A 230,686-nucleotide genomic window follows, 5' to 3' on the forward strand; every position below is an offset into this window, starting at 1 on the left:
GTAACGGTTGCCTTATTCATGACCGACAGCTTACCGCCTGACTCCATTTTGCACAACCAGTGACCATTTCATGATACAGTCACCTCAAAATCATCTTCCCAGAAAGTCAGCCATGTTCAAAACCAGCCTTTCCATCAGCCTCATTGCCGGCCTCGCAGCGGGTTGCGCGGTCGGCCCCGATTACGCTCGCCCCGACGCACCCTTGCCCCAACACTATTTCAGCAAGGAGGCCATCGAACAGCGGGGCAGCGCGGCGACAGTGCCATCCAGCGCCTGGTGGGAAGGCTTTGACGACCCAAACCTGAATCGCCTGGTTGCCCTGGCACTGCGCCAGAACCTTGACATCGGCCAGGCCGCGGCCCGTATCACCCAGGCCAAGGCCGGACTGGCATCGGCCAACGCGGCTCTCCTGCCCTCCGCCAGCGTCAGCGCCCAGGGCACGCGCGCCCACCAATCGCTGGAAACACCTTTGGGACAGGTTCTGAGTTCGACGCCAGGCTACGACCGCAATGGCAGCGCCTATGATGTCAGTCTCGGAGCGTCTTGGGAACTGGACTTGTTTGGCGGCGTGCGCCGCGACCGCGAGGCAGCGCTTGCCGAATACCAGGCGTCCCAGGCTGGCGCGGCGGCCGTGCAGTTGGCCGTAGCGGCCCAGACTGCGGACCTTTACATGACTATCCGGGGCCTGCAAATCCGCCTTGACGTCGCGGGCAGGCAAATTCAGACGCAGCAGGAGTTGCTGGCCAAGATAAGGCAGCTTTACGACCAGGGCCTGGCAGCCGAACTGCAGATGCGGCAAACCGAGGGTGCGCTGGCGCAGGTACGGGCTACGGTGCCAGTGCTGCAAGCGGCTTTGGATGCGGCCATGAATGCAATGGACGTCATGCTCGGCAGCGCTCCAGGAACGCACCGGCAGGAACTGGCCGAGGCACGCGGCGTACTTCCGGCCATACCGCAGGTCGCCGCGACCGGGTCGCCGCGCGACCTGCTTCGGCGCCGGCCCGACCTGGTCGTTGCCGAACGTCGACTTGCGGCATCAAATGCCCGCATTGGCGCGGCAACCGCTGAATATTATCCGAAGCTGTCCCTGAGCGGAATGCTTGGCAGCGCCACGGCCATCTCGGCAGGCAAGCTGTTCTCCGGCAGCGCAAACCAGGCTGCCGGGATACTGGGCTTGCGCTGGCGGCTATTCGACTTCGCCCGCATCAATGCCCAAATCGAAGTGGCCAAAGGCCGCGAGGCCGAAGCGCTGGCAGCCTACCGCTTATCAGCACTGCATGCCATGGAGGACGTGGAGAATGCCTTCTCCACCCTGGTCAACCGTGAACAGCAAGCCAGCATCCTGGCCGACGGCGTGAATTCGCTTGGCCGCGCACGCGCGGCCTCGCTTGCCGCCTACCAACAGGGCGTTGCCAGCCTGGTCGAAGTGCTGCAGGCGGACGAAAACCTGCTGCGTGCCACCGACACGCAGGCGCAGGCGCAAACCGAGTCGGCCCGCGCCGCTGTCGCCGCCTTCAAAGCGCTGGGCGGCTGACATCGCGTTGCACTGTGATGCCGGCGCCATGCCGTAATGGTTTTGCAGTCCTGGCGCCCTCATGGCCGAAGAACGACTTTACGGCAGGCGTCGCGCTTCTCATCGAACATCCGGTATCCCTCGCTGGCCTCGAGAAGCGGCAATCTGTGCGAAATGATGACATCCGGGCTGAGCTTTCCCTGTTCAATGAACGTCAACAGCTCGGGCATGTGGCGCTGGACGTGGGTTTGGCCAGTTTTGAATCCAATGCCCTTTTCGAACACGTCTCCAAACAGAAAGCCGTGAATGAATCCGGAGTAGACGCCCGGCACGCTAACGGTTCCGCCTCGCCGCACCGCGGCGATGCACTGGCGCAGGGCTTTTCCGCTACTCCCTTCGAGCTTGAGCGCCGCCAGCGTTGTTTCGAGCGCACTACCTTTCGCCTCGAATCCCACGGCGTCGACCACGGCGTCAACGCCGCGGCGGCTCGTGTGTTCGATGATGTATTCCGCTGCGTCCACCTGATCGAAATTGACGGGAATGATGTTGTAGGTCGTGCGTGCGAACTCCAGCCGGTAAGGATGGTGATCCACCATGAAGATCGTTTCCACGCCCAGCATGCGGGCGCACGCCGCGGCCATCTGTCCGACCGGCCCGGCGCCAAAGATCGCCAGCGATGACCCGGCGCCAACCCCGGCGTTCAACACCGCCTGGTAGCCGGTTGGCAGGATGTCACTCAGGAACAGGACTTTTTCGTCCTCCAGCGTATCCGGAATTCTGATCGGGCCGACATTGGCTTTGGGCACCCGCACATATTCCGCCTGCCCTCCCGGCACACCGCCATACAGGTGACTGAAACCGAACAATGCCGCCCCTGGACGGAGCGACTTCTTGTTCATGATGGCGCCACGGTCCGGATTGGTGGTTTCACACGCCGAATAGAGGTGCATGTCGCAGAAGAAGCAGCTCCCGCAGGCGATCACGAAAGGCACCACCACCCGGTCCCCCTTTTGCAACCGCGTGACATCCGGTCCGGCATCCACCACGGTACCCATGAATTCATGGCCCATGATGTCACCCTCCTTCATTCCCGGTACTTTGCCCCGGTAGAGGTGCAAGTCCGAGCCGCAGATCGCGGTGGCGCTTACTTGAAGGATGACGTCATCAGGCTCCTGGATGACAGGATCCGGGACGGTGTCGACTTTTACATCATGGGCTCCATGATAGACCAGCGCTCGCATATGAACCTCCTTCAATTAGCTGCCAAAGCGCGATTCGGGCAAACCAACGGTATCCGCCACGCGCACCGAGAACACGCCACCGGCATCGCGCTCATGCACCAATAGATCCACGAGCGCAGTGGTGACGTACAACTGGTCCAGCCCTGGGCCGCCAAACGCCGGGCACGTTGGCTGGCTGACCGGCACAGCGATGGCGCGGTCGACAATTCCGTCCGACCGATAGCGCACGATGCGGCCGGCGCCCCACTCCGCATTCCAGACGCAGCCATCGGCGTCCACGGTTGAACCATCGGGCTCACCGCAGCCGGGGGGCAGGCAGGCGAATTCCCGCTCACCTGAAAGCTCATCGCCGTAGTCGCAGCAGCAGATGACCCCGGCCAGCGAGTCGCAGAAATACATAAGCCGGCCGTCCGGGCTAAAGCAGATGCTGTTCGCAATGGCCACCGGTTTCAAGGGAAGGCATTCGAGCCGCAAATCGTGCCCAAGCCGGTAGAAACGGCCGATCGGCGCCCGTCCCAACGCTTCGTTCATGGTGCCGAATACAAACCGGCCCTGCCTGTCGCAGCGGCCGTCATTGAGCCTGACCTCGGGACTGCCGCCATCCACTTCCACGATGGTCAGGATGGCCGCATCAGGCAGGTTGAACCAGGCCAGCCGCCTTTCCAGGCCAAGCAATATACGGTCATCGTTGTGCGTCAGGGCAAACGAGGCAAGGCGTTCAGGCATCACCCATGTCTGGACAGCTCCGCTGGACGGCGTGAAGCAGCATAAGACGCGTCCCAAAATGTCGGTCCACCATAGCCGCTGCGTCCGGTCGCACCAGAGCGCGCACTCACCCAGCGCGTTTTGCGCGTCAACCACCAGTTCCATGATTTCCTCCTGCATCCACGACGTATAGCGTCGACATTGCACAAGGTTCGCCTGGACGGCACACCATGCCTGGAAATGACGGCTGGTTGGGCGCGTCCGGGAACTCCTGCGGCTCCAGGCAAAGACCCGCATGCGGTCCGAATCTCCTGCCTTGGCCACCCGCTGAGGCATCGAGGTACTGTCCGCTATAGAACTGCAAGCCCGGACAATCGGTATAGATCCGCAGCCGGCGCCCCGACGCCGGGTCGCGCAGCCAGGCCTGCGGGCCGGGAATTGCCCCAAGAACGAAATTGTGGTCATAGCCGCGCGCGAGCATCAGTTGGCGGTCGTCGGTGCCAAGGCTGCTTCCGATGCAGCGCGCAAGCCGGAAGTCGAATGGGCCGCCAGTCACAGGCTCCGCACGTCCGACGGGAATCAGGTCGTCACGCACCGGCAAATACAGGTCGGCATCGATCCAGAGCAGGTGCGACAGCACATCGCCCCGGCCGGCAACGTTGAAGTAGCTGTGCTGGCTGATGCTGACCGGCGTCGCCTGGTCCGATGCCGCCTGGTAGGTACAACGCAAGGCACCCGAGGCCAGCAGCTCGTAGGTAACCATCACCAGCAGATTGCCCGGATAGCCCTCTTCCCCGGCAGGACTCAGCCGATACATGATGAGCCGTGCCAGTTCGTTTTCGACATGGAAGCCTGTTTGCCACATCTGCTTGTGAAAGCCGGCAGCACCTCCATGCAGGTGGTGCATGCCCTCATTTCGGCCCAACTGATGCACTTTGCCATCCAGGGCGAAACGTCCGCCAGCGATGCGATTGGCAAATCGTCCGACCAGTGCGCCCATATAGCTTGCGTCGGTTTCATATTCCCGCACTGTGTCAAAGCCCAATACCAGATCGACCGGTTCTTCCGAAGATACGGCCAGTGTCCAGCGCCGGATGATGCAGCCATAGTCGAGCACCCGGAGCAGCATCCCTGTGCCGTTATCCAGGGTGAATTCGGTGACAGGCCGGCCATCGGCCAATTCGCCGAATCGAGACTGGGAGACGGATGGCTTCATCCTTCCCTCCAGGCGGCCAACTGCTCCACCCGCCAGTGCCTTTCTTCGATGTTCATGGTGCGATCGCCTCCGCGAATCGTGCCAGGGCAGCGCAATAGGCCTGGTCTGGATCAATCAGCCGCGTGGAGTAGCCCAGCGCGTGGGCAACCTGGAGATATGGGGCATTCAGCCCGGCCGATGCGATCAGGCGCAGTAGCGGCAATTCATCCCTGTCGCATGCGGCGCGTGCCGCGAACTCGGCCCCGATCAGCAGGCCACTGACGTAGGATGCGGTGCCGGAAGCGTCAGCATCGCCGGACACCACGCGAGCCCGCGCTTCAAACAGCGTGTGCGACAGCGTCTCGCCATCCTGCGCACGGTCGGCCCCTTTGCATAGCGCGGCCTGGTCATCGCTACCGCCCATCAAGGGCGCCAGCGTTCCCCCGCTGCGCATGGCCGCGTACAATTCACCCGTGATGTAAGTCGACAATCGCCTGATGACGCCTTCGCGGAGTTCGACCCATTTGCTATGGGTGCCTGGCAGGACATACCAGCCGTCGCCGTGCTGAAGGGCCAAGGCACCCAGTAGCTGGGTCTCTTCGCCCCGCATCACATCAACGGAACCATCCCCGCGGTGGCAATAACCGGGGACGATGAAGCAGCCCGGCGCTGTGTTTACCGGCACCAGCGTCTCAGGCAGGCGGTTCAGCGCGACGCTACTGTCCAAATAGGCTACCTCCTGCCAGCCCAGGGCGCTGCCCGCCATACCGGACAACACGACCGGAACTTGCGCGTCGATGCCGAGATGATGGCGCAGCGCCTGGAGCGACTCAGGAAAATGCCCCTGCACGGCGAGCGCACCCTGGGCGTCCTCATGCCTATGCAAACAGTGTCCGCCGGCGCCGACGACATAAGCGCGACGGTTGCTGCTACCCCAATCGATACCCAACAGGCAGGCTGGCGCTACCATTCCGCCACGCTGCCATCGGGGTGGCGCCACAGCGGATTGCGCCAATCCCGCGCGCTGCGGCTGGCCTCAATGACCCGCTCTTGGTTGATATCGACGCCCAAACCCGGCAATGGCAGCGGCTTGATGTAGCCGCCATCCATGCGGAAGTCGTCGGCGTTGTGTACATAGTCCAGCAACTCCGCGCCCCGGTTGTAATGGATACCCATGCTCTGCTCCTGCAGTACGGCGTTGTAGGAAACGAAGTCGACCTGCAAACAGGCGGCCAGTGCCACGGGGCCGAGCGGGCAGTGCGGTGCCAGCGCCACGTCGTAGGCCTCGGCCATGGCCGCAATGCGCAGGCACTCGCTGATGCCGCCGGCGTGCGACAGGTCGGGCTGCAGGACAGCGAGCCCGCCCTGCTCCAGTACATGCTTGAACTCGAACCGTGAATACATGCGCTCACCTGCTGCCAGGGGGATGCTGGTCATATCCGACAGCCGGCGGTAATACTCGGCCTGTTCCGCCAGCACGGGCTCTTCGACGAACAAAGGCCGATATGGTTCCAGGGCCCGCAACAGCGGCTTCGCCATTGGCCATGCAACACGGCCGTGGAAGTCGATGCCGAACTCGATGTCGTATCCGAACACCGAGCGGATGCCCGCGATGCGTTCGACGGCGGCGTCTACCGCCTTCGCACTATCGAGCATTGCCAGTTCTTCAGTTCCATTCATTTTGAACGTATTCAGGCCTAGCGCCTGCAGGGTCCGGATCCCGGCGACGACCTCCGCCGGCCGGTCACCGCCGACCCAGCTGTAAATCTTCATCCGCTCACGCACCAGCCCACCCAGCAACTGGTACACCGGAACTCCCAGCGCCTTGCCCTTGATATCCCATAACGCCTGGTCGATGCCGGCAATGGCGCTCATGAATACCGCACCGCCGCGATAGAATCCGCCGCGGTACAGCACCTGCCAGATGTCGTTAATGCGTGCCGGGTCGCGCCCGACCAGCAATTCGCCCAGCTCTTGCACAGCGGTCTCAACGGTGCGAGCACGGCCCTCTATCACCGGCTCGCCCCAGCCGACAATGCCCTCGTCCGTGTCGATCCTGAGGAACATCCAGCGCGGCGGCACCCGGTAAGTGCTCAGTCGTGTGATCTTCATGTCCACCTCGCATCAACGATGAATCCCTGACCGCTACACATGGGGCCGTTCTCCGGCGTCGGCGCTCCTCATGACGCGCGCGGGGCAACCCGGCTATGTTCTCGCGTGACCTGCTCGGCTGCCCGCTTTCCTGCAAGGAACGCATGGTCGGAGTTGTAGTACTCCCATTCACTGTAACGGCCAGCCAGATGAATGTCATGCCCGGCCAGCCAGGTCCGCACCGTCGCTACGTTTTCGGCCCGCTGGTGGTCGTAGACAACATAGGCCACAGGCATGTCAATCTGGTTTGCGACCAGCACCTGGTCGTCAGCGCTGATGAAGCCGACTTTGATGGCGTCGTCAATACAGCGCTGGATCAGTGCTTCGCCGTCCAGTGGAAGCGGCTTGAGCGGTGAGTATGAGATCTCGCAGGTGAAGCCAAAGCCGCCCGGAGCATTGCATTCGGGGCTGGCATTGCCTTGCACGAAGATGCGATGGAATATCGTGTCTTCTGGATAGTAGATCCAATGCTTGTCTGTCACATCACTGCGCGCGATGCCGATATTTACACAACGTATCGAGATGTGACGCAGCCCCCGTGCGGCCTGCCGCACCGCCGGTGGCGCTGCATCGCCAATCAGTTTGACCAGTTCCGGCAATGGCATCGTGCTGACCAGTTTTTCGTACTGGAATCGGCGGCCGTCTGCCAGCGTTACCCGGTGTTCCTCTGGCAGCACCTGCGCCACTTCGGCATTGAGCTCAATTTTTCCGCGAATCAGGGGCAGGAAGCCATTCATCAACGACTGGAAGCCGCCGCGCTTCGGATAGCCAAAACGGGCGTTGGGGCCCATCGGCCTGGGCACCGGCCGCAGCGCGCCTTCAACAATCTCCGCGAGGTTCGGCAATGGCACGCGGCCGCCCAGCCAGGAAGTTTCCATTTCACTGAGCGGCACCGTCCAGAGCTTGCGGTTATACGGGATGGCAAAGTGTTTCGCGATCCCGGCGCCCCACACCTTGTAGATAAAGTCCTCGAAGCTTTGCGTCTTCTCCGTGCGAGCCGTATCACTGGCCCGCGCCGCTTCGCTACCACCATCAGCGCAACAATCTTCCACGTGCTGGCTTGCGCAGGATGGTGCCTCGGCGCCATCCCCGTAGCGGGCCTCGATGGCACCGAGGATACATTCCTTGATGACTTCAGGTGGCAGGCCATTCAGGGAGGCCTGGAACGGATAGCGTGTATACACCTCTTTGCTGTAGACCCACGCTTCGCGCATCTGCCAGTGCTGGTTCTCGCCCAGCAGTTTGTCGTACAGCTCCAGCACGTAAGGGTCATTGGAAAACATGATGTGCCCGGCATGATCAAAGGTGAAACCGCCGTCCTGGATTGAACGGCACCAGCCGCCAACGCTGCCATTTCGCTCCAGGAGCAAATTATCGGTGCCTACGTGATATGCCGCCGACAGTCCAGTCGGCCCGCCCCCAATAACGATGCTGCCGTAGAGCGGTATACCTGGAGATGCACGCAGCGGATTGATCTTTCCGGGCGCATCGGTTTGGCCCGCTTCCCCGTTGTCGCCGGCGCTTTTACGTGTCAGCCGCGCGGCCTTGCCGCCTGGTGGTGTACCGGCAATCAGTTGCTGCATGCGGTCGGCTGTGGCATCCCATGAGGTGCGCGCCACCACCTCCCGCATCGAAGCGCCCATCCTGGAAGTCTGCTCCGGTGTCTGCGCCAGCGCGGCTTCGCAATGGGCGATGAATTGCTTGTGGTCGCGACCAATTGCAACAATCGTCCCGTAAGGGTCCTCCACATCGCGGATCGCCGTGCTGACGATTGGCAGCTCCGCCGCCATGTACTCCAGGACTTTGGTCGGGCTGATGAAACGCGTTGCTTCGTTCAATGCGAACGACAGCAGGCAAACGTCCCATCCGGCCAGGAATTGCGGAAGATCCTGATAGGACTGCTGACCGAAATAGTGCACGTTCTGCCGCTGCGGCAGCGCAGCAGGATCGATCTTGACCACAGGCCCCACCAGCACCACCTGCCATTCCGGGTGCGCATCGGCGATGTCGGCAATCAGGCCGGCATCGAAGCGCTCGTCGATAACACCAAAGAATCCCAGCCGCGGATGCGGGACGCCGCGTTGAAGCGCATGTCCATTGCTGCGGTCAAGCGCCTGCGCAAAATGCGCCGCCTCGACACTGCTCGGGAAGCAATGCGCATTGTCATGGCGCGTTCGCTTTGCTTCATACAAGCTCGGTCCGCCCGTGAACACCAGGTCGGCAATATTGAGCAAGGCACTCTCGCGCTGAAGCAGCTGCTTGGGCGGATTCTTGAATGCGCTCAGCTCATCCATGCAATCGTAGATCACCAGCGAAGGGTGCAGGCCCTGCAGCAATGGCAGCGCCATCGGCGTATAAAACCATACCAGCACCTCTTCGCCAGCCGGTGCCAGCTCCGCCACCAGCGGCTGCAGGAGGGGGAGCTGGTCGTCATGGAAGCCTGGCGCATGGGATGGCGTATGCGGCTGGCAAACTGTCAGGTTAGGCGAAGCTTGCGAAAATACCATGCGCCCCTCGCCTGCCTCGTACACCGGCTCTTCGACGAACATGACCTTGTAATGCTTCGCCAGGCGCGTGAGCAGGTGCTGCGGACGCTGGAAAACAAAGTCCCAGCGCAGGTGGCAGAAGACGATCAGGGTTTGCATGGTGCTCTCCTCGAGGCAAAGGCTGTCAGCCAGCCGGATTGATTGGCGCTACATCAGGTTGCGCGTCGCCGCGCTGATCTGTTCCAGCGGGACCTTCGGCGTGCGGTCCGCGTTCAGCAGGCCATTCGTTTCCTGGAACGTGTCGGCAAATTGCGTGTAGCAAAAACCGCTGAACATGACCGTCTCGTTCACCACCTTCAACAAGGCGCGGTAATGATCGAGGAAGGCTGCGGGAGTGTTCTGCCGCGAATAGCCCCAGGTATGGTGGGGCGGCGCGTTCGGATCGAACGCAATGCCGCCGAACTCAGTCAGCACAATGGGCTGGCCGCGGTGCGGAAAGCCATCCAGGGTGAGGATGCGGCCACCCGGGCGGCGCTGGTCGAATAATGTGCGGACCGGGTCCGTGACTTCGTAGCGCTGGCGCACCTTGTCGGGGTCCGGATCATAGTCGTGGATGCCAAGGATGTCCGTGGCCGAGGCCTCCCAGCCATCGTTGCCGATCACCGGCCTGGTCGGGTCGAGCATGCGTGTCAGGTGGTACAGTGCCTCCACGGCATTGCGATGCGCCTGCACCGCCGTCAGATTCGGCACGCCCCATGATTCGTTGAACGGCACCCAGACAATCAGGCTGGGGTGGCTGTAGTCGCGCTCAATGGCTTCCGTCCATTCACGCACCAGCCGCGTCATGGCCCGCGCCGTGAAGGCGTAAGCGGACGGCATTTCCTCCCATACCAGCAGGCCCAGGCGGTCCGCCCAATACAGGTAGCGCGGATCCTCGATCTTCTGGTGCTTGCGGACGCCGTTAAAGCCCATTGCCTTGGCCAGCTCGACATCGCGCCGCAAATCGTCGTCCGAAGGCGCCGTCATCAGGCTGTCCGTCCAGTAACCCTGATCGAGTACCAGGCGCAACTGATAGGGCCGGCCATTGAGCATGAAACGGTCGCGGTTGATTGATACCGAGCGCATGGCGGCATACGAGCGCACACGATCAAGAATGCGATCGCCGCTGTACAGGGTCAGTTCCGCATCAAGCAAGGTTGGCCGTTCAGGGCTCCACAGGATCTCGTTGCGGGAATCGTCAATACCAGGGTCCGACAGTGCGATCTTGCGGTTGGCCTCCTGCCCAACCAGCATGTAGCGGTCGGCCGCCAGCAGTTTTTCACCTTGCCAGATCTTGACCTCAACCGCCAGTGCGGGGCAGGCGTCACCGGCGGCCAGCACCTCGCAGCCCAGCTCATAGCCGTCGAAAATGGGCGTCCAGCGCAAGCGGCGGATATAGGTCGCCGCGACATTCTCCAGCCAGACGGATTGCCAGATCCCCGTCGTACGCGGATACCAGATCGAATGCGGTTCACGTTGCCAGTCCTGCTTGCCCCGTGGCTTGGCCAGGTCGGCCGGATCGTCTTCGACATACACCACCAGCGTTTGTTCGCCGTCGACCAGTTCATCCGTGATGTCGGCAGTGAATGATGTATGGCCGCCCTCGTGTTCGGCAACCATATGGTTGTTGATCCACACGCGCGCCTGGTAATCCACGGCGCCAAAGTGGAGCAAGGTGCGAGGCCCGCGCTCCTCAACCGTGAAACGGCAGCGGTACCAGCATGCAGAATGGAAGTCCGTATCGCCGATTCCACTTGCAACGGATTCTGGCGCAAACGGCACCGTGATCCGTCGCGACCATGGGATGCGGTCGGACGGCAAGCTGAATTGATGCTCGTCATCAAATTCGAAGTCCCACTCGCCGTTCAAGGACTGCCATTGCTCGCGCACCAGCTGCGGCCTTGGATATTCGAACTGGCCCATTTTCTCCCCTGCCCGATTTGTTTTTTCGTTGGGCCATCGTAACAGCGCATCTACCTCAGTGCGCTCACGATACGAACGGGAAAAATGTTTGAAAAATGGCAGCTAGCCCGATGCCGTATGAGCCAACGCGACGCTGGTGCAATCCCGACCACACCTTCCTGGCGTCGGTCCACCTCGAACTGAGCGCCCAGCCGGCTGCTCAGTGGACCGGATTGGCGCGGGTCGCTTCCGGTCCTGCTGCGGGCAGCATTTCAGCGGCCGCCGGCGCCATCATCAAGCGCATGGGAATGGCCAGCTCGATGCCGTGCTCGGCCAGCGCGCCCACCACCCGCAGGTAGATTGCCTGCTGGGTGTCCATGAAGACGAAGTAGTCGGGCGACTTGATCCAGTAGACGGTTTCGAAGTCGAACGACCACTCGCCAAGGCCCGAAAAATGCGAGCGTTCGAAGGTCGCCGTCTGCTCCTGGGCCAGCACGGCGTCCTTCAGTAGCCGCGGAATCTCGCGCAACTGCTGTTCCGCCGTACCGTGACGCACCCGCAGGATGAATGCGGCACGCCGCGTGTGCATGCGCGTCTGGTTCAGGATGCGGGCCTTCAGGATGTCGCCGTTGGAAAAAATGATCTGGTCGCCGCCCAGGCCGCGCAAGCGCGTGGTCTTCAAGCCGATGTATTCAACCGTGCCCAGCTTGTCGTCCACAATGATGAAGTCGCCGACGACGAAGGGTTTGTCCAGCACGATGGAAAGCGAGGCAAACAGGTCGCCCAGGATGTTCTGCACCGCCAGCGCCACTGCGATGCCGCTGATGCCGAGGCTGGCCACCAGCGTCGTGATATTGAAGCCCAGGTTGTCCAGTACCATGAGGGTAAAGACGACCCAGACCACCAGGCGCAATACGAAGTCGATGATCGCAGCGGAGGTGGCAGAGGCGCCTTTCTCGTCGCGCGCACGGTAATGGCCGCGCCACGAGCGCAGCAGGCTGTCGGCCCAGACTCCGCCCTGCAGCAGCAGGGTGGTGGCCGTGATGCGCCACATCCAGGTCTGCTGCTTCGGCGGCAAGTCGAGCATCTGGCTCCCCAGCCACGCCCCGCCCACCGCTATGGTCAGCAACCAGGTCTTGCGCAGCGCGCGCACCAGCCAATCGTCAATCGCCGTATGGGTATATGCGGCGATCACCGCCAGGCGCCGCACAGCCAGGCATTTCACCAGGTACAGCACGGCCGCCGCCGCTGCCATCACGGCCAGCGCCGTGCCCCATTCTTCGACCGAATTTCCGAGAAAGGTATAACGCATCCGCGCAGTGTAGCGAAGCGGGGCCGGTGACTGCGCACGCATGACTACCGGCAAGGTTGCGCCAGCCAGTGGAAAAGTTCGGGATACTTTCGCCACCTCGACTCGCAAGCCCAGAACAATGTCAACAAACAAGCCAACCACCGTAGAACTGTGGGGCGGACTGGAAGGCACCGTCAACCGCGTAGCCGACCAATACTTCAGCCAGATTGAGCGCAACGGCCACGACCGGCGCGAGGACGACCTGGACCGCTTTGCGGCGCTGGGTATTCGCGCGCTACGCTACCCCGTGCTGTGGGAGCGGGTGGCGCCGAATGGCCTGGCCAGTGCCGACTGGACCCAGCCGGACAAGCGATTGCCGGTCTTGCAGGCGCTGGGTGTCACCCCGATTGTGGGCCTGGTGCATCACGGCAGTGGCCCCTTGCATACCAGCCTGGTGGATCCGGCCTTCGCCGAGCAGCTGGCCGGCTACGCGGGCGCGGTGGCGCAGCGCTATCCCTGGATCCAGTACTACACGCCCGTCAACGAACCCTTGACGACGGCACGCTTTTGCGGCCTCTACGGACTGTGGTATCCGCACGGGCGCGACGACAAGACTTTCCTGCGCGCCCTGCTCCATCAATGCCAAGGCACCGTGCTGGCGATGCGCGCCATCCGTGCCGTCAATCCGCACGCCAAGCTGATCCAGACCGATGACCTCGGTAAGACTTATAGCACGCCAGAGCTGTCCGACTGGGCGGACTTCTATAATGATCGCCGCTGGCTGGCCTGGGACCTGCTGTGCGGGCGCGTCAACCAGGAACATGCCTTGTGGCCCTACCTCACCGAACGCGGCGGACTCAGCGCGCAAGAGCTGCTGTGGTTCAGCGAGAACCCGTGCCCGCCCGACATCATCGGCTTGAACTACTACATCACCAGCGAACGCTGGCTCGATCACCGCGCCGAGCGCTATCCGCAGCGCTACGTAGGCGCAGACGGTTTTGCCGACATCGAAACAGCGCGTGCCCTGGCCGTTCCCACGCCAGGCATTGGACCGCTGCTCGACGAAGTATGGGAACGCTACAAGCTGCCAATGGCCGTGACCGAAGCCCATATCGACGCCAACCGGGAAGACCAGCTGCGCTGGCTGCTCGAAGTGTGGAACGCGGCCGAGGAAGCAAGCCGGCGCGGCGCGGACGTGCGCGCCGTGACGGTATGGTCGCTGCTGGGTTCTTTCGATTGGAATTGCCTGGTAACCGAGTGCAGCGGGTATTACGAAACGGGCGCCTTCGACCTGCGCGCACCGCTTCCGCGCCCTACCGCCTTGGCCACAATGATGCGCGAGCTGGCCACCGGCCGCCCGCTATCGAGCCCGGTCTTGCAAGGCGCCGGCTGGTGGCGCCGCCCCGGCCGTTTTCTCTGCCCGCCGGCGGCCAGCAGCACCAGCCTGGCAGCCCTGCCAGCCGAACGCCAGGTCCCGCAGCGCCCCGCACAGCCGATCCTGATCAGCGGCGCCACCGGCACGCTGGGATCGGCGTTTGCGCGCATCTGCGAGCAACGCAACCTGTCGTACCGCGTCCTGACGCGCCAGGAGATGGACATTGCCGATCCAGCTTCGGTGGAGGCAGCCATCCGGCTCTACCAGCCCTGGGCCATCATCAATGCCGGCGGCTATGTGCGTGTACACCAGGCCGAGCAGGAGCAAGCCCGCTGCCTGCGCGAAAATACACACGGTGCGGCCGTGCTGGCCGTCGCCTGTGCGCGCCACGCCTTGCGCCTGCTTGGATTTTCCAGCGACCTGGTGTTCGACGGCGGCAAGGGCGCGCCCTACGTGGAAAGCGATCGTACAGCGCCGCTGAATGTCTATGGGCGCAGCAAGGCGGAGGCCGAGCAACGCATGCTGTCCATCCACCCCGGCACACTTGTTGTGCGCACCAGCGCCTTCTTCGGACCATGGGACCGCCACAACTTTGTAACAAACGCGCTGCAGGCGCTGGCCGCCGGCGAGCGCTTCGCCGCAGCCGACGACGTGATCGTCTCACCCACGTATGTACCGGACCTGGTCCAGACCTGCCTCGATCTCCTGATCGACCAGGAAAGCGGCATCTGGCATCTGTCCAACGGCGAAGCGCTCAGTTGGCACCAGCTGGCGCAGCGCGTCTGCCTGATGGCCGACGTCGGCACAGACGAACTGGAAGCCTGCGCAGCCGTTACCTTCGACGGCCACGCCGCACAGCCGCGCTTCTCGGCTCTGGGCAGCGAACGCGGCATCCTGATGCCGACGCTGGATGACGCCCTCGCGCGCTACGTACTCGCCGCCAACAGCCTGCGCGAATCGGGCGCTGCGCAGAAGGCTCACTACGGCGGCAGCTGACCTGGCGCCTTGACCGCCCTGGTCAATTTCATTATGCCAGTTGGGAATATTCATAATTGCCAAGACAGGCTGTCGCACCGACAATTGCCGCCAGGCAACATTAATCGTTGGAAGGATGGCATGAAAAATTATAAGATGCGAACGATCGCCCTGTCGATTTTCGCAGCGAGTCTCGCCGCGGGCTGTGGCGGCGGCTTCGAAGAAGCCACCAGTACGACTGCACCAGACAACAGCAGCAACACCCGCAACACACCGGCTGCAAACGGCACTGGCAGCACGCCTGGCACTGGCAGCACGCCTGGCGCTGGCGGCGCGCCTGACACCGGCGGCGCTCCCGGCACTGGCACCACGACCGGGGCTGACACGACGCCCGGCGCTGGCGGCACGCCTGGCGGCGGCACGGCGGCCCGCGTTTTCAACCACCCCGGCGCCCCGCTCACCCGTTCTGACCTCAACACGCTCAAGGCCTACGTCGACCAGGGCCGGCAACCATGGAAGTCCGCCTACGAGCAGCTGGCAAACGAAGGCAGGTCCAAGCTCACCTATGCCATGCAGGGGCCGTACGCGACAGTCGGTCGCGCGCCCGACGTGAATCTATGGGCATGGCGCAGCGACATGATGGCGGTCTGGAATCTCTCGCGCATGTGGCATTTCACCGGCAACGACGAATACGCAAAGAAGGCGCGCCAGATCCTCATGGCCTGGGCGACTACCCAGGTCGAGTTTTCCGGCCGCGAGTCCATGCTCGACCTGGGCGACTACGCCTATATGTTCGTGGGCGGTGCCGACATCCTGCGCGGCACGTGGCCGGGCTGGACGGAAGCCGACACTGCCACAATGAAGAAATACTTCAAGAATGTCCTGATCCCGGCATCGAACCCCTATGGCGAAAACCAGTTTGGCGCCGCCAACAAGGGCGCATTGGCAATGGTTGCCCTCGGTTTGATGTCCATCTTCAACGACGATGCAGCGGCGGTGGACAAGGTTGTGTACCAGGTGCGCACGCTGGCCCACATCGGACTGCGCAATTCCAACGATATCGGCATGCTCGGCGACTCCCTGCGCGACCAGGGCCACTTCCATGGGCAGCTCAAATCGCTGATCATGCTCGCCGAGGCACTCTGGAAGCAAGGCATCGACATCTATTCCGATTTCGACGACCGGCTGCTGGCAGCTGGTGAATATTTCGCGCGGGTCAACGAACTCGTGCCGACCACTGCACTCCCGTTTGGCACCACCGATGCCTATTACATCGCTGACGGAACCAACCGCGGCTGGGACGGCTGGGGTGGCGGTAACGTCCTGCTCAACCAGATCCATGCCGCCTACGCCATCCGCAAGGGCGTGCAGGCACCATTTATCGCACAACGGCGCCTCTGGATGCCGGTGGACGGCAACAGCTTCATGTTCTTGAAGGACGCCGACACCTCCGTCGCGGCGCCGGCGCCACAGCTTGCCATTCCATCGACCGCCTCGCTGACAACGGGTTTGAGCAGCATTGACCTCGGCGGCGCCATCCCAAGCGGGTCCGCCAGCTATGCCGCCGGCAAATGGACTGTGACGGGCGGCGGAGCAGAGATTTGGGGCACTAACGACAGTTGCTACTTCGCCTACAAGGCTCTGGTCGGCGACGGCGCCATCATCGCCAAGGTTGAATCGGTCCAGAACACCGGCCCGTCTGCAAAGGCGGGGGTGATGATCCGCACCAGCCTTGACCAAGGCGCCCCGCGTGCGTGGATGGCCATCGCCAGTCGCGGCGCCGCCGAGCAGAATATGCGGAATCTTACAGCCTATGGCGGCAGCAATTACGCGAACAAAGTCCTTCCTATTGCGAACACTGCGGCCTCCTATTGGGTCAAGCTCGAGCGCATCGGCAACGTCATCACCGGCTACCTGTCTCCGGATGGCACCAACTGGGCCGCCACCGACGTCGGCCGGATTGACGGCCCCCTGCCGAATACCATCTACGCAGGCCTGGTAGTCTCTTCGACGGTCAACGGCACACCTAACAGCTCGATCTTCAGCAACGTGCAGATCACTGGAGGAGACGGCAATGCCCCGAGCGTGATCCCGGCAGCGCCGGCAGCGCTGCTGGCCTCGCCGGGCGATGGCGCTGTTCCCCTGCGCTGGCAGCGCTCATCCGGCGCTACGCGCTACGTGGTCAAGCGCGCCAAGTCCAGCGGCGGCCCCTATACTGCCATCGCAACAGATGTCAAGGGCGGCAGCTACACGGACAAATCGGTGGCCAACGGCACCTCCTACTACTACACCGTCGCAGCGGCAAACTCCGCCGGCGTTGGCGCCGATTCCCCCGAGGACTCGGCCACACCGTTCCACCCGATGGTCAATGTCGCCGCCGGCGGCACTGCCAACGACAGTGCGAACAATGCCGACAACGCCAAGCGCGCCTTCGACCATAACTCGGCGACGCAATGGTTCTACAAAGGTGTGCAGGGTTGGCTGCAATATGACCTCGGGCATACGGAGACAGTCCAGAGCTACACCGTCATCAGTTCCAACGACCAGGTTCCGCGCGATCCGAAGGACTGGGAGCTCCAGGGTTCCAACGACGGCGTGGCCTGGCAAACACTCGACGCGCAAAGCAATCAGGTGTTCGGCCGACGCTTCGCGCCGAAGAACTACCCTGTCTCCCGGCCCGGTGCCTATCGCTACTACCGGCTCAACATCACGGCCAATAACGGCGACGCCACCTTTACCGACCTCGCGGAATTCGGTCTGTTCGCGTCCAAGCCGCAGTGAAAACCGCGTGCGGCCCGGCCTTGTAAGTCGTTAATGAAAGTTAACGATTGCATTGCCGGGCTGCCCCCCCACACTGCCCTGCATGCGGGTCACCACCCAAGGTGAAATCGCGTGCTTTCTTTGGGCGCAGGCAGTGCAAATCACATCCGCGGTTTGATTTCTGGCGAACAGCGTTTGGCGGAACGTTAAACGCTCGAGCAAAATCGTTCTCGCCACCGGCAATTTTCATAATTGCCTTATCGCGCATCGCGTCGCAAAAATAGCCGCACTCGCGCCCTCATCCCCATACAGCACTATCCCGGAGCCTGGCAGAAGAGTAATTCCCACCTTGGCAATCCCATTTCACGAAAGGCGTTCCAATGTCCTTCACCCGGCGATCGATGCTCAAAGCCACGCTCGCGGCGCTGCCGGCGCATTGCGCCGCCCGCGACCTTGGCCAACTTGTACCTTCCGTGCCGGCCCCTGTTCCTGTTGATGCGGCGCACGCCTTCCTCGCGACCCAGGTGCGCTTGCTGCCGGGAAGTCCGTTTTACATACGGCAGGAGCTGCAGCGCAAAGGAGTGCTGGCCTCTTATGATCCCGACAAGTTACTTTATCCCTATCGCGCCCTGGCCAAACTTCCCCAAAAAGAAGGCATCGCAAGCGGCTATGACGGTTGGGATAGTGGTTTTCTGCGCGGGCACATGACGGGGCACTATTTGTCCGCCGCTTCGCGCATGGCGGCGGCTACCGGCAGCACGCTGTTTCGCGACCGGGTGAACTACCTGGTGGGTGAGCTCTCCAAATGCCAGGGCAGCCTGGATCTGGATGGTTACCTGGCGGCTTTTCCCACAGCTGCATTTGACCAGCTTGAAGGTAAGCCTGGGGCCGATGCGGAGGGCATCTTGGTGCCTTATTACACGGTCCAGAAGATTATGTCGGGCCTCCTCGACGCCCATGCCTATGTCGGGAACCAGCAGGCGCTCAAGGTAGCTAGCCGGATGGCAGACTACTTTGGGAAGCGGCTCGCAGCGCTTGATGCCGCACAGATTGACAGGTTGTTCCGCACGGACGGCAGCCGCAATCCGCAAAACGAATTTGGTGCGATGAGTGACGTTCTGGCGGAACTCTTCAAAATCGACAACGATCCCCGGCATCTCGCCGCCGCCCGTAGGTTCAATCGCGCATGGTTTGTCGGCCCGCTTGCCGCGGGCGAAGATCGGCTGGGCGGCGTACACGCCAATACGCACGTCGCGCAAGCAGTGGGCTTGGCAAACTGTGCTAACGCCAATGGCAACCCGCTGGAACTGAAGGCCTCCGAAAATTTCTGGCGGCTGGTTGTGCACAAGCATTCGTTCACCAACGGAGGCAACTCATTTAACGAATGGTTCGACAAACCCGGCGTCGAGGCCGGCCCGTCAATCGATGACCACAAGTCTTGTCCCCGACTACGGCCGAAACCTGCAACACCCACAACATGCTCAAGCTCACCACCAGGCTTTTCGAGCGCAACCGCCGCGCGGAGCTCGCTGACTATTACGAGCGCGCCTTGTATAACCACGTGCTGGCTTCGGTGGCGCCCGATTCGGGCGCCGTGACGTACTTCACGCCGCTCCATGGCGACTTTCGCACCTATCTTAACGGCAGTTTTTGCTGTAACGGCACCGGTATTGAAAACACCGCACGCTACAACGAAGGAATTTACTTTCGCAAGGATGATACGCTCTGGGTGAACCTGTATATCCCATCAGAGCTCAACTGGCCGGAAGCCGGGATGCTTTTGCGGCAGGAAGGGGATATCGCGCGCGGTGACCCGGTGCGCTTGACGGTGCTCAAAACTGGCGCCCATGCCATTACCCTCAATTTGCGAATCCCAGCATGGATCGCCAAACCGGCTGCATTGAGCATCAATGGGAAGCCGCAAGCGGTGGACGCGAAGCCCGCAAGCTATATCTCGTTAAGTCGGCAATGGAAAGCCGGCGACGTCATCGATCTTACGCTCCCGGTGGGGCTGCGGCTGGAGCAAGCCAGGGACGCATCTTCGATGGTCTCCATATTCCATGGTCCCCTATTGCTGGCTGGTGAACTTGGCAAGGACAAAATGCCCGGTAGCGACGTGGGCGACAAGGATGCCTTCCTGAAGATCGCTGCGGCGCCGGTTCCCAATCTCGTCAGCACGTCCGGCAATCCGGCCGATTGGCTCGCTCCGGTTCCCGGCGATCCGTCCGCGTTCAGAATCAAGGACGCTGGTCCGGCAACCGGAATTGTCGTTCGGCCGTTATTTGACCTGCATCACCAACGCTATTCCGTTTATTGGCACCTTCGCAAAGAGACGTTCCGAGACCGTCCATAGCTGGCACACAAAAGAACGGCGGCCGAAGCTGCCGTTTAGCGTTGTTCGACTACTTGAACCGTTCAAAGAAGGCCTTGGACTCCTGCGCCGAGAAATTGGGATACCAGTGGCCGCCTGTCTCGGTACCGCACCAAATCACGGGCTTGCCGCTGTCGCAGCCCTGGTACTCTACGCAGCCGTTACTGCCCACTGGAACCGTGTTGGCACTACAGCTATTACGTTTAAGGAAAAGATCGCGCGCCTCCATCCCCGCTGAATAAGGCACTACGTTATCGTCTTTGGCGTGAATGAACATGGCCGCCACCTTATTGGAAGAACTGGCACAGCCACTCCAGAGCGAACCGGCCATCGGCACGATCGCTCGCACCACGTCGCCCATCTGGCATCCGATGGCGTTGGACATCATGCCACCAAAGCTGAAACCGGTAGCGAAAACACGCTGGGTGTCGGTGCACGCGCCCTGCTGTACCTCGCTGATCATCGCGCGCAGAAAGCGAATGTCACGGTCACCGGTGTTGGCCCAACCCTTATCCAGGCCTTCCGGAGCAACAAAGATGGCATTGTCGCCGTACAGATTCTTCAGACCGAAAAAGCCGCTCCAACCGTAGACATCGGCAGCGCTGCCATCACGCCAGTGCAACCCGATGATCAAAGGATAGGCCTTGTTACGGTCATAGTTGGCCGGCATCTCGATCCAGTAGCTGCGCGAAGTACTGTCGCTGGTGAGCGAATGCATGCCGGTGGCCAGCTTGGAACCACTGCCACAGCCCGCAGGGCTCGCAGGCGGCACGACGACGGGGGGTATGACGGGGGTTGACGGCGCAGCGCCCAACGCCGGTGTGGAACCCAACGCTGGGATTGGTGCGGAAGGGTTGGCGGAGCTTGCCCCCCCGCCGCAGGCAACGAGCGCGGTGGAAAGCAGCGCGGCCCATACATATCTCATATCTTTTCCTTGTTTGATTAAAATTTGCCCCAGCACACACCGTGACAGCCATGGGATGCAGAGGACCGGGATCTGCTGCAGCAGAAAGAAGACGGCACGACGTCGCATCAAAGATCGGATCTGTGACCAGACACGATCAGGGAAGCTCGTCCAGTTCGGTCGTGCTAACGAGGAACAAGGCGATCAGGGCAAAGCTGCGCGGTGCATCAAAACCTTCCATGCGCGGTAAGAAACCGATTATCTGTGCGCGCGTCGGCGCCTCCTCTACTCGTTTTTCGCGCTCGATTCTAACGGCGGCGATCGCGGCAGTCTTTTATGTTTTTCGCCAATAGCCGACATGTTTTTGAGTTGCCGAAATCATCGCTGGCGAACTTCTGGGCTAGCGAGCCCCAGCCGGTCAGCTGCCACGCCATATGGGTCGGCGCGCAAGTGGATGACACGACTGATAGCGGCGTCGAACTGAGGTAGAACCTTCAATTTCAGCAGACTCCGCGGCATCGTTAAATAGTCGCTCCGATTACCGACGAATCCGCGGGCTGAGCGGTATAAAATTGCCATCGTTGCAATTTACATCCATGCTTTGCCGTTCTCTGAGAAAGGATCAACCTTGAAACTGCTGTCCTCCCATCTGGCACGCCGCATCTTCTCCACCGCACTCTGTCTATCCGCCTTCGCATTCACCACTACCGCTTCTGCCGGTCCGAATTGGGCAATCGACGTCGCCGGTGGCCAGGATCATCCCCTGCTCCAGCGCTACAACAATTCCTGGATGATGGCCTACAAGAAGATCAACTTCGACCAGGCGACTTTTCCCGGCAAGCTGGGCCTGAACAGCAACAATGATTTCATCGCGCCGATCACCGTGGAAGGCCAGATCACCCGCATGGTTTATTTCGCCCCGCTCGGCAAGACACCGCTGGAAGTTCATCGAAACTACGAACAGGCATTGAAGGCAGCTGGATTCAAGGCCAGCATCAGCTGCACGCCACGCGATAAAGATTGCGAGTACATGCGCTTCGGTTTAAACGATCGTTACCGAGCCATGAAGGAAGCCGACTTCAATGCGAACCGGGATCGTCAGGCTGACGGCTCCGCGCTCGATCGACAGATGGGCTCGCTGGGCGGTTCGAATATGCTTGGCACCGATGACCTTTATTTCACATACGGCACCCTGGCCAAAAACGGTGCCACCGTCCACGTGATGCTAAATTCGGGCAAAGTCCACAACACTGAATTCACCACGACCTACATCGAGATTGCCGAACCTAAAGCGATGGAGGGCGGCCAGGTTACCGTCAATGCAGATGGCTTGAAGTCTGCCTTGCAGTCGAGCGGCAAGATCGCCCTGTACGGCATCTACTTTGACACCGGCAAGGCGGACATCAAAGCAGTTGAATCCAAAACCCAGCTGGACGAAATGGCGAAACTCCTGAAGACCCAGCCCGCACTCAAGGTGTACATCGTCGGCCATACGGATAACCAGGGCAACCTGGACGCCAACCAGGCGCTGTCACAGCAACGTGCACAGGCGGTGGTCTCAGCGTTAGCCAAGCAATACCAGATTCCTGCAACTCGCCTTGCGAGCAAAGGCGTCGCCAGCCTGGCCCCCGTCGCTTCGAACGCAGACGAAACTGGACGAGCCATGAACCGCCGGGTGGAACTCGTAGTGCAGTAATCACACCATCACTCCGCGTTGCTGATCGTATTCGCCCGTCACCGCAGCTCACGTTCCAGGGTGCACGGGCGCTTCCACTTACGGCCCCACCGGTTCGTCGCGAAAAAGTCCGGTGCAGCTTTCTTATGCGCCAGCAGCGCGCGAGCGTTTAACTACCCAACCCGGGGCCGTTCCCGGACGGTGAAGGCCAGGAGGTTTCGTCCACTTTCACTTAGCCGCCCAAGCGCTCGTACGCTGGCCGCGCCATCGCCTGGTCACATGAGTTCAACAAAAAGCTGTCGCCAATCGAGTTTGAAAAGCGGCATTCTCAGAGGCTTCGGGGCGTCCAGGATAGCGGTGGCGATTCAGTAAAGCTAGCGGCCCGCCGGTCACCGAGAGCCGTTGGGTGGTCCGCACAGAGGCTCGGGTTAGGTAGCTGGCACTTCGCGGGTTTATGGTCTCAGAATTTTTCCGACGAGCCGAGGATGACTTGGCGAAATTTTTCGAGCATTTCGGCGCGACTCTCAGTGGCCTGCTCAATGCTGTGGCGGAGGAGGAAGATGCCGCTGTAATAGCAAGAACCGATGCTGAAAAATCCACATGGGTTCCCGCGAATTCCTGCCTAAGATAGCGCTTATTACTGCTGGCGCATCTTCTCCGCCTTTTTGATTTTTTTGTCCGCTTTCTTTTCCTTCGGAGTTTTTACTGGTTCCTTTTTCGGGGATTTCTTCGCGTCTTGGCTTTTACTCATCATTTTCTCCAGTTAAAGTTTGCCTCGCCTGCCATTTGCTATCGTAGAATTAATGGATAGAGCATCCGCGCAGCGTTGGCAGCGGCTGAAGGGCAACTGCAACTTCGCCTTCGGGCTCTTCTTCAGTCTTCCATTGGATCCATCCGAGTACTTCGGCGATGCTCACTAAGCCGCTATGCAAAGCCGCTCGCGCCGCATGGTATTCGGACATCTCGGACTCAGCCTGAGTTGGCGCTGCAGGCATGGTAAGGCCTACTGCGCGAATCTTTGCTTCTAGAACTTCCAGATCGTCTGTCAACGCGGAGTGAAGCACATGCAGAGCTGTCTCTACATCCTCGACGTCGTAGGCTTCTCGATCGTATATTTCCATGTCGTTTCCAGGCTCCTGATTTATGTACTTGGCTGGAAATTGGTATGAGCAGAGGCGTAACTCCTCTAGTCTCGCCAGCAAGATACAGCAATTTTGGAAAAGCTGCCTACGGAGTTCGGATGTGATTGCGATAAGTAGCATCTGAAGTCGCAGCCGCGAAAAATAATCCGAAAAACAAAGGTGACAGTGCGAAAACCGTGTATATTGAATCCCGCACTACATCAAGTCGCCGTTATTGTTGGTCTTTCTCTCCCGTCTCGCCTATTGGCGGTCCTGTTTGATTTCCTCTCATTGCCCTCTTGGTCGAACGTGCGATTCGGGCGCTTGCCCATCATCTAAAAGGAACGAAAATGACTACTCAAACTGGCACCGTAAAATGGTTTAATGACTCCAAAGGCTTCGGCTTCATCACACCTGACGCAGGCGGCGGCGATCTCTTTGCCCATTTCCAGGACATTCAATCGCAAGGATTCAAAAGCCTGGCCGAAAACCAGCGCGTTTCCTTCGTGCGCTCGACCGGTCCCAAAGGTGACAAAGCCGGAGAGATCCGCGCAATTTAAGCCGTTGATCTGGCGGAAGCATGCGCCGTGCAGATAGCCCGGGTGTGTCGCCGCTACGTGCTACCGACTAGAAAAAAACGGATTTACGTTCAACGTAAATCCGTTTTTTTCTGGGCCGTCCGAAATCTGCGTGCCAAGGCCCTGCCGCCAAGGAGTGTCTGCGCAAGCGCCTGCTGTCGCTGTCCGCAGATAGCTTTGCTGATACCGCAGACTTTGCGCCCGCGGACAGGTCCCTTCTCACGGCTCCCTCCTGGGTGAGGACCGCTGGTCAGTCTTGCATTAGCATGAATATTGGAGCGGCTGTCTACAAAATACTATGTGCCGGAAAACGCTCACTTCGCACCCAAAAAGAACTTAGACCTTGGCCGCAAGGGGTATAGTCTAAGTTATGTTTACGAGCGCCATCGCGTGTTCCCTGTATTTATCGAGAGCCAGCGGCGTACGATTCCCCAGTGAATAGGAACCCAGATGGACAGCGCGCAATTCAACGGAGCGCCGCCGCTTGCCAACGCGGCCCTGGGCATTTGGTTCGAAGGCCGCAGCTTCCACTACCAACAGTATCGCTCCGGACACATTGAGAGATGCTATTGCTTACGCCAAGGTAGACCAGCGCCGGCCCGACTACCAGTCGATGCCATTGCCCTGTGCCGGGAGCAACAGACGGGCCCCGCCAGCGAAGAGTTCGAGATCAATGAAACTTATCATCGTCTACGCGCATGGAACCTCTCGGTACAAAGAGTTCCACTACGATTTCCTCGAGCAGGCACTCGCTTGCGCGCAACGTCTGTCAACGCCCCCCTCAATCGCACAGGCAGCCCGGCTGGCGTCCCATGATTGAACGGCAACGACGCACTGATGAGGTGACCGCAAACGCCGTCGCCCGTGGACTCAATATCTTGGCCGTGCGCAATGCCAGTCTGGCTCGACGCTACATGGAATTTAAACATGTGCCCGCTCGGGTGATCGCGCGCGTTCTTACGCAACCCGCGTTACGCAGGCGAGAAAGTGCAGAGCAATCCCTTTCGGAAGCAATCACACCGAACAAGCATCCGGCAAGCTGACGTGCCATCCACGAGCGCAGGCGCCGCGGCCTGCATTAGCCGCGGTCCATAGCGACATGAGCTTCAGTGGGTGCGCCGAATTGTCCCGCGCATTCCGGCCCTTTAGGAGCGTCGAGATGGCGGAAGGTAATTCGACCCTTGTCCATAGTTCGTAAGCGGACAGCTTCAAGGACACATCACCGGCTAGAATGCCGATAAGGTTTTTCATGCGGCCTCAGAATAGGCAATCAGCCGAACGCCGCTCTCCAGTTCAACGCGGTGACGCCGTCCGCCGAGACTTCCTGGATCATGCCCTGCATATCGATGAGGCTTTCTTTAGCCAAGTTCAGAGCCGTTGCACCATGTGAATCCGCGTAGCGCGCCCGCCAACAACCGACTCATCCAATTGATAAGCAACAAGCTTATGCTCGAGGGATCCTGCTGGCTGCACCTCAACGAAGTCCCCGATATCTGCCAAGAGATCGTGGCCACCCGCATCCGGCCTGATTTGACCAATGCCTTTCAATCTGCTGAACCAATGAATTGTTCCCGTATGTGTGATCATGCTGCTCCTTGCTATAGACGAACGGAGCCACTTCTCAAGTAGAGCCAGTGGTCGAGAATCAGACAGGAGTGGCGAAGCGGCCTCAACAGGAAGGAGACAGGACGGTGACAAAGTACCGAAATGGATGCGCTACTGTACAGCAGTTCACAGCGATCACCTAAGGAAAATGACATGTCACTGATGAAGCAGTCAAAATTACCTGGGATTCGGCTAACGATGGCGCATGACTACCAAGTTCAGATACCGAAAGCGTGAGGTGTCCATCCAGCCTCCATCAAATGTTTTCTGAACTAACTCATCATATAATAGAGGCAATATATCAGTAGCCGCCGGCTTCATGGCTTGGTGTCTCGCCTTGAACACTCTAATAGAATTTAAATGTTGTTGAAATACGGGAAAATAGCGACGCGTCTGATTGCGCTCCTCACAATCCCGGCCATCTCATTACCGCACTGGCTCACGCTGATAGCGCTGGCAGTTGTAATGCAGTCCCAACCCGCAAGTGCAATCACTCCGGCTATGGGAAGTTACGCCCACACTGCGTGGAATGGGCAGCGCGGTGCGCCTGCAGACGTCCTGCAATTCACTCAAACCCAGGACGGCTGGCTATGGATCAGTTCGCCGAACGGCCTGTTCCGGTTCGACGGAGTCGATTTTGAACGCATGGATAGCGTGCATGGTCATCGCCTGCACACGACTAACACGGTTGGATTACTGACCACGCGCGACGGCCGGCTATGGGTTGGCGGACGCTTTGGTGGCATCAGCATGATTGCCGCAGACCATTTCCGAGTGTTTAACGAGGACAGTGGCTTGCCGCGCGGGATGGTACTAACGATGTCCGAAGGTCCCGATGGCAGCGTATGGGCTGCCACCAGCACCGGGCTGGGCGTGCTGCAGCCCGGTGCCACGCATTTCCGCCGCGTTGGCAAGCAGGAAGGCTTGCCAGAGACCTTGACACAGAAGGTCTTGTTCGGTCGGGATGGCCGCCAATGGGTTTCGCTAAGCGGGGGAATTTATTTCCGTGATCCCGGCCGCGCACGTTTCCAAAGGGCGTGGCCGTATATCGACTTGATGGCGATAGCCGAGGCGCCGGACGGCACGCTATGGGCCTCAGATGGGATAGACAAGCATTACCGCGTGTTGACCAGCGCGCCGCCCGGCAATCCTGCGCCACACGCCGAACTGGGCGGCAACGGTGCGATGTTCGACCGTGACGGCAATATGTGGATCCTGAAAGTAAACGCGGTAGAACGCCGCCGCGCGCCGTATGTCGGAAAGGCGGCCGACGCGCGCGAGCTCACCAGGGAAAACGGCATGAGCGGCGCACTGGTGCAAAGCGCGTTCGAGGACCGGGAAGGAAATATTTGGCTCGGTACCTCGGGTGGCTTAGACCGCCTGCGGCGCATCCGGCTAAGCGGCGTCAAGGTTGAAACTGCGTTCGACCACCCTGGCGTGGTCGCCGACGAGGGTGGCGGCGTTCTTATCGGTGATTGGCGGCGGCCTTTGCGCCGCTACGATGCATCCGGCCGCCAGGAGGCGCTGCAGCCATTGCGCTTTACCTGCGCCTACCGCGCCGCCGACGGTACGCTGTGGCTTGCCAATGCCAGCGAGCGCTGGCGACGCGATGCGTCGGGCGCCTACGAGCGGATACCTCATCCAAAACACCTGGTTGGCTATGCCGCGCAAGCCATGACCATCGATGGCCGTGGCCGGATGTGGGTGTCGGTCTCGCGGCAGGGGCTGTTCGTGATTGAGGACGGCGTTTGGCGCAAGCATGGAAGCTTGACCGGCATACCGGACAGGCTCGCACTGTCGCTCGCCACCGACCGCGCGGGCCGGGTCTGGGCTGGATTCGCGGAGAATCAGATCGCATTGATCGACGGCCAGCGCTTGCAGTTGTTCGGCGCCGCCGAGGGACTCCGACTGGGCAATGTGCTATCGCTGCTGGCGGACGGCAACCAGCTCTGGGCGGGCGGGGTAGACAGCTTGGCCCGTTACGACGGGCGGCGCTGGCACGGTGTCACACTGGCTGGCGGCCAGTCGCTACGCGGCGTCTCGGGAATGGTGCGCCCCCGAAATGGCGACCTGTGGCTGAACGGCTCGGATGGCATCACCCGCATCGCAAATGACGATGTTGATCGACTGACGCATGCCCCTGGAGGGGCCGTGTCGTACGAGAGGTTCGACGCGCTCGACGGACTGGTTGGCACCGCCGAGCAATTGCGCCCACTGCCCTCCATCACACAGGGCACCGATGGCCGCCTGTGGTTCGCAACTGCCAGCGACGTGGCCAACATAGACCCGGCGACCATCGCACGCAATCCACTAGCACCACCTGTACAGATCCTGTCGGTGCGCGCGGGAGACGTCAGGTACGCGCCGCGCCATGGCTTGCGCCTGCCCGTGGGCCGACGCGACTTGCGCATCGCCTATACGGCGCTTGGCTTGGCGATCCCTGAGCGGCTACGTTTCCGCTACAAACTTGAAGGGTTTGACCAGTATTGGCAAGACGCGGGCATCGGGCGTGACGCGGTCTACACCAACCTGCCGCCCGGTGATTATCGGTTCCGCGTTATCGCCGCCAACGAGGACGGGGTATGGAACGAAACCGGCGCCACACTGGAGCTGAGTCTGCCCCCGAGGTTTATCGAAACTCGCTGGTTTATCTTGCTGATAGCACTGGCGGCGCTGGTGCTGATCCGGGCGTTGTATCTGCTGCGGGTACGCCGGCTTACCGCGCGCGTGCAGGAACGCATGCAAGAGCGGCTGGCCGAACGCGAGCGCATTGCGCGCGGCCTGCACGACACTGTGCTGCAAAGCGTGCAGGGGCTGATCATGCTGTTCGAGCGGCAAGTGCGTAACTTGCCGATCAGCGCTGCGCAGCGGAGCGAGATCGAGCAAACGCTTGACTTCGCCGACGAATTACTGGCTGAAGGCCGCGACTGCGTGTCGGACCTCCGCCATAACGGCGACTCCGGGGACCTCGATCATGCGTTGTGCCAGTATGCCAGCCTGCTGCTGCAGCAAAAGTTCACCTCCCGCGTGTCGGGTGCGTCACGCCCGCTGTGTCCACGGGTGCGCCAAGAGGTCAAGGCGATCGCGCGCGAAGCGCTGTTCAATGCCGCGCGTCACGCCGATGCGAAACAAGTTGAACTCACCATCGAGTATCGTCCCGATGGCTTCATGCTGCAGGTCCGGGACGATGGCTGCGGCATGCCGGCTGCGTTGTTGGATAGCGGAAAACCGCGACACTATGGCATTGTCGGCATGTGTGAACGCGCCAAGGCGGCCGGGGCTAGCTATATGCTTGATTCCACCCCTGGGCGGGGCACAGTGATGCGGTTGGATATCCCTGCCGAGTATGCCTATCCCGGCCGTAGTTCAGCGGCCTTGTTCGCCCGCCTGCGCGAGCTGCGCCGTGCGGCAGTGGACGCCGCTTAAGCCCGATAGCCCGAAAGAGCTATCGACGCGGCACTCTTCGTGACGATGGCGGGCCCTCCTCTCCCCAGTACGCTATGGGTGGCATGTCAGACATGCCGAACATTTCAACTGACAAAGAGGAAAAGCATGAGCAACGTTACCAATCCGGATCAGCTCCGACGCAATGTGTTGAAGAGCGCGGCTACGGCGGCTGCCGGCGCGGCGGCGGCGGGCGTATCACTGAGCGCCGGTGCAGCCGCCTCGGACAAACAGACCCGCCAGGTCGCCAGCGTTACCACGCGCGACGGGGTGGAACTGTACTACAAGGACTGGGGGCCGAAGAATGGTCAGCCGGTCGTATTCAGCCATGGTTGGCCATTGAACTCGGATAGCTGGGAATCGCAAATGATCTTCTTGGCCGACCAAGGCTATCGCTGCATCGCGCACGACCGCCGTGGCCATGGTCGCTCCTCCCAGCCATGGGATGGCAACGATATGGACCATTACGCCGATGACTTGGCGCACGTGATCGAAGTGCTCGATCTGAAGAACGCTGTACTGGTCGGCTTTTCCACCGGTGGCGGCGAAGTCGCGCGCTACGTCGGCCGCCACGGCACCAAGCGCGTCGCCGGCCTGGCCCTGGTGTCAGCCGTGCCGCCGCTGATGCTTAAGACTCCCGACTATCCGGGCGGTTTGCCGCGCGAGGTATTCGATGGCATCCGCGCAGGGTCGCTATCCAACCGCTCGCAGCTGTACAAAGACATCGCCGCCGGCCCATTTTTCGGTTTCAACCGTCCGGGCGCCAAGACCTCGCAAGGACTGATTGACGCTTGGTGGATGCAAGGCATGATGGCTGGCCACAAAAACACCTTCGACTCGATCAAGGCGTTTTCCGAAACCGACTTCCGTGCCGACTTGCGGAAGTTCGACAAGCCGACCCTGATCATTCACGGCGACGACGACCAGATCGTGCCGATCGATGCCTCGGGCCGCGCTGCCGCCGCGATCGTCAAGCACGCCAAACTGTTGGTCTATCCGGGCGCACCACACGGCCTGACCGACACCCACAAGGATCGCGTCAACAACGATCTGCTGGCCTTTATCAAGGGCTGATGGCGCTTGCACTAGAGCGAAATGATACCCCGCTTGACCGCCAAAGCGACCGCATGCGTGCGGTCACGCGCGTCCAGCTTGGCAAGGATGGTACGTACGTGGGCCTTTACCGTGTCTTCCGCGATGCCCAGGTGCACGCCGATCCGCTTGTTGGAGTTGCCGGCGGCGGCGCTGCGCAGCACTTCTATTTCGCGCTCGCTCAAAGAAGACTGTCCATAGTGATCAGCCAGGGTGCGCGCGACGTCGGCGGGAATCCAGCGGTTACCGGCGTGCACCGCCCGAATCGCATCAAGCAGATCCCTGCGCAGGCTATGTTTCATCAAGAAACCGGCGGCGCCCAGCTCGATTGCGCGGCGCACGTAATGCTCGCCGGGCAAAGTGGTGAGCATGATAACGCGGGCATGGCCGTAAGCCCGGCGTAGCGCTTCCAGTGCTTGCAGGCCGCTCGTTCGCGGCATGGAAATGTCCATGATCGTGATGTCTGGCCGCAGCGCTTCGAACGCTGCCACGATGCCCTCACCGTCTTCAAGTTCGCCGACCAGACGCAGATCTGGCTGGCTTGCAATTGTGTCGGCTAGTCCGGCCAGGATTAAGGGGTGATCGTCAACGTTAAGAATACGTACTGGCGTGGATCTGCTGGATGTTGCGATGCTGCTTGACACTGGTGCTCCGGGGTTGGCGGTGAGACATTCATCAGTTTAAACCAAACTCATCCAAGGTGACAATTTGGTCCCTGACACCTTTCGACTTTAACCAGAAATCATGCGGCCTAAGCCGCGTATTGGAGAAACATGAATTCAATTATGAGCAACATCGCTATGGCCGCCGTATCGCTGATGATTTTCGGCGGCACCGCCGCGGCGCAGTCCGCGGCAGACCCGCACATGCACGCGGCCGCCGCCCTGCCAACGCCAAAGTTTGACGCTAAAGGTATCGCCCGTACGGAAACCGTGCGCAGTGACTTCGATCACAGGCGAGTGGCGATCCAGGTCCGCGTCGATTTTGCCCAAGGCGCATCCTTCCCCAAGCATTCTCACCCCGGCGTCGAAATCGCCTACGTGCTGAGCGGCGTCATCGAATATGAGATGAACGGCAAGACGTTCCGCCTCCAGGCTGGCGAGTCACTGTATATCCCCGCCGGCGCGGTGCATTCGGCCAAAAACGTCTCATCCGGAACAACCTCGGAGCTGGCGACCTACCTGGTGGAGAAGAACCAGCCGATCGTCATTCTCGACAAGTAACTACTTGGACATCGTCCCAGGCCGCAGCAGTTTGCCGAAAGTGGTAGCCCCGCAGGCTAAGCGGCTCGCTGTGGCGCATTTAATGGCCATGCATGCGTTGGCCGTGACGCGGGCTTGTTACCTACCGCGTGTACCACGCGGCAGGCCTGATGGTTCGGCGCAGGAAGCGCAAGCGCATCGCCGGGGTCGAACGTACGATCCGCGTGCTGGCCACGGGCGCGAATCAAAGCTGGTCGATGGACTTTGTGTCGGATGGCTTTGTCGATGGCAGGCGGTTGCGCTGCCTGAACATCGTGGATGATTTTACGAAGGAGTGTTTGGCCATCGAAGTCGATACCTCGCTACCTGGGTACACGATGCGGGCATTGTGAGTACAGGGCTGAATGCGGTAGATTTGAGTGAACGGATTGAACCTTTAGGGCCGTGGCTCAAACTATATCTTGCACTGACTTTCATATGGACTGAAGATCGGTCTGATCGTAAGCGTAACGCCAGCACTGTTGTCGGTAGAAGCTTCAAAAGGTGTAAGCCGGAAGCTGACGCGGCGCTAAATTGACAATCGCTTCGCTGCAATCTGGCAAAATGAAATGAACCAGTCTTGCAAGCACAAATAAGCCCGCGCGAGGCGGGCTTATCTATTCAGTAAGACGCATTATTCACCGATCACCCCGGCTATCTGCCGGGTATCATCAGCCATCCGCAACCCGCGCTATCTGCTCGGTGTTGCCAGTTAATGCATGCTATTGTCCCGCTAAACCATTTTCTCCAGACCCAGGCTATCTGCCAGGTGTCCGTAGCCGGTTGGAGGGGGACGGCGCATTAGGGCGCAGGGCAATGCGACCTTCATATGCGTGTAACTTGTCTTCGACGGCAAAGACCTTTCGCGCACGGCTTTGCCGGGCACTGGCACATCAGCGATCAGGACAAAACCTGAATGTTGCCAGCCTTTTCGCCTTTAGGGCCAACGCTGCGCACAAACGAGACGCGCTGGTTTTCGGACAGACTCTTGAAACCGTTCGATTGGATGTCCCCGAAATGGGCGAACAGATCGGCGCCGCCTGCGTCCGGAGTGATAAAGCCGAAGCCTTTAGCGTCGTTGAACCATTTAACGATACCAGTTTGTTGAATGCTCATGATTAATTCCTTAATTAAAATTATAGGCAACATTGCCATAAGGGCACTTGAAACCAAGAATTAAAACCGAAGGAAAAAAACTGAACGACCAGAAAAGACAGCCATGCGGAATTGGGACCAACAAGATTACGACTTGATGCAAGTACGAGATGCAATATACGCGTCTTTCCAGACATCACCTAGCTTTATTTTAGTTTTCCGCTATGCCGCCAAGTTTCTACTCATACTGAACCTGTAGATAGGCCGGCATCACAGGCACATTCCGCCGCCCCACGGACATGTTCGATCCACTTTTTTCGGTGTTTCCCTAGAAAATGGACTAATTGACTTGCCGGTTTGTGGAGCCACTTACAAGCTCAAGTTCAGCAAACGACGTGGCCTGCGCAAGGCAGGCCATTTTTTTTGCGATTCGCTTATGAAGGCTATGCCGCCCGGAATCGGCGTCGGCATAGCGAAATCAGCGCGCAGCGTTCATATCTTGACGAGTTCCACGCGACGATTTTTGGCGCGTCCTTCTTCGCTCGAATTATCAGCCAGCGGACGACCGGAGCCCATGCCCTCCGGCTTCAGCCGGTCTTTGGAAATCTGCAAGGTGCTAATCGCCTTCACAACCGACTCCGCGCGCGCACGCGACAATGCTGTATTGCGGGCGGCAGTACCGGTATTGTCGGTATGGCCTTCCACGCGCACCTTGAGACTTCCATCAGCGGCCAGCATCTTGACGATTTCGTCAATGGCCGGCTTGCTGTCGGCGCGCAGGATGTCACTGTCGTTGTCAAAGTTCAGGTAAAGCGCGATATGACCATCCTTGGCCAGCGCCGCGGCCATGTCGTCAGCCTTCACCAGGGCGACCGTTTGCTCCATTGCCTTTTCCTGCACCACTTCGATTGACATGTTCAAATCGTCGTCAAAGAAGAACAACGCGATCCAGATGTTCCCTTTTGGAGTGCGCACCAGGTACTGCGAGAACGAAGGCGTTTCGTCGGGCGCCGTAACGTGACTATTGGGGATCGCCAGCTTCTTAAGCAGCGCTTCCTTATCTCCACCATTACGCGCGATGAACGCGGGGTCAAGTGGATGCACCTTATCGACCCGGACGCCGCCCATCGATTTAATGGCAGCCTCATAGTTGCGGAACGCTGCCAGCATTGACATGTTCGCAGCGCTCGGCGGGAACCAACGCTCCGAGGTGCGGCCCTCAACGGCGCGCAGTTCTTCACCTGCGACGACCCACGCGCGATCGAAATCCTTCGCATCTGTATGGTAGCCATCGGTCCCTGCCGGCATTTCAACGAAGGGGAAGGGAGGAATGACAGCTGTCGACATCGGCACGGATGTGACATCGAAAGCCTTGACCTGGCCAGGTACGACAACTGGCGTCGACACCGCGCTTGCAGCGGCATCGCTCACCTCGGTTACCATCGTCCGTGGTTCAACAGACGCTTTTTCTTTGGATTTGCAACCTGACAGAGCAAATGCACCCAAAGTTCCCACTACGACCCAAGGCAAAACGACACGTAACCTCATTCGACTATCCTAATTGAGTGAATTGATAAAAATATCATTATCGCAATAATATCAGTTTCAGAATTTTGAGCGTGAGTTTGTTCCCGTAACGAAAAGCCGGGTCGACAGGGACACCCTGCGCATGGAACGCCTGCACCACGGTAACGTGGAAGTCTCCGCGATCGACGCATACTTCACGGTGCTGGCGCCCGGCAACCGCGCCAACTGCCACAGCGCACCACCAGAAGGGCCGCTTGACGCTGCCAATTCTTGTGAGATTTCGCCTTCGGAAAAGAAAAAGCCCCTGAAAAATCAGGGGCCTGGTTCAGGTTTTTAAGCGGTTGCAGCCATTAGCAGCCAAACGGGAAATTATTCCCACTCGATTATCAACGAGAATGCAATGTCCTTGTGTAGCCAGCGCGCTTCGACAACACGCTCATCCTGGTGCCGACCAAAAAACCCAAGTCGGCACCGATGAACGACATCAAATCTCTACCTGCGTACCCAGCTCGATGACGCGATTCGTAGGGATGTGGTAATAATCGGCCGCATCGCGCGCATTCCTCGACATAGCGACGAACAAATGCTCCCGCCACGGCGCCATCCCTTCACCTGGCGCAGAAATCACGGTCTGGCGAGCAATAAAGAACGAGGTTTCAAGCATATGGAACACTAAACCGTGATCTTCGCATCGTGCCAGTACTGCGGGGATGTCTGTCTCGTCCTTAAAACCAAAGCGCACATTGAGCTGGTAGCATTCGTGGCCGAGCGCCACAACGTCAATCTGTTCACGTGCTGGAATCCAAGGCTGGTCGCAAATGTGGACCGTCAAGAAGATCACCCTTTCATGGATCACCTTGTTGTGCGACAGGTTGTGCAGCATTGCGTGTGGAACGCCATCGCTTTCCGCACGGAGGAAGATAGCCGTACCGGGAACGCGTTCGGGCGGCGAAACAAACAGTGATTCCAGGAACGCTTCGAGAGGAATGGCATGCTTCTGCAGGTTTGCGAAGACCAGCGCGCGGCCGTGCTTCCACGTCAGCATCACCAGAAGCAACGCCCCGCCCATGGCCAGCGGGAACCAGCCGCCATGCATCAGCTTCAACACGTTGGCCGAGAAGAATGCCGCGTCGACCGCAAAGAAGAAACCTGTCGCCAGCACGCACACCACAATGTTGAGCTTCCAACGATGGCGTACAACAAAGTACGTTAATACCGTTGTCGCCAACATCGTGGCCGTCACTGCAATCCCGTATGCCGCTGCCAGATTTTCGGACGAGCCGAAGCCGATCACTGCCAATAGCACTGCCGCCAGCTGCAGCCAGTTAATTGCCGGCATGTATACCTGGCCCATTTCCGTGGCTGAAGTGTGAAGGATGCGCATGCGGGGCAAGAAGCCAAGCGCGATCGCTTCCTTGGTCATGGAAAAGGTACCGGAAATAGTGGCCTGCGATGCGATAACGGTGGCGCAGGTCGACAACACCACCAGGGGATAGATGCTCCACGCGCCCAGTTGCTGATAAAACGGGTTCGAGATCGCTTCCGGATGGGCAAGCAGCAAAGCACCCTGCCCCATGTAATTCAATGCGAGCGCAGGAAAAGCGACAGTAAACCATGCCACGCGAATCGGCAGCTTGCCAAAGTGCCCCATATCCGCGTACAGCGCTTCGGCACCGGTGAAGGCCAGCACGATGGCGCCCAGGGCAATGAACGCTACCAGCTTGTTATGCATCACAAACTGGACAGCATGCCAGGGGTTGAGCGCTCCCAGGATTTCGGGCCTTTGCACAATGTTGACCACGCCCATCGCTGCAAGCGCGAGGAACCACAACAGCATGACCGGGCCAAACCAGCGGCCAATACCCGCCGTGCCGTGACTCTGCGCAGCATACAGCAGCACCAGCACGATAATGGTCAGCGGCACCACGTAGGGTTTGAGCGCTGGAGTTGCCACTTCCAGGCCCTCGACGGCAGAAAGCACCGAAATCGCTGGCGTAATCACACTGTCGCCGTAAAACAAGGCTGCCCCAAAAACACCAATCAGCAGTAGGCCGGTGTAGCTACGCGAGGGCTTGGGCAAGGAGGACAGCGCCAGCGCCATCAGCGCCATGATGCCGCCCTCCCCTTTGTTGTCGGCCCGCAGCACTAACGTTACATATTTCAAGGAAACGATAATCGTCAGGCCCCAGACAACAAGCGAGATCACACCGAGCAGATTATCCTGACTCAGCGCCAGACCGTGCTCCGCGTCAAAAATGGTTTTCAGCGTATACAAAGGACTGGTACCGATGTCCCCGTAGACGATACCGATTGCAGCCAGCGTCAACGCAGCCAGTGAACTGCGTTTAGATTCAGTGCTCAAATTTGCTCCATGCAAGAATGCCAACGGGGGCAGCTTACACTTCGCCGCTGTAAAAAAGGTGTAAAAATTGCGTATTTTGGCGATGCGTGCGGCCATCGGCGCCCGCGCCGTATACAAGCTCTTTATCCCATAGCACCGTCTTTTTAGACCATTTTTACGCATCGATCTCTAGAGTGGCAACATCCCGCAACTGCGGTTCACTGTTTGCCAAAGGAGTACCACCTCATGAAAGAGATCATGTTCGCCACCGCAATGCTCGCACTTTGCGCCGCCTCCGCCCACGCGCAAGACGCCAAGCCCGACAACGAAATGAGCTTCAATGCCGCCGTCAGCTCCGACTACCGCTACCGCGGCATTTCCCAGACCCGCCTGAAGCCTGCGCTGCAAGGCGGCACCGACTACGTGAACAATCCAAGCGGCCTGTATGTTGGCGCCTGGGCCTCCACCATCAAGTGGACCAAGGATGCCGGTGGCGACGGCAACGTCGAACTGGACATCTACGGCGGCAAGCGCGGCCAGGTCACTGCCGATGTCAGCTACGACGTGGGCGTGCTGACCTATGTTTACGCGAACAACGGCCTGAAACATGTGCCCGGCTTCGCCAATGCCGACACGACGGAAGTTTACGGCCAACTCGGTTACGGCCCAGCGACAGTGAAGTATTCACACTCTGTCACCAACCTGTTTGGGTACGTTGACAGCAAGAACTCCGGCTACCTGGACTTCAGCGCCAACTTCCCCGCATGCCAAGGCTACACCGTCAACCTGCACGCAGGTCATCAGAAGGTGAGCCACAACAGGATCGCCAACTACACCGATTGGAAAGTCGGCATTACCAAGGATCTAGGGTTCGCCAGCCTGCAGCTGGCCGCGGTGGGCACCAACGGCAGCAAGATCGCCTACGCTTCGCCGGCCAACGGCAAGTTCCTCGGCAAGAATGCCTTGCAACTGACCCTCAGCAAAACCTTCTAAGGCAAAGTCCGCATCTATGGCGCCCGATGGCGCCGTTTTTTACACCTTTTTTACATGCGCTTGGCAAGTGTTTACACCGATTTTAGGCGGTGATCACTAAGCTAGTCAGTATCCAAACAAGACCTTCGGGGAAAGCAATGGACTTCGTATTTATCGGCGCGATCGTCGCCTTTTTCGCACTGGTGGTCGCCATGGCCAACGGCTGCGACAAGCTGGGAGGCCAGCAATGACTATCTTCTATCTCATCGGCTCGGTCGCCACGGCGGGCCTTCTGGTCTACCTGCTGGTAGCCCTTTTGAAAGCGGAGGACCTGTAACATGACCACCCAATCCTTCCTGTTATTGGCGGTTTTCATGGTGGTGCTGATCGCCGCCGCCTGGCCACTGGGCGGCTGGCTGGCGCGCGTGGCCGACGGCCGCAAGGTGCCGGGCCTGGGCTTACTGGGCGCTGTGGAAAGGCTGCTCTACCGCGCGGCCGGCGTTCCACTGGAGTCCGAGAAGCAAGGCATGGGTTGGAAAGCCTATGCGATTTCGCTGCTGGCATTTAACACTCTAGGAACACTCTTTGCCTACACGGTACAGCGCCTTCAGCAATGGCTGCCACTCAACCCGCAAGGGCTGGGCAACGTTAGCCCGGACTCCTCGTTCAATACCGCGGTGAGCTTCGTCGCCAACACCAATTGGCAGGGCTATGTGGGTGAACAAACCATGAGCTACCTGAGCCAGATGCTCGCGCTCGCGCCGCAGAACTTCCTGTCGGCCGCCACCGGTATTGCCGTCGCATTTGCCCTGATTCGCGGATTCGCCGCGCGCTCCGCCAAGTCGATCGGCAATTTCTGGGTCGACCTGACCCGCATCACGTTGTACGTCCTGCTGCCGCTCTCTTTCGTCTACGCCGTGTTCTTGGTCGGCCAAGGCGCGATCCAAAACTTCTCCACGTACCAGGAAGTAAACTTGGTCGAGAGCGTTGCCTATTCCGCACCGAAGACCGATGCTGAGGGCCAGCCATTGAAGGATGCAGCCGGCCAGCCTGTGATGGAAGATAAATCTGCCAGCACCCAGTTGATCGCCATGGGCCCGGTCGCTTCCCAGGAAGCGATCAAAATGCTCGGCACCAACGGTGGCGGTTTCTTCAACGCCAACTCGGCGCACCCCTACGAAAATCCAACCCCATTGTCGAACTTCAGCCAGATGCTGGCGATCTTCCTGATTCCCGCCGGATTGTGCTTTGCGTTTGGCCACCTGGTGGGCGATCGCCGCCAGGGCTGGGCAGTACTTGGCGCCATGAGCATCATGTTCGTGGTGGCGGCGGGGGGCATTATGGCTGCTGAACAGACCAGCCACCCGGCCCTGCAAGCGATGGGGATCGACCAGTCGGCAGGCCCACTGCAGCCGGGCGGCAATATGGAAGGCAAGGAAGCGCGCTTCGGCATCTCGGCCTCCGGCCTGTTCGCGGCCGTCACCACCGCCGCTTCCTGCGGCGCGGTGAACAGTTTCCACGATTCCTACACCCCCCTGGGCGGCATGGGCCCGACCCTGCTGATGCAGCTGGGCGAAGTAGTATTCGGCGGCGTTGGCTCGGGCCTGTATGGCATGCTGATCTTCGCCATCATGGCAGTGTTCATCGCCGGCCTGATGATTGGACGCACCCCAGAATACCTCGGCAAGAAGATTCAGTCCTATGAAATGAAGATGACCTCAATCGCCATCCTGGTCACGCCGACCCTGGTGCTCGTGGGTACCGCGATTGCCGTTATGACAGAACCGGGCAAGGTAGCGGTGGCCAATCCTGGCGCGCATGGCTTCACCGAAATCCTGTACGCCTTCAGTTCCGCCGCCAACAACAACGGCAGCGCGTTTGCCGGCATCTCAGCCAATACACCGTTTTATAACACCATGTTGGCGATCGCCATGTGGTTCGGCCGCTTCGCCATGATTGTGCCAGTGCTGGCCATCGCCGGTTCGCTGGCTGGCAAGCAACGCCTGCAAGTCACTTCCGGCACCATGCCGACCCACGGCCTGATGTTCGTATTCCTGCTGGTGGCCGTGGTGCTGCTGGTCGGCGTCCTGAACTACGTTCCTGCCCTGGCCCTCGGCCCGGTCATCGAACACCTGCAACTGTATAAATAAGGAGCGCCTTTATGTCGCAAGCTCAAACCCAACAAGAAATGGCGATGCATACCCTGCAGCCGAGCAAACGCCTGAAGCTGCTTGACTCGCAACTGGTGGTGCCTGCCATTGTTGACTCTTTCAAGAAGCTCAGTCCAGCGGTGCAGCTCCGCAGCCCGGTGATGTTCGTGGTCTACGTCGGCAGCATCATCACCACGCTGCTCTACATCCAGTCTCTGACTGGCCAAGGAGAAGCCAGTTCGGGCTTTATCCTGGCCACCAGCATCTGGCTGTGGTTCACCGTCCTTTTCGCCAACTTCGCCGAAGCGCTGGCTGAAGGCCGTAGCAAGGCACAAGCCGCTTCGCTGCGCAGCCTGAAGCAGAGCGTCACCTCGAAGAAGCTGTCGATGCCCAAGCATGGCACCACGTGGTTGCCATGCCCTGCCACCGATCTGCGCAAGGGCAACTACGTGCTGGTGGAAGCCGGCGACGTGGTCCCCATCGACGGCACCGTCATCGAAGGCGTGGCCTCGGTGGACGAAAGCGCCATTACGGGAGAATCAGCGCCCGTGATCCGAGAATCGGGCGGCGACTTTTCCTCCGTTACGGGCGGCACTCGCGTGTTGTCCGACTGGCTGGTAGTGCAGGTCACCGCCAATCCGGGTGAGACTTTCCTCGACCGCATGATCGCCATGGTGGAAGGCGCCAAGCGCAAGAAGACCCCGAACGAGATCGCCCTGACCATCCTGCTGGTGGCACTGACGATCGTGTTCTTGATGGTGACCGCAACCCTACTGCCGATGTCCATGTTCTCGGTGGAAGTGGCGCAATCCGGCACCCCCATCACCATCACAGTACTAATCGCGCTGCTGGTTTGCCTGATTCCGACCACCATCGGCGGTCTGCTATCGGCCATTGGTGTGGCCGGGATGAGCCGCATGATGCAGGCGAACGTGATCGCTACCTCGGGCCGGGCGGTGGAAGCCGCTGGTGACGTCGACGTCCTTCTGCTGGACAAAACTGGCACCATTACCCTCGGCAACCGCCAGGCTTCGGCCTTCTTTGCGGCGCCAGGCGTCACCGAGCGTGAGCTGGCAGATGTGGCGCAACTTGCCTCGCTGGCCGATGAAACGCCGGAAGGCCGCAGCATCGTCGTGCTGGCCAAGCAGAAGTTCAACATCCGCGAACGCGAGCTGTCGCCGGTTCACGCCACCTTCCTGCCGTTCTCCGCCAATACCCGCATGAGCGGCGTTGATATGGATGGCCGTGAAGTGCGCAAGGGCGCCGCCGAAGCCGTGCGCAAGCACGTGGAAGCAATGGGCAAGGAATTTCCCGCTGAAGTCCTGCGTAGCGTCGACGACGTGTCGCGCCGCGGCAGCACGCCACTGGTGGTGGCCGATTCCGGCCACGTCATGGGCGTGGTGGAACTGAAGGACATCGTCAAGGGCGGCATCAAGGAACGTTTTGCCGAGCTGCGCCGCATGGGCATCAAGACTGTGATGATCACGGGCGATAACAAGGTGACCGCTGCCGCGATCGCCGCCGAAGCGGGTGTGGATGACTTCCTGGCCGAAGCAACCCCGGAAGACAAGCTCAAGCTGATCCGCAATTACCAGTCCGACGGCCGGCTAGTGGCCATGACCGGTGACGGCACCAACGACGCCCCGGCGCTGGCTCAGGCCGATGTGGCGGTCGCCATGAGCTCCGGCACCCAGGCCGCGAAAGAGGCCGGCAACATGGTTGACCTGGATTCCAACCCGACCAAGCTGCTGGAGATCGTGGAGATCGGAAAACAGATGCTGATGACGCGCGGCTCGCTGACCACCTTCTCGATTGCCAACGATGTGGCGAAGTACTTCGCCATCATCCCGGCGGCCTTCGTGGGTACCTACCCGCAGTTGAAGGCATTGGACATCATGCACCTGTCGAGCCCAAACTCAGCCATCATGTCGGCGGTGATCTTCAATGCACTGATCATCGTCTTCCTGATCCCGCTGGCCCTGAAAGGTGTGCGCTACCGCGCCATCGGCGCCACCGTGCTGCTGCGCCGCAACCTGCTGATCTACGGCATCGGCGGCCTGATCCTGCCGTTCATCGGCATCAAGCTAATCGACCTGCTGCTGGCAGCACTCAACCTCGTATAAGCTGGAGAACCCTATGATTTCGACTTTCCGCCCCGCCCTCGTGCTGTTCGGGGCACTGACCCTGGCCACTGGCGTAATCTACCCGCTGGCCGTGACCAGCGCTGGCCATGCCCTGTTCCCCCACCAGGCGTCTGGCTCCATCATTGAAGTGGACGGCAAGGCAATTGGCTCGACGCTGATTGGCCAGCAGTTCACCTCGCCCAAATACTTCTGGGGACGGCCGTCTGCCACTGGCCCGATGCCATATAACGCCAACGGTTCTTCCGCTTCCAACCAGGGGCCGCAGAACCCGGCCTTCACGGACGCCGTCAAGGGCCGTGTGGATGCGCTGAAGGCAGCCGATCCAGATAACAAGGCGCCGATCCCGGTCGACCTGGTGACTGCTTCGGGCAGCGGGCTGGACCCCGAAATCAGCTTGGCAGCCGCGCAGTACCAGCTCCATCGAGTTGCGGACCAGCGCCGTATGACGCCGGAGCTGCTACAAAAGCTGGTTGAACAGCATTCGAACAAGCAGTACTTCGGCGTCTTCGGCGAACCGCGCGTAAACGTCCTGGCCCTGAACCTGGCGCTGGACGGTAAAACACCGCATACTCGCTGATATGATTCCACTCGACGACGACCGCCCAGACCCCGATGCACTCCTGGCGCAAGTACAGGCACAGGAGCGCAAGGCAGCGCGGGGCAAACTGCGTATCTATTTCGGGGCGTCGGCTGGGGTGGGCAAAACCTACGCCATGCTGTCAGCCGCCCGCCAGCTGCAGGCCGCTGGGCAACCGGTCCTGGTCGGCATCGTCGAGACCCACAGCCGCAGCGAGACTGCTGCACTGCTCGATGGCCTGGACATCCTGCCCCTCAAGCAGATTGCCTACCGGGGCAAGTCTCTCGGCGAATTCGACATCGACACCGCACTCGAGCGCCAGCCACCGCTGGTCTTGATCGACGAGCTGGCCCATTCCAACGCGCCTGGTTCGCGCCATCCGAAACGCTGGCAAGACGTCGAGGAATTATTGGAAGCCGGCATCAATGTCTTCAGCACAGTCAACGTGCAGCACCTGGAGAGCCTCAATGACGTGGTCGGTGGCATTACTGGCATACAGGTTAACGAGACGGTGCCGGACACCGTATTCGATGCCGCCGATGAAGTGGTGCTGGTGGATATCCCCGCCGACGAATTGCTGGCTCGCCTGAAGGGCGGCAAGGTGTACCACACGCAGCAAGCGGAACGCGCCGCCAACAACTTCTTCCGCAAAGGGAACCTGATTGCCCTGCGTGAGCTGGCCCTGCGTCGCACTGCCGACCGCATCGAGGACGATGTACGCGCCTACCGTGTCGAAAAGTCCATCGACAATATCTGGAAGACCGGAGCATCGGTCCTGGCGCTGGTGGGCCCACGCCCTGGCTGCGAACAGGTGGTGCGCAGCGCCGCACGCCTGGCCGGACAGCTTGGCACGGAGTGGCATGCCATCTACGTCGAAACGCCCAGCCTGCAACGACTCCCGACGACCGAGCGGGAACGCATCCTGCAAACGCTCAAGCTGGCGCAGGACCTTGGCGCTGATACTGCAGTGCTTTCCGGCAGCGACATCGCGGCCACTGCGGTCGACTATGCACGCAGCCACAACCTGTCCAAGATCACGATGGGGCGCGGCCATACGACGTGGCCATGGCGCCGCTCCCATATCCGTTCACTTGCATCGTATGCACCCGACGTCGACTTGATCGAGGTCGCGGTCGATAGGCGAGACGAAGCGCCGCGCCCCGCCCCCACCACCGATGCTGACGAACAGGCGGAGATCATCAAGCGCAATGTGACCGGCTACGCGATCGCGGCCGGTGCCAGCGTCGGAATGGCTCTTCTCGCGACCCCCCTGATCGGGTGGCTGGACCTCGCCAACATCGCCATGCTGTTCCTGCTGGTGGTGTTCATCGTTGCGGTCCGCTTTGGCCGCGGTCCGTCGGTACTGGCGACCTGCGTCAGCGTCGCCTGTTTCGACTTCTTTTTTGTACCACCGCGTTTCAGCTTTGCCATTTCGGACCTGCAGTACACGATCACCTTCATCGTCATGCTTGCAGTCGGGTTGATTACCGGGCATCTGACTGCGGGCCTGCGATTCCAGGCGCGGGTTGCGTCCTACCGTGAGTCGCGAGCGCGCGCGTTGTATGAGTTCGCGCGCGAACTATCGGGCGCGCTGCAGACGGAACAGATCTTCGACACCACCGCGCAATTCACTCGAAGCACGTTCGGCGCCAAAGCCACGCTGCTCGTGCCGGACGATAATGGTCGCCTGCACCTTCCAAGCGGCGTAGCATCCAACGCCGCATTCGACCTGGGCGTGGCGCAGTGGGCCTTTGACCATGCCGAAAGTGCGGGCATCGGGACCGACACACTCCCCGCCAGTCCGCTGTTTTACATGCCGCTGGTTGCGCCTATGCGCACACGTGGCATCCTGGCCATCGAGCCTCCGCAACGACGCTGGATCATGATTCCCGAACAACGGCAGCATCTTGAGACGTTTGCTGCTCTGGCGGCGATTGCACTGGAGCGTGTCCACTATATCGAAGTGGCACAAAATGCCCTGATCAGCATGGAATCGGAGCGACTGCGCAACTCGCTCCTTGCCGCTTTGTCGCATGACCTGCGCACACCGCTCACTTCGCTGGTAGGCTTCTCCGAATCACTGGCCAGCTCGCGTCCACCGTTGTCGCCCCAACAGCTCGATCTCGCGCAATGCCTGCACACGGAATCGCTTCGCATGAGTGCACTGGTCGCCAACCTGCTTGATATGGCGCGCATCGAAAGCGGTGAACTGAAGTTCAACTTACAGTGGCAACCCCTCGAGGAAGTCGTGGGCAGTGCCTTGCGCGCCAGCCGACTGCAGTTGCAAGAGCATAAGGTTAGCACGCAACTGGCGCTCGACTTGCCGCTGCTGCGCTTCGATGCGGTCCTTATCGAACGCGTGCTCTGCAACCTAATTGAAAACGCGGCCAAGTACACGCCGCCAGCTTCCTCCATCGTGATCTACGCCGTACAGCGCGGCGATCTGGTGCGTGTGATGGTGTACGATAACGGCCCGGGCCTGCCGCGCGGACGCGAGGAAGCGATCTTTGAAAAATTCACCCGCGGCGAAAAAGAGTCTGCCAAGCCTGGTGTCGGCCTGGGCCTAGCGATTTGCCGCGCCATCGTCGAAGCCCACGGCGGCACGATCCGCGCCGACAAGTCGCCGCTGGGCGGTGCCGCGGTGGTGTTTACGCTGCCTGTCGGAACCCCGCCCCAGGCCCCTGAAATTGAGGAAGTATGAACAAGCAACAAGCCGAGATCATTCCCACCGCCTTGCTGGTCGAAGATGAACCCCAGATCCGCCGCTTCGTACGCAGCGCATTGGAAGAAGAAGGTTGGCACGTGCACGAATCGGCCAACCTGGCACGCGGCCTGATCGATGCCGGCACCCGTCGCCCGGACCTGATCATCCTCGACCTGGGGCTGCCGGATGGCGATGGCATTGACCTGATCGCCGACCTGCGCAAGTGGTCCAATGTGCCCGTCATCGTGCTTTCGGCGCGGGTCGATGAAGCCGACAAGATCAAGGCCCTTGATGCCGGCGCCGATGACTTCCTCGGTAAACCGTTCGGCGTTGGCGAATTGCTGGCGCGCGTGCGCGCCGCGCAACGGCGCCTGCGCCAGCCGCAATCGACCTTGTCCGGCAGCGTCAGGTTCGGGGAAGTTGAAGTGGACCTGCCGGTTCGCCGGGTCACCAAGCGCGGCGAGCATGTGCACCTGACGCCGACCGAATACCGCCTGCTGTCGGTGCTGGTGGCCAATGCCAACCGGGTACTGACCGCCCCGCAATTGCTGCGCGCGGTATGGGGGCCGGCCCAAGCAGACAACGGCCATTATCTGCGTATCTACATGGGACATCTGCGCCACAAATTGGAAGACGATCCGGCGCAGCCCCAGTACCTGATCACCGAGACGGCAGTCGGGTACCGGCTGCAATTGTCGGCCTCGGGCGACTGATTCACCCGCATGGCGCGGCCGGCAGCAGGCGCTTTTCCAAACGGTAGGCTGCCATACCCTCGTGGCAATAATCCTGCTACACACTCAACACGCGGTAGCCGCGTGTGGCGAAGAGCTTGAGCAATGCGGACAATAATGGCCCCAACAGAGCCACTATTGAGTTACCAATGGAAACGACAGTTAATATTCTGTCACTTCCATTCGGTTATCAACGAGATTAGTTCAAAACGCCACTATTGCTCACGATCCGCGTCGATGTTCTTACACGTCGAAGATGATGCGATCAAAGGCCATGCCAGGTAAGCTCAGATCTGCTCACCAGACTACATTGCATCCTCGCATGGAAAGTCGATTAACGCTCACCCCTGAGGAAATAGACTGGCTGCTCGGCTTCCCCCTTCTCCACCATGGCCAGCAGGCGTTGCAGCTCGGTGCGTCCTTTGTCTTCCTTTGCGGAAGCGACCAGGTTGCGCAGGATGGTGGCGTGTGCCATTTGCAGCGCTTGCGCCGCAGTCGCCGCGATGTCGGGTTTCACACCGACATGCTCCCAGTTGGTTTTGGTGACAACATTGGTCGTGCGCGAGGTCGGGATCGCAACAGCAATGTCATGGCCCAAGCTGAACCACCCCACAGGATTGGAGCCGCCGCCGGTGACCTCCCCGACCACCGTCCCGCGCTTGTGCGCCTGGATGCCGTAAGCGAAATCCTCCCCGCCGGAAAAGGTGCGAGCCGAGGTCAACACGTACACCGGCTTGTCGTAACGCTGTCCGACCGTCGGTACAGTCCAATACTGCTGCGTTGTATTCTCCGGTCGGTTGTACATGTCGATCAGGTGCCGGTGATCGCCGACCGGGAAAAAGTGGCTCATCAGGTACGCCACACTCGTCGGGCTGCCGCCACCGTTGCGGCGCAGGTCGAGGATCAGCGCATCCGTTCCGACCATGAGCGACATCGCCGCAGTGTATGCCGGGGCGACGAATTCCGGGCTGCCGAAATTGCGTAGCTCGATATAGCCAACGTTTCCGGGAAGGCGCTCGATCTTTTGGATGCCATAACCGCGCCGCTCGATCTGCTCGCGCCAGTCGTCGATCTGGGCACGGCTGAGCGGCTCGGCAGCACCGTTAGAGTCATTGAATCCTTCAAACACCCTGGCGCCGAAGTGCTTGTCACCACTGATTTCGCGCAAATCCTTGGCCAATGCCTCGCTGAATGATTTCGCGCCGGCGGCGGACGCATATCCCCCCTTGGCATTCTTGTTTGCAATCGCACGGCCAACGCGTTCGGCCACGGCGGGCTCAATGTAATTTGCGTTCATTTTCGCGACCAGCGTCTGCACGATCGCAGCGCGCTCGGATGCGTTCAACGGAGCGTCATCCGCTGCCAGTGCGGACGAAGACAACAGCATGCTCAATACAGCGCCTGCGACAAGCTTCTTACTAACTAACATACATTCTCCAGGTTGGACTGCGAATCGGGCCTCGTTTTGCGCTGCTGCAGCGCAGCCGCCAAGGCGGGCATATAAGTGCGGCTGGCGCGCAGGACACTACCGTCACGCATGCGCAGCAAGGCATCGCGGTTGGTGAGCGAGCGCAGCTCGGCGATCATGTCCAGCCGCACGATAGTTGATCGATGTACCCGGTGGAATTGGCGCGGATCGAGCTGCCGGGCCAGGCTGTGCAGGCGTTCGCGCACCAGCCAGGTCGTCCCATTTGAATGCAGGGACGCATAGTCGCCGTCGGCCTCGATGCGCTCAACCTCCGCCACCGGCACCAGCACCGTGCGCGTTCCGACGCGCACACTGAAACTTTGCAGCGCCGGTTCAGCGGCCGATGCAACGGCTCGGCCCTGGCTGCGGTAAGGAAAAGCCTGCTGTGCGCGGTCAAGCGCTTCGTCGAAACGTTCGTCATCGACCGGCTTAAGCAGGTAATCGAGGGCGGCCAGTTCGAAGGCTTGCAGGGCAAAGCTGTCGTAGGCAGTGAGCAGGATCGCCATCGGCCGCTGCGCCGGCGGCAGCGCGGCCAGCACCTCGATGCCGGACTTGCCTGGCATTTCGACGTCGACGAACACCAAGTCGGGCCGCAGCGCCACAATACCTTCGAGAGCGCTGGTGCCGTCCCCGAATTCACCCACCAGCTCGAAGCCGTCGCGACGCGCCAGCCTGACTTTGACTGCCAGCCTGGCCAGCGGCTCGTCGTCGATGATCACGACGCGGATGTTCATGCTGCCACCTCCATAGCGCGCAGTGGCATGGCGATTCGAACCTGGAAGCGGTCGTCCATACTCCAGCCGGCATCCACCTGATGCTCCGCGCCATACAGGTGGCGCAAGCGTTCTCTGACGTTCGCCAGGCCGATGCCGCTGGCCGAGTGCGGCCGCTTCTGGCCATCGTTCTTTACGTCGATCAGCAGGCGCTTGCCCTCACGCTCGACCAGAATGTCGAGCCCCCCGGGCGTCGGCAGCGGAGCAATGCCGTGACGGATCGCGTTCTCCACCAGCGGTTGCAGGATCAGGTAAGGCACGACGCTGTCCAGCAGGTCGGGGCCGACCTTCATCGTCAGGCGCAGGCGTTCGCCAAGCCGCGCCTTTTCGATGGCGAGGTAGGCATCGAGCAGGGCCAGTTCATCGGCCAGCGCATGCTCGTGGCGACCGTCATGCGCCAGGGTGGCGCGCAGAAAGTCGGACAGTGACGCCAGCATGCGATTGGCCTCCCGGTTGGACTGGGCCGACACCAGCGCGGATACCGCGTTCAGGGAATTGAACAGGAAGTGTGGATTGACCTGCAGTCGCAGTGCGCGCAGCTCGGCATCGCGCGCGGCGCCTTGCGCCTGGGCCAGATGCAAACGCACCTGTTGCAGGGACAGATAGTAGGCACCCATCGCGTGGACCGCACAAAAGGCGATCAGCGCCAGCCAGCAGCTATCCAGTCCGCGTGCCAGCCGGCCCCATTGATAGCCGGTTTCCATTCCGAGCGCGATCCCGAAAGACTGCCCCAGCAGGGCGTTCGTAATGGCCATGGCATAGGTAATCACCAGCAGTATCAATCCCATGCGCAGCCAGGACCAATCGCGACGCCACATGGCCCGCTGCAGCAGCGTCAGCGGAATAAGCCATAGCATGCAGGCGACCAGGAACAGCGTACGAAAGGCAACGATATAGTGATCACTGACGGCGGGTAGGCCCAAAATGACCATGCAGGCTGACACCGGCAGTGCGGCCAGCACAGGAACAAGTAAAGGGGTTTCGACTTTCACGCGGGGTTTCCAACAATGCAATTCCGCAATTCTAGCGTTTCGATCACCCGACGAATAGAAAGCAATACACGCATAGAACGCCCAAAGATACCAAAGGCTTCACCTTAGACGATGGCCTGGCGGCGGTCGATTCATTTGCGGCGTCCCGTGCATATCTTGCAGCCCAGGCGGTCGGAGATCGAGGTAAGGATGTTCGTGTGCCCGCTACACCTCGACGATGATGCAATCAGCCCTGTTCATTTGGAACAAGCTCGTCCGCGCTGCCGAACGCTAGCGAATATAGTCCACCGGGGCGGCCCAGATTCATTCTCGGTCAGCTAGCGAGGATGGTTGCGGCAACTGCAATCACTTTCTGGACTCCGCAACCATAAGGCGCCCAATCGGACGAGCAAAGTCGAGTACAACTTGCACGTGGCGTTCCCACTGCTATAATCGCCCTCACCTATGCGCCAACTTCTCTGTATCCTATTAATGTTTTGCCTACCATTGCAAGGCTTTGCCAGGCATTGGAGCGAGGATATTCAAACTGGGGATCGCTCGTTTGCGCACGGGGTACTGCATGACGAGCACGTGAGCCATCACCACGAGGCCGACGGGTCAATTCACTTCGACGCGTCCGACGAATCGGTCCAGCATGTGCAGGATCATTCCTGTTCACCACAGCCTACTGGTTTGCTGCTCCCGGCAGTCGCCGCAGCGCCTGACCAGCTGGTAGAGATCGTTTCTGCCCGTGTTATCGCCTATATTCCTGATCCAATGCTGGAGCTACCGCACCGGCCTCCCGCACTCGCCCTCGGCTAAACTGCCGAGGGTGCCCAGCACATCCCTTTGATTGCGGCAAAGCCGCATCGTGCCCGCATTCCTCGCTGATTCCTAATCATCCGATGGAGTAGTACCCATGCACGTCTTTAGACTGCCCCGCGCTTTCGCCGGGCTGGCCCTGTTGGGGCCAGCCTTGGCGTTCGCGCAGCCTGCGCAGCCCTCTGCGCCGCAGGCTACCCTTCATATCCTTGTCGAAAACGCCTGGCAGCGCTCGCCCCAAGTCCGCACCTTGGAAGCGCGACAGGATGAAGCGGCCGCTGGCCTGGCACTTGCGGATTCATGGCTCGCCAGCGCGCCGACGCTGGGCATTTTACAGCGTACTGACCAATGGACAGACCGGCACGAGCGACGAGAATCCGAGATATCGTTATCGGCCCCAATCTGGACTCCTGGTCAAAAGGCACGCCGCACGGATCTCGCCAATGCCAGTGCCAACGAACTTGCCTCACAACTGGCGCAGGCCAAGCTTGAAATTTCCGGCCAGGTGCGAACACGGCTATGGCAGGCTCGCGCCGCCAAGGAAATTGAGATCGAGCGCGCCGACCACTGGTCCCACCTGCAAGAACTGGCTAATGACGTCGAACGGCGCGTCAAGGCTGGCGATCTGGCGCGCAGTGATGTACTGCTTGCGAGCCAAGAAGTATCACTGGCACACAGCAATTTCATCGCAGCCCGAACCGACGCGAAAGCTGCACTGGCACGGTTTTCCGTCCTGACCGGGATGACCACCTTGCCCGACGTTGAAATCGAGCCTGTGGCGCCATCTGGCGAACCGATTCCCCTGCGCCTCCAAGCGGCACGGGCCGCCGAGCTACGCGCCCGCGCGGCCATTGCGGCAGTGCGGGCCCAGCCGGCGTCAGCACCGACGGTGGCGGTATCAATGCGGCGTGAGCGCGATGGCGTCGGTATGCCAAACGATCGCAGCATCGGCATAGCCTTGCAAATCCCGCTGATCGGTCAGCAGCGCAACCGTCCCGCGGAAGCCGCCGCGACCACGCAGCTGGCTTCGGCCAGCGCCGACCTGGCCCAGCTAGAGGCCCAGGCACAGGCAGACATTGCACTCGCGCGCGACCGCTTAGCCGATGCCGAAGAAGCGCTTCGCCTGGCCGAGCAGCGTGCTGGCGCCATGCAGGAGCACACCCGACTCTTCGACAAAGCTTTTGCCGCAGGCGAGCGCGCGCTGCCGGAACTGCTGCGCTCCAGGATTCTGAGCCATGAGGCCCAGATCGCGCTTCGCCAGCAGCGCGTAGCCTTGGGTATGGCGCGGGCTGAACTTAACCAAGCATTAGGAATCATTCCATGAAACGACTGACCACATTGTTGTTTTTGCTGGCGCTAGTCGCGCCAGTTTTCGCTTCGCCAGGCGCACACGGCCCCAACGGCGAACACCTGGACGGCCCGGCATCGGTTACCAGTACCGGCAGCGTCCCACGCATTGAAACCTTTACCGAGTTGTTTGAACTCGTCGGTCACCTGTCAGGCGGCGAATTGTCGGTCATGATCGACCGTTATGACACCAACGAGCCTGTACTGAACGGCAAGCTGGAAGTCCAATACCAAGGGATAAAGGCGCAGGCCAAGTTCCATTCGGACCTCGGCGATTACGCGATTGACGATCCAAAGTTTCTGCAGGCGATATCTACCCCCGGAAAGCACCAGTTGATGTTCACCTTCGTCGCAGGCAATGAAAGCGACCTGCTGGAAGGGGCATTGGACGTGCCGCGCGCAGCGCAGCACGCGCAAGCGGGCCTGCCGCTTTGGACTTACTGGGCTGGCGGCGCTGCATTGTTCCTGCTGGCGGGCGGCTTGATCCTGCGCCGCCGCCTGACTGCCAAGAAGTGAATAGAACACCATGAACACGAAACTGAAACTAATAGCGCTGGCTTCATTGCTTGCTTCCAGCGTTGCTGCACAAGCGTCCCCTGGGGCGCACGGCCCGAACGGCGAACACCTCGACGGCGCTAACGCCACGAGCGCCAGCGGATTGGCGCGGCTGCCCGATGGCAGCGTCAATGTGCCGAAGTTGGCGCAGCGCCGCATGGCGATTCGCACCGTCAGAGCGGAGGCCGGAGAACATCCTGTCACGGTCGAACTGAATGGACGCACCGCGATTGATCCCAACGCCGGAGGTCGCGTCCAGGCGCCGTTTGCCGGTCGCATCGAAGCCGGTCCGAAGGGATTGCCGGTGCCCGGCCAGGCGGTACGCAAAGGAGAAGTCCTGGCACTGCTGCGCCCTGTCGCCAGTGCGGCGGAACGAGGCGCCCAGCAGGCGGCGCTAGCAGACCTCCGCGCCAACCGCAACCTGCTTGAGCAGCGCGTAAAGCGCCTCGAATCACTGGAAGGCACGGTTCCACAAAAGGATATCGACGCCGCGCGCGCCGAACTGGCAAGCTTGCAAGGGCGCGATAAAGCGATCAGTGCGGCAGTCGGCGGTGCTGAACCGATTGTTGCCCCCACCGATGGAGTCCTGGCCAGCGCGCTCGTGATGACTGGACAGATCGTCGAGTCGCGCGACGTGCTGTTCGAAGTGGTCCACCCGGAACGCATGCTGGTCGAGGCCACCACTCCAGATGTCAGCCTTGCCAATCGCATTGCGACGGCGAGCCTGGTGCAGGCACCGGAGGCGCAACTGCGCCTGCTAGGCGGCGCGCGCAGCCTGCGTGACGGTGCATTGCCGGTGCACTTCCAGGCCAAGGGAGCCGGCTTACAGCTCGCCGTGGGCCAGCCGGTCACCGTGCTGGCGCGCTTGAAAACGACAGAGAAAGGCATCGCCTTGCCCGCTGCGGCCTTGGTTCGCAATCCAGCCAATGAGACGGTGGTGTGGATCAAGTCCGGCGCCATGCGCTTCATCGCCCAGCCTGTCGAGGCCAAGTCACTGGATGCGCACACGGTCGTCGTCACTAAGGGCCTGAGCCCGGAACACCGTGTGGTGGTGTCTGGTGCCGCGCTGATCAACCAGATCCGCTAGGAGCGCCATGTTTAGTTACTTAGTTCGTTTCAGCCTGGGCAACCGACTGTTCGTGCTGGCCGCTGCCGCGCTCCTGATGGTATATGGCGCGCTGACGGCAGGGCGCACTCCAGTCGACGTGTTCCCTGACCTGAACAAGCCGGTGGTCACGGTACTGTCGGAGGCTGGCGGCATGGCGCCCGAGGAAGTGGAGCAGCTGGTATCGTTCCCGATTGAAACAGCACTCAACGGCATGCCCGGCGTGAGCCGAGTGCGCTCCGTGTCCGGCGTTGGCCTCTCCATCGTATACGCTGAGTTCGATTGGGGCACCGATCCCTATCGCAATCGCCAACTGGTTTCAGAGCGAATCGCACTGGTCAAAGAACAATTGCCGGGACAGGTTACCCCGCTCATGGGTCCGGTATCGTCCATCATGGGCGAGATCATGCTGATCGCGCTGCCGATCGACCAGGCGAAGACCGATCCGATGCGCGCACGGGAATATGCGGACTTCGTGCTACGTCCACGCTTGCTGTCGATTCCCGGCGTTTCGCAGGTGATCCCCATCGGGGGCGAGGTGCGGCAATTGCGGGTTGCGCCGGACACGGCGCGCATGGCGCAATTCAACGTGACGCTGGAGCAAGTCACCAGTGCCTTGCGCGGTTACGCAGCCAACACCAGCGGCGGCTTCATTGACCTGAACAGCCGCGAATACCTGATCCGCAATCTTGGACGCACCAGCAAGCTGGAGGACGCGAAAGGTTTGGCCGTTGCCTGGCGCAACGGCACACCTGTATTGCTGGAGCAAGTGGCCAGCGTACGCTATGCGCCAGCCTTCAAGCGCGGCGACGCCGGTATGAACGGCAAGCCAGCGGTCATCGTCAGCGTGCAAAAGCAGCCAGCCGGCGACACCGTGCGCCTGACACGCGATATCGAAAGCGCACTAGCCGAGCTCAAACAAGGCCTGCCGGCAGGCATCGCTGCGCCGCAGGTGCTGTTCAGGCAGGCGAACTTTATTGATGCTTCGATAGGTAACGTACAGGACGCCCTGCGCGACGGCGCGATCCTGGTCGCGGTGGTACTGTTTGCATTCCTGCTCAGCGCACGCGCCACGGCCATTTCGCTGGTTGCAATCCCCCTGTCACTGGCATTGACCGCCCTCGCCTTCCACCTGCTCGGACAATCGATCAACGTCATGACCCTCGGCGGCCTGGCCATTGCGATTGGAGAACTGGTCGACGATGCGGTGGTGGACGTGGAGAACATCCAGCGCCGCCTACGCCAGCGCCGCGAAGAGGGCGTGTCGGTCTTGGAGGTGATCTGGCAAGCCTCGGTGGAGGTGCGCTCGGCCATCGTCTACGCTACCGCAACCGTGGTACTGGTATTCGTACCGCTCTTCGCGCTGCCCGGTATTGAAGGCCGTTTATTTGCACCGCTCGGCATCGCCTACATCGCTTCGATTTTGGCCTCGCTGCTGGTATCGATGACGGTGACACCGGTCCTGGCCTACTACCTGCTGCCAGCGTCGCTGCTCAAAGTGCACCGCGACAGTCCGCTGGTCACGCGCTTGAAGGCGTTCGATGAAAGACTGCTGGCGTGGTGCTTCCCCCGCATGAAGGTCATTCTGTCGAGCGCAGCGGTGCTCGTGGTACTTGCCGCCGCCTCGGTGCCCTTCTTCCCGCGCGCCTTCCTGCCGGCATTCAACGAAGGCTCGCTGGTGATGGGCATGATGTTCACGCCGGGCACCTCGCTGGCCGAGGCCAACCGGCTGGGTTCCCTGGCCGAAACGTTAATCGGCCAGGTGCCTGAGGTCACCAAGGTGGGGCGCCGCACCGGGCGCGCGGAACTCGACGAACACGCCGAAGGCGTCCATTCCTCCGAGATCGACGTCGATCTCAAGCCGTCCAAGCGCAGCCGCGAGGAGGTCATGGCCGCAATCCGCGCCCAGCTGTCGGCGATCCCCGCATCGGTCGCCATCGGCCAGCCGATTTCGCACCGACTTGACCACCTGCTGTCCGGCGTGCGCGCGCAGATCGCATTGAAGATCTACGGCGACGACATCGATACGCTGCGTGGACTGGCTGATACGCTGCGCGGCAAATTGCAATCGGTACCGGGCCTGGTTGACCTGTCGGTTGAGCGACAGGTCCTGATCCCGCAAGTGAAGGTACACATCGACTACCGTAAGGCCGCCCAGCATGGCTTGGCGCCAGGACAAGTGCTGACGGCCATTGAAGCGCTGGCTGAAGGCACACGGGTCACCCAGGTAATCGACGGTGCGCGCCGGTATGATCTGGTGGTGCGCCTGGCGGATGCGCAACGTACGCCGCAAGACCTGGAGCGCCTGATGCTGGACAGCCCGGCGGGCCGCATTCCGCTCTCCAGTGTGGCCACCGTTGAGGAGAGCGATGGCCCCAACCAGATCGGACGCGAGAATGGCCGCCGCCGCATCGTGGTATATGCCAACACCGACGGCTCCAGCATGTCGCGCATTATCGGCGACGTTCGTAAATCGGTCGACGCTACTACTCTGCCTGGCGGCTACTTTATCAGCATTGAGGGACAGTTCCAGGCGCAGGAGCAGGCGCAACGCCTGATCCTCGGCCTTTCGCTCGGCTCCCTGCTGATGATCTTCCTGGTCCTGTATTCCCGCTATCGTTCTGGCACGCTGGCACTCGTCATCATGGGCAATATCCCGTTCGCGCTTGTCGGTAGCGTCATCGCCATGTGGATCGCCGGCGTAGCGCTGTCGGTGGCGTCGATGGTCGGCTTCATTACGCTGGCAGGCATCGCCACGCGCAACGGGATTCTCAAAGTGAGCCACTACGTCAACCTGTGCAAGTTCGAGGGGGAAACGTTTGGCTGGCCGATGATCGTCCGCGGCTCGCTGGAACGCCTGACACCGGTACTGATGACCGCACTGGTGGCAGCCTTCGCCTTGACGCCGCTGCTGCTCTCGGCGGAAGCACCCGGCAAGGAGATCCTGCACCCTGTTGCCGTGGTGATCTTTGGCGGTTTGGTGAGTTCCACATTACTCGACTCGCTCCTGACCCCACTGATCTTTTGGAAGGTGGGCCGCAAGCCGCTGGAGCAACTTGTGGCGGGTAGCGCCAACGAAACATATTGACGCAAAATGGGCATGCGGCAGCGCCCAAGCAAGCTGCCGCAATTCTCTAAGGAGTCTGCAATGAAAAAACTAATGGCACTCATGGCCTTCACGCTCGCCATGGCAGGTGGCCAGGCAATGGCTCACGAAAGCCCGGCAAAACATGGCGGCATTGTCAAATCCGCCGGCGACATGTCATTTGAGCTGGTCAACAAGGATGGCCAGACCACGATCTACGTCGACGATCACGGCAAAGAAGTCGCAATGGCTGGCGGCTCCGGCACCTTGACCGTCCTGAAAGGCACCGAGAAATCGGAAGCGCCGCTCACCGCAGGCAGCGGCAACACCCTGGTTGCCAAGACTGGCGACAAAGTCACCGCCGGCACCAAAGTGGTGGCCGCCATCGTGTTCCCCGACAAGAGCACCATGAGCGTGCGCTTCTCGATCAAGTAACAATCCCCACCGGCGGCGGCCCACACCGGCTCCGCCGGCATCTTAGGGTATTGCTGCCCCGATGGCAGCTTTCACCTTCCCACTGGAACATGCAGCCCTGGCAGCGGGCCAGGCTGCATCACTTGCAGCTGCTGGACTCCTGATCGGTGCCATCATGCTGGCGTCGCGGCGCGTTGCCCACCACGCCGAAGTCCTTGCCGAAAAGGTTGGCGAACCCTATGGCAGCATGACTCTCACGCTCGCGGCAGTATTGGTGGAAGTCGTTATCCTTGGCATAGCCGCTGTATTGGGCGGCTTGCGCCATGGCGAGCAGCCCTACAACGTCGACTCAGGCAACACATACGTCGTGATGATCCTGACGGCTATCGGCATTTCGATGATCGTCCCAGCCTTCTTGCCCCCAGCAGCCGGTATCTCCTACGCGATCTTCACAATCGCGATTATGGCGGTGCTGTACCAATGTTGCTTCGTTCGCAAACAACAAGTCATAGCTATTTCTTCAGTTACAGCTACGCCGAAACCGGTGTGGCCGGGCACGGCCATCCGGGAAGCGCACACGCTTCGATCGTGCTTCTGGTCGTTGCTGTCATCATCATCGGCCTATTGGCCGAAGTCATGGCCAAGACACTGGATGCGGGCTTAGCCGAAAGCGGCGTCCCGCCGAACATCGCCGCTGTCGTGGTGGCATTCATATCGGCAAGCCCTGAAATCCTCACCGCCGTGCGCGCGGCGATTGCCAATCGCATGCAACCAGTGGTGAATATCGCACTGGGTGCTTCGCTGTCGACCGTGATTCTGACCGTGCCAATCATGCGTGGTCTCGCCCTTTTTGAGGGAAAGAACATCATCATGGCGTTATCCTGGCTAACGGACTCGGGCCCCGCCATATCCTAAGAACATCGGCTTTGCCATCACTCGCGCCGGCCGTCGATAAGGGCGTATTTAGGGCTGGATTGGCCGATTTCATGTTCTAAGTTGGTGATTTTCTCAATTGCTGCGATCTATTCCGGCCCGCACAATGGGTTCGAATCGCAGCACGGTGCGCGAAAAATGAAACCACCCGAGGCAAATCATGATGATCCAATCTGGTCGCTCGCTATCGGCCTTGGGCCATGCCGCAGGCTCGTTCGCCTAAATCGCCTATCCGCTTTTCGCCCCCCGATTTTCCGACCTTCATGAAAAAAACAAGCTGCTCCGCTGTAGTTCTCTTGTCCGTGTTGGCTTCGCTGCCCCCGGCCTCATTGGCGGTCAACCCGGTTATTCAAACGATGTATACCGCGGATCCGGCGCCCATGGTCCACGAGGGCACGCTCTACCTGTTTTCCAGCCACGACGAAGACGTCGGGGAAAAAAACAGCTTCAACCTGAAGAATTGGGTGCTCGCTACGACGACGGACATGGTGAACTGGACGCAGCATGGCGTGGTCGCCTCACTTCACGACTTCCCCTGGGCCGCCAAAGAGATCTCCGGCTGGGACGGTTTTGATAATGGCGCCTGGGCGCCCCAGGTGATTGAGCGGGATGGAAAATGGTATCTGTATGCTCCGGTGCAAGGCCGGGGCATCGGGGTGCTGGTGGCCGATAGTCCATTGGGGCCCTACACCGATCCCATCAAAAAGCCGCTGATCGCCGGCCACGCTGGTGGCCTGTACGACAGCATCGATCCGACCGTCTACATTGACGACAAGGGCCAGGCCTTTCTGGCCTGGGGCAATCCCAATCTCTGGTCGGTAAAGCTGAACAAGGACATGATTTCCTACGACACCAGCGTCGGGGAGAATGGCATCATGCGCCATCCGATGACCGTCGCGGCCTTGGGCAAGCGCACCCCGCCGGACACGGTAGGTTTTACGCTACCAAAGCCTGCTCTGCGCGGGACATCCTACGAAGAGGGACCCTGGCTCTACAAGCGCAAGAATCTGTACTACCTGTTTTTTGCCGGTGGCCCCCTCCCTGAACATCTCGCTTACTCCACCGGTCCCACAGCCGAAGGCCCGTGGACCTACGGCGGCGTCGTCATGCCCCCGCAAAGTGCCTTCACCAACCACGTCGGCGTAGTCGATTTCAAGGGCAAGACCTACCTCTTCTACCACAACGCCGCGCTGAAGGGAGGCGACGGCTTCAAACGTTCCGTGTCGGTCGAAGAGTTGAAGTTCAACCCGGATGGTTCGGTCCCGACGGTGCAGCCGACCAAGGAAGGACCAGCACCGGTCGCAACCCTCGATCCCTACAAGCGCGTAGAAGCCGAGACCATCGCCTGGTCTTCCGGTGTCAAAATTGAGCCTAACAGCGCCGGCGGACAGAATGTGAAAGACATCCACGACGGGGACAGCATCCGGGTGCGCAATGTCGATTTCGGCGCAGCCGGCGCGCGCGCGTTCATGGCCAGCATCTCAAGCACTGCCAAGGCGATGGCGCCCACTGGGGCGAAGGTCGAGATTCGTTTGGACAAGCTCGGCGGCCAGTTGATCGGCACGCTGCCAGTCTCCGGAACGGCCGGACAATGGAAGCCGCAGTCCGTGCTGGTCTCCGGTGCCTCCGGCATCCATGATCTCGTCTTCGTGTTCCGCGGTGCGGCCGGCAAAGAGCTGTTCAAGTTCGATTACTGGCAATTTGCCGAACTCGCCTCCGCCACATCCCAGCCCCTCGCGGCGGCACCGGCGCATCCTGCCCATAATCCCCTGATCTGGGCCGATGTCCCGGACATCGCAGTCATCCGTGTCGGAAAAACCTACTACATGAGCAGCACGACGATGCACATGAGCCCGGGCCTGCCGATCATGAAGTCGACGGACTTGGTCAACTGGAGCATGGCCTCCTACGCCTATGACACCCTTGCTGACAATGAAGCCTTGCGTCTCGAAAACGGCAAAAACGCGTACGGCGCAGGCTCCTGGGCCAGTAGCCTGCGATTCCACGACGGCGTGTTCTATGCCACGACTTTCTCCGCCAACACGGAACGCACCCACATCTACAGCACGCGCGATCCGCACCACGGGCCGTGGAAAGAGACGAGTTTCGCGCCTTCGCTGGGTGACCACAGCCTGTTTTTCGACGACGACGGTCGCGTCTACATGGTTTGCGGAAGCGGTCGGATTTCGCTCGTCGAACTGAAACCCGATCTCTCCGGAATCAAGCCCGGTGGCGTAGACAAGGTCATTATCGAAAACGTCAATGAACTCTTCGGCACCGACCAGGGCGGGCTCAGAGGCGAGGGCTCGCAGCTTTTCAAGATCAACGGCCGCTACTATCTGTTCAACATCGCCTCGCCCAAGACCCGCTGGGCGCGTACTGTCACCATCCACCGCGCCGACAGCATCGACGGTCCCTACGAGGGTCGCATTGCGCTTGATGACCGCGGTATCGCCCAGGGCGGTCTCGTCGACACCCCGGAAGGCAAATGGTATGCCTACCTGTTCAAGGACAACAGCGCCGTCGGCCGCATCCCCTACCTCGTGCCTGTGACATGGAAGGAAGGCTGGCCCGTGCTCGGCAAGGATGGCGAGGTGCCCATGACGCTCGACATCCCAGCCGGCGGACAGGGCGCCTCCGGCGCCTCCGGCATTGTTGCCAACGACGAATTCGACCGCCTGCCCGATGCTCCTCCCCTACCCCTGGCCTGGCAATGGAATCACAATCCCGAGCCGCGCAACTGGTCGCTCACCAAGCGCCCGGGCTACATGAGCTTTGTCACCAGCCGGATCGACTCCGGCCTGTCCGAGGCCAGGAATACCCTCACGCAACGCACCTTTGGCCCTAACAGTTTCGCCATCACCAGCATCGACGTGAGCGGCATGAAAGACGGCGACTGGGCCGGACTGTCCGCTTTTCAGAAACAGTACGGTTTTGTTGGCGTCAAAATGAGCGGCGGAGCCAAATCTCTCGTCATGGTAAGCGCCGACGCCGGCCCGCCCGAGGAATTCGCCCCCGTTCCCCTCTCCGACAATACCGTTCACCTCAGGGTCGAATGCGAATTTGAATCTGCGCCCGATGACGCCCGCTTCGGCATCGACGGGCATAGCGTCAAGATCTACGGCAAACCAGGGAAGCCTGAAGTCGCCCGCTTCTCCTACAGCCTTGACGGCAAATCCTGGACCGCCATCGGCCGGCCCTCGCGCCTTACCTACACCTTCCCGCACTTCATGGGTTACCGCTACGCCCTCTTCTACTATTCGACGAAAAGCGCCGGCGGCCGTGTGGACTTTGATTACTACCGGACCGGGCAATCACGATGAAACCGTGCCGGTCCGCAAAGGCGTCAGATTTAGTTCAATTGAAATGTTATTGGGAATCGTATGAGTACATCACCGGAATCCAGTTCGACCCCGCCGGAAGCTGAAGGGCAGCCTACCTTTCGGCGCGGGAACCGGCGCCTTGCGATGGTTGTCGTGTTGCTCATCCACCTTGCCTTGCTGGCTGCCGTGATGCTGTCGCGCGCGCACAAACCTGAGCCACCACAGCGCGCCGTTGACGTAGTCATGCTCCAGGAAAAAATTCCGGAAGAAAAGATTGCCGAAACTCCGCCGGATATTGCCCCTCCCACCGTCGCGCCGCCTCCACTCGTGATGCCCACGCTGCCAGTGCTCGACATCGTACCCGACGCTATCCGGTCCCCGGCGCCGGCGCCAGTCCCTGCCCTGGCCGTGGCTCCGCCTCCGCCGGCTCCTGCGCCGGCGAAGGAAGTCGCGACCAGCGCGCCACCCAAGATATTTGAAGAATGCGCAGAAGGGTCAGATCGGCGCATGATTGCCGACGTCTATCGCCTTAGTGTCGGCAACCAATCGGTCTCCGAAATACGCCGGCGCAAGCCGATCAAGCGGGTTTGCATGGCCCAGCTCGACATCACCCCGCGCTCTTTCAAGGAAGGCTTTCCCGGCCTGGGCTCGACGAACGAATGGTTCGGCCTGGATATTCGCTTTACCGTCACTATTCAGGAAACCGCCACATATCAACTGATGCTGTTGGCCGACGATGGCGCCGTGCTCAGTGTTGACGATGAAAACGTGATCGACAACGATGGCATCCACGCGCCAACACCGGTGGCGACGACGTTGAAGTTGGAACAGGGCTTGCACAACTTCCGCGTGCGCTACTTCCAGGGGCCTGGGCCGGACCTCGCATTGATGCTGGCTTGGAAAAAGCCGGGCGCGACCGATTTCGGCTACATCCCGCGCAGCCTGATAGGTCGGCCGCCGGACGGCTCCCTGTCGCCGATCCTGGCGAAGGAATGATGAAAAATGATTCTGCGCATTGATGATTTTGAGAATTGCGACGCACATGAGGAGTGCGCAGAATCGTGGACAAACGGTTGGAGACCATTCGATAGGGCCAGGCGCAATCTTGTCGCGCGCCAGGCCTTCTGTTTTTTCACCGCCTTCGCGGTATAAATGTTGCGAACATCACATAAGGCCCTACCCACCAATGAACCCGAACATCTTATCGCGCAGTGCCGCTATGCCGGTCGCGCGACGCCGCTTCCGCGCCCCTCGCCTGCTGTCGCTGGCGGCACTGATCGCGCCGCTGGCGATGGCGCAGACCGCCATCAAGATCGACCTCGCCAAACCTGGCATTCCCCTCAGTCCGACCTTGTACGGCCTGATGACGGAAGAAATCAATTACTCCTACGATGGCGGCTTGTACGCTGAACTGGTGCGCAACCGCGTCTTCAAGGACGACGACAAGGCGCCGGTGCACTGGTCGGTGGTGCAAGACGCCGGCGGCAGCGCCGCGATCGCGCTCGACCAGCGCTTTCCCGTCGCCGACACAGCTTTGACCACCAGCCTGCGGCTGGACGCCATGCATGCCGCGCAGGGCCACCGGGTCGGCATCGCCAACGCTGGCTACTGGGGCATTCCCGTCAAGCCAAACACCCGTTACCGCGCCAGCTTCTACGCCAGAACCACCAACGCCGGCGGCGTGCCGCTGACGGTCAGCATTGAAGGCGCAGACGGCAAGACCGTATACGCGCAGGCCGAGGGTGGCCGCATCAACAGTGAATGGAAGCGCTATAGCGTCAACCTGAACACCGGCGCCAAGGTCAAGCCGACCGCCAACGCGCGCCTGGTGATTGCCACCGAAAGTCCGGGCACCGTCTGGTTCAACCAGGTGTCGCTTTTCCCGCCGACCTATCGGGACCGGCCGAACGGCAACCGGGTCGACCTGATGCAAAAGCTGGTCGACATGAAACCGGCCTTCCTACGTTTCCCGGGCGGGAACTTTCTCGAAGGCGAGACCGTAGCGACCCGCTTCAAGTGGAAGGAAACGCTCGGCCCGATCGAGCAGCGTCCCGGCCATCGCGGCACTTGGGGCTACCGCTCGTCCGACGGCATGGGCCTGCTCGAATTTCTCGAGTGGTGCGAGGACATGGGGGCAGAGCCGGTGCTGGCGGTATTCGCCGGCTATGCGCTCCACGGCGAAACCATTCCGGGCGGCCCGGACTTACAGCCCTTCGTCCAGGAAGCGCTCGACGAGATCGAATATGTGACCGGCGACCTGAGCACGAAATGGGGCGCGCAACGCGCCAGGGATGGCCATCCGGCGCCGTTCAAGCTGCGCTACGTCGAGATCGGCAACGAGGACGGCTTCGACAAGCAGAAGACCTACGACGGCCGCTACACCCAGTTCCACGACGCCATCAGGGCGAAGTACCCGCAGCTCAAGCTGATCTCCACCGTCAACGGCAAGGATTGGCTGAGCCAGCAACAGAAGCTGACCAGCCGGGTGCCCGACCTGGTCGATGAGCACTACTACTACAGCCCGATGGAGATGATGAACGACGCCGCGCGCTACGACAGCTACGAGCGCAAAGGGCCGAAAGTCTTCATTGGCGAGTGGGCCGCGCGCGAAGGTGAACCGACCACCAACCTGCACTCCGCGCTGGCCGACGCCGCTTTCATGGCCGGCATGGAACGCAATGCCGACGTGGTCGAGATGTCCTGCTACGCGCCGCTGCTGGTGAATGTGAACCCGGGTGGCATGCAGTGGACGAGCAACTTGATCGGCTACGATGTGCAGTCCAGCTACGGCTCGCCGTCGTACCACATGCAGAAGATGTTCAGCAACTACCTGGGCAATGTTTCGCTGCCACTGCATGCCGAGAAAGTGAGCACGCAAAGCTGGCAGCGGCCGCCCAACAAGGAAACGCCGCTGGAGCTGCCGCCTGTCATGCAGGTGCCGACGATGTTCTTCTCGGCGACCAAGTCCGATCAGCGCCGCGAGATTTACCTGAAGGTGGTCAACGCGATCGGCAGTGCGCAAACCGTGCAGGTCGACCTGGCCGGCGCCGGCAAGGTGGCTGCGCAAGGTAAGGCGATCGTGCTCGCCTCAGCGAAAAAGGAAGATACCAACACCATCGCCGAGCCGACCAAGGTGGTGCCGGTGACCAGCGAAGTGAAGGGGCTTGGTAAGCAGTTCAGCTACAACTTCGCACCTTATTCGGTGACCGTGCTGGTCCTGTCGACCAACTAGCCCGCTTCTTCTGCAACTCTGCCATGACCCTCATTGTAGGGCATGGCTGAGCACGCTGTTCCAGTACATGGCCGGTGCACAACCCATTTCGCGCTTGAATACGTGCTACAAACGGAGCCCCTTTCCTCAGCGCGTTCTGATGCCATCAATCCGACTTTTTCGCGATGATGGTATTTCTGCGCCTGTTGAGACCCCTGTTGGCGGATACCATCGGAAGCACCAACATTAGGAGCCGCTTGACGCTGCCAATCCTTGCCAGATTTCGCCACCAGAAAACAAAAAAGCCCCTGAAAAATCAGGGGCTTGGCTCAGGTTTTTAACCGGTTGCTGCCAGTGGCAGCCAGACGGGAAATTATTCCCATTCGATTATCAACGAAAGATCCAACCCCTTGATTTAACGTCGCTTTCCCGATCGGCTTTCGGACGATACCAGCAGTAACACCATCGCCTATTGTTCGTTTAGGACGCCACTATCACTCACGATCCGCTTCAATCATCTTACACCTCGAAGGCATGCGATTAAGGTAGTGGGCCAGCCAGCGCCCAAGTCTACGTAAGCGTCAGTTCTCTCTCGGCCAACGCGATGGCCTCGACGATGTCGGCCGATTTGAAGCCGAGCCTTTCGGCCATCTTGCGGAACAAGCCAGGTGCCTTTGCAATTAAGGTGTTCTGCGCCGGCAATACCACCATATCGCTGCGCCGTTCGATGCCGCGGATCACCCCATCGACGACCTCGTCGCGCGAAATCATCCGCCACAAACCGCCCTTGTTGCCGCCCCAGAGCTTGACGCCGGCGGCATCGGCATGGATCTGCTCCATCAAAGGCGTGCGAAAGAACGTCGGGTGCACGCTGCCGACGCCCACGCCCAAGTGCTTCACTTCCAAGCGGACGCTGTCACACATGGCCCAGACGCCGGCCTTGCTAGCCGTGTAGTGGGCCTGAAGCGGCGAATGCACGAACGCCGCCATCGACGAAATGGCCATCAGGTAGCCGCGCTGCCTGGCGACATGGGGCAGCCCGGCTTTCAGGGTGCGCCATACCCCGCTCAGGTTGATGTCGATGACGCGTTCGAAGGCATCGGGGTTCATTGTGGCCATGGGCGAGACCTCATCGATGCCGGCATTGGCGATCACTACGTCGATGCGCCCGAAGTGCGCTGCGGCGGCGCCCATCGCCGCCTGCAGGTGCTCGTAGGAGCGAACGTCAACACGCCAACCCTTGGCCTGCTGCTCGCCGCCGAAACCTTGCGCCAGCCGGCTGATGGCAGCTTCGTCCAAGTCGAGTAGCGCCAGCCGCGCGCCCCTGGCCGATAGCTCACGCGCAAGGGCGCTACCCAGCCCTCCAGTAGCACCGGTGATGGCCACGACGCGGCCGGTTAAGTCATAGTGAAGCATCTCAATCTCCTTGGTATGGCCGGCGGTCTTCGATATGGCCGCCCGTGTTTTCTCAACGCTGTGATTCAGTCTCGAGTTGCTGGAGCAACGCATGCATTACTTTGTGTCGACTCAGAATGGCATCGGTGAGTACACCGAAGACACCGCGGAAGAGTGAGAACGGAACCCACCGCCAAGGCGCGTAGATGCGGGTCCTGCGATACTGCACACCTTTCGCGATCGCACGTGCTACCTGCTCGGGAGGAATGGCCCGACGCAGCCACCCTGGAAGCCCAACCTCATTCATTTTGGTCACGGTTGCGTTTCCGCCGAAGGCAACCTTCGCAATGGCTGTGGCCGTCCAACCGGGGTAGACGACGCTGGCCGTTGCGCCGCTATATGCGAACTCTGCCCTCAAACAGCGTGTGAGCATTTCCACCCCTGCTTTAGATGCGGCATAAGGTGCATTCGCCATTCCGTTGAGAAAAGCGTATGCGGAAGATGTCACAAGGACTTGCCCCTTGTTGCGAATAATCTCCGGCAGCGCCGCACGAATCGTACGCCAGACGCCAAGCAAGTCCACCTCTACGATTTTCTCGAACTCGGCCTCATCGCAACTGGCAATAGTTGAGGCACCACTACGCCATGAAATGCCGGCGTTGGCAAAAACCACGTCCAGGCGTCCGAAGCGTTGGATCGTTTTCTGGATGACTGCCTTCGTTGCTGCGGCGTCAGTGACGTCGAGCGCCACAGGTAGCACCCGAGATTGGGAGAACTCTTTCGCAAGTTCATCCAAAGCGGTTTGCTGCATATCGGTCAGCACCAAGCTCGCACCGAGAGCATAGAGTTCGCGAGCAGTCGCGGCACCGATGCCGCCCGCCGCGCCGGTGATCAGCACCACTTTGTCATTCAAGTCGTAAGTCATCATGTACTTTCTTGGATAGCGATAGGAACATGGCGGTGCAGAAATTCGATCTGGTCGGCCACCACCTTCTCGAAGCCTTTCCCGACATAGACGCCGAAGTGGCCTTCCCCGTATACCTTGACCTCGCCCCGCGGCGCCTTGCGGACATGGCGGAGCGTGGACCGCGTCGGTGCGACGGTGTCGTGCTCACAGACACAGAACAGGGCGGGACAGGGCAACTGGCTGGCCAGCTTGCCGGGACGGTAGGCCATGATCTGCAGCGCGGCGCGTGCAGCAACACGGTTCTGAAACGGTAAACCGCGCGGTACCAGCTTGAGGTAGCCATCCAGGCAATCATGCGCTGTCATCAGCGCGGCCGAGCACGGCGCGCCGCTGGTATCGACCATGATCGGCTTGGCGCCGGCCCAGGCCAGCAGTTGGTCGGCAATGGCGAGCGGCAGGACTCGAAGGGAGGTGATCGGATTCATTGCCAGCCCCGACGCAAGGCCATCGGTGAACAAGCATTGCGCGATGACTGCGCTGACTCCTTCAACGGTAGCGCCGGCATGGACAGCGTGCCCACCGCCGAAAGAAGTGCCCCAGACCACCACACGACGGCCGTCGACCTGCGCCAGCCCGCGCGCGAACTCGACGGCAGCACGCCAGTCAGCCTGCTGCTTCCCGACATCCAATAATTGGCGCGGCGTTCCGTCGCTGCCGCCGAAATGCCGATAGTCGAAAACCAGGCAGGCATATCCCGCGGCTTGGAAACGTTCGGCAAAGGAGTCCAGCCGCATCTGCCGGACTCCGCCCAGACCGTGGGCCATCACGATGATGGGTGCCGGCCGCGCGCCTTGCGGCAGGTACAACCACGCGGCACACCGCTCGCCCTGCGATGGGAAGTGAATTTCTAAACGAGTTGTCATTTTTAGCTAACCCCAGTATTAGAGCTGTCTCCATTGATTGGAGTTAACTCTATACTTGGAGTATGCTATAGTCAAGCTATGAATGAAGCCAAACCCACTCGCACTCAGCGGCGCACCGAGGAAATGCGTCGCACGATCATCGAAATCGCCTCGCAAATCCTCGCCGAAAGCGGCACCGCAGCGCTCAGCGCAGAGGAAGTCGCGCGCCGTGCCGACATAGCACCGCAGACGGTTTACAACCGGGTTGGTGGCAAAGGCGCCCTACTGGCTGCCGCGGCCGAATCAGCCATGCTCGAAAACCGCCGGCACATGGATGCGGCGTATGCAATGCCGGGGTCGCCGTTGGAACGCATCCGGCTGGTTGGCGCGGCCTATCGTCAGTTTGCGCTAGAACAACCGATCCAGTTCCTGCTCTTGGCCTCGCCACCCGACGACTTCGAAACTGCCAAGCCTCTGATAGCACTAGTCGCCGAACAGAACACAAAGTTGGAACAGTTGTTGCGGGAAGGGATTACCTGCGGTGAGGTGCGGGCCGACATCGACCCTCCCGCAATGGCGACTGCGCTTTGGGGAATGTTCAACGGTGTGCTGACGCTGGGCGTGCGCAACGATGGTTTCAAGCTCAAGGACGCCGCCTGGGAAAAGGTCCTAGCGTCGGCGACCTTCGTAATACTGGACGGCTTGGCCGACAAGCAAGCACAGCACTAGCATGTCATCGGATCCGCTCCATATCTCTCTGGCCGTCGCGGTCCCGCATTTGCTCTTTGCGAAACAGCGCAAGGAAATCACCGGCAGTTCAATGAGGAACCAAAAGATAATGGCTCCAAAAAGGAGCCATTATTTGCTTACCTGAGGCAATGACAGTTAATATTCTGTCACTCCCATTCAATGGTCGCTGGTGGTTTGCCGCTGATGTCGTACACCACGCGGTTCAGGCCACGCACTTCATTGATGATGCGGTTGGAGACCTTGCCCAGCAGCGTGTGCGGCAGGTGCGCCCAGTGTGCGGTCATGAAGTCCTGGGTCTGCACGGCGCGCAGGGCTACGACGTAATCGTAGGTGCGGCCATCGCCCATCACGCCCACCGATTTCACCGGCAGGAACACAGCGAATGCCTGCGAGGTCGCGTCGTACCAGTTCTGCGGTGCGTCCTCGCCTGCCATCACGGCGCCTTCGTACGGGGTGTTGCGCAGTTCTTCGATGAAGATGGCGTCGGCGCGGCGCAGCAGGTCGGCGTATTCCTTCTTCACTTCGCCCAGGATGCGCACGCCCAGGCCTGGGCCTGGGAATGGATGGCGGTACACCATCTCGTGCGGCAGGCCCAGGGCCACGCCCAGCTTGCGCACTTCGTCCTTGAACAGTTCGCGCAGCGGCTCGAGCAGCTGCAGCTTCATGGTCTCCGGCAGGCCGCCCACGTTGTGGTGCGACTTGATGGTCTGGCCTTTCTTGCCCTTGCCCGCCGATTCGATCACGTCAGGGTAAATGGTGCCTTGTGCCAGCCACTTGGCGTTGACCAGCTTGGCCGATTCAACCTGGAACACTTCGACGAATTCGCGGCCGATGATCTTGCGCTTCTGCTCAGGATCGGTGACGCCGGCCAGGTGGCCCATGAACTGATCGGTCGCATCGACCTGGATCACTTTCACACCCAGGTTCTTGGCGAACATGTCCATCACCATCTTGCCTTCGTTCAGGCGCAGCAGGCCGTGGTCGACGAAGACGCAGGTCAGTTGGTCGCCGATGGCGCGGTGGATCAGGGCCGCTGCCACGGAGGAATCGACGCCACCGGACAAGCCGAGGATCACTTCATCGGTGCCGACCTGGGCGCGGATCTTCTCCACTGCTTCGGAGATGTAGTCCGGCATATTCCAGTCTGCCTTGCAGCCGCAGATCTCGTGCACGAAGCGGCCCAGCATGGCCTTGCCCTGCACGGTGTGGGTCACTTCCGGGTGCCATTGCACGGCATAGAACTTGCGGTCTTCGTCGGCCATGCCGGCGATCGGGCAGGAGTCGGTGGATGCCATCAGCTTGAAGCCAGGAGGCATGTCCAGCACCTTGTCGCCGTGGCTCATCCAGACCTTCAGCATGCCGTGGCCTTCGTCGGTAACGAAGTCGTTGATGCCGTTCAGCAGTGCGGTGTGGTTGCGGGCGCGCACTTCAGCGTAGCCGAACTCGCGCACCAGGCCGTTTTCCACTTTGCCGCCCAGTTGCGCAGCCATGGTCTGCATGCCGTAGCAGATGCCCAGAACCGGCACGCCGATTTCAAACACGGCTTGCGGTGCGCGCGGGGAATCGCCTTCCAGCGTGGAATTGTGGGAGCCGGACAGGATGACGCCCGATGCGCCGTAGCTGCGAATGAACTCTTCGCTAACGTCGTATGGGTACACCTCGGAGAACACACCCGCGTCGCGCACGCGGCGTGCGATCAGCTGGGTAACCTGGGAACCGAAATCAAGGATGAGGATTTTTGAGTGCATAGCGGGGGCAAAAAAAAATTGCGGCGACCAGTGGTCGCCGCTTTGCGGAGGTACTTATTCGGAGCGGTAGTTCGGCGCTTCTTTGGTGATCTGGACGTCGTGCACGTGCGATTCACGCATGCCGGCAGACGTGATCTCGACGAATTCTGCTTTCTCTTTCAGTTCGTCGATAGTGGCGCAGCCGCAATAGCCCATGGATTGGCGCACGCCGCCCACCAGCTGGAACAGGATCGCCAGAACGGAGCCCTTGTAGGCCACGCGGCCTTCAATGCCTTCCGGGACGAACTTGTCCTGCTTGGCGCTGGCGTCCTGGAAGTAGCGGTCAGCCGAACCATCGGCCATCGCGCCCAGCGAGCCCATGCCGCGATAAGACTTGTACGAACGGCCCTGGTACAGGATCACTTCGCCCGGTGCTTCTTCAGTACCTGCGAACATGGAGCCCATCATCACGGTGGATGCGCCGGCTGCCAGTGCTTTCGAAATGTCGCCCGAGAAGCGAATGCCGCCGTCGGCGATACATGGAACGCCGGTGCCCGCCAGCGCTTCAGCCACATTGGAGATCGCAGTGATCTGCGGTACACCTACGCCGGCAACGATACGGGTGGTGCAGATGGAGCCTGGGCCGATGCCGACCTTGACTGCGTCCGCGCCGTATTCAACCAGCGCTTTCGCAGCGGCCGCGGTGGCGATATTGCCGCCGATGACGTCAACGTGCGGGTACTTGGTCTTGATGTACTTTACGCGGTCCAGGATGCCCTGGGAGTGGCCGTGGGCGGTATCGACCACCAGCACGTCCACGCCTGCCGCTACCAGCAGGTCGATACGCTCTTCGTCTTTTGCGCCAACGCCGACTGCCGCGCCAACCAGCAGCTTGCCGTGCTGGTCTTTCGATGCGTTCGGGTGCTCGGTGGATTTCTGAATGTCCTTGACGGTGATCAGGCCGCGCAGTTCAAACGCTTCGTTCACCACCAGCACGCGCTCCAGGCGGTGCTTGTTCATCAGGCGCTTGGCTTCTTCGGTGTTGGCGTCTTCGTTGACGGTGACCAGCTTTTCGCGCGGGGTCATCTTGGCGCGCACTTCCGCATCCAGTTCTTTTTCAAAGCGCAGGTCGCGGTTGGTGATGATGCCGACCACTTCCTTGCCCTGCACAACCGGGAAGCCGGAAATACCATATTGCTCGGTCAGCTTGATCACGTCGCGGATCTTCATGTCCGGCGGAATGGTGATAGGATCGCGCAGCACGCCGGCCTCGAAACGCTTTACCTTCGACACTTCACGCGCCTGGTCTTTCGGCGTCAGGTTCTTGTGAATGATGCCGATGCCGCCTTCCTGTGCCATTGCGATTGCCAAACGGCTTTCGGTAACGGTATCCATTGCTGCGGACAGCAGGGGAATATTGAGGGAGATGTTACGGGTCAGGCGAGTCTTGAGGGACGTATCCGCAGGCAGAATGTTGGAATACGCGGGGACGAGGAGCACGTCATCGAAAGTGAGTGCTTTTTGGAGCAGACGCATAGTATTTCCTATAGGCGCAAAAGCAGATTATACAGGAAACATCCGCTTTCGTCTCGGCAATCCTCAAATACCGCCCCAGTCGCCGCGCCGTGAGCGCGATGCTAGCGCTATCATTGATGCGACACTTGCTGCGCCGCACAATCCAAACTTCTTTACAAATTCTTGCGCTAGTCTAAACTTGTCATCGCTGTTAGCGCTATCAGTCATTAGGAGAAATATGGAAAACAATACGAATTTGCGCTGGGTCGTCATGGGCGTCAGCGGGGCCGGCAAGAGCGAGATTGGCGCCCGGCTGGCCACCGCGCTTGGCGTCCCTTTCCTCGAAGGCGACAGCTTTCACCCACCGGAGAACGTAGCCAAGATGTCGGCCGGCATCCCGCTGGATGACGATGACCGCGCCGGATGGCTGGAGAAGCTGCGCAGCAAAATCAGCGCTGCGCGCGAACGCGACGAAGGCTTGGTGCTGTCCTGCTCTTCGCTCAAGCGCCGCTACCGCGACCTGCTGCGCGATGGCGATCCGGACCTGCGCTTCGCCCACCTGCACGGCAAGCGCGAGATCCTGGAACAGCGCATGCGCACCCGCCCTGGCCATTACATGCCGGCCTCGCTCCTGGATAGCCAATTGCGCGACCTGGAGCCACTGCAAGCCGATGAAAACGGCGTGCGCCTTGACCTGACCCAGTCGCCGCAGCAACTGGTCAACATGATCCTGCAAACCCTGCAATAGCAAGCCTAAAATCAAGATTGGAGACCGCATGAAATCAGCCATCACCACCAAGGTCGCTAAACGCCGCTGGGGCATCGGCGCCCTGCTCGGCATCGGCGTCCTGATCAACTACATCGACCGCATCGGCCTCTCGGTCGCCGCGCCCCAGATCCAGGAAGCCTTCAACCTGACTCCGGTCGACATGGGCCTTTTGTTCAGCGCCTTTGCCTGGTCTTACTCGCTGCTGCAAATCCCGGTCGGCATGGTGCTGGACCGCTTCGGCCCGACCCGCGTCGGCCGCTGGGGCGCCTTCCTGTGGGGGCTGGCTTCGGTCATTACAGCATTCTCCAGCGGCTTCGCTGGCATCTTTGCGGCCCGCGTCCTGCTCGGCATCGCCGAAGCGCCGGCCTTCCCGGTCAGCTCCAAAGCCACCGGCTACTGGTTCCCGCGCAATGAACGCGGCACCGCCACCGCCATCTTCGATGCTGCCGCCAAATTCTCCAATGTGATCGGCGTGCCGCTGGTCGCTGTCACCGTGGTGGCCTTTGGCTGGCGTTGGGGCTTTGGCCTGACTGCGGTGCTGAGCTTCAGCTACTTCTTCGCCTTCCTGCTGTGCTATCGCGATCCAAGCGCCGACACTAAATTGAGCAAGGCCGAACTCGAATACATTCAACGCGGCGGTGCCGCACCGGAAGGCCCGGCTGAAGGCGGTGCAGTCAATATGCTGGGCTACCTGCTCACCAGGCGCAAGGTGTGGGGCCTGACCATCGGCTTCGCTGCCTATGGCTATACCTTCTACCTGTTCCTGACCTGGCTGCCGGGTTACCTGGTACAGACCATGCACATGAGTATCATCAAGTCCGCCGGCTTGGCCGCCATTCCATGGGCCGTGGCCACCGTGACCGACCTCTTCGTCGGCGGCTGGCTGATCGACCATCTGATCGCCAAAGGCAAGAACGAATCGACGGTGCGCAAGAGCGTACTGGTGATCGGCATGCTGTTCGGCCTTGCCGTCTTCGGTGCAACGCAAACCACCGATCCCGCATGGGCTATCTTCTGGATCTCGATTGCGCTGGGAGGCCTGGCCTCCGCTGCACCAGTAGGCTGGTCGCTGCCATCGCTGATCGCACCGAAAGGCGGCGCAGGCACGGTCGGCGGCATCATGAACTTCGCCAATAACCTGATGGGTGCTGCAGCACCTATCGTTACCGGCATGATCGTCGGCGCCACCAACTCCTTCGCCAATGCCTTCATGGTCGCGGGAGTGATCCTGCTGGTTGGCATTGTGTCCTTTGTCTTCGTGCTTGGAAAAATCGAACCGCTGCCGGATCCTTCCCCGCGCGGCAGCACCGTCCCTGCCTGAGCGCGCACCGCCCTATTTAACTCCGGAGACAAAATGAACAAACGCATTCATGCGGTGGCGGCGCTCGCCCTAACCGCCTGCAGCAGCGCCGCGCTGGCGCAAAGCACTGTCGCCTTTTACGGCGTGATGGACCTGGGCATTTCGCAGGATCGTGGCGGCGTGGCCGGCACGTCGACCCGTGTGACCAGCGGCATGGCAACCCAAAGCCGCTGGGGCTTCAAAGGCAGCGAGGACCTGGGTGGCGGCACGTCGGCCTTCTTCGTGATCGAAGGCGGTATCCACGGCGACGCGGGCAATTCAACCCAGAACAACACCCTGTTTGGGCGCACCAGCATTGTCGGACTGCGCAGCGCCCGGCTTGGCTCGGTGTCCGCCGGCCTGCAGGATACGCCGCTGTTCACCACCCTGAATACCGTGGTCGACCCGCTGCGCAACGGCATCGCGCGCTCCAATAACCTGATGCCTTCGACCGGCTTCCGCGCCAGCAACTCGGTGCTCTTCCGCACGGTCGACGTGAATGGCTTCAGCGCCGACTTCATGGCGGCAGCGGGAGAAGTAGCGGGCGACAGCAGCGCCAACCGCTCGCTGGGCGGCTCGGTGGGATATGCCAAAGGGCCGTTGAACGTCAGGCTCGCCTACCATCACCGCGACAACGACACTTCTGCACTGAAGAACACTGGCGGCGGGCGCAACATCCTGCTGGGCGCAAACTACGACTTCGACGTCGCCAGGCTGTGGTTCGGACTTGGCGTCGACAAGGGCTTGAACAGTGCGCCGTTGAACAGTTCCGGGACGCCTTTCGGCGGCACGGCACCGGCGCCATCGACTGACAGCCGCGACCTGCTGCTCGGAGTCTCAGTCCCGTTCGGACCGCACACCGTGGTGGCAGACGCTATCCGCAAGGACGATCGCGGCGTGCCGAACCAGGATGCGCAGCAGTACGCATTGGCCTATATGTATGCCTTCTCCAAGCGCACCGATGTCTACACTTCGTACGCCCGCATCCGCAACCACAATGGCGCGGGATATGTCGAGGGCAATAGTGAAGAACCGGGCCTGGGCGACCGCCAGCTCACAGTCGGCCTGCGCCATCGTTTTTAATTCGCATTCAAGCGAACGATTCTTTTGGGAAATAAATTTGACAACAAGGGGATTTCGGGGTGAAATGAGCACTCTCACCAAGGAAATCCCCCTATGAATCAACGTATTATCCGCCTGGCGCTGGCAACGGCGCTGATAGCCTTCACTTCCCTCGCCCAAGCGCAGTGGATGTGGGTGAACGATAAAGGCGTGAAACAGTTCTCCGACCAGCCGCCACCACCCGGCACGCCAGCCAACCGCATCCTGAAAGGCCCACGCGGCGCAGCGGTTGCCGAACTGCGCAAGGATACGGCCGAAGCGCCAGCCAATGGCGAAGAGGCTGCCGAGGGCAACGAGAAGGCCACGCCCGCCAAACCGACGTTGGCAGAACGCAACGCGGATTTCAAGAAGCGCCAGCAGGAAACCGCTGAGAAAACTGCCAAAGCGAACGAAGACGCCAAGCGCGAAGCCGAGAAGAAGAAGTACTGTGCAGAAGCCAAGAGCAACATCGGCACCCTGGAAAGCGGAGCGCGTATTGCCGAAACAGGCCCGAACGGCGAACGCAACTTCATGTCCGACGAAGCCCGCGCGCAAAAGATCAAGGAACAGCGAGAATCCGTCAACAGCATCTGCAAGTAATCGGGAACTCACCTTGCCGGGCGCAGGCCTTTAAGCCTTCTTCGCCCGGCGCCGCCGGGCGTCTTTCGGATCGGCGATCAACGGCCGGTAGATTTCGATCCGGTCACGCGCCCGCACCACGGTATCCAGCGTTTTCTTCTTGCCGTAAATCCCAACCGGCATGGTCACCAGGTTGATCTCAGGCGCTTCCTGCAGGATGCCGCTGATTTCGATGGCCTGGCCGATGGTGGTACCCAGATCGACTTCCAGCGCATACAGCAGCGGCTGCGAAGCCGGCGCATAGCACACTGTAATCTTGATACGTTCAGCCATAGACGGTCTCGGCGCGTTTGCAGAAGGAATCGACCATGCTGTTGGCAATCATGCTGAACACGGAGCCAATCACCTGTTCCAGCAGCTTGCTGGAAAATTCGTAGTGCAGATCGAGTTCGACCTTGCAGGCATCTTCGCGCAAAGCCTTGAAAGTCCAGGTGCCGTCGAGGGTTTTGAACGGGCCATCAACCAGCTTCATGCGGATTTCACTGAACGGAGTATTCGTGTTGGACGTGGTGAAATGCTGCTTAACGCCGTGGAAATTGATCCCAACGCTGGCCACAACATGATTCTCCCCCCGTTCGCGGACATCAACGCCGCCACACCAGGGCAAAAATTTGGGATAATCCTCGACCTTTGCCACTAAATCAAACATTTGCTCGGCGCTGTATCCCAGGAATACCGACTTGTGCACTACTGCCATTGAGTAACCGTTTGCTATGATGTTGTCCAAAGAACCCGTAGTTTAACCGACCCACGCATTTTTACCCATGTCCATTGCCGATAATCGCAAAGCCTTCCACGACTACTTCATTGAAGACAAATATGAAGCCGGCATCGCCCTCGAAGGCTGGGAAGTCAAGGCGATCCGCGATGGGCGCGTTCAGATCAAGGAAGCTTACGTTACCATCCGCGATAACGAACTGTACCTGTTTGGCGCGCACATCAGCGCCCTGCCTACCGCCTCCACCCATATTCACCCGCAAGCCGTGCGTACCCGCAAGCTGCTGCTGCACCGCGCCGAGATCGATAAACTGGTCGGCAAGGTCGAGCGCTCCGGCTACACCCTGGTGCCGTTGAACCTGCATTTCAAGGGCGGCCGCATCAAGTGCGAAATCGGCTTGGCCAAGGGCAAGAAGCAACACGACAAGCGTGCTTCCGAAAAAGACCGCGACGCCAGCCGGGAAGTGGCGCAAGCTATGAAGCAACACAAACGATAATCGGCAAGCCACGAATATTTCCAAGCGGCAATGCGAGTGCTACACTCAGGTATAAGGAGATCGTCAATGCGAGCTGTTGCTGCCCTACTTCTTCCACTCACGCTGGCAGGTTGCGCCTGGTTCTCTGAAAAGCCCCAGGAAAACAACTATGCCGCAACGTCGCAGAACCAGTTTGTCGGCGCCAATTACAACGCCGCCGACGCGCTGCTCGCGCAACTGAACGGCCGCCTGGCGGCAGACAAGCCGCTGATCATGGCGACTGTCGTCAACATCGATGCGTTGGATCAAAGCTCCACGCTGGGCCGGCTGGTTTCCGAGCAGCTGTCGACGCGCCTTGCCCAGGGCGGCCTGCGCATGCTTGAAATGAAGCTGCGCACTTCGCTCTACATGAAACGCCAGCAAGGCGAAATGATGCTGACGCGCGAAGTCGGCGAGATGGCGCACAACCACAACGCCCAGGCCGTAGTGGTCGGCTCGTACGGCGAGACCAGCGACGCAGTCTTCGTCAACATCAAAGTGGTGCAGCCGCAAACCAACCAGGTGATGGCGGCAACCGACTACGTACTGGCCAAGGACACGGTGGTGCGCTCTATGCTGTCGGGACGCTGAGCAAATCCACCAGCCGTGGCAGGACTTCCTGCGCCGGCAATTCCAGTTTCAGGGAAAGCAGGTCGTCGGCGCGGGTTTTACCCGCGTTGACGGCTGCAATCGGTTTGCCCGAAGCCGCCGCCATGCGGCAAAAGCGGTAGCCCGAAAACACCATCAGGGAAGAACCGACCACCAGCAGCGCGTCGGCGGCCTCCATTTCAGCCAGCGCCTGCATGGTGCGCGCGGGCGGCACGTTATCTCCAAAGAAAACCACGTCAGGCATCAGCACGCCCCCGCAGGCCGCACATGCCGGCGCATTGAATCCATCTAGCGCATCCGGCTCGATCGCCGCATCGCCATCCGGCAGCGGCTGGGCCAGCAAGTTCGCCAATTCCGGATTGTCGCGCTCAAGTTGCGGCTGCAGGCTCGCGCGCGAGTAGCGCGCCTGGCATTCAAGGCAGATCACGTGGTGCAGGTTACCGTGCAATTCAATCAGGCGCTTGCTGCCGGCGCGCTGGTGCAGGCCATCCACGTTCTGCGTAATCACGCTGTGTACGTGGCCGCAAGCTTCCAGCTCGGAGATGGCGCGGTGACCGGCATTCGGCTCGGCGTGCGATACCGTGGGCCAGCCCACCATGCTGCGCGCCCAGTAGCGGCGCCTGACCGCCTCGTTCCGGCGGAATTCCGGGCCCTGGATCGGCGTACGGCCGCGCCGAACGCCATCCTTGTCCCGGTAGCCGGGAATGCCCGAAGCAGTACTCAGTCCCGCACCGGTGAGGACCAGCACGCGGCTGTGGCGCGCCAGGAAGCGCGCCAGCTCAACTTCATCCGGCTGCGACGCATCCATTTGGCTTGAAGATACGTTCGGTCGATGCCGGGTATTTCTCCAGCTTCGCAGCAGCACGGGTTGGCCGCGCAGCGAAGTCGCCGCCGCAGTTCGGGCATTTGCCATGCAGCTTATCATTCGCGCAATCGGCGCAGAAGGTGCATTCGAATGAGCAGATCAAGGCGTCTTGCGCACCAGGCGGCAAGTCCTTGTTACAGCATTCGCAGTTGGGGCGCATTTGCAGCATGTCGAGGTTCCTTTATTGATTTCGGTAGCTGATTGCGTTCAGCAAAGCGCTGGTGGTGTCGATATCGGCCAGCGCTTCATTCGTCGCGCGGGCAAAGCTGCGCTCGCGGATGCGGGCCAGGCGCTCGAGCAATTCCTGCTTCGGCAGGCGCGATTGTGCGATCGCGGAAGGGTCGACGCCCGCATAGTGGCCGCCGTTTGCTTCCAGCACCTCCAGCTGGCGACGTACTTCAGCGTCCGGCAAAATACCCTTGCCTGCCTGGGGCGCCGGCGGCTGCGCCAGTTGCAGGCGCATGGGGGTAAAGAACTGCACAGCCTCTTTCGACAGCCCCTGCGGTTTAAGCGCCAGCAGCGCCTCGCGGCCCTGCGGGCCGCCGGCCCGCACCAGGAAGTTCACGGCACGCGTGAAGATCTCCATGTCGGCGCTTTGCAGCAGCAGTTCAACGGCCGGCACGCTCGCCGGCGAGCCGACAAGCTGCAGCACGTCCAGTACCGGCTTCGCGACTGCCGGATCGCGCAGCTGCGCGGCAAGATGGCGTTCGCCCGCCGCGCCGAAGCGGCCATACAGCAAGGCGCGCACACCCGTTTCGTCGATGGTGCTGCCTTGCTGCGGCAGCGGAATGCTCACATCCTTGCGCAGGAAAGCGCGGTCGACCTGGGGCAGCAGCCGCGTATCACGGCTTGCCGCGGCAGCGTGCATCAGGCGGAACAGCTGCGGGCCGTCGAGGGCTGCATCAGGATTGATGGCCAATGCGGCCTGCACGGCAAACGGCTTGTCGGATTCGGTACCGTAGGCGGCCAGGAAACAGGCGGCGTCCAGCAGCAGTTGCTGGCTCGGACGCGGCGAGCGCAGTTCGGCAGCAAGCTCGCGGCGCAGCAGCGGGACGGCGTCCTCGCGAAAATCGCCAAAGAAGCGCCAGGCGGCATCCAACTCGCGGCGCTGGGCGCCGGCAGCGGAAGCGTTGGCGGCAACAGGCATGGCGCGGATCTGGGCGATGCGGGCGGTAATGGCGGCATCGGTCGCCGCATCGCCCGCCTGTGCGGACAGTGCTGTCGACGCCAGTAAAGCCGCGAGAAGCCGCCTCATGCCGACAACCTGCGCTGCAGGTCGGTCACTGTGGTGCGCCAGTCCTCGAAGTGCTCGCTGTCTTCCCACAGTTCACGCAGCTCGGAAGCTTCGGACAGCACCAGTGCCAGCACGCGCTGCGCCTTGTCGGCGATATCGGCGCGCGGCTTGCTCAGTTTCGCCTGCACCTCGGTGACCCATTCATCGACGCGCGCGGAGTCTTCGTCCCTGGTTCCGCCCTTGCCCTGCAGGCGCGACCAGGTTTCCACCGCAGCCAGCGCCTCGGCGCCGAACGGAGCCTCCAGGTACTCGGTGGTCTCCGCCTGCAACACGTTGTTCAACGTGTCCTCGATAAAATAGAGGTCCCTTGATTCCTGCAGATCCTCCACCCAATCCTGCGCGAAATCATTGCCAAACGGTCCAACAGCCCAGGTTCCCAATTGCGCCTCCTGATCGATATAAGGCCGCATTGTACGCAATTACTGCCCAGCTCGTGTCCCACCATGGGGTCACACCCGTTTCGGGACACGGCCTCAGGCGCATTGTGCATGAGCTCGTGTCCCATTTCGGGTGTGACCCCAGGGTGTGACACGGACTCAGGCGTAGTTATTTCTGGGTCTTGACGACCTGCAGGGCGGTGGCGATCAGGCTGCTCATGTCGCCGACGTTGGCGGGGACGATCAGGCTGTTGTTGGTCTTGGCCAGCTGGCCGAAGGCGTCCACGTATTGCTCGGCCACTTTCAGGTTCATTGCCGCTTCGCCGCCCGGCTGCCCGATCGCTTGGCCGACTTGCTTCAGCGCGCCAGATGTCGCTTCCGCAATCGCGAGGATGGCGGCGGCTTCGCCCTGGGCGCGGTTGATGGCGGCTTGCTTGTCGCCTTCGGAGCGGGCAATCGCTGCTTCGCGTTCGCCGGTGGCGATGTTGATCTGCTCTTGCTTGCGCCCTTCGGAGGCGGCAATCAGCGCGCGCTTGCCGCGTTCCGCGGTGATCTGGGCCTGCATGGCGTGCAGAATTTCCTGCGGCGGCGTCAGGTCCTTGATCTCGTAGCGCAGCACCTTCACGCCCCAATTGGCGGCCGATTCGTCGATCGCGTTCACCACCGTGGTGTTGATGTGGTCGCGCTCTTCGAAGGTCTTGTCCAGCTCCATGCGGCCGATCACCGAACGCAGCGTGGTCTGCGCCAATTGCGTGATCGCGGCGACGTAGTTCGTCGAGCCGTATGAGGCGCGCATCGCATCGGTCACCTGGAAGTACAGGATGCCGTCCACCTGCAGCTGCGTATTGTCCTTGGTGATGCAGACCTGCGATGGCACGTCCAGCGGGATCTCTTTCAGCACGTGCTTATAGGCGATGCGGTCGATGAACGGCACCACGATATTCAGGCCGGGACCCAGCGTCGCGTGGTATTTGCCAAGCCTTTCCACCACCCAGGCGTGCTGCTGCGGCACCACGTTGATGGTCTTGAAGACAAACACCAGCGCGACCATGAAGATGACCAGCGTGACCGTACCAAAACTTATTTCCATTACTTCTCCTTGTTATGCGCCGACGATCAGCCGGCTGCCGCGAATCTCGCGAATCCGAAATACACCTGGCGCAGCGGGTTCGCCCGGCGCCAGTTCGACGTCCCACAGGGCGCCGCGATACATGACGCGCGCGACACCGTCCTGCCAGGCCGGCACGTTGACGCTCTGGCCGATATCCAGGTTGACGTCCGGGTTGGCCGAAGCCGGCGGCTGCGTGGCCCTGCCAAAACGGCTGCGGCGCAGCAGAACCGTCGCGATGGCGGCCACGATGGCTGCCACCAGCATCTGGCCCGGCATGTCGACACGCGCCAGCGAAGTCAATGCGCCCGCCCCCATGCCAATGGCGATCATCAGCAAATAAAACGTGCCGCTAAACAGTTCGAGGGTGACCAGCACGCCTGCGCCAATCGCCCACAACATCCAGTCAGCCATCACAACCTCCAAAAGTAAAAAACCCCCGCCGCCGATAAGGCCACGGGGGTTCAAGCCGCTTATCGGCGGTTTATTGTTGCATTTCTGCCAGCTTCTGCCAAGTGTCGATGACCGAGTCGGGATTCAGGGACATGGTCTCGATACCCTGCTGCATCAGCCATACGGCCAGTTCCGGATGGTCGGAGGGACCCTGGCCGCAGATACCGATGTACTTGTTCAGCTTGATGCAGGCCGAAATGGCCATGCTCAGCAGCGCGCGCACCGCAGGATCGCGTTCGTCGAAGTCGGCTGCCAGCAGCTCCATGCCGGAGTCGCGGTCCAGGCCCAGAGTCAGCTGGGTCAGGTCGTTGGAACCGATCGAGAAGCCGTCGAAGTGCTCCAGGAACTGCTCTGCCAGCACGGCATTGGAAGGCACTTCGCACATCATGATGACGCGCAGGCCGTTTTCGCCGCGTTTCAGGCCGTTCTTGGCCAGCAGGCCGACCACTTTTTCCGCCTGGCCCAGGGTGCGCACGAATGGCACCATGATTTCGACGTTGGTCAGGCCCATCTCTTCACGCACGCGCTTCATGGCGACGCATTCCATTTCGAATGCAGCAGCGAAGTCCGCCGACAGGTAGCGCGCTGCGCCGCGGAAGCCCAGCATCGGGTTTTCTTCGTCCGGCTCGTAGCGCGAACCGCCGATCAGCTTCTTGTACTCGTTCGACTTGAAGTCGGACATGCGCACGATGACTTTCTTCGGCCAGAACGCGGCGGCGATGGTGGCGATGCCTTCCGCCAGCTTGTCGATGTAGAACTGCTTCGGCGAAGCGTGGCCGCGTGCGACCGATTCCACCGCCTTCTTCAGGTCGGCGTCGATGTTCGGGTATTCCAGGATCGCTTTCGGGTGCACACCAATATTGTTATTGATGATGAACTCGAGGCGGGCCAGGCCTACGCCGTTGTTCGGCACGGACTGAAAGTCGAAGGCCAGCTGCGGGTTGCCCACGTTCAGCATGATCTTGGTCTTCAGCGGCGGCAGTTCGCCGCGCTGGACTTCGGAAATCTCGGTTTCCAGCAGGCCGTCGTAGATCTTGCCTTCGTCGCCTTCGGCGCAGGATACGGTCACGAAGTTGCCGTCTTTCAGCACGTCGGTCGCGTCGCCGCAGCCCACGACAGCTGGCACGCCCAGTTCACGCGCGATGATCGCCGCGTGGCAGGTGCGGCCGCCGCGGTTGGTGACGATGGCGGAAGCGCGCTTCATCACCGGTTCCCAGTTAGGGTCGGTCATGTCGGCCACCAGCACGTCGCCTGGCTGCACGCGTTCCATTTCGCTCGGGTCGCTGATCACGCGCACAGGGCCGGCGCCGATCTTCTGGCCGATGGCGCGGCCGGAGGTCAGTACGGTGCCGCTCGACTTCAGTTTGAAGCGCTGCTGCGAGTCGGTGGCTTTCTGCTGCGACTTCACGGTTTCAGGACGTGCCTGCAGGATGTACAGCTTGCCGTCGCGGCCATCCTTGCCCCACTCGATGTCCATCGGACGGCCGTAGTGCTTCTCGATGATCATGGCGTACTTGGCCAGTTCGACGATTTCGGCGTCGACCAGCGAGTAGCGGTTGCGCATCTCGATCGGTACATCGACGGTCTTCACGGAGCGGCCGGCTTTGGCTTCGTTGGTGAATTCCATCTTGATCAGCTTGGAGCCGATATTGCGGCGGATCACGGCGGACTTGCCCTGCTCCAGCATCGGCTTGTGGACGTAGAATTCGTCCGGGTTCACGGCGCCCTGCACCACGGTTTCGCCCAGGCCATAGGAGGAAGTGATGAAGACCACGTCCTTGAAGCCCGATTCGGTGTCGATGGTGAACATCACGCCCGATGCGCCCGTGTCGGAACGCACCATGCGCTGCACGCCGGCCGACAGCGCCACTTCGGCGTGGGTGAAGCCTTTGTGCACGCGGTAGGAAATCGCGCGGTCGTTGTACAGGGATGCGAACACGTGCTTCATCGCTTCCAGCACGTTGTCGATGCCGACCACGTTCAGGAAGGATTCCTGCTGGCCCGCGAAGGATGCGTCAGGCAGGTCTTCCGCGGTGGCGGAGGAGCGCACGGCGAACGACACTTCAGTGCTGGAGTCCGCGACCAGCTTGTCGTAGAAGGCGCGGATATCGGCTTCCAGGCGTGGCTGGAACGGGGTGTCGATGATCCATTGGCGGATTTCCGCACCCGATGCGGCCAGGGCGCGCACGTCGTCGACGTTCAGGTGTTCAAGGCGGTCAGCGATGCGCTGGGCCAGCGATGGGCCACCGTCAACGCTGTGCGACAGGAAGTCGCGGAAGGCTTGGGCGGTGGTGGCGAAGCCGCCAGGCACCCGCACACCTGCACCGGCCAGCTGGGAGATCATCTCGCCCAGCGACGCGTTCTTGCCGCCGACGGATTCGACATCCGTCATGCGCAAAGTCTCGAACGAGGCAACGTACACCCCGTCGGATTGCTCCTTCAATGCTGCGTTAGTCATAAAGACACCTTTTTTTGATGATAAAAATCTTTACGCAGGCATGCTTGGCTTCGTTCTTGTCATTCTTGGCGCCGTGCAGCACAATCTTACCGTTGGCAAGCATTTTACAGCCTGCGCAGCAAATTGACGATTCATCCACTGGAAAAGCTCTTTTGATGCCACAAGATCAACGTTTATTGCCGGCCTCTAGCCGCACCGTCTTTTTTGTCTCTGACGGCACGGGCATCACTGCCGAAACTTTCGGCCATTCGGTGCTGACGCAGTTCGACCTGCGCTTCCGCCAGATCCGCCTGCCCTTCATCGATACCTGCGACAAGGCTTATGATGCAGTGCGCAAAATTAATGAGGTTGCGGCTGAAGACGGCACCAAGCCTATCGTCTTTTCGACCCTGGTGAAGGCCGAGCTGTCGGACGTGATCCAGCGCGCCAATGCCATGCATATGGACCTGATCCAGACCTTCGTGGCGCCGCTGGAGCAGGAGCTGGGCGTGAAATCGACCCACACCATCGGCCGCTCGCACAATGTGGTGGATAGCGAGGAGTACAAAAATCGTATCGAGGCGATCAACTTCTCGCTGGCGCACGACGATGGCCAATCGAACAAGAACCTGTCGTCGGCCGATGTGATCCTGGTCGGGGTCTCGCGCTCGGGCAAAACCCCTACGTCGCTGTACCTGGCCATGCAATACGGCGTAAAGGCGGCGAATTACCCCCTGATTCCAGACGATTTCGAGCGCGGCAAGCTGCCGTCGGCGCTGTATGCCTTCAAATCGAAGATTTTCGGCCTGAGCATCGAGCCGCAGCGCCTGTCGGAGATCCGCAACGAGCGCCGCGCCGGCTCCAAATACGCTTCGCTGGAAAACTGCCGCTATGAGGTCAACGAGGCGGAAGCCATGATGCGCCGTGAAGGCATCCGCTGGCTGTCCTCCACCACCAAGTCGATCGAAGAGATCTCGACCACCATCCTGCAGGAAATCAAGCCGAACCGCTCGGTTTATTAAGGATTTCCGCCCGCATCGCCTGCTGGAATTCGCCCCATAAGGTTTCCAGCGGGCGTCCGTAGGCTCCGCTCACCGCCCCCGCAAACGCCTCGCCGCGGCCGACCGCCGCCAGCAGGCGTTTGAACGCTGCCGGGTCTTTGTCGTCCATCCAGCCCACCAGCATGGAAGCCTGCCGGTAGTACATGGCGTGCGACAGGCCGTAGCTTGTTGCCTGCTTCGGCGCAAGCAGCGACCCGTCATCCTCCGGCACCATGTGGCGGCCATGGACGAAGGCATGGACCGCGTCCTCGCGCGTCACCGCGCCTGTGCCGCCGCCGGCCGAAATATAGGTCGGCAAGCCTTCCCAGAACCAGTTGGGCAGCTTGCCGATGCCGGCCGTTCCGATGCGTTGCACCAGGTGCAGGTGCGCCAGTTCGTGCGTCACAATGGCGGCCATGCGCCCGGCTGGCCAGGACAGCATCTTCGGCGCGAGGTGCACATCGCCCAGCACCACCACGCCCGCCGCGCGCGGGGCCACCGCGCCGTAGCGTGAAAAGCTGTCGTCGCTGGCATATACATTGACACGCACCGGGGCCGCGTAGGCCATGCCGAACGCCTGCTCGTCATACGCGATGGCGGCCGGCAGCAGCGGCGCGACGGCAGCGCCGAAGGCCTCGGCGCCCGGTTCGCACCAGATATGTGGATCAGGGGTGCATTGCGTGAAGTGCGCTTTGCTGGCGAGCCAGGCTCGCGCACCATAGAAGCTCATCTGGCCAACTGGCGTAAAGAAGCCGGCTGCCGGCAAGGCGACTGCAATAAGCAGTCCTGCAATCCATCGTTTTTTCATCAGAAGAAGCTTTTCCAGTCGTGGAGCCAGTCCGGAATATCGGCTACCGGCATTGGGTTGGCGATATAAAAGCCCTGGGCATAGCTGCAGCCCAGGCTTTGCAGGAAGTCCCAATCCGCCCTCGTTTCGACACCGACGGCGCAAGCGTGCCGGGACAGGCTGCGCGCCAGCCCGAGGAAGGACTTCAGCACGGTGCCGATGGGCCGCTTGCGCGAGGCGCCGTCGACGAAACTGGGATCGATTTTCAGTTCCGAGAACGGAATCGCGGCCAGCAGTTGCAGGTTGGAGCGCCCGGTCCCGTAATCGTCGATCGCCAGGCCGAATCCCATCATGCGCAGGCGCAGCAAGCGCTCCAGGAAGTGCGGATTGGTGGTCAGTACCGAAGCTTCCGTGATTTCGAAGGTAACGTAATCGGACAGGATGCGATGGCGCTCGAGGCAAGCGGTGATCTGGGCGATGAATTGCGGATGCGCCAGCGTACCCGGATCCACATTGACCGAGAACGAAATCGGGATGCCCTTGTCGTGCAGGCTGCGGCAGGCCGCAACCGACTTCTCGATCATGCACCAGTCGAGGAAATCGATGCGCCGCACGCTTTCCAGCACCGGCACGAATGCCGAAGGGCCCAGCACGCCATATTCGGGGTGGCGCCAGCGGGCGAACATTTCCAGCCCTATTACAGCACCGGTTTCCAGCTCGATCTCGGGCTGGGCGAAGGGATCGAACTGCCGTTCCCGCAGCCCGTGCTCCACTTCGGCAAAGGTGAATTCAGGGTGCTGCGGGCCGGGCTCCGGCTCGCCGCAAGGTTCCCGGTAGTTGGCAATCAGTTCCTGCAGCCTGGCCGAGGCGATGGCCTTGATCGAACTGCCAAGGATGTCAAGCCCGTAAGCCTCGGCCATGGTTTCGACCGAGAACAGCACATCGGCGCTTTCCGAAGCCAGGATGATGATGCCTGCGCGGCAGTCGATTTCCGCCAGCCGCCGGATCACTTCCAGCCCGTCCATGCCAGGCAGCGTCAGGTCCATCAGGGCGATGTTGACGGGAGGGTTCAGGCCTATTTCAAGCAAGCGCAGCGCGCCCAGGCCATCGGATGCCGGCGTGACGTGCTGGGCGCCCAGGTGGCGCAGCATGCCGACCAATAGCTCACGCTGGACGGGTTCGCCTTCGGCGACCAGGAAGTGCAAGCTTGCAATTTCCATAACGCCCAATCCAGCTTGGTTAGTTTTATTAAGTCAGATTTTGCCTTACTTGCTCGAAAAAGCATACTGCGGCGCACGCGGCGACGTTCAGCGATTCGACTTGCCCCAGATGCGGCACGATGACGCGGTGGCTGGCGTTGCTTAAAAGTGTGTCGGAAACGCCCTGCCCTTCATGCCCGAAGATCCAGGCCACCGGCCGTTTCAGGTCGAGCTGGTAGAGCTGCTCGGCTGCGTAGCCGCTGGTGGCCAGGGTGGCAATCCCGGCGCCCTGCACCAGTTGCGCCAGGTCGACGTTTTCGTAGATGTCCAGCACGAAGTGTGCGCCCATGGCTGCACGCAGCACTTTGGGCGACCAGCAGAAGGCGGTGCCGGGGGCGCAATAGACTTCCTTCACGCCCGCGGCGGCGGCGCTGCGCAGGATGGAGCCGACGTTGCCGGGATCCTGCACGTTATCCAGCAGGACTGCGTTGACGCTGAGCGCCTGCGGCAGGTCTTTCTGCGGGGTGCCGATCAGGAACATCAGGCCGACGCCGTGCTCCACCTGGCTGACGGCATGGTAAAGCTGGTCGGTCAGGCACAGGACGTGGGCGTGTTCCGACTCGAGGCGGGCGATGATGCCGGCCACCTCAGGATTCTGCAGCGCGCCTTCGGCCACGATGGCTTGCTCGGGATGGCCGCGCAGCTCGAGCCACGTCTCGCACAGGTGCACGCCATCCAGCAGGCTGCGGCCGGCCTTGCGGCGGGCCTGCGAATTGGTGGCCAGCTTGGCCAGGTCTTTGTATTGCGCGTTGTCGCGCGAGGTGATGTGTTTCATAAGTCGCGTTCCAGGACTTCCCGCACCGGCGAGAAGCTGCGGCGATGCACCGGCGAAGCGCCGTGCTCGCGCAGGCGTTCCAGGTGCAGCGCGGTGCCATAGCCCTTGTGCTGGTCGAAGCCGTACTGCGGGTATTTCTTGTGCAGCTTGACCAGCGCGGCGTCGCGCGCTGTCTTGGCCAGGATCGAGGCGGCCGAGATGGACTCGATCTTGTCGTCGCCTTCCACAATGGCGATGCTCTGGATTCGCATCACCGGGCATTTATTGCCGTCGATGAGGGCCAGCGTCGGCACGGTTTGCAATGCATAGACGGCGCGCTTCATCGCCAGCAGGCTGGCCTGCAGGATGTTCAGGCGGTCGATTTCTTCTTCCGAGGCCTTGGCCACGGCCCAGGCGATTGCGTGTTCGCGGATCAGCGGCGCCAGTTCGTCGCGGCGCGCTTCGTTGAGCTTCTTGGAGTCGCGCAGGCCGGCAATCGGGCGGTTGCGGTCCAGGATCACGGCGGCGGCAAACACCGGGCCGGCCAAAGGGCCGCGCCCAGCCTCATCGACGCCGCAGATGATCTCGTCAAGCGAGTAAGGAAGGTCATCGAAAAGACCGGATTGTTGCACCATTGCTCAATTCTCTCTACTGCTCAGTTCGTGTCACACCATGGGGTCACACCCCAGGTGTGACACGGCCACAGCAGTGCCTGCGGACCAGCTCGTGTCACACTTGGGGTGTGACCCCAAGGTGTGACACGGGCTTATCTGTTGATCACCTTAAGGACTGCTGCGGCGCCTTCTTCGGCGCTGTTGCGCAGCAGGCTGTAATGCATGTCGGTGAAGCGCTGCACCAGTCGCAGGCGATGCGGCACGTCACTCAGTTGTTGCCACATGGCGTCGGCCAGCGTCTCGGCAGTGGCTGAGTTCTGCAGCATTTCCGGTACCAGGAATTCGCGCGCCAGGATGTTCGGCAAGCCGATCCAGGGCTGGTAGCCCATATGCTTCATGATATGCCACGATGCAGCCATCATCTTGTAGGCGATCACCATCGGCTTTTTGTACAGTGCCACTTCCAGCGATGCGGTGCCGGAAGCCACCAGCACGGCGTCGGCGGCGCAGATGGCGGTGTGCGACTGGCCATCGAGCAGCATCAGTTCCACGTCCTGCAGTCCGGCTTCTGCGATCAGCTCGAGGAAGTACTTGCGCTGCTTTTCGCCGGCCGTCGGCACCACGAATTTCAGCGTGTGGTCGCGCTGCAGCAGCAGCTTGCAGGCGCCGATGAAGGCGGCCGTATTGTATTTCAGTTCCGCCATGCGGCTGCCCGGCATGACGCAGACCACGTTGGCGTCTTCCGCCAGGCCGAGCCGGCGGCGTGCGGCCGCTTCGTCGGGCTGCAGCGGGATCACCTCGGCCAGCGGGTGGCCGACGTAGGTCACGGGCACGCCGGCTTTCTTGTAGATCTCTTCCTCGAACGGGAAGATCACCAGCATATGCGAGACCGATTTGACGATTTTCTTGATGCGCCCGCCGCGCCAGGCCCAGATCTGCGGGCCGATGTAATGCACGGTCGGGATGCCGGCATCGCGCAGCTGCGCTTCCAGCCCCAGGTTGAAGCCCGGGTAGTCGGCGCCGATGAAGCAGGCCGGCCGCTCGGCCAGCAACTGGTCGCGCAGCGTGTTCTGGATGCCCTTCAGCTCGCGGTAGCGGGGAATGATCTCGAACAGCCCGCGCACGGTCATCTTTTCGATCGGCCATTGCGACGCGAAACCATGTTCCATCATGGCCGGGCCGCCAATGCCGTGGAAGCGCGCGTCGGGCAGGTGCGGGCGCAGGCCGCCTAGCAAGCGGCCTGCCAGCAGGTCGCCGGACGGTTCACCGGCAACGACTGCGATCGATACGTCAGCGGACGATGCCACGGGTGGTCGTATCGAGGAAATCGCGCATCGAGCGCGCGGCGGCTGCACAATCTTCCGGCAGCTCGGCTTCGGCGGCAAGCATGGCTGCCTTGGCTTCGTCCAGCGTCAGGCCGGAACGGTACAGCAGCTTGTAGGCGTTGCGGATGGCGTTGATCTGCTCGCGCGTGAAGCCGCGGCGTTTCAGGCCTTCGATGTTGACGCCGTGGGCTGCTGCCGGATTGCCGTTCAACAGCACGTAAGGCGGCACGTCCTGGGTCAGGCTGGTGCTCATGCCGACGAAGGCGTGGGCGCCGATCTTGCAGAACTGGTGCACGTTGGCGAAGCCGGACATGATCACCCAGTCGCCGATCTCCACGTGGCCCGCCATCTGGGCGTTGTTGGAGAAGATGGTGTTGTTGCCGACCACGCAGTCGTGCGCCAGGTGGACGTAGGCCGAGATCCAGTTGTTGTTGCCAAGCCTGGTCACGCCCTTGTCCTGCACCGTACCGACGTTGAAGGTGCAGAACTCGCGGATGGTGTTGTCGTCGCCGATTTCCAGGCGGGTCGGTTCGCCATTCCATTTCTTGTCCTGCGGCGCGGCGCCGATGGACGAAAACTGGAAGAACTTGTTGTTCCTGCCGATCGTGGTATGGCCCTCGATCACGACGTGCGGGCCCACCACGGTGTTCTCGCCAATCACCACGTTCGGGCCAATGATCGTGTATGGGCCGATCTCGACGCCGGCAGCCAGTTCGGCTTTCGGGTCGACGATCGCGCTTGGGTGGATGGTCGCCATGCTCTTTACTCCACGGAGCGGATGGTGCACATCAGCTCAGCTTCCAGCGCCACCTGGCCGTCGACCGAGCCGACCGCCTTGTATTTCCAGATGCCGCGCGCGTTGCGCAGGATTTCCACGTCCATTTTCAGCTGGTCGCCGGGACCTACCGGGCGCTTGAAGCGCGCGTTGTCGATGCCGACGAAGTACACCACCGAATTCTCGTCCGGCTTGATGCCCATGGACTTGAACGACAGCAGGGCTGCGGTCTGCGCCATCGCTTCGATCATCAGCACGCCGGGCATGACCGGCTTGTGCGGGAAGTGGCCGTTGAAGAACTCTTCGTTCACGGTCACGTTCTTGATGGCGGTGATGGACTTATTCTCTTCATAAGAGATCACGCGGTCAACCAGCAGCAGCGGGTAGCGGTGCGGCAGGTAGGCCTTGATCTCGCAGATGTCCATCGTTTTGTTTTCGGTAGTCGTCATGATTCTTCGTCTTCGGTTTTAGTTTTAATGGTTTTTTCCAGCGCGCGCATTTTATCGCGCATCGTAGGCAGGTTCCGTACGATCGCAGCCGACTTCTCCCAGTCGCTGTTCTTGGCCAACGGGTAGAAGCCCGTGTACTGGCCCGGTTCGGTGATCGAGCGCGATACCAGGCTGCCCGACGAGATATGGACCTGGTCCGCAATCGTCAAATGGCCCAGGATCATCGCTGCCCCGCCGAAGGTGCAGTGCTTGCCGATTTTTGCGCTGCCTGCCACGCCGACGCAGCCGGCCATGGCCGTGTGCGCGCCGATATGGCAGTTGTGGCCGATCTGGATCTGGTTGTCCAGCTTCACGCCGTCTTCAATAATAGTATCCGCCAGCGCACCGCGGTCGATCGTCGTGTTGGCGCCGATATCGACATCGTCGCCGATCACCACGCGGCCCACCTGCGGAATGCGTACGTAGACGCCGGCGTCGTTGGCAAAGCCAAAGCCGTCAGTACCGATCACGGCGCCGGAGTGGATGATGCCGCGCTTGCCGATCACGCACTTCGCGTGGAAGGTGACGTTGGCAAAGAAATGCGTCCCCTCGCCTACCTGGGCGTCGCGCCCGACGTAGCAGCCGGCATCGAGCACCACGCCGGAGCCGATCGCGGCACCCGCCTCGACCACTACTTTCGGGCCGATATGGGCAGTCGCGTCGACGCTGGCAGCGGGATCGACATATGCCGTCGGGTGCACGCCGGCCGGGCGCACGTACGCCGTCTGCGCTTCAAACACCTGCGCGGCACGGGCAAAGTACACATAGGGATTCTTGACGACGATGCGGGCACCCTTGTAGGTTTCGGCCACGGTGGCATCGTCATTGGCGCTGACAATCAGGGCTGCCGCCTGGCTTTGCCCCGCCTGCGAGCGGAATTTGCTGTTACTGAGGAAGCTGATATGCGAAGCGCCTGCATCGGTCAACGGCGCGATCCCGGCAACGTAAAGTTCCGGGTCCCCCACCAGTTGGCCGCCCAGGCGCTCGACCAGTTCTCCTAGTCGAAGGCCCATCTGAAATCCAATCTATCGGTTATTTATCCAGCGCTTCCAGCACCTTGTTGGTGATGTCGATACGCGGACTGGCCCACACTGCGTCCTGCAGGACGATGTCATAGCCTTCGGTGTTTGCAAGCTGCTTGATGATCTTCGTCGCCTTCTCGGCGATCGCAGCACGCTCCTCGTTGGTGCGCTGGTTCAGGTCTTCGCGGAATTCGCGCTGGCGGCGCTGGAAATTCAGGTCCGCCTCGTACGCCTCGCGCTGCAGCTTGCTGCGCTCAGGTTCGGGCTTGGCGACACCTTCCTTTTCCCATTTTTCGGCTGCCGCCTTGGAGCGCATGGCCAGTTCCTGCAGCGCTTTTTCGCGGCTGGCGAATTCATCGCGCAGCTTGCTGTCGGCCAGCTTGGCCAGCTTCGATTCGTTGTAGATGCGCTCGGCGCTCAGCCAGGCAATCCGGGAGGACTGCGCCAGCGCCGGTGCCGTGGCCATCATGCCCAGCGCCAGTACGGCAGCGATCTTGCCCAGGGTAGCGGTTGCAGTCTTCAACTCGATTCTCCGTCCAAATAAGTTACTTTGGTGCATTAAACGCATCAGAAACCAGTACCCATCTGGAACTGGAAGCGTTCCAGGCGGTCACCCAGTTTGTCGTTCAGAGGCAAAGCATAACTCAACTTCAGCGGGCCTACCGGGGAAATCCAGCTCAAGCCCAGGCCGGCCGAGAAGCGCAGTTCGGACAGGCGCATCTTCTGGTGTTCCTGGTATACCTGGCCGCCGTCGAGGAAGCCGAACCAGCGCAGCGAGCGGTCCTGGCCCTGGCCCGGGAACGGCATCTGCAGTTCGGCATTGCCGATCAGGCGCGAGGCGCCGCCCAGCGAGTCGCCGTAGCGTGGGTCGACCGCGCCCAGCGAGGAGCTCTGGTAGCCGCGCACCGAGCCGATGCCGCCGGCGTAGAAGTTCTTGAACACCGGGTAGTTCTTGCCGCCGAAGCCGCGGCCATAATCAACCTCGCCCTTCAGCGCCAGCGTGATCTTGTTGGTGACCGGTTTGTACCACTGGGTTTCATACACCGCGCGCCAGTATTTCGACTCGCCGATCGCATCCAGTTCCAGGTTGATGCGCTGCATATAACCCAGGGTCGGGGTCATGGCGGAGTCGCGGCTGTCGCGCGCCCACGCCGCGGTCAGCGGCACCGAATAGGCATTGACCGAGCCGACACCGTTGGCCGGGCCGCCCAGGTCGCGCACGTACTGCTTGAAGTAGGTTGGCGAGGAATCGTCGGTTTGCACGTTCGATTTTTCTAGGCCGATACCGAAGAAGACAGTGTCCTGCTCGGAGAACGGCACGCCGAAGCTTACCCGGCCGCCGGTCTGCTTGATGGTGTACAAGCCGGTGTTCACTGCAGGCGGACGGAAGGTACGCAGGTAAAGCTCGTAGCTGCGCGACACGCCGTCGGCGGTGAAGTACGGGTTGGTATGCGAGAACGCGATGGTGCGGCTGTACTTCGAGGTATTCAGTTCCAGGCCCACGGTATTGCCGGAGCCGGCGAAGTTGGCCTGCTGGATCGCGGCATTGAAGGTGAACTTCTCGGCCTGCGAGAATGCGCCGCCGATCTGGAAGTTACCGGTCGGGCGCTCGACCACGGACAGGTTGATGTCCACCTGGTCGGAAGTTCCCTGCGCTTCCGGCGTATCGACCGTCACGTCCTTGAAGTAGCCGGTACGGTCGACGCGGTCGCGCGATTGCTTGATCTTGGAGGCGTCGTACCAGCTCGATTCGAACTGGCGGAATTCGCGGCGGATCACTTCGTCGCGGGTGCTGGTATTGCCCGAGATATTAATGTGGCGCACATAGGCGCGCTTGCCCGGATCGATGAAGAAGGTGAACGCGACTTCGCGCTTGGCCTGGTCGATCTCCGGGTTGGCGTTGACGTTGGCGAAGGCGAAGCCGAAGGTGCCCAGGCGGTCGGTGATCAGCTTGTTGGTCGAGGTCAGCAGCTTGCCGGAGTACAGCTTGCCTTTTTGCAGCAGCACCAGCTGGCGCAGTTCGTCTTCGCGGCCGAACATTTCGCCTTCGAACTTGATGTCGGAGACGGTGTACTTTTCACCTTCGGTGATATTGATGGTGAGGTAAATGTCTTTCTTGTCCGGGGTAATCGAGACCTGCGTGGAATCCACATTCATCTCGATATAGCCGTGGTCAAGGTACCAGGACTTCAGGGTCTCGATATCGCCATTCAGCTTGGTCTTGGAATACTGGTCGGACTTGGTGTACCAGCTGAACCAGCCGCCGGTATTCAGGGCGATCTGCTCTTTCAGCTCCTTGTCGCTGAAAGCCTTGTTGCCGACGATATTGATCTGCTTGATGCGCGCCACATCGCCTTCATCGACGTCGAAGTCGATGCTGACGCGGTTACGCTCCATCGGGGTGACGGTGGTGGTGATCTTCACGCCGTACAGGCCGCGCGACAGGTACTGACGCTTCAATTCCTGTTCGGCGCGGTCGACCGATGCCTTGTCGAAGGTCTTCGCTTCGCCGACGCCGATATCCTTCAGCGCCTTGACCAGCATGTCCTTCTCGAACTCGTGGGTGCCCTTGAAGTCCACCTTGGCGATGGCCGGGCGCTCTTCCACGATCACCACCAGCACATTGCCGTCGCGCTCCAGCTTCACATCCTTGAAGATGCCGGTCGCGTACAGGGCCTTGATGGTGGCTACGGATTTGTCGTCACTGAAGGTTTCGCCCACGCGCACTGGCAGGTAGCTGAACACGGTACCGGCTTCGGTACGCTGGATGCCTTCGACGCGGATGTCCTTGACGACAAACGACTCGGCGGCGATTGCGCTGCCGGAGCAGAAGGCCAGGACGGCTGCGCCGACCAGAGTGCGGCGGAATTGGGGAGCGATACGATCAGTGTGTAATTTCATCGGCAAATCGAAAAAAATTAAAGCAGCCGGGCCAGGTCATTGAATATCGCCAGCGCCATTAAAGACACCAGCAATCCCAGTCCAATACGCTGCGCCATTTCGCCAAAGCGTTCGGAAACGGGACGCCCGGTCAAAACTTCCAGCGAATAATACAGCAAATGCCCCCCATCCAGAACAGGAATTGGCAGCAAATTCATAAGTCCAAGGCTCACGCTAATAAAGGCGACGAAAGCAATAAATGGCTCGGCGCCCATTTTCGCAGTTTCCCCGGCATATTCGGCAATGGTCAAAGGGCCGGTAATATTCTTTAAAGAGACTTCACCCACAATCATGCGGCCCAGGATCTTGAAGGTCATGGTGCAGATTTCCTTTACCTGGCGCACTGCCTTGGCAGTCGCTTCCAGCGGGCCGTAATGCACCACCATCGTATCAACAGCGCCCACCAGTTCGGCCTTGATCTTACCGACTGTTACAAGACCTTTGCTGTTTGCCTGCTTGTCCTCCACCGCGTCCGGGGTCAGTTCCAGCTGCTGCTGGCGGCCTTCGCGCAGCACGGTGACTACCAGCTTGCGGCCCGGCGAACGCAGGACTTCCGCGACGAAGCTGCGCGCATCATCGATCGGCTGGCCGTCCACGGCCAGGATCGTGTCGCCCTTCAGCATGCCGGCGCGGCGGGCGGCGCCGCCCTCCTCCATGCGGCCGATCACCGGCGGCGGGCGCATCAGGTCGAGGCCGATCAGCGCCGGCACGTCGTCTTCCAGGTTCACATGGGCTGCCGCCTCGGCCGGCAACGCAAGCCGCAGCTCGCCGTAGCCGGGGCGCTCGACCACCAGCTGCAAGCCTTCCTTATGGATAGCCGACTGGATGATGGCCCAGCGCAGCTCGGACCAGCCCTGCACGGCGTCGCCGTTGACGGACTTCACCAGGTCGCCGCGGTGCAGGCCGGCGGTTGCGGCGGCCGTCGCCGCCGCCGGTTCGGCAATGCGCGCAGTCGGCTCGCGCACGCCGCCCATATACAGGCCGGCGTACAGGGCGATAGCAAGCAGGAAGTTGGCCAGCGGGCCGGCGGCCACGATGGCGATGCGTTTCCAGACGCTCTGGCGGGTGAATTCGCGGGCCAGGTCGCCGGCCGGCAGGCCGCTGACATCGGCTTCACGCGCGTCCAGCATCTTGACGTAGCCGCCCAGCGGGATGGCGGAGATGGCCCATTCGGTCTGGTCTTTGCCAAACTTGCGCATCCAGACGATGCGGCCCATGCCGACCGAGAAGCGCAGCACCTTGACCCCGCACCAGCGTGCCACCAGGTAGTGTCCCAGCTCGTGGATGATGATCAGGGAGCCGAGGCAGACGATCGTGGCGAGGATGGTGCGGAAGGTGTCCATTGGCGTGTGTGCTGCTTATCCGGCGATAATCCGTTCTGCCGCGGCCCGTGCCAGCGCGTCCTGCGCCATCACCGCCTCGATGCTGCTGGCCGCGCCATGCGGCAATTCTTCCATGACCCGGGCGATGACCCGGTCGATGCGGCGGAAGCCGATGCGTTCGTCGAGGAAGGCTTGCACCGCCACTTCGTTGGCCGCGTTCAGCAGGGCCGGCGCGGTACCGCCGGCGCGCAAAGCCTCGAAGGCCAGCGCCAGGCAGGGGAAGCGGTTGAAATCGGGCTTTTCGAATTGCAGGGTGCCGACCTGGGTCAGGTCCAGCTGCGCCACGCCGGAGGCGATACGCTCCGGATAAGCCAGGGCATGGGCGATCGGGGTGCGCATGTCCGGATTGCCCAGCTCCGCCAGCACCGAGCCGTCGCTATAGGACACCATCGAATGGATCACCGATTGCGGGTGGATCACCACTTCGATCTGCCCGGCCGGGGCGCCGAACAGCCAATGGGCCTCGATCACTTCCAGGCCCTTGTTCATCATGGTCGCGGAATCGACCGAAATCTTGCGGCCCATGACCCATTTCGGGTGCTTGCAAGCCTCGTCCGGGGTGACGTTTTCCAGCGTCGCGACTTCGCGCTTCAGGAAAGGACCGCCGGAAGCGGTCAGCAGGATCTTGGTGACGCCGGCAGCGGCCGGCACGCGGCCATAGCCTTGCGGCAGGCACTGGAAGATCGCATTGTGCTCGGAATCGATCGGCAGCAGCACGGCACCGCTCTCGGCCACGGCGTCCATGAACAGCTGGCCGGACATGACCAGCGCCTCCTTATTGGCCAGCATGACTTTCTTGCCGGCGCGGGCCGCCGCCAGGGTTGGCGCCAGGCCGGCGGCGCCGACGATAGCCGCCATCACGGCATCGGTTTCAGCGGCGCTGGAAACGGCGCACAGCGCAGCCTCGCCCCACTCCACCTCGGTGCGGCAGCCGGCCGCGCGCAGCAAGGCAGCCAGCCGGTCCGCGGCGGCGGCGCTGCCCACCACGGCGCGCGACGGGCGGAACTGGATGCACTGGGCTGCCAGTTCTTCGACGCGGCTATGGGCGCTCAGCGCGTAGACGGAATAACGGTCCGGGTGGCGCGCGATGACGTCCAGCGTGGAGACGCCGATCGAACCGGTGGCGCCGAGGATGGTAATGCGTTGCATGGAATTCCTTAGAACAGCCTTGGGGTGATCAACGCGGCGATAGGCAGCACAGGCACCAGCGCGTCGATACGGTCAAGCACGCCGCCGTGGCCAGGCAGCAGGTTGCTGCTGTCCTTCATGCCGGAGCGGCGCTTGAGCATGGATTCAAACAGGTCGCCCACGATGGAAGCTGCGACGACCAGCGCCAGCACCGCCAGCATGATGCCCCAGCCCATGCGGCCGGCCAGGCGCACCGCAAAGGTGTCCTGCAGCAGCGGCACCGATGGCGCCAGCAGCACGGTAGCGGCGGCCAGCAGCAGCACGGCAACCAGGCCGCCCACCGCGCCTTCCCACGACTTGCCCGGGGAGATGCTTGGCGCCAGCTTGTGCTTGCCGAAAGCCTTGCCCGAGAAATAGGCGAAGATGTCGGCCGCCCATACGATGGCCATGACCGACAGCAGGTATACCGGGCCGCGCGCGAACAGCAGCAGGATGGCGACGAAGCAGGCCACCAGGGTTACCGCGTACACCATGCTCAGCATGGTATTGCCCATGCCTTCGGCCGGAGGCAAGCCCAGTTTCAGGGCCGGTGCAAAGCGGATCAGCCAGATGGCGGCGCCGATCGCCAGCCAGAACCTGGCCTGCTCGAGTCCAGCGCTGAAGAAGAAGGTGTAAATGAAGGCTGCCGTCCACGCCGCCGCCACGACAATCGCGGCGCGGTTCTTGAACAGGCGGAAGGCTTCCCACACGGCGGCGGCAAAGAACACGGCCACCACCGCGTTCACCGCTGGCTGGTAGCCGGAGAACAGGACAGGCAACAATACCGCCAGCAGCAGGACGGCGGTAATCACGCGGGTTTTCAGCATTGTTATCAGCTCTTATTAGCTTTTCTGTGCCAGCTGGTCGCCAGTGCGGCCAAAGCGGCGTTCACGGCCCTGGTAGGAGGCAATCGCCTCATCCAGGCGTTCGGCATTGAAGTCGGGCCAGTAGATGTCGGTGAAGTGCAATTCCGTATAGGCCAGTTGCCACAGCAGGAAATTGGAAATGCGCTCTTCACCGCCGGTGCGGATGAACAGGTCCGGCTCGGGGGCATAAGCCATCGACAGGTACGGCGCCAGCTGCTCTTCCGAGAAGTCGGTCGTGCCCGGATGCTCGGCCACCATCTTGCCGATTGCCTGCATGATATCCCAGCGCCCGCCATAGTTGGCGCACACGGTGACCGTCAGGCGGGTGTTGTTGGCAGTCTTGCGTTCGGCATTGGCGATCATGTCCTGCAGCTTCTGGTCGAAGCGCGCCAGGTCGCCCACCACCTTCAGGCGGATATTGTTCGCATGCATCTTCGACACTTCACGCTCCAGCGCGGTGACGAAGAGCTTCATCAGCAGCGAAACTTCCTCTTCCGGCCGGCGCCAGTTCTCGGAACTGAACGCAAAGACGGTCAGGTACTCGATGCCACGCGCAGCGCAGGCTTCCACCACGGTGCGCACCGCTTCCACGCCTTTGACGTGGCCCGCCACGCGCGGCAGGAAGCGCTTGGTTGCCCAGCGCCCGTTGCCGTCCATGATGATCGCCAGGTGGCGCGGCACCTTCGGCGCATCAGGAACTGTGGTTGTCGAACTCGAATATTTCATAGGTGCGTAAACTAAAAATCCGGGGAGGCAGGGGCAATACCCCTATCCTCCCCGGTTTCGGGACCTTAGACGGTCAGGACTTCTTTCTCTTTTTCGGCGACGGTCTTGTCGATGTCGGCGATGAACTTGTCGGTCAGCTTCTGGATTTCATCCACTGCACGACGTTCTTCGTCTTCCGAAATAGCCTTGTCTTTCACCAGCTTCTTCAAGCCTTCGTTGGCATCGCGGCGGATATTGCGCACGGCGACCTTGGCATCTTCGCCTTCGCCCTTGCACAGCTTGACCATCTCCTTGCGGCGCTCTTCGTTCAGCGGCGGGGTCGGCACGCGAATCATGTCGCCCTGCGACGCCGGGTTCAGGCCCAGGTCGGAATCGCGAATCGCCTTTTCAATGGCGGCGCCCATTTTCTTTTCGAACGGGGCTACGCCGATGGTGCGCGCGTCGACCAGGGTCAGGTTGGCGACCTGGTTCAGCGGGGTCGGGTTGCCGTAGTAATCCACCATGACGTGGTCCAGAATGCCAACGTGGGCACGGCCGGTACGCACCTTGGCCAGGTCGGCCTTCAGGGTTTCCAGCGATTTGCCCATTTTGTCCTGGGCGTTCTTTTTAATGTCAGCAGTAGACATTCCTACTCTCCTGTTGCTTTAACTTGAAATATTTTAAACGTGGACCAGTGTACCCTCTTCCTCGCCCATGATCACGTTCATCAACGCCCCAGGTTTGGTGATAGAGAATACTTTGATCGGCAGTTTCTGGTCACGGCACAGCGCGAAGGCGGTGGCATCCATGACTTGCAGGTGCTTGGCGATCGCTTCGTCGAAGCTGATCTTGTGATACATGGTGGCGTTCGGGTCCTTCTTCGGATCGGCGGTGTAGATACCATCGACCTTGGTGGCCTTCAGCACGATTTCCGCGCTCACTTCCGAACCACGCAGCGCCGCTGCGGTGTCGGTGGTGAAGAACGGGTTGCCGGTGCCGGCGGCGAAGATGACGACCTTGCCTTCTTCCAGGTACTGCAGCGCTTTCGGGCGCACATAAGGCTCGACCACCTGTTCGATGCCGATGGCCGACATGACGCGCGCAACCACGCCCACGTGCTTCATCGCATCAGCCAGGGCCAGCGCGTTCATCACGGTGGCCAGCATGCCCATGTAGTCGGCGGTGGCTCGGTCCATGCCCTGGGCGCCAGGCGCCACGCCACGGAAGATGTTGCCGCCGCCAATGACGACCGCCAGTTCAACGCCCAGCTTTGCTACTTCGGCGACGTCCGCCACCATGCGTTCGATAGTGCCGCGGTTGATGCCGTACGGATCATCACCCATCAGGGCTTCGCCGGACAATTTCAGGAGGACGCGCTTGAATGCTGGTTTTGACATGAGCTGGGGCTCCTTTTAAATGTTTTGTTCGGTGTGGCTTCGGCGGCAATGATAACGGAAATGCCATTGTCCACCGTTTAAATCGCAGCCTGCAAGTCTTAAAAAACACTTAACAGGCCGGGTACAGCTAAAAAAACGGGCCTTGCGGCCCGTTCTCTTGATTATGCGCCTTTGGAGGCAGCCATCTGGGCTGCGACTTCCGCCGCGAAATCGTCAACTTTCTTCTCAATGCCTTCGCCAACCACGTACATGGTGAAGCCCTTGACGGTGGTGTTAGCGGCTTTCAGCATCTGCTCGATGGACTGCTTGTCGTTCTTCACGAAAGCCTGGTTCATCAGCGACACTTCTTTGAGGTACTTGGCAACGGCGCCATCGATGCGCTTGGCAACGATGTCTGCTGCCTGGGTTGGCTTGCCAGCGGCTTGCGCAGCAGCTGCGTCTTCGTCGGACTTGGCCTGGGCAACCGAACGCTCTTTGGCGATCAGTTCGGCAGGAACCTGCTCGGACGACAGGGCAACCGGCTTCATTGCAGCGATGTGCATGGCCACGTCTTTACCCACTTGCTCGTCGGCGCCGTCGAACTCGACGATCACGCCGATCTTGGTGCCGTGCAGGTAGGAAGCCAGCTTGCCGGTGGTTTCGAAACGCTGGAAGCGACGGATCGACATGTTTTCGCCGATTTTACCAACCAGGGCAGCACGCACTTCGTCCAGGGTCTGGCCGTTGCCAGCTGGCAGGGCCAGCAGGGCAGCTACGTCAGCCGGGTTCTGTTCAGCGGCCAGCTTGGCAGCCAGGGCAGCCAGGGCCAGGAAATCGTCGTTCTTGGCAACGAAGTCGGTCTCGGAGTTCACTTCCACCAGCGCGCCGATGTTGCCAGCGATGTAGGAAGCAACCACGCCTTCAGCGGTGATACGTGCGGAAGCTTTGGCAGCCTTGCCGCCCAGCTTAACGCGCAGCAGCTCTTCTGCTTTGTCCATGTCGCCGCCGGCTTCGGTCAGCGCTTTTTTGCATTCCATCATTGGCGCGTCGGTCTTAGCGCGCAGTTCACCTACCATTGCTGCAGTAATTGCTGCCATGTGATTCTCCTGTATTCGGTTTGGGATTCAGTCCGGGGCGGCGCCAAGGGCAGCCTGCTCATCCGGGGGATTCTGTTTAAAAAAAAGGGGGAGCTGGTGGGCCACCCCTTTCTCAAGCTGAAGCCGTCTTGCGACGGCCAGGCAATTAAGCCTGCTCGTTAACTTCTACGAACTCGTCGCCAGCTGCAGTCTTGATGGATTCCAGGACTTCAGTGGTAGCGTTGGCACGGCCTTCCAGGATCGCGTCTGCTACGCCGCGAGCGTACAGGGTGATCGCTTTGGAGGAGTCATCGTTACCAGGAATGACGTGGGTCACGCCTTCTGGGGAGTGGTTGGTATCGACCACGCCGATCACTGGGATGCCCAGCTTGGCGGCTTCGGTGATCGCGCCTTTGTGGTAACCAACGTCAACCACGAAGATTGCGTCAGGAACACCGCCCATATCCTTGATGCCGCCGATGGATTTCTGCAGCTTTTCCAGTTCGCGACGGAACAGCAGTGCTTCTTTCTTCGACAGCTTCTCGACGGAACCGTCTTCGATCGAAGCTTCCATGTCTTTCAGGCGCTTGATCGAGGTCTTGATGGTCTTGAAGTTGGTCAGCATGCCGCCCAGCCAACGCTGGTCAACAAACGGAACACCGGCGCGCTGAGCTTCAGCAGCGATGATGTCGCGAGCCTGGCGCTTGGTGCCAACCATCATGATGGTGCCACGGGAAGCGGAGATTTGACGGATGGTTTTCATCGCGTCCTGGTACATGGCCAGGGTCTTTTCCAGGTTGATGATGTGAATCTTGTTGCGGTGGCCGAAGATGAACGGAGCCATCTTTGGGTTCCAGAAACGGGTTTGGTGACCGAAATGGACGCCGGCTTCCAGCATTTCACGCATCGTTACAGACATTGTTTACTCCAGGGTTTGGTCTGGAATCCACCCAGTGACCCTTGCGGGCACCCTTGTAGGGGGGATTCGGGTTTATAAAATAAGAAAATTTGCTGCTATTGCAAGACGCTAGGTCAGGCAACCATAAATTTTAGCGTATCGGAGGGGGCTCATGCAAGCGTGTTGCAGTCATCCGCACGGTGCACCGGGCCGCATTTTAGTGCAAACTTGATAAGAAATACAAAGAATCTCGAAATATTTTGTATTTTTTGTCACGCCCGTGTCGAATTTGGCCGAGCTGGCGCGTCGTGCCTATACCAACCCACCCAAACATGGAGACTACTGAAATGGCAACCAATACCATCAAACTGCACCGTGTACTGCGCGCTTCCCCGGACCGCATCTACAAGGCCTGGACCACCGCCTCGGCCTTCAACAAATGGCTGCCGCCGAACGGCTACCTGGGCGAGGTGCATGAAATGGATGCCCGCGTGGGCGGCAAGTACCGCATGTCCTTTGTCGACCTGGGCACCGGCTTCACCCATTCCTTCGGTGGCGAATACCTCGAACTGCATCCAGGCGAGAAGATCCGCTACAGCGCGGTGTTCGACGACCCGAACCTGCCGGGGCAGATGCAGACCACCATCAACCTGCGTGCGGTTTCCTGCGGCACCGAAGTCGAGATCACGCAGGAAGGCGTGCCGGCCGTGATTCCTGCCGAGCAGTGCTACCTGGGCTGGCAGCAGTCGCTAGCCCTGCTGGCTTTGCTGGTCGAGCAATAAGGAGACGGCCATGGGAAGCCCCTCCTCCTATTTCCCTTCGATTGAAGCGAAGTATGGCCAGCCGGTCGAGCATTGGCTCAAGCTGCTCAAAAGCATGAAGGGCATGAAGCATATGGATATGGTGGCGGCGCTGAAAACCGACCACGGCATGGGTCATGGCCATGCCAATGCCCTCGTTGCACACTTCAAGGCGGAAGGCAGCAAAGCTTGATCCGTATCTAAGCGGTGGGCAGGGAGCGTCACCACAATGAGGTAACACGTCGAGGTGCCCTCATGAGCCTGGTTGACATTCCCCACCTGCCCACCGAAGATAAAATTATGGATCCCGCTATCAAAGACTACTTCGACTCCAAGCTTAAGTCATCAGAGGCTCGCAGCGCTGCATCTGTGGCGGAATTCAGAACTTTTGTTTCGGCCACCCTCGCCCGAATGGAAGAACGGGACGCCGCCCGTCAACGCGCCGACGACATTCAGCACAAGGAAGTTCAGAGGCAGCTTGATGAGTTCCGCAAGGAGTCGCGGGGCACTCGGAAAGTCATCATCGCTACCGGCGTTACGGCCACGCTCACCATCCTTTTCGGCACAGCCGGCCTCAACGCCGCAATCATCCAGAACTTCCATAACGCGTTTGAAATTGGCCAGCGCCACGCCACCCTGCAACACGAAATGGCGGTCCAAAATCAGAAGTCCAGCGCGGTTCTTGTGCAGATGGATGCGCGCCTTGCCGCGATCGAGAAATCGCTCGTCGACAAGAAACGCCGAACGCCATAGCTGCCCGACTGGCCGCCATGCCGAAAGCCGGCGGCCAGCAGGCACCATCGCCTTAGGCGGCTTACTTCGTAACGCTCAGCGTGTAGTTGCCGGAGCCGCTATACGAGTACACGGTGATCCGGTAATAAGCCAAAGCGGCGCTGTAGCTGATCGCTTCAGTCGACGTCGGGCTGGTCGATGAAGCCACCTGCACCCACGTGCTGCCATCCCACTTCTCCAGCTTCAGCTCAAAGTCGGCATTCGATGGGCCGGCCAGGTTGGCCTTGATCGTGCCGCCGTTGTACAAGAAGTATGGCGATGGGTGGATGGCGGAGGCATTGGTGCCGGACAGGTAGCCGGTATAGGTCTCGCCGCCCGCCGTGCCGTCGCCCTTCACCACGTCGAAGGATATCGTCTTCGCAGCGGCGCTGATGTTGGCCAGGCCGAAGTTGGAGCCGGTCCCGCTCCACCAGCGCGAATTGGTACCGCGGCTGACGTAGTTGTTCGGCACCGTGTCGTAGAAGGCCTTGTAGATCGCGCCGTCGTACAGGTCGGTGCCGTCGCCACGGTTCGCGTTGTACTCAGGGTCGCGGCGGCCGTCGGCGTGCTCCATCTGCACGTATGGGTGCCACTCGTCGGAGTTGTTGCCTGCCGGGTCGATGTGCCATACCGCCAGGCCGGAACCGAGCTGGTACAGGTTCTGGTCCGCTTTGTAGATCGCTTCCACGTAGAACGCTTCGTCGGTCTTGGCCGGGTTGGTCCAACGGTACAGGTTATGCGAGCCGGAAGTATGGCTCAGGCGCCCTTTCGGAGCACTGGCATTCAACGCCGGATTCAGCTCGGTCACGGTATCCCAGCCAACCTGGTAGCGGAAGAAGCCATTCGGCGGCACCGGGCGATACTGGCTTTGCGCGCCGATACTGCCGAAGCCCATGATGCAGTAGCTGGCAGCCGAACCTTCGGAGCTGCCGTCATAGTCGTACAGGTCCGGCCAGCCCATCACCAGGTGGCCCGTCTCGTGCGAGAAGGTGCCGATGGCCAGGCTGTTGCCCATGTTCGTGATCTGGTAGTAGCCGGTGCAAACGCCGTCCGCGCAGAACTGCTTGCCCAGCCAGCCCATGTGTGGCCACAAGCCTTTCGACCAGGCGCTGTCCGAACCGCCGGAGTAGAAGAAATTCAGGCCGCGAATACGCTTGTTGGCGTCCACGCTTAATGAAGCGAAATTGAAGCCCTGGGTGTACTCCAGCCAGTTCAATGCTTCCGAGATCAGCTCTTGCGAGCGCACGCCGGAATCCAGGCTGCTGTCAGCGTAATACGCCTTGTTCTTCTTGGCGCGGTAATAGACCGTGGTGGCATTGGTGTAATCGAGCTTGCCGCCAGAGACGGACTGCCAGTAGCCGCGCACCGACTGCGCATTGCCAAAGCCGGTGTACGGCATGTCATTCAGGAAGGAATTGACCTGCGCCTGGGTGATCGTGCCCGGCACGTCTGGGAAGTCGATAATCACGGTCAGGCCCTTCACCTGCCCGGTCACCGGCGCCGCCAGTGCCTGCGGCGCGCTCGCCGCGATGCTCGCGGACTTGCGGGCACTTTCCAGCGAGCGGTTATTCATCTTCTCGAACTTCTCCTTGGCCTTGCGGGCGCGGGCATCCTGGCTCAGGCCTTCCTGTTTTTTGGCGGTGCCGCCGCCCAGGCTGCGCACCTTGGCATTGGTCGCCAGTACGCCGGTCGATACCAGTTCGTCGCCGGCGGCGCTCACCGTGGCGTAGCAGAAGCCTTTCTTGGCATTGTCATAGACGATCAGCGAGCCGTCATCGGTGCGCTGTTCGGCATAGTAATCGTTACCGTCCAGGTGTACGCGCAGCTTTTCACCGCCCGGCTGTTTGAACTCATAAATGCTGCCTTTATAGGGAAGACCAGCCTGTGCGAACAGGCTGGTTACTAACATTACCGCTGCAGTTGCAACTTTCAATCGCATTTGGATCTCTCCGTTTCTTGTTGTAAAGAAACGAAAGTAAATCACGCACGATTGTGCAAGTCTTGATGAATTTATATGTGTGCGGTGCGGAAATCGGCACAATCGCACACTTTTTATCACGTCACCGAGAACACCACGGAGCTGGTCAAAGCCACGTAGCCATCGTTGTACAGCAGCCATGCCGCATAGGTGCCGGCAGCCAGTCCGGAAGTGGCAAAGCTCGCGCTTCCGCTGCCGGTGGTGACGTATTGCCAGGACAGCGAAGCGGTAGAGCCGGGCATTACGCCACTACGGTAAATACCGATCCAATTCTTGCTGTTCACCTGGGCCGCAGGCACCGTGTAAGTGAAACTGATCGGCGTTCCGCGTACAACCGAAGCCGCGCTGGCTGACATACTTGCTTGCGGGCCGGCCGGGGTGCGCCCCAGCACAGGGTCGGTACGGCTTGCCTGGCCATTTTCGACGCGGCCTGCCATGCGGCGCAGGTATTGAGCGTCAAAGTCGCAGGTAACGCTCAGGTCATACCAACCGTAGCTCGCGCTCACCGGCACGCTCACGGTCGCCTGCTGGCCGGCTGCCACTGTGTGGGTCGTCGCCGCGCGTCCATACGCGTTATCGGCAACACGGAAAGTAGCAGCGCGGCCGCCGTCAATGTTGGAGAGCACGACATTAACCGACATTGCGACGGGATTTGCAGCCAGCCATGCTTCCGGCCGGGCGCCGCCTGCCGCCGTGGCCAGCGCCAGCACGCCGCCGAATTCGCGCTGGAAGCCGTTCGGGCCGAGCAGGTTCAGGTGATAGTCAGGCGTATTCCAGTTCCACACCTCGCGCTCGATCTTCTTGCCTGCTTCCACCGTGTAATACCACGGGCCGTCATTGCGGGCCTTGGAATAGACGATGAACGCGCCGCCTGCCGCGCCCTGGTTGAAGAATGACAGCTCGACCTGCTTCGACGACGCGACGCGCGCAGTTGCTGCGAAAGCGTAAGGCAAGGCGCAGGAGTAGCGCGGACTGCTGCCTTCCTGTGCCGGCAAGGCCTGCACTGCCGGCGGCTGCGGATAAGGCTTCCCTGACACCAGCTGGTAGGTGGTCGACTTCGGCACTGTGGACGGCCAACTCGCATTCGGCGCCTTGAAGTCGAAGGCGGAAGTCAGGTCGCCGCAGACGGCACGACGCCACGGAGAAATGTTTTCGCAGGCGATGCTGCCGCGCTGTTTGCCAAGGCTGGCCACCAGCCACTCCTCCAGGAAGCGCAGTTTCGAGGTGTGGTCGAACAGTTGCGAGCAGACCCGCCCGCCCTTGCTCCATGGCGAGATCACCAGCATCGGCACGCGCGGGCCAAGGCCGACCGGCACGCCGTTGTAGTTCTCGTACTGGCCGTTGTCGGCCAGCGTGCTGCGCCCCATGCCGGTATTCAGCGGCGCCATATGCGAAGGGATATGGTCGAAGAAGCCGTCGTTTTCGTCGTAGGTAAGCAGGAAAACGGTCTTCGACCAGACATCCGGATTGGCGACCAAAGCGGCAAGCAGGCGCGCAGTCAGGTTTTCACCGGCATTCGGCGAGTTCGGCGAGTGCTCGGTATAGTCGTTCGGTGCAACGATCCAGGACACGCGCGGCAAGCGGTTATTGCGCACGTCGTCGGCAAAGGAGTTCACCAGCCAGTCGCCCTTGGTGCCGCGCGTGTTCGATTCAGTGGAGCCGGGCGCAATGACACGGCCCTTCTGGTACAGCGGACTGCTTTCCGACAGCCGCGTGCCGTCGGCATTGACGCGGAAGTTGCGGAAATAGGCCAGGTAGTTGTCGCCGTAGTTATCCCATTCCTGGTAGACCTTCCAGCTCACGCTGTTCGCTTCCAGGATTTCGGCATAGGTGCGCCAGTTCGGTGCGCTCGCCGTGAGGCTCGCGGTGACGTTGTCGTACTTCGGGTCGTTGTTGTAATAGCCTGCGGAGTCGATGTTGTACAGGCTGCCCATTGCACCCAGCCAGTTCTGGTTGGTGCCGGTCAGCGAATACATGCGATTCGGGTCGGTGGCGCCGAAGATCGAACAATGGTAGTCGTCGCAGATGGTGAAGGCGTCGGCCAGCGCATAGTAGAACGGCAGGTCGCCGCGGTCGAAATAGCCCATGCTCTGTGCCGTTTTCTGCTTGACCCAGGCGTCCCAGCCCTGCCAGGTGGTTTGCGAGCCTTTCCAGCTATGGTTGGTGCCCAGCGACAGCGCACTGGTGTTCTTGGCGTCGAAGTGGAACGGCAGCACATGGCCGCCGCTGCCATTGGGCTGGTACCAGACCGCTTTCCCGCCCGGTAGCGTGATGGCGCGCGGGTCGTTGAATCCGCGCACGCCGGCGAGGGTGCCGAAATAGTGGTCGAAGGAGCGGTTCTCCTGCATGAAGATGACAACATGCTGCACGTCGGCCAGCGTGCCGGTCGGGCTATACGCCGGGACGGCAAGCGCTTGCCGGATCAGGTCGGGGAAAAAGGTGCTGGCGGCGCCTGCGGAGGCGAAGCCGAGGAACTTGCGGCGGCTGGTGGACATCGGGGTTCCTTATGGTCAGGTTGGGTGTATTGATTATGGCAAGAAATCATGCGCCGGCATGCCAGCAAGTTACGTTTTGCACGATTAAACGAAAGCCAACAACAGTTCCGCACATATTTCGAAAGATATGCATGCCATCAGATTACGAATACGCCGGAATTCGGCGGCAATGAGCTTTCGGCTGAAAACAAATGCGGAAAGCAGGATCCTAAGTCGCATTTATGACAGCTTGATGGCATGGAAGGCGTACCAGGCCCCAGCGCCAGGAAGGCATAGCGTTGTCGTTTATAATCACGGGGACAACGCACTCATAGCAGAATCCATGACTATCAATATCAAAACCCCCGAGGACATCGCCGGCATGCGCGAGGCCGGCCGTCTCGGCTCCGAAGTACTCGACTACATCACCCCCTTCGTCAAGGCCGGCGTCACCACCGGTGAACTGGACCGCCTGTGCCACGAGTACATGACCAATGTGCAGGGCACCGTTCCCGCGCCATTGAATTACTGCCCGCCGGGCTACACGCCCTACCCTAAAGCCATCTGCACCTCCGTCAACGATGTGATCTGCCACGGCATCCCGGGCGACAAAGTGCTGAAGGATGGCGATGTGGTCAACCTCGACATCACCGTGATCACCAAGGACGGCTATCACGGCGACAACAGCCGCATGTTCTTCATCGGCAAACCGTCGATCCTGGCCAAGCGCCTGTCGGACGTGACGTTCGAGTGCATGTGGCTGGGCATCGAGCAAGTGAAGCCGGGCGCGACGCTGGGCGACATCGGCCACGCCATCCAGGTGCATGCCGAGAAAAACGGCTACAGCGTGGTGCGCGAATTCTGCGGCCACGGCATCGGCAAGGTGTTCCACGAAGAGCCGCAGATCCTCCATTACGGCAAGCCGGGCACCGGCCCAGTGCTGGAAGCAGGCATGGTCTTCACCATCGAACCGATGATCAACGCCGGCCGCCGCGAAATCAAGGAAATGCCTGACGGCTGGACCATCAAGACCAAGGACCGCAGCCTGTCGGCGCAATGGGAGCACACCCTGGTCGTGACCGAGACCGGCTACGAAGTGTTCACCTTGTCCGCCGGCAGCCCGCCGCCGCCAGCGTTCATCACCGAAAAAGCCGCAGCCTAATCCAGCCGACACACGCATGCCCCACGCCGCGATGAAGAAGGACCTCCGGGAACAGCTCAAGGCCCGGCTCAAATCGGACCGCCAGCTCATCATTGCCAACTTCCATGAAGACGGCATGCCGGAGAAGCTGCTGCGCAACCTGCGCAGCAGTGTCGACGACGTCCTGACGCAAGCCTGGGCCGGCAACCGCCTGCCGCCGCAAGCGGCGCTGGTGGCGGTGGGCGGCTACGGCCGCGGCGAGCTTTTCCCGTATTCCGACGTCGACGTCCTGATCCTGCTGCACCAGGCGCCGGACGATGCCACGCGCGGCAAGCTGGAAGAATTCGTCCAGTTGCTGTGGGACCTGGGGCTGGACGTCGGCCACAGCATCCGCACCATCGACGAATGCCTGGCCGAATCGAAGGCCGACATCACCGTGCAAACCAGCCTGCTGGAAGCGCGCATCGTCACCGGCAATATGGTGCTGTTCGCGCAACTGCAGGACGCCTACAACAAGGCCATGGACCCGCGCGCCTTCTTCGAGGCCAAGACCATCGAGATGCGCCAGCGCCACGCCAAGTACGAGGACACGCCTTTCAGCCTGGAACCGAACGTGAAGGAAAGCCCGGGCGGCCTGCGCGACCTGCACGTGATCCTGTGGATGGCCAAGGCTGCCGGCCTGGCCAACTCCTGGCGCACCCTGGCCGTGCGCGGCCTGATCACCCAGACCGAAGCGCGCCAGCTGATGGAAAAGGAGCGCGCCTTCAAGGACATCCGCGTGCGCCTGCACCTGGTGGCCGGCCGCCGCGAAGACCGCCTGGTGTTCGACGTGCAGACCGCCGTCGCCGAAACCCTGGGCCTGAAAGCCACCGGCAGCGGCGTCCACATGCGCCGTGCCAGCGAATACCTGATGCAGCGCTACTACTGGGCTGCCAAGACCGTGGTGCAGCTCAACACCATCCTGCTGCAGAACATCGAGTCCTACCTGTTCCCGCACGACGAAGAGCCGGTGCGCATCAACGAGCGCTTCAGCGAAGTGAACGGCATGATCGACATGAACGACGACGATACGTTTGAAAAAACGCCGTCGGCCATCATGGAAATCTTCGTGCTGCTGTGCGAGCGCCCTGCCCTGAAAGGCATGACCGCACGCACCATGCGCGCGCTGTGGCACGAACGCTTCAAGATCGACGCCGCCTTCCGCGCCGATCCGGTCAACAAAGCCTATTTCCTGCGCATCCTGCAGGCGCCCCAGGGCATCATCCACAATATGCGCCGGATGAACGAGCTGTCCATCCTGGGCCGCTACCTGCCCAGCTTCCGCAAGATCACGGGCCAGATGCAGCACGACCTGTTCCATGTCTACACCGTGGACCAGCACATCATGATGGTGCTGCGCAATATGCGCCGCTTCACCATGACCGAGCATGCACACGAATACCCGTTCTGCTCGCAGCTGATGGCGAACTTCCCGCAGCCATGGCTGCTGTACGTGGCGGCGCTGTTCCACGACATCGCCAAAGGCCGCGGCGGCGACCACTCGAAGCTGGGCGTGGCCGACGTGCAGCAGTTCTGCCAGGAGCACGGCATGAACCAGGAAGACACCGAGCTTGTGTCCTTCCTGGTCGAGCAGCACCTGACCATGTCGCACGTGGCGCAGAAGCAGGACATGTCCGACCCGGACGTGATCCAGGCGTTTGCAAAAACAGTGGGCGATGAACGCCACCTGACCGCACTCTACCTGTTGACGGTGGCCGACATCCGCGGCACCAGCCCGAAAGTCTGGAACGCCTGGAAAGGCAAGCTGCTGGAAGACCTGTACAAGATGACGCTGCGCGTGCTGGGCGGCGAACCGCATTCGGCCGACCGCGAACTGAAGAACCGCCAGCAGGAAGCGCTGGCGACCCTGCGCCTGTATGGCCTGCCGCCCGATGCCCACGAAGCGCTGTGGAAGCAGCTCGACCTGGCCTACTTCCTGCGCCACGACGCCAGCGATATCGCCTGGCAAACGCGCGCGCTGTGGGACCGCCTGGACAGCGAGCAGCCGGTGGTGAAAGCGCGCCTGGCGCCGATCGGCGAAGGCCTCCAGGTGGCGGTCTACATCAAGGACCAGCCGGACCTGTTCGCGCGCATCTGCTCCTACTTCGACCGCAAGAACTTCAGCATCCTCGATGCCAAGATCCATACGACGAAGCACGGCTATGCGCTCGACACCTTCCTCGTCACCGAACAGAATTTCGCCAAGAGCTACCGCGATATCATCAACCTGATCGAACATGAGCTGTGCGAGCTGCTGGTGACGCAAGGCCCGCTGACATCGCCAAGCAAGGGGCGCCTGTCGCGCCTGTCGCGCACCTTCCCGATCCAGCCGACGGTGGACCTGCGCTCCGACGAACGCGGGCAGTACTACTTGCTGTCGGTGGCGGCCAACGACCGTACCGGCCTGCTGTACTCGATCGCCAAGGTACTGACCACCTACAAGATCAACCTGCATACGGCCAAGATCATGACCCTCGGCGAACGCGTGGAAGACGTGTTCATTGTCGACGGCCCTGCCCTGGCCAATGCCCGTACCCAGCTGCAGCTGGAAACCGACTTACTCGAAGTATTGAAAATCTGATGTCCGAAGAATTGTTACGCCTGTCCAAGCGCATGTCCGAACTGGGCCTGTGCTCCCGCCGTGAAGCCGATGAATGGATCGCCAAGGGCTGGGTGCGCGTGGATGGCCAGGTGGTGTCCGAGCTGGGCACCAAAGTCTACCCAAGCCAGAAAGTCACCGTGGAGCGCCAGGCTGCGGCCGAACAGGCGCGCCGTGTCACGATCCTGATCAACAAGCCGGTCGGCTATGTATCCGGCCAGGCCGAAGACGGCTACCAGCCGGCCGTGGTCCTGATCAAGCCGGAAAACCGCTGGGCCGAAGACGGTTCGCCGGAGCGCTTCGACCGCAACCAGCTGCGCAGCCTGGTGCCTGCCGGGCGCCTCGACATCGACTCGGTCGGCCTGCTGGTATTGACCCAGGATGGCCGCGTGGCCAAGCAGCTGATTGGCGAGAACACCAACGTTGACAAGGAATACCTGGTCCGCGTTGAGTACACCAAGGGTGGCCGCCTGCCGGACAGCGAATTACAGAAGCTGAACCACGGCATGTGGATGGACGGCAAACCACTGCTGCCGGCGAAAGTGCGCTGGCAAAACGACGACCAGCTCAGCTTTACCCTGCGCGAAGGCAAGAAGCGACAGATCCGCCGCATGTGCGAAATGGTCGGCCTGCGCGTGTTAGGCTTGAAGCGCGTACGGATCGGTCGTGTCAAACTTGGAAACTTGCCGGAAGGGCAATGGCGCTACCTGAGCCCGGACGAGCGCTTCTGAGTCGGCATCGCGCAACACAAAAGCAGCATTCATTGCCGTTTAGCAAGCGCTCGGCGGCGGAACGCGGTAAAGTACTGGCGTCCTCTCCTAAAAAACGAGAACCTGAGCTGTGAACGATCCAATGCCAAACGACTTCCGCAAGGGGCCGCCCCGTCCACAAGACGCGGTGGAACCGATCGCTGCGGGGACGCATCCACACGATATCGTCGACCCCGATGAAATCGGCGACGCGCTGACGGCGCTGGCCGATGCGGGCGATGCGGTTTCCATCTACCACCGGGACAATGCCGAAGCGGTCATGGCCCGCCTGCTGTCGGTTGATCCCGAACTGCCGCACTTTGTCATCCAGCTCAATGAAGGGTCCACCCTGCCGCCTGGCGAATGCACCTTTGTGGCATGGCTGCGCGGCGCCAAGTTCCAGTTCAAGCTGAACGATCCGCACTGGAATGCCCTGCCCGAGCAGCCGACGCTGGTCCCGGCCCAATTCCCGGAGCGTTGCCAGGTGCTCAACCGGCGTGCCGCGCCGCGCCTGGAGACCCCGCTTGGCACCTACCACACCGCATCGTTTGTCCTGAACGGCAAACCATATGAAATGCAGCTGTACGACTTCGCTGTCGGCGGCGTCGGCATGCGCTGCTCGCCGCGCGATGCGGTCGGGCTGCACGTCGGGCGCAAGCTGCAGCGCGTGCGCCTCGACATGGGGCCAGGCTCGGTGCTGATCTGCGACCTGGAGATCCGCCTGTCGCGCCATTTCCGCTCCTTCCTGCTCGGCGAGCAGGTGCAGATCGGCTGCCAGTTCCAGAACCTGTCGCCAATGATGCAGGACGAGCTGCACCGCATCCTGGAACGCCTCGGCACCAGCCGCGGCGAACGCTAGGCCTTAAGCGGCAGCCGCACCGTCACGCACAGGCCCATGCTGCCGGCAGCATCCAGTGCGATGCTGCCGCCGTGCTGGCGTGCCACCGCCAGCGCGATCGCCAATCCAAGGCCGCTGCCTGAATGCGACTGCGCCTGGCGCGGATCACGGAAGAAGCGGTCGAACACGCGTTCGCGCAACTCGGGCGCGATGCCCGGGCCCTGGTCGGAAATGCGCAGCACGGCGCAGCCATCGGAGCGCCGCACATCAGCCAGCACCTTGCCCTGCTCCGGGCTGTACTTGATGGCGTTATCCAGCAGGTTATCCACCAGCGACACCAGACCTTCCTTGCGGCCGGACAGGTAGAGCCCATCATCGCCGCTCAATTCCAGCTCCACGCCCTTGGTGTCGGCAATGCCGGCCAGCGCAGCCATCCTTTCCTGCACCAGCGCGTCGAAACAGATGTTCTCATCCTGCTCGCCGCTGGTTGCATCGCTGCGCATCAGCCTTAGCAGCTGGCTCACCAGCCGCGTCGCGCGCACATTGCCGCTGACGATGCCATCCAACAGCTGCTGCTGGCGCGGGTCGCTGGCCTGGCGCTGCAACGCTTCCACGTTCACTCGCATGGCCGCCAGCGGCGTGCGCAGTTCATGGGCGGCATCGGCGATGAAGGCCCGCTCGCGCTGCGCACTGTCGCTGACCCGGGCCAGCAAGGCATTGATCCGGCTGAACATGGCGACCAGCTCGCGCGGACGCCCCTCGACCGGCAACGGGCGCAAGTCCTGCGGGCCGCGCGTCGCCAGGTCGGCCATGGCCCTGGTCCAGGGGCCCTGCGCCAGACGGATCGACAGCCAGGCCGGCAAGACCAGGAAAGGGAAACTGATCAACAAGGGCAGCAGCAGCGTGCCGCGCGACGCCAGCCGCAAGAAAATGTTGACGCCGTCGGCCGGCATGATGCTGGTGACACGCACGTCCGAGCGCGGCGATTGCACCGTGCGCGTGCGCCACGATGTGCCGCCACTTTCAAACACGGGCAGTTCGCCGAGCGGACCAGCTCTTGCCCCCTCAGGTACTTCAACGGAGCGGTACAGGATGCCTTCGCCGTTTTCAACGATGAAGCTCGGGCCGGGAAAAGCGTTTATGTCGACGCCAGCCATTTCGCGCAGCGCAACTTCCACTTTGCGTATCGACTCCTGCATCTTTGCCGGTTGCGCCAGTTCGTTTTCGGCGACCACAATGATCGCGTCGGAGATCGATTCCAGCTCCAGCGTGACCTTGTCCCGGGTTGCGTCATGCACCACATACACCAGTGCAAGTAGCCACAGCAGGCACAGGACGAACATCTGCGCCACCAGCAGGCGCGCCACCATGCTGTGCGAGACAAGCCGCCGCCAGAGCCTGCGCATCACCGGCCCGCCTCGCACTGGTCGATCACATACCCTACGCCGCGCACGGTGCGGATCAAGCCTTCCCCGACCTTGCGGCGCAGGTTGGCCATATGGACGTCCAGTGAATTGCTGGCATTCGCTTGTGCACCCGGCAAAGCCTGCTCCTCCAGGCTGCGCCTTGTCACCACGCGGTCGGCACGCATCATCAGGATGCGCAGCAGTTCGTATTCGCTGCCTGTGAGGTCGGCGAAGCGTCCGCTGACCGTGACACGCCGCGTCGGCACATGCAGCACGATGCCGCGCAGCTCCAGTGTTTCGCCGTCAAAGCCATAGCTGCGGCGGGCCAGGGCCCGCACCCGCGACAGCAGCTCGGCCAGCTCGAACGGTTTTACCAGGTAGTCGTCCGCCCCCGTGTCCAGGCCGAGCAGGCGCTCCGACAGCGCGTCCCTTGCACTCAGGATCAGTATCGGCACGCCCTCCCGCCCGCGCCGCAGGCCGGCCACCAGGTCGATGCCGTCGCCATCCGGCAGTCCCAGGTCCAGCAACAGCAGGTCGAAGCCGCGCTGCGCCAGCTGGTTCCTGGCATCGGCGAGCTGGCGCACCCAGGTTACCTCCATGCCCTGGTCGGCCAGCGCAATGCGGATGCCGTTGCCAAGGTCCATATCGTCTTCAATCAGAAGTATCTTCATGCCCGCCATTCTAATCACAGCTACCTGAAGGAAGCATGAAGATGCGCTTTATCCAATCTTCATGCTGCGCTGGGAAACTGCCGGCTCCATCACTTTTTCAGAACAAGTCATGAAACTTCCAGTCTCATTCCTGATCCTCGCCTGCTGCACCAGCATACAAGCGCAGGAAAATACCTTCACCTTGGGCGGCGGCCTGGCCGCCACGTCGCGCTACGCCGGCTCCAGGGAAATGCAACTCGTGCCGGTCGTCGTTCTCGACTACCAGATGGCCAATGGATTTTATGCCAGCAGCATGCGCGGACTGGGCTACGGTACCGCGCTGGGAGATTTTTCCCTGGATGCGGCACTGGGCGTGCGCGGTGAGCGCCTGGAGAAGAACGAGTCCAGCGTTATCGGCAGCCGCGGCAGCACCGAGCTGCGCGGCATGGGCGACGTCAAGGCCAGTGCCACCGCCAACCTGCGCGCCGGCTTCAGCATCGTGCCCGGCCTGGTAATCGGCGCCAGCGCTTCGCTGCCGTTGTCGCATAAGGAGAACGGCAAGACGGCTGGACTCGAAATCAGTGGCGTGCTGCACGAGGACAAGAGCGACAAAGTGGCGCTGTCATTGGGCGCGAATTTCGCGGACAGCAAATACATGCAGACGTACCACGGCGTGACGGCCGCGCAAGCCGCGCGCACAGCGTACAAAAAATACACGCCGAAGGCGGGCATGTACCAAGCCGTCCTGAACTTTGCCTGGGCACACCGGGTCGACCAGAACTGGACGCTCACCGGCATGCTGGGATCAAGTACGCTGGTGCGCGAAGCAGCACGCAGCCCGCTCACGCGGCGCAATACGGCGCCGACGGCAGCCTTCTACGCAAGCTACCGCTACTAGGCCGCGCTCAGAGCATGTCCAGCGGGGTTGCGCGCCTTGGCGCTGCAAAGGCCTTGTCCAGCTGGGCCAGGTCTTCCTGGTCCAGCCGCAAGGTCATGGCAGCCGCATTGGCGCGTACGTGCGCTTCGCTGGTTGCTTTGGGAATCGGCATGACGCCATCCTGCCGCAGCAGCCATGCCAGCGCAATTTGCGCAGGGGTAGACTGGTGGCGTGCAGCGACAGCCTGCAAGGCCGGTTCAGCCAGCAGGCGTTCCTGCTCCTTGCGATTGGACTCCAGGGGTGAGTAAGCCATCAGCAGGATGCCGTGCTCCTGGCACCAGGGCAGCAGGTCCCATTCGATGCCGCGCCGGCGCAGGTTGTACAGTACCTGGTTGGCTTCGATGGACTCGCCGCCAGCCAGCGCGGTCGCGGCCTTCATTTGCGCGAGGTCGAAGTTGCTGACGCCGAATTCATGGATCTTGCCGGACTGCTTCAAGGCGATCAGCCCTTCCAGGGTCTCGGCAAACGGCACGCTGCCCTGCCAATGCAGCAGGTACAGGTCGATGTGGTCGACCTTCATGCGTTTCAGGCTTTTTTCGCAGGCCGCCACCACACCTTTGCGCGAAGCATTCTGCGGCAGGACCTTGCTGACCAGGTAGGCCTCGCCGCGGCGGCCGGCCAGCGCTTCGCCCACCACCTTTTCGGCACCGCCGTCGGCATACATTTCCGCTGTATCGATCACCGTCATGCCAAGATCCAGGCCCAATTGCAGGGCGCGTATCTCGGCTGCCTTGTCGGCAGCGCGCTCGCCCATATTCCAGGTGCCCTGGCCGATTCTCGATAGCGTCATGTCACACTCCGGAAATGTCCCTTCAAGCCTCGATGGCGCTGGCAGATTTTGCGGACCAGCGGTAAAGTCCTACGACTACGGCAGCAGCTACGGCCAGTGCGATCAGCATGGTGGTCGCTTCGCTCATGCTGTTGGCGATTGCCAGCGGTTCGCCCTTGTTGGTCAACACGATCAGGCCGGCCAGGGCAACGTTGAACAGGCTTTCGCCGACGATGAAGCCGGACATCACCAGCACGCCAAGGCGCGAAGCGGCTTCGCCATGCTTCTTGCCGCGCATTGCCCGCTCGAAGAAGTAGCCGCCGATCGCGCCCACCACTACCGGCGAGGTTACCGCCGACGGTAGGTAGATCGCCAGGCCAACGCCCAGCGGCGCGCAGCTGTATTTGCGGTGGCTGGATTTCTTCAGGATGAAGTCGAGTGCCACCAGCGCCAGGCCGATCAGGGCGCCGTAGCCGATCAAGTCCCATTTCAGGTCGCCGCCGATCACGCCTTTGGCCAGCGTCGAGATCAGGGTCGCCTGCGGGGCGGCCAGCGGCTGGTCGGAAATTGCATTCGCATTCGGCGCCCCGGCAAAGCCGTTCGCATGGTTCAGCAGCTCCAGCACGGGCGGCACGACGCAGGAACCGGCGAACACGCCGATGATCAGGCCGACCTGCTGCTTCCACGGGGTGGCGCCGACCAGCTGGCCGGTCTTCAGGTCCTGCAGGTTGTCGTTGCCGATCACCGCAACAGCCAGCACCACGGTAGTCACGAACAGCGCGAAAGCGATCAGCGCCTGGGCGGTGTCCGGCCCCATGATTTCGCGGCCGACCCAGCCCACCGAAGTCGCGGCGCCGAGGATGGACAGGATGGCCAGGCCGGAAACCGGCGAATTGGAAGAGCCGATCAGGCCGGCCATGTAGCCGCAGACCGCCGCTGCCAGCATGCCGGCAATCAGGATGTAGCCGACGCCGACCACCATCAGCGGAGTAGCGATCGAGGACAGCGGGCCGCCCGACAGGAAGGACGACAGCAGCCAGCCGGCCGGCACCATCGACAGCAGTGTTACCAGGCCGACGATGAAGAGCGGCAGGTCCTTGTCTTCGCGCGGCACGTCGGCGCCGCCGGCCTTGGCGCGGCGGGCAGACTCCATCGCCGACTTCAGGCCACCCATCACCGGCTTGGCCAGGGTCGCCAGGGTCACGATTGCAGCAGCACCAATGGTGCCGGCGCCCATCATGCGCACCTGGGTACTCCAGATGCCCAGCGCGTGGTCGGCCAGCGAAACGCCGGGAGCGGCCGGGTTGGCCATGGTCAGCAGCGGCACCAGGATGCCCCAGGCAATCACCAGGCCGACCAGCATGGCCATGCCGACCGCGATACCCATCAGGTGGCCGGCGCCGACCAGGGCCAGCGAGCTCGATGCCCCGAGGCCGGTGGCGCCATTGCCGAATTTGACGAAATGCGCCACTTCAGCGGCGACCAGCTTGGCCGCGCCGAGGAAGGCGAAGATGGCGGAAGCCACGGAACCCCAGATCACAGCCCGCAAGCCGGCCTTGCCCTCTTGCGCCCCGGCGCGCGACTGGGTGCCCACTTTCAGCACTTCGGCAGCGGCCACGCCTTCCGGATATGGCAGGTCGGATTGCGACACCAGTGCGCGGCGCAGCGGCATGGTATACATCACGCCCAGCACGCCGCCAATGGCGCAGGCGCCGAAGGTCGGCCAGAATGGAATCTTGGACCACCAGCCGATCATCAGCAAACCAGGCAGCACGAAAATCACCGATGCCAGCGTGCCCGCCGCCGAGGCGATGGTCTGCACGATATTGTTTTCCTGGATCGTGGCATCCTTGAATGCGCTGAGCAGGGCCATGGAAATCACAGCGGCAGGAATCGAGGTGGCGAAGGTCAGGCCGACTTTCAGGCCCAGGTAGACCTGCGCTGCGGTGAAGATCAGCGTGATGAAGATGCCGAGGACGATGCCGCGGACACTGAATTCGAGCGGGTTATTCTGCGACTGGTTGCTCATCTGGGTAATCCGTTGTGTTGATAAGGATGCAAAGTGGCCGGGATATTACGCCAGATTCACGGCGCCGCCAAACAAATCAGTCGTCCTCGCCGGGATCGAGGTCCGGGAACAACACCGAGGTAAAGCCGAACTTGGAGAAGTCGCGGATCCGTGCTGGATACAGGATCCCCAGCAAATGGTCGACCTCATGCTGCACCACCCGGGCATGGAAACCGTCCGCATCGCGCACGATGCGCTCGCCGAACTGGTCATAGCCCTCGTAATGCAGGCGGGTATGACGCGGCACGCTGCCGCGCAGGCCCGGCACCGAGAGGCAACCCTCGAAGCCCTCTTCCATCGCGTCGCCGATGGGAGTCAGGAGCGGGTTGATCAGCACCGTTTCCGGCACTTGCGGCGCGTCGGGATAACGCGCATTGGATTTGAAGCCGTAGATCACCAGCTGCAGGTTGACGCCGATCTGCGGCGCAGCCAGGCCGGCGCCGTTCGCCGCATGCATGGTGTCGAACATATCGACGATCAGGGCATGCAGCTCCTGGGTATTGAACTCGCGCACCGGCTCGGCCACGCGCAGCAGGCGCGGGTCGCCCATCTTCAGGATTTCACGCACGGCCATCTTCAGCCTCCCAGCAATGCGAGCAAGCCCGCTTCATCAAGAATGGCGACGCCCAGCTCTTCGGCCTTGGCCAGCTTGCTGCCCGCCTCCGCGCCGGCGACGACATAGGAAGTTTTCTTCGATACCGAACCGGAAACCTTGCCGCCGGCGGCTTCGATCATGGCCTGCGCCTGGTCGCGGCTCATGGTCGGCAGCGTACCGGTCAGGACGAAGGTCTTGCCGGTCATGGCGCCTTCCGCTTCGGCCACTTCCGGCAGTTGCGCCAGCAGTTCTTCGCGCAATTCATGCAGGGCTACCAGCGAATCGCGGTTGGCCGGTTCGCGCATCCACTCATCCAGTGCTTCGGCCACATTGGCCGGCAGGCCGAAGACGTTGAACACCGGCAGGTGGGCCAGTGCCAGCAGGGTGGCGCCCGGTTTGACCTGCTCGACCTGCTCCGCCAACTGGCGCGCGCGCGGTTCGGTCAGTTTCGGGATGCCGATGGCAGCCAGCAGTGCGACTGTTTCGAGCTTTTCACGCAGGGCTGCTTTCGGTGCGCGCTCGCCTTTCGGCGCCACGCCTGCAGCCAGCAAGGCGTCCAGCGCTTGCTGGTTGCGCTCTTCGGCGAAGAAGTCGGCAATCGATTCAGCCACGGTGCCGCCGATATCGGGCAGCACGCGCAACACGGCTACCGGCGCCTTGCGGATCAGGTCCAGCTTGCCCAGCCAGTCGGCCAGCGTCTTGGCGGTCGACTCGCCGACGTGGCGAATGCCCAGCGCGAACAGCAGGCGCTCCAGCGGCGGGTTCTTGGCGGCCGCGATGGCGTCCAGCAGGTTTTCGGCCCACTTGGTCGGCACCTTGCCCTGCGCCGCCGTTTCCGGCGTCGTGCCCTCACGCTCGTCGGCCAGGCGCTTCATTTTCAGCAGGTCGTCCAAGGTCAGGCGGTACAGGTCCGCCACGCCGGCAACCAGCTTGCATTCCACCAGGTTGTCGATGTAGCGGTCGCCCAGTCCTTCAATATCCATCATGCGGCGGCCGCAGAAGTGGCGGATCGCTTCCTTGCGCTGGGCGGAACAGAACAGGCCACCGGAGCAGCGCGCCACGGCTTCATCCGCTTCCCGCACCACGTGCGAACCGCACACCGGGCATTCGCTTGGCAGCGCCCACATCAGCGGTTCCGGCGCCGGGCGCTTTTCCAGCACCACGGACAGCACTTCCGGGATCACGTCGCCGGCGCGGCGCACGATGACGGTATCGCCCACGCGCACATCCTTGCGGCGCACTTCGTCTTCGTTATGCAGCGTAGCATTGGTGACCGTCACACCGCCGACGAACACCGGCGCCAGGCGCGCCACCGGCGTAATCGCGCCGGTACGGCCAACCTGCACCTCAATTGCCTGCACCGTGGTCAGCGCTTCTTCAGCCGGGAATTTATGCGCCAGCGCGAAACGCGGCGCGCGCGAGACGAAGCCCAGCGCACGCTGGTCTTCGAAGCGGTTGGTCTTGTACACCACGCCGTCGATCTCGTATGGCAGCGCCGGGCGGGCCTTGCCGATACGCTCGTAGTAGCCCAGCAAGCCATCCTTGCCGCGCACCACCTCGCGCTCGGCGCACACCGGCAGGCCAAGTTCGGCATACCAGTCCAGCAGCGCGCTGTGCGTGGCGGGCAGCTCGGCGCCGGACAGCTCGCCAATACCGTAGGCATAGAAACTCAGCTTGCGCTGCGCGGTGATGCGCGAATCGAGCTGGCGCAATGCGCCGGCGGCGGCATTGCGCGGGTTGACGAACTCCTTCTGGCCCAGTTCTCGCTGGCGCGCGTTCAGGGCGGCGAAATCGGCCTTGAACATCAGCACTTCACCCCGCACTTCGAGCACAGGCGGCGCGTCGCCAATCAGGCGCAGCGGGATCCCTTTGATGGTGCGGATATTGGCGGTGACATCCTCGCCGGTGTAGCCATCGCCGCGCGTAGCCGCTTGCACGAACACTCCGTCTTCATAGCGCAGGTTGATGGCCAGGCCGTCGAACTTGGCTTCGGTGGCGTATTCGACCAATTGGACCGCATCGAGGCCTTCGCGCACGCGGCGGTCGAAGTTCTCGATATCTTCGTCGTTGAAACCGTTATTCAGCGACAGCATCGGCACGGCGTGCGTGACGGAGGCAAAGTCGTCCAGCGGCGGCGCGCCAACGCGCAGGGTCGGCGAATCGGGCGCCTGCAGTTCCGGGTGCGCCGCTTCGATCGATTGCAGCTCGCCGAACAGCTTGTCGTATTCGGCATCCGGAATGGTAGGCGCGTCCAGCACGTGGTAGGCGTGCAGGTGGCGGTTCAGCTCCGCGGCCAGCCAGGCTGCGCGTTCGGCGGGTGTTGCGTGTTGGGTGTTGCTCATGTTTCTGCTTAACTGAACAGGCGCAGCGCGCGGGTGGAGCCGGCCGGAATATCCGATGCCGCCATATCGTCGTAGAACTCGCGCACCTGGCCGGCGATGCTGGCCAGTGTTTCGTCGGCCAGCGGCTGGTTGGCATCGTCGACGATGGTCGCATCCAGGCGCACCATCAGGTTCTTGGCGCAGCCGATCATCGAACCGAAGCCGTCGCGTGCCGGAGCGACGCAAGGTACGTCCAGCAACAGCGTCAGGCGCGACGTGGTTTCCTCGGCCAGCGTGACGTTGGTCGAGAGCGAGAACAGGTAGCCGCCCTCGCCGTCCGGCATTGCATAGCGGCCGTCAGGACGCACGTCGAAGCCCAGTTTTTCCAGCGCGCCCAGCAGGGTCGCGATATTCCACGGGGCGCCGTTGGAAGCCAGGTTGACGCCCAGCTGCGCGTCGTGGTTGGCCACGAAGCGGTGCAGGTTCTTGGCATCCTGCATGACTTCGATCATGTCGGGGATCTGCGGTTCGGCGCCGATCTCGTCGGAAACGCTGCGCAGGCGGGTCACCAGCTCCGAGTATTCCAGTTCGTTCAGTGCGGTGCTGCGGCTGGCCAGCTGCACGCCGCCTTGCAGCTTGGTGTAGACCACGCCATGGCGCACCGGCTCCCAGTCGCCGCTCACGGCCAGGCCGATGAAATGAATCGGCTTGTTGCCGACAAAGCGCAGCTTCTGCAGGGCCGGCAGCAGTTTCTCGCCGCGCGCAGGCGCTTCCAGTTCCAGCGGCAGCAGGCAATCGATCAGCGGGTCGACCAGGCAAGTGGCCAGTTCTTCGGCCGGCACACCGGCATCGGCGGTGCGGATCGGCAGCCCCGGTTCGTCGCTATCCGGCGCAATGTTCGGCGCAGCGACGTTGCCTACGTGGCCACCGACATGTTCCGGCACGCCGTACGCGCCAGAGCCGGCATCCGGCATCGGTACATCGTCGAGGTGGAAGCGCGGTTCGGCGCGCACGCCGTCATCGGTGCGCATCAGGACATCATCGTGCTGGCCGTCGAAGGCGCGTTCGACGCGTTTTTTCAGCTTGTACTCCTGCCATTTGTTGTAGCTGATGACGCCAACGACGAACACGCCGCCGGCGGCAATCAAACTCATTTGGAAATCTGTAATCATGCGGCTTGAGCCTCTGTAGCAAATGACGCGGCGGATTCCATGTCCACCGCCACGATGCGCGACACACCTTGTTCCTGCATCGTCACACCGATCAGTTGATTGGCCATCTCCATCGCAATCTTATTGTGCGAAATGAAGAGGAATTGGGTCTGGTCGGACATGCGCTTGACCATGCGGCAGAAGCGCTCGGTATTGGCATCGTCCAACGGCGCATCCACCTCGTCGAGCAGGCAGAATGGCGCGGGATTCAAACGGAACATCGAGAACACCAGGGCCGTTGCGGTCAGCGCTTTTTCGCCGCCGGACAGCAGGTGGATGGTGGCGTTCTTCTTGCCTGGCGGTTGCGCCATGACCTGCACGCCGGAGTCGAGGATTTCCTCGCCGGTCATGGTCAGTTTCGCCTGGCCGCCGCCGAACAGGATCGGGAACAGCTCGGAGAAACTCTGGTTGACGCGATCGAAAGTATCCTGCAGCAGCTCGCGCGTCTCCTTGTCGATCCTGGTGATCGCATCTTCCAGGGTCGCAATCGCTTCGTTCAGGTCGCGGTTCTGCGCATCCAGGAAGTTCTTGCGTTCCGATGCGGTGGCCAGTTCGTCCAGCGCGGCCAGGTTGACGGCGCCCAAGCCGGCAATGGCGTTGGTCAGGCGCGTCACTTCGCCCTGCAGGTAGGATGCCTTCATGTCCGGGTGCAGTTTTTCGGCCAATGCGGCTTCGTCGGCCTGCACCTCAGCCAGCTGCTGCGCGAACTGTTCCTGGTTCAGGCGCGCAGCCTGCTCCTTCAACTGCATCTCGGTGATCTTGTCGCGCTGCGGTTGCAGGCTGCGCTCACCCTGCATGCGCGCGTCTTCGAACTGGCGCAGCTGCTGCGTGATCTGGTCGAGTTCATGGCGGGCGTCGGCCAGCGCGCGTTCCTGCTGCGTGCGGCGGTCCAGCAAGTCCTGCAAGCCTTCGTTGGCGGTGCCCGCTTCCAGGCCTTCCAGCTCCAGTTTGCCGGCTTGCAGGCTTTCCGTCACTTGCGCCACCTGCGCGGTGGCGGTGGCAATGCTGCGGCGCAATTCGTCGATGCGGTTGCGGCCCGACTTCTCGGCGAATTCGGTTTCCTGCGCCTTGCGTTCCAGTTCGCGCAAGGCTTCGCGGGCGTCGGCCAGGCGCTGCTCTTTCGCCATGAAGGCGGTCTGGCCGTCTTCGTGTTCGCCTTGCAGGTTGCCCAGTTCCATGTCGAGCTGTTCGAACTTTTCTTCCGACTCCAGCTTGACCTGCATCTGTTCTTCTTCCTGCGCCGAGATTTCGGCCAGGTCGCTCTCGATCTGGTTGCTGCGCTGGTTGAAGCGCGCTTCGATTTCGGACAGTTTGACCACTTCGAGCTGCAGCGTGTGCACGCTGGCGGTCAGGCTTTGCACCTTCGCACGCAGTTCGGTCAACAGGCGGCTGTGGTTGCCCAGCGCGGCGTCGGCGCGCACGGCGCGGCTGCGGGCCTCCTCCGCCAGCATCGATTGCGCGCGCAATTGCTTGGTGATGTTGTCGATCTCGTGCTGGCGGCCCAGCATGCCGGCCTGCTCGTCGTCGGCGGCGTAGAAGCGCACCGACGACTGGGTGATGAGGTGGCCCTGCCTGGTGACGAAACAGCCGCCTGCCGGCAGCGTCGCGCGCGCCGCGAAGGCGCCGGCATTGTCGTCGGCCAGGAACACGTTGTGCAGCCAGTCCTGCAGCACGGCGCGCAAGCCCGGGTCGTTCAGCTTCAGCAAGTCGATGAACGGGCGCAGGGCCGCGTCGCCGGCAGGCGCAGGCGCGGCGCCCGCAGCGGCAGGCGCGAACAAGGCCAGTTTGGCGGGCGGGGCATCGTTGAAGAAGTGCTTGGCCCACTCGATGTTCGATACCTGCAGTGCCGAAGTGCGTTCGCGCAGCACGGCTTCGAGCGCGGTTTCCCAGCCCTCCTCGATATCCAGCTTCTGCCACAGGCGCGGCAGCTCGTTCAGCTCATGCTTTTGCAGCCAGGGCGTGATCTTGCCCTCGGTCTGCACCCGCTCCTGCAGCTGGCGCAGCGCATTCAGGCGCGCTTCCAGCTGGTGCGTCGCGGCAGACTCGGATTGCACGCCAGCTTGCGCCGCCTGGCGTTCTTCTTCCAGCTTTGGCTGCTGCTCCAGCGCTTCCTCGAGCATCATGTTCTGCTCTTCCAGCGACTGCTGCTTTTCTTCCAGCTGCATCTTCAGGTTGGACAGGTGCGAGGAATCGGGCATCGCCAGCCCGCCCTTCTCCTGCTGCAGGCGCTCCTTGCGCGTTGCCAGGCCAGCCAGGATGTTGGATGCATTGCGCTGGTGCGCTGATTCCAGCTCCAGCTGCTGCTGCGCCTGCATGATGCGCGCACGCGACTCGGTGCTCCGGGTCTGCGCCTCGCGCCACTCCTGCTCCAGCACCGGCAGCAATTCGCCCTTCTGCTCCGCCAGCATGCGCGCCTCTTCCACGCGCGCCGACAGCTCTTCCAGGTTGATTTCCGCTTCAGCGACCTGGCCGCCATATTCCTCCGCCTGCTGCGCCCACTGGTCGCGCTGCGCGGTCAGGGTGGCAAGCTGCTGCTGCAGGCGGCTGCGCGACTCGATGACGAACTTGATCTGCGCTTCCAGGCTGCCGATTTCGGCATTGGTCTGGTACAGGTGGCCCTGCGCCTGGTGCAGGCGGTCGCCGACGGCGAAGTGCGCCTGGCGCATCTGCTCCAGGGTCAGTTCCACATTGCGCAGCTTCGCGGTCTGCTCTTCCAGGTCGTTCTGCGCCTGTTCCATGTCGCGGAAGTACTTCGCCTGCTCGGCCTGCGCCTCGTTCTTGCGCAGCAGCCAGAGCAGCTTCTGTTTCTCTTCCTGGTCGGATTGCAGCTGGTGGAACCTGGTTGCCACCGCCGCCTGGCCTTCCAGCTTTTCCAGGTTGCTATTCAGCTCGCGCAGGATATCGTCCACCCGCAGCAGGTTTTCACGCGTATCGTGCAGGCGGTTTTCCGTTTCGCGGCGGCGTTCCTTGTACTTCGATACGCCTGCCGCCTCCTCCAGGAAGACGCGCAGTTCTTCCGGACGCGACTCGATGATGCGCGAGATCATGCCCTGGCCGATAATCGCGTAAGCGCGCGGGCCGAGGCCGGTGCCGAGGAAGATGTCCTGGATATCGCGCCGGCGCACCGGCTGGCCGTTGATGTAGTAGGTGGAGGTACCGTCGCGCGTCAGCGTGCGCTTGACCGCAATCTCGGCGTACTGGCCCCATTGGCCGGACGCCTTGCCCTCGTTGTTGTCGAACACCAGTTCCACGGAAGCGCGGCCGGCTGGCTTGCGATGGGTGGAACCGTTGAAAATCACGTCCTGCATCGACTCGCCGCGCAGCTCGGAGGCCTTCGATTCGCCCAGCACCCAGCGCACCGCGTCGATAATATTGGACTTGCCGCAACCGTTTGGACCAACCACGCCGACCAGCTGTCCGGGTACCTGGAAATTGGTGGGATCGACGAACGACTTAAATCCCGACAATTTAATGGAAGATAGACGCACGTTTTATCTGTACTTCGCCCGCTGGGACGTGTTAAAAAAGTGGCTAATCATACCATTTTCCCTGTATAGCAAGAACAAAATGAAGACCAGAACCGCCATCCTGTTTGTATGCATGGGTAACATTTGTCGCTCCCCGACCGCGGAGGGTGTATTCCGCGCCCGCGCCCAGGCCGCCGGACTCGATCTGCACATCGATTCCGCAGGCACCCATGCATACCATATTGGCAACCCGCCTGACCCGCGCTCAACCCGGCATGCGGCAGCCCGCGGCTACGACCTGAGCCCCCAGCGCGCCCGCGAAGTCGCGGCCGAAGACTTCGAGCGCTTTGATTACGTGCTGGCGATGGATCACGACAACCTGGAGGCGCTGCTGCGCGCCTGCCCTGCGCAACATCGCCATAAGGTCAGGCTTTTCATGGAGTTTGCCTCGCACTCCGGATCGGACGTGGTGCCCGATCCGTATTACGAAGGCGCGAACGGCTTCGATTTGGTGCTGGACTACATCGAGGACGCATCGGACGGCCTGCTGGCCGCCCTGCGCAAGACTTAAGACGAAGTGCCGTTGGCCGGCAGGTCGTGGTGGTCGTCGTTGACAGCTGCGACCCCGCCCATGGCCATCGACAGGGCGGCCGCCACCACACCCTCGGTGCGGATCAGGCGCACGGTACCCTTGCGGAATTGCTCCGCCATGGCTTCGCCGGTGATCGAGAAGGCCTCCTGGCGGCCCGTGGTGGAGAAGATATAAAGCGTCTTCAGTGGGCTGATCCAGGCCAGCTTGACTTTTCGCTGGCTGCCGTCCTGCTGGTCGAATTCGAGCCACATGCCGCGCGCCAGGCTATCCACCTCGATCGCCGCATCGTCATCCGGCGGCGGCGCCTCTTCCGACTTCACTTCGGCGACAACCTGCAGCTGCATGCGCCGCTCGGCATCCTTTTTCGCCACTTCCATCGCGAGTTCGACCTGGCGCTCAGGCGACATTTCGATCGGAGCGCGCACGATGGAGGCATGGCATTCCGCCAGTTCGGCGAAGAATTGCAAGCGGTCGGCGTCCTGCCACTTGACCACATCCAGCCACTTGTTCAGCATGGACAGCAAGGTAGGCAGCTTGGAAATGAGCTTCTTGCGCTCGTCCTGGGTAATCTTCGGACGCACGCTCCAGATCAGGTCATCCATGGTCTGGGTGGCGTTGTTGACGGCGCCCGGCTTTTCACCCTCGACACTATAGGCGATGGTCAGCACCGACACCCACTTGTTCTCGAGGAAGGCTTCGACAATCGCCACCACTTCGCCGGTACCGATGCGCAGCGCCACGGCATCCTTGGCCGACTTCGCGGCCACCGACATTTTTTCCTGCTTGAGCGCCTGTGCAATCGGCTCCGCCATGGCGGCGGCCGCTGCGGCCTCCTCCGCCTTGATGGACGCTTCCAGCTCGTTCACCGCCTCGGTGAACACCGTCATCTCTTCTTCGTGGTCCTGGCTGACCATTTCCACGCTGCGCTGCATGGCTTTATACAGCGGATCGTCAGGATCCTTGTGCTGCTCCCAGCCCATGCGCGACAGCAGGTCGATCATGCGGCGCGCAGGGTGGGCTTCCTGGAAGAAGAAATTCTTGTCGACCAGCGCAGCCTTCAGCACAGGAATCTGCAGGAAGCGGATCAGGTTGCGGATTTCCGGCGAAATGCTGGTATCGCGGAAGACGGTATCGAACACCGCCGACAACAGGTCGATGGTGCCTTCGTCGGCGCGCGTCAGGCTCCCCGCAGGCGCCTGCTCCTTGATCTGCGGCAGCAGGAATACATTACCCATCGAGCCGCCGGCCGCTGCCAGGCCTGGAGCCGGCATCGCACCGCCGCCAGCCTGCATGGGGCCAGCCGCGAAACCGGATGCCAGGCCCATGCCCGGCGCCGGCATCGCGCCGCTATCGGCACTGGTGAACACGGCGCCCGACGGCACACCGCGCTGCAACTGCGCCAGGAAATTCATCAGCGGCTCTTTGGCGTTGATCAACGATGCGCGCTGGGCTGCTTCGTTATTGGCGCCGCCATGGAAACCCTGTGCCGGTCCTTGCACCCAGCCACCCGCAGGCACGGCCACGCCGCCCGGCACGCCCGGCACCGCAACGCCGCCCATCATCCCGCCCGGGACGCCCGCAGCCACTACCCCACCCTGCATTCCCATGTCCGCAACACCGGCACCGGGGGCTGAGATGATCGGCAGGCCACCGCCGGGTACAACGCCGCCGGCAGGAATCATCATGCCGCCCGTCAGCGCAGCGCCAGGAACACCTGGCATCATGCCGGCGCCTGCAGGCATCATGCCAACGCCAGCAGGCATTGCCATGCCGGGCATCGCGCCCGGAACAAATCCCGGAGCCTGCATTGCCTGGCCAGGAGCAGCCATCGGCGCCGCCCCCATGGCCGGTGCTGCGGCCGCGGCGGAATCCGCGGTGTGCGCCGGCGCGCCATACAGGCCCGGCGCAACGCTCAAGGTCGGCAGCGACAGGTCAAGGTCGCCCAATTGTTCAAATCCACTCGGTCCGGCCGCGGCGCCGCCTGGCGCCTCGCCCGTGCCCGAAAAGAACTGGCGCAATTGTTCCGCCAGTGCAGCCTGCTGGTTCTTCTTGCGCGAAGGAGCTTGCGATGCATCGTGCGAATCGGCACGGCGCGACTTGTGTTTTTCGACCGAGCCGGGACCGACGCCTTTGCGCTCGAGCGCGCTGCTCAGCTCTTCGAGCATGCTGCCGAAATCAAAGAATTGTTCCGGGCGCAGGAATGGCTTGATCAGCTCATTCGCTTCCTCATCCTTGATGAAATCGATCCACGCCTGCTGGAAGGCGCCGAGGAAGACTTCGGGACGGAAAGGATTCTGGTTGATGCGCAGGATGTCGCGGTCCAGCAGGAAGGCAAGGCGCACATTGAGCGTAGCCAGGCCGTCCGAGTACTTCACCTCGAACGCCTTGCTGAAACTGTTCAGGGTGACCTTGGTATCCATCTCTTCCATGGATACCAGCGACAGCGCGTCTGTCAACTTGCGGGCCGGCGCCTTCTGGCCAGGCGCCAGCTGGGCGATTTCCAGCCGCAGGTCATTTTCGAGCTGCTTGGCGAAAATGCCGAGGAAGGCGTAATGGTCGGTGCGCAGGCGATTGCCGGCGCGCAGGCGCGCCTGCAGGGTCTTGACGTCGACAGCATGGTCGGCATCGACCAGCTCGCCGGCCCAGGTCGTCGACAAGGCGACGAACTGCTCGCTGATGTGTTTATTCACCAGGCCAATCAGGTTTTCCAGCAAGGCATGCCGCGGCGTGACCGCTTTTTTAGGCGCCGAAGATGTTGGGTTTTCTGGAAGCATGGTCTGGCCTGGCTTTGGTGGTTATTCACATTGTCGCAGATTATTGCCAAGTGGCAATAGGTAAACGAAGAGAATTTCGAAATATTTAGGGTGCTGTGGAGAAATTGTTGAGTTTGCACCACGATGGTGCAGGATAAATCCTACAAACCTGGCCGCTGCATTCCGATTCACCTTTACTATTACACAAAGCAAGATGAAGTTCCGATCCTTCAGAAAGGAACTGTCATGAAATCCAGGAAAAAAACCAGCAAACAGAGTTCGAGCCCAGGCACCCGCCAAAGTGTCGACCAGGGTTCGCGTTCGGGCGCGCAATCGGGCAGCCAGCAGTCCGATACCGGCCGCCAAAGCAAGACGGACAAGAAAACACCGGCCAGCCGCAGCGGCAATCGCTAGATGAGCCGCGGCGCACGAGGGGCCTGGAAGCATGCTTCCAGGCCCTTGTCGTTTCAGATATTCGTCACGCGCTTGCCTTTGGGCGGCTTGAAGTCGGCGACCGCGTTTACCAGGCCCACTTTGGCAGCCTCCGGGGCGGTCAGGTGCAGGTCGGAATAGGCGTGGATATTCCAATGTTCGTCGGTCAGCTGCACGTGCTTGCGCAGGATCGCCTCGGTGCGCGCATCATCAGCCTGCAAGCCCTCGACAATGATGCGCAGCGCATCCGGCCGGGCGCCATGCGGCGCGCTGGCGTGGGACTTATGCACCATGAAACGCGCTGTTTCGCTGGCATAGCGCTCCTCGCCGGACAGGAATAGGATCACGGCAATTGAAGCTACCGCGCCGCCGTTATAAGTGATGATCTTGATGGGCAAGTTGCGCAGGTAATTGTGCAGGCACAGGCCGTCGCTGACGTAGCCGCCGTTGGACTGGATCAGGATGTGCGCGATTTCAATGCCGTCCTCCGTCATGTCCGCCACCGCGTCGAACATGCGGTGCACCATATCGCTGTTCACGTCGCCGGACAGGGTGAACCAGGCCTCCGTATCGCGCTTTTGCTTTTCTTCGCTCATGGTCGCTCCACTCTGTAAATGGATGTCCGGCCATTCTAGCGCAGGCGGTTCCAAAGGGGCGTCAAGATTGACTTTATTGTCCTCCTGTCATATAGTCGCAAGTCTTGATCGGGAGAGACCAGCGTACGCTGGCGCCGAAGGGGCATTACCCAGAAACTCTCAGGCAAAAGGACCGGTCAGGGGGCCAACCCCGCCAGCAAGCTGGCGGGTGGGGCTAAAACTCTGGAGAGCGGCCCGCCATGGCGCGGGGCCCACCGAAGGGGCGTGCGGGAATACCTTCCCGTTATCTCTCAGGTACCAAGGACAGAGGGGTAGGCGTATTCATGTTTACGTTTATTAACCCCTATTCTCTGCCCTGAGGTATCAATGACGCTCAAAGCAACCCCACTCAACAACGCTCATCGTGCCCTTGGCGCCCGCATGGTCGACTTCGGCGGCTGGGACATGCCGGTCAACTACGGCTCCCAGATCGAAGAGCACCACGCCGTGCGCAGCGACGTCGGCATGTTCGACGTGGCCCACATGTGCGTGGTTGACATCAAGGGTGCCAACGTACGTTCCTTCCTGCGCGGCCTGGTCGCCAACAACGTCGACAAGCTGCAGGTATCGGGCAAAGCCCTCTACTCCTGCATGCTGACCCCGGAAGGCACCGTCATCGACGACCTGATCATCTACTTCATCAACGAAGAATGGTTCCGCCTGGTGGTCAACGCCGGCACCGCGGAAAAAGACATCGCCTGGATGGAGAAGCAGAACGCAGCCACCGGCGCCGGCCTGGCCATCACCCAACGCCGCGACGGCGCCAACGCCATGGCCCTGATCGCCGTGCAGGGCCCGAACGCCCGCGCCAAGGTATGGGAAGTTATTCCGCAAGCCAAAGCGGCTACCGCAGAAATGAAGCCGTTCAACGTGGCCCTGGTGCCAGGCACCGCCTTCGGCGAAGCCATGGTGGCCCGCACCGGCTACACCGGTGAAGACGGTTTTGAAATCGGCGTGGCGGCAGAACAGGCTGAAAACCTGTGGCACGCCCTGAATGCCGCCGGCGTCAAGCCGGCAGGCCTGGGCGCGCGCGACACCCTGCGCCTGGAAGCCGGCATGAACCTGTACGGCCAGGACATGGACGAAACCGTGAACCCGCTGGACGCCGGCCTGGCATGGACCATCGACCTGGTCTCCGAGCGCGACTTCATCGGCAAGGCAGCCCTGCAAGCCAAGGGCCAGAACGCCCAGTTCGTCGGCCTGATCCTGCGCGAAAAAGGCGGCGTGCTGCGCGCCCACCAGAAAGTCATCGCCGCCAACGGCGAAGCTGGCGAAATCACTTCCGGCACCTTCTCCCCGACCATGCAGCAGGCAATCGCGCTGGCGCGCGTGCCGATGGGCGTGACCGTGGGCGACACCGTGCACGTGGAAATCCGCGACAAGAAGCTGGCCGCCACCGTCGTGAAGCTGCCTTTCGTCCGTAACGGTAAAATCCTGGTTGCTTGAGCCAGAATTCAGCAGAACCAAACAATAACCTTAGCCTTGGAGCCAATATGAGCAACATTCCAGCAGACCTGAAGTACACCGAGTCCCACGAGTGGGTACGCGCTGAAGCAGACGGCACCGTGACCGTCGGCATCACCGAATTCGCGCAAGATGCCCTGGGCGACATCGTGTTCGTCGAGCTGCCAAAAGTAGGCGCATCCTTCACCGCCGGCGACGACGCTGCCGTGGTGGAATCGGTGAAAGCCGCTTCCGACATCTACGCCCCGGTTTCGGGCGAAGTGGTTGCCGTAAACGACGCCGTGGTCGGCGCACCTGAATCGATCAACGCCGACGCTTACGCGAACTGGCTGTTCAAGATCAAGCCTAGCGATGCCGGCGCCATCAACGGCCTGCTGGACGCAACTGCTTACGGCAACGTAGCGCACTAATTACTGCATTATCGGGCCCGCTGTGTGCGGGCCCTTTTCACATTCTGGCCAAGAGATTTCCCACCATGACCCGCACCAGCCTGACCCAACTTGAAGCCCGCGATGCTTTCATCGCCCGCCACATCGGCCCGGAAGCCGCAGAACAGCAGCAGATGCTGGACGTGCTCGGCTACGCAAGCCGCGCCGCCCTGATCGACGCCATCGTCCCGCCAGGCATCCGCAACAAGAGCGCCCTGCCCCTTGGCCAATTCATCCAGCCGCTGCCGGAAAACGAAGCGCTGGCCAAGCTGAGAGGCATCGCCTCCAAGAACAAGGTGCTGAAATCCCTGATCGGCCAGGGCTACTACAACGCCCACACCCCGGGCGTGGTATTGCGTAACATCTTCGAAAATCCGGCCTGGTACACCGCCTACACCCCGTACCAGCCAGAGATCTCCCAGGGCCGCCTGGAAGCGATCCTGAACTTCCAGCAGGTGCTGATCGACCTGACCGGCATGGCCATCGCCAACTCGTCCATGCTGGACGAAGGCACCGCCGCTGCCGAAGCCATGACCCTGATCCAGCGCGTCGGCAAGTCCAAGTCGAACACCTTCTACGTCGCCAACGACGTGCTGCCGCAGACCCTGGAAGTGGTGCAGACCCGCGCCGAGCCGCTGGGCATCACCGTCAAGACCTTCGACCCGTCCGAACTGGCCGGCGTCACCGACGCCTTCGGCGTGCTGCTGCAGTACCCGGGCGTGAACGGCGTTGTGCGCGACTACCGCGCCGCCGTTGAAACCGTTAAAGCTTCCGGCGCCATGGTGATCGTTGCCGCCGACCTGCTGGCCCTGACCATGCTGACCCCTCCGGGCGAATGGGGCGCCGACGTGGTAGTCGGCAACTCGCAGCGCTTCGGCGTACCGCTGGGCTTTGGCGGCCCGCACGCCGGCTACATGGCGACCCGCGACGAGTACAAGCGCTCCATGCCGGGCCGCCTGGTGGGCGTGACCGTGGACCAGAACGGCAATAAGGCTTACCGCCTGGCCCTGCAGACCCGCGAACAGCACATCCGCCGCGAAAAAGCGACCTCCAACATCTGTACCGCACAGGTGCTGCTGGCCGTGATGGCTTCCATGTACGCCGTCTACCACGGCCCTAAAGGCCTGAAGCAGATCGCCGAACGCACCCACCGCTACGCCGGCATCCTGGCTGCCAACCTGAAGTCCCTGGGCTACTCGGTCAACGAATCCTTCTTCGACACCCTGACCGTCGCCACCGACAAGGCCGACGCGCTGCACGCCGCCGCTGTTGCCGCCGGCATCAACCTGCGCAAGATCGACGCCAAGCACGTCGGCGTATCGCTCGACGAAACCTGCGACCGCGACACCCTGGCCGCACTGTGGAACGTGTTCAGCGGCGGCAAGGCTGCCCCTGACTTCGACGCAGTGGAGGCAGCGGTCGGCACCAGCTTCCCTGAAGCGCTGGTGCGTACCTCCGCGTACCTGGAGCACCCGACCTTCAACCGCTACCACAGCGAAACCGAAATGCTGCGCTACCTGCGCTCCCTGGCCGACAAGGACCTGGCGCTGGACCGCACTATGATCCCGCTGGGTTCCTGCACCATGAAGCTGAACGCCACCAGCGAAATGATCCCGGTGACCTGGCCGGAGTTCTCGACCATCCACCCATTCGCGCCAAACGACCAGACCGTCGGCTACCGAGAAATGATCGCCCAGCTGGAAGAAATGCTGTGCGCCGTGACCGGCTACGCCGCTGTCTCGCTGCAGCCTAACGCCGGCTCGCAAGGCGAATACGCCGGCCTGCTGGTGATCAAGAAGTACCACGAGTCCCGTGGCGAAGGCCACCGCAACATCTGCCTGATCCCATCCTCGGCACACGGCACCAACCCTGCATCGGCCGCCATGGTGGGCATGCAGGTTGTCGTTACTGCCTGCGACGACAAGGGCAACGTCGACCTGGCCGACCTGAAAGCCAAGGCGGAACAGCATTCCAAGAACCTGGCATGCGTGATGGTGACCTATCCTTCCACCCACGGCGTGTTCGAAGACGGCATCACCGAACTGTGCGAAATCATCCACTCGCACGGCGGCCAGGTGTATGTTGACGGCGCCAACATGAACGCACTGGTTGGCGTAGCCGGCCCAGGCGCGTTCGGCGGCGACGTATCGCACCTGAACCTGCACAAGACCTTCTGCATCCCGCACGGCGGTGGCGGCCCAGGCGTCGGCCCGATCGGCGTTGGCGCACACCTGGCCAAGTTCCTGCCTAACCAGCGCTCCAACGGCTACGTGCGCAGCGAAGACGGCATCGGCTCGATTTCGGCCGCACCGTTCGGCTCCGCATCGATCCTGCCTATCTCCTGGATGTACATCGCCATGATGGGCGGTGAAGGCCTGACCGCCGCAACAGAAACCGCGATCCTGAACGCCAACTACGTTGCACGCCGCCTGGCGCCGCACTTCCCGGTCCTGTACTCGGGCCACGACGGCCTGGTAGCGCACGAGTGCATCCTGGACCTGCGTCCGCTGACTGACGCCACCGGCATCAGCAACGAAGACGTGGCCAAGCGCCTGATGGACTTCGGCTTCCACGCGCCGACCATGAGCTTCCCTGTTCCAGGCACGCTGATGATCGAGCCGACCGAATCCGAGTCCAAGGTTGAACTGGACCGCTTCATCGACGCCATGGTCGCCATCCGCGCCGAAATCGCCAAAGTGGAATCGGGCGAGTTCGACAAGCTGGACAACCCGCTGAAGTTTGCCCCGCACACGGCGGAAGTGCTGCTGTCCGACAAGTGGGACCGCAAGTACAGCCGCGAAGTGGCAGCCTACCCGGTACCATCGCTGCGCAAGCAGAAGTACTGGCCGCCAGTCGGCCGCGCCGACAACGTGTACGGCGACCGTAACCTGTTCTGCGCCTGCATCCCGGTCAGCGACTACGCATAAGCGAACGCTTGCCTGAAACGCCAAACGCCGGTACCGTGAGGTGCCGGCGTTTTTTTAATGGAATCTGAATGAAGCAATCTAATAAAGCAGCCCTGTTTTCAGGACTTGGCTTCCCCGGCCTTGGCCAACTGCTCGTGCAGAAACGCACTGTCCGCGGCCTGGTCTTCATGCTGCCGGCGCTGGCGGCGTTCTCCTGGCTGATGTACGGCCTGTGGAAAGCCACCTCGGTGCTGATGGATGAAGCCCTGAGCGGCGTCCTGGCGCCCGACCCCATCGCCATTACCCAGCGCCTGACCAAAGCCAGCATCGTACCCGGCGCCTCCATTGCAGGCTGGATCCTGCTCGCTTGCTGGATCGCCAGCATCGCCGACGCACTCCTGGTGCGCGACAAGCCTTAAGCTACGCTGCGCGCCACCCGCGCAGCGCGCTGCACATCCTGCGCTTCGTCATCCCAGACTGCGGCCTGGGTAATTTCTTCCGCTCCAACCTGGGCGCCATCGGAATTAAACCGCAGCCAGGCCAGAGCGCCACCGGGCGTGATGCCGATTGCATGCACCCCGCCGTGGTTCGGCGCCGCTATCAGGGCTGCCATCACCAGCGTGGTGGCAATCGGTACCGGCATGCCCCAGTGGCCGCCCTGCTTCCGGCACACGAGCCACAGCCCGCCAGCACCGTCGCCGTAAGCCAGGTGCTCGCCAATCGGGCTCGCTTCGCTCCACACCACGCAAGCACCGCCGATATTGGCAACCGGTTGCGGGACCGACTGCCCGCCGCGATAGACCACGATGCTCTCGCCTGCCACAAACACATCCGGCACGTTCGGAACGTTGGACGGTGCCAGGTGCAGGTTGGTCGCACGGCGCGGCAAGCCCTGGTAGTCGATCGCAATACCCCACGACGCGGCGCGCGCAAAGCTATTGAAGCGCAGCGTGCGGCCGCAAGGCGTATCGTTCAAGCGCCAGGCGCCCGGAACGCGATAGCTGCCGATTGCCGTCGCCAGCGAATCCGCGCCATCCTGCTCCTCCCATGCTGTCAGCGGACCTTCGACCGCAGCGTTGAAATACCAGGTGTTCGCTGCCGTCACCAGCACCATCGGGACCGCACCCGATTGCAGCAAGCCAAACGAAATGCGCGTTACATCGTGCTCCACTTCCGGCACATGGCGCGGCGCCATGCCGCGCATCGTCTCCACCCAGGCAGCTTCGTCGAGGTGGTTAGGGATGCCGACCGCCACATGCAAAGTCGGCCCGCCGCCGCTGGCCCAGGGCGCGACCGCCAGCGCCAGTGCGATCGTGCCATCGGGCGACTGCTGCACGTCCAGCGCCTGCACCTTGCCCGGTTTGTTCAAGGGCAACATGCCGCTCAGGTCCGTCTGCGACCAGCGCCCGAATGGCGTGCGACGGAACATATACAGCGAACGATTGGCTCCGACCGTGAACACCAGCGGCAAGCCGGAGGCGTCGCGCACCACGAACAGCGGTGAACGCGCCATGGCGGGCGCTGCGCAAGGGCTGGAACGATAGCCCGATTCGTATAGCGGCACCAGCTCCTGCCGCACCAGTGCCGGCAGGTCGCGGCCGGACGTCACCTGGCTGCGCCAGTACGCCATGTCAGCCGGCTGCGACGCATCGTAGCGGTCGAACACCGCGTTATAGGCCCGCAGCAGGCGTTCCTTCACATCCAGCTCCGCCAGTTCCGGGCGCGCCAGCAATTGCAGCGCCAACTCGGCGCGGCCGCGCACGGCCTCGCCCTGGCAACTATACAAAGTAGTCCACGACAGCGCTTCGCTCGCCATCGGCTCCCGTTGCAGCACAATGCGCGCCACGCGCGCGGCAGCAAAACTCAGGGCGCCCGATGCATTGGCGCCACCCCATTTCCGGACCTGCGCCACAGGCGCAGATGTCATCAGCACAGACATGCTTCATTCCCCCAGTTCGATTTCTATGTCACCAGACTCGTTGATGCGCAAGTCACGGCAACCCAGCTTGCGCCCTGGGGCCAGTCCCTCGGCAACGGCGGCAAACATGTCGCCGGTAGCCGTTGCCAGGAAACCGGCAATATCCTGTTGAACCGCGGCCAGGCTGGCGGCATTGCCTTCCCACCACAGGTTCATGCGCTGCACATTCAGCAAGTGCGGCAGCGGGTCCGACACCACGTAAATGCCCGTGGTCCCGGCATCGGTGGCCGGCACACCCTTGCGCGCCAGCGCGGCAACGCCTACCCGGCCGTTCTCCACCAGCCACTGCAAGCGCAGCGACCATTGCAGGGTGGCACGCGCCCAGGCCTTGCCCATATAGCTGCGCTGGCGCGACAGCGGCAATTCCTGCTTCACGCTGTCCCATTCATAGCGGCCCAGCACGCTGCTGATATCGATGGTCGGGCGCGGCACGCCGTCCGGGCCGGCTTGGCGGCCCATGGTCACCATGCATTGCAAGTCCTGCTCCGACTCGCGGTCATGCAAGGTACGGTTGGCCTCCTGCCAGTTCAGCAGCACGTGGTCGCGATAGATCCAGCCATTGCTATTACGGATGAAGCGGGCGCGCAAGCCATTCCTGAGTGACGCCTCGACGCCGGATTTCTCGTTCTGGCAGTCCTGCGAATTGACCTGAGCCACTCCCTCGCGCGAGGCGACATAGTCTGGCAAGGAGTCCAGGCGACGCTGCAGCTTCTCCACCACCATTGGGTAAATGTATTGGCGCAGGAAGCTGTCGCGTTCGATCACCGCGCGGCGCATTGCCGTTTTGTTGAGCACGGCCGGCGCCAGGGTGCGCAACCAGTTGCCAACTGCAGTGATAAAGAATTCCTTCAGCGGGCCGTTGTCGCACGGCATGTGAGATTTATCTACATCACACAGGGCCGCTTGCAGCACCAGGCCGCCATATTCATTGACCGCAGCAGTGAACTCCAGGCGCCAGCCAGCGACCGACTGACGCAGGATCTCGCGCCGGCCATAGGCGTTGTAAAAGCGCAAATTCCCGGACGAAAGGGTCAGTGTCAGATGGGCAGTGTTTGGTGCCGAGGAGTCATAACGGATCTCGACCGGACGCAGCTCAACCTTATCCTCGCCTTCCCCGCCAAGCGCCAGGCTGCCCACTTCCATGCTGCCGTAACGTATCTCATTAGGAAACTCCCCGGCGGCGCGCATGGCGTCAATCGTGCTTTCCAGCAACTTTCCAGAGGTGAACCAGCTGGCGGAGAGCTGTTGCACTGAAGTCGTGGTGTCAGCCCCGATTTCAAAAAATACCGCTTTAGTTGTGACCATTTTTGCTTTTAAGAATGTTAAGATTTGGCCGTTTGGCAATGACTGCAATGTAAGAAAAAAAGCCTTCCCTCGCCTTCCGGAAATCTTCCGAAGGCCGGAAGGAAACCTTCCGGACCGGAAGAATTGCTCCGGAAGGTTTCTAAGTCATTGATTTATAAGAGACAGATAAGAAGAAGGTTGAACAGGCCATGGAGTTTCAATTCGGCGACTGGTTAGTCAGTCCAGAAGCCAATCTCGTCAGCAATGGGGATGCCAAGACGCAACTCGAACCGCGCGTGATGGCGGTGTTGCGCTATCTTTGCCGCCATCCGGGGGCGGTAATTCCGGCGGAAGAGATCCTGCAGGCTTGCTGGGGAAGCAATGAACTGGGCGATAATCCGGTCCACAAGGCCATCACCCAATTGCGCCGCGCCTTTGGCGATTCGAGCACCGAACCGCGCTATATTGAAACGATCCGCAAGCGCGGCTATCGCGCCATCGCGCCCGTCATCACCTTCGCCGCCCCGCCCTCTACAACCTGGGAAGGCGGTTCACCATTCCGTGGCCTTGAGTCATTTCAGGAAAACCACGCAGCCATTTTCTTCGGCCGCGTGCAAGCGACTGCCCAGCTGCGTGAGCTGGTTCTGACCCAAGCCGCCCATGGTTGCCCCATGGCACTGGTACTCGGACCTTCCGGCTCCGGAAAGACTTCGCTGGTCCGCGCTGGGCTGCTGCCACAGTTAATGGCCGGCGCCATCCGCTCCGACGAACCGGTCGGGCTATCCAGCACTGTCTACCTCGACTGCGCCGACCTTGGCAGCGGTACCCTGTTCCAGGCGCTGGCTGGCGCCTTGATCGACGCCGACATTAACGGCGAGCCGCTTTTCCCCGGGGCCAGCGCCGACAGCCTGGGCCAGCGCTTGGTTTCCGATCCTGACGCCGTGGCCGCCGAGTTACAAGCACGCGCATGTCCCCGCGCTTCGGTCGGGGTATTCATCGACCGGCTCGAAGCAGTCTTCCGTGCGCAACCCGGTGAAGCCGACCGCTTCATGGAAGTTATCGAATGCCTCGCGAAATCGAATTGCCTGCTGATGCTGATGGCCTGCCGAAACGACTTCTATCCCGAGGTGATGGCGCAGCCAATTTTGCTTGCGCTGAAATCACGCGGCGGCCATTTCGACGTACTGGCACCGGACGGCGCGGATTTTGCTCAGATCGTTCGTCAACCAGCGTTGGCGGCCAGCCTGACTTTCGAAAAAGACGAAGCGACCGGAGCCAGCCTTGACGATGTACTTTGTGATGCTGCCCGTGGGAACCCTGACACTTTACCGCTACTTCAATACTGTTTAAACGAGCTGTATCGGCAACGAAATGAGAATGGGCAACTACAGTTTTCCGTGTATCAAGAACTCGGTGGGATCGACGGCGCAGTCGGAGTCCGGGCCGAACAAGTGGTTAGTGGCCTAACCGAAGTACAGCTGGGCGCGCTGCCTCGCGTTCTCTCGTTGTTGGTAAATATTGGCGAGGATCAGGCCTCGGTCACCTCTCGTCGCAGCCCGCTTTCTATGCTACGCACCGAAGATGAGCGTGAACTGGTGCGAGTGATGGTTGAGGCACGCCTCTTCGTAAGTGAATTGGCTGGCGAAGTTCCAAGCTTTGGCGTAGCCCATGAAGCCTTACTGCGTCGCTGGCCGCGAGTATCTGCGTGGATCGATGGTCACCGTCAAGCACTGCAACTACGAACTCGATTACATGGGCAGGCCGAGCGATGGCAACATGCAGAGCGCCGTTCAGACCTTCTCATACCCCAAGGTATGCAAACGCACCAAGCTGCAGAACTTTTGCACTTACAAGATTTTGCGCTTGCACCACTTGAGCTCGATTTCATTCGGCAATCCATTGCGCGCGCAAAGATCCGTGAACGCATCAATATCACAGTGATTTCAATTATTGTCCTGCTGGCCATCCTCTCCGCAGTTCTTGGAATTAGCGCGCGAAATTCACAACGTGAGTCTGAAGAGCACCGAATTGAAGCAGAAGGATTAATGGGGTATATGCTTGGCGACTTCGTCGAGAAAGTAAGGCCGCTAGGAAGACTGGAGCTGTTGGATGACGTTAGTTCAAGGGCGCTTCAGTACCTTACAACTACCAAACATTCTGCAACGACTCCAGAATCCGTGGCACAACGCGCAAAAGCGTTACAAGTCATCGCGGAGGTAAACCTCTCACGGGCGACGCCTGCGAAAGCTAAAGAGGCATTGTTAACTGCACGCGAGCTCTTGCAATCACAGGGTTTGTCGGACCGAAATCAGGAAGCACATCTCAAAAGCTTAGGCACGAATGCTTATTGGCTCGGGTTGGTTCACCTGAAGCAAAGAGATTTCGGAAACGCCGAACGCTATTTCAACGAATACAGAACGGTAAGCGAACGGTGGCTTGCGATCGCGCCTGAAAACGTCGATGCAATAATCGAGCTAGCTTACAGCCACAGCAATCTTGGAACCCTTGCGCTACGTCAAGGCAACTTGGAAAGCGCTGCGTCGTATTTTTCCACTTCTGTGCAACTCAAAGAAAAGGCACTGAAAAGGCGAAAAAACGCCGAGCTTTCGGGTGGTTTAGCCAACAGCATTGTCGGACTCGCGGCGGTGGAGGTTAGGCTCGGACACCTCACCAAGGCATACGAGCTGTATGCTCAGTCTGTGCAATTGCTTCAGGAATTGCTTGCACAGTCTCCGAACGATGCAACTTGGCGGTTAAGGCTTAGTAACACGTTACGCTTTCAAGGTGAACTTAGCGTGGCGATGGGCCATTCAGTCCAGGGAATCAAGAAGTATCAGGAAGCAAATGTGCTTCTCACCCATCTGGTTCAACAAGATCCAAGCAACCAAGACTGGTTTTACACTTTGGCGGAAAACCAGTTGCGAATCATTCGCGAAGGGCTAATTGCGGGCGAACTCAACCCTACAATGTCTAGCCTGGATACGCTACTCAAGAGCATTTCAAGCATCCATAGCAATGAACCGCAAATGGCCCGAGCAGGAGCACTCAAAGGAAGAATCAACGCGCTCAAGGGCGAGGTGTTGCTTGCGGCCAAGCAAGCTCCCGATGCAACGAACCGTTTCAGCGCAGCAATAACCGAACTTGAGGGCCTGCTTGGAAAAAACAAATCTGATGCGCTGCTACTTGAAAACTACGTTCTTGCGCTGCTTGGGCAAGCACACGCTCGTGGCTGGAAAACATCGGAGTCTCAAGACGACTGCCGTAAGGCGCTGAGCACTTTGAAATCTTCGAATGGCGATCTTCGCGATTTTCATTTCATCGTTCCATCGGCGATCGCCAACCAATGCTTGGGAAACCGCGAAGAGCTTGCCGAAGACAGGGAGAAATTAAATCAAATAGCGTACCGTGACGAGCGCTATCTTCGAATCATATCGTCGCAATAAACAAAGAAAAGGGACTCCCATGACAAAAATCCAAAACTCACCGGCTACGGCACCGGTTATTCAGGTCCAAGTTGTTGCGACTCCTGAGATCGACCCAACGTCGAAAAAAGTAAAATACATTACAACCTTTACCCCGGAAAAGATCAAAGCGACCCAACCCGATACTATTTTGAGCTATGAACTCGTGACGCCAACCCCGTCAGGCGTGAAGTTCAAATCGGTTAAAGTTACTGGCAAGAAGCCCGAGCAAATCAGTCCACCCACCATTAGCCAAAGCGGAAAAGTAATGGTGTTGACAGATGCCAATACTTTTAGAGAAGTCTTAAGTCTGACAATCCGCTTCAAGGATTCCGATGCGGTAGAGTTCGATGTGGACCCTGAAGTAGAGAACGATCCAGGCGAGTTTGAATCTCACGATTCGCCCGCGCCAACGGTAATGCGCGAGCCAGAAGTCGGTAACGACCCTGGCGAATAACTTTATGACGAAGATATTCTGACAGTCGCCGGCAGCGGTCATATTGACCCGTCGGCGTCTACATTAATGTTCGAAAAGACGATTCCCCGACTATTGAAAGTAGTTCGGTTTAAGTCAAAGTTCATCAGCGCATATTGTCCAAGGCGCCGCGGGCGCCGCTAATGCGGCGTACCGCCGCGTTTCCATTTGTGGCAGTACAGCGGAGGATTACGGCCCAATACGATGTGGCGAGGCACGAGGTGCCTTCGAAGTAACCACGTTCACGTAGCACCTTATGCAGCGCTGGCAGTTTGTAGCCAGGTACGGTTGCGGCCATGTGATGTTCGACGTGGTAGTTGACGAAATTGGGCGCGACCAGCAAGCGCGCAAGCGGGCCAGCTAAAGTGGTGGCTGTATTCCGGCGCGGGTCGCGGTCCATGTGGTCGGGGACGCCGCCATGCTCCCCCATCACGCGCAGGCGGACCAGTAGCGGGAAGACGAACAACTGCCCCAGCCACCAGCAACCATAGACTTGGGGCACTCCCAGCGCCCACAGTACGGTGAAAATCATCCCGTGCATCACGAACACCGGATACAGCGCGCCACGATCGGTTGGCCGGAACTGGTAGGCGATCCCTTTCACACCATTGACTCCGGAGATGTCGCGCAGCAGTTTGCGCAGAAGGCTGGCCCGCGTCGCGGGATAGCTGGTGACGAAGGCCAGGTCCGGGTCATCACCGGTGCCTGCCCTGCGGTGGTGATCAAGGTGACCGCGCCGGTAAGCGGCGTAAGGCACATTCGGTAAAGCGCCGAAAATCCATTTCCCCATCCACTGGTTCACGCCGCGCGAGGTGAAGAAGTTTTCGTGTGCGGCATCGTGCGTCAGGATCGCGAAGCCAAGCGCGCGGCCTGTGAGCAGCACACTGGCAAGGATCCATGCAACCGGGTGATGCCACAGCGCAGGGAGCGCGAAGCCTGCGGCGACCAGCGCCACGTTGACGATCACGACGCCGGTGGCGCGCCAGTTGTCGGCCGTGGTGAAGGCACGGAGCTCTTGCTTGTCAATGTAGGAGAGGATGTTCATGCAGCCATCCTAGCCCCGGCATGTCGGACGCATGGTACATTATTCGCCATGTCACATACTTTTTCAGCCATCACGACAAGCATTTACATTGACCACAATTGCTGGGCGGGCGGCGTCATGCTGATTCGCGAGTTGTTGGCGGTTGCTGGCACTTTGAATGCTCGTGAGCCTGATTTGCGAGCGGCAGCAATGTTCGAGGTATCGCTGGTTGGACCGACCATGCAACCGGTGCGTTCCTTTACTGGGCCGGCTCTGCTACCCGAACGCAGCCTGCGCAACGCCCTCCCGGCCGGCATACTGGTGCTGCCCTCCTTCTACGGGGACGTGCCCGCAAGCCCTGCCCTGCTGCGTTGGATCACCAGGCATTACGATGCCGGCGGCTGCATCCTGGCGTCTGCAAGCGGCGTGCGGATACTGGCGGAGACCGGCCTTCTCGATCGACGCGACGCCACCTGCAACCTGGCCGACCGGCGCGCGATCGCAGCAACGCGGCCGGCAGTGCGCCTGTCACCGCAGGCAGCGCTCGTTATCGATGGCAGGCTGATTACAGCAGCCAGCATTACGCCCACCATCGATGCATGCGCGCATCTGGTAAGCCGCTTCCATGGCGAGACGGCGGCTTTGAAATTCGCTCGCTATGCGAACTCGGCGCGCCAGTTGGCGGGCATCGGCGTCGCCGGCGGCCAGCAGGAACATGGCGATGCACGCATGCTGGTGGCGCAAAGGTATATCGAACAACATAGCTGCGCCGGCATCACGCCCGATGACGTGGCGCGCCACATCGCCATGAGCCAGCGCAACCTGGCGCGGCGTTTCAGCGCGGCGCTCGGGGTCACCCCGGTGCAGTACATTCTTCAGTGCCGCATCGCGCAGGCCAAGCGCATGTTGGCAAAACCTAACGTGAGTTTGCGGCGTGTCGCGATTGAAACCGGTTTCAGCGATGAAGTGGTTTTCCGGCGCGCTTTCAAGCAGGTCGCAGGCCAGGCGCCAAGTACGTGGCGGGCGTTGATCGACAGCTAACGGTTGTTGTTTAAAGGTGCCGGCCAGGCCTGCTGGGCTGTACATTCCCGCAGGGCAATGCCACCATGTGAACACACGATAAAAACAAACCATCGGGATGAGAATCACAGCACTGCAAGGCCTCCTCTACAGGCCGCTGGCAGTCTTGCTGCTCGCGGCGGCGAACGCTTGCGCGCAAGATGCCGACTTGACTACTTTGCCGCTTGAGCAATTGATGTCGATGGAGGTGTATAGCGCCTCGCGCTTTAACCAGAAAGCGACACAAGCGCCTTCGAATGTAACCATCCTTACTTCGGCCGATATTCGCGCCTACGGATGGCGCACGCTCGCAGACGCCTTGCGCAGCATTCGCGGCCTGTACACCAGCAACGATCGCAGCTACAGCTACCTGGGCGCGCGCGGCTTCCTGCGTTCGGGCGACCTGAACACGCGCTTCCTGCTACAGATTGACGGCACACGCATCAACGATCCGGTATTCGACCAGGCCCAGCTTGGCGGCGAATTTCCGCTCGACCTGGAGCTGGTGGACCGCATCGAATTCGTTCCAGGCCCGGGATCATCGATTTACGGCGCCAACGCATTTTTCGGCGTGATCAACGTCATTACGCGCCGCGCTGCGGACCTGGAAGGACCGCGCGCCATGCTGGAGGCGGGCCAGGCCGGCACGCGCTCCGGCAGCGCAACTTATGGCTGGCGCGATGGCGATGCAGAATTGCTGTTGTCGGCCAGCCGGGGCCTGAGCGATGGCCGCGATTTGTACTTCCCAGAATTCCAGGGCACGGCGCAAGGGCTTGACTGGGAACGCATTACCCACCTCTTCGCACGCGCACAGTTTGGCGAATGGTCGATGACGCTGCTGGACGGCGCCCGCACCAAGGGCATGGCCACGGCCTCCTACGGGCAACCGTTCAACGTCCCCGGCGGCCAGACGCTGGATCGCCTGCGCCTGGCGGAAGTTGGCTATCGCAGCCAGGTGCTGCCGATGCACGGCGAATTGACAGGCCGCATCTTCCACGGCGATTATCATTACGAAGGACTCTTCGTCAACAACGAACCATTCGGCTCGATCAACCTTGACCAGACTCGCGCCCGCTGGTGGGGCGCGGAAGCCAGCCTGTTCCTGCAATTGACGGCCACGCAGAAACTGGTCGTCGGCGCCGAATACCAGTACAACAGCAAACTGACGCTGCAGAACTACGATATCGAACCGCGCATCGTCTACCTCGACGACGTGGCATACGGCAAACGCCTGGGCATCTATGCGCAAGACGAAATCACGCTGGCAGAAGGCCTGCTGCTGAACGCCGGAGTGCGTTATGACAGGGAATCCAGCACCGGCGGCGTGTTCAGCCCGCGCCTGGCGCTGATTGCCGAAGTGGCGCGCGAGACAACGCTCAAGGCCATCTACGGCAGCGCCTTCCGCGCCCCGAACAGCTATGAGCTGTTCTACGGCATCGACGGGCAAGGCGGCCAACTGGCAAATCCAAACCTCGGCCGCGAGAGAATTCGCAGCCACGAGCTGTCTCTGGTGCGCCAGCTTGGCCCGAACGCGCGCTTTACGCTGACCGTCTATGCGAATCAGGCGTCTGGCTTGATCACCGAAGTCGATGACGAGGAGCTGGGCTTGCCGATCTTCCGCAATGTCGGCCGCAACCGCGCCCGCGGACTGGAGATGGAATATGAACGCTCCTGGAACAACGGGGCCAGGATGCGCGCCAGCCTGGCGCGGCAGCAGGTGAGCAACGCCGCCGGCGAAGTCAATTCACCGCGCTGGCTGGCAAAGCTGAATACCACTGGGCACCTATCCGGCGCCTGGCACGCAGGCGTGGAAGGCCAGTATGTCAGCGCGCGCGGCCTGATTGGCGGCGGCGAGGCAGGCGGCTTTGTGCTGGCCAACCTGAACCTCTTTTCCGTCGGTCTTACGCGCCACCTCGACGCTTCGTTCGGCGTGCAAAACCTGTTCGACCGCCACTACGCCGATCCTGTTTCGCTGGGCTACCGGCAACGCTCCATGGAACAGGATGGACGCCGCGTCTACTTCAAGCTGAAGGCGGCCTACTGATGATGCGCCACCTTTTCGCCCTCCTGCTCCTGCTGGTGATAGGAGGCGAGCAGGCGCGCGCCCAGCTTCCTGCTGGCGCGGACGAGGCGGAACTGAAAGCAGCCATACTGTTCAACTTTGCGCTGTTCACCGAATGGCCTGCGGACACCCTGCCCGCCAATGCACCGCTGCGCCTGTGCGTCTTCCAGGGCAACGCCTTGCTGACGGCACTGAGCGGCTTGCAGGAGAAACAGGTCAACGGGCATCGCGTTTTGGTGCGCACGCTGCCGGCCACGCCTGGCGGAGCGCAACTGGCGACCTGCCATTTATTGGTGCTGGACGCGCAGGACCGCGAACGGTGGGCGCTGCTGAAGCATGACCTGGCAACCAGCAGCGTGCTGACCATCGCCGATGACCGGATCATTGGCGCCAACGGCGCCATGATTTCCTTTGGTATCGATAATCGCCGCGTGGGCTTCGACGTGGACATGGTGCCCGTACGCCAGGCGCGGCTGACCCTCAGTTCCAAGCTATTGCGGCTGGCAAGGAGTGTGCAATGAAGTCGCGCGCCAAAACCGCGCTGTTGCCAATCGGCAGCAAGGTAGTCCGTTCCACCATGCTGGCGGCGGGCGCCGCACTATGCCTGGCCGGCATGCTGATGGTGGTGTTCCAGTTTATGGCCCTGCGCAGCACCTTGCTGCGCGACCTGCAGGTGCAAGCCCGCATTGTTGGCAACAACAGCACGGCCGCCCTGCTTTTCAGCGACGCCCGCGCAGCGGAGGAAATTCTCAACGGCCTGTCCGCCTCGCCCAGCGTGCAAAGCGCGAACATCATTGTCGGCAGCACGCCGCTGGCGCAGTTCCGCCGCAATGCCGCGCCAGTGCCGGAGCTGCCGATCAGCGAGGCCGGCGAATCCCTGCACGAATACGGCATGGACTACATCGAAGTGCAGGAGCCAATCACAGTCGACCACAAGCTTATCGGCAGCGTTTCGATCCGAGCCACCCTGCTGCCGTTATACCGGCGTTCGCTGGCCTTCGCCACTTTCACTGCATTTGCCACCCTGGGTTCGTTTGCACTGGCATGGCTGCTGGTGCGGCGCATGCGGGTCGCGGTAGCGCAGGCGGAGCAGAACCTGCACGTGCTGGCGCATATCGATCCCGTCACCTGCCTGCCAAACCGCAATGCGTTCAACGACCGGCTGGCCCATGCCCTGAAGCGCGCGGACCGCCAGGAGACCAGCGTCAGCCTGCTGCTGCTGGACCTCGACAACTTCAAGGTCGTCAACGACACCCTGGGCCATGATATTGGCGACATGCTGTTGCGCCAGGTTGCCGAGCGACTTGGGCAGATGCTACGCAGCACCGACATCATCTGCCGCATCGGCGGCGACGAATTCGTGGTGATCGTTGAACCGGCCGACGATGAATTGGAACCGGACCAGGTGGCCCGCAAGATCCTGCGCGCGCTGGCGGAGCCTTTCATGGTCGAGACCCATCAACTGTTTGTCAGCGCCAGCATCGGCGTCAGCGTGTATCCGAAGGATGCCCCGAATGCGGCGGCGGTGGTGCGCTGCGCCGACATCGCGATGTACCACGCCAAGAACAAGGGCAAGAATGCCTACGAAGTCTTCCACGAGGAGATGGCGCATAGAGCCAGCAAGCGCCTGGCGCTGGAGGCCAACCTGCGCAAGGCCTTGCAGAACAACGAGCTGTCCTTGCATTACCAGCCGCAGATCGACGTGCGCACTGGCCGCATGTGCGGCATGGAGGTGCTGGTGCGCTGGCATTGCGCGGCTTTGGGCGGCATGGTGAGCCCGGCGGAGTTCATTCCGGTGGCGGAAGAAAGCGGCGTGATCGTGCCCTTGGGCCGCTGGGTGCTGCAAATGGCGATCCGGCAGGCCGCCGCTTGGCGCAAAGCAGGCTTGATGGAGGACATCGAGCACGTCGCGGTCAATGTGTCTGCTTGCCAGACCAAGGATGCACAGCTGATGTACGAGGTGCAGGCCTTGTTGATGGAGACCGGCCTGCCGCCTCGCTTGCTGGAGCTGGAGATCACCGAAGGCGTGTTGATGGAGAACGTGAACGCCAATATCGCCTTGCTGCACAAGATACAGGCGGCCGGCATCCATCTCTCGATCGACGATTTCGGGACCGGGTATTCGTCAATGGCTTACCTGAAACGCTTCCCGATCGACCAGCTCAAGATCGACCGCAGCTTTGTCAATGCAGTGCCGGGCGATGGCGCGGCGATTGCGAAGGCGATCATTGCGATGGCGCATTCGCTGAATATGACGGTGGTGGCGGAGGGTGTGGAGACCGAGGAACAGGTGGCCTTCCTGTCGGATGCGGGGTGTGATGTGATGCAGGGGTATTACTTTGCGCGGCCGATGCCGGCGGAGCAACTGGAGGCGTTGCTGCGCGAACGCCGCCTGTGGGCGGCTTAGGAAACCGGTAAACCAGGGTCTGACCCGCAGGGTCAGCCCTGTCAACTCAACCGCTAGGGGTTGGTTTTAGGCCGTTGATTTTCGTCGAGAGTCAAAGGCCTCAAACCCAACAAACGGCTGCGGGTCAGACCCCGCCTTACCGGTTTTAGTCCAGCTTGGTCGCGTGTTCGCGCGTTGCGTGGAAGGTCAGCTTCGGCCAACGCTCCTGGGTCAGGCGCAGGTTGACGCCGGAAGTCGCCAGGTAAGCCATATTGCCCGCAGCGTCATAAGCCACGTTATGGCCCAGTGCCGCCTCGAAGTCGGCCAGCATCTTCTTGTCGTCGCAGGAAACCCAGCGCGCAGTCGAAATCGAAGTGCCTTCGAACACCGCATCCACGCCGTATTCGTTCAACAGGCGGGAAGCCACCACTTCGAACTGCAGCACGCCGACCGCGCCCAGCACCACTTCACCGCCCAGCACTGGCTTGAACACCTGCACCGCGCCCTCTTCGCCCAACTGCTGCAAACCCTTCTGCAGTTGCTTGATCTTCAGCGGGTTACGGATACGCACCTGGCGGAAGAAGTCCGGCGCGAAGTAAGGGATGCCGGTGAACTGCAGCATCTCGCCTTCCGAGAAGGAGTCGCCGATCTGCATATTGCCGTGGTTCGGCAGGCCGATGATATCGCCCGCGTAAGCCTCTTCCACCTGTTCGCGCGAAGACGCCATGAACGTCACCACGGACGACACTTTCACCTCGCGGTTCAGGCGCAGGTGCTTGACCTTCATGCCGCGCTCGAATTTGCCCGAGCAAACGCGCAGGAAAGCAATACGGTCGCGGTGCGCCGGGTCCATATTGGCCTGGATCTTGAACACGAAGCCGGAGAACTTCTCTTCGGTCGGCTGCACGGTGCGCACCGAAGCGTCGCGCGATTCCGGCGCAGGCGCCCAGTCGACCAGCGCGGACAGGATCTCGCGCACGCCGAAGTTGTTGATCGCGGAACCGAAGAAGACCGGGGTCTGCTTGCCAGCCAGGAAGTCTTCCAGGCTGAATGGATGGGAGGCGCCGTGCACCAGTTCCACCTCCATGCGCAGCTGGTCCATCTCCATCGGGAACATCTCCTGCAGGCGCGGATTGTCGATGCCCTTGATGACCTCGAAACCCTGCAAGCTCTCTTCGCCAGCGCGGAACAGCAGGATCTCGTCGTTGATCAGGTGGTACACGCCGCGGAAGTTCTTGCCCATGCCGATCGGCCAGGTCACCGGCGCGCACTGGATCTTCAGCACAGACTCAACTTCATCCAGCAGCTCCAGCGGATCGCGGCATTCGCGGTCCAGCTTGTTCATGAAGGTGACGATCGGCGTATGACGCATGCGGCAGACGTCCAGCAGCTTGATGGTCTGCGCTTCCACACCCTTGGCGGCGTCGATCACCATCAGGCCCGAGTCGACCGCGGTCAGCACGCGATAGGTGTCCTCCGAGAAGTCCTGGTGCCCGGGGGTGTCGAGCAGGTTGATAATGTGGTCGCGGAATTCAAACTGCATCACCGAGGAAGCCACGGAAATGCCGCGCTGCTTCTCGATTTCCATCCAGTCGGAGGTGGCGTGGCGGCCGCTCTTGCGCGCCTTGACGGTACCGGCCATCTGGATCGCGCCCGAGAACAGCAGCAGCTTCTCGGTCAGCGTGGTTTTACCCGCATCCGGGTGGGAAATAATGCCGAAAGTACGGCGGCGAGCGACTTCGCGCGCAATCAGCGCGGGGGTCTTGCTCGAAGATTGAATTTGGATATCGTCAGACATGATGGCAGCCAGCGGTTGGCGCAGACGGAAAACCCGCTATTTTACCACCACTCCCCTCACATCCGGAGGGCGTAATCGAGCATCACTTGCAGCGCCACGTGGCCGCGCACGGCAATACGCCCGATACGGCCGGGTTGGAAGCGAACGCTGGCGAAAGCCGCCAGCAGCATCTGCTTTTCTTTCTCGGACATTGGCGAATCCAGGGCGACGCGTTCGACGGCGCCTTCATCGCTGATCCAGACTTGCAGGTCTACCGCTTGCGGGGTAATGCCCGGCACTACCAGCAGTTTGCCGCCAACCAGGCCTTCCGCTACTTCCGGCTGCTGCGTCATGGCGCTGGCGCCGAAGTAATGCCTCTCTTGCACTTCGACGCCGTCGTTCCCGCCCGCTTCCGCCTGAGGCCGCAGCTCGGCAGCTGGTGCCGGCCTGCTGGCCGGCACCGCCGCCGTCAGATCCGCCGCGGCCAGCGTCACCCTGTCTTGCGCTGCCGGCCGCACGGCACCGACCAGGCGCACCATCATGGCCGGACCTGGCTGCGCCGCGTTGCCGCCTTCCCTGGCGACGCGGCTTGCATGGCCCACCAGGAACAGCGCCAGGCCGACGTGCACCAGCGCCGATACGGCCAGCGCCAGCCAGGGGCGGAGACGGCTCACCATCACAGGCCGGTCAGTCCGAGATCTCGCGCCACAGGACGCGGACCTTGGCGTCATTGTCACCAGGCGGCCCGAGGCGCATGACAGCCGGCACCCCGATGCCTTTCGACGCACCCACCGGATAAATCAGCGGCGTGCCGGATGGCAGCTTGACCACACTGGTGCCAACGATCGGCGTTGCGTACTTCAGGCCGGCCGGGATGTTGGTCTGGACGTTGCCGCCAGTCCTGTAGTCGATCTGGTACAGCCAGCCATAACCGCCTGGCTGGCAGGCCGACACCGACGGCACCGTGGAGGAAAACACCAGCGTGCCCAGGAACAGCTGCGGCGCAATCGTGACGCGCTCGCCGGTGTCCGGCAAGTCGACACGCCAGCCCATCTTGGTGTTCCACTCAACTGCGGCGTTGGTGATGCTGCGGGTGGTGCCCGACGTCGTCACCGTCTGCGAAACCAGTGGGCTGCTGGCAGTGACCGTGGTGCTGCCATCGTCCTTGATGCCGAAGATGGTCTGGGTGCCAGTGTCGTCCAGGTCGCCCTGGCCCAGGTAGCGGCCAGTACCGTAGAACACGGCAAACTTGTCCTGGATTTCACCCATTGCCGGCGCAACCATGATTGGCTTGTCCGCAAATTCCGCCAGCTTCGTCGCCGTGCCGGCTTCCAGGTTGAAGCGCCACATGACGCCGGTCAGGTCGCCCCCATAAGCACCGATGGCGGTGTTATTCGTGGTGAAGTCAGGCGAGCGCACATTGATACGCGCCAGGCCGCTCGGGTTGGCAGTGCTGCCGACGCCGGTCGAAATGGTTTTCAGCAGCGTGCCGCTGGCCAGGTCGAGGATGAAGATATAACCGCGGCCATCGGCGCCGGCATATTTCGTCCCTTCCGGCACGTTGTTGTAGCCCGAAGCCAGCACGGCGACCCAGGTGCCGTTGGCCATCTTGGTAATGAAGGCCGTGCCGAAGCTGTAGCCCATGCGCGGATTGTCGTTGGCGGTATAGTTCCACAGCGGACGCGGGTCCGCCGGGTCGGTTACATCGACCGCATAGTAGCCGCGGCCGCCCTTGCCCATGGCGCCGATCAGGATGGTTTTCCAGCTGCCGTTGATCTTGGCATCGCTCATGGTCAACGGACCGTCCAGGTAGTAGCGGTGCTGGCTGCCGTAGTTGGCATCGGCCAGGCGCCACATGTCCGGCAGTACCGCCGGCGGCACATAGGCCCAGCGTTCCTCGCCGGTTTCGCCATCGAACGCATGCAGCATGCCGTCGTTGGAGGCCGCATACAGGGTCGGCTGGCGATCCACATTGGCAGCCTTGTATTCCAGGTAGCCGTCATCGCTGAAATTGTACGGCGGCGCCTTCACATAGATCGGCTGCGAGTGCACGATGTCGCCCAGGGCTTTTTCGCGGTCGCGGTACAGGCGCTCATAGGCGCCGTACGCGACGGTGCGATCCTGGTCTTCATTGCGGTCCTGGCCGCGCAGGTAATTCACCAGAGAAGCCGGGGTGGCAGCCGTGCGCTGCGTAGCCGACCATTCGCTCGCCTGGCTCAGCCGGCTGGTGTCGAACAGCGCAAGCTGCGCGGCAGTCAGGCCGCCGGTGCCGCTGGCGAACAGGGTGCGGGTGGTGCCGTTGGCAGTGTAAATAACGCGGCTGTCGGAATTGCCCGCCGCAGCGATCTTGTTGCGCAGCAGCGGTTCCGCCTGCCACAGCGGCGTGGTCGATACTGCGCCAGTGGACAGGTTGATGGAATAGCCGCTGACGTCGCCGTCCCATTTCACGGTGCGGTAAGTTGCCACGTAAATGAAGTTGTCGCCTGCGGTAGGCTGCAGGGCGCTGGTTGCCGCCGCCGCGCCGTTGCCGGTCACGCTGTCGATGCTGCGCAGCGCGCGGCGCAGGCCGCCTTCCAGCGCTTCCGGGTCACGCGTGCTGAAGTAGGTGCCGCGGCCGTTGACTGCGCTGTGCCACAAGTCGTCAATAGTCTCGGGCGAGTTGCTGCTTGGCGCCGGCCACCTGGTGACGCCCTGCTTGATGTTGAAGTAGTCGCCCGAGCTATTGGTCTTGTAGTTCGGATCGTATGTCAGCGTACCATCTACCCCGAGGCCGATGGTGAACGTGGTCATGTGCTGATGCTGCGCCACGTCGTCCACGTCCGCATTCGCGCCCGATGGCGCAACGTTGTCGGTACACACATCTTTCGTCGTGCATGATGAACGCAGGTCGGTGTGGTAGTAGTAATACGCCACGTCCGCCAGCGTGTTGCCGGTCTTCAGGGCATCGCGCGATGGCAGTGACACGCCCGCGGCGCCATCGGTGTCGCCTACTCCGCTATAGCCGTCGTTCCAATAGCCATCCGTTGCCAGGATGGTGAAGTTCTTCTGGCAGGAATACTGCACCGGATCCCTGTAGGTGGTGCTCGTGCCCATGTACATCTTGCCCAGCGAATCGAGCGAATTGCGCAGTGGGGTACCGCCCAGCGGATCGAAGCTGTACAGGTTGGTGTAGAACGATTCCTTCTGGGTTGTGTCGAAGTTCTCGATATTCAGTGCGATCGGGTTGTTAATCGTGGTCAAGCCAATACGGGCGTGCAGATAGGCAGAGTCATCAGGATCGGTGGACACCGGGGTGCCGCGCACGTCCTTGAATGCCTGTCCAATCGCGCTCTTGGTCATCTGGGTACGGGTGCGGTACCACGCAAACCAGTTGGCGAAATTCGACATTTCCTCGGCATACGTGCAGGTGGCGCCGGCGCAATCGCTGCGACCGGAAGCCTTGGTCGGAAACACCGTGCCCGGCTTGATGTCGACGCGCGACCAGTTGAAGTAGCGCACGTACTTGTAGGTGGCGGTCTTCTTGGCCTGGCAGGTGCCGGCCTTGCCGAAATTCTGGTTCGGCGTGCTATCCGCTGTGTTGCACCACTCAACGCTCACATTGTAGTAGTAAGGTGCGCCATCCACCGAAACCAGGTTCCTGTATGTGCCGTCCGGATAGGAATAGTTGCCACCCACCACCTCCGATCTGCAATTGGTGCTCGGCGGCACGTCATTGGAGCTCTTGCACCACATGCGCTCCGGATACCCTGTCACCAGATTTACCGTGGCGGTTCTCGACAGGCGCGGGCAGTTGCCGCCCGAGACCACCCCTTTGCAGGGGTTGGCGCTTGGCTGTTCGGCACTGGTCTCGTCGATCGCCTGCACGCCGTAACCATCGCTGGCCACGGTACTCCAGGGCGAGCCATAGGCGGTCTTGCCGTTATGGTCGGGCAATAAGCTGCCGTCGGCCTTGGTCGGCCACGAATACCGGATCGCCGGGTTGTAGTACAGGCCGTTGAAGGCGCTGGCAAAGAATGGCGCGTCACCGGGTTCGCACACGACCAGCGTATTGCTGCTGTTCGGCCCGCGGCACATGGTGCCGAAGTTGCCAAGCGAGGTGTAGCGCACGTAATCGGGCATATAGCTCCACGCCATACTGCCCGAATTGTCGAGGTCCAACATAATGTTGGGCAAAATAGGCGCGGTGGTGGCGTTGGCCAGCGGAATATCCGCCAGTTCGGTGGGGGCGGCAGCGGCCGGCTGCATGGCCAGCATCAGGCCCAGCCCGAGCGCGGCAAGCGAGGCACGCAGGCCTGGCTGTGGGACATTGGTCCAGTCCATTTGATATCTCCTGCGTTAGATTGAGACCACAGCCTGAACGTAGCTGGTGGTATTCCTCGGCCCGGTTACCCGTGCCGTAATGCGGTAGAAAGCGCGGATCGACGAATTGTCGATTTCGCCTTCGTGATAGCCGCCCATCTGGGCTTCCGCGCCGTCGTTCTTGCCCTTCATGAACACCTGCTGCGTGGAGCAGGTCCGGGCATCGAGCGCACCGGCGGCATCGCACATGCGGTGGATGACATAGGCCACGTCGTTGCCGGCCGCGTCCTTCTGCAGCTTGGTGACAGCGCCGCCGTCATCCCAGTCCAGGTCGTCGGCCGCAGTGGGTTCCGGATCGCGTTTGTTGCCGGTCAGGTCCAGGGCGTCCTGGCGCGTTGCATAGTAGCCGCTCGCTGGCAAATCCTGGTCCAGCAAGCCGGTTGGCGCATTCTGGGTCAACCAGGTAATTGCCGCTTCCACACCGGCGTCGCCGCTGGCGGTGGCGCTTTGCTTGAAGGCCAGGTTGCCGGCGATCACGGCCGTGGTATCGACCGAGCGCAGCAATGCAATGCCGGCCAGCGTCATGGCCACCAGCACAATCAGGGTGACAGGCAGGATCACGCCCTGCTGCCATGCTTGCCGGACTGCGCCGGCTTGTTTGTTGTGGTTCATGGTCTTATCCCCAAATGACATTGCGCAACGGCACAATCGTCTCGAACACTTTGTAGCGGTAGCACTTCCAGTCGGCCGGATAGCTGGTGGTCTTGAAGGTTGCCCAGCTTGACCAGTTAGCGACCATGGTATCGGTCGTAGTGGTGCATTGCGCACCGGCAGCCGGCTTCTCGTACTGCACACTGCGCGCCACCAGGGCGACGCGCACCGCTTTGACGAGCAGGAATTGCGCCGGCGTTGGATGGGCCCAGGTACCGGTGGCCGAGACCCAGGAATCGACCTTTTTCGGGTCGGCAAGCGCGATCCCGTACTGAAGCTGCATGTCGACGATTTCCGGCGCCACCACATCGTTCACGATTGCCGGGTTGGCCGAATTATCGGAACGCAGCAACTGGTGCAGGTTATTCACGCTATAGGAGCGCTGGTACAAGGCGCCGCCCGGCGGCGCGCCGAAACAGGACAGTTTTGCCGTCTTCGTGTAGGCAGGCCAGTTGTTGGCAGTCTGGTAGGCGGCCGGTGGATTGTAATGTCCGCTGGCGCCGGGATTGTGCTGGATTTTCAGGGCCTCGTCCTGGATCTGGGTCGCCTGCATCAGCGTGCACTTACCGTTCTGCTGCACCAGGATCATGTCGCCCTCACGGCAGCCTGCCGTGTTGCCGACATTGAGTTCGGCCGATGGCTGCGGCATATTGCTGCGCAGTTCCGTGCTGGACGGGTAGCGGAACGAACCTTCCTTTGGGTTGGCGAAGTACTGCACCAGGAAGCTGTCGGGGTTGTCGCCGCCATCGGTGATCACGGCTGGCGCCATCGATAAGCCAGTGAGCGGGCCGGCCGTACCGCCGCAGCTGATGTCGCCGTCGCAGTAGCTGTAGGTCGTATTGCAGCCGGAGAACATCGAATTGGCCATGCCCCAGCCTGCCATCTTGCCATCGCGTTCGATCATGGACAGGGCAATCGCGCCGTTGCTCTGCGCATCGGCGCCGCCGGTGGCGGTGCGCTTTTGCCCTTCCGCCTGGCTGAACACCTGCATTACGACCACCATGGCCAGCATGCCGACGCCCAGGCCCACCATGATCTCGACCAGGCCGAAACCGTTTTGCTTGTCGTGCATTGGATTATTCCTTTTTTAACCGGCGATAAACTGCACGCTGGTCTGTGTGTGAGCCTGGCTTTCGCCCGGCGCTTTCCAACTGACGGACACCGTGACCGTAACGCCTGCCGCAGCGTTCCATGGCCCCGACACCGCGATGGTCAGTTTCCCGTTCGGCAAAGTGCTGACTGCCTGGTCCCTGACGACATACGCCTGGACGTTCTCGCGATCCACCCAAATCGCGCCCAGCGACTGGCTGACGAGATTGGCCGCGTCGATGCGGTACTTGGCGTCGCTTACCTGGCGCACGGAAGCCGACTGCAAGCCGACAATGGCCAGCACGCCGAATGCAAAGATGACGATGGCAACCAGGGCCTCTACCAGCGCTATGCCGCTTTGCTTGCGCAATGTGCGTTGAGATTTCATGAATTTCTCCTTAGCTGCAGCCGCGAGGGTCGGTGGCAAACGCGATTTTCGGGTCGCACATGCGAATCTGGCCGCCGCTTGACACCACCACCACATAGCGGCGCGCGCTGGCGTTGGCCGTGCTGGTCACGTCGGCGCGGTTGAACAGGGATCCCGCCGGCGGCGTCAACACACGGCCCAGTCCATCGAAATTGACTTCGGCCGGCAGTGCGCCCGCGTCCGTGATCAGGGCCGTGAAATAGCCGGCGGGCGCCGGCACCGGAATCGGGTCGGCGCTGACGGTCACTTTGGCCATCGCGCCGCTTTCAGCAGCCGGACGGCTCTGGATGTCAGCAGGGCAATTGGCAGTCACGGTCGGGCAGCCGACAGTCCAGCTTACCTTGCCGTCCACGTCGGTCAGGCTGAAGCGCACCACCGTATTGCGCCGCACCGCTTCGGCGCGCGCAGTCTGCAAGCCGTTCAGGATCGATTCGGCGGCAGTGCGGTTATGCGTGTCCTGGATCCAGCTGGAGAACGCCGGAATGCCCATCGCCAGCAGGCCTGCGAGGATGGCAACGCTGACCATCACCTCGATCAGCGTCATGCCCTGTTGGCGACGGCTTAACATGCGCCACCCTTTTTGCGCACCCAGCAGGTAATCGGCGCCGAGTCGGAGGCCGTGCCCCAGCCAGTTGGCAAGGCAACGGTCTTCTTGTTGTTCGACTCGTCGATCGTGTAGGCGAAACCGGCGACCGCGCCGCTGCCCACGGCCTTCACGACATAGGTGGTGGCGGTCAGGGTTGGACAGGTATAGGTGAAGTCATCCGCAGCTGGCAGCGCGGCAATGGTGCCGGCGGCGCAGGCGCCAATATAAGTGCGGTTGTCCTGGAAGTATTGCTCCAGCTTGGCGCGCATGGCGGAAAGGTTATTGGTCGCCTGCGGCAGGCGGCCGGTCTTGATGTAATCCGAATAGGCGGGGATTGCCACCGCGGCAAGGATGGCAATGATTGCCACTGTCACCATCAGTTCAATCAGCGTGAAGCCCATCTGGCGGGATGCGCTGGCCTGGTGCTGGTCCATGTATTTGCTCCAAAACTGGTATTTGATAATGCAAGTCTAGACAAGCAAGCTTGCATTACCCTGAGGAAAACCTGACAAATACCTGACAGGAGCAGTTTTATGAGGGGAAATACACGGAAAACAGTGCGCCCCGCCCACTGGCAGGGGTGTCGATGGCCACGCTGGCGCCATGGGCAGTGGCAATATCGCGCACAATGGCCAGGCCGATGCCACTGCCATTGGTCTTTTCATCGAGCCGCTGGAAGCGCTGGAAGACGGCGGTGCGCTTGGCCGGCGGGATGCCGGGGCCGGAGTCTTCCACCGTCAGCATGCCGCCGCCCAGGTGCGGGAAGCAGCTGACCGTCACCGTACCTTGGGGCGGCGTGTAGCGGATGGCATTGTCGACCAGGTTATCGACCAGGTCGCGCAGCAGGAAACGGTCGCCGGTGACTTTGGTGTGCTGCAAGTCGAAGCCAAGGTCGATATCCTTGCGCAGCGCCTGCTCCACGAAATGCTGGATCGACTCTTCCAGCAACTGGTCGAGCGACATGCGCTCCATGCGCGTCTTGCGCAAGGGGCCGGGCTCGGCACGCGCCAGCGCCAGCAACTGGTTGACCTGGCGGATCATTCGCTCGATCGAGGCCTGCATCATCGCCAGCGACGAGGCCACGGCAGGCGTGCATTGCTGCGCCGCCAGCAGTTCGATCTGGGTCCGCATGCCGGCCAGCGGCGTGCGCAACTGGTGCGCCACGTTGGCCAGGAAGTCCTGCTGCGCCTGCGCGCCTTCACGCACGCGTTCCAGCAGGCCATTGAAAGAGCGCACCATCGGCATTACTTCCAGCGGCACGTCGGCCGGCGGGATCGGCGACACGTCTTCGGCGCTGCGCGCCTGGATTCCGGCCCTTACCTTATGCAGCGGCGCCAGGCCGCTGGTCACCGACAACCACACCAGCCCAACCGAGGCCAGCGTGAACACGGCCGCCAGCGGCAGCATGGCGCGCACGATGGCGGTACGGGCCTGGCCGCGCTTGCGCAGTGTCTTGGCCACCACCACGATGCCCTGCTGCTGGCCGGTCAGCACCGGCAGCGCCACCATGCGCACCGGGTTCATTTCCACCACGCTGTCGACTGCGGGCGCACCGGCACGCGCCGGCAGTCGCGGCAACATGCGGTCGCCCGCCACCAGGCGGCCCTGGCTGTCGCGCACGGAAAAATACACTTTGTCGAATTCGTCTTCCCGCAGCACGCGTTCGGCGGCCGGCAGCAAGTCCAGCACCAGCCGCCCTTCACGTTCGCTGACATGGGCGCCCAGCATGGCGGCGGCGTCGCTCAGCGACTGGTCAAAGGCAATCTGGGCCGGGATCCAGGCCAGCGCATAGCTCAGCGTCACGCCGGCCAGGTTCAGCAAAAGAACCGGGCCGATCAGCCACTTGAGCAGGCGCAGGCGGATGCTATCCAAGGATCTTACCCATTGGCCGGTTCCAGCATATAGCCAAAGCCGCGGATGGTGCGGATGCTGATGCCGGCATCGGCGGTCTTCTGGCGGATGCGCGAAATGTAGACCTCGACCGCGTTGGGCGTCACATCCTCGCCCCACGGCAAGATGGCATCGATAATCTGCTGTTTGCTGACCACGCGCGCACTATGCTGCAGCAGGTATTCCAGCACTGCCCATTCGCGCACCGACAGGTCGATCACCGCATCGCGCACGCGGGCGCGCTTGGCCCCGAGGTCCAGCACCAGCGAACCCATTTGCAGCACGCTGGGTTTGGGTGCGTGGCGCCGCGCCAGCGCCCGCAGGCGCGCCACCAGTTCCGGCGTGGCAAACGGCTTGACCAGGTAATCGTCGGCGCCCAGTTCCAGGCCGCGCACGCGGTCTTCCACCGCATCGCGCGCCGTCAGCAACAGGACGGGCAACTGGCTGCCGCGGGCGCGCAGGCGGCGCACTACTTCAAAGCCGTCCAGCCCCGGCAGGCCGATATCGAGCACCAGCACGTCGACCGGGCCCGGGCGCTGCAGCACGGCATCGGCTTCGCTGCCGTTTTGCAGCAGCTCCACCTTCATGCCATGGCCGGACAACACCCGGAGCACGCCATCGGCCAATACTGCGTCGTCTTCTACCAGGATTACGTGCATGAGGCTTGGAATAAGTTGAATACCGCGCATTATGCCCCGATTCATCACGAGGTAACAATTGGCAACTGATGGGCAACACGGTCCGATGCGGCCCTGCCGGTACCCATTTTCAACAGTGCGCCAGCTAAAATTACAATGTTGTAGGACTAGCCTGACAAACTGCCATGTTGCCAGCCTACATGAAGGAGGTAACAGGTCTTATGTTCATCTCTCACATAGAAAATTAAAGTATTACCAACGCGATCGGCAAGCAGCACGTCTAGGAATGCCGACTGCAATACCGTGTACTTTAGTTCTGTGAGGATAAAATGAACAACACTCAACTTAGCATCTCTGCCAGGAACTCGCTGTCGCAAGCAATGCCTATTGGTTCGACCGAGTTCAAAGTTGCGTCCCGGCCTGTTGTCAGCTACAGCGGCGCCCAGCAAAACGAACTGCTGGCAGCCCTCCCTCGTGAAGCACTGGAAGCCCTGTTTGAGCACCTTGAGCTGGTGCAGTTGCCTTTCGGCAAGGAATTGTTTGAATTCGGCAGCAAGCTCGAATATGTGTATTTCCCGACCACCGCCATCCTGTCCCTGTTGTACGTGATGGAAGACGGGGCCACCACCGAGATCGCCGTCGTCGGCCACGAAGGCGTGGTAGGCGTGTCGATGTTTGCCGGTGAACGCGCCATGAGCACCGCCGTGGTGCAAAGCGCCGGCTACGGCTACCGCCTGAAAGCGCAAGCCCTGCGCGACGCTTTCAACCAGGGCGGCGCCCTGCCCCAGCTGCTGATGCGCTATAACGCGGCATTGTTTGCGCAGATGGCGCAAAACGCCGTCGGCGGCCGCCACAGCTCGATCGAGCAGAAACTCTGCCGCTGGCTGCTCGATCGCCTGGACCGTTCCGCCAGCAACGAACTGAAGGTGACCCAGGAAATGATTTCGATCATGCTGGGCGTACGCCGCGAATCCATCACCGCCGCCGCCGGCAAGCTGCAGGAAGACGGCATGATCACCTACCGCCGCGGCAACATCACGGTCATTGATCGTGAAGGTCTGGAACGATATGCGGGCGAATGCTATAAGGTGGCGAAGGTTGAGTATGATCGTCTGCTCGCTGATGTAGCGTGCTGCTAGGATGCAGCATTGCCGGGGGCACGGCGCCGACTGTGCGCTTGCCCCGGCCTTTCAGGGGAATATAAACCTCGATACAGGTTCCCCGGTCTCCCCGCCCCCGGCGGATGTTCAGAATCCCGCCCAGCAACAAAGCCCGCTCCCGCATCCCCAGCAAGCCATGCGACATCGGCTTGGCCAGCGTAGGAGCGGCAATCCCGATACCATCGTCGATAATGCGCAGCACCAGCATGTCGTCGCGCTGCAGCTTGAGCGAGACGCTGACATGGCCGGCCTTGGCATATTTGCGGATATTGGTCAGCGATTCCTGCACGATACGGAACAAGGCAATCGACAGGCTGCTGTCGCCCGCCTTGGCCACTGCATCGATGTCGGGGCCAATCTCGGTCTCGCACGGGATATTGGCCATGCGCGTGAAGTCTTCGCAGTAGCTGTCGATCGCCGCGCACAGCCCCAGGTTGTCCAGCAGGCTTGGGCGCAAATCTTCGATGATGCGGCGCTTCAGCTCCACCGTATCGACCAGCGTACCGCGCGCCCGGCGCAATTGCGCGGCCAGTTCCGGATTGGTCTTTTGCAGCTGGTGCGCGACAGCGGCGATATCCATGCTGATCGAAGTCAGGTTGGCACCCATCTCGTCGTGCAGCTCGCGCGACAGGCGCATCTTTTCTTCTTCGCTGATTGAAATCAGGTGGCGCGACAGCACCGATAGTTGTTCGGTACGCTGCTGCACCATCGATTCCAGGCTTTCATTGGACAGCTGCAGCGCATGCTCCACCGCTGCCCGGTGCACGAAGCTGCGCCTTACCAGCTGGTAGAACATCACCAGCACCACGATCGCGATGGCGTTGATGCCGGCCCCCATCACCACAGCCTTCTGGTATTCCTGGTAGAAGCTGGCGGCGCGCGCCGACATCGCCTCGCCCTGCTCGCGCACCATGATCACCACTTGCAGGCGGATTTCATCCATGCCGCTGCGCTCGTCGCTGACCCTGGCGATATTGACGATGTCGTCCAGCCCGCCGTGCCTGTAGACTTCGATCGCCTGGGTCAGGATGGCCACGCGCTTGCGCACCAGCACCTGCAATTGCTGCAGGTTTTTCAACTGGATAGGGTTATTGGCGAGCAGCTTTTCCAGCTCGCGGAATTGATGCTCGGATTCCGTCACCACCGAGCGCGTCGGCCCGAGGTAGGTCTCCTTGCCGGAAATGAAGTAGCCGCGCGCACTGCTGTCGGCATCCAGGACCAGCACATTCAGATACTGCAAGCGCTCGGCCACGCGCGAGCTCAGGGCCAACTGTTCATTGGCACCTTTCAGCGATTGCAGGTTATGGAACAGGCTGAAACCGTTGACAATCAGGATCAGCGCGCAGGTAACGCACAAGAGCGTTTTATAAAGCGGCAGCCGGTGCCGCGGCGCTGGTTCGATGGTGAAGTACATTTTCCCCATTATAGACCCGCAGCAAGATGCTGCCGCACGGAAAGCTAATTGTGCAGCACCGCAAAAATGTAACCAGACGTATCAGTCCAGCAGGTTGTTTTTCATTGCGTAGTACGTCAAGTCACTATTCGACTGCAAGCCCATCTTCTCCATAATGCGCGTGCGGTAGGTACTGACGGTCTTGATGCTCAGCGAAAGCGCCGTGCCGATGTCGGACACGGTGGCGCCGCGTGCCAGGCGCAGGAACACCTGGAATTCGCGGTCCGACAGCTCCGTATGCAGGGCCGTATTCGGATCGCGGTCGAAGCTTTGCGCCAGCAGTTCGCCCACTTGCGAACTGACATAGCGCCGCCCCTGGTGCACCGTGCGCACGGCATTGATCAGCTCTTCCGGGTCGCATTCCTTGTTCAGGTACCCGTTGGCGCCCATCTTGAACAGGTTGAGCGCATATTGCTGGGCTGGATAGCCGGACAGGATCAGCACCGGCAAGTCCGGCTGGCCCTGGCGGATGGTACGCAGAGTATCGATACCGCTCTGGTCCGGCATGGCGATGTCAAGCAAAAGCACATCGCACACTTCCTTGCGTGCGATGTCGAGCGCCTCGCGCCCGGTACTCCCTTCGGCGACTACGCTGAATTCGTCCGACGACGAAAAGATTTGCTTGAAACCTGCCCGTACAATCTGGTGGTCATCACAGATGGCTACGCGAATCATTGTCTTCCCTCTTGAATTCCTAGCTTGGGAACGGAGCCAGCGTCTGCAGTATCACTAGCAAAATCATAACGTTAATATTGTAGCACCAATGGTTTAACAGTTTAGCCGAGTCTAACCGAAAAAAAGGACGCCTAAGCGCCCTTGCTACAGCTGCTTACAACTTTAGTAGCTTGAGGATGCTGTGCAGCTCGCTGCGCAGCATTTCCCGGTCCAGCGGCGGCGCTTCGTGTGCCATGCCAGGAGCTTCATCATACTCGCCTTGCGCCGAATCGGCAGCGCGGCTATCAAGCTTGTTGCGGGCACCGCTGATCGTAAAGCCCTGCTCGTACAGCAACTCGCGGATGCGGCGGATCAGCAGCACTTCATGATGCTGGTAATAGCGGCGGTTGCCGCGCCGTTTGACCGGTTTCAGCTGGGTGAATTCCTGCTCCCAATAGCGCAGCACATGCGGCTTGACGCCGCACAGTTCGCTGACCTCGCCAATGGTGAAATAGCGCTTCGCCGGAATCGGCGGCAACACTACCAGGTCTGCCTTGCCAGGTCGGTCGGTCATTCACGCACCTATGCAGTTCAGGATGCGCGCGCCGTGCCGGCGCTGTCTTCGACCATGCCTTTCAGCTTTTGGCTGGCGTGGAACGTCACCACACGGCGTGCCGTGATCGGGATTTCCTCGCCGGTTTTCGGATTGCGGCCCGGACGCTGCGGCTTGTCGCGCAGCTGGAAGTTGCCGAAACCGGACAGCTTCACCGCCTCGCCACGTTCGAGCGCATTGCGGATTTCGTCAAAGAAGGTCTCGACCATGTCCTTGGCCTCGCGCTTGTTCAGGCCCACCTGTTCGAACAAAAGTTCGGCCAGTTCCGCCTTGGTCAGCGTAGGCAAATCTTTTTCAGCTTCCTGGCGTACCTTGGCATTCTGCATGGCGCTGTGCAGTTCGGCGTCCAATGCGGATTCAAGTACGGCGGAATCGACGTCGTTGTTATTAATTTTGCTGCCCTGCCTTTTAAAGTACATGAGTCCGGCAGTGCCGGACTCGCTGGTGATACTGGATTGTTAAATCAAGCCCGCAGTTTCGCACCGTGTGCCAGGACAACGTGAGCGGTCAGCGTCTTCATCAACTCGTCCACGACATCGTCCTGCAGGGTGTTTTGAGTATCTTGCAAGCTAAAGCGGAAAGCAAGCGATTTTTCGTCGCTTTCCAGGCCTTGGCCGCGATATTCATCAAACAAAACAATGGCTTGCACAATGCGCCCTTGAGCATGGGCCGTTACGGCGCCATGGAAGGCGTCGAGCAGGTCCTGCACTGGAACGGCTTGCTTCACCACCAAGGCCACGTCGCGCGCGGTGCCGGGGAACTTGGAAATCTCTTCATATTCTGGCACGTCGCGTTGCTGTAGCGCAACGGCATCGACTTCAAACAGGACCGGTGCCTTCGGCAGGTCGTACTTTTGCAGCCAGCGCGGATGCAATTCGCCGATGAAGCCGATGACTTTGCCGTCCAGCTCCACCGAAGCAGCGCGGCCCGGGTGGAGGGCTGGGTGCGCCAGCTTGGCAAAGCGCAGCTGGCGCGGCGCGAACAGGGCTTCCAGGTCGGCCTTGACGTCGAAGAAGTCGACGTCGCGGGCTTTCTGGCCCCACTGCTCGTCGGCGACCGGGCCGTAGGCCATGGCCGCAACGCGCTGCGGCTGGTCGTAGCCGGCCACGGTCAGCGGACCGTCCTGCACCGAGGCGTCGCGCTTGAAGATGGCGCCGACTTCGAACAGGCGCACGCGCGGCTGTTTGCGGTTCAGGTTGTAGCGCACATTAGCCACCAGGCTGCCGATCAGCGACGAGCGCATGACGGACATCTGGGAAGCGATCGGGTTCTGCAGCTTGATCGGGCTGTCGTTGCCGTTGAAATCGAGCTCCCACTGCGCTTCCACAAAGCTCATGTTGACCACTTCCTGGAAGCCCAGGTCGGCCAGCTGGTGGCGCACGGCGAAGATCGAGCGGGTATTTTCGGGGGCGATCAGCATCTCGGCCGCGGCCACCGGCGGCAGGGTCGGGATGTTCTCGAATCCGTACACACGGGCCACTTCTTCGATCAGGTCTTCCTCGATTTCGATGTCGAAGCGGTAGGACGGCGCGGTGACGCTGAATACCCCGTCGGCCAGCTTGAACTCGAGGCCCAGGCGCTTGAAGATGTCGGCGATCATGTCGTCGTTGAGCGCAACGCCGATCACCTTCGCCGCACGTGCAGTGCGCATTTGCACTGGCGCGCGCTGCGGCAGGTTGACGACCTGGTCGTCGATGGCGCCGACCATGGTGTCAGGCGTACCGCAGACTTCCAGCAGCAGCGCAGTGATGCGCTCCAGGTGCTCAGGGATCGAGGCGAAGTCCACGCCGCGCTCGAAGCGGTGCGCCGCGTCGGTCGAGAAGTTGTACTTGCGGGCACGGCCCTGGATGGCGTTCGGCCACCAGAATGCTGCTTCCAGGTAGATGTTGGCAGTGTCGTCCGACACGGCGGTGGCGTCGCCGCCCATGATGCCGGCCAGCGATTCCAGTTCCTTGTCGTCGGCGATTACGCCAACCCACTCATCGACTTCAATCGTGTTGCCGTTCAGGAGCTTGATCTGCTCGCCCTTCCTGCCCCAGCGGACGTCCAGCGAACCGTGGATCTTGTCGAGATCGAACACGTGCGAAGGACGGCCCATTTCCAGCATCACGTAGTTGGAAATGTCCACCAGTGCCGACACAGGGCGCTGGCCGCTGCGCTCCAGGCGCTGCTTCATCCAGGCCGGGGTTTCGGCTTTGGCGTTCAGGCCGCGGATTACGCGGCCGGCGAACCGGCCGCACAGGTCGGGTGCACTCACCTTCACTGCCAGCTTCTCGTCCAGCGTGACCGGCACGATGCGGTTCTGCGGCAGGCTCAGTTGCGAGCCGGTCAATGCCGCCACTTCGCGCGCCACGCCCAGCACCGACAGGCAGTCCGCCTTGTTCGGGGTCAGCTTGATGGTGAATTTCAGGTCGTTCAGCGCGAAGTAGTCGCGGATGTTCTGGCCGATCGGCGCGTCGTCCGGCAGCTCGATCAGGCCGCCGTGGTCTTCCGACAGCTTCAGTTCGCGCGCGGAGCACAGCATGCCCTGCGACTCGACGCCGCGCAGCTCGCCAACCTTGATTTCGAACGGCTTGCCGTCGGCGCCCGGCGGCAGTACGGCGCCGGCCATGGCGCATGCCACTTTCAGGCCCGGACGCACGTTCGGCGCGCCGCAGACGATGTTCAGCAGCGTGCCGGTGCCCACATCCACCTGGCAGACATTCAGGCGGTCGGCATTCGGGTGCTTGGCGGTTTCGCGCACATGGCCCACCACCACGTTGGTGAATGGCGGCGCGACAGGATCGATGTCTTCCACTTCGAGGCCGGACATGGTCAGCATGTGTGCCAGTTCATCCGAAGTCATCTTCGGATCGACCATTGTGCGCAGCCAGTTTTCAGAGAATTGCATGTTTGGGTGCCTTCGTATTCTTTTAGTTGAACTGTTTCAGGAAGCGCAAATCGCCTTCGTAGAACAGGCGCAGGTCATTCACGCCATAGCGCAGCATGGTCAGGCGCTCAAGGCCGGAGCCGAATGCGAAGCCGATGTACTTCTCTGGATCGAGGCCGAAGTTGCGCACCACGTTCGGATGCACCTGGCCCGAGCCGGACACTTCCAGCCAGCGCCCTTTCAGGGGGCCGCTGCCGAAGGCGATGTCGATCTCCGCCGACGGTTCGGTGAACGGGAAATACGAAGGACGGAAACGCACTTGCAGGTCGTCCGTCTCAAAGAAAGCTTTGACGAAATTCAGGTACACGCCCTTCAGGTCGGCGAAGGAAATGTCTTCCGCGATCCACAGGCCTTCGACCTGGTGGAACATCGGCGAATGGGTCGCATCGGAGTCGACGCGGTAGGTGCGGCCAGGTGCAATCACCTTGATCGGCGGCTTGTTGTTGCGCGCATAGCGCACCTGCATCGGCGAGGTGTGGGTACGCAGCAGCAGCGGCTTGCCGGTGCTGTCGTTGCCTTCAACGTAGAAGGTGTCCTGCATCGAGCGCGCCGGATGGTTCTCAGGCGAATTCAGTGCGGTGAAGTTGGTCCAGTCGGTTTCAATCTCAGGTCCGGCAGCGACGTCGAAGCCGATCGAGCGGAAGATCTCTTCCACACGCTCCCAGGTGCGCATCACGGGATGGATGCCGCCTTGGGAACGGCCGCGGCCCGGCAGCGATACGTCGATCGCTTCAGCATTCAGGCGCAGCTGCAGTTGGGCTTCGGCCAGCGCATCACGGCGCGCTGTCAGCGCGGCCTCGATCTGCACTTTGGCGGCATTGATCAGGGCGCCCTGCGCCTTCTTCTCTTCAGGGTCCAGTTTGCCCAGGCCCTTCATCATTTCGGTGATCTGGCCAGTCTTGCCAAGGTATTTGGCTTTGGCGTTTTCAAGTGCGGCAGCGTCTGCGGCGGCGAGGAAGTCAGCCTGCGCGGAGACGACGAGTTGTTCGAGCGAGTTCATCCGACTTTTTCCTGTTTTGGAAATTAAAAACGGGACATAGCTAAGCCATGTCCCGCTTCTTATGAGCACCGCCCGAAGGCGGCACACATCACTGGCAATTAAGCAGCGATCTTGGCTTTGACGACGTTGACAATCGCTGCAAATGCAGGCTTGTCCATCACAGCCATATCAGCCAGGACCTTACGGTCCAGTTCAATAGCGGCCTTCTTCAGACCGTTCATGAACACGCTGTAGGTCACGCCGTGTTCGCGGGCAGCCGCGTTGATACGGGTGATCCACAGGGCGCGGAAGACGCGCTTCTTGTTACGACGGTCGCGGTATGCGTACTGGCCAGCGCGCATCACTGCTTGCTTGGCAATACGGAATACTTTACTGCGACGACCGCGGTAACCCTTGGCCAGGTTCAGTACTTTTTTATGACGGGCACGCGCGGTAACCCCACGTTTTACTCGAGGCATAGTAGCTCCTTAAATAATGTGAGATTAAGCGGTTGGCATCATACGCAGAACGCTAGTCACGTCCGACGCATTGATGTTACGGGTACCACGCAGCTGACGCTTGTTTTTGGTGGTCTTCTTGGTCAGGATGTGGCGTTTGAAGGCCATGCCCGACTTAACGGTGCCACCTGGGCGCACGCGAAAACGCTTTTTCGCGGAGCTCTTAGTTTTCATTTTTGGCATGTGAATGCTCCAATAATGACCGGATTGTAGGTGGCAACAACTCTGCTGCACTTTTAGTGCCTACTCTCACGGGAACCCAGGAGTATAACATAACTCCTGGAAAAACAAAGGGCAGACCGCAGTCTGCCCTTCTTAGCCTCGGAGGCCGATTACTTCTTTTTCTTCGGCGCCAGGATCATGATCATCTGGCGGCCTTCCATTTTCGGGAACTGCTCAACCTGGCCTACCGCCTCCAGGTCAGCCTTCAGACGCTCCAGCATACGCATGCCGATGTCCTGGTGGGCCATTTCACGGCCGCGGAAACGCAGGGTGATCTTGGTCTTGTCGCCCTCTTCCAGGAACTTGGTCAGGTTACGCAGCTTGATGTTGTAGTCGCCATCATCGGTGCCCGGACGGAATTTGACTTCCTTCACCGAGATCACCTTCTGCTTCAACTTGGCTTCGTGCGCCTTTTTCTGTTCCGAATACTTGAACTTACCGTAATCCATCAGCCGGCAGACTGGGGGACTCGCGTTCGGCGCGATCTCGACCAGGTCGACATCGGCCTCTTCCGCCAGGCGGAAGGCTTCGGCCAGGCTTACGATGCCCAGCGGTTCATTTTCCACACCCGACAGACGCATTTCAGGGTGGGTGATCTCGCCATTGATGCGATGGGAAGACTTGTCAGTAGCTATGGTGTTTCCTTCAATTTTGGTTAGTCGGCCGGTTGCGGTGTTTCACGCATCAGGCTTTGGTAGCGACGTCTTGCTGCAGTCGCTCCACCAGGGCTTCGATCGACATGACGCCCAGATCGATATTGCCCCGGGCACGCACGGCCACGGTGTTGGCATCCCGTTCTTTGTCGCCCACCACGAGGATGAAAGGCACTTTTTGGACGGAATGTTCGCGGATTTTATACGTAATCTTCTCGTTGCGCAAATCAGCAGCAACGCGGAAGCCCAGCTTGCGCAGCCTGGTTTCAAGCGCTTTGCAGTAATCCGCCTGGGCATCGCTGATGTTCAGAATCGATACTTGCTGGGGGGCAAGCCACATCGGCAGCGCACCGGCATAGTTCTCAATCAGGATGCCGATGAAGCGCTCGAGCGAACCCACGATGGCACGGTGCAGCATGACCGGGGTCTTGCGGGTGTTGTCATCCGCAACATATTCCGCACCGAGGCGGCCCGGCATGAAGAAGTCGACCTGCATGGTGCCAACCTGCCATGGACGGCCCAGCGAATCCTTCAGGTGGTACTCGATCTTCGGCCCGTAGAAAGCACCCTCGCCTGGCAGCTCGGTCCAGGTCACGCCGCAGGCGCGCAGGCCGGAGCGCAGCGCCTCTTCAGCCTTATCCCATACCTCGTCGTCGCCGATGCGGTTGTCCGGACGCAGCGCCAGCTTGACGTCAATGTTCTCGAAATGGAAATCTTTATAAACCTCCATCGCCTGCTGGTGGAAGGACACCACTTCCGGCTCGATCTGCTCGTTGGTGCAGAAGATGTGTCCATCATCCTGGGTGAAACCGCGCACGCGCATGATGCCGTGCAGGGCGCCGGAAGGCTCGTTGCGGTGGCACTGGCCGAATTCACCGTAACGCAGCGGCAGGTCGCGATAAGAACGCAGGTCGCTGTTGAAGATCTGCACGTGGCCCGGGCAATTCATCGGCTTCAGCGCGTAGGAACGGTTTTCGGACTCGGTCACGAACATGTTCTCGCGGTAGTTTTCCCAGTGTCCGGTCTTGCCCCACAGCGAAGCGTCCAGGATCTGCGGCGCCTTCACTTCCTGGTAGCCGTTTTCCTGGTACTTGCGGCGCATGTATTGCTCCACTTGCTGCCAGATGGTCCAGCCTTTGGGATGCCAGAACACCAGGCCTGGAGCCTCGTCCTGGAAGTGGAAGAAGTCGAGCTGCTTACCCAGCTTGCGGTGGTCGCGCTTCTCCGCCTCTTCCAGCTGGAACAGATACTGCTCCTGGTCTTCCTTCTTGGTCCAGGCGGTGCCGTACACGCGCTGCAGCATTTCGTTCTTGCTGTCGCCGCGCCAGTAGGCGCCGGCCAGCTTCATCAGCTTGAAGACCTTCAGCTTGCCGGTCGACGGCACGTGCGGACCACGGCACAAGTCGGTGAAGCTCCCCTCGGTGTACAGCGACACGTCTTCATTGGACGGGATCGAAGCAATGATCTCGGCCTTGTAATGTTCGTTGATGGACTTGAAGTAAGCCACGGCCTCGTCGCGCGGCAGGACCTTGCGGGTCACCTGCTCGTCTTTCTTCGCCAGCTCGGCCATCTTCTTCTCGATCGCCACCAGGTCGTCCGGGGTGAACGGACGCTTGTAGGAGAAGTCGTAGTAGAAGCCATTCTCGATGACCGGGCCGATGGTCACTTGCGCATCAGGGAACAGCTCCTTGACGGCGTAGGCCAGCAAGTGGGCGGTCGAGTGGCGAATCACGTCCAGGCCTTCCGCATCCTTTTCGGTCACGATGGCGACGTCGGAGTCCTTCTCGATCAGGAAGGAAGTATCGACGACCTTGCCATCAACCTTGCCGGCCAGGGCCGCCTTGCCCAGGCTGGTGCTGATGTTGGACGCAACTTGTGCCACGGTCAGCGGGGCATCGAATTGACGGACGGAACCGTCGGGCAGTCGGACTGAAACCATTATGGATCTCCGGAAGAAAAAGGTAATGCTGGAAAAAATGGACGAAAAAAAACGCGGGCTAGCCGCGTTTTTCTTCAATTGAACAAGCAAAAGAAAGCCGATCGACTAGCGTCACTCACCAACCTTGATGGTAGTTCGCGGTGTCATAACCGGTGTGCCTTTCTCGCTCTTACAAAATGTCTGGTGGGCGGTGAGGAATTCGAATCCCCGACCCCTTGGATGTCGACCAAGTATTCTAACCAGCTGAACTAACCGCCCGTGTCTTTTGCAATGGTACTACATAAAAATATTCTGGTGGGCGGTGAGGAATTCGAATCCCCGACCCCTTGGATGTCGACCAAGTATTCTAACCAGCTGAACTAACCGCCCGAGAGCCAGCATTATAGAGAGCACTTCCCTCTGTGACAAGTGTTTTCCGAAGAAAACATTGCTGCTATATTCAGAGCCTATGCAAAACCACGATTCCACCCACCTGCACGCCCATTTGGATGGCGACGCGCAGCACGCCCACTTCAACGAACATCGCAGCCAGGCAGCGCTGGCAGCCGCATTGGCACTGACTTTGGGCTTTGCCGTGGTCGAAGTGGTGGCTGGCTTCATGGCCAATTCATTGGCCCTGATTTCCGATGCCGGCCATATGGTGACCGATGCCGCAGCGCTCGGCCTGGCCCTGCTGGCGCAACTGATTGCCAAGCGCCGCCCTTCCGCGCGCTACTCTTTCGGTTTCGGCCGCGCCGAAGCGCTAGCCGCTTTCGTCAATGGGCTGGCAATGCTGGTTGTCGTCGGATGGATTGTGTTTGAAGCAGTCCAACGCTTCGCTTCACCAGTGCCGGTGCAAGGCGGCACGGTGCTGGTCGTCGCCGCCATCGGCCTTGCGGTCAACGTGCTCGTCGCGTGGAGCCTGTCGCGCGACAAGGAAAGCATGAATACCCGCGCCGCACTGGTCCACGTGCTGGGCGACCTGCTTGGCTCCGTCGCCGCTCTGATCGCCGGCGGCGTGATCATGGCAACCGGCTGGATGCAGATTGACCCGATTCTCTCTCTGCTGGTGTCGCTGCTGATTCTCAAATCGACCATCGGCGTGCTGCGCGAATCCTTCCACCATTTGATGGAAGGCGTGCCCGATAGCGCCGACTACGCCCAGATCGGCGCCGACCTGGCCGAAGTCCCGGGCGTCCTTTCCGTGCACGATCTGCACGTATGGGAAATGTCGCCCGGCCAGCCGGCCTTGATCGGCCACCTTGAAATCGACGACTTGCAGGAATGGCCGCAAATCCTGCACAACGTCAAAGCCATGCTACTGGCAAAGCATGGAATCGATCACATCACGCTTCAAGCCGAACCGCAGCTCTAATGAAAACGTCGGCGCAATTGACGCACGCGCCGACGTAACAGGCGGGACACTCCGGGCACAAATGATGCTCATCAGGATATTAGCCGAACGGCTAATTCCTCATCATTCCCGGAGGTCACAATGCATAATCTTCCAAAACTTGGGGCAGCCATGACCCTGGCACTGGCGCTCGCCAACGCCAATGCCTCACCTGCCTTTCTGATCAATCCGAATTCGAATGGCGGCGCCCTGACCAACGGTGGCCAGACGTTCCGCGCCACGGCAATCAACGGCATTTCATCACACCGCATCAGCTATTCCGGCAATCCCTTGCTCGCTGCCGGCGCAGGCGCCACTTACGTCTCGAAAGGCTATGTGACCTTTGACAGCTTTTCCGACAACGGCATGCCAGTCTCTGCAGGAAGAAGCCGAGCCAATCTTGACTATGGACTGTATGGCACATTCCAGACTACATTCCATTGCAATTCCCTGCTTGGCCATGGCGTCGGCTGCCAGATCACCAATTTCGATTTCGATATGTATGCCGATCCGGGCGCCGACAACATCTATCACGCCGCCACCCTGGCAGCGGATGGTTGGGTCGATACGTTCGGCCAGCAATACAAACTGGCGCACTCCAGCCATGCGGTACGGCACGGCCTTGGCGGCCTGAACGAGTTAGGTGGCGCCTTCGTCAACCTGAATTTCGGCTGGACACTCACCGACGAGGGCAAGGCATACTTTATCGACCCGGTTCCGTTCTACTCTGCCGCCTTCAGTGCATCCAATAACACCAGCCTTGGCATCTTGTGCGATACCGCCAACTGTGCCGACGCACGCATTGTCGCTATTTCGTCCATCAGCGGAATCCAGGATTTCAATGGAATTCCCGAACCTGGCGCCTTATGTTTGTTCGGGCTCGGGCTGATGGCCTTGCGGGTGTCGCCGCGCCTTACATTGCGCAAAGGCTTGTCACGGCAAGCGTCGCCAAACTGAGATCGGCACATCGCCATCAGGTCGCGGCGGCACCCGCCATTCGAGGACGTCACCCCGCAACTGGTATCCGCGCCGCTGCACCGATCCATCCCATTGTGGATTCGAGGCAGCGGTGATGCGGAACACCAGCTTGTCCTGCTCCACGGAGATGCTGCCGAAATGGGCGCTCATGGCGAGCAATAGCCGCTTGTACTCTTGCGCCCCGGCCGCGCGAAAGTCGCCTTCGAAAGGCGGCCTTTCGGCATGGTAGATCTGCAGCGCATATCGCCCGTCGCTTGCCACATTCAGCATGCCGCGCGGTTTCGCACCGTAATCGTTACTTCGACTGCCGTCGCGATGCTCCCGATAGGCACCGATCAGCTCCCACGAGCCGGCCAGGCCCGCCGTGGCAGCGGGCATATCGGTGGCCGCCGCCGCGCCACAAAGCACCAACGTAGCCAAAACAAATTTCCTCATTGCAAACCTCCATTCTGTTGGACACTCGATAAAGGATAGCTGGCTTGATCGCGCAGTAATATTGCAAAAACCTCGCGCCACCCGTGCATAATTGCACCGATGGATACCCCTGACTGGAACGATCTTCGCTACTTCCTTGCCGTCATCGAGTCTGGCTCGCTGTCTGCAGCCGCGCGCTCGCTTGGTGTTGAGCACACAACCGTCTCGCGCCGCATCGAGGCGCTCGAAAAAGTACTGGGCGTGCGGCTATTTGACCGCTTCGCACGCGGGTGGTCATTAACCACTGCTGGCGCAGAGCTACTACCCCAGGCGCGCCGCGTGGAGGAGGAAATCCAGGGATTGCTGCGGCTGGCGACTGGCGCTGCCGACGGATTTGGCACGGTGCGCATTTCCGCACCACCAGCCATTGCAGCCCATTGGATCGCGCCGCGCTTGGCAGGGTTGCATGCGCAACTGTCGGGAATTCAAATCGAGTTGGGTGCCGAACCGGCCCACGTGGATTTATCGCGGCGCGAGGCAGATATCGCGATCCGTTTTCGTCGGCCATTAGCGCCCGATCTGGCGGTACGGGTCGTCGCAACCGTCAAATATTATCTGTGCGCCACGCCTGAATATCTCGCCTCGCATAACCCGGACCAATGGGAATTTATCGGCTACGACGAAAGCCTCGCAGAAACACCGCAGCAGGAGTGGCTGGAAGCATTTGCGGCGGGCCGGCCCTATGTTTTTTACAGCAACGACCTTAATTCAATTGCGGCGGCAGTGCGTTTTGCGGCTGGCATTGCAATCCTGCCTGATTACCTCGCCGCGGGCTTGATAATCCCCGACATTATCTGCCCGGTGCAGCGCGAACTATGGATGGTGATTCACGATGATGTGCGCAAATCGCCTCGCGTGCGGCGCACTGCCGACCTGATCGCACAACTGTTCAGCAGCCCAGCGAACTAGCTTCTGGCTGCAACGCGCCAAGCCTTGGCACGTTGCAGGCAAGCCCGCAGAGGGAGGCAAGTCGCCTCGACTCAAGCACGGCGGGCTTCGAGGATGCCGCTGACTTCGCAGATCGCAGCGAGGGCTTTTTGCAATTGGCTGGTAGCTCCGATCTCGACCGTAAATGTCATGCGGGCCTGGCCTTTGGCAGACTGGGTATTTACACCGGTAACGTTGATTTTCTCGCGCGAGAAAATCTCGGAGATATCTCGCAGTAATCCCTGGCGGTCGGCAGCCAATACAAACAGATCGACCGGGAATACCGTATCGGAGCGGGCTGCGCCCCATGCCGTCACGATTACCCGTTCGGGCGCCTTGGAACGCATTTCGGCAAAGTTTTTGCACGAGGCGCGGTGAATCGACACACCTTTGCCGCGCGTGACAAAACCGACAATTGGATCGGGTGGCGCCGGTTTGCAGCATTTGGCCAGTTGCGTCATCAAGCCATCGGTGCCAACCACCAAGACGCCCGATTTGGCGCCCGATTCCACGCTCGAAATGCGGCTCTTATTCACCGCCACCTGGTCGGTGGAATCCTCTTCCGATTCAGCCGGGTCGCGCAAGGCGGCTTCGACGTGGCGCAGCGAGAACTCATCCTTGCCAACAGCCAGGAACAGGTCATCCACTTTGCCAAAGCCCAGCTTTTGCGCCAGGGTTTCCAGGTTGACGGCAGTCTTGCCTTCACGCTGCAGCGATTTCTCGACCAGGGAACGGCCGTTGGCGACAGTTTCCTGCACGTCGATGGCGTGGAACCACGCACGTACCTTGGTACGCGTCCGGTTCGAAACCGTGTAGCCAGGGCTCAGCCAGTCGCGCGACGGGCCAGCCGTGCCGGGCGCGCCCTTGGCGGTAATAACTTCGCAAGTTTGCCCGCTTTTCAAGGCGGTATTCAGCGGCACCATCTGGCCGTCGACGCGCGCACCGCGGCAGCGGTGGCCCACGTCGCTGTGCAGGTGGTAGGCGAAATCGATCGGCGTAGCGCCGACCGGCAGTTCGATCACGCGCGCCTGCGGCGTCAGCACGAAAATGCGGTCGTCCAGCGTGGCGGACTTGAGTTTCTCGACCCATTCGCGCTGCTGGTCCTCGTTATTGACTACAGCATCGGCAACTTCGGTTTTCCAGGCCAGCAGCTGGCGCAGCCAGGCGATCTTCTCGTCATATTGCTGGCCTTTGAAGTTGGAACCGCCCTCCTCCTTGTAGCGCCAGTGCGCAGCCACGCCGTATTCCGCGAAGCCGTGCATCTCCTGCGTGCGGATCTGCACTTCGAGCGGTCGGCCATCGTCCGCCGTCACCACGGTGTGCAGCGACTGGTAGCCGTTTGCCTTGGGACGGGAAATGTAATCGTCGAATTCTTTGGGGATCGGGGTCCAGATATTGTGGACCACGCCGAGCACCGTATAGCAGGTCTTCACGTCGTCGACGATCACGCGGAAGGCGCGCACATCGTACAGTTCCGAGAAGTCCAGGTCCTTGCCCTTCATCTTGTTCCAGATGGAATAGATGTGCTTGGGCCGGCCGAAGACTTCGGCCTTGATGCCCGCTGCAGCCAATTCGGACTGCAGGCGCGCAATGGAAGACGTGACGAAGCTCTCGCGCGCCATGCGCTTCTCTTCCAGCATCTTCGCAATGCGCTTGTAGGTATCCGGCTCGATGAAGCGGAACGACAGGTCTTCCAGCTCCCACTTGATCTGCCAAATGCCGAGGCGGTTGGCCAGCGGAGCGTAAAGGTCCAGGGTTTCGCGGCCGTAAGCCCGTGTCACTTCATCAAAGCGCTTGATATCGGAGAAGTAACGCAAGGTGGTGCAGCAGGATGCAAGGCGCACCAGCACCACGCGCATGTCGGTGGCCATTGCCAGCAGCATCTTGCGCAGCGACTCGACCTGGGCCATAGCCTGCTGCGCCGCATTCTTGGTGCGCGCAGCGCTGCCGGAAGACGCCAGCGTCAGTTCGCGCAGCCGGATCAATTGGCGCACGCCAGCCACCAAGTCGTTGACTTCCTGGCCGTAGCGCGGCTCGATGAAAGGGGCGGTATCGGCGTCGAGCAGGGTCAGCTCGAACATCAGTGCCGCGATGCGGGTTTCCGCATCGGTGCGCAGGATGGCCAGTGTGCTGGCCACCCCGACGGCAAACTCCAGGGCATCCTGCCCGTGGCCGGTGATACGTCCGCTGTACGCCTGGCTGGCGTGGTCGAGCGCAGCCAGCACGCGCGCCCCATCGTCGGCGGACAAGCCTTGTACCAGCGCGTCCGTCGTTGCGCTATTGAGAGCCGCGATTGAAACCATTGCTGAAACCTTTACGTACTTCTAACTTACTTCTGGGCGGCAGTCACCACGATTTCGATGAGCCATTCAGGATTCGCCAGTTGCGCCTGGACAGTCGCGCGCGGCGGGGTATTGCCTTCCACAACCCAGGCTTCCCACACTTCATTCATGGCGGCGAAATTGGCCAGGTCGGTGATGTAGATCTGGGCGCGCAGGATGTGCGCCTTGTCGCTGCCGGCTTCGGCCAGCAGGCGGTCGATGTGGCCCAGCACTTCCGCAGTCTGCGCCTTGATGTCGCCAGCCTTTTCGGCGATCTGGCCGGCCAGGTACACGGTGCCGTTATGGACGGCGATTTCCGACATGCGCTTACCTACGTGAAAACGTTTGATTTCCATGCTTCTCTCTTAGTGGTTCAACAAAAAATCTTTCGCAATCGCGATCTGGTCGTCGTGCAGGAAGGTCGGCGCGTGACCGACGTCCGGGATTTCCACCAGCCTGGCTTTCGGACCGCGCTGCGTCATGGCTTCCGCAGTTTCGCGCGACAGCAGGTCGGAATTGGCGCCGCGCACCAGCAAGGTCGGGCAGCGGATCGCATCGTAGGCCGCCCACAGCATGGCTTCGTCGGCCTTGGCCGATTCCGGCGTCACAGACTGGAACGGCAAGGCCAGGCCCATGTCGTAGTGGCGCACCCACGAGCCGTCCCTGTCCTGGCGCAGCACGTCGGCGGCCAGCTTATGCCATTCCGCATCCGTGTGTTCGCCGAACGTAGTCGAAACCATCTTCACGAATTCGGCGCCAGCCTTGAAGGTCGGGAAGCGCACTTCCTGCGCGATGTAATCGCCGATGCGCTGGATCGCCAGCGAATCCAATGTGGGGCCGATATCGTTCAATACCAGCTTGCTGACCGGATTATCCGGCAGCGAGGCCAGGCCCATGCCGATCAAGCCGCCCATGGATGTGCCGAACCAGTCGACCGTCTGGCGCTCGCCATTGGCCAGCACGCGCGCCAGCAGCGTCACCATATCGCTGACATATTGCGGCAATCGGTAGAGCTGGGGATTGACCAGGCTGCCGGAACGGCCGCGGCCCACCACATCGGGACAGACCACCCGGTAATCCTTGCACAGCGACTGTGCAAGATTGTCAAAATCATCCGAAACACGGGTAACGCCGTGCACGCAGACCAGTACGTCCGGGTTGTCTTCTTCGCCCCATTCCTTGTATGCCATCTGGTGCAAACCAGACATGGAGAAACACTGAACGGACTTGATTTTAGCTTCTGGCATTCGGTTCCTCGCTCCCCGTACTATTGGTTTTTGCGCTACATTCTACATTGGCTAACTAATTATAGGGGACCAAATGGTCAGCACGGCTCTGCGCGGCAAAACTGCGCTCGTAACCGGCTCTACTTCCGGCATCGGCCTGGGCATCGCGCGCAGCCTGGCAGCGGAAGGCGCCAACATCGTATTGAACGGCTTTGGCGACGCGGGCGAAATCGCCCGTCTGCAGGAATCGCTGGCCGCCGAATTCGGCGTGCAGGCAGGCTACCACGGCGCCGACATGAGCAAGCCGGCCGACATCGAGGCCATGATGGCCTATGCTGCCGGCAAATTCGGCGGCGTCGACGTGCTGGTAAATAACGCCGGCATCCAGCACGTGGCCAACATCGAAGACTTCCCGGCCGAACGCTGGGATGCCATCATCGCCATCAACCTGACTTCGGCCTTCCACACCACCCGCCTGGCACTGCCGCACATGAAGGCGCGCAACTGGGGCCGCATCATCAACCTCGCTTCCGTACACGGGCTGGTGGCATCGGCCGGCAAGTCCGCCTACGTCGCTGCCAAGCACGGCCTGGTTGGCTTTACCAAGGCCACGGCGCTGGAAACCGCCAAGACCGGCATCACCTGCAACGCCATCTGCCCTGGCTGGGTCTTGACGCCGCTGGTGCAGAAACAGGTCGATGCCCGCGCCGAAAAGGACGGCCTGTCCAACGAAGCGGCCAAAGCTGCCCTGCTGGCGGAAAAACAGCCGTCTGGCGAATTCGTCACGCCGGAGGAGCTGGGTGCCATGGCGGTCTTCCTGTGCTCCGATGCCGCCCGGCAGATGCGCGGCGTGGCCTGGAATATGGATGGCGGCTGGGTCGCTCAGTAATCAGTCCTGCTGCGCCAGGTAGTTATTCTTCAGGCGCATATAGTGCTCGGCCGAGTACTTGAAATGCGCAATCTCCTGTTCGGTCAGCTCGCGGATGCGCATCGCGGGCCGGCCGACATACAGTCCACCACTCTTCAGCACCTTGCCGGGAGCCACCAGGCTGCCCGCCCCGACCATCACGTGCTTTTCGATGACCACGTCATCCATGATGATCGAACCCATGCCGACCAGGCATTCGTCGCCGATGGTGCAGCCATGCAGCAGCACCGAATGCGCAATCGTGACGTGCTTGCCGATCGTCAGGGCCGCCCCTTCCGGTTTGGCTGCAGAACGGTGCGATACGTGGCACATGGCAAAGTCCTGTACGTTGCTGCCTTCGCCGATCGTGATGCGATTGACGTCGCCGCGCACCACCGCATTGCACCAGATCGAAGCATCGCGGCCGATGCTGACGTCGCCGACGATTTGCGCGGACTGGTGGACGAACACGCCGTCTGCCAGCTGGGGGAAGGTATCGAGGTAGGGTTGCAGGGTCATGCCAGGATTATATGGCGTGCGGCGCTGCAGCACCCACCCCATTGTGGTTTTCCACAATGGGGATAGACACAATAGCGGCAAGACAAGCCGTTTGCCATGATGAGGATATTCGGAGACAAACGAGGCCCCCTCATCATGGAAAAGAAACCCTTCTATAAAGTACTGTACGTCCAGGTACTGTTCGCCATCTTCTGCGGCGTCATGCTCGGCATCTACCTGCCGGCCGACGCTGTAGCCATGAAACCGCTTGGCGACGGCTTCATCAAACTGATCAAAATGATCATTGCCCCGGTCATCTTCTGTACCGTGGTGAGCGGCATCGCCGGCATGCAGGACGTGAAGAAGATTGGCCGCGTCGGCGGCAAAGCCCTGCTCTACTTCGAAATCGTTTCCACCTTCGCACTGGTCATCGGCCTGGCCGTTGCCAACTTCATGCAGCCTGGCGCCGGCTTCAATGCCGACCCGCACACGCTGGACACCAAGTCGATCGCCCAGTACACGGAAAAGACCAAGGCGCTGACCACCACCGACTTCCTGCTGAATATCATCCCTAACACCGTGTTCGATGCCTTCGCCAAGGGCGACATCCTGCAGGTGCTGCTGGTTGCCGTGCTGTTCGGCTTCGCCCTGTCCCTGCTCGGCGAGCGCGGCCGCCCGGTACACAAGCTGATCGACGAGGTATCGCACGCCTTCTTCGGCATGGTCAACATCATCATGAAGGCCGCCCCGATCGGCGCCTTCGGCGCCATGGCCTTCACCATCGGCAAATACGGCATCGCTTCCCTGCTGCCGCTGGCCAAGCTGATGGGTTCGTTCTACCTGACCTGCCTGCTGTTCGTGTTCATCGTGCTGGGCCTGATCGCCAAGTACACCGGCTTCTCGATCGCGCGCTTCATCTCCTACATCAAGGAAGAACTGCTGATCGTGCTGGGTACCTCCTCCTCGGAAAGCGCCCTGCCTTCGCTGATGCGCAAGCTGGAAAAACTGGGCGCCTCCAAGCCAGTGGTTGGCCTGGTGGTACCGACCGGCTACTCCTTCAACCTGGACGGCACCAATATCTACATGACCATGGCCGCCCTGTTCGTCGCCCAGGCCACCAATACCGACCTGACGCTGTGGCAGCAACTGACCATCCTCGGCGTTGCCATGCTGACCTCGAAAGGCGCCTCCGGCATCACCGGCGCCGGCTTCATCACCCTGGCTGCCACCCTGGCCGTGGTGCCTAGCATCCCGGTGGCAGGCATGGCGCTGATCCTCGGCATCGACCGCTTCATGAGCGAATGCCGCGCCCTGACCAACTTCGTCGGCAACGGCGTGGCAACCCTGGTGGTCGCCAAATGGGAAGGCGAGCTGGACATGGACACCCTGAAGCGCGAACTGGCCAATCCAACCCCGCTGAATGCGCCAGCCCAGCCGGTTACCGCGGAAGCCCTGGCCGCCACTGCCGAATAAGCCCGCAACTCCCGTATCATCAAAACAGGCCCCATGCAATACTGCATGGGGCCTGTCTTTCTTTGTGGCGAGAATGTAACGAATAGTCACGGCGTGAATGTTGACATACGGAAACACGAGCCCTAGAATAAACTCACTAATAATGCATATAACGGAAGCCAGGATGAGACTCCCCAGCCACCGTGGATTTACCTTGATTGAAGTGATGGTCACCGTTGTAATCGTCGGTATCCTCGCTGCAATCGCGATCCCCAACTACACCCGCTACGTCATTCGCGGCAATCGCGCCGCTGCGCAGCAGCACCTGATCGACCTGGCGCAGCGCGAACAGCAATTCCTGGCCGATGCGCGCGTCTACAAAGATTCGGTCGCCGGCCTGAACATGCAGACGCCGCCAGCCGTGTCCAAGTGGTACACCATCACCATCCAGACCGACAGTGGTCCGCCGCCAAAGTTCACCATCACCGCCACGCCTGTCGCCGGCAGCGGCCAGGCCAGCGACGGCAACCTGAGCATCGACCAGGCTGGCGCCAAGCTGCCAGCCGATAAGTGGTGATGCCATGAAGCGCCAATCCGGCTTCGGCCTGACAGAGATGATGCTGGTGGTTGTCATTATCGGCATCTTGGCGTCCGTCGGCATGCCGGCGATGCAGGACTTTATCTCCAACCAGCGTTTAAAGAGTACCTCGAGCGACTTGTTCACCAGCATCCTGCGCGCGCGCAGCGAAGCCATCAAGCGCAACAAGGACGTGACGATCTCCCCTGCCGCCAACTGGAACACGGGCTGGACCATCCCAAGCCCGAATGCCGGCGAGCCGGTACTGGCCAGTTTTGCCACGCGCCAGGCGATCACCGTCACCGGTCCCGCAAGCGGCGTGACCTTCACCGCCGCCGGCCGCGTCAAGGGCACCAGCAGTCCGCAATTTTCGATTACTTCTTCCACGGGCAAGGCCAGCTGCATCAACATTGACCTCGGCGGCCGCCCGAACGTGAAACCCACATCATGCTAAGACCCCGCCAACACGGCATCTCATTGATTGAAGTGCTGGTCACGATCGTGATCCTGGCATTCGGCCTGCTGGGCATTGCCGTCTTCCAGGCCAAAGCCAGCGTCGGCTCGATCGAGTCTTACCAGCGGGCGCAGGCCGTCATCCTGCTGGACGACATGACCGCCCGCGTGCAAGGCAACCCGGTGAATGTCGCATCTTACGAATCCAGCAACATCGGCACCGGCGACACGCAGCCGGCCGACTGCAGCGCCCTCGGCGCCGGCGCACTGCGCGATGTTTGCGAGTGGAGCAATCTGCTGAAAGGTGCTGCGGAAATTGATAGCAGCACCAAGGTCGGCGCCATGATTGGCGCCCGCGGCTGCATCACCGTGCTGCAGGTCGCCGACCCCAGCGCCGGCGTTTGCCGGCCCGCCATTGTCCAGGTAGCCGTTACCTGGCAAGGCTTGCACGCCACCCAGGCTCCATCGCTGGGCTGCGGGCTCAATCAGTTCGGCGACGAGAGCTATCGCCGCCTGATTGCCGCCCAGGTCCTGATTCCTCAACTGAACTGCAAATGAGGAGCCCATCCATGCAGAATTATCGCCGTCGCGAGCAAGGCTTTACCATAGTCGAGCTGATGGTGGCCGTCGCCGTCGGTCTCCTGCTGCTCGCCGGCTTGTCGACCCTGTTCACGAGCAACAGTGCCGCGCAAATGGAAATCGAACGCGCCAACCGCCAGGTGGAGAATGGCCGCTATGCCATGCAGCTGATGACTGGCGACTTGCGCAACGCCGGCTATTACTCTGAATACGACCCGATCGAACTGACGGCGCCGGCCGCCCTTCCCGACCCGTGCGATCTCGACCTGACCAGTATGCGCGGCGCGATCGCCTACGCGGTACAAGGCTATGACAACAGCAATTCACTCGGCTGCCTGTCTGACGTCAAGGCCAATACCGATGCAGTGGTGGTGCGCCACACCCACACCTGTGTGGTCGGCGCTGCCGATTGCGAAGACGACACTGCCGGCGGCCCCTTCTTCCAGGCCTCGCAATGCGCCAACGACTATGAACTTGGCTCCAACGACAAGACCAAGCACTACCAGATCTCGGCGACAAACAGCGGCTTCAGCCTGCACAAGTTCAACTGCACCACAGCCTATAACAGCGGCAGCGTGGCCGAGGTACGCCGCCTGCTGACCCATATCTACTTTGTTGCCAACAACAGTGTCGCGGGCGATGGCATCCCGACCCTCAAGCGTGCCGAAGTGGTCAGCAAGAGCGGTGTCATGTCGGTCCAGATCGTGCCGCTGGCCGAAGGCATCGAAAATATGCAGCTGGAATACGGTCTTGACAGTAACGACGATGGCGTGGCCGACAGTTTCACCACCAAAGTCAACGATGCGCAGTGGGGCAACGTGGTGTCGGTCAAACTGCACCTGCTAGCACGCACCTTGAGCCCTTCCGTGGGACACACTGACAGCAAATCCTATGTACTCGGCTCGGACGAGAACGGCCAGCAGAATGTCGTCGGTGCCAGCAACGACAAGTACAAGCGCCACGTCTTCACCTCACTGATCGGCCTGCCTAACGTGGCCGGAAGGAAATCCTGATGAAACACCCTGCAATCCGTCAGCAAAGCGGCATGACCATGGTCGTAGCATTGGTCATGCTCGTGCTGATCACCTTGCTGGCCATGACGACTTTCAACCTGAGCAAGTCCAGCATCCAGGTGGTCAACAATATGCAAAACCGCGATGAAGGCATTGCCGCCAGCCGCAGCGTGCTCGACGAGGCGATGTCCAGCACCCGCTTCTTTGACACGCCAAACGATGCATTGAACCAGCCTTGCCTGAACAGTAACCATCGCTGCTTCGACCTCAATGGCGACGGCGTGGTCGATATTGTCACTGCCTTGAGCGCAGCGAAATGCGTCAAGGTGCGCACCATCAAGACCAACGAACTCGATTTCGGCGTCGAAGAAGACCGCGGCTGCAGCGTCGGTTCCAGCGCCGACAGCGGAATCGTCGGCGCCAACAAAGGTGATTCGATGTGCGCCGACTCGACCTGGGAGATGACGGCCACCAGCCAGGACCAGCAGGTTCAATCGGAAGTGCAGATGGTGCAGGGCGTCGCCATGCGCGTCTCCACCGACAACGTCGAAACCTCCTGCAAATAGTAGCCCGCTTATTTTTGAGAGCCAGCCATGCCAAAAAAGCTTATGATCGCCGCGGCCGCCAGCCTCGGCGCATGCGCCACCCTCCTGTCGTTCCCAGCTGGCGCTGACGACATCGATATTTTCACCGGTGCCTCCGCCGGTACCTCGATCAATCCACGCATCCTGATTGTGCTGGACAATACGTCCAACTGGTCGCGCCAGGCGCAGCAATGGCCGGGCGGACTGACCCAGGGCCAATCCGAGGTGCGCGCCATCAAGAACGCAATCGCCACCCTGGACTCCAAAGTCAATGTCGGCCTGTTCGAGTTCGTCACCGACGGCAACGCCAACGACAATGGCGGCTTCGTGCGTTTCCAGGTGCAGCCGATGAGTCCTTCGGCCAAGAACGCTTTCAACAACCGGCTCGACGCCATCGACAACGGCATCACCAGCCCGATCGAGAAGCGCAACTCGGGCACGATGTACGGCAACCTGCTGTATGACGTCTACAATTACCTCGGCGGCCGCCCCGGCTATTCCGCCGCGCAAGGCGTCACGCCAGGCTCGATTGCCGACCCGGACGGCTATGTCAGCCGCTGGGTGCCGTTCAAGTCTCCCCTGAGTGACGACGCCAGCTGCGCCAAGACCATCGTCATCTTCGTCACCAATCCGGACCAGAGCGGTCCGACCAAGGACGATTCCGCCAACACCACCCAGCTGCAGAGCCTGGGCGGCAATACCAGGCAACTCGGCCTGCCGAACTTCTCGACCGAGACCGTCCAGAGCGTTACCAATATCGGCCAGACCTCGGTCTGCTATTCGAGCCAGAGCGCTGCCGGTAACGAACTGAACATGGCGCCTTGGCCAACCACCTGCGGCAACTACACCGACGGCTGCAAGATCGGCTCGCCCCTGAACGACGGCAGCAAGATCTGCCCGGTCGGCACCGCATCATATGCAATCAATGGCGTCAACAGCAGCGTGACCAACGTGCCAACCGGCGGCGAAACCACCGATGCCAATCCGTGGAATGCCGACGAATGGGCGCGCTTCATGCACGACAAGGGCGTGCCGATCCCGGCCAGCACCTTGAAGTCCAAAGTAACGTTCTACACCATCGACGTGTACAACGCGCAGCAGAACATCGAGCACACCAAGCTGATGCTGAGCATGGCCCGGGCCGGCGGCGGCAAGTATTTTGCCGCCAAGAGCCAACAGGCCATCCTTGACGCACTGAACCAGATTATTGGCGAGGTCCTGGCCGTGAACTCGACCTTTGCGTCGACTTCGCTGCCGGTGAACGCCACCAACCGTTCGCAGAACCAGAACCAGGTCTTCATCGGCATGTTCCGTCCCGACCCGGACGCCAAGCCGCGCTGGTTCGGCAACCTGAAGCGCTACCAGTTGGTGCTGGACGGTTCCGAGGTCAAGCTGGGCGACGTCAACGGCAACCTGGCAGTGAATGACAACACCGGCTTCATCACCGACTGCGCGCAAAGCTACTGGACGGTCGAAAAGGGTGCGTACTGGGAAAAGCTCGGGCTCAACCCTGACCCTTCCAGCGGCTGCAAGGCCTTGCCGAGCGGTGTTTCGCCCTACTCCGATGCGCCGGACGGACCATCGGTTGAGAAAGGCGCAATGGCGCAGATGCTGCGCAATGGTAATGACCCTGGCACCACCGGCACCCCGAGCTACGCGGTCAACCGCACCCTGTACACCCGCACAGCCGGCGGCACTTCGCTGGTAGCCTTCAACACCACCAATAGCGGCCTGTCGGCCGACTTGGTCAACTTCATCAAAGGCGCGGACGTCACGTTAGAGCGCGGCGCGGATATGCCGACCACCACCACCCGCCCTTCGATCCACGGCGACGTGATCCACTCGCGCCCGCTGCCGCTGGCCTATGACGATAACAATGTCTTCGTGTTCTACGGCTCCAACGACGGTTTCTTCCGCGCCGTGGACGCCAGCAATGGCAAGGAACGCTGGGCCTTCGTCGCCCCTGAATTCTTCAGCCGCCTGTCGCGCCTGAAGGACCAGACGCCGCTGGTGAACTACCCGAACGTGGCCGGCCCCGGCGACGTGGCTGCAGTCGGCACCCCGAAGGACTACTTCTTCGACGGTTCCACCGGCGTGTACCAGAACCAGCCGATCGATGCCAGCGAAGCCAAGAAGATCTGGATCTACCCAACCATGCGCCGGGGCGGCCGCATGGTATACGGCCTGGACGTCAGCAGCATCGACAGTCCACGCCTGATGTGGTCGGTTGGTTGCCCTAACCTGGCCAACGACAGCAACTGCACCCCTGGCTTCGACGGCATCGGCCAGACCTGGTCGATGCCATCGGTGGCCTTCGTCAAGGGCTATTCCGCGACCCGCCCGCTCATCGTGATGGGCGGCGGCTACGACAACTGCGAAGATGCCAACACCGGCGCGCCAACCTGTGTTTCCGGCAAAGGCGGCTTCGTCTACATCATGGACGCGGAAACCGGCTCGCTGCTGGCCAGCTTCAAGACCAAGCGCAGCATCGTCGGCGACGTTTCGATGATCGATATCGACAACGATGGAACGGTCGACTATGCCTATGCGGCCGACCTGGGCGGCAACGTCTACCGCATTGACTTCATCGATACGCCGACCAATAAGGCGGCCCTGAACGCCAGCAGCTGGCGCATGTACCGCGTGGCCTACACCAACCAGGCCACCAGCCCGCGCAAATTCATGTTCGGCCCGGCACTGCTGTACAACAAGGGATTCGTCTACGTGACGCTGGGCAGCGGCGACCGCGAACACCCATTGTCCTGGCAATACCCGTACGAGTCGACATCCAACCGCTTCTACGTGGCGCTGGACGACTTGAGCAGCCGTCCAACGACTGACGAGGCCGGCCTGAACATGGACGCCAGCCTGACCAACAGCACTTCGCCAACCGACTGTAATTCGCCGAACGTGCTGCCGAACGGCAGCAGCCGTGGCTGGTTCATGGAATTGCAAAAGGGCGAGCAGGTCGTGACCTCCTCCCTGATCGCCGGCGGCACCGTGATGTTCAGCACCAACCGCCCGATCGTCGGCAACGCTTCCAGCTGCTCCACCGCTTTAGGTGAAGCGCGCGGCTACGTGGTCAACCTGTTCAATGCTTCAGGCACCATCGGCGCCGACGGCCTCTGCGGCGGCAGCCGCTCCTCGGTGTTTGCCGGCGGCGGCCTGCCGCCTTCGCCGGTGCTGGCGCGCGGCGTGCTGGTGCGCCCACCATCTGACCCAAGGAACCCGAACGCCCCCGATCGCCGTGTATCGGTGGTGATCGGCTCCGGCGGCCCGCCATCGGCGATCCAGTCGAAACGGATCAACCCGAACATCAGCTCGATCCGCAAACGTAAATACACCTACGTCAAAGGCCAATAAGTAAATGAAAGTCGGGGTCACTTCCATCACGCCGAGGTCGGTGATGATCATGTCCACCACGCCGACGCCAGTCAGCGGCAGGTCGCATTTCTTCAGCAGCTTGTGCGAGGTCGAGCCATCCTTGGCGGTGGCGACGTGCTCCATCAGCACCACCACTTTCTTGACGCCGGCCACCAGGTCCATCGCGCCGCCCATGCCCTTCACCATTTTGCCCGGGATCATCCAGTTGGCCAGGTCGCCCTTCTCCGACACCTGCATCGCGCCCAGGATCGCCAGGTTGATCTTGCCGCCGCGGATCATGGCGAACGAATCGGCCGAGCTGAAGTAAGCTGCGCCTGGCAGTGCGGTCACAGTCTGCTTGCCGGCGTTGATCAGGTCGGCATCCACCTCCGCTTCGGTCGGGAACGGGCCGATGCCCAGCAGGCCGTTTTCCGACTGCAGGGATACTTCGACATCTTGCGGTACATAGTTGGCCACCAGGGTCGGCAGGCCGATGCCCAGGTTGACATAAAAGCCGTCCTGCAGCTCTTTCGCCGCACGCGCGGCCATTTCATCACGAGTCCATGCCATGTTGTCTTCTCCTTAGTTGGCACGCACGGTGCGCTGTTCGATGCGTTTTTCCGGTGAGGCGTTGAGCACGATGCGGTGCACGTAGATGCCCGGCAGGTGCACGGCGTCCGGATCGATGGCGCCGACTTCCACGATCTCTTCGACTTCCACCACGCAGACCTTGCCGGCGGCAGCCACGTTCGGGTTGAAGTTGCGCGAGGTTTTGCGGAATACCAGGTTGCCCGACTTGTCGGCCTTCCAGGCCTTGACCAGGGACACGTCGGCCACCAGCGAGCGCTCCATCACGTACTGTTCGCCGTCGAATTCGCGAATCTCCTTGCCATCGGCGACGATGGTGCCGACGCCGGTCTTGGTGAAGAAGGCTGGAATGCCGGCGCCGCCGGCGCGCAGCTTTTCAGCCAGGGTGCCTTGCGGGGTGAATTCCAGTTCCAGTTCGCCGGCCAGGAACTGGCGCGCGAATTCCTTGTTCTCGCCCACGTAGGAGGAGATCATCTTCTTGATCTGGCGGGTTTCCAGCAACTGGCCCAGGCCAAAGCCGTCCACGCCGGCGTTGTTGGAGATCGCGGTCAGGCCGGTGGCGCCGCTATCGCGCAGGGCGGCGATCAGCGCTTCCGGGATGCCGCACAGGCCGAAACCGCCGACCGCAATGGTTTGGCCGTCGGCCACGATGCCGGCCAGGGCGGCCTTGGCATCCGGGTAAATCTTGTTCATTATGTCTCCTTGTTCAAATGGCCAGAAGGCGATTGAGGATAGAATACGCGCGCCGAAACTTCAATACCGTAGAAATACCGCAATGCCGATCAATTACGAATCCATCTTCAAATTCGCCCCGGTAGGCATGTGCGTATCGGACAACCGCGTGATCAGAACCAGCAACGATGCGCTGGCCGCCATGTTCGGCTACGGCGCCGGCGCACTGGATGGGCAATCGTTCCAGGTCTTGTACCCCACCCAGGATGAATACCTGCGCACCGGCGACCGCATCATCCCTATCATGAATGCCAAGGGGCGTTATTCGGATGAGCGCATTATGCGCCGCGCCAATGGGGAATTGTTCTGGTGCCACGTGACCGGGCGCGCGCTGGATGCGGCCCAGCCGCTGGGCGCGGGCATTTGGACGTTTGAAGATGTGTCGGAACAAAGGCCGGTGTCGGCGGCACTCACGCCGCGCGAGCGGGAAATTGCGGCGCTGCTGGTGGAAGGCAAGACCAGCAAGATGATCGCGCGGGATACGGGATTGTCGCCGCGAACTGTAGAGATGCACAGGGCCAGTTTGATGCGGAAGTTTGGGGCTGCCACAGCGACCGAGCTGGTGCACAAGCTGGCTGGGGCGCGCTGAAAACCGCTTAACCAGCCATCATCCCGTCATCGGCGGAGATGATGGCGCCGTTGATGAAGTGCGCTTCATCCCCCGCCAGCAGCAGCAGCAAGCCATCCAGGTCTTCCGGCTTGCCGGCCCGCTTGCGCGGCAGCATATCGATCAGGCGCTTGCCCTGGTCGCTGGCAAAATAGTCCTCATTGATCTCGGTCTCGATATAACCCGGGCAAATGGCGTTGGTGTTGATGCCATATTTGCCCCACTCCACCGCCATGGCCTTGGTCATCTGCACCACGCCTGCCTTGCTCATGCAGTAGACGCCGATCTGCGGCAGCACCCGCAGGCCAGCCACTGAAGCGATATTGATAATGCGGTGCTGCTTGCGCGGATCGCCCTTGGCGCGCGCAATCATGCGTTTGGCGGTTTCCTGCGCCACGAAGAAGGCGCCGCGCAGGTTGCAGTCCATGACAAAGTCATAATCTTCCGGCGAGACGTCAAGCAGACGTTGCGTCATAGACACACCGGAATTATTGACCAGGATGTCGATCGGCCCGGCCTCGGTTTCGGCGTGGGCGATGGCCGATTTGATGCTCGCATAGTCGGTCACGTCGAGCGTGACCACATGGGCGGCGCCACCGTCGGCTTCGATTTCTGCACGCAGTTCTTTCAGCCGTTCGCTGCGGCGCGAGGCCAGCACCACCTGGCATCCGGCCTTGGCCAGCACCTTGGCGAACCGGGCGCCAAGCCCGCTGGAGGCACCCGTGATCAGGGCGATTTTGCCCTCAAAATTTACTTCGATCCCCACCGGCTACTCCTTTTGATTCCGTTCCGCCATGATGACACAAAAAACCTCCTTATTAGATTGCCACGTCTAATATTAGCCCTCACAATGGCGCCACCGTTGCAATACCCGGGAAAAAAGAGCACACTCGTTCTATTTCCAGCATCGAATTTCCCTTCATTCTTACAAAAACACTATGAGCAACCTTGTAGAACAGTACGGCCCGCGCGAGGCAATGGAGTACGACGTTGTGATCGTTGGCGGCGGCCCTGCTGGCCTGGCGGCAGCGATCAAGATCAAACAGATGAACGCGGATACCTCCGTGGTCGTGCTGGAAAAAGGCGGCGAGCTCGGCGCCCATATCCTGTCCGGCGCCGTGATGGACCCGAAAGCCCTGACCGAACTGATCCCTGACTGGAAAGAGCTGGGCGCTCCGCTGAACACCGAAGTCACCGAAGACCGCGTGCTGTTCCTGACTGAAAGCAAGGCGTTCAAGACCCCGAACTTCATGCTGCCGAAGTGTTTCGAGAACCACGGCAATTACGTCATTTCGCTGGGCAACGTGGTGCGCTGGCTGGGCCAGCAGGCCGAAGCCCTTGGCGTGGAAATCTTCCCTGGCTTCACCGGCGCCGAAGTACTGTATAACGACGATGGTTCGGTTAAAGGCGTGGCGACCGGCAATATGGGCGTGAAGCGCGATGGCGAACCAGGCCCTGACTTCCAGCTGGGCATGGAATTGCACGGCAAGTACACCCTGTTCGCGGAAGGCGCGCGCGGCCACCTGGGCAAGCAGCTGATGGCCAAGTTCGACCTGAACAAGGGCAAGGATCCCCAGTCCTACGGCATCGGCATCAAGGAGCTGTGGGAAATCGATCCGTCCAGGCACAAGCCTGGCCTGGTGATCCACACCACTGGCTGGCCGCTGGACAGCAAGACTTACGGTGGCTCCTTCCTGTACCACCTGGAAAACAACCAGGTGATGGTCGGCTATGTGGTCGGCCTTGATTACGAGAACCCGTACCTGTCGCCATACGAAGAATTCCAGCGCTACAAGACCCACCCGGAAATCCGTACCTTCTTCGAAGGCGCCAAGCGTATTTCCTACGGCGCACGTGCAATCACCGCCGGCGGCCTGCAATCGCTGCCGAAGCTGGTATTCCCGGGCGGCGCCCTGATCGGCTGCGACGCCGGCTTCCTCAACATGAGCCGCATCAAGGGTTCTCATGCTGCGATCAAGTCCGGCATGCTGGCCGCTGAAGCGGTAGTGGCCGCGCTGGGCGCCGGCCGCTCGGCCGACGAGCTGGCCGCTTACCCGACCGCTTTCGAGCAATCCTGGCTGCATGAGGAACTGCACGTGGCGCGCAACGTCAAGCCATGGCTGAAGAAGGGCCTGTACCTGGGCTCGCTGATGACCGGCATCGACCAGATCGTATTCCGCGGCAAAGCGCCTTGGACCCTGCACCACTCGACCCCGGACCACGCCTGCCTGCGCCCGGCTTCGGAATTCGCCCCGATCACCTATCCCAAGCCGGATGGCAAGCTGACTTTCGACCGCCTGTCGTCGGTATTCATCTCGAATACCAACCACGCGGAAGACCAGCCTGTCCACCTGACGCTGAAAGACGATTCGGTGCCGGTGAATGTCAACCTTGCTAAATTTGCAGGTCCGGAATCGCGCTACTGCCCAGCCGGCGTATATGAATTCATCAAAACCGATGAAGGCCAGGACCGCCTGCAGATCAACGCGCAGAATTGCGTGCATTGCAAGACTTGCGATATCAAGGACCCGACCCAGAACATCGTCTGGGTCACACCAGAGGGCGGCGGCGGCCCGAACTATCCAAATATGTAAGGCATGACCACGGGAGCTTCGGCTCCCTTTTTTATTGCTAGTCTCGCACGAGCAAAATAAATCAAAAGAATTTCCACTCGGCATTTAATGCTCCCGGTCCCACGGTCGTCTTGTACTTCTGAGAGCGCAGAAAAAGATCCGCTGCTCGATTTGAACCAACCACCCAGGAGTTATCATGCTGAGCCTTCACACCAACGCAGCGGCCCTGTCCGCCCAAAACTCGATCACCCGCACTCAGAACACCCTGTCGACCTCGATGACCCGCCTGAGCACCGGCTTCCGCATCAACTCGGCAATGGACGACGCTGCCGGCCTGCAGATTGCAACCCGCCTGAAAGTGCAAACCAGCGGCATGAACGTCGCAATGCGCAACACCCAGAACTCGATCTCCCTGCTGCAAACCGCTGAAGGCGCGCTGGACGAAGTGACCTCGATCCTGAGCCGCATGAAAGACCTGGCAACCCAGGCAGCTGACGGTTCCTCGACCGCCAACGACAAGACCGCAATGCAGAGCGAGTTCAACTCCCTGACCAGCGAACTGTCGAACATCATGACCAACACCAAGTTCGGCGGCACCTCCCTGCTGACCAAGACCACCGGTAAGCTGGCCGTGGCTGCAGGTGTTGACTTCCAGATCGGTGCTGACTCCGCTGAGAAGCTGAACGCCAAGTTCGACACCAGCCTGACCGCCATCGACACCGCCCTGGAAGCCGTATCGGCCGACTACGACGGCGCAACCGGTGCCGCAGCCGGCGGTGCTACCACCGAACTGACCGCAGCCGCCAACGCAACCATCAACATCGTTGCTACCGCGATCGACAAAGTGTCGGCCCTGCGTTCCGACCTGGGTGCCGTGTCGAACCGCCTGGACCACGTCTACAACAACTTGGCCAACATCTCGACCAACACCAAGAACGCAACCGGCCGCATCATGGACGTCGACTTCGCTTCCGAATCGGCGAAGATGACCTCCTCGCAGATGCTGCTGCAAGCTGGCACCGCCATGCTGAAACAGTCGAACAGCCAGTCCTCCCTGGTCCTGTCCCTGCTGCAGTAATTTCGCGGGTGGCCTGAGAAAGCCAACCGTGCGCGGTTGGCTTTTTTTATATCGCCGTATTACTATCAGTTTGTATGGCAATCGATCGCGTCACTTCTTCCAATGCGAGCCTGAGCATCCATGACCGCCAGGTCCGGGAAAATCCCGGCCAGGTCAATGCCCAGCCGGTTCCGCCGGTGGCCCAGCCGCCGGGCGATGCGCCCGAGTTCGCGCTGCAAAGCGGCCTGCCCGCCTCCGTCGGCGCGCTGATCGAGGCGATGGAAGGTGCACAGCAAAACCAGCTGGTGCGCAGCAGTGCTGCCACTGCCGCCACCATCGGCGCGCTGCTGTCGCAGGAAGCGCTGTCGATGCAGCCCAACCAGTTATTCCCCCTGCGCCAGATGGTCTGGCACACCCCCGATAGCAATCTGCTGGCCGCGTCCTGGCAAGTCATGGTGCGCACCTATGGCGAGCAGCGCGCCGCGCTGCAGCAGCAGAACGAGGGCCGCCATGTCCCCTCCAGCCTGTTCATGGCCGACCCGCCACCGCCGGTGCTGCGCGATGGGCGCCCTTATCCGGGCCTGGTGTCGGAGCTGGATGCCTGGCGTTTCGCAGTCTACGCCTGGGGCGCGGAAAAGCTCACGCTGCGCGTCGTGGCGCGCGACCCCGGCCAGGACGAAGGGCCGCCGGAGCAGCGCCGCCGCAAGCCGCGCGTGGCCCTGCGCCTGGAAATGAACTTGCCCGACATCGGCAAAATAGTGGTGCAGATGGAGCCCAGTGAACTTGGGGTGGTGCTGGAAATCGGCGCCGCCAGCAATGAAGCCATGCAGCAGATGCGCGAGCTGTTGCCGCGCATCGCCACCATCATCGGTCATTGCGGCCTGCAGATCGTGCGTGCGCGCCTGATGCGCGAGCTGACGCCGGTCAACCATCTTGAGAACGATCCGTCGCGCACCCAAGTTGCGCTGCTGACTTCCGCCCTGTTCAAGGCGATGGCGGAAGTTGCCGTGTTCCTTTCGCAGCCGCGTTTGCCCGATCAAGCGCTGTCGGCCTAGTCCAATATCCCGGCTGCGCATACACCTCCTTCAGTTCGTCGATGAAGAAGCGTATCTTCGCCGGCAAATGCCTTTGCTGCAGGTAGACGGCCATGATGTCGTAATCGGGCAGCGCAAAATCATCGAGCACCGTAATCAGGCTGCCCTCCGCCAGTTGCGCCTGGATCTCCCAGGTTGAACGCCACGCCAGGCCCAGGCTCTCGCACGCCCAGCGGTGCAGCAACTCGCCGTCATTGCAATCCAGGTTCCCCTGCACCCTTACCGTGACAGGCTTGCCGCCCTGCTGGAAATACCAGCCGCGCTGCTGCCCGCCCTGCAGGTTGAAGGCCAGGCAGTTGTGCTGCGCCAGGTCGTCCAGCGTACGCGGGATGCCGTGGCGCTCGAAGTATTCCGGTGTGCCGCAGACAACACGGCGGTTCTTCGCCAGCCGCACTGCCACGAAACTCGGGTCGATAACGCCGCCAATGCGAATGCCCAGGTCATAACCTTCGCGCACCAGGTCGATCACCTGGTCGGTCAGGTTGAAGGACAGCTGCACGTCCGGATTGGCGGCCAAGAAGGCCGGCGCGTGCGGCGCAACATGCTGGCGCCCGAATGAGGCCGGCGCGGACACGATCAGGTGGCCCGTCGCCTTGTGCCGGCCTTCCGAAATATTGCGCTCGGCGATATCCATGTCAGAGAGCAGTTTGCGGCAATCCTCCAGGAACACATTGCCCTGCTCCGTGAGCGTCTGGTGGCGCGTGGTGCGGTGCATCAGTTTCACACCCAAACGTTTCTCCAACGCATCAATTCGCCGCCCAAGCATCACCGGCGTGATGTTCTGTTCCAGCGCGGCGCGCGCCAGGCTGCCCTTCTCGACCACGGCCACGAAGGCCTCGATTTGCTTGAGTTTGTCCATGGATCTGATTATTCCATACCTCGAGTATCGAATGAAACGATTTTTTGTCGTCTTATCAGGGGAACGGTTCGCCGATAGCATACAAAACATCAACAACACGCTTCATGCATATCAGGAGATCACCATGGCAAAAATGACGGCAGCTGAAGCAGCTGTCCATGTACTGCAGAAAGAAGGCATTTCGGTCGCGTTCGGCGTACCGGGCGCCGCCATCAATCCGCTGTACGCAGCACTGAAAAAAAACGGCAAGATCAAGCACATCCTGGGCCGCCACGTCGAGGGCGCCTCCCACATGGCTGAAGGCTACACCCGCGCCGCGCCGGGCAATATCGGCGTCTGCATCGGCACCTCCGGCCCCGCCGGCACCGACATGATCACCGGCCTGTATTCGGCGCAAGCGGACTCGATTCCTATCCTGTGCATTACCGGCCAGGCGCCGCGCGCCCGACTGCACAAGGAAGATTTCCAGGCCGTGGACATCGCCTCCATCGCCAAAACGGTCACCAAGATGGCGACCACCGTGCTGGAACCGGCCCAGGTGCCGCGCGTGTTCCAGCAAGCTTTCCACCTGATGCGCTCCGGCCGTCCGGGCCCGGTGCTGATCGACCTGCCGTTCGATGTGATGATGGCGCAGATCGAATTCGATCCCGAGACCTACACCCCGCTGGACGCCTTCAAACCGCGCGCCTCGCGCGCCCAGGTCGAGAAGGCGCTGGAGATGATGAACGACGCGGAGCACCCGCTGATCACCGCCGGCGGCGGCATCATCAACGCCAACGCTTCCGCGCTGCTGCAGGAGTTCGCCGAAATCGTCAACGTGCCGGTGATCCCGACCCTGATGGGCTGGGGTACCATCCCCGACGACCACCCGCTGATGGCGGGCATGGCCGGCCTGCAGACCAGCCACCGCTACGGCAACGCCACCGTGCTGGCCTCCGACTTCATCATCGGCATCGGCAATCGCTGGGCCAACCGCCACACCGGCTCCGTCGACGTGTTCACCGAAGGCCGTACCTTCGTGCACGTGGACATCGAGCCGACCCAGATCGGCCGCGTCTTCGGCCCCGACCTGGGCATCGTGTCCGACGCCGGCTATGCATTGGAACTGTTCGTCGAAGTGGCCAAGGAGTGGAAAGCCGCCGGCAGGCTGCGCGACCGCACCGGCTGGGTGGCCCAGTGCCAGCACCGCAAGCGCACCATGCTGCGCCGCACCGACTACGACAATGTACCGGTCAAGCCGCTGCGCGTGTACCAGGAAATGAACAAATACTTCGGCCGCAATACGCGCTACGTGTCGGCCATCGGCCTGTCGCAGATCGCCGCCGCGCAATTCCTGCATGTCTACCAGCCGCGCAACTGGATCAACTGCGGCCAGGCGGGCCCGCTGGGCTGGACCATCCCTGCTGCGCTGGGCGTGCGAGCCTCAGACCCGACCACCGATATCGTGGCCATTTCGGGCGACTACGACTTCCAGTTCCTGATCGAAGAACTGGCGGTGGGCGCGCAATTCAAGCTGCCTTACATCCACGTGCTGGTGAATAACTCCTACCTTGGCCTGATCCGCCAGTCGCAGCGCGGTTTCGACATGGACTTCTGCGTGCAGCTGTCCTTCGAGAACGTGAATGCGCCGGAACTGAACGGCTACGGCGTCGACCACGTCGCCGTAGTTGAGGGCCTGGGCTGCAAGGCGATCCGCGTGCACAAGCCGGACGACATTATCCCGGCCTTCGAGCAAGCCCGCGAGCTGATGGCCAAGTTCAGCGTCCCGGTGGTGGTGGAAGTGATCCTGGAGCGTGTGACCAATATCGCGATGGGGACCGAGATCAACGCCATCAACGAATTCAACGACATCATCGACGCCGCATAAGAGGAACTGCAATGCCAAAATTCGCCGCCAACCTGACCATGCTGTTCAACGAGCAGCCTTTCCTGGATCGCTTCGGCGCCGCCGCGCGCAACGGCTTCAAGGGCGTGGAGTTCCTGTTCCCTTATGAATTCGAACCGCAGCAAGTGCACGAGCAGCTGGAAAAGCACAAGCTGGACATGGTGCTGCACAACCTCCCTGCCGGTAATTGGGCCGGTGGCGAGCGCGGCATCGCCTGCCACCCGAACCGCATTCCCGAATTCGAGCAGGGTGTGGAAACTGCCCTCGCCTATGCCAGCGTGCTGGGCACCCAGCGCATCAATTGCCTGGCCGGCATCAAGCCGCAAGGCGTGGCCGATTCCGACGCCCGCGCCACCCTGGTCAGCAACCTGAAATTCGCAGCGACCGCGTTGAAAAAGGCCGGCATTCCGCTGCTGATCGAGCCAATCAACACTTTCGACATCCCTGGCTTCTTCCTGTCGGGTACCCGCCAGGGCCTGGAGCTGATCGAGTCGGTGGGTTCTGACAACCTGTTCCTGCAGTATGACATCTACCACATGCAGCGCATGGAGGGCGAACTGGCCAACACGATCAAGAACCACCTGTCCGTCATCAAGCACGTGCAGCTGGCCGACAACCCGGGCCGTTTCGAGCCCGGCAGCGGCGAGATCAATTACCGCTTCCTGCTCAACTTCCTCGACGAAGCCGGCTACGAAGGCTGGGTGGGCTGCGAATACAAGCCAAAGTCCGGCACCGAAGCAGGCCTTGGCTGGCGCGAAGAATTGACTGCTTAAACTAAAGGAGACACATTATGCAAAAACTCGGATTCATTGGCCTCGGCATCATGGGCGGCCCTATGGCAGGACACCTGCAGGCAGCCGGCCACAAACTGTACCTGCACGACGTGAAGAACCCGCCTGCCAACCTGGTTGAAGCTGGCGCCACCGTCTGCACCTCGGCGATGGAAGCGGCAAAGCGTGCCGACATCATCTTCCTGATGGTGCCCGATACGCCGCAGGTGGAAGAGGTACTGTTCTCTGAAGACGGCATTGCCGCGGGACTGAGCGCCGGCAAGATCGTGGTCGACATGAGCTCCATCTCGCCGATCGCCACCAAGGAATTCGCCAGGAAGATCAACAAGAAGAGCTGCGCTTACCTGGACGCTCCGGTGTCCGGCGGTGAAGTGGGCGCCAAAGCGGCCTCGCTGACCATCATGGTCGGCGGCCCGCAGGAAGCCTTCGACACCGTCAAGCCGCTGTTCGACCTGATGGGCAAGAACATCACCCTGGTTGGCGGCAACGGCGATGGCCAGACCACCAAGGTCGCCAACCAGATCATCGTGGCGCTGAACATCCAGGCCGTGGCCGAAGCGCTGCTGTTTGCCTCCAAAGCCGGCGCCGATCCTGCGAAGGTGCGTGAAGCCCTGATGGGCGGTTTCGCTTCCTCGCGCATCCTCGAAGTGCACGGAGAGCGCATGGTCAAGCGCACCTTCAATCCGGGCTTCCGCATCTCACTGCACCAGAAGGATTTGAACCTGGCCCTGCAAGGCGCCAAGGCGCTGGGCGTATCGCTGCCAAACACCTCGGCCACGCAGGAACTGATGAACGCCTGCGCCGCCAACGGTTTGTCCGGTCTCGATCACTCCGCGCTGTGCCAGGCCATCGAACTGATGTCCAACCACCGCATTTCGCAGGCCTGATATGACGTCCGCACCAGCCCCACGCGAGCTCCTGCTCGACCTGTATCACGCAGCAATTGCTGCGGTCCACCCGCGCAACCTGGTGCAGGACTACCTGCCGCCGCCGCCCGCCAATGGCAGGACCCTGGTGGTCGGCGCCGGCAAGGGTGCGGCAGCCATGGCGCAAGCGGTGGAACGTAGCTGGCAAGGCCCGTTGTCCGGGCTGGTGGTCACCCGCTATGGCCATGGTGCGGACACGCAGCATATCGAAGTGGTGGAAGCATCCCATCCCGTGCCGGATGACGCGGGCCAGAAAGCCGCTGCCCGCATGTTGGAAATGGTGCAGGGCCTGAGCGAGAATGACCTGGTCCTGTGCCTGATTTCCGGCGGCGGCTCGGCCTTGCTGGCGCTGCCGGCAGAAGGCATCTCGCTGGCCGAGAAGCAGGCCCTGAACAAGGCGCTTTTGAAAAGCGGCGCCACCATCGGCGAAATGAACTGTGTGCGCAAGCATCTTTCCGCCATCAAAGGCGGCCGCCTGGCACTGGCTTGCGGCAAGGCACGCGTCGTCACGCTGCTGGTCTCCGACGTGCCGGGCGACGATCCGCGCGTGATTGCCAGCGGCCCTACCCTGCCCGACGCCAGCACCAGCCAGGAAGCGTTGTCAATCCTGTGCAAGTACCGGATCGAGATTCCGAAAAGCGTGCTGGCGCACCTTCAATCGGATGCCAGCGAAACGCCGAAGCCAGGCGATACACGTTTCGACGGCCATAGCCACCACATCATCGCCACTGCGCAGCACGCGCTGGAGGCGGCGGCCGAGAAGGCCCGCGAAGCAGGCCTGGCACCATACATACTGTCCGACGGCATCGAGGGCGAAGCGCGCGACATAGGTTTGATGCACGCTGCCCTGGCGCGCCAGGTGCTGACGCGCGGCCAGCCCTTCCAGCGGCCATGCGTGATCCTGTCCGGCGGTGAAACCACGGTGACCGTGCACGGCAGCGGGCGCGGCGGCCGCAACGTGGAATTCCTGCTCAGCTTCGCGCTGGCCATGGAAAGCGCCTCCGGAGTGCATGCAATCGCCTGCGATACCGACGGCATCGACGGTTCCGAAGACAACGCAGGGGCCGTCTATGCGCCGGACTCGCTGGTACGCGCCGAAGCAAAGGGGGTCAGCGGCAAACACCTGCTGGCCAACAATGACGCCTACAGCTTCTTCAGCGCCCTGGACGACCTGGTGGTCAGCGGACCGACACGCACCAACGTGAACGACTTCCGCGCCATCCTGATTCTTTGAATTTTTGAGAATAGAGAGAGACACCGATATGCGTCGTGAACGCAAAGCAAAAATCGTAGCAACCCTCGGCCCTGCAAGCAGCGAATACGGCACCATCAAGGCGCTGTTCGAGGCAGGGGCCGACGTTTTCCGCTTCAACTTCAGCCACGGCAGCCATGCCGACCACCAGGCCCGCCACGCTATCGTGCGCGCCATCGAAAAGGAACTGGGCCGCCCGATCGCCATCCTGGCCGACCTGCAAGGCCCCAAACTGCGCATCGGCCAGTTCGACGGCGGCAAGGTGACGCTGGAAGCCGGTGCGGAGTTCCAGCTGGACCAGGCGCCGGCGCTGGGCAGCAACTCGCGCGTGCGCTTGCCGCACCCTGAGCTGTTCGCAGCCGTCAATGCCGGCCAATCGCTGCTGCTGGACGATGGCCGCATCCGGCTGGAAGTGCTGGCCAGCGATGCGGAGGTCATTCGCACCCGCGTGGTGAACGGCGGCGTGCTGTCCGACCGCAAGGGCGTCAACGTGCCCGATGCCGTGCTGCCCATCCCTGCACTGACTGCCAAGGACAAGGCTGACCTGGAGTTCGCGCTTGGCCTGGGCGTCGATTGGATCGCTCTGTCCTTCGTGCAGCTGCCGGAAGACGTGGTGCAGGCCAAGGAACTGGTGCAAGGCCGTGCCGGCGTGCTGTCCAAGCTGGAAAAGCCGGCAGCCCTGGACCGGCTGGAAGAGATTGTCAGCGTGTCCGATGCGATCATGGTGGCGCGCGGCGACCTCGGCGTCGAGCTGCCGCCGGAGCGCGTGCCCGGCGTACAGAAGCGCATCGTGCGCCTGTGCCGCAAACACGGCAAGCCGGTTGTCGTCGCCACCCAGATGCTGGAATCGATGGTCAGCGCACCGGTGCCGACCCGCGCCGAGGCTTCCGACGTCGCCAATGCCGTGTACGAAGGCGCCGACGCGGTCATGCTGTCGGCCGAATCTGCCAGCGGGGCCTATCCGGTGCAGGCGGTATCGATCATGGACCGCATCATCTCCGAAGTTGAGCGCGATCCGCTGTACCCGGCCATGATTGAGGCCCAGCACCAGGCGCCCCTGCCAAACAAGGGCGACGCCATCAGCGCCGCCATGCGCGACGCGGCGCGCATCATGGGTGCAAAAGCCATGGTGGCCTACACCACCTCCGGTCATAGCAGCCTGCGCACGGCACGCGAGCGTCCGATGGCGCCGATCGTCAGCATTACGCCCAAGCTGGAGACGGCGCGCCGCCTGGCATTGGCATGGGGCGTGCACAGCACCGTGAGCCAGGACGTGAACAGCGTGGATGAAATGGTGGCGGCGGCATGCCGGACCGCGCTGCGTGAAGGATTTGTGAAGGCTGGCGACCAGATCGCCATCGCAGCAGGAACGCCGTTTGGCCAGCCTGGCAGCACCAACCTGCTGCGCCTGGCCGAAATCTGGCCCCAATAAGCTTCAAAGTACAGACTTTCTCTTTTAACGCCGGTCCTCCAACCGGCGTCTTTTTTCGCTTTTGGGTCTGACCCTTGGGTCTGACCCAGGTTTACCGGGTTCCGATGTGCATACCCCCGGCAATGCAGGGTGACCCAAGGGTCCGACCCGATTCACTCACGTCAAGGGCTTCGTTCTGTCACTCACCGCGCTGATGTACTTGCACGCCGGCCGCATAGGTCGCCGCGATAGCGCGGTCATCGCCCAGCAAGGCCAGGGCAAACATCAGCTCATCGAGGCTGTCGCAGCGCGTGGTGCGGCGCTCCAGTAATGGCGTCGCCTTCGGATCGAGCACGATGAAATCCGCTTCGGCACCGGCCGTGAAATTGCCCACCTTGCCGTCCAGCTGCATGCTGCGCGCGCCGCCCAGCGTCGCCATGTAGAACATGCGCAGCGCCGGCAGATAGGTGCCGCCCATACGCGCGACTTTATAGGTCTCATTCATGGTCTGCAGCATGGAGAACGACGTGCCGCCGCCGACGTCGGTCGCCAGGGACAGTGCAACCTTATGCAGGTCCGCCGCCGCGAAATCGAACAGCCCGCTACCCAGGAACAGGTTGGAAGTGGCGCACATCGACACGGCAGCGCCGGTGGCAGCCATGCGTGCACGGTCTTCGTTGTCCAGCCAGATGCAGTGCGCGTACATGGAGCGCGGGCGCAGCAGGCCGTATTTATCGTACACGTCCAGGTAGCTGCGCGCTTCCGGGAACAAGGACTTCACCCACGCCACCTCGTCCGTATTTTCCGCCACGTGCGTCTGTACATAGGTGTCGGGATAGGCGCGCGCCAATTCACCGCACATATACATCTGCTCTTCGGTGGAAGTCGGTGCGAAGCGCGGCGTGAGGGCGTACATATTGCGGCCCTTGTTATGCCAGCGGTGAATCAGTTCCTCACTCTCACGCGCACCGGTTTCCGCCGTATCCTGCAGGAAGCCGGGACAATGGCGATCCATCATCACCTTACCCGCCGCCATGCGCAGGTTGCGCGCCTCTGCTGCATCGAAGAAGGCATCCACCGATTCCGGGTGCACGGTGCAGTACACCATTGCCGTGGTAGTACCGCAGCGCAGTAGTTCCCTGACGAAGAAGTCGGCTACTTCACCCGCATGCGCCTGATCATTGAACTGGCGCTCGGTGGGGAAAGTATAGGTATCGAGCCAAGGCAGCAGGCCAGGCGCCGGCGAGGCAATCATGTCCGTCTGAGGGTAGTGGATATGGGTGTCGATAAAGCCCGGCATGATGATCTTGCCGCGGTAATCGCGCACCTGCGTATCCGGCGGCAGCGTATCCTTCAGCAGCGCGTAATCGCCGGCCGCAAGCACGTGGCCGTCGTTAATCACCAGCAGGCCATCCTCATGCCACGCATGTGCGCCGGTGTGGAATGCCGGATCAGCCGTGAAATGAAGGATGCTGGCGCGAAAAGCTTTCAAAGTAGTCATGACGCCTTCCTAGCTGCCGCGGTATGTCGAATATGCCCAGGGCGACACCACGATTGGCACGTGGTAGTTCGCATCAGCGTCGGCAATGCCGAAAGCGATGACCACTTCATCGACAAAGCGCGGCTCCGGCAGCGCCACGCCTTGCGCAGCAAAGTAGTCGCCGGCAGCAAAAACCAGCTCGTATTTTCCCGCCACGACCTCGCCCCCAGTCAGCAAAGGCGCTTCACAGCGCCCGTCCTGGTTGGTGGTGTCGGTCTTCAACAACACTTTTGTGTTGCCCTCAACACGGAAAAGTTCAACTTTTACGCCCGCGCCAGGTTTGCCCTGCGTGATATCCAGGACGTGTGTACTCAGTTTGCCCATATGGTCTCCTCTTGTGAATGAAGAAAATCATATACGGCAGGCCATTGCGATATATACACGGTGGTGAATATCAACCATGACGTGCACGGACATAATCGGGACTCCATATCAAAAAATACAGGAGACACCATGCAGCAAGCATTACGCGTAGCGGCAGCCGGCACCATCGCTGTCCTGGCCCTCACAATGGGCACACAGCAAGCCAACGCCGCCGACTGGAGCGACACCTCCGTCGGCTATCGCTACGGCAGCAAGTTCGCAGAGCCGTACAACCCGAACGACATCAACAAGCAGATCCTGAACTGGACCTACGTCGACGGCTACAAATTCGGCGGCAACTACATGAATCTTGACTTCCTGCGTTCCGACGGCAAAGACAACAACGCGCACGAAGCCTACCTGTTGTACCGTCACACCCTGGACCTGGGCAAAGTAAGCGGCAGGGATTTCAAATTCGGCCCGGTACGCAGCATGGGCATCACGGCGGGCTTCGACTGGAATACCAAGAACGACGACAGCTACAACTCACGCAAGCGCATGATCGTGGCCGGCCCTACCCTGATGCTGGACGTGCCGGGTTTCCTGAATGTGAGCCTGCTCGGCATGTGGGAAAGCAACCAGCCGCTAGGCATCGCCAAGCGCTACAAATACGACACGCACGCCATGCTGAATGCCGCCTGGGGCATCCCGCTCGGTTCCGGTTTCAGCTTCGAGGGCTATGCCAACTGGATCGGCAGCAAAGGCGAGGATGAATTCGGCGGCCAGACTTCGCCGGAGGTGAACATCGACGCGCAGGTGATGTATGACCTGAGCGGCCACCTGGGCGCCAAGCCGAACACCTTCAAAGTCGGCCTGGAATACCAATACTGGCGCAACAAATTCGGTAATCCGCATAATATCCCCGGCAGCACGGCAAAAACGCCGATGATCCGCGCGGAATACCATTTTTAAATTCATGCAGGGGCGCGGCCGATAAGCCGCCCCTGACCTGACCCGCCGCGGCATGCCGGATAGCACCGGAAAAAGTAGTTCAGACAAAATCCTGTAACGGAGACACCATGAACAACCTGCTATACCAGGTGGACGACCGTCCACCACCAATTACTACCGCCCTGCTGGCAGCCCAGCACATGCTGGCGGCCCTGGGCGGCATCATCGCCGTTCCCCTGGTAGTCGGCGCAGTCCTGAAACTGCCCGCCGACCAGGTAGTAGCACTGGTTAACGCCGCCCTGCTGGGTTCAGGCATCGTCACCACCATCCAATGTATCGGCGTGGGCCGCGTCGGCATCCGCCTGCCCTGCGTAATGGGCACCAGTTTCGCCTTCGTCGGCGCCGCCATCAGCGTCGGCCTGGAACATGGCGTACCCGGCATCCTTGGTTCATCGCTGGCCGGCTCCGCAATCATGATCCTTGGCAGCTTCTTCATGCCCCAGATCCGCAAGCTGTTCCCGCACCAGGTGACGGCGGTGGTCGTGACCATGATCGGCCTTTCGCTGGTCCCCGTTGCAGTCGACTGGTCAGCCGGCGGCAAGAACGCAGGTGCGAACTATGGTGACCCGATGAATCTTGGCATCGCACTGTTCGTACTGGCCACCGTGATCGCACTGGTCCAATTCGGCAAAGGCATCATCTCCGCCTCCGCCGTGGTGATTGGCATTGCGATCGGTTATTGCGTTTGCCTGGGAATGGGCCTGGTGAATTTCGTGGCCGTGCAGAAGGCCTCGGTGTTCGCCCTTCCGCAGCCGCTGTACTTCGGCATGACTTTCCCACCCAGCGGCATCCTGGCCATGGCACTGGCGTACGTGGTGACCATCGTGGAAACCACCGGCACCTTCATGGCGCTGGGCTCCGCCACCAACACCAAGATGAAAGGCAAGTTGCTGTGCCGGGGCGTGCTGTGCGACGGCCTGGGTTCGGCCTTCGTATCGGTACTGGGCGCGCCGCCGGTTTCGACCTTTGCGCAAAACGTTGGCGTTATTTCGCTGACTGGCGTGGCAAGCCGCTACGTGGTGGCGCTGACCGGAGTGTTCCTGGCGGCTGCCGGCCTGTTCCCGGTACTTGGCGCGATTGTCGTAACGATTCCGCAACCAGTGCTGGGCGGTGCGGGCCTGATGATGTTCGCGATGATCATTGCGGCCGGGGTACAGATGCTGTCCGTCGAACACGATAAGCGTACCGGCCTGCTGATCGCGGTATCCGTGGGCTGCGGCCTGGCCGTATCGGTCCGTCCGGAACTGCTAGCCAAACTGCCGGCCTTCGTGCACGAAATCTTCGGCTCGGGCATCTCCACCGCTGCCATTGTCGCCGTGGTGCTGAACCTGGTGCTGCCGGATCGCCCGGTCGCCGAACACGACGAGGATGAGGAAGACGATGTGCCGCAGCCTATGCTGATTCCAAAAGTCGGCTAAACTTCCCCGGTCCTGCACTTGCAGGTAACAGGACCGATCCTTTCCCTGACATTGTTTCCGCATTGCCGCGCGCATTGTTTCCGCAGTGTTTAATCATTTCGAGAAGAACTGAATGAGCAAAACTCTCCTGATCAAAAATGCGCGCGTGGTTGTCACGATGGACGAACAGCGCCGCGAGATTGACAACGGCGCCATCTTCGTGCGCGACAACGTCATTGAACAAGTCGGGCCGACGGCCGAGCTGCCCCAATCGGCCGACGAAGTCATTGACGCTGCCGGCCACGTGGTGATGCCAGGTTTGGTCAACACCCACCATCACATGTACCAAAGCCTGACGCGCGTCATCCCCACCGCGCAGAACGGCGAATTATTCAACTGGCTGACCAACCTGTACCCGATCTGGGCCAACCTGGATGCAGAGATGGTGCACGTGTCGACGCTGACAGCCATGTCTGAACTGATCCTCTCCGGCTGCACCACCAGCAGCGACCACCTGTACATCTACCCGAACGATTGCAGGCTCGACGACAGCATCGAAGCCGCAAGCAAGATCGGCATGCGCTTCCACGCTGCCCGGGGCTCCATGAGTGTTGGCCAGTCGAAAGGCGGCCTGCCGCCGGACTGCGTGGTTGAAGATGAAAAAGCGATCCTGCGCGACACCCAGCGCCTGATCGAGACATATCACGACGCAGAACGCCACGCCATGCAGCGCATCGTCGTCGCGCCCTGCTCTCCATTCTCCGTCTCGCGCGACCTGATGAAAGAAGCTGCCGCACTCGCACGCAGCCATGGCGTATCGTTGCACACCCACCTGGCGGAGAACGTCAACGACATCGCCTACAGCCGCGAGAAGTTCAATATGACGCCAGCTGAATACGCAGAGGACTGCGACTGGGTGGGCCACGACGTGTGGCACGCCCACTGCGTGCAGCTCGATGAGGACGGCGTCTACATGTTCGCGCGTACCGGCACAGGTGTCGCACACTGCCCTTGCTCGAACATGCGACTGGCATCTGGCATTGCGCCAGTCCGCAAGATGGTCGACGCAGGCGTTCCGGTCGGCCTGGGCGTTGACGGCTCCGCGTCCAATGATGGTGCCCACATGCTGGGCGAAGTGCGGCAGGCCATGCTGCTGCAGCGTGTCGGCTTTGGTCCAGACGCGATGACAGCACGCCAGGCGCTGGAGCTGGCAACGCTAGGCGGCGCAAAAGTACTGAACCGCGACGACATCGGTGCACTCAAGCCCGGCATGTCCGCCGACATCGTCACGTTCAAGCTGGACCAGATCGGCTTTGCCGGCGCCTTGCATGATCCAGTCGCGGCGCTGGTTTTCTGCACGCCGGCAAACGTCAGCTACAGCATCATCAACGGCAAAGTCGTGGTGAAGGACAGCATCCTGCAAACCATTGACTTGCCATTGACGATCGAACGCCATAATCGACTGGCCGCCGACCTGGCGCTGGCGACGAACTCGCGCAAAGTCGCGCGCTAATTCGCAGCCAATCGCCGGAACTCAGACCTGGTTACTTGATGCGGGTAACGCTGTGCCCCGTCCCAGTAACGGATTGCGCAATCTTGCCTTCCGATTTCCAGCGCACCGTATGGTCTGTTCCGGTGATTTCCAGGCGGCCTTTGGGCTTTACTTCGACAGTCACGGTATTGCCAACTCCCAGAATCTCGACCGCTCCGCAAACCCCGGTAGTCGTCACAATGTGGCCAGAGCCGACGACTTCCAGCTTGCGGCCGTCGCATGGGAATGTGCGCTGATGCCCGCTACCACTGACGCTGATCAGTTTATCGGTCACTTCTACCTCGCCAACAGCGTCTTCCTGCGCGTAGGCGCCGGCCATCACCATCATTACGACGCTCGCAGCCACTGCTTTTTGCATTCCAAGTTTCATACCAACTCTCACAAAGTTATAAAAGCGATAATTCTAGTGGGGCGATAAAATCAGGCGCGTACGATTGCGCGAAAGGCAGCTCGCCCGGTACAAAATAAGCGCGGCCCGCACGCTACCAGGTAAAGCTCTCGGACGTTTTCAACTCCCCTGGAAGCTCCGCCATCTTGCCGCTGCTCGCTTCATATACGAGGTGTTGATCGAAGCGATGCCTGATGACGAGATGGTCTTCATCCAGCCACCCGGATATGAGCATGTGTCCGCAATAGGCGACGCCTATGCCGGCAACCGTCTTGGTCATGCCATTTCGGTTTCGAATCTTGAGCACATACTGTTCTGAACCAGCCTTGTTTTCGACAAACGCGTGCCACGTTCCTCCCGGGGAGTCTTCCGACTTTGGCGCGCGCGCAGAGCGAGGAAGCAAATCTTCGAAAAGGGGAATCTCCTTACCGTTTCGCAAGAACGCACGGCGCGCGCTTTGCGATTCGAACCTGCCTGCGACCTTTTCCAATGATTTCGACGCAGGCCGATAAGAGAGGTACTCGATAGGGACTTCATATCCGTTATGAAGCATGCTGCGCACCAGGATCAACAACTCAGAACCGTCTTCCGACCACATGGTCGAAGTCCCTATCTCCTTTTCCGGAATCGAAACCGGCAGTTTTAACTTTGTCCGCCGCAATGTCGCAGCATCGAAAAGGAAGAGTCCACCTTCAGCGTCTGGCCGGCGCGGATCTGTCGATACACCGATGACGAGGTATTTGCTGTCAGGTGAGAACGAAGGGGCACGTGCTCCAAAAGTGGGATGCTCGTAGACCAGGCGAATGGAATCGGTCTGCCGGTCAAACAGCCAATACTGCATTCTAGTGCCGCCAGCACGCACTCCCAAATAGCTTATCCAACGGCCATTCGCAGACTGCGTCATGCTCACGCCATTCCCGAATCCATGTTCAGCCAGGTGCTTGCTGCTCTGATTGGTCAAGTCTGCCTTGAGAAACTGCCCTTCGCGGCGCATGAAATAGACCGGGGTCTTGATCCGCATTGACGCCAGTGCTACATGCTTCCCTTCAGGCTCAATACTTCCGCACACGGGAAGCGCAGCAGTGCAATGGGACGGCGCGAACGAGCACAGGATCACGGCCGAAAGTGCGACTACCAAGTGGAATGGTCTGTTCATATCGCGATTATTTCGAGGCAGGCGTCAAGACGGACTTTGGCCGCGCCACCGCGTACATCTCCCAGCTGATCTGATCCAGCAACGCCATCTTGTTCCCGCCCTGCTGGTAGAGGTCAAAATGAGTTTTGTTCAGGATGAACCGGAAATCTGTTTTAGCGTTCAGCCCCTCCATTACTGCCTGGAGCTTTTGCGCGGAGCCATCCAGGTAGAAGGTATCTGCGGTGCCTACGAACAGGTGGATTTTTCCATCCAGGTCGGATTTCAGCGCAGGCCAGTCGCGCTTCATGCGGTGGGCAATGTCGAAATTCTCGCGCCAATAGGCGACGACAGCCGGGTCAACACTCCCCGTATCGCGGTCAAACATCTGCTGCGGGCCGCCGGCCTGGCTACGCGGAGAGAAGACCCACTCCATCGAGGCGAGTTGGCCCCCATAGGCGCCCAGCACGCGCTCCAGCTTCGCGAACTCCTCGAAAGTTCCCAGCACCTTGTCGTGGTCGCGCACCAATGGATAAGCACTGCCATCAGCCTTGCGGAAGACATTGGCCTGCGGCGCATAAAGATCGACGCCGGTGAAATCGCGGAAGTCAGACGGGTCCGGCGACGTCGACCAGGTGCCGCCAAACAGTTGGGGATAGCGCGTCTGCAGCCAGAGCGTTGCCCAACCGCCCGATGAATGGCCGTTCAGGAAACGGCCACTGGCCTTGGCATCCATGCGGAAGTTCTTCTCCAGGTGGGGAATCAGTTCGGCGGTCAAGGCCTGGCCCCACGGGCCGTTGTTGACCGAGTCGGCGAATTCGTGGGTCCCGGTTGGGCTGGATTCATCCAGCAGCACCCAGATCATGGGTGCCATTTTGCCACTGGCCATAGCCGCGTAAAGTTCCGCCAGCAATGGCACCAGGCGCGGCGCGTTGCCGCCAAAGCCATGCGTGAAATAGACCGTTGGATAGCTCGCTTTTCCCTTGGCGTCGTAGCCTGGCGGCGTCAACACCCACCCATCCATCTTTATTGGGCGGCCCCAGAATGCACTCAGGCCCGGACTTGTGAAATCAATCGACTGAGCATTCGGACGCACCGCTTCCAATGCAGCGCGTTCGCTATCCGACGCAGATTCGCGCTTCCACGGATCGTTCGCAGGCAAGGTCTTGATCAAGCGGAGCGTTGGCGCAACTGCAGCTGGCAGGTGCAATTTGACGACATCGCTGACCCAGTCACCCGTGCCGCGGCCGGTGTAGTTGTAGCTGTGATCCACGTCCAACACGGCCTGGACGTAATAATCGCCGGGGGGAAGCTGCGAGTATGGCGTGGGGAATGCAAGGTCGTCTCCATCGATATCCACGCTTTGGCCGGGCTGGATGCGGCTGATCTCACGTGCCGTCACCGCGGTTGCAGTCGCGGCGAAAGGATCCGCGTCCACCATGGTCACTTCACTGGATTTTTGCTTGGATTTCTCAAACGCTTCCGATTCGGCGGACTTGGCGTCCCTGGCAAATACCAGCAGGCGGCCATTGCTGGCCTGGCTGGCGCTTGCGTCCAGCTGGACCTTGATGAACTGCTTGCCTGGGGCAGTGGCCGCCTGTGCACTTGCTACGCTGGCCAGCGCCAGGATAAGCGGCAATGCCGCCGTCTTTAAGCGCATATTCATGCGTGCCTCCTCGGTTTTCGGTTCTGGGGATTGTATAGACCTTCTGGAGGTGTAATCTATCGAATTGTCGCGGCCCACAGCAGACATTAACTTATCCTTGAAAGGAAAAGTCATGCCAAACCTGTACTGCATTGCGATTGGCGCCATCACTGGCGCAGTACTTTCCGCAAGCGCCCTGGCACAGGTGGATCAACCGCCGCCAGTCATTCCCGTCGCCTCCGAGGCAGCAGCCAGGCTGGTTGTTTACCCACCGCAGCCAGAGGCGCTTGCAAGGGGCGTTGTGATCCTCCAGTTCCGCACCGAGAACCTGCGCATCATGCCGGTTTTCGGCCCAAAGGCCGTTGATGTGTCTCCGCACCTGGGCCACATGCACGTCACGGTCGACGATTGGCACGGCACGTGGGCGCACACCAGCGGCGATCCGGTCATCCTGGTCGGGCTGACTCCCGGGACGCACAAGATCCTGCTCGAATTGGCCGACCCCAATCATAAAATCCTGACAAGCCAGACTGTCAACGTCACCATGCCAGACACTAAAACGGACAAGTCTCACCAGCACTGAAGGAAGGGCCCGCATCGGATATCATGTCAGGACAACTCACCGTCGAGAAAATATAGATTATTTTAAATTGCTCACACCAATCTTAATAAGCCTGATTCGGCATCGCGATGGCATTCGTGCCTCGGTGAGTGGCACGCCCAGCGATGGGGAAATTCCCACCGTTGTCGATCACCGCTTGGACGAAGTAAGCAGTGCTGTACTGCACGGCAAAGACCTGCTACTGGAAGACTGGCGGGCGCTTGGCAATGCCCGCGATATTGGACCTGTGTGGCCCGCGTTTTGGCGAGTTTTCTGGGCGACTCTTTCAGAGGTCCAGGAATCTGCGCCCGCCGCAATGCCGCAACAGGTCATGCCGCGCGCGAAGCCGATCGCCACAGCGGCCCATCCGCGGGCATTCCGCGGCACAAAATTCCAACCACCGAAGCCGGCGCAGATCGACCTGGACTTGCATGTCTGGATGTCGGATGACCGCCTGCTGGATGGATTCTTTTCGCGACACGACTTCGTCAGACGGCCAGCATTAGGACAAGATGGCCAAGCCTTGCCATCCAGCCTGTTCGAAAATGGCCAACCGACAGTTTCCCAACTAACAGGCCTGCAGGGATGGAGCGGAAGTACGCCCGTCGTTTTCAGACGCCATTTTCTATGGGTATTGCGCAAGGAGTCCGCTGAGAAGAGCCTCGCCTGGTTGAGGTTATGGCGTGCACTAGGCGCGCCGTCGCATGGAGAACTCCTGTCCATTCTGGCGCGCCTGTGCGCTTTGGATAGTGCGGCCCATGGCTGGGCTGAATTGTCACTGAACTTGCCAAAGCCAAGACAGGCCGCTTTCCTCCAGTCTCTTCTCCAGCATAAGGCCTATCGCTTGCCAGCCTCCCAATTGAGTGCCGAGCAGCTCAGCGCCGTGAATGCACTCAGTAAAGATGATGCGCATTTCCGGATCTACCTCGATACCATGCTCGACAACCTCTCGCGTGGAGTGAGCGCGGCTTACACCCTGATTGGTTGCCAACTGCCTGCCCGGGACAGAAACCCCGATTCCATATACCTTCGCGTCGCGGTTCATGCAGATGAAGTTCCGGTCGCAGACATTGAGCGCATGTTGGCCACTCTTGGCGAGGATGGCATGCATTGGGCACGGAGCGCGTGGAAAAGCTGCGCAACGCAGCCCGGCTTTGCCCGCGTGCTTACGGAAACCCATTGGGAAGTTTTGAGCAGCCAGGAGGCCAATCGCTGGCTGTCGCTATTCAGGGTTACGGAGTGGGACTTCGACAACCCGGAGCTGTTCGCAGCTCAATGGCGGGTTCGCCTTGCCATGTTTCCAGCACTCCATCAGCAAATGCTCGCTTTACCTCCGGACCGGCGCGACCGCTTCGCCGCAATGCAAGTTGACTATGTCTGCGGCTGGGACGATCCGGCCACCTTGGAAAGCAGTTGGCCAATTGTCTTGCCACTGCAAGTTCGGCTCTGCGGCCCCCGGTTCCCGGCCAAGGCCACAGGCAACGGCGCTTTGTCGTCAATGGCCGTTCACCTGCGCGGCGCCAGGTTGCACCAGTTTGCCGAAACAGGCGACGATATCTGGCTTACGATCGAGCGCGCCTGCCGCCGCGACAATGTCGCAACGCTGATTCGGCATGGGCTCTATGGATTGACGGAGGCGATGCCGGATTTTGCCCTGCACGCTTTGAGGTTTGCGCCGAAGCCCTTGATGCGCTCCGTCGCCTTGATTGGCTGTCTTGAATACCACTCACGCCGGCGTTTTTTTGCCCAGGCGGCGCGCACGCCGTGGTTTGCCACCGAGTGGGCGGCAATGCCCGCCCTCGCCACTTGCAAAAGCATCCTTGCGCTTTGTGCTGAGTATGGGTTGGACAGCCCGTTGCCACGCCGCCTGCGCGCGCACCTCATGGGAACGGCTCATCTCAATGAGGCGCAACTTGCCCGCCATTGCCGCGTCACCATTGCTCGCTTGCCGTCCGTTCAACTCGCGGCGCTGGAGGCCATGGCCTGGCGGCAGATCGACGGCCCGTTCAACCTGCGTGATCATTCGACAGCCGCGAGTCATGCGGTTCGGCTGCACGCCAGCATTGATGGGGGCAACAAGAAGGCCCTGCGGCGCTTTCTTCAGGGCTACGCCGATGGCGGCATCCATGCTTACCTGGATCATCCGCTGAATCGGGAATGGTACGTTCGCCATCAGCGCGTTGACGCTGCGATATGGAGTACCAATAAACTCCATGAATCCACGGAGAATGGTGCTATCAAGCTCGCAATAGAAACGGACCCACTGGAAATCCTGATGCTGGGCAGCTATGTGGGCAGCTGCCTGGGACTCGGCGGAGTTTGCCAGTATTCTTCGGTGGCTTGCCTGGTCGACGCAAACAAGCAGGTGGTTTACGCTCGAGACGCCTCTGGCCGCGTCGTTGCCCGGCAATTGATTGCCATCGACGAGCGTGAGCGCCTGGTTTGTTTCGAGGTCTATCCCCAATCAGTAAGCGCACAAGTACTGCAGGCATTCCGACGTTTTGACACCGCGCTCGCGCGCTCCCTCGGACTTGATATTTATCGCGACGATGATGAAGCTTATGAGGTAAAGACCATCCTGGCCGTCGAATGGTGGGATGACGGCCAGTGGCATGCAGTCAATTAAGCATCTTCGATAGGCGAGTTTCAAATCAGGCTTCCCCGACAGCGTCCGGCGAAACACGTAGCTGCGTTCTTTTGAATTCCAGGAGAATGCGCTGCCATCGTAAGGATCACGCAGGCCAGCCCTGCCCAACTTGCCTGTGATCTCTTCAAGGTCCACATTTTGTCCTCGCATTTGGGGGGCTAATAGCGCCAGCCTGCGCCCGCCCTCCAAGTCCGCTATCCTGAAGCCATAAGGCACGAAGGTCTTCACATCCATCAGGTCGACGAGAATACTTCCAACCGGATTATAGATAGCTGCAAGACGCAGCAGATGTCAGTGGAGACGGATGCCTTGGCGGGTCGGATTGCGGGAAATCTTTATGGCAGCAGCATATCACCTTAATAGAGGATCTTGAAATCCGGCTTTCCCTCGAGCGTTCGACTGAACAAGAGGGAACTGTGTTCCGGATCCCAGGCGAATTCCTCGCCATCGTAAGGGTCGCGCAGTTCGCTTGTTCGCACTCCTTCAGCCACCTTATTGCCGTTGGCGCCGCTGCTTCGGAGTTGAGCAGCCAGCAGCGCTACCCTGCGCATTCCTTCCAGATTGACGACCCGGAATCCATACGTGGTGTACGCATCCATACCTTGCATATTGAGCAGGATCCTGCCAACAGGGTTGTAGACGCCAATGTCGGCTGCGGCCTTCTTCTCATTCCCATAGGACGCCAGGAAAGTGGCAGCCGCCTGCGGAATCGCCGCGTAGTCGCGGTCATACAGTTCGACCACACGAAGCATACGATCGGCGTTGGCATTGCTTGTCGCTTGCGGCTGGTATAGGAAACTTCCGAACAGCATTGCCAACACGTTCCCGGAGCGTTCGTCGTCGGGCCGCAAGTCGGAAGATGTCCACTCGTGGGCCATGATCTTCGCCAGTGACCGTTCGCGGTTGGAGAAGGGTTCTCGCCAGCCCTCAGGAATCGCCGTCATCGTCAGCGTCGCCGGGAAACGGCGGACGACAAGATTGCCCATTTCGAAATGCAGTTCAATGCTGCGCGCTGCAAGCATTTTGACGTTAGCGCTGATACTTTCGGCCAGGACCATCCGCCAGAACCGATAGTCCTCTTCCAACATGCGTTTGCAATCGCCTGCATCCGCTTTGACCTCCTGCGACAAGGCCCTGAGATACATCAGGCGCTGAGCCTCAAGGACCTGATTGAATGCGGCACCCTGCAAGCGCGCGTCACCCGGCAAGACTTCGCGCCACTGTTTGAATTCCAGCAGGTGTTCGTAGCGTTCAATCAACTGGGCAGGCTCGCGTCGACCCTGTTTCTCGCCAGGCATTTCGCGGAAGCCGGTCGCCACAGACGTTCCCATTGACTTGCGCATCTGCTCGACGCGGTCGACGCCTTCCGACATCACGTCTGAATTGTCCGGTGCGGAGAAGCCCATTACATACACGTAGGCATTGTCACGATCACCGACGGGCGTAGTGGCAGTTTCAATGCCTTGCAATTTAATGACGGACTCGGACGGGGGTTTGTCTTCGCGATTTATAAAGAACACGAATGCGATCAGCAGGAGGAGCAACGCAAGAAAGCTTGCCACCATCTTTAACAACAACTTCAGCTTTGTCATTCAGATCTACTCCATTGTTTTCGAAGCGCGGCACAAAAAACGGCCCATGCGGGCCGTTTTCCGGGGAACTGCGAAACGTCAGACGAATGCGCCGACCTTCGCGGCCACTGCTTGCTGCACCGAGCGGCTGGTGACAAAGCTGTGTGCGACCTGGATGTCGTTATGGAACCAGCGGTCGCCGTCCAGGCAGGCCGGGATCTGCTTGCGGATTTCGTCGTAGGCAGCCTGCGTGCCCTCGCCCAGCCTGAAGCCTGGCAGCAAATGCTCGGTCATGCTCAGCGCCTGTGCCGCCAGCAGCAACTCCACGCCCACAATGTACTGCGTGTTCTGCACCACGGTGTGTGCCTTGCGCGCGCACCAGGTGGAGTTGGAGATGTGGTCTTCACTGTTGGCTTTCGAGGGAATCGAGTCCACGCTGCCCGGCATCGACAGCGTGCGATTCTCCATTACGAGGGAGCTGAGGGAACATTGCACCACCGGGTAGCCAGTGTTCACGCCACGCAAACCGGACATCAGGTTGCGTGGCAGGCCCCATGACAGCGTCGGGTCGATTAGCCGTGCCACGCGGCGCTCGCAGATGCTGCCAAGATCCGTGATCGCCATGGCCAGCAAATCCATCGCCTGCGCCAGGTACTGGCCGTGGAAGTTACCGCCCGAGATGATCTCGAAGCCGCCACCATCCTTGCCAAAGATCAGCGGATTATCGGTGGCGGAATTGATCTCGTTCCTTACGATGGTGTCAATGTAGTCCAGCGCATCGAACACGGGACCATAGACTTGCGGCGTGCAGCGCAACGAGTACACGTCCTGGATACGCGGGGTATAGGGGATGTCGGTTCGCCGCAGTTCGTCCGGAAATTGCACCGCACGCGCTTCATGGGTGGTGCGGGTAGAACCTTTCAGCAGCTTGCGCACGACGGAGGCGGTCTTGACCTGCCCCGGATGCGGGCGCGCTTGCTGGATGCGGGGGTCGAAAGCCGACATCTCCGCACGCATGGCTTCCAGCGTCAGGCCGAGGGACAGGCAGGCGTCGGTCAGCAGGTCGCGTGCGTCCTTGGCAGCCAGCACGGCCACGGCCAGCGATGCGGTGCAGCCGTTGATCAGGGCCGATGCATCTTTGGCCTTCAGGTCGAACTTCACCGGGCCGACTTCGGCGCGCATAATCGCCTCGGAAGCCGCCATGCGCTGGCCCTTGTACATCACTTCCGCCTCGTCGAAGCCAGCGATGGCCGCAGCCAGGTAGGCCAGCGGCGCCAGGTCGCCGGAGGCGCCGACAGACCCCTTCTGCGGCATGATCGGGTGGATGCCGGCGTTGATGAAGGCCAGCAGGCGGTCCACCACTTCGACGCGCGGCGCCGAGTAGTTGCTGGCGAAGGCGTTGGCGCGCAACAGCATGGTGGCGCGGCTCACTTCTTCCGAAAACGGCTCGCCGATGCCGCCGCTGTGGGCTTTGATCAGCTGCGTCTGGAACAGCTCGATGTGCTCGACTGCGATGCGGGTGTCTTTCAGCAGGCCGACGCCGGTATTGAAGCTGTACATCATCGGCGCTTCGTCGTGCATCCAGGTGGATTCGATGTAGTCGCGGCTTTCCTTCAGCGCGGCGCGCGAGGTGGCGGACAGTTCGACTTTAGCGCCGTCGCGCGCCACGGCCAGCACGTCTTCGGCAGACAGGTTGAAGCCGTCGATAGTTACGTTGTTCATTGCTTTTCCTTTCAGTTCGCGCTGGTCTCAAACCAGGTACCGATAAGCTGACGCTCGTCATCGGTCATGTGGGTCATGTTCGCCAGCGGCATATCCTTGTTCTGCACCGCGCGCTGGTAGATCTTGGCGGCGTGCTGCTTAACCTGGGCCTCGGTATCGAGCATCACGCCGCCCGGGGCTGATGCGAAACCCGCCTGGGTCGGGGTCGCGGAGTGACACGACGCGCAGCGCTGCGTTACGACTTGCTGGACGCTGGACAGGCTGGCCTGGCCGGCCGGGGCAACGGCAACTGCAACGACGGCCTGCGCGGCATGACCATCGCCGTCCAGCGCTGCGGCTGCAGCCGCCGGTGCTGCCACGGCCTTGCGCGGCGCAGGGGCGATTGCCAGCGCCACGCCAGCCAGCAGGATCACGCCGGCAATCGGGAACGCAGGCGACACCTTGCCCGCATGGCGCAGGTTGAAGAAATGACGAATCAGCACGCCCGCAGCCATGATGGCCGCCAGCACCAGCCAGCTGTAGGCGTGGCTGTAGGTCATCGCGTAATGGTTGCTGATCATGATCAGCAACACCGGCAGCGTGAAGTAGTTGTTGTGCACCGAGCGCACCTTGGCACGCTTGCCGTAGATCGGGTCAGGCGACTGGCCCTTGGCCATGGCGTCCACCAGCTTACGCTGGCCAGGAATGATCACGAACAGCACGTTACCGACCATCATGGTGCCGATCATGGCGCCCACATGGATGTAAGCTGCGCGGCCGCTCAGGGTATGCGTCAGCACATAGGCAGCGCCAACGATGAGCGCGAACATTACGGATCCAAGTACCGCAGGCTTCTCGGCCAGTGCGGTCTTGCACAGCGTGTCGTACACCAGCCAGCCGCCGGCGAGCGTGCCCAGGCCGACGGCCACCGCTTGCAGGGAGCTCAGGTCGGCCACGTTCTTATCGATCATCATCGCCGAAGCGTTGAAGTAGTAGACGATGAACAGCATGGCAAATCCACTCAGCCAGGTGGCATAGGCTTCCCACTTGAACCAGTGCAGGTCTTCCGGCAGCTCATCGGGCGCAACCAGGTATTTTTGCGGGTTATAGAAGCCTCCGCCGTGCACCGCCCACAATTCGCCCATCACGCCCTTCCTGGCAAGCGGGCTGCCAGGCTTGGGCGGGCGGATCGAATTGTCCAGCCAGACGAAGTAAAACGAGGCGCCGATCCACGCGATACCGGTGATCAGGTGCAGCCATCGCACGAGCAAGTTAAGCCATTCCACCCCGTAAGGGCCGAATAAAGTCTCCATGATTTTTATCCATTAAGTCCGTTCACCTGCCTCTGGCGGGCACTTCAGATGAACCAAACGGTCGTCATACCGCCGCCGCTACGACCTGCATGGATGGAACGATATCGGTTGCGGGCGCGGGAGACCTTCCAATTCCTATATAACTCGCATAGTCCCAGAGATATAGTTTCGCGGGCCGGAAGGTGCGAACCTCTCATCCATAAATCTAAATAAATAATATTCGGAGACCATGATGTCCAGATTGCCAGAACACTTAGACATCCACCTGATCCGTATTCTGTACCTGCTGCTGGTGGAGAAGAACGTATCGCGCGTGGCGCTTAAACTGAACCAGCCGCAGCCCTCCATTTCCGGCTCACTGCGCAAGCTGCGCGACCTGACCGGCGACCCGCTGCTGGTACGCGGCGGCCGCGGCATGGTGCCGACGCAACACGGTGAGAGTCTGTTGAAGACCGCCAAGCGCATCCTGGATGAAACCGAAAGCCTGTTCAGTCCCAAGACTGCGTTCGTCCCGCAGGACGAGGCGCGCACTTTCCATCTCGCCGCGCCCGACTATATGAACACCCAGTTCTTCACCGAGGTGATTGCCCGCCTGCGCCGCGAATCCCCGCGCAGCCGCCTGGTAATCCACTCGCTGGGCCCGGACATCGATTACGTGCGCCTGCTGTCGGACGGTGACCTGGACCTGGTGGTCGGCAACTGGGACGAACCGCCGCAGCATCTGCACATTTCCAAGCTGTTCGACGACCCGATCGTGTGCCTGATGCGCGCCAACAGCGCCTATGCCCGCCGCACGCCGAAAGACGGCATGACGCCGGAGGAATACCTCACCCTGCCCCATGTCGCGCCGGCCCAGATCCTGCCTGGCTACCACGGCAACATCGATTCCTTCCTCGAAGAGCGCGATATGGAGCGCAATATTGTGGTGGAATCGGCACACTTCCGCATGTTGCCCTACATCGTGCAGCAGACCGATTTAGTTTTGACGAGTGGCAAACAATTCGCCAATTTCTACGAAAACCTGCTGGGCCTGAAGTCCTACAAAGTACCGCTGGACTTCCCGCCGCTGAGCTTTTACCAGCTATGGCACGAGCGCGCCCACCACGCCACCGAACATAAATGGCTGCGCGCCCAGGTCAGCGCCGCCGCCCGCCTGCTGGTGAAATAGAACAGCACCGGATAGCCGCTATCGGCCCAGCGTTATATCTCGCGCCTGCCGGGCCCCTATTATCAATTCGCCATTCCCCCAGAACACCTTACTTGGAGCGGGCCGTCGCCAGTCGGCGCCCCGAAGCACGATGACGAGCCTGAAGCGACTGAACACCTGCGACGCAGGGACTTTTACCGAGATCCTGCATGGCCTGTACGAGCATTCCCCGTGGATTCCCCAGCGCGCCGCCGCACAGCGCCCTTTCCGTACCATCGACGAGCTGAAACTGGGCCTGCAGAAGGTCGTAGCGGAAGCCGGCAAAGAGGAACAACTGGGCCTGATCCGCGCCCACCCGGAACTGGCCGGTAAAGCCGCCGTTGCAGGCGAACTGACGCCGGAGTCCACCGGCGAACAGGCCAAGGCCGGCCTGAACTTGTGCAGCAAGGAAGAATTCGCAGCGCTGCAGGAACTCAACAGTGCCTATAACGGCAAATTCGGCTTCCCCTTCATCCTGGCGGTCAAGGGCGGCGACGGCAAAGGCCTGTCGCGGCAGGCCATCATTGCCGCCTTCCGCCGCCGCCTGCGCAACCAGGCCGACGACGAACTGCGCGAGGCACTGCGCCAGATCCACCGCATCGCCGAGATGCGCCTGAACGCGCTGCTTTCCTACGTGCCTCACATGGGCCGCGACATCATTGAATGGGCCGAGGAAATCGGCGCCATCAGCGAGGACGAACAAGGCCTGACCTGCACCTACATGACGCCGACCCACCGCCGCACCGCTAACCAGTTGGCGAAGTGGATGCGCGAAGCCGGCATGCACGTCCATATCGACGCGGTGGGCAACGTGGTGGGCCGCTACCTGTCCACCGATCCGCAGGCACGCACGCTGCTCACCGGCTCGCACTACGACACGGTGCGCAACGGCGGCAAGTACGACGGCCGCCAGGGCATCCTGACCGCCATCGCGGTGGTCAAGCACCTGTATGAAACCGGCGAGACCCTGCCCTTCCACCTCGAGGTAATCGGCTTCGCGGAAGAAGAAGGCGTGCGCTTCAAGAGCACCTTCCTCGGCAGCAGCGCCGTGATCGGCCAGTTCGATCCCAAGCTGCTGGACTTGCGCGACCGCGATGGCCAGCTGCTGCGCGACGTACTGACCGACGCCGACCATGACGTCAATACGATTGCCGATATCGCCCGCGATCCGGCTGACCTGCTCGGCTTCGTCGAAGTCCATATCGAACAAGGCCCGGTATTGCTCGAGCGCGGCCTGCCGGTCGGCGTGGTGACCTCCATCGCCGGCAGCAAGCGTTACCTGGTGGAGCTGAAAGGCGTTGCCAGCCACGCCGGCACTACGCCTATGCCAATGCGCAAGGACGCCGCCACGGCCGCTGCCGAAATCATCCTGTACGTGGAACAGCGCTGCGCCCAGGACCAGGATTCCGCCCTGGTCGGCACGGTGGGCCAGTTGCAGGTGCCAAACGGCTCGACCAATGTCATTCCAGGCGCCTGCACACTGTCGCTCGATATCCGCGCGGCCAACAATGCCGCGCGCGATGCCGCAGTGGCCGACATCCTCGCCCACATCGAAAAAGTGTGCGAAAAGCGCCACATCTCAGTGCAGGTCGAACAAACAGTCGCCGCCGACTGCGCCCCTTGCGCGCCGCGCCTGATGCAGCAGCTGGCTGCCGCGGTGGAGCGGAATGGCATCCCAGCCTTCCAACTCGCCTCCGGTGCCGGACACGACGCCATGCTGATGGCGCGCCTCACAGACGTCGCCATGCTGTTCACCCGCTGCGGCAACGGCGGCATCAGCCACAACCCGCTGGAGACCATGACGGACGACGACGCCGACCTGTCGGCCCGCATCCTGCTCAGCTTCCTGCGCAACTATAGCTAAACCGAGATAGATGATATGCCACGGCATATAAGCCGAATGGGAGGCCATCAACGATATTGTTAAAACAAAGAGAACGAGGACGCCATATTTGTCCGCCCGGAGAGGCGGAATTTCGGGCGCTAAAAACTAAACGGAGACACCAAAATGCAATTCCTGGAACAATATTTCAAGCTCAGTGCGCATGGCACCGACGTGCGCACCGAGGTGCTGGCCGGCATTACCACCTTCCTGACGATGGCGTACATCATTTTCGTCAACCCGTCCATCCTCGGCGACGCCGGCATGCCGAAAGACTCGGTCTTTGTGGCCACGTGCGTGGCGGCGGCCGTCGGCACCCTGATCATGGGCCTGTATGCCAACTTCCCTATCGGCCTGGCGCCGGGCATGGGCCTGAACGCCTATTTCGCCTACGGCGTGGTGGCAGGCATGGGGTTCCCATGGCAAGCCGCCCTGGGCGCGGTATTCATCTCCGGCTGCTGCTTCATGATCGTCAGCCTGCTGCGCATCCGTGAAAAAATCATGAATGCGATTCCGGCCTCGCTGCGTATCGCGATTCCGGCCGGTGTCGGCCTGTTCCTGGCGCTGATCTCGCTGAAGAACGCGGGCATCGTGGTCTCCAGCCCTGCCACCTTCGTCACGATGGGCGACCTGCATAAGCCAGCTCCCGTGCTGGCCATCGTCGGTTTCCTGGTCATCGTCGCGCTGGACCGCCTGAAGGTCACCGGCGCCCTGCTGATCGGCATCATGGCCGTGACCGTGCTGAGCTTCTTCTTTGGTGGTAACGCCTTCCACGGCATCGTGTCGGCGCCGCCTTCGATTTCCCCGACCGCTTTCGAACTGGACATCATGGGCGCCATCTCGCACGGCCTGTTCAACGTGGTGCTGGTGTTCTTCCTGGTTGAACTGTTCGACGCCACCGGCACCCTGATGGGCGTAGCCCAGCGTGCCGGCCTGATGAAAGACGGCAAACTGCCGGCCAATATGAACAAGGCCCTGCTGGCCGACTCCGGCGCCATCATCGCCGGCGCCGTGATGGGCACCTCGAGCACCACCGCCTTCATCGAAAGCGCTGCCGGTGTGCAGGCAGGCGGCCGCACCGGCCTGACCGCCGTCATCGTGGCACTGCTGTTCCTTGCCGCCCTGTTCATCGCGCCGCTGGCCGGCGTGGTACCGGCTTACGCCACCGCACCTGCCCTGTTCTTCGTCGCCTGCCTGATGCTGCGCGAAATGTCGGAGATCAACTGGGCCGAGACCACGGAAAGCGTGCCTGCCGTCGTCACCGCGCTGGTCATGCCATTCACCTACTCGATCGCCAACGGCCTGGCGCTGGGGTTCATCAGCTACGCCGCCCTGAAACTGCTCACCGGTAAGTACAAAGAAGTCAGCGCCATGATCTGGTGTGTCGCTGGCGTGTTCCTGTTCAAAACAATCTACATCGCAGGATGAAGCAAGGAGTAGCAAAGATGTCCCAACCGATTCGTTTCTTCTACCAGGGGCGCGTGCAGGAAGTCGATTCCGCCGCCCCGACCCGCACGGTGCTGCAACACCTGCGGGAAGACCTGCACTGCACCGGCACCAAGGAGGGCTGCGCCGAAGGCGACTGCGGCGCCTGCACCGTGGTGATCGGCTCGCTGGTGGACGGCGAACTGGAAATGCGCAACGTGAATTCGTGCATCCAGTTCCTGCCGACGCTGGACGGCAAGGCAGTGTTCACGGTGGAAGACCTGAAACAGCCGGACGGCAGCCTGCATCCGGTGCAGGAAGCCCTGGTGGAATGCCATGGTTCCCAATGCGGTTTCTGCACCCCCGGCTTCGCCATGTCGCTGTGGAGCCTGTACCTGAAGCAGGAGGGGCAGAGCGCGCCGCCATGCCGCAAAACGATCGATGAGACATTATCCGGCAACCTGTGCCGCTGTACCGGTTACCGCCCGATTATTGATGCAGCCGCCCGCATGGGCGAGCTGCCGGCGGTCGGCTTCGACCGCGCAGCATTGAAGGCAGTCCTGCAAGGACTGCAACGAGACACCATGTTCAGCTACACCCACGACGGCCAGACTTTCCACGCACCGCGCACCCTGGCCGAGATGGCAGCCCTGCGGGCCGCCAAGCCGGCCGCCACCATCCTCGCCGGCTCGACCGACGTCGGCCTGTGGGTCACCAAGCAGATGCGCAACCTGGGCGACGTGATCTACACCCGCCAGTTGCATGAACTGCACCGCATCGCTACCGTCGACGGCAAGCTGGAAATCGGCGCCGCCGTATCGCTGGACGATGCCTACCAAGCCGTGCTGGAACTGTATCCGAACGATTCGCTGCACGAACTGTGGCAGCGCTTCGCCTCGCAGCCGATCCGCAGCACCGGCACCTTGGGCGGCAGCGTCGCCAACGGCTCGCCGATCGGCGACTCCGCACCATGGATGATTGTGCTCGGCGCCGAAATCGTACTGCGCTCCGACAAAGGCCAGCGCGTCCTGTTGCTGCAGGACTTCTACCTCGATTACATGAAGAAGGATTGGCAACCGGGCGAATTCGTGGAAGCCGTGCGCATCCCGGCGCCGAAAGCCGGCCAGCAATTCCGCACCTACAAACTGGCCAAGCGCTACGACCAGGATATTTCTGCAGTCTGTGCCGCCTTCTCGCTCGAAGTCGATAGCGGCGTTGTCCGCAACGCCCACATCGCTTACGGCGGCATGGCCGCGACCTCGCGCCGCGCACCGCTGGCCGAAGCTGCCATCAACGGCCAGCCATGGAACGAGGCCACGCTGCGTGCCGGCATGGAAGCGCTGGCAAAAGATTACACCCCGCTGACCGATATGCGCGCCTCCGCCAATTACCGCATGCGCACTGCGCAGAACCTGCTGCGCCGCTTCTGGATGGAGACTCGTCCCGAAGACGCAATACCTGGCACTTACGTCAACGCTTACGCATTCAAGGAAGGAGCCGCTGCATGAACAGCAAGTCCGAACAGTTCATGACGCTCGGCGCCGCCAAAGGCTGGTCTGAAGTGGGCCAGAGCCACCCGCATGAATCGGCTATCCTGCACGTCCTGGGTGAAGCCGTCTACACTGACGACATCCCCGAAGCGCAAGGTACGCTGCACGCCGCACTGGGCCTGTCCACGAAAGCGCATGCCCGCATCGTGTCGCTCAACCTGGAGCCGGTGAAGGCCATGCCGGGCGTGGTGGCCGTGTACACCTGCAAGGACATCCCCGGCACCAATGACTGCGGCCCGATCATCCACGACGACCCTATCCTCGCCGAACAGAAAGTGGAGTACGTCGGCCAGCCAGTCTTCATCGTGGTCGCAGACACGCACGACAACGCGCGCCGCGCCGCGCGCAAGGCCGACATCCAGTATGAAGAGCTGCCAGCCATCCTGACGCCGGAAGCGGCGCGCGATGCCGAATCGTTCGTGGTTCCCCCAATGCGCCTGACGCGCGGCGACGCGCAAGCGGCTTTCGAGCGCTCCCCGAACATCCTGGAAGGCAAGCTGCACGTAGGCGGCCAGGAGCAGTTCTACCTGGAAGGCCAGATCTCGTACGCCGTCCCGAAGGAAGGCAAGGGCATGCATGTCTATTGCTCCACCCAGCACCCGACCGAAATGCAGCACGTGGTATCGCACGCCCTGAACTACCCTTCGCACGCCGTGGTGGTGGAATGCCGGCGCATGGGTGGCGGCTTCGGCGGCAAGGAATCGCAGTCCGCGCTGTGGGCCGCCTGCGCCGCCGTCAGCGCCGCGCGCCTGAAGCGCCCCGTGAAGCTGCGCGCCGACCGCGACGACGACATGATGGTCACCGGCAAGCGCCACTGCTTCTATTACGAGTACGAGATCGGCTACGACCACCAGGGCCTGATCACCGCTGCCAAAGTGCAGATGGTGACCCGCGCCGGCTTCTCTGCCGACCTGTCCGCGCCGGTGGCAACGCGCGCCATCTGCCACTTCGACAACACCTACTACCTGTCGGATGTGGATATCCGCGCCATGGCCGGCAAGACCAACACCCAGTCCAACACCGCGTTCCGCGGCTTCGGCGGCCCGCAAGGCGCCATCGCGATCGAGTACATCATCGACGAGATCGCCCGCAACCTCGGCAAGGACGCACTGGACGTCCGCAAGCTGAACTTCTACGGCCGCAACGACGAAGAAGGCCGCAACGTCACGCAATACGGCCAGAAGGTGGTCGACAACGTGATCCACGAGCTGGTGGCGCAGCTGGAAAGCGACACCAAATACCGCTCCCGCCGTGAGGCTGTACACAAATTCAACGCGAGCAACCCGGTACTGAAGAAAGGCCTGGCCCTGACGCCGGTGAAATTCGGCATCGCCTTCAACGTCACCCACTTCAACCAGGCCGGCGCGCTGGTGCACATCTACGTCGACGGCTCGGTACTGGTGAACCACGGCGGCACTGAAATGGGCCAGGGCATCAATACCAAGGTGTGCCTGGTGGTGGCGCATGAACTGGGCATTCCGCTGTCCAGCGTGCGCGCCTCCGCCACCGACACCAGCAAGGTCGCCAACACCTCCGCCACCGCCGCCTCCACCGGCGCCGATTTGAACGGCAAGGCAGCGCAGGACGCCGCCCACACGCTGCGCAGGCGCCTGGTGGAATTCGCCGCGAAATCATTTGGCGTGACAGCCGAAGAAGTCATCCTGGCCAACGGCACCGTATTCGCCGGCGAAACCGTCATTCCGTTCGCCGACCTGGTGCAAAAAGCCTACCTGGCGCGCGTGCAGTTATGGTCCGACGGTTTCTACGCCACGCCGGGCCTGAGCTGGGACCGCGAAACCATGAGCGGCAATCCGTTCGGCTATTACGCCTACGGCGCCTCGGTATCGGAAGTAATCGTCGACACGCTGACCGGCGAATGGAAGCTGCTGAAGGCAGACTGCCTGTACGACGCCGGCAATTCCCTCAACCCCGCCATCGACGTCGGCCAGGTGGAAGGCGCCTTCATGCAGGGCATGGGCTGGCTGACGACCGAAGAGCTATGGTGGAACCAGCAGGGCAAGCTGATGACGCATGCGCCGTCGACTTACAAGATTCCCGGCGTGTCCGACTGCCCTGAAGACTTCAATGTGCGCCTGTTCAGGAACCGCAACCCGTTCGACAGCATCCACCGCTCCAAAGCGGTCGGCGAACCGCCGCTGCTGCTGCCGTTCTCCGTGTTCCTGGCCATTCGCGACGCCGTCGCCTCGGTCGGCAACTATCGCATCAACCCGCCGCTGCGGGCTCCTGCGACCGGTGAAGCAATCCTCGACGCGGTGGACGCTGTTCGCGCGCAGGCATAGGCATGACGCTCGCAAGACGCCTTGCCGCCGAGGCACTGGGCACGGCGCTGCTGCTGGCCGTGGTGGTGGGGTCCGCCACCGCGGCCGACCGGCTGGCCGGCGGCAACGCCGCCATCGCCCTCTTCGCCAATTCGGTCGCAAGCGCCAGCGGCCTGTTGGCGCTGATCCTTGCGTTCAGCACCGTTTCCGGCGCCCATTTCAACCCCGCTGTTACGTTGTCCGAAGCCTGGCAAGGCGGCATGAGGTGGAGCGATACGCTGCCCTATGCAGCGGCACAGGTCTGCGGCGCCTTCGCCGGCGTCGCGGCCGCCCACGCAATGTTTGGCGAGCCGGTCTTCGCCGCAGCTGTCCACGCCAGGACCGGTGCGGCGCAGTGGTGGAGCGAGTTCGTCGCCACCTTCGGCCTGATTCTCGTCATCAGCGGCTGCGCGCGCAGCCGGCCGGCGATCACGCCGTTTGCCGTCGCCGCCTACATCGTCTCAGCGTACTGGTTCACCGCATCGGGCGCGTTCGCCAATCCCGCGCTCACTCTGGCGCGGACCGCGACCGGTACGGTGGCAGGTATTCGGCTGGAAGACGTAACCGGTTACGTCGCCGCCCAAATGCTCGGCGCCATCGCAGCGACAGTACTCATTACATGGCTGCATAGTCCAGCGAAGATTCCAGCCGAAATGCACCGGGCGTCACACCCTGCCAATCCTTGAAGGCACGGATGAATGAATTGACATCCTGGAAGCCGAGCAGGAACGCGATCTCCCCCTGTGCAATGCCCGGCTTCCGCAGATAGTGCACGGCAAGCTGCCTGCGCGTCGCGTTCAGGATGCCCTTGAATGTAGCCGACTCCTCGCTCAGCTGCCGCTGCAGACTGCGCTTGCTCAGGGCGAGATTCTTCGCCACATCGTCCACCGTGTACTGGCCGGCCGGCAGCCCTTCCAGCAGCACGGCCTTGACCCGTTCGCTCATCGTCGCCGATGCATTCAAGCTACCCAGGCGCTCGCGCAAGCCGGCTTCGAAGAACGTCCACATCGCCTCGTTCGCGGTGAGGAAATGGCGCGCTGCATCCTCCCTGGAGAACGTGACCGTGACCCCATTGCCGGCTCCCGGCATGACACCGAAATACTCCCTGTAATCCTCGATACGATCCGGCAGCTCCGGCATCGACACTGCGATCGGCACCACGCGATGGCGCGTCGCAAGGCGTACCAACTGGGTCAGGAAGACTGTCTCCGCAGCCGCCATACTGCGCGGGATCGGCCCCGCGTCCGCATAGCACTCCAGCGTCGCCGAGGTGCCGCAGTCCGTGATTTCGACCAGCAAGGCCAGTGGTCCAAACAGCTTCTTGAAGACAGACAAGCGCTGAAAGGCGATATTCAGGTTAGGGCTGCACAGGCTGGCGAAGATCGGCGGATCGAACGCTTCCACCGAGATTGCCTGCCCTATCCGGAGCGGCAGCACCATATCGTCACCTGCCGTATCCTCGATCACCTGCCATAGCTGGAAGAACTGCGCCGGCGAAATCGAAGCATCCTGGCGTGCGAACAAGTCCGCAGGAAGGCCCGCAAGGCGCAATACCCGCGCCGGATCGATGCCCATGTCTGCAAGCAGAAGCTTCCAGCCGGGCTGGATGGCGAAATGCGAGGGATGTCTCATGCTTTAAGGTTTAGGAATCAGGCCATTGTCGATCATCTGCTGGAACATATCGCGGATCGACGACTCCAGTGGACGATACACCATGCCCAGTTCGCGCGCACTCTTGCTGCTGTCCGCAAACCACGAAAAGCCCACATTGCGCGACACAAACTTGCGCGTGGTGGATCTATCCACGATCGGCGCGACCAGCCATACCAGCCACTTCGGCAGTGTACGGCGCGGCACAGGGTAGGCAGCAAAATTGGGCAGGAGCGCTTTGGCGATGCCCAGCAGCGAAGTGTTATGGCCGGAGATGATATGGCGGCCCTTCGCCTGCGGCAGGTAGGCGGCGCGCAAATGTGCGTCCGCCAGGTCGCGCACATCCACCGCGCCAAGGCCCAGGTCGGGGACGCCGGATTTCATGCGTCCATCCCCCATCTGGCGCACGATGTTGAAACTCTCCGAAGTGCCGTGCGGGTTCACGCCAGGGCCGATCACCAGGCTTGGATTGACCACCACCAGTTGCCACGCCGACTGGCGCCTGGCGATTTCCCACGCCTCGCGTTCGGCAACTGCTTTTGAGTAGGAATACGGCGCATGACCGAGGGACGAGCTGCTGTTCCACACCTCCTCGGTAAACACGCCATCCGGGGTCGTATTGATATCGGCATTGTCGCCGTAGATGGCAGCGCAGCTGCTGGTCAGCACCACGCGCTTTACGGAATCGGTGCGGTTCGCCGTTTCGAGGACGTTACGGGTTCCAAGCAGGGCCGGATCGACCAGCTCTTTTTGCGGATCGCGGATGTTCAGGGTGAATGGCGACGCGGTGTGGAAGACGATGCCGCAGCCGGCCATGGCGTCGTCGAACGAACCATTATCGAGCAGGTCAGCCTTGAAATAGCGAATGGTGCCCGGCAGCTTCTCAGCCAGTTCATCCAGGTGCCGGATTTTGCTGCGGTCATCGGGATTTCGCACCGCCGCGTGGACGGTAACGCCCTCCTCCAGCAGCCGCTTCACGATCCAGCCTGCGACATAACCGGTGGCACCGGTGACCAGGACGGGCCTGGTTTTATCAACTTCCAACTTGCTCATGTTTGGTTCCTAAATAGTCAGCGATAGGGAGAGCTTATCGCTACCCTGCACCCAGGTCACTAGCAAACCGCGCCAACCCGCACGCAATGCGTGCCGAAAAGTCGGTGCCAGGTCTGTCATTTGGACACGCACGACACACCTTTGACATTTATCAGTACTTTCCACCTCAAAAGAAAACACCCGCTGGCCGATTGCGTCGGAGCGGGTGTTTTGATTTAGATCAAAGGT

At 61.2% G+C, this 230,686-nt stretch carries 191 protein-coding genes, 2 tRNA genes, 3 pseudogenes and 2 riboswitches (1 of these 198 only partly in view); of the genes and pseudogenes, 88 read left to right on the forward strand and 108 right to left on the reverse strand.

Annotated elements, in window-relative coordinates:
• Nucleotides 1–20: the beginning of a TetR/AcrR family transcriptional regulator gene (locus tag ASD07_RS01310; protein ID WP_055925217.1), read on the reverse strand. Its footprint begins 598 nt before the window's first position; 20 of the gene's 618 nt are visible here — the first part of the coding sequence; its start codon is at nucleotides 18–20; its stop codon lies beyond the left edge, outside the window.
• A gap of 92 nt (nucleotides 21–112) precedes the next feature.
• Here ASD07_RS01310 and ASD07_RS01315 point away from each other — a divergent pair, with 92 nt between their 5' ends.
• Entirely contained in the window at nucleotides 113–1,534 is a 1,422-nt protein-coding gene (locus ASD07_RS01315) for an efflux transporter outer membrane subunit (RefSeq protein WP_055924016.1), read from the forward strand.
• 59 nt (nucleotides 1,535–1,593) lie between these two features.
• On the opposite strand, the gene ASD07_RS01320 is transcribed toward ASD07_RS01315, so the two are convergent.
• The 8 genes from ASD07_RS01320 to ASD07_RS01355 all read right to left on the reverse strand — a co-directional run bounded on the left by ASD07_RS01320 (nucleotide 1,594) and on the right by ASD07_RS01355 (nucleotide 12,544).
• The gene (locus ASD07_RS01320; protein WP_055924020.1) at nucleotides 1,594–2,754 is read right to left on the reverse strand and encodes a zinc-dependent alcohol dehydrogenase; all 1,161 of its coding nucleotides are present in this window, start codon (nucleotides 2,752–2,754) and stop codon (nucleotides 1,594–1,596) included.
• A 15-nt stretch (nucleotides 2,755–2,769) separates the two neighbouring features.
• Nucleotides 2,770–3,624, reverse strand: a complete 855-nt coding sequence (locus ASD07_RS01325) for an SMP-30/gluconolactonase/LRE family protein (RefSeq protein ID WP_229207017.1) — start codon at nucleotides 3,622–3,624, stop codon at nucleotides 2,770–2,772.
• Nucleotides 3,608–4,675 carry an aldose epimerase family protein gene (locus ASD07_RS01330; protein ID WP_055924027.1) on the reverse strand — a complete coding sequence of 356 codons (1,068 nt, stop codon included), beginning with the start codon at nucleotides 4,673–4,675 and terminating at the stop codon, nucleotides 3,608–3,610. Before ASD07_RS01330 ends, ASD07_RS01325 begins: the two co-directional genes overlap by 17 nt.
• A 52-nt stretch (nucleotides 4,676–4,727) precedes the next feature.
• Entirely contained in the window at nucleotides 4,728–5,624 is an 897-nt protein-coding gene (locus ASD07_RS01335; RefSeq protein ID WP_055924031.1) for a 2-dehydro-3-deoxygalactonokinase, read from the reverse strand.
• Nucleotides 5,618–6,766, reverse strand: a complete 1,149-nt coding sequence (gene dgoD, locus ASD07_RS01340; RefSeq protein ID WP_055924034.1) for a galactonate dehydratase — start codon at nucleotides 6,764–6,766, stop codon at nucleotides 5,618–5,620. Before dgoD ends, ASD07_RS01335 begins: the two co-directional genes overlap by 7 nt.
• A gap of 68 nt (nucleotides 6,767–6,834) precedes the next feature.
• The gene (locus ASD07_RS01345) at nucleotides 6,835–9,450 is read right to left on the reverse strand and encodes an FAD-dependent oxidoreductase (protein ID WP_055924036.1); all 2,616 of its coding nucleotides are present in this window, start codon (nucleotides 9,448–9,450) and stop codon (nucleotides 6,835–6,837) included.
• A gap of 48 nt (nucleotides 9,451–9,498) precedes the next feature.
• Nucleotides 9,499–11,253: a glycoside hydrolase family 2 protein gene (locus tag ASD07_RS01350; protein WP_055924038.1), complete on the reverse strand. Its 1,755-nt coding sequence runs from the start codon at nucleotides 11,251–11,253 to the stop codon at nucleotides 9,499–9,501.
• Between the two features lie 199 nt (nucleotides 11,254–11,452).
• Nucleotides 11,453–12,544 carry a mechanosensitive ion channel family protein gene (locus ASD07_RS01355; RefSeq protein WP_055924041.1) on the reverse strand — a complete coding sequence of 364 codons (1,092 nt, stop codon included), beginning with the start codon at nucleotides 12,542–12,544 and terminating at the stop codon, nucleotides 11,453–11,455.
• Between the two features lie 118 nt (nucleotides 12,545–12,662).
• Between ASD07_RS01355 and ASD07_RS01360 the strand changes: the two genes are divergently transcribed.
• The 4 genes and pseudogenes from ASD07_RS01360 (at nucleotide 12,663) to ASD07_RS32005 (ending at nucleotide 19,986) form a co-directional block, all read left to right on the forward strand.
• Complete coding sequence (locus ASD07_RS01360) at nucleotides 12,663–14,894, forward strand: family 1 glycosylhydrolase (protein ID WP_055924044.1); 2,232 nt, start codon at nucleotides 12,663–12,665, stop codon at nucleotides 14,892–14,894.
• A 120-nt stretch (nucleotides 14,895–15,014) separates the two neighbouring features.
• Nucleotides 15,015–17,654 (forward strand): discoidin domain-containing protein, encoded by a 2,640-nt coding sequence (locus ASD07_RS01365; RefSeq protein ID WP_055924047.1) that lies wholly within the window; start codon nucleotides 15,015–15,017, stop codon nucleotides 17,652–17,654.
• 380 nt (nucleotides 17,655–18,034) lie between these two features.
• Nucleotides 18,035–19,021: pseudogene (locus tag ASD07_RS32000) on the forward strand (beta-L-arabinofuranosidase domain-containing protein); the annotation flags it as partial.
• 89 nt (nucleotides 19,022–19,110) lie between these two features.
• Nucleotides 19,111–19,986 carry a beta-L-arabinofuranosidase domain-containing protein gene (locus tag ASD07_RS32005; protein WP_055924053.1) on the forward strand — a complete coding sequence of 292 codons (876 nt, stop codon included), beginning with the start codon at nucleotides 19,111–19,113 and terminating at the stop codon, nucleotides 19,984–19,986.
• A gap of 49 nt (nucleotides 19,987–20,035) precedes the next feature.
• Here the strand turns inward: ASD07_RS32005 and ASD07_RS31335 are convergent, their stop codons facing one another.
• Complete coding sequence (locus ASD07_RS31335) at nucleotides 20,036–21,037, reverse strand: PHB depolymerase family esterase (protein WP_200953737.1); 1,002 nt, start codon at nucleotides 21,035–21,037, stop codon at nucleotides 20,036–20,038.
• A 499-nt stretch (nucleotides 21,038–21,536) separates the two neighbouring features.
• Between ASD07_RS31335 and ASD07_RS01385 the strand changes: the two genes are divergently transcribed.
• Nucleotides 21,537–22,604 (forward strand): OmpA family protein, encoded by a 1,068-nt coding sequence (locus ASD07_RS01385; protein ID WP_055924059.1) that lies wholly within the window; start codon nucleotides 21,537–21,539, stop codon nucleotides 22,602–22,604.
• A gap of 779 nt (nucleotides 22,605–23,383) precedes the next feature.
• Here ASD07_RS01385 and ASD07_RS01390 read toward each other — a convergent pair.
• Nucleotides 23,384–23,704 carry a hypothetical protein gene (locus ASD07_RS01390; protein ID WP_156397809.1) on the reverse strand — a complete coding sequence of 107 codons (321 nt, stop codon included), beginning with the start codon at nucleotides 23,702–23,704 and terminating at the stop codon, nucleotides 23,384–23,386.
• A 350-nt stretch (nucleotides 23,705–24,054) separates the two neighbouring features.
• Here ASD07_RS01390 and ASD07_RS01395 point away from each other — a divergent pair, with 350 nt between their 5' ends.
• A complete protein-coding gene (locus ASD07_RS01395) occupies nucleotides 24,055–24,264 on the forward strand; it encodes a cold-shock protein (protein ID WP_055924064.1) in 210 nt (69 codons plus the stop codon).
• Nucleotides 24,265–25,650: 1,386 nt separating this feature from the next.
• Here ASD07_RS01395 and ASD07_RS01400 read toward each other — a convergent pair.
• The gene (locus tag ASD07_RS01400; protein ID WP_055924067.1) at nucleotides 25,651–25,869 is read right to left on the reverse strand and encodes a hypothetical protein; all 219 of its coding nucleotides are present in this window, start codon (nucleotides 25,867–25,869) and stop codon (nucleotides 25,651–25,653) included.
• A gap of 378 nt (nucleotides 25,870–26,247) precedes the next feature.
• On the opposite strand from ASD07_RS01400, the gene ASD07_RS01405 reads away from it, so the two are divergent.
• Together ASD07_RS01405 and ASD07_RS01410 are read left to right on the forward strand one after the other, a co-directional pair.
• Nucleotides 26,248–29,313: a sensor histidine kinase gene (locus ASD07_RS01405; RefSeq protein WP_082507047.1), complete on the forward strand. Its 3,066-nt coding sequence runs from the start codon at nucleotides 26,248–26,250 to the stop codon at nucleotides 29,311–29,313.
• Nucleotides 29,314–29,439: 126 nt separating this feature from the next.
• Complete coding sequence (locus ASD07_RS01410) at nucleotides 29,440–30,405, forward strand: alpha/beta fold hydrolase (protein ID WP_055924072.1); 966 nt, start codon at nucleotides 29,440–29,442, stop codon at nucleotides 30,403–30,405.
• An 11-nt stretch (nucleotides 30,406–30,416) separates the two neighbouring features.
• Here the strand turns inward: ASD07_RS01410 and ASD07_RS01415 are convergent, their stop codons facing one another.
• Nucleotides 30,417–31,067, reverse strand: coding sequence for a response regulator transcription factor (locus tag ASD07_RS01415; protein WP_229207019.1), 651 nt, complete (start codon nucleotides 31,065–31,067; stop codon nucleotides 30,417–30,419).
• Nucleotides 31,068–31,208: 141 nt separating this feature from the next.
• Between ASD07_RS01415 and ASD07_RS01420 the strand changes: the two genes are divergently transcribed.
• Nucleotides 31,209–31,646, forward strand: coding sequence for a cupin domain-containing protein (locus ASD07_RS01420; RefSeq protein WP_229207020.1), 438 nt, complete (start codon nucleotides 31,209–31,211; stop codon nucleotides 31,644–31,646).
• 221 nt (nucleotides 31,647–31,867) lie between these two features.
• Nucleotides 31,868–31,996 (forward strand): annotated as a pseudogene (locus tag ASD07_RS32265) (IS3 family transposase); the annotation flags it as partial.
• 568 nt (nucleotides 31,997–32,564) lie between these two features.
• On the opposite strand, the gene ASD07_RS01430 reads toward ASD07_RS32265, so the two are convergent.
• Nucleotides 32,565–32,780 carry a cold-shock protein gene (locus ASD07_RS01430; protein WP_055925223.1) on the reverse strand — a complete coding sequence of 72 codons (216 nt, stop codon included), beginning with the start codon at nucleotides 32,778–32,780 and terminating at the stop codon, nucleotides 32,565–32,567.
• Nucleotides 32,781–33,251: 471 nt separating this feature from the next.
• Nucleotides 33,252–34,307 (reverse strand): OmpA family protein, encoded by a 1,056-nt coding sequence (locus ASD07_RS01435; RefSeq protein ID WP_082507048.1) that lies wholly within the window; start codon nucleotides 34,305–34,307, stop codon nucleotides 33,252–33,254.
• Between the two features lie 121 nt (nucleotides 34,308–34,428).
• Here ASD07_RS01435 and ASD07_RS01440 point away from each other — a divergent pair, with 121 nt between their 5' ends.
• Nucleotides 34,429–34,623 carry a hypothetical protein gene (locus ASD07_RS01440; RefSeq protein ID WP_055924082.1) on the forward strand — a complete coding sequence of 65 codons (195 nt, stop codon included), beginning with the start codon at nucleotides 34,429–34,431 and terminating at the stop codon, nucleotides 34,621–34,623.
• Between the two features lie 147 nt (nucleotides 34,624–34,770).
• Here the strand turns inward: ASD07_RS01440 and ASD07_RS01445 are convergent, their stop codons facing one another.
• On the reverse strand, nucleotides 34,771–36,744 hold the full coding sequence (locus tag ASD07_RS01445) for a potassium transporter Kup (RefSeq protein ID WP_373922068.1): 1,974 nt from the start codon (nucleotides 36,742–36,744) through the stop codon (nucleotides 34,771–34,773).
• Between the two features lie 129 nt (nucleotides 36,745–36,873).
• On the opposite strand from ASD07_RS01445, the gene ASD07_RS01450 reads away from it, so the two are divergent.
• The 7 genes from ASD07_RS01450 to kdpE all read left to right on the forward strand — a co-directional run bounded on the left by ASD07_RS01450 (nucleotide 36,874) and on the right by kdpE (nucleotide 45,887).
• Nucleotides 36,874–37,620, forward strand: a complete 747-nt coding sequence (locus ASD07_RS01450) for a TorF family putative porin (protein WP_055924088.1) — start codon at nucleotides 36,874–36,876, stop codon at nucleotides 37,618–37,620.
• A gap of 226 nt (nucleotides 37,621–37,846) precedes the next feature.
• Nucleotides 37,847–37,936: a potassium-transporting ATPase subunit F gene (locus tag ASD07_RS01455; RefSeq protein WP_055924090.1), complete on the forward strand. Its 90-nt coding sequence runs from the start codon at nucleotides 37,847–37,849 to the stop codon at nucleotides 37,934–37,936.
• Nucleotide 37,937: 1 nt separating this feature from the next.
• The gene (gene kdpA, locus ASD07_RS01460) at nucleotides 37,938–39,749 is read left to right on the forward strand and encodes a potassium-transporting ATPase subunit KdpA (RefSeq protein ID WP_055924093.1); all 1,812 of its coding nucleotides are present in this window, start codon (nucleotides 37,938–37,940) and stop codon (nucleotides 39,747–39,749) included.
• A gap of 11 nt (nucleotides 39,750–39,760) precedes the next feature.
• On the forward strand, nucleotides 39,761–41,872 hold the full coding sequence (kdpB, locus tag ASD07_RS01465) for a potassium-transporting ATPase subunit KdpB (protein WP_156397810.1): 2,112 nt from the start codon (nucleotides 39,761–39,763) through the stop codon (nucleotides 41,870–41,872).
• A 13-nt stretch (nucleotides 41,873–41,885) separates the two neighbouring features.
• Nucleotides 41,886–42,470 (forward strand): potassium-transporting ATPase subunit KdpC, encoded by a 585-nt coding sequence (gene kdpC / locus ASD07_RS01470; RefSeq protein WP_055924098.1) that lies wholly within the window; start codon nucleotides 41,886–41,888, stop codon nucleotides 42,468–42,470.
• Between the two features lies 1 nt (nucleotide 42,471).
• Nucleotides 42,472–45,171, forward strand: a complete 2,700-nt coding sequence (kdpD, locus tag ASD07_RS01475) for a two-component system sensor histidine kinase KdpD (protein WP_055924101.1) — start codon at nucleotides 42,472–42,474, stop codon at nucleotides 45,169–45,171.
• Nucleotides 45,168–45,887, forward strand: coding sequence for a two-component system response regulator KdpE (gene kdpE / locus ASD07_RS01480; protein ID WP_055924104.1), 720 nt, complete (start codon nucleotides 45,168–45,170; stop codon nucleotides 45,885–45,887). The genes kdpD and kdpE overlap by 4 nt, the downstream gene beginning before the upstream one ends.
• A 352-nt stretch (nucleotides 45,888–46,239) precedes the next feature.
• Here the strand turns inward: kdpE and ASD07_RS01485 are convergent, their stop codons facing one another.
• Genes ASD07_RS01485 through ASD07_RS01495 form a run of 3 tightly spaced genes read right to left on the reverse strand, consistent with a single transcriptional unit; the run spans nucleotide 46,240 to nucleotide 49,138 of the window.
• Nucleotides 46,240–47,334, reverse strand: a complete 1,095-nt coding sequence (locus tag ASD07_RS01485; RefSeq protein ID WP_082507049.1) for a S41 family peptidase — start codon at nucleotides 47,332–47,334, stop codon at nucleotides 46,240–46,242.
• Nucleotides 47,328–48,107, reverse strand: coding sequence for a LytTR family DNA-binding domain-containing protein (locus tag ASD07_RS01490; protein WP_055924111.1), 780 nt, complete (start codon nucleotides 48,105–48,107; stop codon nucleotides 47,328–47,330). Before ASD07_RS01490 ends, ASD07_RS01485 begins: the two co-directional genes overlap by 7 nt.
• Nucleotides 48,104–49,138 (reverse strand): sensor histidine kinase, encoded by a 1,035-nt coding sequence (locus tag ASD07_RS01495; protein WP_229207021.1) that lies wholly within the window; start codon nucleotides 49,136–49,138, stop codon nucleotides 48,104–48,106. The genes ASD07_RS01490 and ASD07_RS01495 overlap by 4 nt, the downstream gene beginning before the upstream one ends.
• Before the next feature lie 898 nt (nucleotides 49,139–50,036).
• Between ASD07_RS01495 and ASD07_RS01505 the strand changes: the two genes are divergently transcribed.
• From ASD07_RS01505 to ASD07_RS01525, 5 genes are read left to right on the forward strand one after another with little or no spacing between them, the layout of a single operon-like run.
• Nucleotides 50,037–51,263, forward strand: a complete 1,227-nt coding sequence (locus ASD07_RS01505; RefSeq protein WP_082507050.1) for a TolC family protein — start codon at nucleotides 50,037–50,039, stop codon at nucleotides 51,261–51,263.
• Nucleotides 51,260–51,802 carry a hypothetical protein gene (locus tag ASD07_RS01510; protein WP_055924116.1) on the forward strand — a complete coding sequence of 181 codons (543 nt, stop codon included), beginning with the start codon at nucleotides 51,260–51,262 and terminating at the stop codon, nucleotides 51,800–51,802. Before ASD07_RS01505 ends, ASD07_RS01510 begins: the two co-directional genes overlap by 4 nt.
• A gap of 10 nt (nucleotides 51,803–51,812) precedes the next feature.
• A complete protein-coding gene (locus ASD07_RS01515; RefSeq protein WP_055924119.1) occupies nucleotides 51,813–52,928 on the forward strand; it encodes an efflux RND transporter periplasmic adaptor subunit in 1,116 nt (371 codons plus the stop codon).
• A 7-nt stretch (nucleotides 52,929–52,935) separates the two neighbouring features.
• Nucleotides 52,936–56,034, forward strand: a complete 3,099-nt coding sequence (locus ASD07_RS01520) for an efflux RND transporter permease subunit (RefSeq protein ID WP_055924121.1) — start codon at nucleotides 52,936–52,938, stop codon at nucleotides 56,032–56,034.
• 60 nt (nucleotides 56,035–56,094) lie between these two features.
• The gene (locus ASD07_RS01525) at nucleotides 56,095–56,466 is read left to right on the forward strand and encodes a hypothetical protein (protein ID WP_055924124.1); all 372 of its coding nucleotides are present in this window, start codon (nucleotides 56,095–56,097) and stop codon (nucleotides 56,464–56,466) included.
• Between the two features lie 118 nt (nucleotides 56,467–56,584).
• On the opposite strand, the gene ASD07_RS01530 is transcribed toward ASD07_RS01525, so the two are convergent.
• Nucleotides 56,585–56,770, reverse strand: coding sequence for a hypothetical protein (locus tag ASD07_RS01530; protein WP_055924127.1), 186 nt, complete (start codon nucleotides 56,768–56,770; stop codon nucleotides 56,585–56,587).
• A 155-nt stretch (nucleotides 56,771–56,925) separates the two neighbouring features.
• Here ASD07_RS01530 and ASD07_RS01535 point away from each other — a divergent pair, with 155 nt between their 5' ends.
• The 4 genes from ASD07_RS01535 to ASD07_RS01550 all read left to right on the forward strand — a co-directional run bounded on the left by ASD07_RS01535 (nucleotide 56,926) and on the right by ASD07_RS01550 (nucleotide 63,933).
• On the forward strand, nucleotides 56,926–57,360 hold the full coding sequence (locus ASD07_RS01535; protein WP_055924130.1) for a hypothetical protein: 435 nt from the start codon (nucleotides 56,926–56,928) through the stop codon (nucleotides 57,358–57,360).
• 281 nt (nucleotides 57,361–57,641) lie between these two features.
• Nucleotides 57,642–60,701, forward strand: coding sequence for a family 43 glycosylhydrolase (locus tag ASD07_RS29860; RefSeq protein ID WP_082507051.1), 3,060 nt, complete (start codon nucleotides 57,642–57,644; stop codon nucleotides 60,699–60,701).
• Between the two features lie 144 nt (nucleotides 60,702–60,845).
• Nucleotides 60,846–61,697 (forward strand): PA14 domain-containing protein, encoded by an 852-nt coding sequence (locus ASD07_RS01545; protein ID WP_055924133.1) that lies wholly within the window; start codon nucleotides 60,846–60,848, stop codon nucleotides 61,695–61,697.
• A 190-nt stretch (nucleotides 61,698–61,887) separates the two neighbouring features.
• Nucleotides 61,888–63,933: an alpha-L-arabinofuranosidase C-terminal domain-containing protein gene (locus ASD07_RS01550; RefSeq protein WP_200953738.1), complete on the forward strand. Its 2,046-nt coding sequence runs from the start codon at nucleotides 61,888–61,890 to the stop codon at nucleotides 63,931–63,933.
• Between the two features lie 549 nt (nucleotides 63,934–64,482).
• Here ASD07_RS01550 and ASD07_RS01555 read toward each other — a convergent pair.
• From ASD07_RS01555 to ASD07_RS01565, 3 genes are read right to left on the reverse strand one after another with little or no spacing between them, the layout of a single operon-like run.
• Nucleotides 64,483–65,328, reverse strand: a complete 846-nt coding sequence (locus ASD07_RS01555) for an SDR family NAD(P)-dependent oxidoreductase (protein WP_055924136.1) — start codon at nucleotides 65,326–65,328, stop codon at nucleotides 64,483–64,485.
• A gap of 52 nt (nucleotides 65,329–65,380) precedes the next feature.
• The gene (locus ASD07_RS01560) at nucleotides 65,381–66,235 is read right to left on the reverse strand and encodes an SDR family NAD(P)-dependent oxidoreductase (protein WP_229207022.1); all 855 of its coding nucleotides are present in this window, start codon (nucleotides 66,233–66,235) and stop codon (nucleotides 65,381–65,383) included.
• Nucleotides 66,232–67,137, reverse strand: coding sequence for an alpha/beta hydrolase (locus tag ASD07_RS01565; RefSeq protein ID WP_055924139.1), 906 nt, complete (start codon nucleotides 67,135–67,137; stop codon nucleotides 66,232–66,234). Before ASD07_RS01565 ends, ASD07_RS01560 begins: the two co-directional genes overlap by 4 nt.
• A 78-nt stretch (nucleotides 67,138–67,215) precedes the next feature.
• On the opposite strand from ASD07_RS01565, the gene ASD07_RS01570 reads away from it, so the two are divergent.
• A complete protein-coding gene (locus ASD07_RS01570) occupies nucleotides 67,216–67,845 on the forward strand; it encodes a TetR/AcrR family transcriptional regulator (RefSeq protein WP_055924142.1) in 630 nt (209 codons plus the stop codon).
• A 167-nt stretch (nucleotides 67,846–68,012) separates the two neighbouring features.
• Here ASD07_RS01570 and guaA read toward each other — a convergent pair whose 3' ends face one another.
• Complete coding sequence (guaA, locus tag ASD07_RS01575) at nucleotides 68,013–69,614, reverse strand: glutamine-hydrolyzing GMP synthase (RefSeq protein ID WP_055924145.1); 1,602 nt, start codon at nucleotides 69,612–69,614, stop codon at nucleotides 68,013–68,015.
• A gap of 54 nt (nucleotides 69,615–69,668) precedes the next feature.
• A complete protein-coding gene (gene guaB, locus ASD07_RS01580) occupies nucleotides 69,669–71,129 on the reverse strand; it encodes an IMP dehydrogenase (RefSeq protein ID WP_055924148.1) in 1,461 nt (486 codons plus the stop codon).
• A 217-nt stretch (nucleotides 71,130–71,346) separates the two neighbouring features.
• Between guaB and ASD07_RS01585 the strand changes: the two genes are divergently transcribed.
• The 4 genes from ASD07_RS01585 to ASD07_RS01600 all read left to right on the forward strand — a co-directional run bounded on the left by ASD07_RS01585 (nucleotide 71,347) and on the right by ASD07_RS01600 (nucleotide 74,917).
• The gene (locus ASD07_RS01585; RefSeq protein WP_229207023.1) at nucleotides 71,347–71,856 is read left to right on the forward strand and encodes a gluconokinase; all 510 of its coding nucleotides are present in this window, start codon (nucleotides 71,347–71,349) and stop codon (nucleotides 71,854–71,856) included.
• A 28-nt stretch (nucleotides 71,857–71,884) separates the two neighbouring features.
• On the forward strand, nucleotides 71,885–73,198 hold the full coding sequence (locus ASD07_RS01590; RefSeq protein WP_055924151.1) for an MFS transporter: 1,314 nt from the start codon (nucleotides 71,885–71,887) through the stop codon (nucleotides 73,196–73,198).
• Between the two features lie 33 nt (nucleotides 73,199–73,231).
• Complete coding sequence (locus ASD07_RS01595; RefSeq protein WP_055924154.1) at nucleotides 73,232–74,299, forward strand: porin; 1,068 nt, start codon at nucleotides 73,232–73,234, stop codon at nucleotides 74,297–74,299.
• A 93-nt stretch (nucleotides 74,300–74,392) separates the two neighbouring features.
• Nucleotides 74,393–74,917, forward strand: a complete 525-nt coding sequence (locus tag ASD07_RS01600; RefSeq protein WP_055924159.1) for a DUF4124 domain-containing protein — start codon at nucleotides 74,393–74,395, stop codon at nucleotides 74,915–74,917.
• A 30-nt stretch (nucleotides 74,918–74,947) separates the two neighbouring features.
• On the opposite strand, the gene ASD07_RS01605 is transcribed toward ASD07_RS01600, so the two are convergent.
• Together ASD07_RS01605 and ASD07_RS01610 are read right to left on the reverse strand one after the other, a co-directional pair.
• Entirely contained in the window at nucleotides 74,948–75,229 is a 282-nt protein-coding gene (locus tag ASD07_RS01605) for an RnfH family protein (RefSeq protein WP_055924163.1), read from the reverse strand.
• Nucleotides 75,222–75,653 (reverse strand): type II toxin-antitoxin system RatA family toxin, encoded by a 432-nt coding sequence (locus tag ASD07_RS01610; RefSeq protein WP_055924166.1) that lies wholly within the window; start codon nucleotides 75,651–75,653, stop codon nucleotides 75,222–75,224. Before ASD07_RS01610 ends, ASD07_RS01605 begins: the two co-directional genes overlap by 8 nt.
• Nucleotides 75,654–75,720: 67 nt before the next feature.
• On the opposite strand from ASD07_RS01610, the gene smpB reads away from it, so the two are divergent.
• Both smpB and ASD07_RS01620 read left to right on the forward strand, forming a co-directional pair.
• Nucleotides 75,721–76,170 carry an SsrA-binding protein SmpB gene (smpB, locus tag ASD07_RS01615; protein ID WP_055924169.1) on the forward strand — a complete coding sequence of 150 codons (450 nt, stop codon included), beginning with the start codon at nucleotides 75,721–75,723 and terminating at the stop codon, nucleotides 76,168–76,170.
• Between the two features lie 66 nt (nucleotides 76,171–76,236).
• Nucleotides 76,237–76,779 (forward strand): FlgO family outer membrane protein, encoded by a 543-nt coding sequence (locus ASD07_RS01620; RefSeq protein ID WP_156397811.1) that lies wholly within the window; start codon nucleotides 76,237–76,239, stop codon nucleotides 76,777–76,779.
• Here the strand turns inward: ASD07_RS01620 and ASD07_RS01625 are convergent.
• The 7 genes from ASD07_RS01625 to ppsA form a co-directional block, all read right to left on the reverse strand.
• Nucleotides 76,760–77,605 carry an NAD-dependent protein deacetylase gene (locus tag ASD07_RS01625; protein ID WP_055924172.1) on the reverse strand — a complete coding sequence of 282 codons (846 nt, stop codon included), beginning with the start codon at nucleotides 77,603–77,605 and terminating at the stop codon, nucleotides 76,760–76,762. The genes ASD07_RS01620 and ASD07_RS01625 overlap by 20 nt on opposite strands.
• A complete protein-coding gene (locus tag ASD07_RS01630) occupies nucleotides 77,583–77,831 on the reverse strand; it encodes a DUF1272 domain-containing protein (protein WP_055924174.1) in 249 nt (82 codons plus the stop codon). Before ASD07_RS01630 ends, ASD07_RS01625 begins: the two co-directional genes overlap by 23 nt.
• A gap of 12 nt (nucleotides 77,832–77,843) precedes the next feature.
• A complete protein-coding gene (locus ASD07_RS01635; protein WP_055924178.1) occupies nucleotides 77,844–78,917 on the reverse strand; it encodes a hypothetical protein in 1,074 nt (357 codons plus the stop codon).
• A complete protein-coding gene (locus ASD07_RS01640; RefSeq protein ID WP_055925246.1) occupies nucleotides 78,914–79,336 on the reverse strand; it encodes a DUF4259 domain-containing protein in 423 nt (140 codons plus the stop codon). The genes ASD07_RS01635 and ASD07_RS01640 overlap by 4 nt, the downstream gene beginning before the upstream one ends.
• Before the next feature lie 166 nt (nucleotides 79,337–79,502).
• Nucleotides 79,503–80,423: an SPFH domain-containing protein gene (locus ASD07_RS01645; RefSeq protein WP_055924181.1), complete on the reverse strand. Its 921-nt coding sequence runs from the start codon at nucleotides 80,421–80,423 to the stop codon at nucleotides 79,503–79,505.
• Nucleotides 80,424–80,435: 12 nt separating this feature from the next.
• Nucleotides 80,436–80,855, reverse strand: coding sequence for an NfeD family protein (locus ASD07_RS01650; protein WP_055924184.1), 420 nt, complete (start codon nucleotides 80,853–80,855; stop codon nucleotides 80,436–80,438).
• A gap of 70 nt (nucleotides 80,856–80,925) precedes the next feature.
• Nucleotides 80,926–83,352 carry a phosphoenolpyruvate synthase gene (gene ppsA, locus ASD07_RS01655; RefSeq protein ID WP_055924189.1) on the reverse strand — a complete coding sequence of 809 codons (2,427 nt, stop codon included), beginning with the start codon at nucleotides 83,350–83,352 and terminating at the stop codon, nucleotides 80,926–80,928.
• Between the two features lie 155 nt (nucleotides 83,353–83,507).
• Here ppsA and ASD07_RS01660 point away from each other — a divergent pair, with 155 nt between their 5' ends.
• Nucleotides 83,508–84,353 carry a pyruvate, water dikinase regulatory protein gene (locus ASD07_RS01660; protein WP_055924192.1) on the forward strand — a complete coding sequence of 282 codons (846 nt, stop codon included), beginning with the start codon at nucleotides 83,508–83,510 and terminating at the stop codon, nucleotides 84,351–84,353.
• Here the strand turns inward: ASD07_RS01660 and ASD07_RS01665 are convergent.
• The 18 genes from ASD07_RS01665 to rpsB form a co-directional block, all read right to left on the reverse strand.
• Nucleotides 84,328–85,179 carry a hypothetical protein gene (locus ASD07_RS01665; protein WP_055924195.1) on the reverse strand — a complete coding sequence of 284 codons (852 nt, stop codon included), beginning with the start codon at nucleotides 85,177–85,179 and terminating at the stop codon, nucleotides 84,328–84,330. The two genes, ASD07_RS01660 and ASD07_RS01665, sit on opposite strands and share 26 nt — an antisense overlap.
• Nucleotides 85,179–86,378, reverse strand: coding sequence for an EAL domain-containing protein (locus tag ASD07_RS01670; RefSeq protein ID WP_055924198.1), 1,200 nt, complete (start codon nucleotides 86,376–86,378; stop codon nucleotides 85,179–85,181). The genes ASD07_RS01665 and ASD07_RS01670 overlap by 1 nt, the downstream gene beginning before the upstream one ends.
• A gap of 28 nt (nucleotides 86,379–86,406) precedes the next feature.
• Nucleotides 86,407–87,192, reverse strand: a complete 786-nt coding sequence (locus ASD07_RS01675) for an RNA methyltransferase (RefSeq protein ID WP_055924202.1) — start codon at nucleotides 87,190–87,192, stop codon at nucleotides 86,407–86,409.
• Nucleotides 87,189–87,806, reverse strand: coding sequence for a ribonuclease HII (gene rnhB, locus ASD07_RS01680; RefSeq protein WP_055924205.1), 618 nt, complete (start codon nucleotides 87,804–87,806; stop codon nucleotides 87,189–87,191). The genes ASD07_RS01675 and rnhB overlap by 4 nt, the downstream gene beginning before the upstream one ends.
• A gap of 131 nt (nucleotides 87,807–87,937) precedes the next feature.
• Nucleotides 87,938–89,092: a lipid-A-disaccharide synthase gene (lpxB, locus tag ASD07_RS01685; RefSeq protein WP_055924208.1), complete on the reverse strand. Its 1,155-nt coding sequence runs from the start codon at nucleotides 89,090–89,092 to the stop codon at nucleotides 87,938–87,940.
• Nucleotides 89,076–89,867: an acyl-ACP--UDP-N-acetylglucosamine O-acyltransferase gene (gene lpxA / locus ASD07_RS01690; protein WP_055924211.1), complete on the reverse strand. Its 792-nt coding sequence runs from the start codon at nucleotides 89,865–89,867 to the stop codon at nucleotides 89,076–89,078. The genes lpxB and lpxA overlap by 17 nt, the downstream gene beginning before the upstream one ends.
• Nucleotides 89,868–89,872: 5 nt before the next feature.
• Entirely contained in the window at nucleotides 89,873–90,334 is a 462-nt protein-coding gene (fabZ, locus tag ASD07_RS01695; RefSeq protein WP_055924214.1) for a 3-hydroxyacyl-ACP dehydratase FabZ, read from the reverse strand.
• On the reverse strand, nucleotides 90,331–91,386 hold the full coding sequence (gene lpxD / locus ASD07_RS01700) for a UDP-3-O-(3-hydroxymyristoyl)glucosamine N-acyltransferase (protein WP_055924218.1): 1,056 nt from the start codon (nucleotides 91,384–91,386) through the stop codon (nucleotides 90,331–90,333). Before lpxD ends, fabZ begins: the two co-directional genes overlap by 4 nt.
• Nucleotides 91,387–91,405: 19 nt before the next feature.
• The gene (locus tag ASD07_RS01705; RefSeq protein WP_229207024.1) at nucleotides 91,406–91,918 is read right to left on the reverse strand and encodes an OmpH family outer membrane protein; all 513 of its coding nucleotides are present in this window, start codon (nucleotides 91,916–91,918) and stop codon (nucleotides 91,406–91,408) included.
• A gap of 44 nt (nucleotides 91,919–91,962) precedes the next feature.
• A complete protein-coding gene (bamA, locus tag ASD07_RS01710; RefSeq protein WP_055924222.1) occupies nucleotides 91,963–94,296 on the reverse strand; it encodes an outer membrane protein assembly factor BamA in 2,334 nt (777 codons plus the stop codon).
• Nucleotides 94,297–94,313: 17 nt separating this feature from the next.
• On the reverse strand, nucleotides 94,314–95,678 hold the full coding sequence (gene rseP / locus ASD07_RS01715) for an RIP metalloprotease RseP (protein WP_055924227.1): 1,365 nt from the start codon (nucleotides 95,676–95,678) through the stop codon (nucleotides 94,314–94,316).
• A 15-nt stretch (nucleotides 95,679–95,693) separates the two neighbouring features.
• Nucleotides 95,694–96,866 carry a 1-deoxy-D-xylulose-5-phosphate reductoisomerase gene (gene ispC / locus ASD07_RS01720; RefSeq protein ID WP_055924230.1) on the reverse strand — a complete coding sequence of 391 codons (1,173 nt, stop codon included), beginning with the start codon at nucleotides 96,864–96,866 and terminating at the stop codon, nucleotides 95,694–95,696.
• A gap of 8 nt (nucleotides 96,867–96,874) precedes the next feature.
• On the reverse strand, nucleotides 96,875–97,711 hold the full coding sequence (locus tag ASD07_RS01725; RefSeq protein WP_055924234.1) for a phosphatidate cytidylyltransferase: 837 nt from the start codon (nucleotides 97,709–97,711) through the stop codon (nucleotides 96,875–96,877).
• A gap of 15 nt (nucleotides 97,712–97,726) precedes the next feature.
• Nucleotides 97,727–98,476 (reverse strand): polyprenyl diphosphate synthase, encoded by a 750-nt coding sequence (uppS, locus tag ASD07_RS01730; protein ID WP_055924237.1) that lies wholly within the window; start codon nucleotides 98,474–98,476, stop codon nucleotides 97,727–97,729.
• A gap of 65 nt (nucleotides 98,477–98,541) precedes the next feature.
• The gene (frr, locus tag ASD07_RS01735; protein WP_055924240.1) at nucleotides 98,542–99,102 is read right to left on the reverse strand and encodes a ribosome recycling factor; all 561 of its coding nucleotides are present in this window, start codon (nucleotides 99,100–99,102) and stop codon (nucleotides 98,542–98,544) included.
• Between the two features lie 33 nt (nucleotides 99,103–99,135).
• Entirely contained in the window at nucleotides 99,136–99,852 is a 717-nt protein-coding gene (pyrH, locus tag ASD07_RS01740; RefSeq protein ID WP_055924243.1) for a UMP kinase, read from the reverse strand.
• Nucleotides 99,853–100,013: 161 nt separating this feature from the next.
• Nucleotides 100,014–100,928 (reverse strand): translation elongation factor Ts, encoded by a 915-nt coding sequence (gene tsf, locus ASD07_RS01745; protein ID WP_055924247.1) that lies wholly within the window; start codon nucleotides 100,926–100,928, stop codon nucleotides 100,014–100,016.
• Between the two features lie 145 nt (nucleotides 100,929–101,073).
• Nucleotides 101,074–101,826 carry a 30S ribosomal protein S2 gene (gene rpsB / locus ASD07_RS01750; RefSeq protein WP_055924250.1) on the reverse strand — a complete coding sequence of 251 codons (753 nt, stop codon included), beginning with the start codon at nucleotides 101,824–101,826 and terminating at the stop codon, nucleotides 101,074–101,076.
• Nucleotides 101,827–102,152: 326 nt separating this feature from the next.
• Between rpsB and ASD07_RS01755 the strand changes: the two genes are divergently transcribed.
• From ASD07_RS01755 to ASD07_RS01765, 3 genes are all read left to right on the forward strand, one after another.
• The gene (locus tag ASD07_RS01755) at nucleotides 102,153–102,587 is read left to right on the forward strand and encodes an SRPBCC family protein (protein WP_055924253.1); all 435 of its coding nucleotides are present in this window, start codon (nucleotides 102,153–102,155) and stop codon (nucleotides 102,585–102,587) included.
• A 10-nt stretch (nucleotides 102,588–102,597) separates the two neighbouring features.
• A complete protein-coding gene (locus tag ASD07_RS01760; protein WP_055924256.1) occupies nucleotides 102,598–102,798 on the forward strand; it encodes a DUF4287 domain-containing protein in 201 nt (66 codons plus the stop codon).
• Between the two features lie 62 nt (nucleotides 102,799–102,860).
• Complete coding sequence (locus tag ASD07_RS01765) at nucleotides 102,861–103,358, forward strand: hypothetical protein (RefSeq protein ID WP_055924259.1); 498 nt, start codon at nucleotides 102,861–102,863, stop codon at nucleotides 103,356–103,358.
• A gap of 61 nt (nucleotides 103,359–103,419) precedes the next feature.
• Here the strand turns inward: ASD07_RS01765 and ASD07_RS01770 are convergent, their stop codons facing one another.
• Together ASD07_RS01770 and ASD07_RS01775 are read right to left on the reverse strand one after the other, a co-directional pair.
• A complete protein-coding gene (locus ASD07_RS01770) occupies nucleotides 103,420–105,285 on the reverse strand; it encodes a M6 family metalloprotease domain-containing protein (RefSeq protein ID WP_200953739.1) in 1,866 nt (621 codons plus the stop codon).
• Between the two features lie 146 nt (nucleotides 105,286–105,431).
• Nucleotides 105,432–107,849 carry a phosphocholine-specific phospholipase C gene (locus ASD07_RS01775; RefSeq protein ID WP_055924265.1) on the reverse strand — a complete coding sequence of 806 codons (2,418 nt, stop codon included), beginning with the start codon at nucleotides 107,847–107,849 and terminating at the stop codon, nucleotides 105,432–105,434.
• Between the two features lie 322 nt (nucleotides 107,850–108,171).
• Between ASD07_RS01775 and map the strand changes: the two genes are divergently transcribed.
• The 4 genes from map (at nucleotide 108,172) to ASD07_RS01795 (ending at nucleotide 113,215) form a co-directional block, all read left to right on the forward strand.
• Nucleotides 108,172–108,990 (forward strand): type I methionyl aminopeptidase, encoded by an 819-nt coding sequence (gene map / locus ASD07_RS01780; protein ID WP_055924267.1) that lies wholly within the window; start codon nucleotides 108,172–108,174, stop codon nucleotides 108,988–108,990.
• A gap of 16 nt (nucleotides 108,991–109,006) precedes the next feature.
• Nucleotides 109,007–111,589, forward strand: a complete 2,583-nt coding sequence (locus tag ASD07_RS01785; RefSeq protein ID WP_055924270.1) for a [protein-PII] uridylyltransferase — start codon at nucleotides 109,007–109,009, stop codon at nucleotides 111,587–111,589.
• Nucleotides 111,589–112,338, forward strand: a complete 750-nt coding sequence (locus tag ASD07_RS01790) for a pseudouridine synthase (protein ID WP_200953740.1) — start codon at nucleotides 111,589–111,591, stop codon at nucleotides 112,336–112,338. Before ASD07_RS01785 ends, ASD07_RS01790 begins: the two co-directional genes overlap by 1 nt.
• Before the next feature lie 121 nt (nucleotides 112,339–112,459).
• The gene (locus ASD07_RS01795) at nucleotides 112,460–113,215 is read left to right on the forward strand and encodes a flagellar brake protein (protein WP_307142750.1); all 756 of its coding nucleotides are present in this window, start codon (nucleotides 112,460–112,462) and stop codon (nucleotides 113,213–113,215) included.
• On the opposite strand, the gene ASD07_RS01800 is transcribed toward ASD07_RS01795, so the two are convergent.
• Nucleotides 113,212–114,600 (reverse strand): HAMP domain-containing sensor histidine kinase, encoded by a 1,389-nt coding sequence (locus ASD07_RS01800; RefSeq protein WP_229207025.1) that lies wholly within the window; start codon nucleotides 114,598–114,600, stop codon nucleotides 113,212–113,214. The genes ASD07_RS01795 and ASD07_RS01800 overlap by 4 nt on opposite strands.
• Nucleotides 114,600–115,271, reverse strand: a complete 672-nt coding sequence (locus tag ASD07_RS01805; protein ID WP_055925258.1) for a response regulator — start codon at nucleotides 115,269–115,271, stop codon at nucleotides 114,600–114,602. The genes ASD07_RS01800 and ASD07_RS01805 overlap by 1 nt, the downstream gene beginning before the upstream one ends.
• 109 nt (nucleotides 115,272–115,380) lie before the next feature.
• On the opposite strand from ASD07_RS01805, the gene ASD07_RS01810 reads away from it, so the two are divergent.
• Nucleotides 115,381–116,148 (forward strand): MipA/OmpV family protein, encoded by a 768-nt coding sequence (locus ASD07_RS01810; protein ID WP_162246524.1) that lies wholly within the window; start codon nucleotides 115,381–115,383, stop codon nucleotides 116,146–116,148.
• A 7-nt stretch (nucleotides 116,149–116,155) separates the two neighbouring features.
• Here ASD07_RS01810 and ASD07_RS01815 read toward each other — a convergent pair whose 3' ends face one another.
• The 6 genes from ASD07_RS01815 to smc all read right to left on the reverse strand — a co-directional run bounded on the left by ASD07_RS01815 (nucleotide 116,156) and on the right by smc (nucleotide 126,639).
• A complete protein-coding gene (locus ASD07_RS01815) occupies nucleotides 116,156–116,977 on the reverse strand; it encodes an aldo/keto reductase (protein ID WP_055924277.1) in 822 nt (273 codons plus the stop codon).
• A 22-nt stretch (nucleotides 116,978–116,999) separates the two neighbouring features.
• Nucleotides 117,000–118,985 carry an OPT family oligopeptide transporter gene (locus tag ASD07_RS01820; protein ID WP_055924281.1) on the reverse strand — a complete coding sequence of 662 codons (1,986 nt, stop codon included), beginning with the start codon at nucleotides 118,983–118,985 and terminating at the stop codon, nucleotides 117,000–117,002.
• Between the two features lie 76 nt (nucleotides 118,986–119,061).
• Nucleotides 119,062–119,598: a peptide deformylase gene (def, locus tag ASD07_RS01825; protein WP_055924283.1), complete on the reverse strand. Its 537-nt coding sequence runs from the start codon at nucleotides 119,596–119,598 to the stop codon at nucleotides 119,062–119,064.
• Between the two features lie 2 nt (nucleotides 119,599–119,600).
• Nucleotides 119,601–121,961, reverse strand: coding sequence for an NAD-dependent DNA ligase LigA (gene ligA / locus ASD07_RS01830; protein WP_055924286.1), 2,361 nt, complete (start codon nucleotides 121,959–121,961; stop codon nucleotides 119,601–119,603).
• A gap of 8 nt (nucleotides 121,962–121,969) precedes the next feature.
• Nucleotides 121,970–123,094 (reverse strand): cell division protein ZipA C-terminal FtsZ-binding domain-containing protein, encoded by a 1,125-nt coding sequence (locus ASD07_RS01835; RefSeq protein ID WP_156397812.1) that lies wholly within the window; start codon nucleotides 123,092–123,094, stop codon nucleotides 121,970–121,972.
• A gap of 14 nt (nucleotides 123,095–123,108) precedes the next feature.
• On the reverse strand, nucleotides 123,109–126,639 hold the full coding sequence (smc, locus tag ASD07_RS01840; protein WP_082507053.1) for a chromosome segregation protein SMC: 3,531 nt from the start codon (nucleotides 126,637–126,639) through the stop codon (nucleotides 123,109–123,111).
• Nucleotides 126,640–126,718: 79 nt separating this feature from the next.
• On the opposite strand from smc, the gene ASD07_RS01845 reads away from it, so the two are divergent.
• Entirely contained in the window at nucleotides 126,719–127,189 is a 471-nt protein-coding gene (locus ASD07_RS01845) for a low molecular weight protein-tyrosine-phosphatase (RefSeq protein ID WP_055924289.1), read from the forward strand.
• Here the strand turns inward: ASD07_RS01845 and ASD07_RS01850 are convergent.
• A complete protein-coding gene (locus ASD07_RS01850) occupies nucleotides 127,186–129,984 on the reverse strand; it encodes a DUF1631 family protein (protein ID WP_055924293.1) in 2,799 nt (932 codons plus the stop codon). The two genes, ASD07_RS01845 and ASD07_RS01850, sit on opposite strands and share 4 nt — an antisense overlap.
• Nucleotides 129,985–130,209: 225 nt before the next feature.
• Between ASD07_RS01850 and ASD07_RS30600 the strand changes: the two genes are divergently transcribed.
• On the forward strand, nucleotides 130,210–130,377 hold the full coding sequence (locus tag ASD07_RS30600) for a hypothetical protein (RefSeq protein WP_156397813.1): 168 nt from the start codon (nucleotides 130,210–130,212) through the stop codon (nucleotides 130,375–130,377).
• Nucleotides 130,378–130,430: 53 nt separating this feature from the next.
• On the opposite strand, the gene ASD07_RS01860 is transcribed toward ASD07_RS30600, so the two are convergent.
• Entirely contained in the window at nucleotides 130,431–130,991 is a 561-nt protein-coding gene (locus tag ASD07_RS01860) for an ATP-dependent Clp protease proteolytic subunit (RefSeq protein ID WP_055924301.1), read from the reverse strand.
• A 99-nt stretch (nucleotides 130,992–131,090) separates the two neighbouring features.
• Nucleotides 131,091–131,176, forward strand: a riboswitch (glycine riboswitch).
• 27 nt (nucleotides 131,177–131,203) lie between these two features.
• Nucleotides 131,204–131,308, forward strand: a riboswitch (glycine riboswitch).
• Between the two features lie 49 nt (nucleotides 131,309–131,357).
• Here ASD07_RS01860 and gcvT point away from each other — a divergent pair.
• The 4 genes from gcvT to ASD07_RS01880 all read left to right on the forward strand — a co-directional run bounded on the left by gcvT (nucleotide 131,358) and on the right by ASD07_RS01880 (nucleotide 136,247).
• Nucleotides 131,358–132,476 (forward strand): glycine cleavage system aminomethyltransferase GcvT, encoded by a 1,119-nt coding sequence (gene gcvT / locus ASD07_RS01865; protein ID WP_055924304.1) that lies wholly within the window; start codon nucleotides 131,358–131,360, stop codon nucleotides 132,474–132,476.
• Between the two features lie 47 nt (nucleotides 132,477–132,523).
• On the forward strand, nucleotides 132,524–132,904 hold the full coding sequence (gene gcvH / locus ASD07_RS01870; RefSeq protein WP_055924307.1) for a glycine cleavage system protein GcvH: 381 nt from the start codon (nucleotides 132,524–132,526) through the stop codon (nucleotides 132,902–132,904).
• Nucleotides 132,905–132,969: 65 nt separating this feature from the next.
• A complete protein-coding gene (gcvP, locus tag ASD07_RS01875) occupies nucleotides 132,970–135,849 on the forward strand; it encodes an aminomethyl-transferring glycine dehydrogenase (RefSeq protein ID WP_055924309.1) in 2,880 nt (959 codons plus the stop codon).
• A 68-nt stretch (nucleotides 135,850–135,917) separates the two neighbouring features.
• Nucleotides 135,918–136,247 carry a hypothetical protein gene (locus ASD07_RS01880; RefSeq protein WP_055924312.1) on the forward strand — a complete coding sequence of 110 codons (330 nt, stop codon included), beginning with the start codon at nucleotides 135,918–135,920 and terminating at the stop codon, nucleotides 136,245–136,247.
• Here ASD07_RS01880 and ASD07_RS01885 read toward each other — a convergent pair.
• Together ASD07_RS01885 and ASD07_RS01890 are read right to left on the reverse strand one after the other, a co-directional pair.
• Complete coding sequence (locus ASD07_RS01885) at nucleotides 136,244–137,767, reverse strand: hypothetical protein (protein WP_055924315.1); 1,524 nt, start codon at nucleotides 137,765–137,767, stop codon at nucleotides 136,244–136,246. The two genes, ASD07_RS01880 and ASD07_RS01885, sit on opposite strands and share 4 nt — an antisense overlap.
• Before the next feature lie 3 nt (nucleotides 137,768–137,770).
• The gene (locus tag ASD07_RS01890; protein ID WP_156397814.1) at nucleotides 137,771–139,111 is read right to left on the reverse strand and encodes a hypothetical protein; all 1,341 of its coding nucleotides are present in this window, start codon (nucleotides 139,109–139,111) and stop codon (nucleotides 137,771–137,773) included.
• A 188-nt stretch (nucleotides 139,112–139,299) separates the two neighbouring features.
• On the opposite strand from ASD07_RS01890, the gene ASD07_RS01895 reads away from it, so the two are divergent.
• Nucleotides 139,300–142,533: a winged helix-turn-helix domain-containing protein gene (locus ASD07_RS01895; RefSeq protein ID WP_055924320.1), complete on the forward strand. Its 3,234-nt coding sequence runs from the start codon at nucleotides 139,300–139,302 to the stop codon at nucleotides 142,531–142,533.
• 19 nt (nucleotides 142,534–142,552) lie between these two features.
• A complete protein-coding gene (locus ASD07_RS30605) occupies nucleotides 142,553–143,008 on the forward strand; it encodes a hypothetical protein (protein ID WP_156397815.1) in 456 nt (151 codons plus the stop codon).
• Nucleotides 143,009–143,132: 124 nt separating this feature from the next.
• Here the strand turns inward: ASD07_RS30605 and ASD07_RS01905 are convergent, their stop codons facing one another.
• Nucleotides 143,133–144,071: a fatty acid desaturase family protein gene (locus tag ASD07_RS01905; protein ID WP_055924326.1), complete on the reverse strand. Its 939-nt coding sequence runs from the start codon at nucleotides 144,069–144,071 to the stop codon at nucleotides 143,133–143,135.
• Nucleotides 144,072–144,260: 189 nt separating this feature from the next.
• Between ASD07_RS01905 and ASD07_RS30610 the strand changes: the two genes are divergently transcribed.
• From ASD07_RS30610 to ASD07_RS01925, 4 genes are all read left to right on the forward strand, one after another.
• Nucleotides 144,261–145,091 (forward strand): GlxA family transcriptional regulator, encoded by an 831-nt coding sequence (locus tag ASD07_RS30610; RefSeq protein WP_055924329.1) that lies wholly within the window; start codon nucleotides 144,261–144,263, stop codon nucleotides 145,089–145,091.
• 97 nt (nucleotides 145,092–145,188) lie between these two features.
• On the forward strand, nucleotides 145,189–147,153 hold the full coding sequence (locus tag ASD07_RS01915; protein WP_082507054.1) for a TonB-dependent siderophore receptor: 1,965 nt from the start codon (nucleotides 145,189–145,191) through the stop codon (nucleotides 147,151–147,153).
• Nucleotides 147,153–147,692, forward strand: coding sequence for a YfiR family protein (locus ASD07_RS01920; RefSeq protein ID WP_055924332.1), 540 nt, complete (start codon nucleotides 147,153–147,155; stop codon nucleotides 147,690–147,692). The genes ASD07_RS01915 and ASD07_RS01920 overlap by 1 nt, the downstream gene beginning before the upstream one ends.
• On the forward strand, nucleotides 147,689–149,578 hold the full coding sequence (locus tag ASD07_RS01925; protein ID WP_055924335.1) for a bifunctional diguanylate cyclase/phosphodiesterase: 1,890 nt from the start codon (nucleotides 147,689–147,691) through the stop codon (nucleotides 149,576–149,578). The genes ASD07_RS01920 and ASD07_RS01925 overlap by 4 nt, the downstream gene beginning before the upstream one ends.
• 145 nt (nucleotides 149,579–149,723) lie before the next feature.
• Here the strand turns inward: ASD07_RS01925 and ASD07_RS01930 are convergent, their stop codons facing one another.
• The 10 genes from ASD07_RS01930 to ASD07_RS01975 form a co-directional block, all read right to left on the reverse strand.
• Nucleotides 149,724–151,355 (reverse strand): peptide chain release factor 3, encoded by a 1,632-nt coding sequence (locus ASD07_RS01930; protein WP_055924337.1) that lies wholly within the window; start codon nucleotides 151,353–151,355, stop codon nucleotides 149,724–149,726.
• A gap of 56 nt (nucleotides 151,356–151,411) precedes the next feature.
• The gene (locus ASD07_RS01935; RefSeq protein ID WP_055924340.1) at nucleotides 151,412–152,011 is read right to left on the reverse strand and encodes a hypothetical protein; all 600 of its coding nucleotides are present in this window, start codon (nucleotides 152,009–152,011) and stop codon (nucleotides 151,412–151,414) included.
• 10 nt (nucleotides 152,012–152,021) lie between these two features.
• On the reverse strand, nucleotides 152,022–155,654 hold the full coding sequence (locus ASD07_RS01940; RefSeq protein WP_055924343.1) for a pilus assembly protein: 3,633 nt from the start codon (nucleotides 155,652–155,654) through the stop codon (nucleotides 152,022–152,024).
• A gap of 15 nt (nucleotides 155,655–155,669) precedes the next feature.
• A complete protein-coding gene (locus ASD07_RS01945; RefSeq protein WP_055924346.1) occupies nucleotides 155,670–156,305 on the reverse strand; it encodes a hypothetical protein in 636 nt (211 codons plus the stop codon).
• A 4-nt stretch (nucleotides 156,306–156,309) separates the two neighbouring features.
• Complete coding sequence (locus tag ASD07_RS01950) at nucleotides 156,310–157,416, reverse strand: PilW family protein (protein WP_055924349.1); 1,107 nt, start codon at nucleotides 157,414–157,416, stop codon at nucleotides 156,310–156,312.
• A gap of 15 nt (nucleotides 157,417–157,431) precedes the next feature.
• Nucleotides 157,432–157,821, reverse strand: a complete 390-nt coding sequence (locus tag ASD07_RS01955) for a prepilin-type N-terminal cleavage/methylation domain-containing protein (RefSeq protein WP_055924352.1) — start codon at nucleotides 157,819–157,821, stop codon at nucleotides 157,432–157,434.
• A 10-nt stretch (nucleotides 157,822–157,831) separates the two neighbouring features.
• On the reverse strand, nucleotides 157,832–158,428 hold the full coding sequence (locus tag ASD07_RS01960) for a GspH/FimT family pseudopilin (RefSeq protein ID WP_082507056.1): 597 nt from the start codon (nucleotides 158,426–158,428) through the stop codon (nucleotides 157,832–157,834).
• On the reverse strand, nucleotides 158,422–158,880 hold the full coding sequence (locus tag ASD07_RS01965) for a type IV pilin protein (RefSeq protein WP_055924357.1): 459 nt from the start codon (nucleotides 158,878–158,880) through the stop codon (nucleotides 158,422–158,424). Before ASD07_RS01965 ends, ASD07_RS01960 begins: the two co-directional genes overlap by 7 nt.
• A gap of 97 nt (nucleotides 158,881–158,977) precedes the next feature.
• Nucleotides 158,978–160,318, reverse strand: a complete 1,341-nt coding sequence (locus ASD07_RS01970) for a sensor histidine kinase (RefSeq protein ID WP_055924360.1) — start codon at nucleotides 160,316–160,318, stop codon at nucleotides 158,978–158,980.
• Nucleotides 160,319–160,323: 5 nt separating this feature from the next.
• Entirely contained in the window at nucleotides 160,324–160,995 is a 672-nt protein-coding gene (locus ASD07_RS01975; RefSeq protein WP_055924363.1) for a response regulator transcription factor, read from the reverse strand.
• 308 nt (nucleotides 160,996–161,303) lie between these two features.
• Here ASD07_RS01975 and ASD07_RS01980 point away from each other — a divergent pair, with 308 nt between their 5' ends.
• Nucleotides 161,304–162,113 carry a Crp/Fnr family transcriptional regulator gene (locus ASD07_RS01980; protein ID WP_055924366.1) on the forward strand — a complete coding sequence of 270 codons (810 nt, stop codon included), beginning with the start codon at nucleotides 161,304–161,306 and terminating at the stop codon, nucleotides 162,111–162,113.
• On the opposite strand, the gene ASD07_RS01985 is transcribed toward ASD07_RS01980, so the two are convergent.
• From ASD07_RS01985 to ASD07_RS02040, 12 genes are all read right to left on the reverse strand, one after another.
• Nucleotides 162,016–163,548, reverse strand: coding sequence for a CHASE3 domain-containing protein (locus tag ASD07_RS01985; RefSeq protein WP_055924369.1), 1,533 nt, complete (start codon nucleotides 163,546–163,548; stop codon nucleotides 162,016–162,018). The genes ASD07_RS01980 and ASD07_RS01985 overlap by 98 nt on opposite strands.
• Nucleotides 163,549–163,629: 81 nt before the next feature.
• Complete coding sequence (locus ASD07_RS01990; protein WP_055924372.1) at nucleotides 163,630–164,262, reverse strand: response regulator transcription factor; 633 nt, start codon at nucleotides 164,260–164,262, stop codon at nucleotides 163,630–163,632.
• Between the two features lie 154 nt (nucleotides 164,263–164,416).
• On the reverse strand, nucleotides 164,417–164,815 hold the full coding sequence (locus ASD07_RS01995; protein WP_055924375.1) for a MerR family transcriptional regulator: 399 nt from the start codon (nucleotides 164,813–164,815) through the stop codon (nucleotides 164,417–164,419).
• Between the two features lie 17 nt (nucleotides 164,816–164,832).
• Entirely contained in the window at nucleotides 164,833–165,180 is a 348-nt protein-coding gene (locus ASD07_RS02000; protein ID WP_055925271.1) for an integration host factor subunit alpha, read from the reverse strand.
• A 137-nt stretch (nucleotides 165,181–165,317) separates the two neighbouring features.
• Nucleotides 165,318–167,744: a phenylalanine--tRNA ligase subunit beta gene (gene pheT, locus ASD07_RS02005; RefSeq protein WP_055924378.1), complete on the reverse strand. Its 2,427-nt coding sequence runs from the start codon at nucleotides 167,742–167,744 to the stop codon at nucleotides 165,318–165,320.
• 22 nt (nucleotides 167,745–167,766) lie between these two features.
• Nucleotides 167,767–168,783 carry a phenylalanine--tRNA ligase subunit alpha gene (gene pheS / locus ASD07_RS02010; protein ID WP_055924381.1) on the reverse strand — a complete coding sequence of 339 codons (1,017 nt, stop codon included), beginning with the start codon at nucleotides 168,781–168,783 and terminating at the stop codon, nucleotides 167,767–167,769.
• A 98-nt stretch (nucleotides 168,784–168,881) separates the two neighbouring features.
• Entirely contained in the window at nucleotides 168,882–169,241 is a 360-nt protein-coding gene (gene rplT, locus ASD07_RS02015) for a 50S ribosomal protein L20 (RefSeq protein WP_028101213.1), read from the reverse strand.
• Nucleotides 169,242–169,265: 24 nt separating this feature from the next.
• On the reverse strand, nucleotides 169,266–169,463 hold the full coding sequence (gene rpmI / locus ASD07_RS02020; RefSeq protein WP_028101212.1) for a 50S ribosomal protein L35: 198 nt from the start codon (nucleotides 169,461–169,463) through the stop codon (nucleotides 169,266–169,268).
• Between the two features lie 149 nt (nucleotides 169,464–169,612).
• A complete protein-coding gene (gene infC, locus ASD07_RS02025) occupies nucleotides 169,613–170,137 on the reverse strand; it encodes a translation initiation factor IF-3 (protein ID WP_082507057.1) in 525 nt (174 codons plus the stop codon).
• A gap of 49 nt (nucleotides 170,138–170,186) precedes the next feature.
• Nucleotides 170,187–172,094 carry a threonine--tRNA ligase gene (gene thrS, locus ASD07_RS02030; protein ID WP_055924387.1) on the reverse strand — a complete coding sequence of 636 codons (1,908 nt, stop codon included), beginning with the start codon at nucleotides 172,092–172,094 and terminating at the stop codon, nucleotides 170,187–170,189.
• A gap of 181 nt (nucleotides 172,095–172,275) precedes the next feature.
• Nucleotides 172,276–172,352 (reverse strand) — tRNA-Val (locus ASD07_RS02035).
• A 34-nt stretch (nucleotides 172,353–172,386) separates the two neighbouring features.
• A tRNA-Val gene (locus tag ASD07_RS02040) sits at nucleotides 172,387–172,463 on the reverse strand.
• A 79-nt stretch (nucleotides 172,464–172,542) separates the two neighbouring features.
• On the opposite strand from ASD07_RS02040, the gene ASD07_RS02045 reads away from it, so the two are divergent.
• Together ASD07_RS02045 and pepA are read left to right on the forward strand one after the other, a co-directional pair.
• Entirely contained in the window at nucleotides 172,543–173,448 is a 906-nt protein-coding gene (locus ASD07_RS02045; protein ID WP_055924390.1) for a cation diffusion facilitator family transporter, read from the forward strand.
• A gap of 120 nt (nucleotides 173,449–173,568) precedes the next feature.
• On the forward strand, nucleotides 173,569–174,423 hold the full coding sequence (gene pepA, locus ASD07_RS02050; RefSeq protein ID WP_156397818.1) for a flocculation-associated PEP-CTERM protein PepA: 855 nt from the start codon (nucleotides 173,569–173,571) through the stop codon (nucleotides 174,421–174,423).
• On the opposite strand, the gene ASD07_RS02055 is transcribed toward pepA, so the two are convergent.
• Nucleotides 174,400–174,879 (reverse strand): lipocalin-like domain-containing protein, encoded by a 480-nt coding sequence (locus tag ASD07_RS02055; protein WP_082507058.1) that lies wholly within the window; start codon nucleotides 174,877–174,879, stop codon nucleotides 174,400–174,402. The genes pepA and ASD07_RS02055 overlap by 24 nt on opposite strands.
• Before the next feature lie 99 nt (nucleotides 174,880–174,978).
• Between ASD07_RS02055 and ASD07_RS02060 the strand changes: the two genes are divergently transcribed.
• Complete coding sequence (locus ASD07_RS02060; RefSeq protein ID WP_055924399.1) at nucleotides 174,979–175,827, forward strand: LysR family transcriptional regulator; 849 nt, start codon at nucleotides 174,979–174,981, stop codon at nucleotides 175,825–175,827.
• 71 nt (nucleotides 175,828–175,898) lie between these two features.
• Here ASD07_RS02060 and ASD07_RS02065 read toward each other — a convergent pair whose 3' ends face one another.
• Genes ASD07_RS02065 through ASD07_RS02075 form a run of 3 tightly spaced genes read right to left on the reverse strand, consistent with a single transcriptional unit; the run spans nucleotide 175,899 to nucleotide 179,413 of the window.
• Entirely contained in the window at nucleotides 175,899–178,148 is a 2,250-nt protein-coding gene (locus tag ASD07_RS02065) for a bifunctional (p)ppGpp synthetase/guanosine-3',5'-bis(diphosphate) 3'-pyrophosphohydrolase (RefSeq protein ID WP_055924402.1), read from the reverse strand.
• A 26-nt stretch (nucleotides 178,149–178,174) separates the two neighbouring features.
• Nucleotides 178,175–178,522, reverse strand: coding sequence for a RidA family protein (locus tag ASD07_RS02070; RefSeq protein ID WP_055924404.1), 348 nt, complete (start codon nucleotides 178,520–178,522; stop codon nucleotides 178,175–178,177).
• Between the two features lie 9 nt (nucleotides 178,523–178,531).
• Nucleotides 178,532–179,413 carry an alpha/beta fold hydrolase gene (locus tag ASD07_RS02075; protein WP_055924408.1) on the reverse strand — a complete coding sequence of 294 codons (882 nt, stop codon included), beginning with the start codon at nucleotides 179,411–179,413 and terminating at the stop codon, nucleotides 178,532–178,534.
• A gap of 73 nt (nucleotides 179,414–179,486) precedes the next feature.
• On the opposite strand from ASD07_RS02075, the gene ASD07_RS02080 reads away from it, so the two are divergent.
• Complete coding sequence (locus ASD07_RS02080; protein WP_055924411.1) at nucleotides 179,487–180,281, forward strand: 3-hydroxybutyrate dehydrogenase; 795 nt, start codon at nucleotides 179,487–179,489, stop codon at nucleotides 180,279–180,281.
• On the opposite strand, the gene ASD07_RS02085 is transcribed toward ASD07_RS02080, so the two are convergent.
• Nucleotides 180,282–180,818, reverse strand: coding sequence for a gamma carbonic anhydrase family protein (locus ASD07_RS02085; protein WP_055925274.1), 537 nt, complete (start codon nucleotides 180,816–180,818; stop codon nucleotides 180,282–180,284).
• A gap of 135 nt (nucleotides 180,819–180,953) precedes the next feature.
• Here ASD07_RS02085 and ASD07_RS02090 point away from each other — a divergent pair, with 135 nt between their 5' ends.
• From ASD07_RS02090 to ASD07_RS31565, 7 genes are all read left to right on the forward strand, one after another.
• Nucleotides 180,954–182,270 carry a dicarboxylate/amino acid:cation symporter gene (locus ASD07_RS02090; RefSeq protein WP_055924415.1) on the forward strand — a complete coding sequence of 439 codons (1,317 nt, stop codon included), beginning with the start codon at nucleotides 180,954–180,956 and terminating at the stop codon, nucleotides 182,268–182,270.
• A 163-nt stretch (nucleotides 182,271–182,433) separates the two neighbouring features.
• Nucleotides 182,434–182,826, forward strand: coding sequence for a type IV pilin protein (locus tag ASD07_RS31560; protein ID WP_200953741.1), 393 nt, complete (start codon nucleotides 182,434–182,436; stop codon nucleotides 182,824–182,826).
• A 4-nt stretch (nucleotides 182,827–182,830) separates the two neighbouring features.
• Nucleotides 182,831–183,280, forward strand: coding sequence for a GspH/FimT family pseudopilin (locus tag ASD07_RS02100; RefSeq protein ID WP_055924425.1), 450 nt, complete (start codon nucleotides 182,831–182,833; stop codon nucleotides 183,278–183,280).
• Nucleotides 183,274–183,837, forward strand: a complete 564-nt coding sequence (locus ASD07_RS02105) for a prepilin-type N-terminal cleavage/methylation domain-containing protein (protein WP_082507059.1) — start codon at nucleotides 183,274–183,276, stop codon at nucleotides 183,835–183,837. Before ASD07_RS02100 ends, ASD07_RS02105 begins: the two co-directional genes overlap by 7 nt.
• 11 nt (nucleotides 183,838–183,848) lie before the next feature.
• A complete protein-coding gene (locus tag ASD07_RS02110; protein WP_055924431.1) occupies nucleotides 183,849–184,871 on the forward strand; it encodes a PilW family protein in 1,023 nt (340 codons plus the stop codon).
• Nucleotides 184,871–185,437, forward strand: coding sequence for a hypothetical protein (locus tag ASD07_RS02115; RefSeq protein ID WP_055924436.1), 567 nt, complete (start codon nucleotides 184,871–184,873; stop codon nucleotides 185,435–185,437). Before ASD07_RS02110 ends, ASD07_RS02115 begins: the two co-directional genes overlap by 1 nt.
• Before the next feature lie 1,812 nt (nucleotides 185,438–187,249).
• Complete coding sequence (locus ASD07_RS31565) at nucleotides 187,250–188,818, forward strand: pilus assembly protein (RefSeq protein WP_229207046.1); 1,569 nt, start codon at nucleotides 187,250–187,252, stop codon at nucleotides 188,816–188,818.
• Here the strand turns inward: ASD07_RS31565 and ASD07_RS29875 are convergent.
• Both ASD07_RS29875 and ASD07_RS02130 read right to left on the reverse strand, forming a co-directional pair.
• Nucleotides 188,795–189,388 (reverse strand): annotated as a pseudogene (locus ASD07_RS29875) (3-oxoacid CoA-transferase subunit B); the annotation flags it as partial. The gene ASD07_RS31565 and the pseudogene ASD07_RS29875 sit on opposite strands and share 24 nt — an antisense overlap.
• A gap of 12 nt (nucleotides 189,389–189,400) precedes the next feature.
• Nucleotides 189,401–190,099, reverse strand: a complete 699-nt coding sequence (locus ASD07_RS02130; protein WP_055924447.1) for a CoA transferase subunit A — start codon at nucleotides 190,097–190,099, stop codon at nucleotides 189,401–189,403.
• Between the two features lie 82 nt (nucleotides 190,100–190,181).
• Here ASD07_RS02130 and ASD07_RS02135 point away from each other — a divergent pair, with 82 nt between their 5' ends.
• A complete protein-coding gene (locus tag ASD07_RS02135) occupies nucleotides 190,182–190,727 on the forward strand; it encodes a PAS and helix-turn-helix domain-containing protein (protein ID WP_055924450.1) in 546 nt (181 codons plus the stop codon).
• Nucleotides 190,728–190,734: 7 nt separating this feature from the next.
• Here ASD07_RS02135 and ASD07_RS02140 read toward each other — a convergent pair whose 3' ends face one another.
• Nucleotides 190,735–191,511 carry an SDR family oxidoreductase gene (locus tag ASD07_RS02140; RefSeq protein ID WP_055924453.1) on the reverse strand — a complete coding sequence of 259 codons (777 nt, stop codon included), beginning with the start codon at nucleotides 191,509–191,511 and terminating at the stop codon, nucleotides 190,735–190,737.
• A gap of 211 nt (nucleotides 191,512–191,722) precedes the next feature.
• Here ASD07_RS02140 and ASD07_RS02145 point away from each other — a divergent pair, with 211 nt between their 5' ends.
• The 3 genes from ASD07_RS02145 (at nucleotide 191,723) to ASD07_RS02155 (ending at nucleotide 195,430) form a co-directional block, all read left to right on the forward strand.
• Nucleotides 191,723–193,339, forward strand: a complete 1,617-nt coding sequence (locus ASD07_RS02145; protein ID WP_055925277.1) for an electron transfer flavoprotein-ubiquinone oxidoreductase — start codon at nucleotides 191,723–191,725, stop codon at nucleotides 193,337–193,339.
• Between the two features lie 175 nt (nucleotides 193,340–193,514).
• Nucleotides 193,515–194,396 carry a flagellin gene (locus ASD07_RS02150; protein ID WP_055924457.1) on the forward strand — a complete coding sequence of 294 codons (882 nt, stop codon included), beginning with the start codon at nucleotides 193,515–193,517 and terminating at the stop codon, nucleotides 194,394–194,396.
• A 74-nt stretch (nucleotides 194,397–194,470) separates the two neighbouring features.
• Complete coding sequence (locus ASD07_RS02155; protein ID WP_055924460.1) at nucleotides 194,471–195,430, forward strand: hypothetical protein; 960 nt, start codon at nucleotides 194,471–194,473, stop codon at nucleotides 195,428–195,430.
• Here ASD07_RS02155 and ASD07_RS02160 read toward each other — a convergent pair.
• On the reverse strand, nucleotides 195,360–196,328 hold the full coding sequence (locus ASD07_RS02160; RefSeq protein WP_055924463.1) for a LysR family transcriptional regulator: 969 nt from the start codon (nucleotides 196,326–196,328) through the stop codon (nucleotides 195,360–195,362). The two genes, ASD07_RS02155 and ASD07_RS02160, sit on opposite strands and share 71 nt — an antisense overlap.
• Before the next feature lie 124 nt (nucleotides 196,329–196,452).
• Here ASD07_RS02160 and gcl point away from each other — a divergent pair, with 124 nt between their 5' ends.
• From gcl to pyk, 5 genes are read left to right on the forward strand one after another with little or no spacing between them, the layout of a single operon-like run.
• Complete coding sequence (gene gcl, locus ASD07_RS02165; RefSeq protein ID WP_055924466.1) at nucleotides 196,453–198,195, forward strand: glyoxylate carboligase; 1,743 nt, start codon at nucleotides 196,453–196,455, stop codon at nucleotides 198,193–198,195.
• 11 nt (nucleotides 198,196–198,206) lie between these two features.
• Nucleotides 198,207–198,986, forward strand: a complete 780-nt coding sequence (hyi, locus tag ASD07_RS02170; RefSeq protein WP_055924469.1) for a hydroxypyruvate isomerase — start codon at nucleotides 198,207–198,209, stop codon at nucleotides 198,984–198,986.
• Nucleotides 198,987–199,003: 17 nt separating this feature from the next.
• A complete protein-coding gene (glxR, locus tag ASD07_RS02175; RefSeq protein ID WP_055924472.1) occupies nucleotides 199,004–199,891 on the forward strand; it encodes a 2-hydroxy-3-oxopropionate reductase in 888 nt (295 codons plus the stop codon).
• Between the two features lies 1 nt (nucleotide 199,892).
• A complete protein-coding gene (locus ASD07_RS02180) occupies nucleotides 199,893–201,164 on the forward strand; it encodes a glycerate kinase (RefSeq protein WP_055924475.1) in 1,272 nt (423 codons plus the stop codon).
• A gap of 28 nt (nucleotides 201,165–201,192) precedes the next feature.
• Nucleotides 201,193–202,614, forward strand: a complete 1,422-nt coding sequence (gene pyk, locus ASD07_RS02185) for a pyruvate kinase (RefSeq protein ID WP_055924478.1) — start codon at nucleotides 201,193–201,195, stop codon at nucleotides 202,612–202,614.
• A gap of 178 nt (nucleotides 202,615–202,792) precedes the next feature.
• On the opposite strand, the gene guaD is transcribed toward pyk, so the two are convergent.
• Complete coding sequence (gene guaD / locus ASD07_RS02190; protein WP_055924481.1) at nucleotides 202,793–204,094, reverse strand: guanine deaminase; 1,302 nt, start codon at nucleotides 204,092–204,094, stop codon at nucleotides 202,793–202,795.
• Between the two features lie 9 nt (nucleotides 204,095–204,103).
• Entirely contained in the window at nucleotides 204,104–204,457 is a 354-nt protein-coding gene (gene uraH, locus ASD07_RS02195; protein ID WP_055924484.1) for a hydroxyisourate hydrolase, read from the reverse strand.
• 129 nt (nucleotides 204,458–204,586) lie between these two features.
• On the opposite strand from uraH, the gene ASD07_RS02200 reads away from it, so the two are divergent.
• The 3 genes from ASD07_RS02200 (at nucleotide 204,587) to ASD07_RS02210 (ending at nucleotide 208,357) form a co-directional block, all read left to right on the forward strand.
• The gene (locus ASD07_RS02200; protein ID WP_055924487.1) at nucleotides 204,587–205,408 is read left to right on the forward strand and encodes a hypothetical protein; all 822 of its coding nucleotides are present in this window, start codon (nucleotides 204,587–204,589) and stop codon (nucleotides 205,406–205,408) included.
• 107 nt (nucleotides 205,409–205,515) lie between these two features.
• Entirely contained in the window at nucleotides 205,516–206,865 is a 1,350-nt protein-coding gene (locus tag ASD07_RS02205; protein WP_055924490.1) for a uracil-xanthine permease family protein, read from the forward strand.
• 112 nt (nucleotides 206,866–206,977) lie between these two features.
• Nucleotides 206,978–208,357 (forward strand): 8-oxoguanine deaminase, encoded by a 1,380-nt coding sequence (locus ASD07_RS02210; RefSeq protein WP_055924493.1) that lies wholly within the window; start codon nucleotides 206,978–206,980, stop codon nucleotides 208,355–208,357.
• Nucleotides 208,358–208,388: 31 nt separating this feature from the next.
• On the opposite strand, the gene ASD07_RS02215 is transcribed toward ASD07_RS02210, so the two are convergent.
• The 3 genes from ASD07_RS02215 to ASD07_RS02225 form a co-directional block, all read right to left on the reverse strand.
• Entirely contained in the window at nucleotides 208,389–208,754 is a 366-nt protein-coding gene (locus tag ASD07_RS02215; protein WP_055924496.1) for a DUF3060 domain-containing protein, read from the reverse strand.
• A 124-nt stretch (nucleotides 208,755–208,878) separates the two neighbouring features.
• A complete protein-coding gene (locus tag ASD07_RS02220) occupies nucleotides 208,879–209,805 on the reverse strand; it encodes a hypothetical protein (protein ID WP_055924500.1) in 927 nt (308 codons plus the stop codon).
• 142 nt (nucleotides 209,806–209,947) lie between these two features.
• A complete protein-coding gene (locus ASD07_RS02225; protein ID WP_200953742.1) occupies nucleotides 209,948–211,696 on the reverse strand; it encodes an esterase family protein in 1,749 nt (582 codons plus the stop codon).
• On the opposite strand from ASD07_RS02225, the gene ASD07_RS02230 reads away from it, so the two are divergent.
• Both ASD07_RS02230 and ASD07_RS02235 read left to right on the forward strand, forming a co-directional pair.
• On the forward strand, nucleotides 211,695–212,144 hold the full coding sequence (locus tag ASD07_RS02230; RefSeq protein ID WP_055924503.1) for a DUF6130 family protein: 450 nt from the start codon (nucleotides 211,695–211,697) through the stop codon (nucleotides 212,142–212,144). The genes ASD07_RS02225 and ASD07_RS02230 overlap by 2 nt on opposite strands.
• A gap of 175 nt (nucleotides 212,145–212,319) precedes the next feature.
• Complete coding sequence (locus ASD07_RS02235) at nucleotides 212,320–214,788, forward strand: hypothetical protein (protein ID WP_156397819.1); 2,469 nt, start codon at nucleotides 212,320–212,322, stop codon at nucleotides 214,786–214,788.
• A gap of 377 nt (nucleotides 214,789–215,165) precedes the next feature.
• On the opposite strand, the gene ASD07_RS02240 is transcribed toward ASD07_RS02235, so the two are convergent.
• The 3 genes from ASD07_RS02240 to ASD07_RS02250 all read right to left on the reverse strand — a co-directional run bounded on the left by ASD07_RS02240 (nucleotide 215,166) and on the right by ASD07_RS02250 (nucleotide 219,394).
• On the reverse strand, nucleotides 215,166–216,401 hold the full coding sequence (locus ASD07_RS02240; RefSeq protein ID WP_055924509.1) for a hypothetical protein: 1,236 nt from the start codon (nucleotides 216,399–216,401) through the stop codon (nucleotides 215,166–215,168).
• Nucleotides 216,402–216,479: 78 nt separating this feature from the next.
• Nucleotides 216,480–218,102 (reverse strand): histidine ammonia-lyase, encoded by a 1,623-nt coding sequence (hutH, locus tag ASD07_RS02245; RefSeq protein ID WP_055924512.1) that lies wholly within the window; start codon nucleotides 218,100–218,102, stop codon nucleotides 216,480–216,482.
• 11 nt (nucleotides 218,103–218,113) lie between these two features.
• Complete coding sequence (locus ASD07_RS02250) at nucleotides 218,114–219,394, reverse strand: urate hydroxylase PuuD (protein ID WP_055924515.1); 1,281 nt, start codon at nucleotides 219,392–219,394, stop codon at nucleotides 218,114–218,116.
• A 232-nt stretch (nucleotides 219,395–219,626) separates the two neighbouring features.
• On the opposite strand from ASD07_RS02250, the gene ASD07_RS02255 reads away from it, so the two are divergent.
• From ASD07_RS02255 to ASD07_RS02280, 6 genes are all read left to right on the forward strand, one after another.
• Complete coding sequence (locus ASD07_RS02255; RefSeq protein ID WP_055924519.1) at nucleotides 219,627–220,562, forward strand: LysR family transcriptional regulator; 936 nt, start codon at nucleotides 219,627–219,629, stop codon at nucleotides 220,560–220,562.
• A gap of 130 nt (nucleotides 220,563–220,692) precedes the next feature.
• Nucleotides 220,693–222,444, forward strand: a complete 1,752-nt coding sequence (locus ASD07_RS02260; RefSeq protein ID WP_055924523.1) for an allantoate amidohydrolase — start codon at nucleotides 220,693–220,695, stop codon at nucleotides 222,442–222,444.
• Between the two features lie 144 nt (nucleotides 222,445–222,588).
• Nucleotides 222,589–223,890, forward strand: a complete 1,302-nt coding sequence (locus tag ASD07_RS02265; RefSeq protein WP_055924526.1) for an NCS2 family permease — start codon at nucleotides 222,589–222,591, stop codon at nucleotides 223,888–223,890.
• A gap of 17 nt (nucleotides 223,891–223,907) precedes the next feature.
• Nucleotides 223,908–225,395, forward strand: a complete 1,488-nt coding sequence (xdhA, locus tag ASD07_RS02270) for a xanthine dehydrogenase small subunit (protein WP_055924529.1) — start codon at nucleotides 223,908–223,910, stop codon at nucleotides 225,393–225,395.
• Nucleotides 225,392–227,737, forward strand: a complete 2,346-nt coding sequence (xdhB, locus tag ASD07_RS02275) for a xanthine dehydrogenase molybdopterin binding subunit (protein WP_055924533.1) — start codon at nucleotides 225,392–225,394, stop codon at nucleotides 227,735–227,737. Before xdhA ends, xdhB begins: the two co-directional genes overlap by 4 nt.
• Before the next feature lie 2 nt (nucleotides 227,738–227,739).
• Nucleotides 227,740–228,441 carry an aquaporin gene (locus tag ASD07_RS02280; RefSeq protein WP_055924535.1) on the forward strand — a complete coding sequence of 234 codons (702 nt, stop codon included), beginning with the start codon at nucleotides 227,740–227,742 and terminating at the stop codon, nucleotides 228,439–228,441.
• Here ASD07_RS02280 and ASD07_RS02285 read toward each other — a convergent pair.
• On the reverse strand, nucleotides 228,371–229,387 hold the full coding sequence (locus ASD07_RS02285) for an AraC family transcriptional regulator (RefSeq protein WP_055924538.1): 1,017 nt from the start codon (nucleotides 229,385–229,387) through the stop codon (nucleotides 228,371–228,373). The genes ASD07_RS02280 and ASD07_RS02285 overlap by 71 nt on opposite strands.
• A 3-nt stretch (nucleotides 229,388–229,390) precedes the next feature.
• Nucleotides 229,391–230,458, reverse strand: coding sequence for an NAD-dependent epimerase/dehydratase family protein (locus tag ASD07_RS02290; protein ID WP_055924541.1), 1,068 nt, complete (start codon nucleotides 230,456–230,458; stop codon nucleotides 229,391–229,393).
• Nucleotides 230,459–230,686 lie beyond the last annotated feature (228 nt).

Origin of the sequence: Duganella sp. Root336D2 (assembly GCF_001425005.1) — a bacterium.
Taxonomy (GTDB): Bacteria; Pseudomonadota; Gammaproteobacteria; order Burkholderiales; family Burkholderiaceae_D; genus Rugamonas.

Bases quoted from the DNA above. Each gene is read 5' to 3' on its own strand.
- ASD07_RS01315 (WP_055924016.1), top strand. From the start codon at position 113: ATGTTCAAAACCAGCCTTTCCATCAGCCTCATTGCCGGCCTCGCAGCG.
- ASD07_RS01320 (WP_055924020.1), bottom strand. From the start codon at position 2,754: ATGCGAGCGCTGGTCTATCATGGAGCCCATGATGTAAAAGTCGACACC.
- ASD07_RS01325 (WP_229207017.1), bottom strand. From the start codon at position 3,624: ATGGAACTGGTGGTTGACGCGCAAAACGCGCTGGGTGAGTGCGCGCTC.
- ASD07_RS01330 (WP_055924027.1), bottom strand. From the start codon at position 4,675: ATGAAGCCATCCGTCTCCCAGTCTCGATTCGGCGAATTGGCCGATGGC.
- ASD07_RS01335 (WP_055924031.1), bottom strand. From the start codon at position 5,624: ATGGTAGCGCCAGCCTGCCTGTTGGGTATCGATTGGGGTAGCAGCAAC.
- dgoD (WP_055924034.1), bottom strand. From the start codon at position 6,766: ATGAAGATCACACGACTGAGCACTTACCGGGTGCCGCCGCGCTGGATG.
- ASD07_RS01345 (WP_055924036.1), bottom strand. From the start codon at position 9,450: ATGCAAACCCTGATCGTCTTCTGCCACCTGCGCTGGGACTTTGTTTTC.
- ASD07_RS01350 (WP_055924038.1), bottom strand. From the start codon at position 11,253: ATGGGCCAGTTCGAATATCCAAGGCCGCAGCTGGTGCGCGAGCAATGG.
- ASD07_RS01355 (WP_055924041.1), bottom strand. From the start codon at position 12,544: ATGCGTTATACCTTTCTCGGAAATTCGGTCGAAGAATGGGGCACGGCG.
- ASD07_RS01360 (WP_055924044.1), top strand. From the start codon at position 12,663: ATGTCAACAAACAAGCCAACCACCGTAGAACTGTGGGGCGGACTGGAA.
- ASD07_RS01365 (WP_055924047.1), top strand. From the start codon at position 15,015: ATGAAAAATTATAAGATGCGAACGATCGCCCTGTCGATTTTCGCAGCG.
- ASD07_RS32005 (WP_055924053.1), top strand. From the start codon at position 19,111: ATGCTCAAGCTCACCACCAGGCTTTTCGAGCGCAACCGCCGCGCGGAG.
- ASD07_RS31335 (WP_200953737.1), bottom strand. From the start codon at position 21,037: ATGCGACGTCGTGCCGTCTTCTTTCTGCTGCAGCAGATCCCGGTCCTC.
- ASD07_RS01390 (WP_156397809.1), bottom strand. From the start codon at position 23,704: ATGGAAATATACGATCGAGAAGCCTACGACGTCGAGGATGTAGAGACA.
- ASD07_RS01395 (WP_055924064.1), top strand. From the start codon at position 24,055: ATGACTACTCAAACTGGCACCGTAAAATGGTTTAATGACTCCAAAGGC.
- ASD07_RS01400 (WP_055924067.1), bottom strand. From the start codon at position 25,869: ATGATCACACATACGGGAACAATTCATTGGTTCAGCAGATTGAAAGGC.
- ASD07_RS01405 (WP_082507047.1), top strand. From the start codon at position 26,248: ATGTTGTTGAAATACGGGAAAATAGCGACGCGTCTGATTGCGCTCCTC.
- ASD07_RS01410 (WP_055924072.1), top strand. From the start codon at position 29,440: ATGAGCAACGTTACCAATCCGGATCAGCTCCGACGCAATGTGTTGAAG.
- ASD07_RS01420 (WP_229207020.1), top strand. From the start codon at position 31,209: ATGAGCAACATCGCTATGGCCGCCGTATCGCTGATGATTTTCGGCGGC.
- ASD07_RS01430 (WP_055925223.1), bottom strand. From the start codon at position 32,780: ATGAGCATTCAACAAACTGGTATCGTTAAATGGTTCAACGACGCTAAA.
- ASD07_RS01435 (WP_082507048.1), bottom strand. From the start codon at position 34,307: ATGAGGTTACGTGTCGTTTTGCCTTGGGTCGTAGTGGGAACTTTGGGT.
- ASD07_RS01440 (WP_055924082.1), top strand. From the start codon at position 34,429: ATGGAACGCCTGCACCACGGTAACGTGGAAGTCTCCGCGATCGACGCA.
- ASD07_RS01445 (WP_373922068.1), bottom strand. From the start codon at position 36,744: ATGGCCGCACGCATCGCCAAAATACGCAATTTTTACACCTTTTTTACA.
- ASD07_RS01450 (WP_055924088.1), top strand. From the start codon at position 36,874: ATGAAAGAGATCATGTTCGCCACCGCAATGCTCGCACTTTGCGCCGCC.
- ASD07_RS01455 (WP_055924090.1), top strand. From the start codon at position 37,847: ATGACTATCTTCTATCTCATCGGCTCGGTCGCCACGGCGGGCCTTCTG.
- kdpA (WP_055924093.1), top strand. From the start codon at position 37,938: ATGACCACCCAATCCTTCCTGTTATTGGCGGTTTTCATGGTGGTGCTG.
- kdpB (WP_156397810.1), top strand. From the start codon at position 39,761: ATGTCGCAAGCTCAAACCCAACAAGAAATGGCGATGCATACCCTGCAG.
- kdpC (WP_055924098.1), top strand. From the start codon at position 41,886: ATGATTTCGACTTTCCGCCCCGCCCTCGTGCTGTTCGGGGCACTGACC.
- kdpD (WP_055924101.1), top strand. From the start codon at position 42,472: ATGATTCCACTCGACGACGACCGCCCAGACCCCGATGCACTCCTGGCG.
- kdpE (WP_055924104.1), top strand. From the start codon at position 45,168: ATGAACAAGCAACAAGCCGAGATCATTCCCACCGCCTTGCTGGTCGAA.
- ASD07_RS01485 (WP_082507049.1), bottom strand. From the start codon at position 47,334: ATGTTAGTTAGTAAGAAGCTTGTCGCAGGCGCTGTATTGAGCATGCTG.
- ASD07_RS01490 (WP_055924111.1), bottom strand. From the start codon at position 48,107: ATGAACATCCGCGTCGTGATCATCGACGACGAGCCGCTGGCCAGGCTG.
- ASD07_RS01505 (WP_082507050.1), top strand. From the start codon at position 50,037: ATGCACGTCTTTAGACTGCCCCGCGCTTTCGCCGGGCTGGCCCTGTTG.
- ASD07_RS01510 (WP_055924116.1), top strand. From the start codon at position 51,260: ATGAAACGACTGACCACATTGTTGTTTTTGCTGGCGCTAGTCGCGCCA.
- ASD07_RS01515 (WP_055924119.1), top strand. From the start codon at position 51,813: ATGAACACGAAACTGAAACTAATAGCGCTGGCTTCATTGCTTGCTTCC.
- ASD07_RS01520 (WP_055924121.1), top strand. From the start codon at position 52,936: ATGTTTAGTTACTTAGTTCGTTTCAGCCTGGGCAACCGACTGTTCGTG.
- ASD07_RS01525 (WP_055924124.1), top strand. From the start codon at position 56,095: ATGAAAAAACTAATGGCACTCATGGCCTTCACGCTCGCCATGGCAGGT.
- ASD07_RS01530 (WP_055924127.1), bottom strand. From the start codon at position 56,770: ATGGCGCAAGCCGCCCAATACAGCGGCTATGCCAAGGATAACGACTTC.
- ASD07_RS01535 (WP_055924130.1), top strand. From the start codon at position 56,926: ATGTTGCTTCGTTCGCAAACAACAAGTCATAGCTATTTCTTCAGTTAC.
- ASD07_RS29860 (WP_082507051.1), top strand. From the start codon at position 57,642: ATGAAAAAAACAAGCTGCTCCGCTGTAGTTCTCTTGTCCGTGTTGGCT.
- ASD07_RS01545 (WP_055924133.1), top strand. From the start codon at position 60,846: ATGGTTGTCGTGTTGCTCATCCACCTTGCCTTGCTGGCTGCCGTGATG.
- ASD07_RS01550 (WP_200953738.1), top strand. From the start codon at position 61,888: ATGAACCCGAACATCTTATCGCGCAGTGCCGCTATGCCGGTCGCGCGA.
- ASD07_RS01555 (WP_055924136.1), bottom strand. From the start codon at position 65,328: ATGCTTCACTATGACTTAACCGGCCGCGTCGTGGCCATCACCGGTGCT.
- ASD07_RS01560 (WP_229207022.1), bottom strand. From the start codon at position 66,235: ATGATGACTTACGACTTGAATGACAAAGTGGTGCTGATCACCGGCGCG.
- ASD07_RS01565 (WP_055924139.1), bottom strand. From the start codon at position 67,137: ATGACAACTCGTTTAGAAATTCACTTCCCATCGCAGGGCGAGCGGTGT.
- ASD07_RS01570 (WP_055924142.1), top strand. From the start codon at position 67,216: ATGAATGAAGCCAAACCCACTCGCACTCAGCGGCGCACCGAGGAAATG.
- guaA (WP_055924145.1), bottom strand. From the start codon at position 69,614: ATGCACTCAAAAATCCTCATCCTTGATTTCGGTTCCCAGGTTACCCAG.
- guaB (WP_055924148.1), bottom strand. From the start codon at position 71,129: ATGCGTCTGCTCCAAAAAGCACTCACTTTCGATGACGTGCTCCTCGTC.
- ASD07_RS01585 (WP_229207023.1), top strand. From the start codon at position 71,347: ATGGAAAACAATACGAATTTGCGCTGGGTCGTCATGGGCGTCAGCGGG.
- ASD07_RS01590 (WP_055924151.1), top strand. From the start codon at position 71,885: ATGAAATCAGCCATCACCACCAAGGTCGCTAAACGCCGCTGGGGCATC.
- ASD07_RS01595 (WP_055924154.1), top strand. From the start codon at position 73,232: ATGAACAAACGCATTCATGCGGTGGCGGCGCTCGCCCTAACCGCCTGC.
- ASD07_RS01600 (WP_055924159.1), top strand. From the start codon at position 74,393: ATGAATCAACGTATTATCCGCCTGGCGCTGGCAACGGCGCTGATAGCC.
- ASD07_RS01605 (WP_055924163.1), bottom strand. From the start codon at position 75,229: ATGGCTGAACGTATCAAGATTACAGTGTGCTATGCGCCGGCTTCGCAG.
- ASD07_RS01610 (WP_055924166.1), bottom strand. From the start codon at position 75,653: ATGGCAGTAGTGCACAAGTCGGTATTCCTGGGATACAGCGCCGAGCAA.
- smpB (WP_055924169.1), top strand. From the start codon at position 75,721: ATGTCCATTGCCGATAATCGCAAAGCCTTCCACGACTACTTCATTGAA.
- ASD07_RS01620 (WP_156397811.1), top strand. From the start codon at position 76,237: ATGCGAGCTGTTGCTGCCCTACTTCTTCCACTCACGCTGGCAGGTTGC.
- ASD07_RS01625 (WP_055924172.1), bottom strand. From the start codon at position 77,605: ATGGATGCGTCGCAGCCGGATGAAGTTGAGCTGGCGCGCTTCCTGGCG.
- ASD07_RS01630 (WP_055924174.1), bottom strand. From the start codon at position 77,831: ATGCTGCAAATGCGCCCCAACTGCGAATGCTGTAACAAGGACTTGCCG.
- ASD07_RS01635 (WP_055924178.1), bottom strand. From the start codon at position 78,917: ATGAGGCGGCTTCTCGCGGCTTTACTGGCGTCGACAGCACTGTCCGCA.
- ASD07_RS01645 (WP_055924181.1), bottom strand. From the start codon at position 80,423: ATGGAAATAAGTTTTGGTACGGTCACGCTGGTCATCTTCATGGTCGCG.
- ASD07_RS01650 (WP_055924184.1), bottom strand. From the start codon at position 80,855: ATGGCTGACTGGATGTTGTGGGCGATTGGCGCAGGCGTGCTGGTCACC.
- ppsA (WP_055924189.1), bottom strand. From the start codon at position 83,352: ATGACTAACGCAGCATTGAAGGAGCAATCCGACGGGGTGTACGTTGCC.
- ASD07_RS01660 (WP_055924192.1), top strand. From the start codon at position 83,508: ATGCCACAAGATCAACGTTTATTGCCGGCCTCTAGCCGCACCGTCTTT.
- ASD07_RS01665 (WP_055924195.1), bottom strand. From the start codon at position 85,179: ATGAAAAAACGATGGATTGCAGGACTGCTTATTGCAGTCGCCTTGCCG.
- ASD07_RS01670 (WP_055924198.1), bottom strand. From the start codon at position 86,378: ATGGAAATTGCAAGCTTGCACTTCCTGGTCGCCGAAGGCGAACCCGTC.
- ASD07_RS01675 (WP_055924202.1), bottom strand. From the start codon at position 87,192: ATGAAACACATCACCTCGCGCGACAACGCGCAATACAAAGACCTGGCC.
- rnhB (WP_055924205.1), bottom strand. From the start codon at position 87,806: ATGGTGCAACAATCCGGTCTTTTCGATGACCTTCCTTACTCGCTTGAC.
- lpxA (WP_055924211.1), bottom strand. From the start codon at position 89,867: ATGGCGACCATCCACCCAAGCGCGATCGTCGACCCGAAAGCCGAACTG.
- fabZ (WP_055924214.1), bottom strand. From the start codon at position 90,334: ATGACGACTACCGAAAACAAAACGATGGACATCTGCGAGATCAAGGCC.
- lpxD (WP_055924218.1), bottom strand. From the start codon at position 91,386: ATGGGCCTTCGACTAGGAGAACTGGTCGAGCGCCTGGGCGGCCAACTG.
- bamA (WP_055924222.1), bottom strand. From the start codon at position 94,296: ATGAAATTACACACTGATCGTATCGCTCCCCAATTCCGCCGCACTCTG.
- rseP (WP_055924227.1), bottom strand. From the start codon at position 95,678: ATGGACACCTTCCGCACCATCCTCGCCACGATCGTCTGCCTCGGCTCC.
- ispC (WP_055924230.1), bottom strand. From the start codon at position 96,866: ATGCAACGCATTACCATCCTCGGCGCCACCGGTTCGATCGGCGTCTCC.
- ASD07_RS01725 (WP_055924234.1), bottom strand. From the start codon at position 97,711: ATGCTGAAAACCCGCGTGATTACCGCCGTCCTGCTGCTGGCGGTATTG.
- uppS (WP_055924237.1), bottom strand. From the start codon at position 98,476: ATGAAATATTCGAGTTCGACAACCACAGTTCCTGATGCGCCGAAGGTG.
- frr (WP_055924240.1), bottom strand. From the start codon at position 99,102: ATGTCTACTGCTGACATTAAAAAGAACGCCCAGGACAAAATGGGCAAA.
- pyrH (WP_055924243.1), bottom strand. From the start codon at position 99,852: ATGTCAAAACCAGCATTCAAGCGCGTCCTCCTGAAATTGTCCGGCGAA.
- tsf (WP_055924247.1), bottom strand. From the start codon at position 100,928: ATGGCAGCAATTACTGCAGCAATGGTAGGTGAACTGCGCGCTAAGACC.
- rpsB (WP_055924250.1), bottom strand. From the start codon at position 101,826: ATGTCTGTAACGATGCGTGAAATGCTGGAAGCCGGCGTCCATTTCGGT.
- ASD07_RS01755 (WP_055924253.1), top strand. From the start codon at position 102,153: ATGGCAACCAATACCATCAAACTGCACCGTGTACTGCGCGCTTCCCCG.
- ASD07_RS01760 (WP_055924256.1), top strand. From the start codon at position 102,598: ATGGGAAGCCCCTCCTCCTATTTCCCTTCGATTGAAGCGAAGTATGGC.
- ASD07_RS01765 (WP_055924259.1), top strand. From the start codon at position 102,861: ATGAGCCTGGTTGACATTCCCCACCTGCCCACCGAAGATAAAATTATG.
- ASD07_RS01770 (WP_200953739.1), bottom strand. From the start codon at position 105,285: ATGTTAGTAACCAGCCTGTTCGCACAGGCTGGTCTTCCCTATAAAGGC.
- ASD07_RS01775 (WP_055924265.1), bottom strand. From the start codon at position 107,849: ATGTCCACCAGCCGCCGCAAGTTCCTCGGCTTCGCCTCCGCAGGCGCC.
- map (WP_055924267.1), top strand. From the start codon at position 108,172: ATGACTATCAATATCAAAACCCCCGAGGACATCGCCGGCATGCGCGAG.
- ASD07_RS01785 (WP_055924270.1), top strand. From the start codon at position 109,007: ATGCCCCACGCCGCGATGAAGAAGGACCTCCGGGAACAGCTCAAGGCC.
- ASD07_RS01790 (WP_200953740.1), top strand. From the start codon at position 111,589: ATGTCCGAAGAATTGTTACGCCTGTCCAAGCGCATGTCCGAACTGGGC.
- ASD07_RS01795 (WP_307142750.1), top strand. From the start codon at position 112,460: ATGCCAAACGACTTCCGCAAGGGGCCGCCCCGTCCACAAGACGCGGTG.
- ASD07_RS01800 (WP_229207025.1), bottom strand. From the start codon at position 114,600: ATGCGCAGGCTCTGGCGGCGGCTTGTCTCGCACAGCATGGTGGCGCGC.
- ASD07_RS01805 (WP_055925258.1), bottom strand. From the start codon at position 115,271: ATGAAGATACTTCTGATTGAAGACGATATGGACCTTGGCAACGGCATC.
- ASD07_RS01810 (WP_162246524.1), top strand. From the start codon at position 115,381: ATGAAACTTCCAGTCTCATTCCTGATCCTCGCCTGCTGCACCAGCATA.
- ASD07_RS01815 (WP_055924277.1), bottom strand. From the start codon at position 116,977: ATGACGCTATCGAGAATCGGCCAGGGCACCTGGAATATGGGCGAGCGC.
- ASD07_RS01820 (WP_055924281.1), bottom strand. From the start codon at position 118,985: ATGAGCAACCAGTCGCAGAATAACCCGCTCGAATTCAGTGTCCGCGGC.
- def (WP_055924283.1), bottom strand. From the start codon at position 119,598: ATGGCCGTGCGTGAAATCCTGAAGATGGGCGACCCGCGCCTGCTGCGC.
- ligA (WP_055924286.1), bottom strand. From the start codon at position 121,961: ATGAGCAACACCCAACACGCAACACCCGCCGAACGCGCAGCCTGGCTG.
- ASD07_RS01835 (WP_156397812.1), bottom strand. From the start codon at position 123,094: ATGAGTTTGATTGCCGCCGGCGGCGTGTTCGTCGTTGGCGTCATCAGC.
- ASD07_RS01845 (WP_055924289.1), top strand. From the start codon at position 126,719: ATGAAGACCAGAACCGCCATCCTGTTTGTATGCATGGGTAACATTTGT.
- ASD07_RS01850 (WP_055924293.1), bottom strand. From the start codon at position 129,984: ATGCTTCCAGAAAACCCAACATCTTCGGCGCCTAAAAAAGCGGTCACG.
- ASD07_RS30600 (WP_156397813.1), top strand. From the start codon at position 130,210: ATGAAATCCAGGAAAAAAACCAGCAAACAGAGTTCGAGCCCAGGCACC.
- ASD07_RS01860 (WP_055924301.1), bottom strand. From the start codon at position 130,991: ATGAGCGAAGAAAAGCAAAAGCGCGATACGGAGGCCTGGTTCACCCTG.
- gcvT (WP_055924304.1), top strand. From the start codon at position 131,358: ATGACGCTCAAAGCAACCCCACTCAACAACGCTCATCGTGCCCTTGGC.
- gcvH (WP_055924307.1), top strand. From the start codon at position 132,524: ATGAGCAACATTCCAGCAGACCTGAAGTACACCGAGTCCCACGAGTGG.
- gcvP (WP_055924309.1), top strand. From the start codon at position 132,970: ATGACCCGCACCAGCCTGACCCAACTTGAAGCCCGCGATGCTTTCATC.
- ASD07_RS01880 (WP_055924312.1), top strand. From the start codon at position 135,918: ATGAAGCAATCTAATAAAGCAGCCCTGTTTTCAGGACTTGGCTTCCCC.
- ASD07_RS01885 (WP_055924315.1), bottom strand. From the start codon at position 137,767: ATGTCTGTGCTGATGACATCTGCGCCTGTGGCGCAGGTCCGGAAATGG.
- ASD07_RS01890 (WP_156397814.1), bottom strand. From the start codon at position 139,111: ATGGTCACAACTAAAGCGGTATTTTTTGAAATCGGGGCTGACACCACG.
- ASD07_RS01895 (WP_055924320.1), top strand. From the start codon at position 139,300: ATGGAGTTTCAATTCGGCGACTGGTTAGTCAGTCCAGAAGCCAATCTC.
- ASD07_RS30605 (WP_156397815.1), top strand. From the start codon at position 142,553: ATGACAAAAATCCAAAACTCACCGGCTACGGCACCGGTTATTCAGGTC.
- ASD07_RS01905 (WP_055924326.1), bottom strand. From the start codon at position 144,071: ATGAACATCCTCTCCTACATTGACAAGCAAGAGCTCCGTGCCTTCACC.
- ASD07_RS30610 (WP_055924329.1), top strand. From the start codon at position 144,261: ATGTTCGAGGTATCGCTGGTTGGACCGACCATGCAACCGGTGCGTTCC.
- ASD07_RS01915 (WP_082507054.1), top strand. From the start codon at position 145,189: ATGAGAATCACAGCACTGCAAGGCCTCCTCTACAGGCCGCTGGCAGTC.
- ASD07_RS01920 (WP_055924332.1), top strand. From the start codon at position 147,153: ATGATGCGCCACCTTTTCGCCCTCCTGCTCCTGCTGGTGATAGGAGGC.
- ASD07_RS01925 (WP_055924335.1), top strand. From the start codon at position 147,689: ATGAAGTCGCGCGCCAAAACCGCGCTGTTGCCAATCGGCAGCAAGGTA.
- ASD07_RS01930 (WP_055924337.1), bottom strand. From the start codon at position 151,355: ATGTCTGACGATATCCAAATTCAATCTTCGAGCAAGACCCCCGCGCTG.
- ASD07_RS01935 (WP_055924340.1), bottom strand. From the start codon at position 152,011: ATGGTGAGCCGTCTCCGCCCCTGGCTGGCGCTGGCCGTATCGGCGCTG.
- ASD07_RS01940 (WP_055924343.1), bottom strand. From the start codon at position 155,654: ATGGACTGGACCAATGTCCCACAGCCAGGCCTGCGTGCCTCGCTTGCC.
- ASD07_RS01945 (WP_055924346.1), bottom strand. From the start codon at position 156,305: ATGAACCACAACAAACAAGCCGGCGCAGTCCGGCAAGCATGGCAGCAG.
- ASD07_RS01950 (WP_055924349.1), bottom strand. From the start codon at position 157,416: ATGCACGACAAGCAAAACGGTTTCGGCCTGGTCGAGATCATGGTGGGC.
- ASD07_RS01955 (WP_055924352.1), bottom strand. From the start codon at position 157,821: ATGAAATCTCAACGCACATTGCGCAAGCAAAGCGGCATAGCGCTGGTA.
- ASD07_RS01960 (WP_082507056.1), bottom strand. From the start codon at position 158,428: ATGTTAAGCCGTCGCCAACAGGGCATGACGCTGATCGAGGTGATGGTC.
- ASD07_RS01965 (WP_055924357.1), bottom strand. From the start codon at position 158,880: ATGGACCAGCACCAGGCCAGCGCATCCCGCCAGATGGGCTTCACGCTG.
- ASD07_RS01975 (WP_055924363.1), bottom strand. From the start codon at position 160,995: ATGCACGTAATCCTGGTAGAAGACGACGCAGTATTGGCCGATGGCGTG.
- ASD07_RS01980 (WP_055924366.1), top strand. From the start codon at position 161,304: ATGAACAACACTCAACTTAGCATCTCTGCCAGGAACTCGCTGTCGCAA.
- ASD07_RS01985 (WP_055924369.1), bottom strand. From the start codon at position 163,548: ATGTACTTCACCATCGAACCAGCGCCGCGGCACCGGCTGCCGCTTTAT.
- ASD07_RS01990 (WP_055924372.1), bottom strand. From the start codon at position 164,262: ATGATTCGCGTAGCCATCTGTGATGACCACCAGATTGTACGGGCAGGT.
- ASD07_RS01995 (WP_055924375.1), bottom strand. From the start codon at position 164,815: ATGACCGACCGACCTGGCAAGGCAGACCTGGTAGTGTTGCCGCCGATT.
- ASD07_RS02000 (WP_055925271.1), bottom strand. From the start codon at position 165,180: ATGCAGAATGCCAAGGTACGCCAGGAAGCTGAAAAAGATTTGCCTACG.
- pheT (WP_055924378.1), bottom strand. From the start codon at position 167,744: ATGCAATTCTCTGAAAACTGGCTGCGCACAATGGTCGATCCGAAGATG.
- pheS (WP_055924381.1), bottom strand. From the start codon at position 168,783: ATGAACTCGCTCGAACAACTCGTCGTCTCCGCGCAGGCTGACTTCCTC.
- rplT (WP_028101213.1), bottom strand. From the start codon at position 169,241: ATGCCTCGAGTAAAACGTGGGGTTACCGCGCGTGCCCGTCATAAAAAA.
- rpmI (WP_028101212.1), bottom strand. From the start codon at position 169,463: ATGCCAAAAATGAAAACTAAGAGCTCCGCGAAAAAGCGTTTTCGCGTG.
- thrS (WP_055924387.1), bottom strand. From the start codon at position 172,094: ATGGTTTCAGTCCGACTGCCCGACGGTTCCGTCCGTCAATTCGATGCC.
- ASD07_RS02045 (WP_055924390.1), top strand. From the start codon at position 172,543: ATGCAAAACCACGATTCCACCCACCTGCACGCCCATTTGGATGGCGAC.
- pepA (WP_156397818.1), top strand. From the start codon at position 173,569: ATGCATAATCTTCCAAAACTTGGGGCAGCCATGACCCTGGCACTGGCG.
- ASD07_RS02055 (WP_082507058.1), bottom strand. From the start codon at position 174,879: ATGAGGAAATTTGTTTTGGCTACGTTGGTGCTTTGTGGCGCGGCGGCG.
- ASD07_RS02060 (WP_055924399.1), top strand. From the start codon at position 174,979: ATGGATACCCCTGACTGGAACGATCTTCGCTACTTCCTTGCCGTCATC.
- ASD07_RS02065 (WP_055924402.1), bottom strand. From the start codon at position 178,148: ATGGTTTCAATCGCGGCTCTCAATAGCGCAACGACGGACGCGCTGGTA.
- ASD07_RS02070 (WP_055924404.1), bottom strand. From the start codon at position 178,522: ATGGAAATCAAACGTTTTCACGTAGGTAAGCGCATGTCGGAAATCGCC.
- ASD07_RS02075 (WP_055924408.1), bottom strand. From the start codon at position 179,413: ATGCCAGAAGCTAAAATCAAGTCCGTTCAGTGTTTCTCCATGTCTGGT.
- ASD07_RS02080 (WP_055924411.1), top strand. From the start codon at position 179,487: ATGGTCAGCACGGCTCTGCGCGGCAAAACTGCGCTCGTAACCGGCTCT.
- ASD07_RS02085 (WP_055925274.1), bottom strand. From the start codon at position 180,818: ATGACCCTGCAACCCTACCTCGATACCTTCCCCCAGCTGGCAGACGGC.
- ASD07_RS02090 (WP_055924415.1), top strand. From the start codon at position 180,954: ATGGAAAAGAAACCCTTCTATAAAGTACTGTACGTCCAGGTACTGTTC.
- ASD07_RS31560 (WP_200953741.1), top strand. From the start codon at position 182,434: ATGAGACTCCCCAGCCACCGTGGATTTACCTTGATTGAAGTGATGGTC.
- ASD07_RS02100 (WP_055924425.1), top strand. From the start codon at position 182,831: ATGAAGCGCCAATCCGGCTTCGGCCTGACAGAGATGATGCTGGTGGTT.
- ASD07_RS02105 (WP_082507059.1), top strand. From the start codon at position 183,274: ATGCTAAGACCCCGCCAACACGGCATCTCATTGATTGAAGTGCTGGTC.
- ASD07_RS02110 (WP_055924431.1), top strand. From the start codon at position 183,849: ATGCAGAATTATCGCCGTCGCGAGCAAGGCTTTACCATAGTCGAGCTG.
- ASD07_RS02115 (WP_055924436.1), top strand. From the start codon at position 184,871: ATGAAACACCCTGCAATCCGTCAGCAAAGCGGCATGACCATGGTCGTA.
- ASD07_RS31565 (WP_229207046.1), top strand. From the start codon at position 187,250: ATGCCGACCACCACCACCCGCCCTTCGATCCACGGCGACGTGATCCAC.
- ASD07_RS02130 (WP_055924447.1), bottom strand. From the start codon at position 190,099: ATGAACAAGATTTACCCGGATGCCAAGGCCGCCCTGGCCGGCATCGTG.
- ASD07_RS02135 (WP_055924450.1), top strand. From the start codon at position 190,182: ATGCCGATCAATTACGAATCCATCTTCAAATTCGCCCCGGTAGGCATG.
- ASD07_RS02145 (WP_055925277.1), top strand. From the start codon at position 191,723: ATGGAGTACGACGTTGTGATCGTTGGCGGCGGCCCTGCTGGCCTGGCG.
- ASD07_RS02150 (WP_055924457.1), top strand. From the start codon at position 193,515: ATGCTGAGCCTTCACACCAACGCAGCGGCCCTGTCCGCCCAAAACTCG.
- ASD07_RS02155 (WP_055924460.1), top strand. From the start codon at position 194,471: ATGGCAATCGATCGCGTCACTTCTTCCAATGCGAGCCTGAGCATCCAT.
- ASD07_RS02160 (WP_055924463.1), bottom strand. From the start codon at position 196,328: ATGGACAAACTCAAGCAAATCGAGGCCTTCGTGGCCGTGGTCGAGAAG.
- gcl (WP_055924466.1), top strand. From the start codon at position 196,453: ATGGCAAAAATGACGGCAGCTGAAGCAGCTGTCCATGTACTGCAGAAA.
- hyi (WP_055924469.1), top strand. From the start codon at position 198,207: ATGCCAAAATTCGCCGCCAACCTGACCATGCTGTTCAACGAGCAGCCT.
- glxR (WP_055924472.1), top strand. From the start codon at position 199,004: ATGCAAAAACTCGGATTCATTGGCCTCGGCATCATGGGCGGCCCTATG.
- ASD07_RS02180 (WP_055924475.1), top strand. From the start codon at position 199,893: ATGACGTCCGCACCAGCCCCACGCGAGCTCCTGCTCGACCTGTATCAC.
- pyk (WP_055924478.1), top strand. From the start codon at position 201,193: ATGCGTCGTGAACGCAAAGCAAAAATCGTAGCAACCCTCGGCCCTGCA.
- guaD (WP_055924481.1), bottom strand. From the start codon at position 204,094: ATGACTACTTTGAAAGCTTTTCGCGCCAGCATCCTTCATTTCACGGCT.
- uraH (WP_055924484.1), bottom strand. From the start codon at position 204,457: ATGGGCAAACTGAGTACACACGTCCTGGATATCACGCAGGGCAAACCT.
- ASD07_RS02200 (WP_055924487.1), top strand. From the start codon at position 204,587: ATGCAGCAAGCATTACGCGTAGCGGCAGCCGGCACCATCGCTGTCCTG.
- ASD07_RS02205 (WP_055924490.1), top strand. From the start codon at position 205,516: ATGAACAACCTGCTATACCAGGTGGACGACCGTCCACCACCAATTACT.
- ASD07_RS02210 (WP_055924493.1), top strand. From the start codon at position 206,978: ATGAGCAAAACTCTCCTGATCAAAAATGCGCGCGTGGTTGTCACGATG.
- ASD07_RS02215 (WP_055924496.1), bottom strand. From the start codon at position 208,754: ATGCAAAAAGCAGTGGCTGCGAGCGTCGTAATGATGGTGATGGCCGGC.
- ASD07_RS02220 (WP_055924500.1), bottom strand. From the start codon at position 209,805: ATGCGGATCAAGACCCCGGTCTATTTCATGCGCCGCGAAGGGCAGTTT.
- ASD07_RS02230 (WP_055924503.1), top strand. From the start codon at position 211,695: ATGCCAAACCTGTACTGCATTGCGATTGGCGCCATCACTGGCGCAGTA.
- ASD07_RS02225 (WP_200953742.1), bottom strand. From the start codon at position 211,696: ATGACTTTTCCTTTCAAGGATAAGTTAATGTCTGCTGTGGGCCGCGAC.
- ASD07_RS02240 (WP_055924509.1), bottom strand. From the start codon at position 216,401: ATGACAAAGCTGAAGTTGTTGTTAAAGATGGTGGCAAGCTTTCTTGCG.
- hutH (WP_055924512.1), bottom strand. From the start codon at position 218,102: ATGAACAACGTAACTATCGACGGCTTCAACCTGTCTGCCGAAGACGTG.
- ASD07_RS02250 (WP_055924515.1), bottom strand. From the start codon at position 219,394: ATGGAGACTTTATTCGGCCCTTACGGGGTGGAATGGCTTAACTTGCTC.
- ASD07_RS02255 (WP_055924519.1), top strand. From the start codon at position 219,627: ATGTCCAGATTGCCAGAACACTTAGACATCCACCTGATCCGTATTCTG.
- ASD07_RS02260 (WP_055924523.1), top strand. From the start codon at position 220,693: ATGACGAGCCTGAAGCGACTGAACACCTGCGACGCAGGGACTTTTACC.
- ASD07_RS02265 (WP_055924526.1), top strand. From the start codon at position 222,589: ATGCAATTCCTGGAACAATATTTCAAGCTCAGTGCGCATGGCACCGAC.
- xdhA (WP_055924529.1), top strand. From the start codon at position 223,908: ATGTCCCAACCGATTCGTTTCTTCTACCAGGGGCGCGTGCAGGAAGTC.
- xdhB (WP_055924533.1), top strand. From the start codon at position 225,392: ATGAACAGCAAGTCCGAACAGTTCATGACGCTCGGCGCCGCCAAAGGC.
- ASD07_RS02280 (WP_055924535.1), top strand. From the start codon at position 227,740: ATGACGCTCGCAAGACGCCTTGCCGCCGAGGCACTGGGCACGGCGCTG.
- ASD07_RS02285 (WP_055924538.1), bottom strand. From the start codon at position 229,387: ATGAGACATCCCTCGCATTTCGCCATCCAGCCCGGCTGGAAGCTTCTG.
- ASD07_RS02290 (WP_055924541.1), bottom strand. From the start codon at position 230,458: ATGAGCAAGTTGGAAGTTGATAAAACCAGGCCCGTCCTGGTCACCGGT.